We start from the raw sequence: 230,686 nt of genomic DNA, 5'->3' as shown, positions 1-230,686 counted from the left end.
GGCAGGTAGCCGACGGCTTACTCTAGAGCTGGCACCCACACAGGCGCCACTCGCCGCACGGCAGTAGATCATGGTCATATTCATCCTTGTAACCACTGAAGAATTCGGGTTATTCCAGCAACCCGGCCCATATCCCCTGTCCATTCGTCCCACCCTGCTGCTTTCAGCGGGCGGTCTTTTCAGGGGCCATTTCTCGTCGCATGGGCAGTACGGCGAGCGCTTCATGGTGTTGGTGTGGTGAACACGCGTTCAGTCACATTTCTGCGGCAACCAAGGCATCCTGCCCGGTACTCACTTTGCTGTACACCAAATCCGGTGCCGCATGACACTATTTTACGCCAGAATTTCAATATGCGACGTATTTCTCGCTGGGCGCATTTGAAGGCAGTAACCAAAGCAAGTCAACTACACAGCATTACAAGCCATTACGCCCGTTCCAGGTCAGTTGATGTCCGGTGGTATTCAGCGCCTTTGCAACGGGTCCCCCCGCGACTCCAGAGCCGTCGCAAAAAATCGAGATACATGCCGTAAGGGCGGCCAAGCACACCAGCGATCAGGGCAAATGTGACACAGGCGGTAGCTATCTCCCCCGCCGAGGCGCCCCCCAGTAGCATATTGGCGGTGTACAGCGGCAACTGGAAACTGAGAAACACGAACGTATCCACACCGTAATTGTGCAGGGCACTGCCGCGCCCGAAGCGCTCAACCACCCAGTTGCGGTAGAGGCTGAACGGCCGTGCGATGAGGGTATTGAACACCACCGCCAGCAACCGCACCTTCAGGTGCTCGCGCCAGCTCATCCCCGCCAATACCAGCTCGATGGGGATCGCAATAGCCCAGGAGAAGCTGTTCATGGCAAACACGTCGAGCAACCACTCGCTCCAGCGGGTACGGCGGTTGCGGCGCTGATTCAGGCGGGAGTTGGTGCACTGGGATGTCTCAACGGGAGTCTCATCCTCCAGTGCCATCACGGGCGGAGAGACGGGAATGGCTTCGGTAGCCTGAGACAGGGACTGGGGCGACATGACGAAACTGGACCTGAAATACAGTGGCTTTTGGCCACGGGGATGACGGCTATTGCACATTATTCAGCCACTTTTGATGGCCGAGCGCGATTATATCCACAGAAACCGTAATTTCCAGCCTTCTTATATTATATTTAGGTTAATTATCGCCAACTGCATCCTAATAATGCATATTGCACGAAACACTCATCACCCCCACACCTCTAAACTCTAGCGCCTACCTCACTACTGCTATCCTCACCGGCACCGGGACCTTACACTACTTACCTATGCAACTTTACGCATAGCTACTCCTCAAACCGTCGAGAACCCCAATGTCTCTGAGATTTGCCGTGCTCAGCCTGCTGGATATAGAGGCCGGCAGTGGCTACGACCTGAAACGCCGCTTCGAGCGCAGCGTCAATCATTTCTGGAGTGCCAGCCACCAGCAGATGTACCGAGAGCTCCACAAGCTGCACAACGAGGGGTTACTGGATTGCGTGGAAGAGCGACAGGATGGCCGCCCGGACAAGAAAATATACAGCCTGACCGATGCCGGGCGGGCTGCGTTGGAAGCCTGGATCACCCAGCCCGCCGCCGCACAGAAGATCCGCGACCCTTTCTTGATCCAGGTGTTTGCCGGCCACCACCTGTCCGCAGCGCAGATGCGTGCAGAACTCACCGACCACCTGAGTCAGCACCGGGACAAACTCGCCACTTACGAGGCCCAGAATGCCCGCTTCTACCGGCGCCCGGCAGACCAGCAGCAACGACTGTGGATTTCCCACCAGCCTTTATTGCTGGGCATAGAAACGGAGAAAACCTGGATCCGCTGGGCGGAAACGCTGTTGTCCCGCCTGGACGAGGAGATCGCCAATAGCGGCTCGGTGACTGACTAAGACTCCCCCGGATCAGGAGCGATACCGCAGAGGACGTGGTTCAACGGCATGCTGGAAGCATCGGACTCCACACCGCCAGGACAGGCAAGAATATTCCTGCTTCATTCGACGCTGTCGGGAAAATACACCTGAGGACTCAGAAGGCATCTTCGGGAATATGGCACACCACTTCGACATTGTGCCCATCCGGGTCCAGCACAGAGGCGCTAAAGTAGTTGTCGTGATATTCCGGGCGCAGGCCAGGAGCGCCGCTATCTCTGGCACCGGCCTCCAGAGCAGCATCGTAGAATGCCAGCACCGTGTCCCGATCTTCAGCACTGAACGCAAGACGCAGCGCGGGCGACGTGCTCGAGCCACCTTTGATTAACAACTGGGATTTACCACCCCAGCCAAATCCGGCCCAGTCGCCCATCTCCATTACCAGCTCGTACCCAAGGGGCGCCAGAGCGGCCTGATAAAACGCTTTACTGCGATCATAGTCGTGCACAATCAGACCAATATGGTCCAGCATGGTAGCCCCCAGGCGCGATCAATTCTCACTGAGAAAACTCAGTATAGATACGAGCGGGCAAGACCGCTGGCAGTGACCAGCGGAAACACACTATACGATTGAGAAGTACGCCAGAAAACCGTAGATGACTACGGCACTACCACAGAGAAACTGTCCCAGTATCAGTGCACGAATTGCGACGGTATAGCGGATACAACTGCCCTGAGAATACAGATCGCGGGTAAATACTCGTGCCGCTTCCGGCAATTGCGTTTCTACCGCACGCAGCCCCGGAACCGCCAGACTCAATAGCTGACGACTGCGCATATCCATCACCCAGAAAACGGCAGATACGATCACGACAAAGCCGCCAAGCAACACCAGGATCAGAGGGTGAAATCCTTTCTCCACAGCCGTGAAGACACCACCATCGGCAAACATGGAGAGAACCACAAAAAAATTGAATGCTTTTAAACGCTGCTCCGCGTTAAAACGATAATGGTCACACAGGTACTGCTGTTCGTTCACGAGTCGGACTCTGCAATAATTATTCGATGATCATGGAGACTGCTGGGCAAGTTTGCCGTGAACACCATTCACGGTTTTCACCGCCGCGGAACCGTACCAGGGGTGCAGTTCCATCACCAGGCGGCCAGCCTGAATCGCGGGGTCGGTTTCTGTCAACTTGCGCGCCTCTTCCACGGTATCCACATCGAAAATATAAATACCGCGCAGTTCACCACCATCCAGAAAGGGACCGGCGAGCACCAGTACACCTTCATCCGCCAATCGCTGAATATTTGCCATATGAGCACGCTGCAACTCCGCCGCAGATGCCTTATCCTGGTCGCGATTGGGGCCGGCTTTCAGTAGCGCCAACACATATTTGTGCATTCCATATTGATCGGCACCGAGTGCCTCGGCAAGTTGCGGATCGTAAATAGCGTTTTCACTTCCGGATTCCGCTACGCTGGCACAGGCCCAAAAAGTTAACCCGACCAACAGCAGGGTCGCCAGGCTCCACGATTTCAATGGCATTGAGAGTTCTCTCGCTTATTGTTGTTGAAGTAGAGGCCGTTGGATTTACGGCACGACCATCACATCGGTATTGCTGCGCCCCAGTATACGCTCGGCGGTATTCCCCAACAAAAACCCTTTCGGTCCTTTGCGTACACCGCGCCCGACCAGAATGGCCCTCGCCTTGTTCCGGTCAACAACCCGGTTCACCTCTGCGGCGGGCTTGCCTGTGACAAAGTGGGTTTTCGTGCAGTGCACACCACTGTCGGTGATCACCTTGTCCACCGCGTCGAGAAGCGCACCGGTTTGCTCACGAAACGCATCCAGGTCGACAATTTCATCCGGCGCCGGCACGCAGGCCACCGCTTCGAGATCCGCCCCCAACCGCTGGCTTATGGCCTCACCGAACGCAAGCACCCGCCGATTGAGCTCGATGTGCAGGGGGTTATCCAGTGCGGGGTCGAGGGCACTGACAATACGGTCGTGCTTCACCCAATGGGTACTGACCGCGAGCCAAAGAGGGGTGGGCAGGTTTTCAATCAGGCGCCAGTCAATAGACCCGAATCCGCCCCGGCCGAATTGCTTTTGAGCCGTCTTGATAACGAGGTCGCAATCGTTATCGGCCAGATAATCCAGGATCCACGAGGGAATATCGTGGTGCCAGACCACTTCTGCGCGAGAGCCTGCCGGTAACGCGTGTTTCTGTTGCATTTCCGCAAGCCATTTATGGCGAGCTTCCTGCATCTCGGCACTGACATTCAGGACCGCTCCCGATAAAAATGAAATGGACGCCAACGGCTCATAAACGAAACTCACCAGATGCAGCCGGGCTCCCGATTTTTCCGCGAGATCCAGCGCTCGCTGCAGCGCAATCTGTTCGTGCTTGGGCTTATCGAGAATAACGAGAATGTTCTGCATTGTGCCTCCGTCCGGGGGTTTCCTGACTCGCATGCATAGCATTCTAAACCACGTTGAAGTCAGCCTCTCGTTTCATTTCCGCGCCCACGGCGCACTGGACCGGGAAATCGGGTGACCTCTCCAGCAGATGACCCTGCACCGCGCAATCGGTCATTCACAATACATTCACTCTATTGCAATAAAAACGTCCTAGTCTCCCCGGCCGGTAAATCAACAAATAACGCTCAGGGCAATATAATTTAAGGACTTCCCCATGCGCCAAAACACACGTAAATTCCCACGATATTCCGGCGAGAAGACACTGCTCGCACTGGTAATCGGCCTCGCCGTCTCAGGCTCCGCCATGGCGCAGCAGAGTGCCGAAAGCATGGAAGAGGTCGAGGTCTACGGTGGCTCCCGCGCGGCACTGGCCAATGCCCTGGAGAAAAAGCGTGCTTCCGACAAGGCATCCAGTGTTGTCGACTCCGACGCCATGGGCAACTTTGCCGATACCAACGTCTCCGAATCCCTGCGCCGCCTGCCCGGTATCATGGTGGAAAACGACCAGGGTGAGGGGCGCTACGTATCGGTGCGCGGTATGAACACCGACCTGAACGCCATGACCATCAACGGTGTGAGTACCGCCTCTCCGGAAAACCGCCGTGGCGTGATGCTGGACGGGGTACCTTCGGACATGCTCGACTCCATGACCGTGTACAAAACCCTGACCCCGAACCTGGACGCGGACACCATCGGCGGTGCCATCGATCTGGAAACCATCAGCGCATTCAAGTACGACGGCTTCCACAGCAAGGTCAAAGCCGAGACCTCCTACAACGAGCTGACCAAAGACGGAAGCAACCCCAAGCTGGCCGTTACCGCCACTAACCGCTTCCGCCTGCAGGACGGCGAACTGGGTGTGGCCATGGTACTCAGCGACCAGACCCGTCACATCGTCGCGCGCAACAATGAAACCGGCGGCTGGGGCGACGAAGCCATCGATTCCGACTTTGAAATGCGCTACTACGACCTGGAGCGCGAGCGCCAGGGTGTGGTACTGAACTTCGATTACCAGGCAGATAGCGGCAACAGCTACTTCGCGCGCTTCTTCCACAACGAGTACACCGACACCGAAGACCGCGCCAAGTGGGAGACCCGCTCACTGGAAGACGATGCCACGGTAGAAGGCGATATCGCCACCTACCCGACCCAGCGCATGGATACCGAATCCCGCCCGCGTGTTGAAGTGCGCAACATCAGCTCCGCCCAGTTCGGCGGTGAATTCCAGCTGAGTGAGCGCAGCACGCTGAAGGCGGAAATTTTCGGTTCGCAAGCGGAGCAGGACGACACCGACAAGTGGAATGCCATCTACCGCAGCATCGAGCTCGATACGCCGATGACCTACGACAACAGCGACCCCAAAAAACCGGTGCTGAACTACGCCGATGAACTCTACGATCCACAAAACTACTTCCTCAAGGCACTGGAAAGCGAAACGGCGCTGAGCACCGACCGGGATTTCGGTCTGCGGGTGGATATGGACCTGGCCCTGAACGACGTTACCGAACTGCAATACGGCATCAAGTACCGCCAGCGGGACAAGGACAATGAGTTCAACTTCTGCGGCTACGAGCCCATTGATGATGTCACTCTGGCGGAACACGACAACCGTGTGATCGGGGATTACTTCGGCAACAATCACGGCCCCTCACCCACCTTTGACGGTGTGCGCGACCTGATCCCGACCCTGGGCAATGGCAGCTTCGCTCTGTCCGACGGCACCAGCTGCCGCGCCCCCGGCGAGCTCTATGAGCTGAGCGGCGACGAAGAAGAAGAATCCATCGCCGCAGACTGGTACGCGGAAGAAAATATTTTCGCCGGCTACCTGATGGCCACCACCACTACCGACTTCGCCACCTACGTCTACGGCCTGCGCTACGAAGACACCCGCGCGACCTACCGCGGCAAGCAGTTCGACGGCGATGCCTACGCAGGGGATGTTGCCTATGACAACGACTACGGCTTCCTCGCGCCCTCACTGAACGTGCAATTGCAACTGGCCGATGACCAGCTGTTGCGCCTCGGCGTATTCCGCTCCCTGGTACGCCCCGGCTTCGGTGAGGCCAGTGCCGGCGCCGAAATCGATCTGGAAGACAACGAGATCGAAGGCGGCAACCCCTACCTGGATCCGACCACCGCGTGGAACCTGGATGTCAGCTACGAGTACTACGTAGGTGAAGGTACTTTTATCGGCGCCGGTCTTTTCTACAAAGACATCAGCGATGCCATCGTCGAAGTCAGCGCAAGCGATGCGGAGTTACGCGGACAGGTATGGGATCGCATGGAAACCTACATCAATGCGGACGACAGCCGTATCTGGGGTGCGGAACTTGCGCTGCAGCACGCCTGGGACAATGGCCTGCTGGCGATGGTCAACTACACCTTTGCCGACGGCGAGACCGATCTGCCTGCGGATTCTGCCTATGGCGATCGCACCACACCCTACGTGAAACAGGCGCGCAATACCGCCAACCTGGCCTTCGGTTACGACAAGGGTGCCTGGGATATTCGCCTGGCCGCCAACTATCGCGACAAGTATCTGGATGAGCTCGGTGACAGCGCGCTGAACGACCGCTACACCAGCGATTTCATGCAGGTGGACCTGACCGCGAAGTACGAAGTCAATGACAACCTCACGGTGTCCGCAGCGGCGATGAACCTCAATGACCGTCCGGAGTTCTACTACTTCGGCAACGAGAGCCGCCTGTCACAGTACGATGAGTACGGCTCCACATACGAGCTGGGCTTCAGCTACACCTATTGATGGGATAGCAAACCAGACGAAAAACGCCGGGCAATGCCCGGCGTTTTTCGTTTCAGATCCTGACGGAAAAAAGTGATTAGCGGTTCGCGCGGTGATCCACCAGCTCTTCCACCACGGATGGATCGGCCAGGGTAGAGGTATCCCCCAGAGAATCCAGCTCATTACTGGCGATCTTACGCAGGATACGGCGCATGATTTTGCCGGAGCGGGTTTTCGGCAGGCCCGGGGCCCACTGGATAATATCCGGCTTGGCGATGGGGCCGATTTCCTGCACGCAGAGATCGATCAATTCCTTACGCAGTGCATCCGACGGCTCGCGGCCATTTTTCAGAGTGACATAGCAGTAAATACCCTGCCCCTTGATATCGTGGGGGTAGCCCACTACCGCGGCTTCCGCGGTGTCTTCGTGCAGTACGATCGCACTCTCGATTTCCGCGGTACCCAGGCGGTGGCCGGAGACGTTGAGCACGTCATCGATACGTCCGGTAATCCAGTAGTAGCCATCTGCATCGCGGCGCGCGCCGTCGCCGGTAAAGTAATAGCCGGGGAAGGTGGAGAAGTAGGTGTCGATCATGCGCTGGTGATCGCCGTACACACTGCGGATCATGCTCGGCCAGCTGGCCTTCATGACCAGTGCGCCCTCGCCTTCACCTTCAATCTCCTGGCCTTTCTCATCCAGCAGCGCCGGCTGCACACCGAAGAACGGATGGCTCGCGGAGCCGGGTTTAAGCGGGGTAGCGCCGGGCAGTGGCGTGATCATGTGCGCGCCGGTCTCCGTCTGCCACCAGGTATCCACGATCGGGCAACGCTTTTCACCCACCACATCGTAGTACCACTCCCAGGCCTCCGGGTTGATCGGTTCGCCCACGGTACCCAGCAGCTTCAGGGAACTGCGGTCGCACTTGGTCACGAAATCGTCGCCGGCGCCCATCAAGGCGCGAATGGCGGTGGGAGCGGTGTAGAAGGTGTTTACCTTGTGCTTTTCCACCACCTGCCAGCAGCGGGAGGCGTCCGGATAGGTGGGCACACCTTCAAACATCAGGGAAATGGCACCCGCGCACAGCGGGCCATACACGATATAGCTGTGGCCGGTGATCCAACCCACATCCGCGGTGCACCAGTAGACGTCGCCTTCCTTGTAATCAAAGGCGTACTTGAAGGTCATGGTAGCGGCGAGCAGATAACCGGCGGTGGTGTGCAGCACGCCCTTGGGTTTACCGGTGGAGCCGGAGGTGTAAAGGATAAACAGCGGGTCTTCCGCATTCATCGGCTCCGGTGCGCAGTCCGCGCTCTGCTCGGCAACGGATTCGGCGTACCAGATGTCGCGCTTGCTGTCCCAGTCGATATTGGCACCGGTGCGCTTAACCACGATGGCGGTGTGCACATCCGGGCAACTGGCGAGGGCTTTGTCCACATTGGCTTTCAGCGGTACCTTTCTGCCGCCGCGCACGCCTTCGTCGGCGGTGATCACCAGGCGGCAGTCGGAGTCGAGAATACGGTCTTTCAGGGAGTCCGGGGAGAAGCCACCGAACACCACGGAATGCACGGCGCCGATTCGGGTGCAGGCGAGCATGGCGTAGGCGGCTTCGGGGATCATGGGCATGTAGATACACACGCGATCGCCCTTGCTGACACCGCGGGCCTTGAGCAGGTTTGCGAGACGGCAGACCTGTTCGTGTAATTCCTGGTAGGTGATGTTTTTGCTGTCGGCGGGATCATCGCCTTCCCAGATCAGCGCGGTCTGTTCGGCGCGGGCCGGCAGGTGGCGGTCGATACAGTTGGCGGAGACGTTCAGTTCGCCGTCGGCAAACCAGGCGGCGTGGCCTTTCTTCAGATCTTCTTCCACCACTTTGGTGAAAGGCTTGCTCCAATGCAGGAAGTCGTTGGCCTGCTGGGACCAGAATGCTTGCGGGTCTTCCACCGACTGGCGGTACATCCGCTGGTAGTCGTCTTTGGTGACGAGGGTATTGGCGGCAAAGGTTTCGGGCACCGGGTAGGTGTGCACTTCAGACATCGTTTTCTCCCTTATTAGTATTATCGGGCTGCTGTGCCGTCCTTTGAGCGAGCTACTAGTGAGCAGTCGCTTCGGCACGTTCATCGCAGTTGTTTACCCGGGTGCGCCCACGTGGGGGCCCTGGGCATTTATCCCGATAAGTTATACCACTGGCGGCCAAGAAATGACAACGCTGTCACCTCTCCTTTCATTTCATCATAGCGTGCAGGGTTTGCGGTTTCCCAGCTTTACGTTGGATTCTGGTGCCTTTTTGTTGGTTCTGGTTTTGGTTTGGGGTGGCCACTTAGAGGTCTAGTGGCGGTAAAGCGCCGGGTACAGGTTTTCAGGACCGCTGTGAACCCATCCCTGGGCGCTGCGGCGCAAACATCCTGTTTGCGCCCTGAAAACCCGTACCCGGCACTCCACCTTCTCATCAGCTTGTGGGTATTTGTTCGGTTAATTACCAATCAGGCCCTTGAGGTGTGCAACCACACTGCGCCCCAGGGCGGACAGGGCATAACCGCCCTCGAGGGCGGAGACGATTCGCCCCTCACAGTACTGGTCCGCATACTGTCGCAGCTGTTCTGTCACCCACAAGTAGTCCTCTTCCTTGAAGCGGAGCTGCGCCATGGCGTCTTCGATATGTCCGTCAAAACCGGCGGATATAAACAGCATCTGCGGATTGAATTTTTTCAGTGCGGGCAGCCATTGCTGTTCGACAACTTCTCGCAGGGCGTCGCCACCGGCGCCGGCCTCCAGAGGGGAGTTGACGATATTGTCCGGTAGCTCGCCGGTGCCGGTGAACGGATAGTAGGGGGACTGGAAGCTGGAGCAGAAAAGGTAGCCATCACGACCGGCGGTGAAGTCTTCGGTGCCGTTGCCGTGGTGGACGTCGAAGTCGAGGATGGCCACGCGTTCCAGGCCGTGGGCTTTGCGGGCGTGGGCGGCGGCGATGGCGATGTTGTTGAAGAAGCAGAAGCCCATGGCTTTGTTGCGCTCGGCGTGGTGGCCCGGGGGGCGGACGGCGCAAAAAGCGGAGTTGATTTCGCCGGCGATGACGCGGTCTACGGCGTCAACGCCGCTGCCGGCGGCGTGCAGTACTGCGGCGAGGGTGTGGGGATTCATGCGAGTGTCTTCGTCGAGGGCTTCGATACCCTCGCTGGGCGCGCGGTCGAATATGGAGGCAACGTATTCGGGGGTGTGGACCCGTTCGAGTTGTTCACGGGTGGCCTGGGGAGCGTCGAAAAAACGCAGTACGTATTCCATGCCACTGCTCAAGAGCTGGTCCTGGATTGCATCCAGACGCGCAGGGCTCTCGGGGTGTTCTTCGTCCATATCGTGACGATTGCAGGCGGGGTCTGAGAAAAATCCTACGGTGGGCATGGTCAGTCCTTTTTATCCTTGTCGCCGCTGTTTTTCTTATCGCTTTCTGCACTGGTGAGGTCCAGTTCCAGATAAAGTTCATCCATGGAATCACCCGGGCGTGTGACAAAGCCGCTGCTTTCGAACACTTTGAGCATTGGCTTGTTGTCGCGACGCACACAGGCAAACATTTTTTCGATACCGCGCTTGCGGGCGATGCGTTCCATTTCTTCAAGAAGGGTGGAGGCGATACCCTTGCCGCGACGGCTTTCTTTAATTACGAAGGCCACTTCGCAACTGTTGTTGGAGTAAAAGTAGTAGCGACCGACCCCCTGAATTACTTCGCTGCCGCCGTCATAATCGGTAAAGCACAGCGCGAGGTCTTTGCGCTGGTCGACGCTGACCAGGCTGCAGGATTTTTCCCGGGACATCTGTGTTACGTGGTGGTTGTAACGCATCATCAGGGTTTCTTTGTTGTGGGTGTAGAAAAACTCCTGCAACCTGCGCTCATCGGAAGGACGCAGCGGGCGCAGGGTGTAGCGGATACCGTCGAAGGTATAACGCTTCTGATCAACCGGCCCCAGCTCCGGTACCGTGGTGGGCGCCTGTTCCTGATATTCCGGCACCCAGTAAAACTCGCGCACTTTCTCCAGCAGCTCCCGGCGGAATTCCGGGTGGGCAATGCGGATCATTTCCAGGGTGCGCTCGCGCACGCTTTTTCCGCGCAGTGAGGCAATGCCGTATTCGGTAACCACGTAATGCACATGCGCCCGCGTGGTTACCACGCCGCCGCCCGGTGTCACGGACGCAACAATACGTGAGATCAATTTTCCGTTCTTGTCCCGCGCGGTAGACGGCAGCGCAATGATCGGCTTACCGCCCTTACTCAGTGCCGCCCCGCGAATAAAATCCACCTGACCACCGATACCGCTGTACAGCAGACTGCCGATGGAGTCAGACACTACCTGCCCGGTGAGATCTACTTCGATGGCACTGTTGATGGCCACCATTTTGTCGTTGCGGGAAATTTTTACCGGTGAGCTGACATGCTCCGCCGGGTACAGTTCCACATGGGGGTTGCCATCGACAAAGTCGTACAGCATTTTTGAACCCATGCAGTAACTGGTGATCGTCTTTCCCCGGTGGTAGGTTTTTTTGCGGTTGTTGATCACACCACTTTTCATCAACTGCGCCACGCCGTCGGAAATCATTTCCGAATGCACACCCAGATCTTTGTGATTACCCAGATACCGCAGCACCGCATCGTGCACCTTGCCCATCCCGATCTGCAGCGTAGAACCATTCTCTACCAGCACCGACACATATTGCCCGATCTGCTCCACCGCCTGATCCATTTCCGGTGGTGGTGATTCGGGGATGGGTGCGTCGGCCGTCATCCAGGCGTGGATCTGATCCCTGTGGATAAAGGTATGGCCGTTGGTACGGGGCATACTGGGATTGATCTGGGCGATGACGGTGGTGGCATTTTTCACCGCGGAAGACACCACATCCACACTCACACCCAGGGAACAGTAGCCCAGCTCATCCGGCGGGCTGACCATGATCAGGGCGGCATCCAGTGGCAGCACATGATCACTGAACAGCTTCGGCACTTCGGAAAGAAACGTCGGCGTATAGTCCGCCCGCCCCTCCGCCACCGCATTGCGCACCGCGGTACCGCCAATATAGAGCGCATTGACGGTAAACAGCTCGGCGTATTTACGCTCGGCCCAGAAGTTATCCGAGAGGGTAAAGACGTGGGTCACCTCAATATCATTGAGGCCACGGCTATTGGCCACCAGGTCGGCCATAAGCTCATTGGGGACAGCGGCGTGAGAGCCGAGAAATATCCGGCAGCCGCTTTTTAACAGCTGGTCCCACGCGAGGGGCTCATTGGTCTTGGGGCTTGTCAGGGACGACATAGAATTTAGCGGGCTCCTAACAATTGGGTGATTCTATGGTAAGTGGTGCAGTGCCCAAAATAATTTCCCAATGGTGATCTCAGGTCGACACGCGGTGATTTTAAATCACTTGACCAAAACCTGTGAATTGACAAGCATCAAATAGCAGCCACAAACACAATGTAACCAGGAATATTTAGAATCGCGGCTGCAACACGCTCGTTAATATAACAATACCTTATAAGCATGGTGAGAATAATGAAACCGAGATCGCTCAAGGGAAGCGGGACATTCTGCCGCGTCCTATTTATATCCATAGTAACCAGCCTGTTTATTTCTACCCAATCCCACGCTGGCAACTGGACCACTGAACATTATCTGGCGGGCATGGACTCGGTGCACATCTATGTGCCGACAACTGCACCTTTGATCAACAATAAACGCGCACTCATGATCAACCTTCACGGTTGTTCAATGAGCAATACGGATATGAAAAACAATGCGGACTGGAAGCCCACCGCCGATCAGTTTGGAATGATTATCGCCCTGCCGGATGTACCCGGACTGGGAGCATCGAACATAAGCTGCTGGGATTACTATGGCGAGAACCACACCCGAAGCAACAAGCACAACAATGAAATTATCAATCTCGCTATTGAGCTGACGAGCCGCACCGCCCTGAACATTGACCCTAACCAGGTTTACATTACCGGTTTCTCTTCTGGCGGAGGCCAAGCCAATGTGATTGCCTGCCTCGCGCCGGACATTTTTGCCGGCGTCGGCAGCTCAGCGGGACCCGGCCTCGGCACCACCACCTACCAGTACGCCAGCGTCCCCTGGAACTATTCCGACGCAAATGCCGCAGCACACTGTGCCGATCTCGCAGGAAGCAACAATTCACATCTGGAGACACAGATTTATTCAACCATTCACGGAAATGCAGATTCGACGGTAGACCCAGGCTTCAATCAGCACGGTGCAAATATCATGAGTCTGGTATACGGTGCTACCTCAGAGGGGCCGGCCACCAGCATTGCAGGCGGCGGAACCAAGGTCATTTTCTCAGACACCACGGGACCTCGTGTATCCAGAATATCCGTGAGTGGTATGGGACACGACTGGTCTACTGGAAATGGCGGAAACTCCGGCTACTTCGTCAACACCAAAGTGGACTACCCCAACTACGTAACCCAATGGTTTTTTGACAACAATCGTCGAATTGGCGGAACCTCGGGTAATGATAGCGATGGGGATGGATTCAGTTCCGGCAGTGACTGCAATGACCAGGATGCCAGCATCAACCCAGCGGCCACGGAAATTTGCGATGATGGGATTGACCAGAATTGCAGCGGCAGTGATTTAGCCTGCAATACCTGGACCTGCAAAGAATACACAACCGCTAACACATACCACTACAACAGCACCCCGCAACGAGCAACTGTCTGGTACTTCAACTGGGTGTATCACTACTACGCCAAGGGCAGCGGTGAAGAGCTTACGTTCCCCGGACCCTATTCATACAATACCATCTCGGAAACCAGTGAAGGGTACTTTGAAGCGGGTAGCTGCCCGTAACTGAACACGTTAGTCCAGTGGTTACAACTTTAACAAATGCCTCCGGAGCCTACGATTGCGGCTCCGGAGAGCTAGACACCCCACATACCAATTTTGATCCCCAGCTCGATTCGAGTAAATCCAGACAAAATATTACGGATCATGCACGCAGTGCAATGCCGGCCGTCGACGCATAAATTCTTCCGCTTCAGCAAGAATCCATTTTCGAAACATCACCGTCGGCTTGTGGGTCGCATAACTGGTGGGGCACACGAAATAGTACGCTTTATCGCAAAGCATCGTGAATTCGTGTGCAACGACCAGTTTCCCGGAATCCAGCAAGGGGTCGACTAACGGCCGGTACATGGGAATGATCCCAAGCCCATCCACAGCGGCCTGCACGGCCACCGCAACATTGTCGAACGCCATTACCCGCTTGCGGGCAAATGCCGAAGCGTCGCCACCGGCCTTGGCCAACCAGTTTGGCCACAGTTCGGGAAGGTGCTTGTACCCCAACCATGGGTGCTGCTCTATTTCAGGCAACGACAACCCGGTCCTCGCTGCTGTCAGCAATTCAGGCGCGCAAACCAGTTGAATATGCACATCCAGAAGCTTATCGCTCTGACACCCGGGCCAACTTCCTGTTCCCAATCGCACCGCTGCATCCATTTCCCCGCTGCTGAAATCGACCGATTCTTCCGTGGTATCCAACGCGTTGGTAACAAAGGCGACGGCCAGCTCTGGATGCAGATCGTGAAGCCGATTCAGGCGCCCGATCAACCAGGTGGAATTAAACGTGGCCGAAAGACCCAGCTTGAATTTTCCATCGCCTTCGCACCCCAGGATGGCGTCGGTGGCCAATTTGATATCGGCGAAACAAAGTGATAGCGCGTTAGAATAGCTAACGCCACTCGGGGTCAGTTCCAATCCTGACTTTGCTCGCTTGAACAGGCTTGTACCGAGGAAATCTTCCAACCCTTTGATCTGCCTGCTAACGGCGGATCTGGTCACGAACAACTCCTCGGCCGTTCGGGTAAAGCTCAGGGTGCGCGCGGCAGTAATAAAAAACAACAGCGCGTTCAGCGGTGGGTAATGCCTGGCCACTTCATAGCCTCAAACGGTATATTGGTGAGTTTGTAGATGTCAGGAAAACTCCGTAAATAGCAAATTCGGCAACAACTAGATACCTCGAATACACACATATTTGATCTCGAGATAGTCGTCGATGCCATACCTGGATCCCTCCCGACCGACACCAGACTCTTTCACACCGCCAAAGGGCGCCACTTCTGTTGAAATCATACTTTCGTTCACACCGACCATGCCGAAATCCAGTGCTTCGGTCGTACGTAGAATCCTGGAAATATTTTGCGTATAGATATAGCTGGCCAACCCGGCGCTGGTATCGTTGGCCAGTGCAATGGCTTCGGCTTCCGAAGAAAACTGGACAACAGGCGCTACCGGACCAAATATCTCCTCCCGAAACACCTTCATGTCTGGGGTAACATCGGCAAGCACCGTGGGCTCATAAAACCCACCACCAAGAATGGATACCTGACCTCCAGCCATCGCCCTGGCGCCACAATCCAATGCATTCCGAACCAGGGAATCAACATTGTCCAGAGCCGCTCCGGTAATCAAGGGGCCGATATCGGTTTCGGGATCGCGGCCATCGCCCAGCTTGAGTTTTTTTACCACGCGGGTCAGCTCCTGAAGGAAGTCCGAATAAATTCCCTCCTGCACCAAAATGCGGTTGGCACTGATACAGGTCTGCCCGGCGTTGCGAAATTTTGATGCCATCACACCGGCAACCGCCGTCGGCAGATCCGCGTCATCAAATACGATAAACGGGGCATTGCCCCCAAGCTCCATCGACGTTTTCTTGACGGTTCCTGCGCACTGGGCCATGAGCAGTTTCCCCACGCGAGTGGATCCGGTAAAGGTCAACTTTCGCACTTGTGGATGACTACTGAGCTCTTCGCCCATGCCGATGGCATCGGTGCCGACAACAATATTCAAAATACCGTCTGGCAATCCCGCCCGGTGCGCCAGCTCCGCCAGAGCCAGTGCCGAAAGCGGCGTCTCAGCGGCAGGCTTGATGACCAGCGCGCATCCCGCAGCCAGCGCAGGCGCTGCCTTGCGGGTAATCATCGCGCTTGGGAAATTCCATGGCGTTATTGCGGCGACCACGCCCACTGGCTGCTTCACCGTCAGCAGGCGCAAATCGGTAGCGTGCGCCGGTATGACATCGCCGTAGGCACGCTTGCCCTCTTCCGCAAACCACTCAACAAAGGACGCCGCGTAGCGAATCTCGGCGCGAGATTCCGCCAGCGGCTTACCCTGCTCCCAAGTCATAAGAAGCGCTAAATCTTCTGTATTCGTGAGAATCAAATCAAACCAATTGCGCAGGATATTTGCTCTGTCTTTCGCTGTGCGTCGCTTCCACTCTGCCATCGCCACTGTGGCCGCCTCGATCGCGACTCGCACGGTTTGTCGCCCGGTATCTGATACGGATGCGATTACCGTCTCGTCGGCTGGATTGAATACGGGAAACTCGCCCCGACCGGGCTCATCCACCCAGCGTCCCGCAACAAATGCTTTGGTGCGCAGTAGCGAAGGGTCATTAAGTTGAAGCATGTTTTATCCAGTCAATGTACTTGTCACGGCCGCGATCACCGTGACCTGTTTGGCTGGATCAATAGTGTTAATTGACCGCCCAGGGGTCAAGCAACCAAATTTCAACAGCTGTTGCCGTAAATGCACCAGGGACCATCAAGTCACTCAATCCTCGGGCTTGCGGTATTGCCAGCAACGACGGACTGGCGCCCCACGGGACACTGTCGCGCTCTGCGCAACAAGCTGTCCAGTTTTAATCGCTTGTACCCTTCGCTTGCTCGGCACCATCATGGGTATACACGGCTGAGCCTAGATACCTTTGCATAGGCGCCTGGGCATAAACGCCAACGTCGGTTCATAGAACAAGTCTTATATCAGTCTTATAACAACGTATATAACAAAAACGGTTTTCGGAGCAGTGTCCCGCATGTTCGATTTGGAAGTTGCCCAAGATAGAGATCTTCACTGGCTACTGAGCCCAGGCGTCAAGCCCATGAAGGAAGGTACAGCTGGTTCGGCCGGTATATCTGGCGCGCCGCTAGCGGCGATCGAAGTTGCCCCTGAGGGACGTGAAATCCTGCAAGTCATCAATAGCCTGCCGGCAATGCCGGAATACAGTCCAGATCAGGTTCGCGCACAACGCGTGGTCCGCGGTAACCCCTGGGATCACGGCAACCCAAGCGGCATCCTTCGGCGGGATATTCGGATCGAGCTTGATGACTGCACATTGCCCACTCGAATTTATCTGCCGGAGGTCAACGACGAGTATCCGCTTGCAGGGCTGGTGTACTTTCACGGGGGCGGCTTCGTTCTGGGCAGTATCGAGAGCTACGACAACTGCCTCGCTCAGCTCGCGGCACTTTCGGGGTGCGCGGTAATATCAGTGGAGTACCGGCTGGCTCCCGAGCATCGCTTCCCGAGTGCGGTTTACGACACCCAAAACGCCTTTAATTGGATTTACGAGCGCGCCGGCACACTGGGCCTGGATGCGAGCCGGCTTGCCATTGGCGGCGACAGTTCCGGGGCAAATCTGGCTGCAGTGGCCTGCCTGTTAAATCGCGACCAAAAGCGCCCGCGCCCCAGCCTTCAACTACTTATTTATCCTTGTACCGAAGGCAATACACCAACACCCAGCAGACAAGAATTCGCCAACGGCCTTCTGCTGACCCAGGCAGGCCTGGAGTGGTTCCACAACCATTACATTTCGAAGGACCACGACAGCGACTGGAGATTTCGCGTATTGCACGCAGAAAATCACAGTGATTTGCCCCCGGCGTTTGTGCTGACCGCAGGGTTTGATCCACTGCGCGACGAGGGTGCCGCCTATGCGGAAAAGCTGCGACGCGCTGGCAACCCGGTGCGCCACTCATGCTACACGGATATGTTTCACGGCTTTATCAACTTTGGCACTTTGCCCCAGTGTCAGGTCGCCCTTTCCGAGTGCGCATCCGTACTGCGCGCTATGCGCATCTCCGCCGGAAGTAGCGAATCAACATATGACCCAGGATAAATCATGGGTCAGTTTGAGAGGTAACGCTTGAGGTCACAATAACGACAACCGTTTTAATAAAAAGAGAGATAGCGATGAACACAAAATTTTCCAGCCGAAAAACACTGAGTGCGGCCATTTCCCTGGCCATAGTCAGCGGATCCTGTGCGGTCGCCGCACAAGAGGATGGTACTTTAGAAGAAGTCATGGTGACCGGTTCCTATATCAAGTCATCACCCGACGATGCGGCCGTTCCGGTTCAGGTGGTGGGTCGCGAATATATTGATTCTATCGGCGCAACGACGGTGGCCGATGTCATGGCCAGGCTACCGCTCATCTCAGGCTCGGAAAATCAGGCCGACTCCTTTACTCAGGGTTCAACCCAGGGAACATCGAACGTCAATCTTCGCGGTTTGGGTCTGAGCTCTACCCTCGTGCTGATCAATGGCCGAAGACAAACAATATCCGGGGCTCTCAGCAATGACGGGAGCGTATTTGTCGATACCAGCACAATTCCTGTGGATGCCATCGAGCGCGTTGAGGTACTGAAAGAGGGCGCCGCGTCCGCGTACGGATCCGATGCCGTTGCCGGTGTGGTCAACTTTATTTTGCGCAGCGATTTTGAAGGTGTTGAGATCAACGGCGGCGTGCGCAGGACCGGTGACGGAGGCCAGCAGGATACGAATTTTGGCATGGTCTGGGGCGGAGGAGATGAAGACACACGTTTCACTCTCTCAGCACACTACCTCGACCGCACTCCTCTTAGCGGCGCTGATCGCCCGGAGCTTGTCGACAACGCGATTAGCTCACTTGGCAACTCGTTTCTCCCCTATGCCGCGGCACCGGTCAATGTCGCCAGCGGTGCATACGCCGGCACATATATGCCCTTCGAATCGGTTCCGGATGCCGGGTGTACCGACAATAAAGAAGGAATGCTGATTCCGCAGCCCAGCGGTGTACGCTGTGGCTTTCACTACGGTGAATACTACAACCTGGTCAACACAGAAAATCGTGCCCAGGTATACGGCAATCTGACCCAGGAGTTTTCTGGCGGAATCGAACTGTTTGCGGAGATCGGCTATTCGAGCAGCGAAGTTACCGACAATCCACAGTCTCCCAGCTATCCGGATTTGACCTTCCCGGTTATTGATGCAAGTCACCCCGGCAACCCATTTGGCGTACCGGTCATTTGGTTGGGGCGCCCACTAGGTGCGGGTTTCGAACCCCCGACCGCGGCGCGTGAGAATGACACACTGCGCACGTCACTGCAGTTGACCGGCGAAACCGCCGGTGGCCTATCGTGGGATAGCGCATTGACTTACAGCGCCAACCAGTACACACAGTTTCAGCAAGACACACTCAAATCCCGATTACTCGCCGGCCTGGCAGGAATGGGCGGACCAAATAACGATGAATGGTTTAATCCGTTCACCCCGACAAGCAATAGCCAGGGCCTGATCGATGATTTCTCCTATGTGACCGAGGCAACCCGCGAAACGGATTTGCTGATATGGGATGCGGTAATCAGCGGAGACCTTATGGAATTGCCCGCAGGAACCCTGAGCTTTGCCGCAGGTGTACAAGCGCGCAGCGAAGGCTTCTCTGTGGATACCGATGACGTATACGAGCTGAAAAAGGATGCCAATGGCAATCCCATTCCTGTCGACCTGATTTTCCTGGGTGGCTTATCGCATGTGGATGAATCCCGTAATGGCACGGCCGTATTTACCGAGGTTAAAGCACCGCTGACGGACACACTTGAGCTCACCGGCGCATTGCGCTATGAAAACCTGGATACCGATAGCAGCTTTGATCCAAAACTCGCCGCGCGCTGGCAAATTTCAGATCAATGGATACTGCGCGCATCGGCCAGTACCGCATTCCGCCAGCCTTCGCTGTCACAGCAATATGCCACGGCAGTCACCCTCAACGGCATTCAGGATTTCAACGCCGATGGTACAACCAAGGGTGGGGTCGCTTTTATTCGTGTAGCCGCGTCGGGTTCCGATGAGCTGAAGCCCGAAGAGTCTGAAAACTACAACATTGGTGTGATATTCCAACCCACCGATGATCTGGATTTCAAACTCGACTATTGGCGCGTTGACTACACCAACCTGATCACCGTAGAAAATGCCCAGGGTAAACTGCTGGCCAATCTGGACGGACCCGATATTCAGCGCGACCAGTTTGGCAACCTTTCCGGCATCAATGTCGAGTACTTCAATTCCTCCAGTGTTGATGTAGCCGGCCTGGATTTTGAATCTATCTGGCAAGTCAATGACCAGTGGTCTACGGCACTGAATATCGCGCACTTCCTGAGTTATGAAATCACCAATGAAGCGGGAAATACCGTGGAAGCGGCGGGCTATTTCAACTATGACAACTTCGCGCGGTCAATGCCGAAAACCAAGGCCAATCTCGCGATCAACTGGATGTCTGACAGACAAACCGCGGGCCTGAACATCAACTACATCTCCAGCTACGATATGCGCCAGGCGGTTCCAGACACCGAGCAGGCGGGCGTGGATTCCGTTGTAACCCTGGATACCCAATATAGCCGCAGTTTCGCGTTCGGAATGACGGAGGATGCGGAAACCACGCTCAGCATTGGCATCCAGAATCTTCTGGATGAGGCACCGCCGCGCGCGTATAACGGCGCGAACTTGAGCTACGACCCGAAGCAGCACAATCCACTCGGACGTGTATTCTACGCCCGCGCTAAATACAGCTTCTGATCACCGACGCGTTTCCGGGAAGCACAAGCTTCCCGGAAACGGGCAAACCCAAATGACTCCCTTTCGCAAGTGACATTCTTGTTGTTAAAGATTGATCGCTTGCTTTTTTAATTCGGTAATTTCGCATGTCGCACTTTAACTTTGACTCGTGCAACTCTATCGTCTGCCAGCCCGGCGCCGTTTCAAGGCTTGGCGAGCTTTGCGTGAACCTGGGAATTGAGCGGGCTTTAATGGTAACGGATCAGGGTCTTGTGGATGCAGGGCTGAACCAGTCAGCGATGACCATTTTGACCGAGGCCGATATCGAATGCCGGCTATTTACCGAGGTGGTTGCGGACCCGCCAGAGTCTGTGGTGGAGAATGCCATTGAATTTGCTCGGGACAATAAAGTCGACGGTGTCATCGGGTTCGGTGGCGGCAGCTCGATGGATGTCGCCAAACTCGTAGCAGCGCTATGCCGGTTACCGATTCAGTTAAAAGAAGCCTACGGTGTAGACAATATTCGCGGCAACCGCTTGCCGCTCATTCAGATTCCAACTACCGCGGGAACCGGCTCGGAAGTTACCCCCATTGCCATCATCACCACCGGGGAAACCACAAAATCCGGCGTGGTCTCGCCAAAACTGTTGCCCGATATTGCGCTGCTAGATGCGGATCTGACTCTCGGCCTGCCGCCGCACGTAACGGCGGCCACCGGTATTGATGCCATGGTCCACGCCATTGAAGCCTACACCAGTGCAATCAAAAAAAACCCTTACTCAGACATGCTCGCCAGAGAAGCTCTGAGATTACTCAGCAGAAACATTGAAACTGCGGTTTACGATGGGCAAAACCGGGAAGCGCGCAGCGCTATGCTGCTGGGATCGCTGCTGGCCGGGCAGGCATTCGCGAATGCGCCGGTTGCCGCGGTACACGCGCTCGCCTATCCACTCGGCGGTCATTTTCATATTCCCCATGGGCTCAGTAATTCGCTGGTATTGCCCCATGTAATGCGCTTTAACCTGCCGGTGGCTGCGCCACTGTATTCAGAGCTCACCCCTATCCTGATCGAAGATTACGACAACCCGGGAGCCGATTCCCTCGAGAGAAGTCACGATCTGATCGATTATCTAGAGCAGCTGATTGCCAAGCTAGAACTCCCAAACCAGCTGCGTGCGGTCAATGTTCCGGAACACAGCCTCAGCGGGCTGGCACACGATGCCATGCTGCAGGAGAGACTACTGGTCAACAATCCGCGGGCACTTACAGAACACGATGCGCTGATGATTTACCGCGCCGCCTACTAATTCGGAGACCGAAAAATGCAGACTGAGAGTTTAAATTCAATTGCGCCCAGCTCTGACTCTGGCGGTGCCGAGGCTGCGAAATCCGGTCGCTATGCCTGGTACGTCATCGGCGTACTGTTGGTTGCCTACACCTTCTCATTTATTGACCGCCAGATTCTCAGCCTGTTGGTGGAACCAATGAAACGCGACCTGGGCATATCCGACACCCAGGTGAGCTTGCTGCAGGGCCTGTCATTCGCGTTGTTCTACACCATCCTGGGCCTGCCGATGGGGCGCCTTGCCGATACCGTAAGCCGGCGCGGGCTTATTGCGACCGGCTTGACCCTGTGGAGCCTCGCCACCGCTGCCTGCGGCCTGGCGGGCCAATACTGGCAATTGTTCGTCGCGCGCATGGGTGTTGGCGTTGGCGAAGCCTCCCTGTCTCCCGCCGCATACTCCCTGATCGCCGACAGCGTGGATCGCAAGAATCTGGCTGCGGCGATTGGGGTTTATTCAATGGGAATTTATATCGGCGGCGGGCTGGCGTTGATTGTCGGTGGCGGCGTCGTGGCCTGGGCCGTGAACATTGATAGTGTTGTGGTTCCGCTCATCGGGGAAGTCCGCTCCTGGCAGCTGGTGTTTCTCGCGGTCGGCCTGCCTGGCCTGCTGCTGGTCCCGTTTGTTCTCGCACTGCGCGAGCCACACCGTACCGGTGGGACGGGTACCGCGATACCTCTGACAGAAGTCTGGCAGTTTCTAAGACAGAACCGCCGCACCCTGACGCTGCTGATTCTCGCCGCTGCGCTGGCATCGCTGGCGGGCTACGGTTCTGTGGCGTGGGTACCCAGCTTTCTCATTCGCAGCCATCAATTGGGCTTTGCCGAGGCTGGCCTTGCCTTTGGCCTGATCGTTTTATTCTTTGGCTCGGCGGGTGTTGTCTGCGGTGGGCGCATTGCAGATTGGATGGGGCAACGGGGGTGGCGAGACGGGAAGCCGCGCACAGCGCTATTCGCAGCACTGCTGGGGCTGGCACCAACGCTTCTCTATCCGCTGATGCCGACGCTCACGGGTGTATTGATACTGCTCTCGGTATCCACATTCTTCACCAATTTCATGATGGGACTGGGGCCCGCGGCCATTCAGGAAGTGGTGCCCGCCAGAATGCGCGGACAGATATCTGCGCTGTACCTGTTTGTGGTAAACATTATTGGGCTGGGACTGGGGCCACTGAGCATTGCGTTGGCGACGGATTTCCTGTTTCAAGACCCGAGCTTGCTGCGCTATTCATTGGTGCTCGCACCGGGGTGCGCACTCACCATTTCCGCGTTACTGCTATGGCGAGCGCTGCCACACTACCGTGCGAGTCTCACAAAAAGTGAGGCAGTATAAACGCACCGATTATTTATTTTTCACGCAATTGAGAAAGAGAATTTGCAAAGACAGCCGTAAAAAATCAGAAGACACTACAGAAGAGTGTCCTCTGACTTTTTCACTTCGTTAAGCAACCAATTCCGGAAAAATTCGATCGCCGTTTTTTTGGCAGAGTTCTTTGAATACAGCAGGTAATAAGACTCCTCTTTCAGCATGGCAAAATTGTGCGCACACGCCACTCTTCCATCCGCAATCAATGGCGCCGTCAGAGGCATATACATGGGAATCAGCCCCAAGCCATCGGCGGCGGCCTGCGAGGCAACGGCGACATTATCCAGGATGATATTGCGCTTTTTGGACTTCAATTGCGGCACACCTGCTGCGGTGAGCCACTGCGACCACAGATCCGGGAGATGCTTGTAATGGAGCCAGTCGAATTCAGCCAGCGATTCCAAATCTTCAAAGGGCGCCGTGCCACCAAGTAACTTCGGCGCGCCCATAATCTGAATGGGAATATCAAATAATTTGTCGAACTGGCAATCCTGCCATTCGCCTTTGCCCAGGCGGATGGCAGCGTCCATAGATCCATCAAGATCCAGTGCCGGGTAGCTGGCATCGACATTGTTTGTAATAAAGGAAATTGAAAAGCCGGGAGATAGTGCTTCGAGGCTGGATAAGCGGCTCATCAGCCACATGGCGTTAAAGGTGGCCGACACATTCAGGCGAAAACTTTGCTCGGCGCGCCCGGTGACCAATCGGTCGGTTGCAGCTTTCAGCTCTGCAAACAGGGGGGCTATTGCTTCGAAGTATTCGGCACCGGCCGCCGTCAGCGCCAGGTTCTTGTTGCTGCGTTCGAATAATCGAAGCCCGAGGAACTCTTCCAGACAGCGGATTTGCCGGCTAATCGCCGATCGGGTAACACACAAATTCTCTGCCGAGCGGCTGAAGTTGAGCGTGCGCGCTGCGCTGACAAAGCACAACATGGCATTGAGCGGGGGGTGTCTATCGAGCATTTCATCGCTTCTTTTTTCGATGATACTACTGACAAACTTTCGACCTGGCAATCCGGAGCCAGAGGTTCAGCTCCGGTAAGAGCAATGTCGGCTCCCCTGCTGTGCTTGCCGGGTTCGACCAGCATAATTTCTGCTTATACTCTGGGAATTTAAACCAATTCTGGCCGCTGCACAGGAATTGTATTCGTACTGCGCTCAACCCGATTCTGCTCATCCAGATAAACCAGCTTGGGCTTAAAGGAATCCGCTTCGGATTCAGACATCTGCGCATAGGCAGCGATGATGATTCGGTCACCAACCTGCACCCGGCGGGCGGCGGCACCATTCATGGAAATAATCCCGGAACCACGCTCCGCGAGAATCACATAAGTGTGGAAGCGTTCCCCATTGGAAACATTGTAAATATCGATTTTCTCAAACTCGCGCAGCCCGGCCAGCTCCACCAGATCTTCATCAATCGCGCAGGAGCCGTCATACCAGAGCTCCGCCTGGGTCACCGCCGCCATATGCAGCTTGCCCTTCAGCATCTCGATTTGCATAACCAGACTCCTATTATTCCAACTACCAAATTTCAACTACCAACTCTTTAAACACTCAACGAAACATTGTCGATCAACCGCGCACCACTGGTGTACATGGCACCCAGGATGGTGATCTCGCAGTCATCGTGGGCCGCGGGCTGCAGATCCTTGCTGTTGCAGATGGAGAAGTAATCCACCTTGAAGCCCGCTTCCTGAATTTTTGCTCGCGCCTCTTCCTCCAGGGCCGGAAAATCCTTGCGACCGTTTTTAATTTCGTTGCTCACCCAGTTCAGCGACTGATTCAGGATCGCCACCTTCGGGCGCTCTTCCTCGGTGAGGTAACCATTGCGCGAACTCATCGCCAGGCCGTCGTCTTCCCGGTGTACCGGCGCCGCGACAATCTCCACCGGAATGCACAGATCCTCCACCATACGGCGAATCACCGCCAGCTGCTGGAAGTCCTTGACACCGAACACCGCCTTGTCCGGCTGCACGATATTGAACAGCTTGGCCACCACGGTGGTCACGCCCTCGAAGTGACCGGGACGGCTCGCGCCGCACAGCACATCGGTCATCGCCGGGCAGATCACCTTGGTCTGCTGATCCATACCATTGGGATAAATTTCTGCTTCTTCCGGATGGAACAGGTAGTCACAATTGGCGGCACGCAACCTGGCCATGTCTTCCTGCATGGTACGAGGGTATTTATCCCAGTCCTCGTTCAGGCCGAACTGCAGGCGGTTGACGAAGATGGAAACCACCACCACGTCACAGTGCTGATGCGCCAGGTTGACCAGTTCAATATGGGCATCGTGGAGGTTGCCCATGGTGGGCACGAAGCCGATGCTCTTGCCATCGCGACGGGCCTCGGCCAGCGCTTGACGCAGGCTGGCCACATGGTGAAAAACTTGCATTAACGGTGTTCCGCCAGAGGTATACACGGGCGGCATATTACCCCCCTGCGCCCATGGGAACAAATGACGTGAACCAGTTGAAACCATTGGTCACATTCGGTTTTTCCCATCACTGGCAAAATTCCTGCGTTGATTCAGGAAGGATTCAGTGTACACAGCGCAAACTGCTCTCCAAGTTATCGAGAAGCCCCTCCAGGGGCACAAGACAGTCGCCCCGGCGGCTGGGGAGAGCGACCATGAAGAGACTGATCACCGTCATTGCTGCCGCGGGCCTGTTACTGACCGCCACACCGACTCTTGCCGATCGAGACGACCGCCATCACCGCGATGAACACCGGGATAAATATGTAAAGCAGCAGCGTGAGAAGCATCACAACAAGATCAGGAAAATCGAGGAGAAACGCCGCGACGTTGTGAATCGTCAACGAAATCAGCAACACGTCCGTGAAGCCCACCGCAAGAATACACACAGCAGGGAGCGCCGAGACGCCCACCAATACTCAGACAACCGCCGTCATGACAAGCGTCACCACGACCGCAAGCACGGTGATCACAAACCGGGCCGGCCGGCGCACAAGCCTGGTAAGCCCTATTATGCCGGCCATCACAAGCCTCACCGCCCCCACTACAGACCACACAAACACCGCTGGCGCCCAAGTCATTACGGCTACGGCTACCGCTGGAAGCGCCTGCCGCGCAGCTACGTCAGTATTCACTTCGGCGGCCTGGGTTACTACTACAGCGACGGCATTTTCTATCGCCCTTACGGTGTAGGGTATGTGGTAGCACAGGCACCGGTCGGCGCGTTTGTACACACCCTGCCGGGGACCGCCGTGAGCGTCACCTTTAACGGTTTCAACTATTACGTGGCCTACGACACCTACTACCGCTGGGACCGCGCCCGTCACGGTTATTTCGTGGTCGCCAACCCCGGCTTTATCTGATCGCGAACAGCACTCACAGGATCCAACCCCAACAACCGAATGAATATTCGGTTATTTACCCAGGCGACTCCCTTGAGTCGCCTTTTTTTGTCCGCGGAACAACGCTTCGCACGCCAAACTCCCGCCCCCGTCAGGCTTATGGATTTTCCTGCTAAAAAACCGAACAAAAATTTAATTTTAAGCTTTAAAAAAGGCCAAATTTCTTTTCTATAGTTATTGCTTTCCACACACTCTGGCCCCAAGATTCGCGCCCCCGAGTGGCCCATGCGAACGGTTACCCGATTTCCTCCATGAACCACCGGCAGCCCCGGAACTCTTCTCGGAGAATGCTTTCGGAACCCCAGAGGTTCCCCCTAACTTAAAAGGCGCCATGAAACAGCAACAAATCGAAAACTGGACCTGCGACGACTCCGCAGATCTCTACGGCATCCGCAACTGGGGTGCCGGGTACTTCAATTTGAACCAGTCCGGCGAAATCACCGTGGAAGTGAAAAACGAAGCCGGTGATTTGCATGCCGTTTCCCTGCTGGATATCGCCCGTGGCGCCACCGAGCGCGGCCTTGGCATGCCCCTGCTGGTACGCTTTGAGAACCTGCTGGACGCGCAGATCGCGCGCATCAACAACTCTTTCCGCAGCGCCATCGAGAGCAGCGGCTACAAGAATGTGTTCCGCGGCGTATTTCCGATCAAGGTGAATCAGCAGTGCCAGGTGATCGAAGAGATCGCCAAGGCCGGTCGTCAGTTCGGCCACGGGCTGGAAGCGGGCAGCAAGGCGGAGCTGATCGCGGCGCTGTCGATCCTCGACAACACCGACGCGCTGATCGTGTGCAACGGCTACAAGGATGAAGAGTTCATCAACCTGGGCCTGCAGGCCCAGCGACTCGGCGTGCAGGTATTCTTCGTGGTGGAAACCCCCTCGGAAGTGGATACCATCATCCACTGTGCCGAGCGCGAGAAGGTCGAGCCCAATATCGGCGTGCGGGTAAAACTGGCGAGCAAGGTGGGCGGCTACTGGAATGCCACCAGCGGCGACCGCAGTATCTTTGGCCTCGGCAGTAACGATCTGATCGCGATGGTCGACAAGCTGCGCGATCACAATATGCTGCACTGCCTGAAGCTGCTGCACTACCACCTGGGTTCACAGGTGCCGAATATCCGCGACATCCGTACCGGCGTGCTGGAAGCCTGCCGCTACTACGCGGATCTGGTGGAAGAGGGCGCAGCCATGGGTTACCTGGACCTGGGGGGCGGCCTGGCGGTGGACTATGACGGCTCCAAAACCAACTATACCCACTCCAAGAACTACTCCCTGGACGAGTACTGTGTGGACGTGGTGGAAGCCATCATGGGCACCCTAGACAGTGAGGGCGTGGAACACCCGGTAATCATTACCGAGTCCGGCCGTGCCACGGTAGCCTATTCGTCGGTATTGCTGTTCAATATTCTGGACACCACCAGCTTCGAGCCTATCGAACTGGAGGAAGACCAGATCGGCGACGACGCGCACCCGATGCTGAAAAATCTGCAGCACGCGCTGCAAAGCGTAACGCCTAGGAATCTCCAGGAGAGTTACAACGACGGCCTCTACTACCGCGACGAGATCCGCGCACTCTACCTGCACGGCCAGGTAAGCCTGCGGGACCGCGCGCTGGCGGAGAACCTGTTCCTGCAGTGTGCGCAGAAGATCCGCAAGCTGCTGGACGAAGTGGAGCAGGTGCCGGTGGATCTGCAGGCACTGCCTGAGGTGCTGTCCGACATTTATTACGCGAACGTGAGTGTGTTCCAGTCCCTGCCGGACATCTGGGCCATCGACCAGTTGTTCCCGCTGGTGCCGGTGCACCGCCTGGATGAAGCGCCGACCCGTTCGGCGATCATCGCGGACATCACCTGTGATTGCGACGGCAAGATCGACCGCTTTATCGATCGCCAGGATGTGCGCAAGACACTGCCACTGCACGCACTGAAGGAAGGTGAAGAGTACATTCTCGGCACCTTCCTGGTGGGCGCCTATCAGGAAACCCTGGGCGACCTGCACAACCTGTTCGGTGATACCAATGTGGTGAGTGTGCGTATTGAAGAAGACGGCAGCGTGGATTACAGCCGTGAAATTCACGGGGACAGCATTGCCGATGTACTGAGCTACGTGGAGTACTCGCCGCAAGACCTGTTCGAGCGCTTCCGCAAGCTGGCGGAGCGCGCGGTAAAAGAGAAACGCATTACCGCGCAGCAGCGCAAGGATATTCTGCACACTTACACGGCAAGCATGAGTGGGTATACCTACTTCGAAAAATAGTAACTGGCACCGGCGGACCTGGTGGTACGTATTTTCGCCAGCCCGGTGGCGGCAGAGCACCGGGCATTGGTTTTCGGAACCGCGGTGAACCCATCCCTGGGCGCTGCGTCGCAAACGTCCTGTTTGCGACGCTTCCGAAAACCAATGCCCGGCACTCTGCCTTAACTTTACATTTCTGTACTCCGTAGCAATATCGAAGTACAAATTTTTGATGCGAAGATCCTGCTGGCGATATGCCTTTGCTGGACCTTCAAAACAGGATGATTTTGCAGAGCCCCATGGATGGGTTCACGGCGTGTCCAGCAAAGGCATATCGCCAGCAGGATTGCCACACAACGACTTCGAGGGTACCCCAAAACCCATAGCCACCCGAAACAGGGAGAAAAAAATGGCCAACGTTCTGATTGTCGGCGCCGGCGGTGTCGGCCAGGTGGTTGCACACAAGTGTGCCCAGGTAGAGGAAGTGTTTGAAAACATCACCCTCGCCAGCCGCACCAAGTCCAAGTGCGACAAGATCGCCGATATGCTGCCGCGTAAAATCAATACTGCGGAAGTGGATGCGGACAACGTCAAGGAAATGGTCGCGCTGATCGAAAAGGTCAAACCGGACATGGTCATCAACGTGGCCCTGCCGTATCAGGACCTGCACATTATGGATGCGTGCCTGGAAACCGGCGTGCACTACCTGGACACCGCCAACTACGAGCCGCCGGAAGAGGCCAAGTTCGAGTACAGCTGGCAGTGGGCCTATCAGGACAAGTTCGAGAAAGCCGGCCTGATGGCGCTGCTGGGCAGTGGTTTTGACCCTGGTGTGACCAGTGTGTTTACCGCTTATGCCAAGAAGCACCACTTCGACCGTATCAAGACCCTGGACATCCTGGACTGTAATGCCGGTGACCACGGCCTGCCGTTTGCCACCAACTTCAACCCGGAAATCAACATCCGCGAAATCACCGCGAATGGTCGCTACTGGGAAGACGGCAAATGGGTAACCACCAAGCCCATGGAAGAAAAGCGGGTATTCGAGTTCCCGGAAGGTATCGGTGAAAAAGACCTGTATCTCCTGTACCACGAGGAGCTGGAATCCCTGTCCAAGCACTTCCCGGAAATCGAGCGCGCGCGTTTCTGGATGACCTTCGGTGCCAGCTACCTGAAGCACCTGGAAGTGCTGCAGAACGTGGGCATGACCAGCATCGAGCCGATCGAATTCCAGGGCCAGGAAATTGTGCCGATTCAGTTCCTGAAGGCACTGCTGCCGGACCCCGCGAGCCTCGGTCCGCTGACCAAGGGCAAGACCTGTATCGGCAACATCATCAAGGGTGTGAAAGACGGCGAAGAGAAGATCTACTACGTCTACAACATCTGCGATCACCAGGAAGCCTATAAAGAAGTGCAGTCCCAGGCCATTTCCTACACCACCGGCGTACCGGCGATGATCGGCGCCAAGATGATGATGGAAGGCAAGTGGATGAAGCCCGGCGTGTGGAATATGGAGCAGCTGGACCCGGATCCCTTTATGAACGACCTGAACAAATACGGCCTGCCCTGGCAGGAAACCTGGCTGGACAAACCGTTCGTTTAACCTTTCCATCTGGACCCCGGCCTTCGCCGGTATGACGATCACCGTCACCCCGGCGAAGGCCGGGGTCCAGTATTCCACTCGATAAACTTTCAGGAACCACACCTCCCATCTATGGACCTCACTCCCCGCAAAGACTACTTCGGCGAATTCGACCCGAACCGCGTTTCCACCCCGTGCTTCGTAGTGGACGAAATCGCCCTGCGCGACAACCTCGAAGTCCTCGCCGACGTGCAAAAGCGCAGCGGCGCCAAGGTACTTGCCGCGCTGAAAGCGTTTTCCATGTTCAGCATCGGGCCCATTGTCGCGGAGTATCTTTCCGGCACCTGCGCCAGCGGCATCAACGAAGCGCGACTGGGCTTCGAAGAATACGGCGGCAAGGATAAGGGCAAGGAGGTACATGTTTTCAGTGCCGGCTACAAAGAGCAGGAACTGAAAGAGATCCTCGAATTCGCACACCATGTGATCTTCAATTCGTTCTCCCAGTGGAAGCGCTACAAATCTCTGTGCCTGGACGCGCAAAAGAAGCGCCCGGAGTTGCAGTTCGGTTTGCGTATCAACCCGGAACACTCGGAAGGTCACACCCCGATCTACGATCCCTGCGCGCCCTGCTCACGCTTGGGCATTGTGCGCTCCCTGTTTGAAGGCGAGGATCTGACCGGTATCAGCGGCCTGCACTTTCACACTTTGTGCGAACAGGACTTCAAACCATTGGAGCGCACCATCAAGGCAGTGGAAGAAAAGTTTGGCGATCTGATTCCACAGATGCAGTGGATCAATTTCGGCGGTGGCCACCATATCACCCGCTGCGATTATCAGGTGGAAGAGCTGATCAGTGCGGTGAAGGCTTTTTCCGCGAAGCACGATGTGCAGGTTTATCTGGAGCCCGGTGAAGCGGTCGCGCTGTTTTGCGGTGTGCTGGTGGGCGAGGTGATCGACCTGACTTGGAACGGCAAGAACCAGGCGATCCTCGACGTCTCCGCCACCTGCCATATGCCGGATGTGATCGAGATGCCTTACCGCCCGGAAATCACTGGCGCATCGCTGCCAGAAGAACTCCCCCACGCTTATCAGTTGGGTGGTCAGAGTTGCCTGGCGGGTGACCGAATCGGCGAATACAGCTTTGCCGAGCCGCTGAAGATCGGCGACCGGATTGTGTTTGAGGAAATGGCCTACTACACCATGGTCAAAACCAACACCTTCAACGGTATTCCGTTGCCTTCCATCGCTTTGTGGAACTCGGATACCGATGAATTGCGGATGATCAAAGAGTTCGGTTACGAGGACTTTAAAAATCGCCTCTCCTAACACCAAGCCACCGCAGGTGCTTTGAAATTACTGCGGTGGCGGAGAAGCACCGGGTACAGGTTTTCGGGACCGCTGTGAACCCATCCCTGGGCGCTGCGGCGCAAACATCCTGTTTGCGACGCTCCCGAAAACCTGTACCCGGCACTTCCCCTTAAATTCCGACTATGTACTTCGTAAGCCAATCAAGCGGCAATTACGAAGTACCAAACTACAAATTGAAGGCCAAGTGCCGGGGATCTGTTTTCAAAAGCGTCGGCGCCATGGACGGCGCCGACGCAGCGTACAGGGACGTATTCACAGCGGTTTTGAAAACAGATACCCGGTGCTTGGCCGCCACCAAAGGTTCTAAAGAACCACGAAACCTAGAACCACCAGGCCAGATCCCATGCACCAAGAAGACCCCAGCATTTTCCTCGGTTCCGAAATCGAGCAGCCGAAGCCCGAAGACGCCCTGTTCCATATCCTGCCGATTCCGTACGAGGAAACCGTCTCCTACGGCGGAGGTACGGGCAAGGGGCCAGCGGCAATTATTGAAGCGTCCCATCAGCTGGAGACCTTCGATAACTTTTCCTCACCCTGCGAACTGGGCATCTACACCCGTGAACCAGTGGATGTGAGTGGCGCCGCAGAGCAGGTGATGGAAAACATCGCCAGCGCCACCACCGACATCCTCAAGCAGGGCAAAATGCCTGTGGGCATCGGCGGTGAACACTCCGTCACCTGGGGCATCATCAAAGGTTACCTGGACGCCGGTATCAGCGACTTCGGTGTAGTGCAGATCGACGCCCACGCCGACCTGCGCGACCGCTACGAGGGCCACAAGCACAGCCATGCCAGTGTCATGCGCCTGGTGTGTGAAGCGGGCATCCCGCTGTATCAGCTGGGCATTCGCGCTTACTGCGAAGAAGAGATGGAAGCGCGCAAGCAGTACAACGTGCGCTACCTGGACGCCCACCAGCTGGTGCCCACCCAGATCCAGTCCATCGAACTGCCGGACGATTTCCCCAGCAAGGTGTTCTTCACCCTGGATATCGACGGTATGGACCCATCGGTCTTCCCGTCCACCGGCACCCCGGTACCCGGCGGTCTCGGCTGGTACCAGACCCTGAACCTGTTCGAATCCGTCGCCAAGCAGCGGGAAATCATCGGTTTTGATCTGCTGGAGTTCGCCCCCATCGATGGCTTCCACGCCTACGAATTCGGTGCGGCCCAACTGCTGTACAAACTGATGGGTATTGTGCAGCGCAATCGCCGCTGACCCCGGCCAGGGTGGCCCACGGGTCACCCTGCGCGGTGCGCTGAGATGACAATTCTTAACGTTCAAATGAGCGCCAACCGTAGCGTGCATCGCCGTATACGTTTATTATTTGTTCAATAGTAAGTGCTCGCTCCGCGGGGGATTCAATGAACAAAACGGCAAAAATCTTGGCGCTCGGCGTGGGCGTCGCAGCCCTGCTGTCGATGGCCTTTGCCGCACCACCAGCTTCCGCACACGGCGGTCATCGCGGCCATTATCACGGCCCGGGCCATCATCATCGCGGATATTGGGGCCCACGCTACCGGGGCCCACGTATTGGCATCGGTGTGACAGTTCCCGTATTGCCCGGTGGATACGTGAACCTGAACGTGGGCGGTCGCCCCTATTTCTACGGTGGCGGCGCCTTCTATCGCCCAGGCCCCAGGGGCTACGTGACCGTGGCAGCACCTCTGGGAGCTGCAGTGCTGACGTTGCCCACAAGTGCGGTTCGGGTTCAGGTGGGTGGCTTCACCTATTATCAGTACGGGGGCGCCTATTATCAGTGGCAACCGCCGGTGAACCGATACGTGGTGGTTCCTGCACCGGCTGCAGTCACCACCACCGTCACTACCACCACAACAACCACATCGGGGCCGGTAGCTCACGGGGCCGCCTACAGCCCTGGCCAGGTGGTGGAGACCCTGCCCACGGGCTATACCGCGGAAGTGATCAATGGCATCCAGTACTACCGCTACGGCGGCCACTATTTTATGCCCACCCAGCGCGATGGCCGCGAGGTGTACGTGGTGGTGCAGGTTTAATCGCGAATAAATTAACAAGGAACTGTTATGCACCTGCGGACACGGAAGTCCCGACTCCTGGCAATCAGCTTGCTGGCAACCACGTGGATCACCACAGCTTTTTCTTCCCCACCATTGGCCGACGCTTTTCCCCAGGGCCGCTGGATTGACCTGTCCCACGATTTCGCCGACGACACGCTCTATTGGCCGACGGCTGATAAGTTTGCCAAGAGCACGGTGTTCGCCGGGGAGACAGACAAGGGTTACTACTACTCCGCCTACAACCTAGCGACCGCTGAACACGGCGGCACTCACGTGGACGCACCGGTGCACTTTGCCCGCGACCATATCAGCGTGGACAAAATACCCCTTGAGCAGTTGATTGGCCCCGGGATCGTGATCCGCGTAGCAGATCAAGTTGGTAAAAAAGATAAGGCTGACCGCAACTACCTGATTTCCGTCGCGGATATTGAACGCTGGGAAAATCAGCACGGCACTATCGCAAAAGATTCCATCGTGCTGTTCGATACCGGCAATGCACAGTACTGGCCGGATGCGGAAAAATATATGGGCACTGCCGAGCGCGGTGACGCGGCAGTGGCAAAGTTGAACTTCCCGGGACTATCGCCGGAAGCGGCGATTTTTCTCGCCGAGAAGCGCGGGGTGAAGGCGGTGGGGCTGGACACCCCGAGCATCGATTACGGTGGATCTAGGCTTTTCAAAACTCACCGGGAATTATTCAAACGGAACATTCCCGCTCTGGAGAATGTGGCGAATCTCCAGTCATTACCGGACAAGGGCTTCACGCTGATTGCACTGCCGATGAAAATTCGCGGTGGCAGTGGTGGACCGACTCGAGTGGTGGCGTTTATTCCCCAGTAGCGGCCGTTAAACGGATGCGGCTACTCCCAATGCAGCCGCATCAGCGTCACTATGGGCCAACTGCAGGTACAACACCTGATAGGTTGCCGGCAGGCCGGCGGGGGTACGCTGCCGTTCATAGGCTTCGGTCAGCGTGCGCAACTTTTTCCGGCTCAACAGTCCCTTGCCCGCTGCGCGGTTGACATTGTGGGCGCCAATACTTTTCAGTTCCTGCATCAGGGTTTTAAGCCGGTCGAAGTGCAATACCCTCTGCTCGGTGGCGATGCTACTGTCCAACTGACTTTTTTCACAGGCACTGCGCCAGGCTTCCACCGGCAGGAAGCGGTTTACATGCACCGCCTCGTCCACCGCCGCCCAGCTCGTTTCCAGTTCTCGCAAGGTGCCCGGCACCAGGGTGGAAATCAGTGTGTTGCCCTCGGGACTTAACACGCGACGGATTTCCGCAAACAGTTTCGGCAAATCGTAGCACCATTGCAGGGCGAAACTGGAAAACACCAGATCGATTGTTCCGCCCGCCAGCGGTAACTGCTCCGCGTCTGCCGCCACATAGCCGTCCGCCACCGGGCGGTGTTGGCGGGCATACCCAAGCATCTGTGGCGCAATATCCAGAGCGATGATCTCCGTATCCGGGAAGCGCTTGCGCAGCAGTTCACTTCCGTAGCCGGTACCGCTGCCGAGATCGAGAATCCGTTTCGGCGACCAGCTCTCTCCGGCGCGGCTCAAAAGCTCCCGGCAAACAGCGCGCTGCAGATGGGCCGCCGCATCGTAGCTGGCGGCGGCGCGGCCAAAGGCGCGTGCCACCGAGGATTTTTCCAGTGGCGCAAGGCTGGTATTCAGTGACCGGGAAAAGCTTCTGATCAGGCCGGCAATTTCCTGCGCGCGCGCAAGGTGCGGGCAGTGGCCCGCCTGGGGAATGACCTTGACCTGCGCACCCACCGCTGCGATCGCCTGGGTCGCGGCCACCGGTACCAGCGCATCTCTCTCGCCGAATATATGCAGCGCGGGGAGCTCCAGCGTCGCCAACAAAGCCCGATTATCGAGCTCGCCGAGGCAGGCCAATGCGTCGCACCAGGCAGCTGGAATGATTGCGGGCTGCCAGCCTTTCAAGGTTTTCAGCAGGCTGCGCATTTCCGAGTCGCCACGGGCCTCGAGACCGCAAAAGCGCACCAGGTTTTTTTCCGGCGCTTTGCGCTGGGCGCGGCAGAACTCTGCAAAGACACGTTCATCCATTCCCGGCCAATCGTCCCGTGCAACAAAGCTGCCGTTGCTGGCGATGGTCACCAGTCCGCGTACCTTATTGCTGCGGACCGCCAGTTGTGTGGCCAGCATTCCGCCCAGGGACCAGCCGATCAGTACACAATCCTCGGGTAACTGCGCTTCCAGTCGAGCAAGCAGTTCGTCGGTATTCGGCCAGGACTCCTGTGCCCATGCACCGAAGCCCGGCAGCTCGATATTGACGGTCTGCACAAACAGCCCTTCCAGCTTTTCGAGCAGCGGCTGCCAGCAGCGCGCGTCGCCGCCCCAACCGTGAATCAACGCCAGGTTCATACCACCACCTCGCGATCTTTGATTAGTGCCAGTGCCTCGACCAGTGCATACAGTAAACCGTCGATCTGCGCTTGCGAGTGCGCCGCCGAAAGGGTGATACGCAGGCGCGCGGTGCCGGCGGGCACGGTGGGCGGGCGAATGGCACCGACCAGGAAACCCGCTTGCTGTAATTGTTCGGCAATGGCCAGCACGGTTTTTTCGCAGCCCAGCACCATCGGCTGAATCGCACTGGTGGAGTTTTCCAGGGGCAGCGCAAGCGCGGCGGCGCGCTCGCGGAAATAAGCAATGCGCTGCTGCAGAGTTTCCCGCAACGGCTCTTGCTGCATCAATTCCAGCGCGCGCAGACAACCCGCCGCCACCGCCGGTGGCATGCCGGTGGTGTAGATATAGGTGCGGGCAAACTGGGTAAGGTAATCGATCAGTGCTTGGGAGCCTGCAATAAAGGCACCGGCGTTGCCGGCGGCCTTGCCCAGCGTACCCATCACGATGGGTGCGGTGTCCTGATCCAACCCCGCCGCAGCAACGCTACCGGCGCAGGAAAATTCTTCGCTGCCCATCACGCCAAAGCCGTGGGCCTCGTCCACCATCAGCCAGGCATCAAAGCGCTGACATAAAGAAGCCATTTCAGCGAGCGGCGCGGTATCACCGTCCATGCTGTAGACGCCGTCTACCGCCAGCAGAATTTTTCCGTCACTTTTTTCACGGGCACGCTTGAGCTGAATTTCCAGCCCTTCCAGATCATTGTGCGCGAAGCGCAGATACTGGGCGCCGGAGATACGCCCACCGTCGATCAGGGAAGCGTGATTGAGTTTGTCCTGCACCACAAAATCACCGCGGCCCACCAATGCGTTGATCGCACCGACGTTGGCCATATAGCCGCTGCCAAACAGCAGCGCGGCCTCGCGACCGGTGACTTCGGCGATCTTGTTTTGCAGCTGCTGGTGACTATCGAAGTGGCCGTTGACCAGATGGGAGGCGGTTGCGCCCGCGCCCAGTAGCGCTCCGCGCTGCTGCGCCTCGATCACCTCAGGATGCGAGGCCAAACCGAGGTAGTCGTTGCTGCTGAAGGCGATCAGCTCGCGGCCATCGACCACCGCCACCGGACCCGGCGCGGCGTTGAGAATTTTGTGCTGGCGATACAACTGCTGCGCCCGGCGCTCGGCCAGGCGCGTGTTCAGAAAATTCTGCAGGCTGGACACAACAACCGAGTCACTTACGCTTTGGCGGCGTCGTAGAAGAACGAATCGTTTTGCTGATCGGCAATCTGGGATTGCAGCTCCGCTTCCACGGCAGCCTCGTCTTCGTGCTGGTGGTATTCCTCCGGCTTGATGCCGAGGCGGTTGAACAGCTGCATGTCCTTATTGGCTTCCGGGTTTCCGGTGGTGAGGAGCTTTTCCCCGTAGAAGATGGAATTGGCACCGGCGAGGAAAGCCAGGGACTGCATCTCGTCGTTCATAGATTCGCGGCCGGCGGACAAGCGCACATGGGACTTCGGCATCATGATGCGGGCCACGGCGATGCAGCGGATAAATTCGAACGGATCGAGGTCGTCGTTGTTTTCCAGCGGGGTGCCAGCCACTTTTACCAGCATATTGATGGGCACGGATTCCGGTTGCTCGGGCAGATTGGCCAGCTGCATCAGTAGCCCCGCGCGATCTTTCTCTTCCTCACCCAGACCGATAATGCCGCCGGCGCAGACCTTCATGCCCGCCGCACGCACATTGGAAAGGGTGTTCAGGCGGTCTTCATAGGTGCGGGTGGTGATGATATCGCCGTAGTATTCCGGGGAGGTATCCAGGTTGTGGTTGTAATAATCGAGGCCCGCTTCCGCCAGATCCTTGGCCTGATCGTCGGAGAGCATACCCAGGGTCATACAGGTCTCGAGCCCCAGGGACTTCACTTCCTTCACCATCTTGGTGACGTAGGGCATGTCTTTTTTCTTCGGCGAGCGCCAGGCCGCCCCCATACAGAAGCGGGTGGCACCACTGGCCTTGGCCGCACGGGCCTCTTCCACCACCGCCTCGACCTTCATCAGCTTCTCGCGCTCAAGGCCGGTATCGTAGCGGGCACTCTGGGGGCAGTAGCTGCAGTCTTCCGGACAGGCGCCGGTCTTGATGGAGCAGAGGGTGCTCACCTGAACCCGGTTGGCGTCGAAGTGCTGACGGTGCACCATCTGCGCGGTAAACAGCAGATCGTTGAACGGCAGCGCGAACAGGTCCAGCACCTGCTGGCGAGTCCAGTCGTTGCGTACCTGGCCGTAAGTGGATGAATCGGAAGACATTTGCGGGTTGGCAGTCACAGGATTACTCTCCTCGGGCGGCAAGACCCAGCAGTCAAAGCCTGGGGCGCTTGCCGTCGACCGGCGCAAGGCGGGGCCTGCGCCAGATTGTTCTTGGCATTATGGATAAAGGCTGTCAGTTTAGCGGGGGCCCCTTCGCTGTCAACCAACAGAACCACTTCTGGTTTACAGGTGCCGTGGCGGGTTCAATCCAGAGTGCGGGCTTGGGAATTGCGATCAGGGAGGATTGCAGTGGCTCTTCTACGACTTTTTGACCAACTTATCAGCCGATCGGTAGATGGGCATCTGGCGCGCTGCCTGCTGTGTGGCAGCAGTGACAAGATACATTTCGGCATTTGCGAGCCCTGCCAGCAGGACCTGCCCAGCCTCGGTCACGCCTGCCAGCGCTGCGCCATCCCATTAGCAGACGCCACCGACCGGCAATGCGCCGGTTGTCTGCAACAACCCCCACCCCAGACCAGCAGCCACGCCACCTGGACCTACGCCTACCCGGTGTCACAGTTGATACAGCGCTTCAAATACCGCCGCGACCTCGCCGCCGGCCGCACCCTTGCAGAACTAAGCGCCGAGCACCTGAAACACCAGCCAATGGGAGAGCAACGCCCGGACGTGCTGGTGCCAGTCCCCATGCACTGGCGCAAGCAACTGTTCGAGCGCGGCTACAACCAGGCCCAGCTGATCGCGGATATCCTCGGCAAGCACTGGCGCATTCCGGTAGACGCCCGCGCCCTGCGCAAGATCACCGCCACCGGCAGCCAACAGAAATTGAAACGCACCCAGCGACTCAAGAATCTAACCCGCAGTTTTAAAGCCCATCCCAGAGTACAGAGGCTGCATATCGGGCTGGTGGATGACGTGATTACTACGGGCGCGACGCAGGAAGCGGCAGCCCGGTCGCTGCTTGACGCAGGTGCGGCGCAAGTCACCAGCTTTGCGCTGGCCAGAACCCCATAATACTCAGCCAGATCCCCACCCTGACCAACCGGTACTCCCGTGCCCGTTTCTAGACCGATGTGACCCTAGGCGCCACAATAGTCGCCCTTTTCAGCGGCTGCGCAAAAATCCACCGGCTGCTAACGTTATAAATAGAGCTCGCCCGATCCGGCCCGGCACTGTAGAGGGCTTCGCGGGTATGACGCACAGGATGATGGGATCAAAACATGAGTACATTCGAAATGCCCCGCGGCATCGTGATCAGTGGTACCGGTCTGTGGACACCGCCGGAATCCATCAGCAATGAAGAGCTGGTGCAGGCACTCAATACCTATGCGGAAAAATATAACCGCGAGAACGCCGATGCCATCGAGTCTGGCGAGCTGCAGGCGAAGCCCTACTCCTCGGCGGAATTTATCGAGAAGGCTTCCGGTATCAAGAGCCGCTATGTGATCAGCAAAGAGGGCATTCTCGATCCACAGCGTATGCGCCCCTATCTGCCAGAGCGCGCGGACGAAGAACTGTGCCTGCAGGCTGAAATGGGCCTGAAAGCGGCGAAGCTGGCGCTGGAGAAAGCCAACAAGAAACCGGAAGACATCGATGCGGTGATTGTGGGGGCCTCCTACCTGCAGCGCGCCTACCCGGCCATTGCCATTGAGATTCAGGCCGAGCTGGGCATCGACGGTTTTGCATTTGATATGGAAGTGGCCTGCTCCTCGGCGACCTTTGCGTTGCAGCGCGCAGTGGACGCGATCAGCTCCGGTTCCGCCAAAGCGGTGCTGGTGATCAACCCGGAGCTGGCCTCGCCCCAGGTGGATTACACCGATCGCGACAGCCATTTTATTTTTGGGGATGTGGCGGTAGCCACGGTGGTGGAACGCAAGGATTCCTGTAACGCGGAAACCGCCTGGGAAATTCTCGGCACCAAGGCAAAGACCGTGTTCTCGAATAATATCCGCTCCAACTTCAGCTATACCTCCCGCGCCGCGGATGTAGATGCATTTGGCGAGGGTAAACTGTTCCGCCAGAACGGCCGCAAGGTATTCAAGGAAGTCTGCCCCATGGCGGCGGCGCACTTGGAAAATCAGGTGCAGGAACTGGGCTACGAGCCCAACGTAATCAGCCGCTGGTGGCTGCACCAGGCGAATATCAATATGAACATGTTGATTGCGAAAAAGCTGATGGGTGACGACGCCTCGCCCGAGCGTGCGCCGATTGTGCTGGATGAATACGCCAACACCGGTTGTGCGGGCTCGGTGATCGCCTTCAACCTGAATAGCGATGATTTGCCGGTGGGCAGCACCGGGGTGATCTGCTCGTTTGGGGCTGGCTACTCCATTGGCAGCCTGGCGCTGGAAAAAGTGGCCCTTTAAAAAATTGCACTGGGGTCATGGGCCCCGGTGCAATATCCGCTCATCAGGGATAGATTCGCGCTTCTTTGCAGCCAATATCCTTTAGGATCCCGACTAGGCGCGTCAAGTCTCTGTCCACAATCGGCGCGTCCTGTTCGTCAGCAAGAATCAGGGACGCTCCATCAGTTGTCCGCACCATGACAAACCACTGCCGAATATCGCTGGGGTTCTTGCGAATCTGAACCTCGTCTAACCGACCGGCTTTAAACTCTTCTTGTGCCTGACCCAACTTCATCTACCACCCCTGTTGCTTCATTCAGTTTCTCCAGCGCTGCTGACAAAGTCGGGAACAAAGTGCACGGATAGATTTCCGGTGCAAAGCCTGCCTTCGCCAGTGTTTTCAAAGGCTGGAACTGGAAATCCGCGAGAAAAACACGGGTTCCCTGTGTCGCGCAGCTTGCCAGAAATCGCTCCAGCGCCAGCAGCCCTCCGGCATCCAGAATTGGGACCGAATCCAGATAAATCACAACCCCTTTGAGCCCTTTGCTGCGGATGGCGAGATCAGAGAACACCTGATCGGCTGCGGCAAAAAATAGGGGCCCGTTTATTTTGAACAGTTTCCATCCGAGAGGCAGCTTCTGACCCACCAGCTTGTGGTTCTCATCAAGCTCCTTCACACGGGTCATTTCTGCGATATTTTTCATAAAAAGCAGAGAGGCGAGCACTACACCTGCGGATATAGCGACCACCATGTCGACAAATACCGTGAGAGCAAAACAGACAGAAAAAACCAGCACGTCACTTATTGGGGCGCTGCGCAGCAAGTGCAACGCTTTGGGCGTTTCACTCATATTCCAGGCAACCACGATCAGGAGAGCCGCCATAGATGCCATCGGCAGGTAGCCCAACACCTGAGACAGTGAAACCAAAGCCACCAGTACCACCAGTGCATGCGTCATCGCTGCGACAGGCGACTGTGCACCGGCCCGAACGTTGGCCGCAGAGCGTGCAATCGCTGCAGTTGCGGTAATACCACCGAAAAAAGGTGTCACCACATTGCCGATACCCTGCCCCATCAGCTCACTGTTAGCACTGTGTTTTTTGCCGGTCATTCCATCAAGTACCACAGCACAGAGTAGGGACTCGATCGCTCCCAGCATGGCAATGGCAAAGGCTGCGGAAAGCAGATCCTGCACCAGCGCCCAACTAAACGTAAGCAGTGCCTCCCCCGCCTGGACACGCTGCCAAGGAAATTGAAAATCCGGCAATAGTGGTGGAATTCCCACCCCCACTGTGCCGTCGGGCAGTGTGAAATCAAAGGTGGAGCTCACCGTCTCTACAGGCATTCCCCAACTGCTGAGGGCAACCGCCAGCAATGTGCCGACCATTACTGCCGGCAGGTGTGCGGGTACTGCGATACCCAGGCGCGGCCAGATCACCATTACCACCAGAGTAGCCGCGCTGACCCACACGCTTGGTAACGACAGACCAGGGGCTGCCAGGGCGAGGGTTTGCACCTTAGCGGCAAACTCGTGAGGCATATCTGCGATCGTCAAGCCAAGAAGATCCTCTACCTGCAGAACCGCAATCACCACAGCAATCCCTGCGGTAAAGCCCAGGGTGACGGATTCGGGAATGTACTGGATGTAGCGCCCCAGCCGCATCCCGGCCATAAGTATCTGCATGACACCAGCCATCACGCTGGCCACCAGTAAGCCGGCGAGCCCGTACTGTTGAACCACCGGCACGAGAATGACCACAAATGCAGCAGTAGGTCCCGACACACTGAAACGTGAACCACCTGCCAGTGGAATCAAAAAGCCGGCAACGAATGCACTGTACAGCCCGTACTGTGGCGCTACACCACAGGCGATTGCCAAGGCCATGGCCAGGGGGATAGCAATGATGCCCACGGTAATACCGGCACCGATGTCGCGAGCGAGCTGTCGGCGCCCGTAGGGAGATTCGCGCAAAGTTTCACGCAGCGCATACCCGAACTGCAAAGAAAAGAGATGTCTTCGATGCGCCATGGAAACACTCCACAGAAAATTTGAGCGAATATTGGATAATAATTATCCTCTCATTTAATACATCTTCAATGTTAATTTGATTAACATATAATGTACTCAGACTACCGCCAGCGCTGCCGAGCACGATTCACATGGAAAACCGCACTGCACGATTGACTCTTTTGATCGACCCCAAAAAGAAAGCCCTCTTTGAAAAGCTGTGTGCCGCGGAGGATGTCACCCCTTCGCAGAAGGTGCGGCAGTTTATTCGCGAGTACATCGAGGAGCAGATGGGGGAAGACTGGAAAAAGCAGGTTTTCGGGGATCGCGACGACTAGCCGCGGCGAGATTCAACCAGAGGCATGACTACCCATTCGGGCTCCTCGTATCCTCCCAGACTGCGAATCTCCACAAAGGGCGCGGCACTCTTGATGATCTTTTCGATTTCGGGGCTGTGATTGTTTTCCATGGCGTCGCGGTGCGCTTTGGATTGCCAGCGGGCGATAGCAATCAGTTTGTCCGGCTCGCCGATTTTGCGGTGTAGTTCGGTACCCATGGCACCGGGAGCCTGCTGAATCAGTTCGGAGGCGCGCACCCAGGCATCCGCATACTCCTCGGCACTGTGGCCCGGCTTCATTTTGACTTCAAAAATGTACTTCACTGCTCACTCCTTTTTGATTTGGCCCGCCACTGGCAACCGCGTTAGCATAGCGCCCCCTGCCAATCCGAGCTTTGCGAGGCTCACTGGAGCACCGCCATGACCGAATCGTCAACATCCTCTCAATCCGCTTCTCACCCTTCCTCTCATCCCTATGACGCACTCACCCCGGACCGGGTGATCGACTGTGTGGAGAGCCTGGGGCTGCTCTCGGATGCGCGTATTTTCCCGCTCAACAGTTACGAGAACCGCGTCTACCAGGTGGGTATCGACGAGGCGCAGCCACTGATCGCGAAATTTTACCGCCCGGGGCGCTGGAGCGATGCGCAGATCAACGAGGAGCACCAGTTTGCGCTGGAGCTGGCGGACGCGGAAATCCCGGTGGTGGCACCACTGGCGTTTAATGGCGAGACTCTGCACGAGGCCCACGGCTTCCGTTTTGCCCTGTTTCCCCGCCGCGGCGGGCACCAGATCGAGCTGGATAATTTCGAGCACCTGGAACAGGTGGGCACCATGCTCGGGCGCATTCACGCCATGGGTGCGGCGCGGCCCTTTGAGCACCGTACCTCCCTGAGCCTGCAACGCTTTGCCATCGACAGCCGCGAATTTATTCTGGGTGGCGATTTCCTGCCGCGAGAAAACGTGGAAGCCTATGCCACCACCACCGCGCATATCATCGAGCAGATAACGCCAATCCTGGAGCAGGACTGGCCGACCATCCGGCTTCATGGCGACTGCCACAGCGGCAACTTTTTATGGCGCGACGAAACTCCCTGGTTTGTGGACCTGGACGACTGCCTGCAGGGCCCGGCGATCCAGGATATCTGGATGCTGATTTCCGGTGACCGCGCCGAGGCCACCGCTTACCTCGATACCGTGGTGGAAGGCTATGAAACCTTCTACCCTTTCGATCCGGCCCAGCTGCAATTGATTGAACCCCTGCGCTGTCTGCGCCAGATGCACCACGCGGCCTGGCTGGCACGGCGCTGGGAGGACCCGGCCTTCCCCATGGCCTTCCCCTGGTTCAATACGCCGCGCTACTGGGCGGAACATATTCTGGCGCTGCGGGAGCAATTGTCCGCCCTGCAGGAGCCGCCGCTGACCCTCGGTGCCGTCTGAATGAAGGAGCAAACCCTGATGGAAACAGCCAAAGCCGAAGTGACCCAGGACCTGATCTGGGAAGGCATCCGCCGGGATGTGTCGGTACAGGTAGAGCGCGAGCCGATTCTGGCAAGCTTTCTGCACGCCACCATTCTCAATCACAACACCCTGGAAGCGGCACTCAGCTTTCACCTGGCCAACAAACTCGACAGCCCGGTGGCGCCGGCACTGTTGATTCGCGAAGTGATCGACGAGGCGCTGGAGTCCGATGCCATCATCGGCGCTGCCGCGCGCGCGGATCTCGCCGCCATCGAGCAGCGCGACAGCGCCTGCCACTCGCTCTACGAGCCCTTCCTGTTCTTCAAGGGCTACCACGCCCTGCAGGCCTGGCGCGTGGCCCACTGGCTGTGGCAACAGAACCGCCGCTCGCTGTCGCTGTTTGTGCAGCACCGTATCTCGGTGGTGTTCGGGGTGGATATCCACCCGGCCGCGCAACTGGGGCAGGGCATTCTGCTGGATCACGCCACCGGAATCGTGATTGGTGAAACCGCAGTGGTGGAAGACAACGTCTCGATCATGCAGTCGGTCACCCTTGGCGGCACCGGCAAGGAATCCGGCGACCGTCACCCAAAGGTGCGCTGTGGCGTGCTGATCGGCGCCGGAAGCAAAATCCTTGGCAATATCGAGATCGGCCGCTGCTCGCAGATTGCCTCTGGCAGCGTGGTACTGAAGCCGGTACCGGAAAAATCCCTGGTGGCCGGTGTGCCCGCCAAAGTCATCGGTACAGCCAGCTGTGAACAGCCCGCCATCTCCATGGACCAGTGCGCCATCTCCAAGGTGGATCAATTGCGCTGATTCTGCTGTCACAGGTTGCGAACAATAGATCGGACCACCGGCAGGGTGCGAACCACAGGACTATTCTGTAACCATGAAATACAGTCTTAGCGCTAAAAACCTCGTCTGCCGCAACCTGGAAAACAAAGCCGGGTACTGCGCCGACCTTTTAAACCCCAAGCAGAGCAAGGAAATCACCGGCCTGCTGCGTACCGACAGCGGCCTGCTGTCCACCCGCTTCAACCAGGTGGTGAGCAACGCGGTGATGCAGCCGCGTATCCTGCAGCGCTTCGTGGTGGACTACTTCGCCGAGCGCCACGCGCCCTTTTCCCTGTGGCATTGCGCCAGCAAATCCCTGGATGAATCGGAGATGGAGGCCCTGAACCTCAAGCGGCAGCCTCCGCAGATCGCCATGGCTGCAGAGGTAAAACAGTTGGCCAGCGACGAGGCGCCCCACAAAGGCCTGGAAATCAAATCGGTGAATACCGCCGAGGACATCATCGTCTACGGCGATCTCATTGCGGAAATGCAGGACTGTCCGCGGGAAACCGCACAGATCAAAAAGTTCTACCACCAGCTGGCAGAACTGCCGGAGCACAAGCACAGCCGCCTGAAACTGCATCTGGGCCTGGTCGATGGCAAACCGGTCGCCACCGGCTGCCTGTTCTCCTCCGCAGACGCCCTCGGCTTTTATGACCTGTGCACACTGCCCGATTACCGCGGCCGCGGACTGGGCACAGCCATGTTCCAGCAACTGGTGAAAGAAGTGACTCATAGCCACCACAAGCACGCGGTGGCATTGGTGGGAGAGCAACAGCAGGACCTGTGGCTAAATGCCGGCTTCTACGCCGTCGGTGAAGTCACCTGCTACGAATTCACCCCCGAGCGAGGCAGCGCGCACACGCCCACAAATCATCACTCGTCCGACGCGCTGGGTGAAAACCGGAAATCCGCATAAACCGCCGGGAATAACCATTGTGCGGGCTCAGGCCCGCGCAATGGGGAACGCAATCACCTCGTCAATCCGCGCTGCCCCGCAGGCCAGCATCAGCAACCGGTCCACCCCCAGTGCCACCCCTGCACAATTCGGCATCCCCGCCTCCAACGCCTGCACCAACCGTTCCTCAAATGGATTCACCGACTTGTCGTTATCTTCCCGATACCGCTGATCCGCCTCAAACCGCCGCAACTGCTCCGGCGCATCCGTCAGCTCCCAGTACCCATTTGCCAGCTCCAAGCCCCCTACATAGGCCTCGAACCGCCGCGCCACCGGCACCCCCAGCTCATCGTCCTCAACCCGCGCCAGCGCCGCCTGGCTCGCCGGGAAGTCGTACACCAGCGTAATACCCTCTCCCATGGCCGGTTCAATATGGTGACTCATCAAAAGATCCAGACACTCATCGCGCCCGGCCGGCTCAAACGAAATCTCCAACACTCGCGCCAACACCGCCTTCAACTCTTCAAACGACGCCCGGTGCGGATCCACATCCAGATGCTGCAGAAACAGCGCCCGATAACTGTACGAGCGCACATGAGAAATCTTCAGCACCCACGAAAGAAACTCCCCCACCTCAATCATCAGGCGGTGGTCATCCCACCCAACCCGGTACCACTCCAACATCGTGAACTCCGGATTGTGCCGCCCCCCGGCCTCCCCATTGCGAAACGCCTTGCCCAGGTAATAACAATCCCCAATCCCCGCCGCCAACAGTCGCTTCAGACCAAACTCCGGGCTCGTCGCCAGAAACGCCGGTGCACCGCTACAGTCGGCAATGATGGAATCGATATGGGGGTCGCTGGTAGCGCGACGAGACAGAATCGGCACCTCCATTTCCAACACCTGCCGCTCGGCAAAAAAGCGGCGGATATCCGCGAGCAGGGTGGCGCGACGGCGGAGGTTTTCCAGAGAGGCAGTAGGCTGCCATGAAGAAGTTTCAGGCATAGAAAATCCCAGAAAAAATGGGCGGAGTTAGTTTAGTTGAGTCGAATGGCAGAGGAGCGAGAAGAGAAGGCGGGACGCCGGGGATGGGTTTTCAGGAGCGTCGGCGACAGGGACATCGCCGCCGCAGCGTACAGGGATGTATTAACAGGGGGGCGCCTAGCTCGGTCCTGAAAACCCATCCCCGGTGACTCGCCGCCACCGCAGTGCCCGAGTAGAAACCACGGTAGCGCAATAACGAGATCAGTCTTCCTTAGCGCGACCCAGGTATTCCCCAGTGCGGGTATCCACCTTGATGGTCTCCCCGATCTCCAGAAACAGCGGCACCTTCACCACCGCACCGGTCGCCAGCGTCGCCGGCTTGGTGCCACCCTGGGCCGTATCACCACGCACACCCGGATCCGTATCGGTAATCTCCAGAATCACATGGTTCGGCGGCGTCACCGCCAGCGGCGCACCGTTGTACAGAGTGACCACGCAGATATCCTGCTCCTTCAACCACTTCGCCGCATCGCCAACCGCCTTCGCATCCGCCTGATGCTGCTCAAACGTCTCCGGCTCCATAAAGTGGAAGAACTCACCATCGTTGTAGAGATATTCCATATCCCGGTCCATCACATCCGCAGACTCCAGGCTCTCACCGGAACGGAAAGTACGCTCCCAAACACGGCCAGTCTTCAGATTGCGCAGCTTCACACGGTTGAACGCCTGGCCCTTACCGGGCTTCACGAACTCATTGTCCACAATGGAACAGGGGTCGCCGTCCAGCATCACCTTCAGGCCGCCTTTGAATTCGTTAGTGGAATATGTACCCATGAGCTCCTCGAAATATCAGCATAACGCCGTCAAATTGATTAAACTTCGCGCGGCCCACCAGGGGCAATTGAGCAGTAACCAGCCACCGCGCCAAAAAACAGCCCGCTATGATACAGCACCGCCAGCCCGCCCGTGAAATCAGCCGCGTCGAAATCGTCAGCGACCGCGACGACAGCGCGCCCGCGCGCCGCTGGCAGGATGAAATGACCGACCTGGTCACCGACCCGCAGGAACTGCTCGACCTCCTGCAATTGGCCCCGCAACAGCTGCCAGCACTGATCGCCGCATCACACACCTTCCAGCTGCGGGTACCACGCCCCTTTCTCAAGCGCATCCGCCCCGGCGATCCGCAAGACCCGCTGCTGCTGCAAGTATTGCCCACGGGCGCGGAACTGCAGCCCAGCCCCGGCTTCAATGACGACCCGCTGGAAGAGGCCAACGCCAATCCGGTGCCGGGAGTGGTGCACAAATACCGCGGCCGCCTGCTGCTGATTGCCGCCGGCCAGTGCGCCGTCAACTGCCGCTACTGCTTCCGCCGCGCCTTCCCCTACAGTGACAACCACCTGAACCGCAGCCAGTGGCAACAGGCCCTGGACTACATCGGCAACCAAAAGGACCTGCGGGAAGTCATCCTGAGCGGCGGCGATCCGCTGGTGATGAGTGACAAACAGCTGGGCTGGCTGGCAGCGGAGCTGGCGCAGATACCGCAGCTGGACAAGCTGCGTATTCACACCCGCCTGCCCATCGTCGCGCCGTCGCGGGTCAATGACGAGTTCCTGCAGTGGTTCAGCAAGGGCCGCCTGAAACCGGTACTGGTGCTGCACTGCAATCACGCCAACGAGATCGATGAAGAGGTCGCCGCCGCGCTGGCAAAACTGCGCACCGCCGGCGTCACCCTGCTGAACCAGTCGGTACTATTGAAGGGTGTGAATGACAGTGAGAACGCCCTCGCGGAGCTGTCCGAGAGGCTGTTCGCCTGCGGCGTGCTGCCCTACTACCTGCATCAACTGGATCGAGTGCAGGGTGCCGCACACTTTGAGGTGGGAGATGATCGCGCCCGCAATCTGGTGGAAGCCGTGCGCCAGCGTCTGCCGGGCTACCTGGTACCGCGATTAGTGCGCGAGATACCCGCAGAAAAATCCAAAACCCCGCTGTAAAACCATCGCTGGGACACAGGCCCGGCTCACAGGTTTGCCACGAAATATTGCCTTTCGAGGTAGCCAGTAGAGCCACCTCGAAAGAGCTATCACCTGTGCTTTTCACGTATTTTCACAAGTTTTTTCGCGAATTAGTCGACACTTTGGACGCACTTTTCAACTAGTGCGTTTGTACTAACTACGCCGCTTCGTATACTGCGCCCATAGCAACTCCGGTTAGTGCCATGCAGGACGCAGCAGAAACTAAACGAGGGCCACAGGCCCGCCCCGGCAGCGAAGCCGGGCCATCGACAAGCCCACCCCCCGGTCCCGCGACACCACGCGAGAGGGGCCCGTACACCCCACTCGTCCCCACGCCGGTTCTGGATCTGGAGCGACTATCCTGTGGCTGCCGCAACCATCGCCAGCTGAAGCGCTGGTTAAATGGCTATCTGCAGGAAAACCCCACCGATCAGCGGGCCCAGCGCAATGCCGGCACCCTGCGCAGCCTGCTGGCGGAAATTGCCCGTTGGCGCGCGCCGATTCGCCTGCGCCTCGGCAGTCTGGAAGTTTTGCGCCCGGTCGTTGTCGCGCATTGCCACAACCTGGCGCTGACACAGCTGGCCACCGGTGAGAGTAAAGTCAGCGCTCAAACCCTCGAGCAGCGGCGGGACCTGCTTACCGCGGTCATCCTCTATCAGCACCTGGCCCAGGCCTACACCAGCGCCGCCGGACAACTCACCGCCGAGCCGCACTCCCTGTTTTTTCGGCGCCGCCTGGTCCGCACCCTGCACCGCGGGATCGACAGCTACCGCCGCCTGATCCAGATCAGCAATTATTTCTACCTGGCGCCCCCCAAAGGCTCCTGGGCCGGTATGCAGCGGCTGGTACATCTGGCGCGACAACACGACCTGCAACAGCGGCGCGCACCGGACCCGCTGGCCGGCAGTGGATTCGAACCGGGGCCTGACATAGCATCGCGCCGCTTGCATCACTGGGAAAAAGTCAGCCATCCGTATCTGCAGGTGTCCCTGTTTGCCAGCGCCAACCCACTGCAATTGGCCATCGAAGAACAACAGCAGCTGTGGCGGTGTTGCGACTTCTGGGCGCGCACCGCACAACTACAAAACACAGCAGATAAAAACGCCCACGCCCTGCTGTGCAACATCAAGCTGGACCAGCCACCCATTCCCGCGGTGCGCCTGACACGCAGCCGGGTAGACCTGAAGCACTTTTCCATGCCGCTGGGTTGGCCTATTGGTTTAGCGGGCCCCCTGCGGCAGCTCCAGCGCCGCATGCGCCGCCCCGGCAGAATCTCCACCAACATGCTCGCCCAGGTGCACGGTCTTTGGGCCGGAGACAAGAGCCGCGCAGGTTTGCGCACCCCGGCGGATATCCGCTGCCAGGTCATACTCGGCCTCAGCGCCATATGCCATCACCTGAAACAGGGTGCCGAGGCGAGCGAAGAACCATCCACATCAACCAACCCCGCTCCCGGCAACAGCCTGGTGATGGAGGTGGACTCCATTGATTTTCGCACCGGTCGGCCACGCAAGGACTACGAAGTGTCCGTGTCCGACCCATTTCCCTATGGCAACGGCAGCGCACTGCCCAGTGCGCCTTCGGTCTCCCGCAACCCCGGGCCGGTCAGGCCACAGCAACGCTATGCCCCGATTCACGCAACACTGCTGAACACCAGCGACACGGGTGCCGGCCTGCGCCTGCCTCCAAGCACCCAAGGCCGCCTGCACAGTGGCAACCTGATCGCAGTGCGAGTCAAAGAGCGCTGGGAGGTGGGCATGGTGCGCTGGCAGTTTGGCCTGCCGGACCAGTGCCGCGCGGGGGTGGAATTACTCGGAGGACACACCAGTGCCGTGCGGGTTCACCGCTACACCAGAGACGGTCGTCGCACTGACCCCATGGCGGGGCTTTTGACCGGTGACGCCGGCAATCCACCGGAATTGCTGCTACCCACCCCCCTGTTCCAGGAGGGAGACACCGTCGACATTGTCACCGCTGGCCAGTCCCGAACCGTGACGCTCAGCCAGCAGACACTGCGCACTGGAAGCTTCGCCATTTTTGAGTTTTCTTAACACCCGCGTACCAGGCCGGTAGGTCAAAATGATGAATTTTCCCCAACACTTTTACAGAAATCAGCGCTTTATCGCTGAAATTTGGAACCATATCCCATAGTGGCCACGGCGCACTTGTTCACCCCAAATAGCGCGTTCTACACTAGCGGGTTCGCGGCACTGGACCACCCCGCACTCTTTCCCGCACACAATGGGCAGCTGCATGGAAGCGGTCACAAAATTGGATAACGCACCGCCGCGACGCAGTACAACAGGAACACAATGAGCAGCGACAACACCATCCGCCTACTACTTATCCACGATGTCCCGGCCGAGGCCCAGCGACTGGTGAGCATGCTGCAGAACGCCGGTCGCCCGAACCGCGCCCAGCACGTCGCCAGCGAAGCCGCGCTCACCAAGCTGTTACAAGAACACACCTGGGACCTACTGATCGCCGCCGAACAGGGCAAGCAGCTGGAAGCCGCCACCGCCATCCGCACCATCAACAAGCTGCAGAAAGATGTTCCGGCAATATTGCTGACCGAACGCGAAGGCTCGCAGCCAGTGGTGGAGGGCCTCAAGGCCGGCGCCCGCGATGTAGTGACCATTGACGAGGACCAGCACCTGCTGCTGGTGATCCAGCGCGAGCTTACCGCTCTGGAAGAACGTCGCCAGGCACGCCAGCACGACCGCCGTTACCACGCCACCCTGAACCGCGCCAAGGAGCTGCTGGACAGCTCCAAAGATGCCATCGCCTACATTTCCGACGGCCTGATCGTTTACGCCAACGACTCCTTTGCCGAGCGCTTCGGCTATACCGATCGCGACGATGTCGAATACCAGCCACTGATCGACATGCTCACCGAAGGCGAACAGCCGGATGCGCGGGATTTCCTGCGCAACTGTGCCATCAGCAACAACGAGGTGGAGGCCCAGGAGTGGCAGTTCACCGCCAAGACCGCCAACGGCACGCCGCTGTCCACCAAGGCGGAAGTACTGTCCACCATTTACGACGATGAGCGCTGCCTGCAGGTGCGCATCGCCGCCAGTAGCGGCAACACCGAAGAGCTCGAAGCACAGCTCAGCGAAGCCAAGAATCGCGACGCAGCCACCGGCCTGTACAACCGCCAGCGCTTCGTCCAGCTGCTGGACAACGCGATTACCGCCGCTGCCGGCTCCCAGCGCACCGGCGGCCTGATCTATATCGAAATCGACCGCTTCGAGGAATCCGTACAACAGGTGGTGGGAGTTGCAGGCGCGGATCAACTGCACAAGAAGTTCGGCGAACTGCTACAAAGCAGTGCCCGCCGCGGTGACATCATCGCCCGCTACGGCGAGGAGAGTTACTGTCTGCTGATGCCGGAAACCACCCCGGACAGCGCCGAATCCCGCTCCAGAGAACTGCTACAGAAAGTTGCCGACACCATTTTTGAAGCCGCCGGCAAAACCCTGCACATCACGGCATCCATCGGCATCTCCCTGATGAGCGAAACCTCCGGCAATGCCGACAAGGTGCTGGAGCAGGCATCCAAGGCCCACGACCAGGCCACCGCCAAGGGAGAGGGCCACTTCGCCCTGTACGAACCCGACAGCGAACAGCAGGGCGACGCCGACACTTACCACCGCGCCCGCGTCACCCAGGCGCTGGAGGCCGGCAATTTCAAACTGCTGTACCAGCCGATCCTCAGCCTGCAGGGCAGCGGTGAAAAACTCTACGAAGTACTGGTGCGCATGGTCGACGGCAAAGAGGAACTCGCGCCTATCGCCTTCCTCGAAGCACTCGGCGATGCCGGCCTTTCCACCAAAATGGATCGCTGGGTCATCCTCAACGCCGTCAAGGCTGCCGCCGCGCAAAATGCCAAGGGTGAACCGGTTTCAGTACTGTTACACCTAACCGCCGCATCGCTGAAGGATAACAGCCTGCCGGCATGGCTCGGCGTTGCTTTCAAGGCCGCCAAGGTTGCCCCCAAAACCGTCACCTTCCAGCTGCGTGCGGAAGATATCAACAGCAATCTGCACGCCGCCCGCGATTTCGCCAAGCAGGTACAGGATCTCGGCTGCCGCGTTTCCGTGTGCCACTTCGGTACCGGCCTCAGCCCGTTCAAGGCGCTGGAACACGTCAAGGTGGACATCGCCAAGATCGACGCCTCCTTCGTGCGCGAAGTCCAGGACGAAGGGGAAGACAGTGAGGCGCTGGTCAAACTCGTCAGCCAGCTGAAAGAAATCGATACCCAGGTCATCGTCCCCCACGTGGAGCAGGCCAGCATGCTGCCCACCCTGTGGCAGTCCGGTACCGACTATATCCAGGGTTACTATGTGCAACCACCAGGGGAAGAAATGAATTTTGATTTCAGCCTGGACTGATTCCCCTGGCTGATTGCACACACCGGCAAGGGGCAGCCATCTGCCCCGCCACAACGCCGGGTTCAGACACCCCGTATCCCCAATTTCGGTCTACCTTAAAGACCACACCCAATATTTCCCCGTCGCGCCCCCAATTGGGTATTCTTTGCCGCGACGAATTTACCCAGTTCGAAATTCACAAGTACAACAATCACGGAGCCCACCATGCTGCCCCAATTGTTTTCTGCCAGCTTCGGCCGTCTGATCGGCGCCGGACTGCTTGCCTGCAGCCTTGCCACACTGAGCGCCTGCGGCCAATCCGAAGACCCTGCGAAACAGAAACAGATCGAAGAGCCCCCGGCGACCAGTCAGACCACCGATGCCACATCAGAAACCTCGAACAAGCCCCAAACCAGAGCGGATAAAGGCGCACCGGAATCCGGTGTGGATTATCACTCCTTCGCCAATACCGACGACTATCGCGTAAAGCACCTGGATCTGGATCTCACCGCCGATTTCGACAGTAAAGTACTCAAGGGTGAAGCCATCCTCGATATCCAGCGCCTGACCCAGAAAAACCCCGCGCTGATTCTCGACACCCGCGATATCGACGTCACCGCCGTGCGCGCCGGTGTGGGCAACAGCCTGCAGGACGTGAAGTTCAGCATGGGAAAAACCGACCCGAACCTTGGTACCCCGCTGAAAATCAACCTGCCCAAGGGCGCCAACAAGGTCTCCATTCAATACCAGACCTCTCCTGGCGCATCCGGCGTGCAGTGGCTGGAGCCGCAGCAGACCGCTGGCAAGCAGCACCCCTTCCTGTTTACCCAGGCCCAGGCCATTCACGCGCGTAGTTTTATCCCCCTGCAGGACACCCCCCAGGTGCGCATGACCTACAAGGCCACCATCCGCACACCTAAAGAACTGCGCGCGGTGATGAGTGCCAACAACGACCCGGAAGCGGAACTCGATGGCGTGTTCGAGTTTGAAATGCCCCAGGCGATTCCGTCTTACCTGATCGCCATCGGCATCGGCAACCTGGACTTCAAGGCCATGGGCGAGCGCACCGGTGTTTACGCCGAGCCGGAGCTGCTGGAAGCCGCGGCAAAAGAGTTCGAAGACACCGAGGACATGCTCGAAGTCACCGAGGAGAACTTCGGCCCCTACCGCTGGGACCGCTACGACCTGCTGATTCTGCCACCGAGCTTTCCTTTCGGTGGAATGGAAAACCCGCGCTTGTCTTTTATCACCCCGACCGTGATCGCCGGTGACAAGAGCCTGGTGGCGCTGATCGCCCACGAGCTGGCCCACTCCTGGTCCGGCAACCTGATCACCAACGCCAGCTGGCGCGACCTGTGGCTGAACGAAGGCTTCACCACCTACCTCACCAACCGCATCATGCAGTTCGTGTACGGTGACGAGCGCTACCAGATGGAAATGGCCCTGGGCTACGACGATCTGCAGGCCGACCTTGCCGATCGCCCGGACCAGGACGAGATCATGGCCATTGATCTGCGCGGCCGCGACCCGGACGAAGTTTTCTCCAATATCCCCTATGAAAAAGGCTCCCTGTTCCTGTACGAACTGGAGCAGAAAGTGGGCCGGGAGAATTTCGACAAGTTCCTGATGGAATACTTCAACCACTTCGCTTTCCAGAGCATCACCACCGAGGACTTCGTAGAATATCTGGATAACACTCTGCTGAAGCAATACCCGGACAAACTGGACCGCGCGCGGATCCAGGAGTGGATCTTCGAGCCGGGCATTCCCGAAGGGGCTCCAAAGCCCACCTCTGACGCCTTCACCAAGCTGGACCCGATCCGCGAGAAGTGGCTGAACGGCGAGATGAAGGCCAGTGACATCGACACCAACGGCTGGACCTTCCACCAGTGGAAATACTTCCTCGACGGCATGCCGGAAAAGCTGAGCGACGATCAGCTGAAAGAACTGGACAGCACCTTTGACCTGACCCAATCGAAAAACAACGAGATCGCCTTCAGCTGGCTGATGATTGCCGTGCGCAATAACTACGAACCGGCCAACGCGCGCCTGGAGGATTTCCTGGTCAGCATCGGCCGCAACAAGTTCCTGCGCCCCCTGTACCGCAACATGGTGGAAAACGGCAAGACCGACGAAGCCAAGCGCATCTTCGAAAAGGCCAAGCCGGGTTACCATCCGCTGACCGTGAAGGTGAACAGCAAGATTATTTACGGCGACTGAGCGCGCCTTTAAGCGAAGCGTCAATCTCGGGCACCGCCCATTTATCCTGAGAAAGGCACAGCTCATCGAAATGCCTCCCACCGATCACTCGGTGGGAGGCATTTTTTTGTAAGATCTTTGCGCGTATTGCGACCGTATAAATCTGGCCTGAAAGTTGCTCCTCTTAGTTGCCAATAGATGCCAAACTTTCTCGCGTTTCACCCCAATAATGCTCGACCATCAGGTATACCCCCTCGTCATGAAATTGATTTCCGCATTCGGAACCGCTTCCAGAGTCTTTGGCGCGACCTGCGCATTGTTTCTCGCCTCCACCGCTTCTTCCCCGATCCACGCCCAGGCCCCCAATGCCGCCCCGGTACCGGTACGCGCGGCCACCGTGGAGCTGGAGCAGATCGCCAACCCGGTAGAGGCACTGGGTACTGCCAGGGCCTGGGAATTTGTCTCCCTGCGTGCCGGGGTTACCGAACACATCAGCAAGATCCACTTTGAAAGCGGCCAGAAGGTGAAGGCCGGCGATGTGCTGGTGGAGCTGAGCCACGGTGAGGAGCTGGCGGAACTGGCGGGGGCGCGCGCTACACTGGAGCGTTTTGAGCGTGACGAGAAACGCCTGCGCGGCCTGGTCAACAAAAACCTCACCACCCGCGAGCAGTGGGAGGCGGTGCAGACCCAGGTGGCGGAGACCCGCGCGCTGATCGATGGCCTGCAGGCGCGCATCGACGACCGCATTATCCGCGCGCCCTTTGATGGCCAGCTGGGACTGCGCAATATCAGCGTCGGCAGCCTGGCCACCCCCACCACCGAGATCACCACCATTCAGGAAATCGACCGCCTGAAACTGGATTTCACCGTACCCGAACGGCAGCTGTCCGCGATTACCGGGGGTATGAAGATCGAGGCCATGAGCCAGGCGCACCCCAAGCGGGTATTCAATGGCGAGGTGATGATTGTGGAGGCTCGCGTCGATCCCCAGACCCGCGCCTTTACCGTGCGCGGCCGCCTCGACAACCCGGACGGCCAGCTGAAGCCCGGCATGCTGTTGCGGGTGAAGATCATCAGTAACCCGCGCCAGGCCCTGACCATTCCGGAAGCCGCATTGGTGCCGTTAGCCGGCGAGCAGTCGGTATTTGTGGTGAAGAAAACCGAGGGCGGGCATATGGTGCAGCGCCGCGAGATTGAGATTGGCCACCGCTACCGGGGCAAGGTGGAAGTGCTGTCCGGTCTCAACCAGGGCGATCGGGTAGTGACCCGCGGCACCCTGCATATCCGCGACGGCCAGGCCGTCACCGTCACCGATGAAGAGGGAGCGGCCAGCCAATGATCATCAGTGATACGGCGGTCAAACGCCCGGTTTTTGCACTGGTTCTTTCCCTACTGCTGGTGGTGTTCGGCCTGATCAGTTTCGACCGGCTGGCGCTGCGGGAATACCCGGATATCGATCCGCCCATCGTGTCCATCGACACCAATTACCCCGGCGCATCGGCGGATATCGTCGAGACTCGCATCACCCGTCTGATCGAGGACCGCATTGCCGGTATCGAGGGGATAAAGACGGTCACCTCGTCCAGCACCGACGGGCGCTCGCGGATTTCCATCGAGTTCAATATCAACCGCGACGTGGACGGCGCGGCCAACGACATCCGCGACCGGGTCTCCGGCGTGCTGAACAATTTGCCGGTGGAAGCGGATCCCCCCGAGATCGAAAAGGTCGACAGCAGCGACGACGTGGTGATCTGGCTGAATCTCACCTCCGACCGCATGACCGTGCCGGAGCTGACCGATTACGCCAACCGCTACCTGGTGGACCGCTTCTCGGTACTGGACGGCGTGGCGCGGGTGCGCGTCGGAGGGGCCAAAGACTTCGCCATGCGTATCTGGCTGGACCGCGGCGCCATGACCGCCCACAACGTCACCAGCGCGGATATCGAACAGGCCTTGCGCGCGGAGAACCGCGAGCTGCCGGCGGGCTATATGGAGTCTACGGATCGCCAGTTCACCCTGCGTCTGCAGCGCCAGTTCCAGAGCGCCGAGGATTTCGCACGCCTGGCCATCGCCACCGGCGACAGCGGCCACGTGGTACGTCTGGGTGATGTGGCCCGGGTGGAATTGGGGTCCGCGGAAGACCGCTCCACCTTCCGCGGCAACGGCGAACCCATGGTGGGTATCGGCATCACCCGCCAGTCCACCGGCAATATCGTGGCGGTGGCGGAAGCGGCCAAGGCGGAAATGGACAAGGTCAACAAGACCCTGCCGGATGGCATGCGCTTGAGCCAGAGCTACGACGCCTCGGTGTTTGTGTCCGAGGCCATCAAAGAAGTGTACGCCACCCTGCTGATTGCGGTGATTCTGGTGACCCTGGTGATCTACCTGTTTCTCGGAAATTGGCGCGCGACCCTGGTGCCGGCAGTGACCGTGCCGGTATCCCTGATCGCCACTTCCATCCTGCTCTACGCATTTGGTTTCAGTATCAACCTGCTCACCCTGCTGGCACTGGTGCTGGCCATCGGCCTGGTGGTGGACGATGCCATCGTGGTGCTGGAAAACATTTTCCGGCGTATGGACGAGTACGGCGAGCCGCCACTGCTCGCCGCCTATCGCGGCGCGCGCGAGGTGGGCTTTGCGGTGGTGGCCACCACCCTGGTACTGGTGGCGGTGTTCGTGCCGATTACTTTTCTGGAGGGGGATATTGGCCGGCTGTTTTCCGAGTTCGCACTCACCATGTCCGCGGCGGTGATCTTTTCCTCCATCACCGCACTGACCCTGTCGCCGATGCTGGCGGCAAAGCTGATTCGCCCCAACGATCAGCACAATGCCGCCACCCGCTTTATGGACAATGCGCTGACCCGTATCCAGCGTGTGTATGGCCGCGGCCTGAAGGTGCTGCTGCGCAGGCACTGGATTGCCGGCCTGGTGTTCGTGGGCGTGATGGCGTTTGCCGCGCTGTCGTTCCGGCTTATCCCCACCGAGTATGCGCCGCGGGAAGACCGCGGCTCCTTCTTCCTGCTGGTGAACGGCCCCGAGGGCGCCAGCTATCAGTACATGCAGGAGTACATGGACATCATAGAGGCGCGGCTGATGCCATTGGTGGAAAAGGGTTATGTAAACCGCCTGCTGGTGCGCTCACCGCGCTCGTTTGGCACCTCTGCCACCTTCAACACCGGCATGGTGATTTTTACCCTGGCCCCCTGGGGCGAGCGGCCATCCGGGTTTGAATTGATGAACCAGGTACGCGAAGCGGTTAAGGACCTCAGCGGGGTGCGTGCCTTCCCGGTGATGCGCCAGAGCTTTGGTGGTGGCCTCGGCAAGCCGGTGCAGTTTGTGCTGGGTGGCAGTAGCTACGAGCAGCTGACCCAGTGGCGGGATCAGCTGAGTGCGGCTATCGAGGAGTCCAACCCGGGCCTGCTGGGTGTAGACTGGGATTACAAGGAAACCCAGCCACAGCTGCGCATCAATGTGGACTACGAGCGGGCCGCGGATCTCGGTGTGCAGGTCAGTGATGTGGGCACCACCCTGCAGACCATGTTCGGATCGCTCCGCGCCACCACCTTTATCAACAACGGTGAAGAGTACGACGTAATCCTCGAGGGCGAGCGGGAAATGCAGCGCACCCCGGACAGCCTGGAGAACCTCTACGTGCGCTCCAAAACTACCGGTGAACTGATTCCCCTGCAGAGTCTGGTGGAAGTAAGCGAGTACGCGGATTCACCGCAACTGCAGCGCTACAACCGAGTGCGCTCCATCACCCTCGACGCCAACCTGGCGGACGGACTGGTACTGGGGGAAGCGCTGGAATACCTGAATAAACTGGCGGAGGAGAATCTCGAAGGCTCGCCGGTCATCGACTACAAGGGTCAATCCAAGAGCTTCCAGGATTCCAGCAATACCATTCTGTTCGCGATCCTGCTCGGCGCGCTGGTGGTATTCCTGGTACTCGCCGCCCAGTTCGAAAGCTTCGTTCACCCGCTGGTGATTATGTTCACCGTGCCCCTGGCCATGGCCGGTGCCTTACTCGGTCTGCTGCTGACAAACCAGTCGCTGAATATCTACAGTCAGGTGGGATTGATCATGCTGGTGGGTCTGGCGGCAAAGAACGGCATTCTGATCGTGGAATTTGCCAACCAGCTTCGGGATCGCGGGGTTGAGTTCGGCCAGGCCCTGCGCCAGGCCGCGGAAACCCGTCTGCGTCCGATCCTGATGACCGGCATTACCACCGCCGCCGGTTCCCTGCCGCTGCTGCTGTCTTCCGGCGCGGGCTCGGAGACCCGCGCGGTGATCGGTACCGTGGTGTTGTTCGGTGTGCTGGCGGCGACCCTGTTCACCGTGTATATCGTGCCGGTGGCCTATGACGTACTGGCTCGACGCACCGGGTCACCGGGACAGGTAGCGCGGGATGTGGATGCTCTGGAAGCCGAGCACCCGATGCAAAAAGGAGATTGATTGGCGCCGATTGTCACTCCGCACTATCGGAGGCAGTACTTTTCTCTTAATCTCTTGCCCACTTTGACGGGCTGGGTGCAACTTTTTCAGGATCCAGCGCGTCTATTGATTGCCAGTGGTATCCCACTGGCAATCACCGGAAAGACATCGCAAACGCTGACAGGGATTCCACATGTTGATGGGTAAGCGCACACTCGCCGCCATTGCACTGATTGTATTCGCGCTCTTTATGGCCGCCTGCAACAAACAGGCCTGCTACAAGGATAACAACAAGCGCAAACCGCCGATTCCGTTCGCCAGTGTGGTCAGCGAATTCGCACCGGTCGCGGGGCTCGCCGGCGCCTATACCACTCTTTACTGAGCGCGCTCATCCAGCAGCGCCGCGATCTGACGATCATTGAGGCCAAACAGGTACAGCGCTGCATCCAGCCCAAAACCATCAATCGCCTGTGGCGCCTCTGCGCGCACCTTGGGCTTGGCGTGAAACGCAATCCCCAGCGCACCCAGTGCCAGCATCGGCAGATCGTTGGCACCATCTCCCACCGCAATCACCTGATCCAGGGACAGATCCAGCTCTTTCGCAATCTCCTGCAGCAGCAGCGCCTTGCGCGCTCCATCCACGATCGGGTCTATCACACCACCAGTCAGTGCACCGCCCTCAAATTCGAGTTGGTTCGCGTGGACAAAATCCACTGCCAGGTGGTTGTCGCGCAGGTAGTGGGCAAAGTAGGTAAACCCCCCGGACAGGATTGCGCTTTTACAACCGAGGGCGCGCAGGGCAAGCAGCAGGCGCTGAGCACCGGGCATAATTGGAATGCGCGGGGCAATTTCCGCGAGACTGGCCTCGGTAAACCCTTTCAACAATCCCATACGCTTGCGAAAACTCTGCTGGAAATCCAGTTCACCGCGCATGGCGGAGAGGGTAATCTCCGCCACCTGGTCGCCAACGCCGGCGATCTTGGCAAGCTCGTCAATAACTTCCGCCTGAATCAGGGTGGAGTCCATATCGAAGCAGGCCAGTTTCGGGGCGCGCTGGGTTTCCCCGGCCTGCAGCACCAGCTCCAGCCCCAGTGACTGTCCGAGATCCAGCAGCGCGAGGCGTGCCGCGGCAAAGGCGATATCACCTTGCAGCTGAATCCGTACCACCTTGCAATCCTCCCGGGCAGCGAGAATATCCAGGGCCACCGGCCGCCACTCGTCCGCATTTACAAACGCCGCCAGCTTTTCCAGCTGCCCCGGATCGATATCTGTCGACAGCACGGTCAGGCACCAGGGTGCGACCACCGCCGCGGGAGTTTCCGGGAGCACTGGCGCAACCGGCAATGCAAACGCCTGCCCACAGTGACGGGCAAGATCGGTATAGAGAGAAGCGGGGGAGTTGGCGTCCATGACTGACTCTTGTTGACGGCAAATTGACCGGTCCGGCAGTAAAACCTGCGCGAAACCCGGCGGAAATGGCCGCGCATTATAGCCCGGCGCGTTTTTTCGCTGAAGAAGTGGGATAAAATCAGCTGCTGTACTGCCAGCAAATGCATAACAAGATGAAAAACCTTCTCGCCCGCCTGTCTGGACTCTCCGCCAGCCTGCCCCAGTGGCTCGCAGGCCTGAGCCGTAATCAACAACGTCATTTGCTTGCCGCCACCATCTGGCTAACACTCGCGGGCTTCTGTGTTGCCACCCTTGGCCATGTCTACAGCCAGCAGTTATCCACAGCGCAGAGTCGCGACCGCGCCAGCGCCGCGGCCGCCGCCCGGCTGCTCGCCAGCCAGAGCCTGCAGCAGATCGTTGCCGGTGACCGGATCAGTCTGCAACTATTGGCACAGCAGACCCTGGAATTGCCCGCGATCTATGGCGTGACCATTCAGGACGTGGACTCCAGCCCCCTGGCACAGACCGGTGTGCGCGACCGCGGTGAGATGATTACCGAACCGGTTGTCCTCCACGACAGCTTCGCTGGCAGTGTGGCACTGAATATCCAGCCCGGTTCCGAGGTCCACTACCCGTGGGCCAGCCTGTTACTGTGCCTGATTTTCGCACTGCCGTTCAGCGCCGCCTGCGCGCTGGCCATTACACAAATGCTTTCTGCTACCCCCCAGCAACGCAAGCCACTACTGGTCCCCAAGGCACAACCCAAACCGCCCCCCGAAGTCACCGCCGGCCTCTACCTGCGCCCGCTGAACTGGGCCCAGCTCGGCAACCAGCTATCCCGCAGCGCGCTGGACAATCTGCAAAATGAACTGGAGCAACGCCTGCAGCTGCTCACCCGCATTTACGACGCCCGCCCGCTGCCCAGTGCCGGCCCATTCGTGGGTCTCGGCTTCGCCGGTGAAGACGCCGCCTTTCGCGCAGTATGCGCAGGCCTGCTCCTGCGTGGCCTGCAACAGTCCAGCCGCGCCACCGGCCTGCAGCTGGCGCTGTCCGTATTGCCGGCAAAACCGGAGCAGTTCGATTTCAACGGCGAGCAACTCCTAAGCCAGTCCCGTGGCCTGACCCTGCATCCGCAATTGCTGGATGACGAGTCCCTGGAAAATCGTATCCAGTGCCACACCACCAGCTGGGGTGCCGAGGTGACCGGGCTGAATCCGAAATTGCAGCAGTTGCTGGATAATCAGTTGCAGCAATTGGTTACTGCCTAAAAAATCTCAGCCCAGCCCTCCGCAAACTTTTCTAATTTTGTGCGTTATGGCTGATGAGAAGGGGCTGCGAGCGGGGACAGCTTAGTGAGACCTTCCGCGAGAGGGACCTCACGGAAGAGCCCCCAGGGATGGGTTCACGGCGTGTCTCACTAAGCTGTCCCCGCTCGCAGCTCCGCCACCCAACTAGAAAAAGCATTCTATCCACACCCCCCGTCATAACTTTTTAGTTGTTGATATTCATCGCAACGGGTCGTGATTGCTCCTGCGTCACCCTTTAATAACTTTCACTTGGGTTTCGAACCAGTTTCGCCGGTTGTCAACAGACGTTTTTGACCGGTGGGTGGTTCGAAGGAAAGTAAGAAAGTTACCCGCCTGCGGGCGCGGAGGTTTTCATGAAGCGTTCACTCGGAGGACTCGCCGGGGCATTGGGGGCAGCGGCACTGCTGACGCTCACCGGTTGCACCAGCATGGAGGACATGACTGACACGACGACGGCGGTTAACCGAACCGGCGAAGGGCCCGGTTACTATTCGGTAAAAGGCCGCTACTACCACTGTCACCAAAATGGGAAGTGCCACAACGTGCGCAATCCCAGTTACTACCAGCGCGGCAGTGGCGACTATCGCCATGACCTGCCACACCACCGTGTCAACCAACCTCGCTGATCGCAACGTCCTCGTTGACCAGCCAATGAACCCGGTGCATCTAACTGCCCGCGTGAACGCGAACAGCCTCGCACCAGAAACCCGCATCGCGGAGGTCTCACATGAATCGTATAGTTAAAAAAGGCCTGCTGGCCTTAACGGTATTCGGCAGCCTGACCCTGGGCGCCTGTGTTTCAGATGGCTACTACAGCTCCAGCAGCACAGGTTATTCCACCTACCCGTACTCTCGCCCCTACGTATATCCATCGGGCAGTGTCTCCTTCTATTACTCTTCACCGCGCTATTACCGCTACGGTGCCTATCCCCGTTACTACCGCGGTGGCTACTATCGCTATCATGGTCGCCACTACTACAACCGTCCGGGCTATCGCCCCGGTAAGCCCGGCTACCGTCCGCCGCACCACGGTCACCGCCCCGGTAAACCCGGACACCGTCCGCCCCACGCGTCTCACCGTCCGGGTCGTCCCGGTGGTCGCCCGCACCATGGTGGCGGTCGCCATCGCCGCTAACAGGGTGTATTGAAACCCTCACGATGAGAGAAGCCGCCTGCGGGCGGCTTCTCGCGTTTCATACCTTGGTCATACAGACCGGTCTCTCCTCCCGCTGCTAGGATCGACCTAAATAAAAATGCATGCGGGAGTTTGCCGTGCAAAAGGATTCATCACACGCCGTCCTGATCACTGGTTCCACCAGTGGTATCGGTCTGGCCATGGCCCACTGTTTCGGGCGTGCCGGCTATCATGTGATGCTGCATGGCCTTGCAGACCGGGACAGCGCACAGGCGCTACTGGCAGAGTTCGCGCACTACAGTGGCAAAAGCGGCTTCAGCAGCGCCGATCTGTCGACCGAAGAAGGTTGCGCGCAGCTGGTGAGTGACACCCGCGAAGCCATCGGTAACCCCTCGGTACTAGTAAACAACGCCGGCATCCAGTTCACCGCCCCCGCCCACGATTTTCCCGCGGAAAAATGGCAACAGATTCTCGCCATCAATCTCAGTGCAGGCTTCTACCTGAGCCGCGATCTACTGCCAGCGATGCGCGCGGCCAACTGGGGCCGCATTATCAATATTGCCTCGGTGCACGGACTGGTGGCGTCCGAGCACAAGGCGGCCTACTGCGCTGCCAAGCATGGGCTGGTAGGCCTGACCAAGGTACTGGCGCTGGAGAATGCGGACTGCAACATCACCGCCAATGCGATCTGTCCGGGTTGGGTGGAAACACCGCTGATTCAGCCGCAGATCGAGGCGATCAGCCGCGAGCAGCAGGTGGACCTTGAGGCGGCACGGGCACAGCTGGTAGGTGCAAAGCAACCGATGGCGAAGGCGAGCAAGCCGGAGGCCATTGGCGAGCTGGCACTGTACCTGTGTGGCGATTTTGCCAGCACCATTACCGGTGCGTCCTTGCCGGTGGACGGTGGATGGACCGCACAGTAGTATCTTTTGCACCCGATCAATTTATCCTGCAGGGTGCTGCCGTGAATTATCAGTTGTTGATTGCCGACGATCATCCGCTTTACCGCGATGCATTGGCGACGACCCTTTCCAGTCATTTCCCCAATTCGGATCTACTACAGAGTGAGGATCTGGATTCGACCCTTGAGCGGCTCTCTCAATCTGAAGTCGATTTACTGTTACTGGATTTGAATATGCCGGGCAGTGAGGGCTTTTCGGGCCTTGCGCGTATTCGCAACTATTTTCCGGCGGTGCCGGTGGTTGTGGTTTCTGGCAGTGACAAACATTCGGTGATCCAGCAGGCGTCCAGCTTAGGGGCCAGCGGCTTTCTTTCCAAAACGGCGCGGCCGGATGAGATTCTGCAGTGTATCGAGACTGTGCTTGCTGGTGACCAGTGGTTTAGCGAAGAGGCATTACAGGCTGAGACGGAATCGGCGCTGGCGGAGAAGCTCGGCCAATTGACGCCACAACAGCTGAAAATTTTTCAGATGATTGCCCAGGGGATGCTGAACAAGCAGATCGCGTATGATCTGGATATTACCGAGCCCACTGTTAAAAGCCACGTTACTGCGATTTTACGTAAATTGGAGTTGCGAGATCGGAAGCAGTTGATTCGCGAGGCTCAGGCACTGATTCAGCTCTGAGTGTGGTTTTGTGCTCCGTAGCCTTTTTGTTCGGAGCTCTGATTTAGTTTCATGGCGGTGAAGCAGCGGGTATCTGTTTTCAAAACCGCTGTGAACCCATCCCTGGGCGCTGCGGCGCAAACATCCTGTTTGCGACGCTTTTGAAAACAGATCCCCGCTACTCCCCCTTAACCCAAACTTATCAACTTCGTAAGCCGACGCGGTAACGGAGTGATTGTGGTCAAAGCGAAGGCAGAGTGCCGGGGGCGGGTTTTCAGGAGCGTCGGCGACAGGGACGTCGCCGACGCAGCGTACATGGACGTATTCACAGCGGTCCTGAAAACCCGCCCCCGGTGCTCTGCCGCCACTACAGGCAAACAGAACTCCGAACCAATGCCACAGGACTAGACCCCCTGAAGATACTCAGCAACATGCCGATAAACCCGATCACAAGCCTCGGGAACCAAATTCTCGATATTCAAAAACGCATGTATCATATCGTCAAAGTGCAGATGCTCGGCATTGGCACCACCGGCTCGCACTTTCTTCACGTATTCCACACCTTCATCTCGAAGCGCACAGAACTCCGCGGTGATCACCATAGTTGCAGGCATGTTTTTGGTAAACTCGCCATGCAACGGAGACACCTGGTAGGGATTTTCACCACCTTGTAGATAATTTTCGAAGTACCAGAGAATTTTTTCTTTCTCCAGTAAATAGCCACGGCCGTTTTCTTCAATAGACGGCGCCTGCATGGTGTAGTCGAGACTGGGGTAAATCAAAACCTGTGCATCGATGGTGTGTCGCTGGTGCTGCAAAATTCGCGTGGCGGTAGCGACCAAGGCACCGCCGCCGGAATCGCCCATCAGAATCCAGCGCCCATTGTGGGCAATGTTTTTGCGATCCAGAGTTTCGCCGAGGTTGCGCACCACACTGATCAGGTCATTGAGTGCTGCCGGGTAGGGATTTTCCGGAGCCAGACGGTACTCCACGGAAACTACAGTGCGCTTGCACGCGTCGGCAACACGGCGGCAGATTGGATCGTAAACCGAGACGCTGCCGGCCATATGGCCACCGCCGTGGCAGTAAATAATGGATGCACCTTCGGTCGCATCCTCCGGCTGATAAATACGAACAGGCACGGAATATTCCCCACCCTTTACCACCGTATCCGCCACTGCCATTTCCGGGCCTGGCTCGACAAAATTGCGAGTCAGGTTGGCGAGGCTTTCACGGGCGTTTACCGGAGTCGCTTCAAAACCCGCGGCCTTCAACTGCGCAACCTGGGCGTTTACCGCAACCAGCCACTCGGCCAGTTTGGGTTCAAGCTGTCGCATTGTCCGCCTCCAGGTTTTCCATTTCGGGTTTCTTGCCACTTTCCGGTAGCAGGAAAGAGAACACAAACAGAGAGGCGGAGCAGGCCACCGCGAAGTAGGCGGCGGTTGCCGGTTCGCCGGTGATATCCGCAAGCAGACCGGCACCGTACATCAGCACGGTTTCCACACCGTAGGAGATGGACCAGAACATGGCGAAGGTAACGGTGATTTTTGCCGGGGTCATTCCCGGTAACTCCTGCGGCAAAGTCACGAGTGCGGTCATTGGCAGGAACATGCAGAAGCCGGCAAGGGCCGCAGCGGTGTAGGCGATGATGGGGTCACGGCTGGTGACCATCAGGGCCGCGAAAATGACCAGGGCGAGACCGCCAAAACGCAGTACCGGCAGGCGCAGCGGGAAACGCTTGGTGACGATAATACCGGCCACGGTGCCCACCATGCCGGCGGCGATCATGACCGCAGACAGGTGGTGGCTCGCCACCGCGAAGCCGTCGATCAGCGGGAAGAGTGCGAATACCGCGATGTAGCAGAAAAGAACACCGCAGTAGGCCAGAGGCAGCCACCAGTTAAAGCCTTCCTTCGCGCCCTGCTTGAAGCCGTATTCTTCCGCGGGCTTGTCGCCACCGCCAGATAGCGAGAAGTTCTCCGCGGTCAGCCACCACAGCACGCCCAGTGCCAGCAGCATCACACCGTACAGCACCACCACGGATTGCCAGCTACCCAGCCAGCTCAGCAGGGTAGTGGTGGTCAGCAGGGCCAGTAGGTTGCCGGTATTGAAAGCGGCAGCGTTGATGCCGTTGATCAGCGGGCGCTCTTCGGCGGCGAAATAGTGCAGAACCACCGGTGCGAAATACACGATGGCCAGGGCGCCGCCGAGACCAAGGGCCAGGCGCGACATCAACCAGCCGCCGTAGCTACCCGCCAGCGCACCGAAACCGCCGGCGGCAATCAGGATGATGGCGATGGCAAAGGCGCGCTTGGCACCGAGGCGCATCAGCAGTGCTGCAGCCGCCAGGTTACCGACGATCTTGGCAATGGTGATGACGTTGCTGCCCCAGGTGGCATTGGCGAACCCTTCCTCACCGAAGGACGACTGGATCGCCGGGGTGAGAATGGCCCCCGAGACCCAGCTTGCGGCGAACAGCGCGTAGGCGCTGAACATGAGTATTTCCAACAGATATTTCTTCATTTGTTCTTCACCGCTTTGTTCGCCTGAAGGGCAGGCGAAAAACTATTTTCGTTATTCAATGACAGAGTGCTTGCCCCTCACCCCCACCGCTATACGACCTTGGTCGCAGGCTCCGCTGGTTCCCGCACGCGGGTTTTCTGCCGTTGCTGCAGTAGCGCACGCAGGGCCGCCGGACGCAGGGGTTTTTGCAGGAACTGCCAGCCGGCGTTCTGCGCGCGGGTCTTCACGGTGTTGGTGTTTTCCGCAGAGATGATCACGCAAGGCACTTTATGAACACCCTCGCCACCCCAGCGCGACAGTAGCTTGGCGGCGAGATCGATGCCGTTGTCACCGTCATCCAGGTGGAAGTCCATCAGCAGCAGGTCCGGCTCCTCCGCGGCAAGCGCCTCGGTGCGATTGCGCGCGCAGTGCACGGTGCAGCCCCAGCCGCCGAGCAGAGCACTCATTGCTTCCAGAATCGACGGCTCGTTATCCACACACAGCACAGTCAGATCCAGTCTGGCGCCGCGGCCCGGTACGGTCGCTGTGACCGGGCGCGCATCCGCGCGGGCGGTGGCGCGTGGCAGGCGCACACGGAACACACTGCCGCGCCCGGGGACCGACGACAGACTGATCGGACTGTTGAGCAGTCGGCACAGACGTTCCACCGTGGCGAGACCGAGCCCGTAGCCGTGCTGGCGCGCGGTGTTGTCCGGGTCCTGGGAAGTCAGCCGGCAGAATTCGCGGAAGATCGCCTGCTGTTGTTCGCGGGCGATACCTTCACCGGTATCCCACACCTCCAGGGAAACATCCGCACCGCGCTTGCGCGCCGCTACAAATACCCCGCCGCGGGCAGTGTATTTAACTGCATTGTCCAGCAGGTTCTGCACTACCCGGCGCAGCATCTTCTCGTCACTGTGCACCCACAGGTGACAGCGGCGATAGCGCAGGCGGATACCGCGGCTGCCGGCGGCAACCCGCGCCTGGGCCACCGCATCGTCGAGAATGCTGTCGAGGGAAACCGGCGCGAAGCTGGGGCGGATGTCCCCCGCGTCCATACGCGCGATCTGCAGCATGTCGGTAATCAGTTGCTCGGCGGAGGCCAGCGCGCGGTCGGCGCGGGTAAGCAGCTGCCGGCTGTTGTCTTCCAGCGGGTGCGCGGCGAGGGCGTCGATAAACAGTCGGCTGGCGTTCAGGGGCTGCACCAGATCGTGACTGGCAGCCGCGAGGAAGCGGGTCTTGCCGGCACTGGCCGCCTGCAACTCCCGGTTCAGCTCCTGCAGTTCGTCGTTGACCGTCTCCAGTTCCGCGGTGCGGTGCACCACCTTCTGTTCGAGGGAATTGCGGATCTCGGTGAGCTCGCCGAGGGCGCGCTGGTAGTCGGAAACGTCGGTATAGGTCGTCACAAAACCGCCGCCGGGCAGCGGGTTACCGCGAATTTCCAGTACCGTGCCGTCGGTGCGGTTGCGCTGCACCCGGTAGGCAGTGCCATTGCGCAGGTGCTCTACCCGCTTCTGCACATGCTCTTCCACATCACCGGGGCCGCACTCACCGCGGCTCGCGTTGTACCGCACCAGCTCCGCCACCGGACGCCCCACGTAAATCATTTCCGCGGGATAGTGGAACAGCTCCAGATAGCGACGATTCCACGCCACCAGATTGAGGTTGGCATCCACCACTGAAATGCCCTGATCGATATTGTCGATGCTGCTCTGCAGCAGGCCGCGGCCGAACTGGTAAATATCCGATGCCTGCTCCAGCTCGTCGGCGGCGCTCTCCGGCTCCCCCAGCTGGCGTACCAGGCGCTGAGCACTGGTACTGCCGACGATCCCGGCAAGGATTTTTTCCACCGCCTCACGGTAGCCGAGAGAAGTGTCCGCAGCGCTTCGGGCAGCAGCTCCACCTTCGCCACTCTGCCCCAGGGATGACAGCGCGCGCGCCGCGGCATCCTCACCCACAAAACGCGCAAGCAACTGACGCAAGCGCGCCTTGTCCACCGGAGCGGTCTGCACCGCAGCGCCACCGGGCAGCCAACGCGCCTGGAGCAGGGAAACCCCGACCAGGGTGAGGCCATTGAGACCCAGCCCGAACACACAGCTGGTGGTTAGCGCATGCCATTCCAGTCCCAGCGCCAGGGCGATCAGATCTGTCTGCCCCAGAGCCGCCGGCAGCGCAGACAGCGCCCACACAAAAGCACCGACCAGCAATCCCACAATCACCCCCGCCGCCCGCAGCTGCGGCCAGCGGGAGGGCCAGGACACCGCAGCAGTCATCGCCGGTGCCAGCTGTGCCGCCAGCGCCAGAGACAGTAATCCGAAGGTTCCGAGGCTCACACCGGAGCCGATCAGCTCGCTCACGCCAAATGCGGCCAACATAAGCAGCCCGATAATGGCACGTCGCACCCGGCGCAGGTCACTGCCCAGGGCCACGCCGGCCGGGCGCTGCTGCAGGCGCTTCAGCCACAGAGGCACCACCATGGTGTTCGCAATCATGGTGGACAGGGCAATGGTGGCGATGATGACCATGCTGGAGCCAGCGGAGAGCCCGCCAATAAACGCCAGTAGTGCGAGCCAGGGTGCACCGCTCTCCAGCGGAATACCCAGCACGAAGCGCTCGGCATTGGTGTAGGTATCCGGCAACCACAGCAAGCCGCCGTAACCCACTACCAGCACCGCGACAGATACCAGCGCCAGATATACCGGGATCAATTTGCGCACCGGCCCGATATCCCGCTCGCCGTCGCTCTCAATCATCAGGATATGGAACTGCCGCGGCAGACAGAAGATGGCCGCCATCCCCAGCACCACCACCGCAAAATACCCCGTATCTGCAGGTCGGGACTCGGCAATGGCCGCGACCCGCTCACTGCCCAATGCGCTGCGCGCCAGGTCGGCAGTACCATCAAACGCGGAGTAGAGGACGAACCACGCCACCGCCACCAGCGCACCGATCTTCACCAGTGCCTCGAATGCCACCGCCAGCAGCATGCCATTGCGGTGCACCGAGCTGTCGATATGGCGGGTGCCGAACAGCAGGGCAAACAGACCCAGGGTGATGCCCACCACCGCGGTGACCACCGAGGCACTGGTTTCGGTTGAGCCCTCGCCCGCCTGCGCCAGCAGCAGAAAACTGTCCGCCACCGCGCGCAACTGCAGGGACAGGTAGGGAACAATGGCCACTACTGCCAGTAGCGCTACCGCAGCCGCCAGCCACTGGGAACCGCCGTACTGGGCGCTGATAAAGTCGGCAATGGAGGTGGAACCCTGCTGTTTGGACAGGCGCACAAAGCGCATCAACAGGGGGGCGCCAAAGACCAGCATCAGGCAGGCACCGACAAAGGTGGGCGGCAGCAGCCAACCCTCGCTGACGGCCTGGGCGGGAACACCAAAGAACATCCAGGCGCTGGTATAGGTACCGGCGAGCGCAAGCAGCAGGGGCTTCACCGGGCGGATACGCCCGACCGGCAGCCGATCCCCCCAGAAGGCGATGGCAAACAGCAGCAACAGGTAACTCAGGCCCACGGCGGCCAGTAGGGTAAGGCTGAACAATTGGCGCCTCATTCATTATTTTGTTTATTATGGACAGAGTAACTGATAGTGCGTTTTTTGTCCTGCTCCACGGGTATAACCATCGTCATACCTTGGTCTAGCAGGCAACCCCAGCCGCAGCCGATACAGTGCAGATCCGAAACTTAGAAAATAACCATAAACCGGTGATCGGAGAGAGCCATGCGCAATCCAATAAAATTCAACCCTCTGGCCGCAGGCATCATGCTCGCCTGCGGTGCATCCCTCGCCCACGCAGACCCCCAGCTGGAAGAAGTGACCGTGACCGCGCAAAAGCGCGAGCAGTCCATGCAGGAAGTACCGGTGGCGGTAACCGCAATCAATTCTGACCAGCTGATGCAGAACGGTGTGAGCGACCTGACCGATATTCAGAAACTATCCCCCAATACCACCCTCCAGGCCAGCCGCGGCACCAACTCCACCCTGACCGCGTTTATTCGCGGCATCGGTCAGCAGGATCCGCTGTGGGGCTTCGAGCCGGGGGTCGGCATCTATATTGACGACGTGTATGTGGCGCGCCCACAGGGTGCCGTGCTGGATATTCTCGATGTTGAGCGGGTGGAAGTGCTGCGCGGGCCTCAGGGTACTCTTTACGGCAAGAACACCATTGGTGGTGCGGTAAAATATGTCACCAAGAAAATGACCGGCGACACCGAGCTGAAAATTGGTGGCGGCCTGGGCTCGTACAACCAGCGTGACCTCAAAGTCGCCGGCTCCACAGCCATCTCCGATACGGTCAATATCGGCGGCGCCATCGCCAGCTTTCAGCGCGACGGTTACGGCGAAAACGTGGTAACCGGAAAGGACCAGTACAACAAGGACATTATTAGTGGCCGTATTGCTGTGGAGTGGAACCCCTCCGAGGCGGTATGGGTACGCTTAGCCGGTGACAAGACCGTAGACGAATCCGCATCCAAACACGGTCATCGTTTCGCTCCGGGTCTCGGAGGCGAACCCGTTCTGGACAGTATCTACGACACCGAATCAAATATGACGTCGGAGAATCTGGTGGAAACCAGCGGTGTTTCCCTGATTGCCGAATGGGAGATGTCCGACAGCGTCACCGTAAAATCGATCACCGCCTATCGCCAGGGGGAAACGGAAACCGCGATTGATTTTGACAGCACTAGTCGTCCCGACTTTGACGTTCCAGCGTACTACGAGGACGATCAAACCACTCAGGAATTCCAGCTGATCTGGCAGGGTGACAATGCCGACCTGGTGAGCGGTCTTTACTATTACACCGGTACTGCTGCGGGTGCTTTTGACGCGGTGCTGGGTTATATCAACCTCACTCAACAAGTTGCCGGCTCTGTTGATACCACCAGTCTGTCTGCCTACGCCCATTACAACTGGCAATTTGCGGAAGCCTGGAACCTGAGTGTCGGCGGGCGCTACACCAAAGACGAGAAAGATGCTGAAGTCTTCAAGGCAAACTTTGCTGGCCTCTACAGCCCACTGTTTGCCGACAAGTACAACCCGGGACAACCGGCAGCGGTATTCCTCGGGGCACTGACGGACTACCAGAACAGTGACAGCTGGGGACAGTTCACCCCACACCTCGGCGTCGACTTCCAGGTAAATGATGACGTTTTGCTGTACGCCAAATACAGCGCGGGCTTCAAGTCCGGCGGCTTTGATATGCGCGGCGATGCCAGCACTCTGCCTTCCACGGTGGACGGGTTTGACCCGGAAACCGTAGACACCTACGAGTTCGGAGTGAAGTCTGATCTGTTCAATAACCGCTTGCGCCTGAACGCAGCCGCATTCCGCGCCGACTATGACGACATGCAGGTCACTATCCAACAGCTCAATCCCGGTGGCGGTTTCTCCAGTGCGGTATTGAATGCCGGCCAGGCGCGTATTCAGGGTCTGGAGCTTGAAGCCACTCTGGCAATGACGGATAACCTGCTGGCGAATTTCTCTCTGGGCCTCGCCGACACCGAATTCGTCGAATTTATCTCCGGCGGTGTCGATGTGTCCGACGAGCGGGATATGCAGAATACCCCGGACACCACCGCCATGTTCCAGTTGAATTATTCGGTACCCATGGGCAATGGTGGGGAGCTGGTATTCCTGCCTACGATTTCCTATCGCGCAGACACCCAGATCTTCGAAACTCCCAGCATTCTCGATCAGGAGGCCTACACGCTGGTTGACATGACTGCCACCTACTACAGTGCTGCTGGCAACTGGAATCTGGGCTTGGCAGGTAAAAACCTGACGGACGAAGAGTACCGGGTTGGTGGCTACGGGTTTGGCGGTGCCTTTGACACTGGCTTCTACGGCGCACCCCGCACTATCGCACTCACAGGTAGCTACAACTTCTAAATAGCGTCGCTGTCCTCTTCATAGATATGTGCATTGCATGATTCATGCTTAGTCATCACACGTTCCACTTGGGGGCCCTCGGGGCCCCCTTTTTTATTGGTCATAGGGCCAACTTTGCGCTCCGACGGTCGCGCATTTTTCCTTGACGGCGCAGGAATTATTAAATTGGCGGCAAAATTCACACTTTGGCGGAAACCTCTTCTAATCTGAAAGTGAGGGCGGTAGTGAAGCCGCTTTTGAACCAGCCATCGAGGTATCCGCGTGCAGAAATTGAGTAGTATTCTGCTGACGGCGGTCATAGCGACAGGAGTTGTTGCCGGTTGTACTACAACCGCGCCCACGGAAAACCATACAAATCGCGCTTTCAGTAGCGCTGTTCCCCCACATATGGACCCAGCCCATTTTTCCGTGCGGTCCTCAGACAGAAGGCCGCGCACCAGCAGCCGCGAGGCACCGCGCTCGCTTAACGTCAACGGCACCCGCTTCCGCTGCTTCGAGCAAGAGCTCGATTCCAAAGTGGTGGTGCGCTGCGTGCGTCAGTCGTGACACCCGTTTGATCTCCCCGCGGGCCCTGGCGCCCGCGTTCTCCTCACACCGTGACCATTTCCGCCACAAGCTGTCGCCAAAATCCACTCGCGTGAGCAACGGGTGACTAAGCTTGGTCTATCTACACGGACGTGGGAAGGAGACGCACGAATGAAAAAACTGCTACCGGTATGGCTCTTTGGGCTCGCCCTGGTGGTTGCGGGGTGTATGAATATGGGCGGCAAAGACTCAGGCCCCACCCAGACCCCCGGCAGCGTCAGCAGCGTCTGTGGCGACAAGTGGGAAATGCGCCTGCTGCGCATCAATGGCCAGGCCGTCCCCGTCGACCAGCCGCAGGAATTCACCTTTCTATGCAACAGTGGTGGCGAGGCCATGGGCAAGAGCGGTATCAATACCTACCGCGGCGCCATGCAGATCACGGCCAATGGCCAGATCCTGTGGGATACCGGCAGCTTTGCCTCCACAAAAATGGCCGGCCCTCCACAGCTGATGGAACAGGAAACCCAGTACCTGAGTGCTCTGGCGAGTACCACTCAGGCATTCGTGAAAAGTGGCGGTGGCCGCCTGATTCTGCGCGATGCCTCCGGCGACCGGTATATCGAGTACATCAAGGCAGGCAATTGAAGACCGGTAATTTGCCCGCCTGAGTCACAGATCTCCCCCGCGCTTTGCGGTTTAATACCGCAAACGGCCACCGGAAAGACCCGATGTACTTCTCGCACCGCTCGCTATCCACGCCCATCCATGGTGCTCCTCGCACACTTGGCGCGCTGCTCGCCGGGCTTATTCTGAGCTCGGCACTCAGTTCCGGCTGCTCATCCACACCTCAACCGCTTTCCGCCAGCCAACCCATGCCACCCGGCGATATTTGTAACTATCAATGGATACTGCATGGGATCAGCGTGGACGGCCGCGAACAGAAATCCCGCCTGTTCTGGCAGAAAATGGTCCGCGACCGCCCCTACCTCACCTGCGACAAGCTGGGCTTCGTGCGCGGCAGCGCCGGTTCCAACCCCTATCTCGGCAAATTTGACCTCGCCGACAATGGCGCCATCGAATGGGTCAAGGCGCCGAAAATTTCCCGCATGGTGGGCCGCAAGGACAGCAGCGAACTGGAAAAGGACTTTCTGAAGGCGCTGCCGCGTATCAACCGCGCCAGCGTTGAGGGCGACATACTGACGTTGCAGGGCGGCGAAGGTACTCGAATAGAATTCAAACAGACCGGTGAATTGCCGGGCCCTTCCCACTGATCATACCCATCCCATACCAGTGAATAGCTGGGAATCCGATGAAAGTAATCCAATGAAAAAAGGCGGCCATAGGGCCGCCTGAAGAACCATTCAAGAAGGGGCTCGGCTCACAACTGCGAGCTCGAGTCCTATCCTCCAAGTGGAGGTACTTCCAAACTCGGAAGCAAAAATCACCAATAAATATTGGTGCGATGCAAAGAGAGAAGAACAACGAAAACAAGTCAGTTGCGCGATGAAACAACCGGACAAGCAAAATTTCGTTGTGGGAGTACTGTAGTTGTCTAACGTGACAAACTGATTACGAAACAGGAAGTTTTCCCATTGCCCGGTAACTTTTTAACAGCGCCACGGAGGCCAGGAGGGAGAGGACATCACGGGCGGGAGCGACGCTGGTGCTGCTCCAGGTTCTGCTGGCGTTTACGCTCGCTTTTCCGCAACAGGATATAGGTTGCTCCCAGGCCGCCGTGCTGCTTCTGCGCACTGTGAAATGCGAGTACTTGGTCCAACTGCGGCAGCCACGCATTTACGCAACTCTTCAGCATTGCCGGGGTCTTGCGCCCCTCGCCTTTACCATGGGTAACCAGGGCACAGCGCACATCGGCTTCCACGCAATCCCGCACAAACTGATACAGCGCGCTGCGCGCCATTTCCACGGTGTGGTTGTGTAAATCGAGGCGGGCATCGACGGTGTACTTGCCCAGGCGCAGATTGCGGTAAACCCCGTTCTGTACGCCATCACGCTTGAATTCGATGGGATCGAAAGGCTCTACCGGCTCCACGTATTCGCCGCCAAGTGGGTTTAATTCGCGGTAGGTTTGCGCAGTGGCGGCCTCGCGGCGGGCACGCTGGTTGATGGGATCTTTGGTCGCTTTCTTGAGCGCCCGTTGGCGCTGCCCGGACGGCAGGGGTTTTACATCCCCCAGAGCACCCATGGCGCCGCGAAAGTCATCCAGTTCAGTCTTATCCACAGCTCCCCCCGGTTACCACAAGTGCCGAGCCCATCAAGGATCGAGAAACAGATCCACCGCCAGGTCACCGGCCTTGGCGGGATTGTGCGCATATTGGGTGAAATCTTCCACCCCCCGTTCATGTAGCAGGGTTTCGTCGACCAGTTGGGCGCCGTTGAGGCCCTGGTTTTCGGTGATGAGCACTTCATAGGCCGCATCGGCCATGACGATGGGTTTGCGGCTCTGCTCAAACATCTCCCGGTTACCCACCGCAAATTCGATCGCGGCGGTGGCCACCAGGGTCCGCGGCCACAGGGTCGCGACACTGATGTTGGTTTTGCGCAGCTCTTCCGCCAGTCCCATGCTGAGGATGGTCATACCGAATTTGGACAGGGCGTAAGGTGCAAAAGGTCCGAGCCAGCGGGGCTCGAGGTTGAGTGGTGGTGACAGACTGAGGATATGCCCGCGTTCCGACTGCTTGAGATAGGGGATGGCGAGGTGAGACGTCAGGTAAACCCCGCGGGCATTCACGTCCATCATCAGGTCGTAGCGCTTGGGTGGCGTGGCCTCGACGTTGGTCAGGTTAATGGCGCCGGCATTGTTGATGACCGCATCGATACCGCCGAAGGTGTCGGCGGTTTTCTTGAGGGCGTCTGCCACCTGGTCTTCTTCACGCACATCTACCTGCATGGGCAGGGCCTTGCCTCCGGCGGCTTCAATCTCTTCGGCCACGGAGTAGATGGTGCCGGGGAGTTTGGGGTGGGGTTCGGCAGATTTTGCGGCGATGGCGATATTGGCGCCGTCGGCGGCACATTTGAGCGCAATGGCACGGCCGATGCCGCGACTGGCGCCAGTGATGAAGATGGTTTTGCCCTTGAGGGCGCCGGTGTTCTTGGTGAGAGTGGTGAGGGTGATCGGGTCGGTCATGGGCGCTCCTCGGTCTCGGATGATTTTCAGCCTATAGATTACGGGGATCTTCGACCACCGCGGTGCAGTAGATATCCTTGAAGGCCTGCGGCATGCGCTTGGGTTTGCCGCTGGAGAGTTCGATACACACCATTTGCCAGGTGGCCCGCAGGATCAGGGCCTGGTCACTGGCGCGGTAGATCTGGAACTTGCGGGTCATGTTGATGCGGCCGTCGACCACGGTGAGCCAGGTGCCGATCAGCAGCTCGTCGCTCTCCTTCGCCGCCAGTATATAGTCGTATTCGGCCTGTCGAATGGCCATTCCCCGATCCATAGACTGGTAGTTGCTGACGTCGAGACCCAGTTCGACACTGTGCGACCAGGCGGCGCGCTCACACCAGCGCACGTATTCGGCGTTGTTGGCGTGGTGCAGGCCATCGACGTGTTCTGCATCGACGCGGACTTTGTAGGTATAGGGTTGGGGCAAGTCCCACTGCATATCTTTTCCAATTCATTGGCGGCGCTGCTGCCGGGTGCAACTGTGCGAGACACGAGCTAGGCGCCCCCCCTCAACCCATCCCTGGGGGCTCTGCAAAAACACCCTGTTTTTGAAGGTCTCACACAGTTGCACCCGGCAGCAGCGCCTTCGCATCAAAGTTCGCGTAACTTAACAAGCTCAGCATCCGTGAAACATTACGTCAGACACAAAAAAGGCTCCCTCAGTCGAAACCAAGGGAGCCTTTTTCAGAGTCACTGATGCTTAAGCGTCAGCCTTCTCACCACCTTGCTCAGCGGCTTGCTGTTGCGCCTGCTGCAGAGCGGCGGCGAACAGGGCGTCGAAGTTGATCGGCGGCAGCATCAGGGCTGGGAAGGAGCCCTTGGTGACGACGTTGTCGACGACTTCCCGTGCATACGGGAACAGGATGTTCGGGCAGGCGGTGTTCAGTGCTTGAGCCAGCTGCTGACCTTCCAGGCCTTTGATACCGAACAGGCCGGCTTGCTGTACTTCCACCAGAAAAGCGGTCTCGCCTTCGACCTTGACGGTGATGGTCAGGGTCAGGGCCACTTCGTACAGATCTTCATCAATCTTGGCAGTTTTGGTGTTCAGTTCCTGAGAGACTTCCGGTTTCCACTGCTTTTTGAAAACTTCGGCGCCCATCGGGGTCTCGAAGGACAGGTCTTTCAGGTAGATGCGCTGCATCGCGAATTGTACTTGTTGTTGATCTTCGCCGTTTACCGCAGCGCCGTTTTGTTCTTCAGCCATGTTACAAGCCTGTTCACTCAATAATGTTTGTAATTGCCTTCCCTGATAGAAGACTCCCTGTATGGGTACTTCTAATGGGGGCCTCGAAATGCCCTTTCAAGGCACATTTGGGAAAATTCTTCGACCGCGCGGGACCTTCTACGCCAGCAGGGTGTCCAGCTCGCCACTGCGCTCGATGGCCATCAGTTCATCACAGCCGCCCACGTGGTGATCGCCAATCCAGATCTGCGGCACGGTGTGGCGGCCGGCTTTGGCGGTCATTTCAGCGCGCAACGCCCGGTCACCGTCCACAGAAATCTCCGTGTAGGGGACATTTTTGTTGTCCAGGAGATACTTCGCACGGATGCAGAAGGGGCAGTAGCGGGTGGTGTAGATAACGACGTCTTTCACGACCGATAACCTCTTTGCGTCACTTGATTCCTGTACTTCCGGCACGGTAGCTGACGAGACAGCAAGCGCCGTTATCCCTTGCCTTTGACCAGTGGCAGTTTCTGGTTGGCCCACTCGGACATACCGCCTTCCAGGCGACGCACAGTGTAGCCGGCTTTCTTCAGCAGGCGACCCGCGGGTCCCGCGTGCTGACCCATTTTGTCCGCGAGGATGATGGTCTTCTCTTTATAAGGTGCCAGCTCACCCATGCGCCCTTCGATCTCGCCATGGGGAATGTGGATGGCGTCCACAATGTGCCCAGCGGTAAAGTCGGATCGGTCGCGCAGGTCGACGACCCGGGCACCGTCACTGTTGATCAGCCGGGTGGCCTCATGGACCGATGCGGGCTTGCCCGCTTTAATACGTTCAGTGATGGCCAATGTGTAGATCAATGCCACCAACAGACTCACCAGCAGCCACTGCTCGCTGATAAAGACGAAAAAATCCACTTCGCCCCCGAAATTTCACAAATTGTTGTTTTGATACGGCCAACCGCTGACTTGACGGTCGCCCCGCTTGCCCCGCCCAGAGTAACGCTCTCATAAGCTATGGCGTGAAGGCCGCGCAGTATACACGATGATGGCCACTTCTTAATCAGCCAATTGCCCAGTGATCTGGCGGCCCAATCAGGGCAATAGCTGGGCAAATACTGACCTCGAGGGTACAAACAGGTTAAAATCCGCCACCTGCGGTAGTGCACCCCCAAAGTTTTCGCGTTCTGGCAATGACGCCGGAGGATATTCCGGTAGGTCTCTCTGCATTCGAGTGGGCCAGTTACCGATTACGCAACCCGACACACCAGCTACTACGAACACCCAACACAGGAATTCCAATCCCATGGCATCCGAGTCTTCGCCCAAGCGCCCCCTGGTACTATTGATTCTGGACGGCTTCGGCCACAGTGAGCACAGCGAACACAACGCCATCGCCGCGGCCAAGAGCCCGGTGTGGGACCAGATCTGGGCCAGCCGCCCGAAAACCCTGATTCACACCTCCGGTATGGCGGTGGGCCTGCCTGAGGGGCAGATGGGCAACTCGGAAGTGGGACACATGACCCTCGGCGCCGGCCGCGTGGTGTACCAGAATTTCACCCGTATCAACAAGGCGATCGAGGACGGCGATTTCTTCAAGAACCCGGCTTACACCGCCGCCGTAGACAAGGCCATCGCCAGCGACGGCGCCGTGCACATTATGGGCCTGGCCTCCGAAGGCGGCGTGCACAGCCACGATGATCATATTGTGGCCATGGCCACTCTGGCCGCCCAGCGCGGCGCCAGGGCAGTGTACATCCACGCCTTCACCGACGGCCGTGACACCCCACCGCGCAGCGCGGAAACCCCGCTGGCACGCCTGACCCAGGTGTGCGATGCCCTGGGCACCGCGCGTATCGCCACCATTGCCGGCCGCTACTTCGCCATGGACCGCGACAACCGCTGGGAGCGCGTGCAGCCGGTCTACGACCTGATCACCCAGGGCAAAGCCGAGCATCGGGCCGACTCCGCCCTGGCCGGCCTGGAAGCGGCCTACGCCCGCGACGAGAACGACGAATTCGTCGCTCCCACCCTGATTGGCGAACCGGCACCACTCAACGATGGCGACGCCCTGATTTTTATGAACTTCCGCCCGGACCGCGCGCGCCAGCTGACCCGCGCCTTTACCGAAGCGGACTTCGACGGCTTCGAGCGCACCGCCACACCGAAACTGGCGGACTTCGTAATGACCACCGAATACGCCAGCACCATCGACGCCGCCTGCGCCTTCCCGCCGGAGGCGATGGCGAATTCCTTCGGTGAGTACCTGCAGAACCAGAACAAAACCCAGCTGCGTATCGCCGAAACGGAAAAATACGCACATGTGACCTTCTTCTTTAGCGGAGGCCGCGAAGAGCCCTACAATGGCGAGGAGCGTATTCTGGTCAAATCCCCGGATGTGGCGACCTACGATCTGCAACCGGAGATGAGCGCACCGGAAGTGACCGATAAGCTGGTCGCGGCCATTGAAAGCGGCAAGTTCGATGCGATCATCTGCAACTACGCCAATGGTGATATGGTGGGTCACACCGGTGTATTCGAAGCTGCGGTTAAAGCGGTAGAAGCGCTGGACGGCTGCGTGGATCGCGTCACCAAGGCGGCACTGGCCGCCGGGGGCGAGGTGCTGATCACCGCCGACCACGGCAATGTGGAAGAAATGTTCGATGCCGGTTCCGGCCAGGTAAGTACGCAGCATTCCACCCTGCCGGTACCTTTTGTGTATGTCGGCGAACGCAATGTCACCATGCGCGATGGCGGCAGCCTGGCGGACGTGGCCCCCACCATGCTGGCACTGATGGGTCTGCCGCAGCCACAGGAAATGAACGGCGAACCGCTGATCAAAATCAACTGATTGCAATGCGCCCGCTTTGCGGGCGCGAGCCTAAAGCGAGATTAAGCTGACACGATGAAGCCCTTGAGCAAAACGTTTTACGGGATGGTCCTCACCGCACTGATGTCGCTGGCACCCGCCTGTCTCGCGCAGACAGGCGATGAGCAGCAACAGGCGCGACTGGCGGAGATCAAGCAGCGTATCGAGACTCTGCAGCAGGAGCTGAATCAGGTCAAAGGCGAGCGCGACCAGCTGCTGAAGGACCTGGAATCCAACGAGAAAGACATCTCCGAGCTGCTGCAGCGGATCGACAAGATCAAATCGGACATGCAGTCCCGTGGCGAAAAGCTGCAGGAGCTCAAACGGGAAGAGCAGCAGTTACAGGAATCCCGGCGAAGTATGCAGCGGCGGGTCGAGCAGGAAGTCGCCGCCGCTTACCGACTCGGACGCCAGGAGCAGATCAAGCTGCTCCTCAACCAGCAAGACCCTCAACACATCGCTCGCCAACTCCGCTACCACGACTACTTCCTCAAACAGCGCAGCCGCGTTATCGAAGACTACGTATCCACCCTTGATCAGCTCGCCACCGTCAGTACAGGTATTGAACGGGAACAGGATACCCTCGCCCGCGAACGCGACCAGCTGGAAGAAAAGCGCCGCGCCCTGGTCAGCGCTCAGAAGAACCGCCAGCGCACCCTAGACAAACTGGCCAGCCAGCTCGCCAGTAAAAGCGGTGAACTGGACCAGCTCAACAGCGACCGCAGTCGCCTGCAACGGCTGGTGGATGAAGTGGGACGCGCCATTGCCAGTCTGATCAACCCCAGTGATGATACGCCTTTTGCCAAACAGCGCGGGCGCATGCAGTGGCCAACCAGTGGCCGCCGTGCCAACGCCTTTGGTCAACGCCGCGCCAACGGCATCACCTGGACTGGCGTCACCCTGCGCGCTAGTGAAGGCGCCCCGGTGAAAGCCATTCACCGCGGGCGTGTGGTTTTTTCCGATTACCTGCGCGGCCAGGGCATGCTGATCATCCTCGATCACGGCGACGGCTATATGAGCCTCTACGGCCACAACCAGTCTCTCACCCGCGCCATCGGCGAATGGGTGGAACGCGGTGACACCATTGCCAAAGTGGGGAATACCGGCGGCATGAGCCAGCCCGGGCTCTATTTTGAAATCCGCCGCAACGGCAAACCGCAGGACCCCACCGCCTGGTGCCGGGGCTAACTTCACCGGTACATTTCCCACCCCCGCGAGAGGCGCCCTCCCTAACATATTTCTGCTTGCGGTTTTACCGTCCGCTCCCCACACCAGTTCTAATCTCCGCCAACTTCAGAGCTCTGCATCTGCGCCGGGTCTACAATTTCTGTTGGAAAGTAACGATAAATGCCAAGGACGTGCAGATTATGTTCACCCCCAAAATGCTCGCTCGCCTGATTGGCGTCGCAGCACTCACCGCTCTGCCGCTGATGGGACTCAGCCAGGCCGGTCAACTGGATACCAGCGATGATCGCGTTTCGCTGGAAGCCGAATCCCGCCTGCCACTGGAGGACCTGCGCAGTTTCGCCAAGGTTTTCGAACAGATCCGTCGGGGCTACGTCGAAGAAGTCGACGACAGCACCCTGCTGGAGTTTGCCATCAAGGGCATGTTGCAAGGGCTGGATCCGCACTCCTCTTACCTGGACAGTCGCTCCTTCACCGACCTGCAGGCGAACACCACTGGTGAATTTGCCGGCCTGGGCATCGAAGTCGGTATCGAAGACGATTACATCACTATCATCACCCCCATGGATGACACCCCCGCCGAACGCGCGGGATTGCGCGCCGGTGATGTCATCCTGCGCATGTCCGGAAAATCCATGCGCGGCGTCAGCCTGGATGATGCGGTGGAAAAAATGCGCGGCCCAGTAGGCTCACCGGTGACGCTGACCATCGGACGCAAGGGACACAAGGAACCGTTCGATGTGACGCTTAAGCGCGACAAGGTGCGGGTCTACAGCGTGCGCGGCGAAATGCTCGAAGACGGTTACGGCTATCTGCGGATCAGCCAGTTCCAGCTGGACACTGGCGGTGACCTGGTACGGGCAATGAACAAGCTCAAGAAACAGGGCGAGCTCAAGGGCCTAGTGATCGACCTGCGCAATAATCCCGGCGGTGTGTTGCAGTCGTCCGTAGAAGTTGTCGATGCCTTCCTGGAGGATGGCCTGGTGGTGTACACCGAAGGCCGCAATGAATCCTCCAATCTGCGCTATTCCGCCAGCCCCGGTGATCTCAGTAAAGGCGCGCCGCTGGTAGTACTGATCAATGACGGCTCCGCATCTGCGGCAGAAATCGTCGCCGGCGCACTGCAGGACCACCGTCGCGCCGTGGTGATGGGTACCGACAGCTTCGGCAAGGGTTCGGTCCAGACCGTTATCCCGATCAACGACGATCGCGCGATCAAGTTGACCACCGCACTGTATTTCACTCCCAAAGGCCGCTCCATTCAGGCCCAGGGCATCAAGCCGGACATTACTGTAGAGCGGGTGCAGGTGACCCGCATGGACGGCCGGGCACGCACTACTGAGGCAGACCTGGCCGGCCACCTGGGCAACGGGAATGGCGGCAAGGAAAGCGGTTCGGAAGATCGCAAGCGTGCAAAAGCCGATCAGGACGATTGGTACAGCCGGGATAATCAGGTTTTTGAAGCACTCAATGTGCTCAAAGGACTCAACCTGTATGTCCGTCGTGTACCCGGCGAAAGCGGCGAAAAACGCACTGCCGAAGCAGAAGAGCGCAAAGACAAGGTCGCCCGTGTGCGCCCGGAAGACCTCTGACCCGCCCTGCGTATTTCAAGGCACCGAAAAATATAACAACCGGCGCCCCTGACCTTCGAGCGAGCTGACCGATAGCTAGACTTGAAACAGGGCCGTCGGTTTTCTTTTATCGGTGTCCGCAAATCTCAGATATGTGAACAGTTCAACGTGGTATAGCAGTAGCGAGGGTGTCCATGCAGCAGTATCGTCGTGGAGAAGAGGGATCGAATATTCCCCCTCGGTCAGATCGTTTTTACAAGCTGGGGGACGATTGGTATTTCAATGCCCGCGGCGGCAAGACCTTCGGTCCTTACTCGTGTAAAGCGGAAGCCAAAAAGGCTGCGACACAGTTTCTGAGCCCTGCTCAGAACTACGCCGGAAATGTACGACCATTCGGCAGCCTGCGTGCACGTCGCTGGCACAGTGCAAACCGGTTCTAAAAAAAATGCCAGGGAGGGAACCTGGCATTTGAGAATTTCGAAGGTACTAAATAGTTACTACTGGAGACAGCCTGATAAGCCCGGATTCAGCAAATCCTTTTGCCGAACAACTCACTCCAACTCCATTGAAGCGCCGGGGCAGGTAGTGCTACCGTCAATGCAAAGAAGCAAATCAAGCTGCTTATTAAGTAAAGCGCACCCCAGCGCACGCCCTGATACTATTCGCTACCCGGGCAGATACTAATCGCATGAATTTCCGGCCACCATTCCCGGCATGCAATCGCGCCGGGAAGTCCCGGGGGCACAGGCCAACACCCACTCAGCGGGCTTCACCACGCAAACTCCGCTGCCCATGCCAGTCCATTGGTATTTCGCCGTTTCTGGAGCCAGCGTCGGCTCGTGGCCCCGAGACCCATCGATTCAATCGAAAAAGGCATTTTTGCGCCAATACTATCTGCGATACCAGCATGTCCTATATGCGACTCTCCTCCACTACCTAAGATACCTGTTCAGTGGCTTTTTCACGGACATCCGAAGGAGAGAGACCAAAGCGCCGCTTGAATGCGCGATTGAACCAGGCCAGATTGCTGAAACCTGCGCGATAGGCGAGAGTGGAAATGTAGTTGCGCGAATCTGCCGGATTGGCGAGATTCTTATAAACCCAATCGAGCCTGATCGCGTTGAGGTAATCGGTAAAGGTGAGGTTGAACTCACTGAAGATCTTGCGCAGGTATTGCGGTGAAATATTGAAATGCTGAGCCACCACATCCGCGTTCAAGTCCGCGTCAAACATACGCAGCTTGATATAGTTGCGCATGGCCTGATATCGGGCCTGCCGAACACCGCGGTTGCCCGCCACCACACTGGTTTCCCGGTCAACGCCCAACACCAGTGCAGCGAGATCCATGATCTGCAGTTCCGCCAGGTTTGCTACCGGGCCGGAGAGAATCTCGCCGGTGCGATTCAAATTTTCTAGATAACCAAGCAACAGGCTATACGCATTGCTGTCGGCGGGTTGGAAACTTTTCCCTATCACCTTTCCAGGGCTGGACAGGCGGGTCTCCAGGAATTTGCGCGGCAGACTGACACTGGTAACCGAGAAGGCGCCATTGTTCTGGCTGATGAACGGATCCTCAAGAGGTAACAGGTGCAGCTGGCCAGGCGCGCACATCCATTCATCGCCGGAAGCGGAATTTATTCCCAGAACACCCTGCCGGGGGATCACCAGCAGCATCGAATCGTCGCCATCAGCGATATGTGCCTGGGTTCTTTTGGCTTTATGGTCAACGAGAAAGGAATCACTTACAACGATGCGGGAAAGCGAGCGTACGCGAATATCAATATCCAGGTCATCCGAGTACACCTCCACATCCATGCCGCACAGTGGTGCATAGGTTTCCGCCAGGGCTGCGCGCCGATCGCCGTGTGAAAACTCCCGCGAACTAAATCGGAGATAGTGCATGTAGAATTCATCTTTCTTATGTTTCTACACTACTTATAGCACTAATTCCTCGAACAACGGATTAACCGCCAGAATAATACCGATTCCGAGGAGTCGGTCACACTCCACGATGCACTGGCCGGGCGGTCATAACCGCATCTCTATGCCAGCGTCCTGCATAAACTGTTTGGCCTCTCCCACGGTGTATTCACCAAAGTGGAAAATACTCGCGGCGAGCACCGCATCGGCACCGCCCTGTAAAACACCGTCGGCCAGGTGCTGCAGGTTGCCCACACCACCAGACGCAATCACCGGTACGGAGACCGCATCGGAAATGGCGCGAGTCAGGGCCAGGTCAAAGCCGTTTTTGGTACCGTCGCGATCCATGCTGGTCAGCAGGATTTCACCAGCGCCATAGCTGTCCATTTTCTTCGCCCACTCCACCGCGTCGATTCCGGTGGGCTTGCGCCCGCCGTGGGTGAAGATTTCCCACTTCGGCTCTTTGTCATTTCCAACCTGCTTGGCATCGATGGCGACAACGATGCACTGGCTGCCAAAGCGGTCGGCGGCTTCGCGCACGAAGCCGGGATTGAATACCGCGGCGGAGTTGATCGCAGTCTTGTCCGCGCCGGCATTCAGCAGGTTGCGGATATCCTGGAGCTCGCGCACACCGCCGCCAACGGTAAGCGGGATAAATACCTGGGAGGCCATTTTCTCCACGGTGTGTAGGGTGGTGTCGCGACCTTCGTGGGTGGCGGTGATATCGAGGAAGGTGACTTCGTCGGCACCGGCTTCGTTGTAGCGCCGGGCGATTTCTACCGGGTCACCGGCATCGCGGATATCGACAAAGTTGACGCCCTTGACCACGCGGCCGGCGTCGACGTCGAGACAGGGAATAATGCGTTTGGCGAGGCCCATGTTGATATCCCGATTACCTAATGTCAGTTACTTGGTCCAGTTATCGCACAGTGTCTGCGCGGCGCGCAGGTCGAGCTTGTCTTCGTAGATGGCGCGCCCGGTGATGGCGCCGAAGATTTCAGTCTTGTCGTCGCCGGCTTCGAGCAGTTTTTCGATATCTTCGATGCAGCTGACACCGCCGGAGGCGATGATGGGGATCTGCACGGCGCGGGCGAGATCCATGGTGGATTCCAGGTTTACGCCCTGCATCATGCCGTCGCGGGCGATGTCGGTGTAGACAATGGCACTGACACCGCAGTCCTGGAATTCTTTGGCGAGTTCGGTGGCCTGCACGTCGGAGACTTCGGCCCAGCCTTCGGTGGCAACGAGGCCGTCTTTGGCGTCCAGGCCGACGATGATGTGGCCTTCGAATTCACGGCAGGCTTCTTTGACCAATTTGGGATTCTTTACCGCAGCGGTACCGATAATGGTCCAGCTGACGCCGGCGGTGAGGTACCACTCGATGGTTTTCAGGTCGCGGATGCCGCCGCCGATCTGGATGGGGAATTGCGGGAACTGGCGGGCGATGGCGTTGACGGCGTCGCCGTTGACGGGGTTGCCGGCGAAGGCGCCGTTGAGGTCGACGATGTGCAGGCGTTTGGCGCCCTGACTGAGCCAGTGTTCGGCGGTGGCGACGGGGTCGTCGGAGAAGACGGTGGCGTCTTCCATTTCACCCTGGCGCAGGCGCACGCACTCGCCGTCTTTCAGATCAATGGCTGGGATTACGATCATTTTGTTTAACTTCCTGTTTCCAGCTGTATTCGTTTCGGAGTTAGTTGCTGCCGTTCCAAGAGACAAAATTCGTTAATAGCTGCATACCTGCATCCGCGCTCTTTTCCGGGTGGAACTGGGTGGCGAAGATATTGTTGCGGGTGACAGCCGCGGCGAATTGCACACCGTAGTCGGTCTCGCCGGCGACGGCGTCATTGCCTTCGGATGGCACATAGTAGCTGTGCACGAAATAGAAGCGACTGCCGTTCTCGATACCTTTCCACATGGGGTGGTCGATTTTCTGCTGTACGCGGTTCCAGCCCATATGTGGGACTTTCAACCTTGCGCCGCGGGCGCCAATCGCTCCTTCATCGTGCAGGTCGGTGCCGAAGAATTTGACCGGTTGCGGGAAGATGCCCAGGCAGTCGACGCCGCCGTTTTCTTCGCTGCTGGCCATCATGATCTGCATGCCCACACAGATACCGAGGATGGGCATACCGGATTCGACACATTGGTTCAGCAGCGGTACGAAGCCGGGGCGAATGAAACCTTCTACGCAGTCGCGGATGGCGCCGACGCCGGGGACGATAAGGCGGTCTGCGCCTTCGGCTTCCTGCGGGGTGGTGGCGAGGACGACTTCGTCACCGGGGGCGACCTTTTTCAGGGCGCTGGCGACGGAGTGGAGGTTGCCCATACCGTAGTCGAGGACGACGATCTTTTGCATGCTCATCCCCGCCTTACAGTACGCCCTTGGTGGAGGGCATGGCGCCTTCCATGCGCGGGTCCGGGGTCAGGGCCATGCGCAGGGCGCGACCGAAGGCCTTGAATACGGTTTCGATCTGGTGATGGGCGTTGAAGCCGCGAATGCAGTCGATGTGCAAGGTCACCAGGGCGTGATTCACGAAGCCCTGGAAGAATTCGTAGAACAGCTCGGTATCGAAGTTGCCGATGCGCTTCTGGGTAAACGGTACATTCATGGTGAGACCGGGGCGCCCGGAGAAGTCGATGACGACTCGACTGAGGGCCTCGTCCAGGGGCACATAGGCGTGACCGTAGCGGGTCATGCCTTTCTTGTCGCCGATGGCCTGGTTAATGGCCTTGCCAAGGGTGATGCCGATGTCTTCCACCGTGTGGTGGTCGTCGATATGCACGTCGCCGTCGCAGGTGATATCCAGATCGATCATGCCATGGCGGGCGATCTGGTCCATCATGTGCTCGAGGAAGGGAACGCCGGTATCGAATTTACCGGTGCCTTTGCCGTCGAGGTTTAGGCTGACCTGGATCTTGGTTTCCAGGGTGTCGCGGTTGACGCTGGCGGTGCGCATGAGGTCTACATCCTTGATTGGAGAGAGGAGCGGGCCCTTTAGCCGGCTCCTGAGACAGAAGGCGCGAATTATACGCTCAAACGCGGTGGATTTTGGATGTTAGTGTCAGATGAAACTTGATTCACTGCGGAGATCAAATATCATACGCCCCATGAATATATGCTCCCGCCACAAGACCCCTGTCTGGGTCAGCTTTGTGCTGCTGCTCGCGCTGATGCTCGCGCAGCCGGCGCTTGCGGAGCATATTCATATCGATGAGCAGGCCCACGCCATGTGCGACCTGTCCAACAATCACACCCCTGCGCCCGTAGGCAGTGAATTTACCTTCGAATCCACCGATCTGGCACCGCTGTATATCGAACAGCAGGCCCCCGTAGCCCTCGATTGCCAGCCGGAACGCCAGTCTGCCCGCGGCCCGCCCGCAAACCTGCCCCTCAGCTAATCGCACTCGCTGCTAGCCCCGGCTCGCCTGCTATGGCCTGCCATTTCCGCTAGTCGCCTAATAACGCTTATGTATTCTGGCGTCGGCCTTTTGGGTGGCCGTTGCCTGTGATTTACAGGAATAACCAACAATGTACCGAGTAAACACTCTGGCGCTGGCTGTTGCCTGCGCGCTGTCTTCTGCTGTTTCCGCCCAGGCTGTCGACACCAAAGAATCTATCGAAGAGGTGAATGTCACCGTATCACCTCTCGCCAAGCCGGCCGATGTGGTCGCCGCGCCCGTGTCGGTGCTATCCGGTGAAGCCTTGCGCCAGGAGGCCGCCGGCACCCTGGGGCAGACCCTGAACAATCAGCTGGGGGTTTCCAATGCCGCTTTCGGCAGCGGTGTAGGTCTGCCAGTCATCCGCGGCCAGAGCGCCAATCGGGTGAAGGTGCTGAACGACAACCTGGACGTGGCCGATGCCTCCAATACCAGCTCCGACCACGCCATCAGCGTTGAACCTCTGCTGGCAGAACGCATTGAAATCCTGCGCGGCCCGGCAGCCCTGCGCTACGGCAGCGGCGCCATCGGCGGTGTGGTGAACGTGCTCGACGGACGCATCCCCAGTGAAGTACCGGAAGAAATGGAAGGCGCCGTGGAAATGCGCCACGACACCGCCAACAGCCAGGATGCCGGTGTATTCCGCCTGACCGGTGGTGCGGGCAACGTGGCCTGGTATCTGGACGGGGTCTACCGCGACAACGACGATACCGAGATCCCGGGCCTCGCGATCCGCGAACATGGCGAGCATGAGGAGCACGACCACGAAGAGCACGAGGGTGAGGAAGAGCACCACGAGGAAGAAGAGTTCAACACAGACGGCTTCGTCGGCAACACCAACGCCCGTGCCAAAAGCGCCAGCGCCGGCCTATCCTGGGTAACCGATACCGGTTTCCTGGGCTTCTCGGTGAACCGCCTGGAAAACAACTACGGTATTCCCCTGGGCACCCACGAGCACAGCCACGAAGATGAGCACGAGGAAGACGAGCACCACGAAGACGAGGATCACGCCCTCGAGGAAGAGCACGAAGAAGAACATGAAGAGCATGGTGAAGAGCGCGTGCGCATCGCCATGACCCAGACCCGCTACGACATCAAGGGCGAGCACCGCTTCAACAGCGAGTACTGGGACAAGTTGAGCGTGCGTCTCGGCTACAACGATTACGAGCACGTAGAGCTGGAGTCTCACGGCGACCACTTCCACGAAGGCACCCGCTTCACCAACGAAGCCTGGGAAAGCCGCGTGGAACTGACCCACGACAACGGCGGCCTGTGGCGTGGTGCTTACGGCATGCAGCTGAGTAACAAGGATTTTGCTGCGGTTGGCGACGAGGCGTTTGTACAGCCCAGCAATACCCAGAGCATCGGCCTGTTCACCATGAAAGAACGCGCCTGGGGCGACTGGCATCTGGATCTGGGGGGCCGTGTCGAGCAGGTCACCGTCGATCCGGAGCAGGGTGAAACCCAGGACTTCAATCTGCTGGGGCTGTCCGGCTCTATCCAGTACTTCCTCGCGGAGCACCAGCACCTGAGCCTTGGCCTGACCCACGCCGAGCGCGCGCCGGTGGCGGAAGAGCTGTTTGCCGACGGCGCCCACCTGGCGGAGGCCCGCTACCTGGAAGGTGAAGAGGATCTCGACAAAGAAAAATCCTTCAACCTGGAGCTGGGTTACCACCACCACAATCAGGAGGCCTCCGGCTGGCACGCGGTACAGGTCGAGACCAACCTGTTCTACAACCGGGTGACCGACTACATCTACGCCGCCAATACCGGCGAAGAGAACCACGATGAAGAACTGGCGATTTACGGTTACACCAATCGCGACGCGGTATTCTACGGTGCCGAAGCCTCCGTGCGCTTCCCCTTCGCCGGCGGTCACTATGTGGAACTGTTCGGTGACAGCGTACGCGCCAGCTTTACCAGTGATCTCGCGCTGCATCACGATGAGCACGAGCACGAAGAAGAAGCGGACCACGACGAGCACGAACATGAGCACGAGGAAGTCGCCGACTACCACCGCGCCGTTCCGCGCATGCCGCCGTTGCGTGTAGGCCTGGCACTTGGCGGTAACTACGACCAGCTGAACTGGGAACTGCGCACCACCAAAGCCGCAGCCCAGGACCGCGCCGGCGCGTTCGAGGAAACCACCGAGGGTTACACCCGCATGGACCTGACCGCGCGCTACAACCTGAACCTGGGTGGCACCGACGCAGTCCTCTTCGCCAGCGCGCGCAACCTGCTGGATGAAGAGATCCGCAACTCCACTTCCCTGTTGCGCGATTTTGCTCCGGAAGCGGGTCGCAGCGTGGAAGCGGGTATCCGGTTCCAATTCTGACCGTCAACTGCTTCAATAGTCGCATCCGCGGCACCCGGAACCTGTGTTCCGGGTGCCGCACCCCTCTCGCCAATGTCAGATTAAGGATGCGCTCTGTATGGCCTGGATCAAACGCGGTCTTATTACCCTCGTTGTTCTCTTCGTTCTTTTTGCCGGCGTCATCGCCTGGTTCCTCTCCGGCCTCGACGCCAATCAGTACAAACCCAAGATCGTAAAGCTCGCCGCCGACCAGGGTATTGCCCTGACCCTCGACGGGGATATCGGCTGGCAGATCTGGCCGAATATCGCGCTCAAGCTCGAAGGGGTAAAGCTCGCCCCTCTGGCACTGCCCAGCGAATCCCTGCTTGAAGCGGACAAGGTGGCGGTCGGTGTAGCGCTGATGCCACTGCTGGACAAGCGTATCGAAGCCAAGGAAATCGTATTGCTCGGCCCGCAGGTGGCGCTCACCGTGGATAAAAACGGCAAGGGCAACTGGGAACTGATCACCGACGCCATGGAAGCCAAAGCCGAACAGGACGCCAAAACCAGGCGCGAAACCCCGCCCACCCTGGATATTCCCAAAGAGGAAGAGTCCGCTTCAGGTGGTGGACTTGAGCTGGCGCTGGAGCAACTGCGCCTGGAAGACGGCGTTCTGCGCTACACCGACAAACAGAGCGGCACCGAGTACGCCATCAGTAAACTGCACATCGCCGCGGATAATCTGGTCCCCGGCGGCAAACCCGGCGACGTGCGCCTGCAGGCGGAACTGGCCGGCAGTGATCTCCCCGAGCCGGTGAATCTTGATATCCACAGCAGCCTCGCTATTGATGAGGGTCTGAACGGCCTGCGCCTGCAGCCAGCCAATATCAAGCTCACCGGTGCCGAGGGTGCCAAGGCCGAGGTCAATCTGCGCGGTAATGTTCGTCGCGTAGAGGCCAGTGCCCCATGGCAAATCCAACTGAACCTCAAGGTCGATGTGGAACCGATTGCCGGCTGGCTCGCCGCGGTGGGTAGTGACTACAAGCCACAGAGCAGCAGTGCCCTGCAAAGCCTGCGCATCGACGCCGATATCAGCGGCACCGACACCCAGATGAACCTGCAGCCATTGGAGCTGGCACTGGACGACAATACGTTCAACGGCAGCGCCAGCTTTCAGGCAGCCACAGACGCCAAAGCCGTTCCCAGCGTTTCCCTGGACCTGAAAGGCGGTGAGCTGAATGTGGACGACTACCTGCCACCGCCTGCCACCACCCCAGAGCAGGACGAGCTGAGCGCAGATGTCGCCGCCGCACAACCGGTGGAACTGCCACTGGAGGCCATGCGCGGATTCAACGCCAAGCTGGACCTGACCCTGGACAAGCTGCACGCGCTGGATTTCGAAATCGACAATCCACAGCTGGCGGTGAACGTGAGCAACGGCCTGTACCAGCTGAACAAACTGGCCGCCGGCCTCTACGGCGGCACCCTGAACAGCACTGGCGTATTCAACGCCCGCGGTAATTCCGCCCGCGGCGAGCTGAGCGGTGGCCTCACCGGGGTGGAAATTTCCAAGGTACAGGAAGCCCTGTTTGCCAGCGATGAACCGGAGGCGACCGACCAGAAAAAGGTCACCCTGTCCGGCAAAACCAACCTCACCTGGGTAGGTCAGACCAGCGGCGCCGACACCCTCGCTCTGCAGAAAAACCTGCGCGCAGCCGTGCAACTCAATTCCGAGGAACTGGCACTGGCGCCATTCAATCTGGAAAAAGGCATGTGCCAGTTGGTGAGCTATGCGGAAAAGACCCCCATGCCCGAAGTGGAATGGCCGGCACAGACCCGCCTGCAGGATCTGCGTGCCAGCGTAAACCTGGACGGCGATGTGGCGAAGGTGGAAGGCATCAATGCGGGTATCGAAAATATCGCACTCACCGGCGATGGCACCGTCAACCTGGAGCAGCAGGATTTTGACTTCGCCCTAGGCCTCGCCCTTGTCGGCGAGCGCACCTCCGGCAACGGCTGTTCCGTACAGAACTCCCGCTGGCGCAACCGCCCGCTGCCCCTGCGCTGCAACGCCAAGTTCAACGAGGCCGGCGCCACCACCTGCAAACCCGACAGCCGCCGCATCGACGACCTGATTCGCGATGAATTGAAATACCAGGCGGAGAAAAAGTACGGGGACAAGGTGGAAGAGAAAACCGATGAGTTAAAGGACAAGCTGAAAGACAAATTCAAAGGCCTGTTCAACCGCGGCGACTGATCTTCATACCACCTACCGTCACCCCGGCCTCTCACCTCGTCACCCCGGCGAAGGCCGGGGTCCAGCTCTACTGAGCTTCCAATACACACTGGATACCGGTATTCGCCGGTATGACGAAAACACATAACGCAGTAGCATGGGCACCCTTCGCGGTGCCCATTTTTGTTTACGCTCATGCCCAAGCCCACCATCAACCCAAAAACACCAAAACGTTTTCAGTCAGCCCTGCTCAAGTGGTTCGATCAGCACGGCCGCCACGACCTCCCCTGGCAGCAGGACATAAATCCCTACCGAGTATGGGTTTCGGAAATCATGCTACAGCAGACTCAGGTTGCGGCGGTTATCCCCTATTACCAGCGCTTTATGGAATCTTTTCCTACGGTGCAGGCCCTCGCCGCCGCCAGCCAGGATCAGGTTCTCGCCCACTGGAGCGGCCTCGGCTACTACGCCCGCGCGCGCAACCTGCACAAATGTGCGCAGACGGTAGTAAATGAACACGGCGGGGAATTCCCGCGGGATGTCGAAGCACTGTCGGCGCTTTCCGGTATCGGCCGCTCCACCGCCGGTGCCATTGCCAGTATCAGCATGGGTCTGAAGGCAGCGATTCTCGATGGCAACGTCAAGCGGGTGTTGGCCCGTATCCACGCCGTCGAAGGTTGGCCGGGGCAGACCGCCGTGGCAAAGCAGATGTGGGAAATCGCCGAGCGCTACACCCCCGCAGAGCGTACCGGCGACTATACCCAGGCGATGATGGATCTCGGCGCCACCCTGTGCACCCGCGCCAAACCCGCCTGCGAGCGCTGCCCATTCGAGAATCACTGCATCGCCCGCGCCCAGGGCAACCCCACGGATTACCCCGGCAAGAAACCGAAAAAGGAAAAGCCCGAGCGCCAGACTACCCTGTTGCTGATCGAGCACGACGGCGACCTGTATCTCGAACAACGCCCCGCCAGTGGCATCTGGGGTGGCCTTTGGATACCGCCACAGCTTGAGGGCGACGACGGCGGCGAGGCCAGCGCCCAGGAATGGCTGGCTGCGCAGGATCTGGACGCCAGCGAGATTCAGGCCCTGCCGCCCATGCGCCACACCTTCAGTCACTTTCATCTGGATATCCACCCGGTGTGGATAAGCCTGCCCCGCAGGCCCTCGCAGGTGGCGGAAGGGGCCAGCGGCTGGTATAAACTGCGCCAGCTCGATCGCCCCAGATCCGGCCAGGATCTGGGCCTGCCCGCACCCATCGCCAAGCTGGTCAAACAGTTACTGGCGCTGCGGGCCCCACTATTGGCACCCTGTTAGGAGAAACCATGTCCCGCACCGTCTTCTGCCGCAAATACCAGGAAGAACTCGAAGGCCTCCCCAACCCGCCGTTCCCGGGCCCCAAAGGGCAGGACATCTATGACAACGTCTCCGCCAAGGCCTGGCAGGAGTGGATGGCCCATCAAACCATGCTGATTAACGAAAAGCGTCTGAACATGATGGAACCCTCCTCTCGCGCCTATTTGGCCGAACAGATGAGCAAATTTTTCAGCGGCGAAGACTATGACGACGCCGAAGGCTTCGTCCCCGAGCAAGACAGCGACAAGTAAGCAACCGCTCACCAACTCCCCCGATCAATCGCAAAAACTATTTATCAATCAAAGGGTTGACTCCCCCCGAGAGAGCAGGTTTAATACGCGCCTCGCTGCCGGGGACAACCCCGAATCAGCAATGCCCAGATAGCTCAGTCGGTAGAGCAGGGGATTGAAAATCCCCGTGTCGGTGGTTCGATTCCGCCTCTGGGCACCACTAATATATTTCCACATGCCCCCGCATGATCGGAAAGCCCAAAAAAACCCGCACCCTCGCGGGTTTTTTTGTGCCTGTATGATTCTACATGCCTCCACACAATCCCTCCCTTTCGGTATATGCTTCGGTATACAGCCCGGTTCGATAACGAGCGTATACCCATGCCGAAGAAAATCGCCCCTCTTACTGACCCGAAATGCGAGGCCGCCCGCCCCGCGGATAAGGATTACAGCCTGTTCGACGGCAACGGCCTGCACCTGCTGGTAAAGCGCACCGGCCTGAAGGTTTGGCGCTACAAGTTCAAGCGCCCCAGCGGAAAACAAGGGCTGATGACATTCGGGCGCTACCCTTCCACCCGCCTGAAAACTGCACGACAGAAACGCGATGACGCTGCGGAGCTGCTGGCTGCCGGCATCGACCCCATCGACCACAAGAAAGCCGAGCAGGCAGCAAAATCCGGCGCTCTGACCTTCGAGGCAGTCACCCGCGATTGGCACCGCAGTCAGGTTGCCCGCGATAAGTGGTCCGGCCCCCACGCCGAGCGGGTCATTAGGGAGATGGAAGCCAACCTATTCCAAATGATCGGCCGAGTCGGCATCGAGGACTTTAAGACCCGCGACCTGCTGGCACCTCTCCGGGCAGTGGAAACCCGCGGCGCCCTGGATATGGCCGCCCGCTTACAGCAGCGGATCTGTTCTGTATTCCGCTACGCCGTACAAAACGGGCTGATCGACTACAACCCGGCGCAAGACCTGACCGGCGCAGTGAAAACCCGTAAAGCCAAGCACCGGCCTGCCCTTCCCTTAGAGCGCCTGGGGGAACTGCAAAACAAGATCCACGAATACACTGGGCGCCCACTTACCCGCCTGGCCATGCTGATGACCTTGCACGTCTTTATCCGCTCCAGCGAATTGCGGTTCGCCCGATGGAGCGAGATCGACTGGAAGCGCAAGCTCTGGATTATTCCACCAGAGCGGGAAGCGATCGAAGGCGTGCCGCACTCCACCCGCGGCAGCAAGATGCGCGATACCCACCTGGTGCCGCTCTCGCCCGCCGCCCTTCAACTGCTGGAAGAGATCCAGACCCTGAGCGGCCGCAGCGCCCTGATCTTCCCCAGCGACTCCAACAACGGCCGCCCCATGAGCGAGAACACGATCAACAAGGCACTGCGCCGCCTTGGATACGACACCCAGCAGGACGTCTGTGGGCACGGCTTCAGAACCATGGCCTGCAGCGCTCTGGTTGAGTCCGGCCTTTGGTCCCGCGATGCCGTAGAACGCCAGATGAGCCACAAAGAGCGCAACGGCGTGCGTGCCGCATACATTCACAAGGCCGAGCACCTGGAGGAGCGGCGCCTGATGCTGGACTGGTGGAGTAAGTACCTGGAGGAGAGCCGCCGGGAATACGTGGCGCCGTTTGAATATTCCCAACCAAAGGGGTTGGACGTTGCGCGACTGCGAAGGGCTTAGTCAATGAAAGTCTGGAAAAAAGTGGATGGCGAAAAGAAGCAGAACATCGGACAAGTAACCCAGATGCGTATATTAGGTGTCGGAGGGTTTAGGGGAACCACCGACGGACAACAATTGGTAGCGCGATTTTGTGAAGCTGTGGAGAGCGGACAAGAAGTCGCGGACGAGGATCTAAAAGCTATAAGCAATGCTCTGTCAGTGCTTATCAGTCCCGGCAGTGACAGCGGCTATTCAGATACTAGAGACAGAATGGCTGAAGTCGGCCGGCGCCTCGGGGTTGATCGTAAGCAAGGAAATGAACTTGCCAGCACCAAGGCGCTATACCCGGCAGTTATGTCCGTTGCAGCGTATCTACTTAGACTAGAAAGGCTGCAGCAAGATGGAGCGCCAGTCGATAAAGCACAGCGTGAAGCTAGACGCACCCTTGCAACAGATTGCGGAATTGGAGAACGTGCAATGTCCAACCGCATCAAGAAACATCAGGCAGAAGCGATCCGCCTACTTCCAATGCTTCGAATGTTTTATGACGAGGCTATTACCCAGGAACCCGCTATAGGTTTACCGCATTTTTGGAAGTGAATTCCGCGGATACTGCTTCCGCCTAAAATCGTGCATAACCTTCGTATCACCAAGCAAAAAGGAGCATGGTGATGCACAAAAAAACAAGTCAATTTCTAACTCTGAATGAGGCCTGTTCGGTGCTGCGCATATCTCGCAGCGGCCTATACAGGCTGATAGACAGCGACAAATCATTTCCCCGGCCGGTTAAGACCGGTACCGCCCGCCAAGCGCGCGCCTACATCCCTGAAGACGAGCTTGCCGCATGGCAGCAAAAGCAAATGGATGCGAGGGGTGCTGCTTAATGACCAACAAAAAAAATGGCGCAACCCCGAAGGACAAGCGCCAAATTGCATATTTCTCGACCACCAATTCTACCCGCCAGCTTGCGGATCTGCCAGCCGGGGTGTACATTTCGCTCGTTGCTGAGAAACCAGTAACAGGGTTCATTGGCCGAACCTTCAGAATCACAAAGGCGCAAGTGCGCCGCATAAGAGTGGGCGCATTTTTTTTGCCCGCTCGTTGTTATGGCGGCTGTGCGTGGGACACCTTAGGGTGTGCCGGTTTCCTTTGTGACCGGTCGGCCAACCCGCGCACAGTCGCCACCCAAACTTGCTTGGCCGCAAGCGGTGGCGACTCCAAACACAAAGGAGTCCCATCAATGAAATACCCCGCCCAAAGTCCGTCTGTACGCCGCCGCGTGCGCGCTCACCGCGCCATGGCCCTGGCAGCGCTTCACAGTGACACCAGCCTTAAAACCCGTATTGCCCGCTTCCGCCACCACGCCGAAGCCGCGCGCCGCCTGGAGCGCAAGGACGGTGTGAAATGATGAGCAATCGTCCCGCCTTTACCGATGAACAGCTGACCTGGCTGGAAAACCTACTTACCGAAAAATCCTCTCACATCGAGCAGTCCGCCCGCTGTGTCGCCACCATTGCCGAGATGCTCGGCGCTGGCGGTAGCGAGCCAGAAGTTACCGGCGCCCACGCTGACGAAATGGTTAACACCCTGCAGTCACTGGGGGTGTTTATCGAGTCAACCAGTTCCGATCTACATGCCTTGATCATGCTCGGCCGGAGGGTTTCTGATGACTACTAAAACCTTTCCCCCGCAAACAGTATTCGACCAAATCGAACAGCTGAAGGCTGAGCTCCGCAAACGTGACCAGCTAATTGAAAACCTACACGAGGAACTGGCATTCAGAGAGCGAGTCGCGGCAAAGCGCCTGGATCAAATCCACCCCCTGCGCCAGCCCCGCCCCGAGATAGCCGCTGCGGCTTCGCTGCTGCGTGATGCCTTATTCGACCTTGGCCCAACAGGCCAATACCGCGATATGGGAGGCATTGACCGCGCCGGCCATCTTCAGACCGCCGCCAATCTGACCCTGGAGTTACTGCAGGAGGCCGGACGATGAAAGCACCTATTGAACGCTTTTACCCCGGTGGCAAGTTCCGCGCGATCGGAAAAGACCGGTACCGGGGCACCTGTTCCGTTTGTGACCGCAACACCCTTCAGGTTACAGAGGCGGAAGACGGCAAGCTCCTGCTGAAGTGCTGGGCCGGTTGCGACAATCACAGCATTCTCGCTGCCCTTGGTCTCTCGTGGGGTGATCTATTCCCTGACAACGGATTAAGGCCAGACCCAACCTACCGGCAGCGGAGACAGGCTCAGGCACGCGCCAATGCCGTCCACTTCGAGTTCCAAATCCTGCGCTTTGCCGCGGCGGATCTGAAACGTGGCCGGCGCATCAGCCCAACGGATGCCGCCCGCGTTGAACTCGCTTGCCAGCGCATCGAGCAGGCAACAGGGAGGCGCCCACTTTGAGCACAATCGAAGCTGCAAAACGTGAAGCACTGGAAGTTGACCAGGTATGGGGGGAGGGGCAGTACACCGGCCCTATGCCCACACCTGCGGATATTGAGCACCTGCGTACTGAGGTGCAGCAAGCGCAACCGCCTGCGGTCAAATTGACCCGAGCTAGTGACGTCCGCTGTCGGCCAATTGACTGGTTGTGGCCTGGATGGCTGGCGGCGGGAAAACTCCACATCTTTGGTGGCCACCCTGGCTGTGGCAAGACCACAGCGGCTCTCAGTATTGCTGCCATAGTCTCTAACGGTGCCGTGTGGCCCGACGGTACGCGAGCGCCCGCTGGTAATGTCTTGATCTGGTCCGGGGAGGACGACGCCGCCGACACATTGGTCCCGCGCCTGATGGCCTCTGGCGCCAATCTGGGGCGGGTATTTATCGTGGGGGATGTAATGTCTTGCGGCGAGCCGCGCCCCTTCAACCCGGCAACTGACATCCTGACCCTCGAAAAGCAGGCCGAAGACATTGGGGGGGTGCGACTGCTGATTGCCGATCCTGTGGTTTCCGCGGTTACCGGTGATTCCCACAAGAACGCAGAGGTAAGGCGGGCTCTACAGCCTGTCGTAAACCTCGCAAGCCGTCTGAATTGTGCCGTACTGGGTATCACGCACTTTTCCAAAGGGACGGCAGGGAGAGATCCCACGGAGCGTATTACTGGGTCTATTGCCTTCGGCGCGCTCGCTCGAGTGGTCATGGTGGCAACCAAGGGGGAAGACGGTGACCGCATTATTGCGCGGGCCAAATCGAACATTGGCCCCGATGGCGGCGGATTCCAGTATGACCTGGAACAGGTAGAGCTGAATGGCCTGTCCGCCTCTCGTGTTGTTTGGGGGGATGTGATCGAGGGAACTGCCCGGGAGATCATCGGTGACACTGAAGTCGGATCCTCTGCACGCGATGACGCCCTGACTTGGCTGGAAGAACTGCTGTGGTCGGGCCCGGTACCAGTGAAAGCCATCAAGCAGGAAGCTACCGCTTCAGGGACCAGCTGGAGAACGGTAGAGCGAGCCAAAAAGGAATTGGGGGTGGAAGCTCACCGGGTTCAGGACGGTGCCGAGCGTGGACGCGGCCACTGGGAATGGATGCTTCCGGGTAAGACCGCCAACAGCAAGACCGCCAGCCCCACCTCTAAATCTGGCGGCCTTAAAGAAAGCCAGTATTCACAAGGGTTTCAGGGTGATTCTGGGTTTAACACCGCCAGTTCCCAGAGTGGCGGTGTTAAGGCGGACTTAAACAAATTCTGTCCGAGCTGTGCCGGTGAGGGCTGCGGTCATTGCGGGGGTGATTCGTGAAAGCGCGCATCCACACTACGCGAAACCCACCGCCGCACCTGCTGAGATTAGACCGGCTTTCACCGATCCGCCGGATATGGGAGGCCCACTTCGGTGGGCTCGAGCCTGAGCCCGAACCGGTGGCCAAGGTATGGCACGCAGAGATCGACGGCGACCGTCTAACCATCATCGACCCCGAACAGTACACAGCCAAACAGATGCGCCATTACCTGGTGCACAAATTTGGGGGTGCGCGAATTGGCCGAATTAATCAATGGGGTGGTGCTGATGGACGATAAGGAAGTCGAGCTGATAACCGCAGCGATATTGCTGATTGTCGCCTGGCCTACCTGGTGGGCGTCCCATGCCTTAGCACTATTGGGAGTGTTGAAATGATTGAAAGCCAGCTGGACGCCCTTCGGTTGCAGTGCAGCGACTATGACGAGAGGGTATTTAAAACCGCGCAATTATTCGCGGATACCGCCAGAGCTGCTGGGATGCAGCTCTCATTTGATTTGCGTATTGGCGAGGCTGATGCAGCAGCCGTGCTTGGTTATAGCCCGGACCACCTTCAGCGAATCCGCCGAGAAAAAACCGGGCCAACTGCCTATCGCCGTGGGATCGGAAATAAAACCCGCGTTTCTTATCGCTTGGTGGACCTCGCGCACTGGATCGAGGGAACACGGGAGAGATAACCCGGCACAACGCTGCATTAACCATCTGTTTGGTCGTGGATGCCGGGTTATACCGGCAAGACAATAACCCTGTACTACTGGATATTTAACCAATCATTCACTGAACAGGAATAACACCATGCCGATGACCGACCGCGACCGCCTTTTGCTGCAGCTCAAGCAAGACAGCAACCCCGATTTACAGCTCAGGCTAGCCAAATTCGTTTTGCTCACACTGGCCAAGGGCAATGTTGGCAACGCGATGAATGAAATCCGCGAGATGGCCGGTGTAGGAGATGTCCTAGACCATTTCTGCAAAGCCGCCACTCCCGCCAACTCCCTGACCCCGGCCTGGCAAGCTGCCCCGGGTCAACTTCTGGCGCAGACCTACCTCGGGTCTATTGCACACCGTGACGCTCTCACCACTACGCTACGCTACTGCCGCGAAATCCCGATGGACCTGCACAACGTATTGGTTGCTTCTGGCACCACTGCCGATGTGGTTGCAGAAGGTGCACCAAAGGCAATCCGACACCTGAATATTGCCGGTGAGGAAGTAGAGGACCGCAAGGTCGCAAGCATCGTCGTTGTGACAGCTGAATTACTGCGCGCCGGTAACACAGCGGGCATGGCACTGTTTGAGCGAGAGCTGACCAACGCAGTTACCGCCGCCGCAAACAAGGCATTTGCCATGGAGTTTGTGGACTCAAACTCGCCCACGGCGACGCCAGGTGCTAACGCATTTGAATCCCTGCAAAACGCATTGGCCCAAGCGGAGCCCTCCCGAGGCTATGTTGTTCTGGCCGATTGGAGCTTAGTGCCAGGCTTGGCAATGCAATCAGACGGCAGAATGTCCGTTTCTGGGGGTGAGTTCGTCCCTGACCTTCACATCATCGGCTACGAGGCCGAAAGCAGTGACCCTCAAATGATTGTTATCCCCGCCGAGCATTGCGCCGTCTGGGCTTCAGATTTCGTAGCCCGCAGTGCCAGCCACGCAAGCGTAATGATGGCCGATGACCCAACCGCAGAAGGCGAGCTTACGTCCCTGTGGCAGACAAACAGCGCGGGGCTTCTGGTCGAGCGCTCCTACCGTATCGTCACTTCCGCATCTGCTGTAATTGTTGAGTGATGGGAGGCGGATATGAATGTGAATATGGAAAAATTTGTAGAGGGCCTGCATAGCTATCTGAGTAAGCAGATACAACCACTCGCGGACAGGGTGAAAAACCTCGAGCAAGGGGGCAGCGGGGGGAAGTCATCAGCCAAAATCCTTTTTGACTCAGTGCGTGAGCTTATTGATAAAAGGCAAAAACCACTTTTAAAGCGCATTGAAGACCTCGAAAGCAAACTGGAATCGATTGAATCCAAAGGCCTGGATTACTGCGGCACCTATCAGCGTGCTCTCCGGTATGAGCGGGGCGATGTCGTAACGCACAAAGGTTCGATGTGGGTGCACGTATATGACTCCAGCTGCAACTATGAGCCGGGCTCATCACCTTATTGGCAACTCGCGGTTAAAGGGGTTCTAAAGTGAGAATCGGTAGCAAACCTCAGGCAAGCCCTGAATACATGGACTTCAAACGAGCTGCTGCTCACGCCGGATTCAAAGTCAAAATCGCCACTAATCAACAAGACCGAGATAGAAACGGTGGCTGGTATCTGATGAGCCACCCTGGATCACCCACGATACTGGCCGCTGCGGATCGTCTCCGCGATATAGGGCTTACGATAAAACGCCTGACAGCTGGAGGGGTAGCGGCATGAACATTCACGAGGCAATGCAGAGTATCGAAGCCCAGGCAGCGGCAGCTGCCGAGGGTTACGAAGGGAACAGTGCCACCTTTGTAGAGGTGGATCCGATGGAGGATGGAGGTGGGGTAACAGTGACCGTATCCACGTCCGCCGGCCACTACCTCTTTGCGGAGGTGGAAGGCGTACACATTCATTCCGAGGAGCAAGCACAAAGGCTCGTGGAGTCGGCGCTGTTCTGGGCTGCGCGTGGGTTTGACCTACAAGGCAAGCGCTCCCACGTCGCTCCTGTGAGCTACCACAGCGCCCCTCAGTGTATCCAGTAGGGGTTGAAGGGTGCCCGGGGGGTACTTCGAAAGTCAGAAGCGCCCCAAGCGGACACCACGCCGCCAATCGTTTTTTTGCATGCCCGCTTCAGAAAACTGGTTTTTTGACCCCAGTGACCTGGCGCCGACTTAGGAGCGACCCATGCCACCACCGAAGCAACCAAAAAGCCTCAAACTGTTGAAAGGCTCCCGCCGTATCGACGAAAACGACAGTCTTGAGCTACCACCCCTTGAAGATATTCCACCGCCGCCAGATTGGCTCCCTAATAGCCATGCGCTACGCGAATGGGAACGCCTTAGCGGGCTTCTGCACGCCAATGGGTTGCTCACAGAGGGGTGCTTAAGCCCGCTCGCCCACTTGTGTGCGTTGCATGGGAAAATTGTCCAGCAGTACGCTGCCGGTGCCGCGCCAACTGGGCACATCATTGCTCAGTATCGAGCACTGGCCGGGGAATTCGGCCTTACCCCGAGCACCGCGACGAAAGTGAGCCCTGGCTCAGCGCACAAGAAGAACAAATTTGCAAATGGAGGCCCAACCCAGGGCAGTAAACAACGATGACCGATCAAACCATCAAGCTCGCGGCAAACCCGCTTGTACTGGCACTGCTACAGGATATGAGTGCCGCCCTCGATCATATTGAGAATGGGAACTACGGAGATGCTCACGCGATCCTTGAGGGGCGCTGCCGCCCAAGCGATCCGCTGAAAAAGCTGACAGCATGTTCAAGTGTCGCCATCCGCCGGACCGAAAAAGAGATCGTGGCCCTAATGCCTCCGGAAATGTTCACCCAGGGCGATGCATACTCAATTTCAATTGCCGCCGGTGCAGCGGCCAGTCAGCTATCAGTGCCCATCTCGCAACTGAACTGTGGTGATTTACTTTCTGTGCAAGAAATCTTGGCAGAGCTTGGTGCCCTGTTGGTAATTGCTCGCGAGGATTAGCGCGCATGGATATATTCGATATAGCCTATTTACAGCGAGTTGGTGAGCAAATGGAGGCCGCCCAGGCTGAATACGAGAGCGGCGTCCGACCGTTAGCTCCCAATGTCGCGTACCAGACTTCGTTGTTTTCCGGGGCCGATTGCCAGCGCTTGATGAGTGAATTGAGGGGTCAACACTGGCACACCGGTCTAGTCGGTGTGGCGGGGATCGGAGCGGTAGATACCGGGCGCTATTCCGCATTAGAAACCTTTTTTGACCCCTCAGAAGACCGGTTTAAGTGGGTTATGGATCAATTGTGGCCGTGCATCTGTGCTGCTGGGGTCAAGCTTGGCCTGAACGGGCTCAGGCTGGCGGAGCAAGCCCGCATTGTTCGGTACAGGGCCGGAGACCACTTCAATTGGCACAAAGACAGCGATGCAACCGCGCCAAGACGGCTAACGGTCTCTGTGCAACTATCCGAACCGGATTCATATGCCGGCGGCGGCCTGATAGTGCTTGGTGATTCCGGAGAATGGCATTTTGCTGCAAATGACTTGGGGGCCGCCTGCCTTTTTCCGGCGGAGAGATTGCACCGCGTCGCGCCGGTGGAATCTGGCGAGCGGCTGGCCCTGGTTTGCTGGTGTTATTGAGGTATCCGGCTTCTTGGGTATACAGGTTGGTATACAGATCAATCACAGGAATAAAAACCCCTTATATTTCAATTACCTATGTAATAAATACCATTCCGCCTCTGGCACCATACAAAAAAGGCCCCATCCTTGCGGATGGGGCCTTTTTTGTATGGTGCCCGGATGCGGTTGACAAAACGCCGGGAGCGTTTTGGTCTGCCGAAGGCACCCGAAGGGCCAAGTGCATGGATGCACTTGGGACACTACCACCGCGGTTCGACTAATCGCGAAGCGATTTGCAACGAGCGCGCCAGCAGCGCGAAGCCCGCACCTATTCACCCACCAAAACCTCACACCGATAGTGAAGACCACCATCCTCACTCAAGCGCTCAGCCAATTCCGGCAACAATACTTCCATCTGCTCCCGCAAAGTCCACGGCGGATTTACCACAATCATTCCTGAGGCCGTCATCCCGTGCCCTTCGCTATCGGAGCGTACGCCGAGTTCGTAGCGATCAATCTTGCGAATCCCCGACGACGCTATCTGTTGTACCAGTAAATCAATCTGGCGGCGCGCAACCACCGGATACCAGAGTGCCACTGTGGCGGTAGCCATCTTGCGGTGGATCAGTGATAACGCGGAAATAACCCGCTGGTAGTCCGCCTTCTGCTCATAGGGAGGGTCAATCAGAATAAGAGCCCGGCGGGACCGGGTTGGCAACAGCGCGGCCAAACCCTGAAAGCCATCTTCTTCCCGCACCCGGCATTGTTTATTGCCGCGAAAATTCTCGCGCAGGTTTTCCACTTCGCCGGGGTGCAGCTCAAACAGCCAGCCCCGGTCCTGAGGCCGCAACAATTGTGCCGCGACCCAGGGCGAACCGGGGTAGCGAGATAGACTGCCTTCGGCGTTCAGTCCGGAAACCACATTCAGATAGGGAGCCAGTGCCGGTATCTCTTCTTTTCCGTAAAGCTTGCCAATGCCATTGAGGTACTCCTGATTCTTCTGCGCCATCGCGGACTGCAGACGATAGAGTCCGGAACCGGCATGGGTGTCGATATAGTCGAAAGGAGCTTCTTTCTTTTTCAGGTAGGAAATAATTTCCACTTGCACATGATGCTTGAGCACATCGGCAAAGTTGCCGGCGTGAAAACCGTGTCGATAACTGAACATGCGCCCACCGGGAATGGCCAAAACAGAGCGGTTTCACTGCCACTGGGAACATGGCAGCGGCGGGGTGAGCACTAGGTAGGGAGGGTTGAAGCCGGCCGGACTTTCGGGCTCACCGGGAAAGCCGGCGAACTTTAGAGGCGTTTAAGAAGGCTGGCAATCTTTTTTTAGGTATAAAAATGCCCGGATTTTCCGGGCATTTAAGTGAGCACTTTCGCTAGCCTGGATTCAGCTTTCCACGCTGCCGGGCCAGATAATCACGCGCCCGTCCGGTTCCCGAAAAACGCGCACCGGCAGCGACTGCTCAAGCATGGCAACCAGTGTGTCGGCCTGATCTGCGGTAAAGGCGGTGGTTACGCGCAGGTTCGCCAGTTCCGGTGTGCCAATCACGATGCGCTGTTTGCGGTAACGATTGGCATCGGCCACTATCTCGGAAAGTGGCGCGTCCCGGTAGCTGAACTTGCCCTGACGCCAACCCGCAACCTGGGCAGCATCGACCTTAGTGATCCGGCTGACCTGATCTTCACGCACATTCACCTGCTGGCCAGCGGTCAGTCGCACCTTGCCAGTCGCTGCCGGGCCCTGCTGCCCCGGCGACCTGGCTGCCACATCAACAATGCCTTGTTCCACGGTTACCTTTACCGCCGGATTCATTTTGTTGCCGGCGTTTACATCAAAGCGGGTGCCGACCACCCGCACCTCGGCGCCTTGCGCATGGACAAAGAACGGGCGCTCAGGGTCTTTACTGACGTCAAAAAACGCTTGGCCGCGCAGTAGTTTCACGTTGCGCGCAGCGCTGCGGAAATCGGTCTCGATCGCGGAGTCACCGCCGAGCGTTACTTTGGTGCCGTCCGGCAAGGTGATCTCGCGGATTTGTGCGAGCTCCGACACGTAGCCCGTTGTGGACTCGCCGTGATTCTGCCAGGACGCCAGATATACAACGCCAACGGCTAGCATCAGTGTGCACGCAAATACGAGACCACTCAGCGGGCTAACACCAAAATAACTTCTCAGGTTTTGAAAAAAGCTGAGTAGTGCGCCGGGTTGGCGCAGTCGTGCGCCCTCTTCAGTTGCCGACAGAACGGCCAGGCCGCGATCTATCTGCTCCAGCTGTTGCAAGGCGTTACGGTTGTGCGGTTGCTGCATCCAAACTTCGAACGCGGCCTGCTCGCCGGCATACAGCGGGCGCTCGGCCTGTAGCATAAACCACTCGCGGGCTTCCGCTTCGGTCTGCCGGATATCGGTTTGCGGATGACTGTTACCAGTCGCCATCATGATTCTCCACCGTACTTAGCACCATTGACCCGCAGAGCTTCCTGACACCCCGCGAGTGCTTTGGCCACGTGTTTCTTCACAACCGTGGCAGAGAGGCCTTCCCGACGCGCGATTTCTGCGTAAGAAAGCCCGTCGACACGGTTCATTAACAGGAGTCGGCGACGTTTGTGGGGCATATTCCACAGGGCGCGACTGATCAGGCTGAGGAACTGACGACTGGCCGCAACCCGTTCGGGGCTACGACTGTCCTGTTCGCGATCGGGGTCATCCTGGACGGATTGTGCATAGCTTTCACGGACCTGGCCCTTGCGCAATGCATCTATGGTTGCATTGTGAACAGACCGGTACAGAAAAGCGCGTACATGCTCGATATCACCGTCCTGCAACTGCGGTGCCATACGGGCAAATGCTTCCTGCACCAGGTCCTCCGCTTCACTGTATGACAGACCGAATTTACTCACCGCATACCGGCACAGCTCCTGCTGATACTCACGGTAGTAGAAATCCAGGTCCCTTGCGATCCCGGGCGCTTTCGGGTCGTCGCTATCGCTCGTCATCGGACTCGCCAACGCTGTCGCCATGGGTTCTCATCACCATTGTTTTTGTTATCGGATACTACTCTCGTCGTTAGAACGGGTGGACAGGGGAGAACGTCCCCCCTGTGTGAAGAATTTTTTCGCTGCTCAATCAAAATGCAGGCCCAGACGCAAGCCGAAGGTGCGGGGTGGACTGTAGTAGTAGGCGGGAGCGGCCACATCGGCCTCGTGGACATCGCTGGCCAGCAAGGTGTTTGTCAGATTGTCGCCAAACACATCCAACCACCAATTACCATCCACCGGCTGTAGCTTCACACCCGCACTCAACAGCGTTGCCGTGTCACGGCGGTCAAAATCACGGGTAGCACCGGCGGGATCCTGCACCCACTGGCCGGTCGCATTTTCCAGTATCCATCCCGAACGGTTGCCGCGGTTGGCCTCATCGAAGTACATGCTGGTGGTGTAGCGCAGGCCGGCACGTGCGGTTGCGCGCAGCCGATCTGAAAGAGCGAAACCGTAGCGGTAATTGACCCCCAGGCTGAGGCCAGGCACCTGCTTCAGGCGGTTACCACTGAAGTCCACCAGGTTGGGAAGCGCCGGGTTGCCAGCACTGGGGTTCCAGGTCTGGCCGTGGTTTGGGTACTCGTTGTCCACGGCGAGGAAATGGTCGTAACGCGCGTCCAGCCAGGACAGGAATCCGCTGACCCGGCCGTTGCGCCCCGGAGCCCAGTTCAATTCGAGTTCGAGGCCGCGAATGGTCGCGCTGGGGGCGTTGGTGCTGCGAATCAGTTCGGTGCCGTCTTCTTCTACGGCAATCCCGGAAACCTGAAGGTCGCGATAGCAGGTATTGAAAAGGGCACCATTCAAAGTCATAGCACCATCCAAAAGGCCCAGCTTGAAGCCCAGCTCCACATTGGCGCTGGTCTCCGGGCCAACATAGGCGGCGCCGTTATTATTGCGGCGAATCAGGGCAGCCAGCGCGGACTGATAATCCGGGTCACTCGCCCCCTCGTATTCACCTTGCAGGGGTGCACCATCCTGCACAATACCGGGTTTAAACCCTTCGGCGTAAAGCAAGTACAGTAGGGCGTCGTCACTGGGCTGGTAACTGAGACGCGTCATGACGGTGGTGCTCCGCCAGGCCCGGTCCACGTCGTTATAGTTGGCCACGTAGCATTGATCTTCGGCTGCGGAGGCTTCGTTTACAGCGATATCGCCGAGTATTCCCCCACGATCGGATCGGATCAGGTCGGGACAGGCGATATTTCTTCCACCGCGATCGTAGCGCTGATCGCGCCCGCTGCGGGCGCCAGCGCTCACCTGCCAGTTTTCATTGATGTCGTAATCCAGCTGCCCATATACCGCACTCATACGGGTACCGCGATCCGGTTGCTGAAAACTGTGAGCGGGCGCGCCACCCCATCCACTTCCATTGGCCAGCTGGTGCTCTAAATCAAAGCGAATGGCATTTTTTTCCGCAAACTGAAAATATGCCAATAGCCAACGCAGTTGCTGTTCGTCACTGTTTTTTAGCTGCAGCTCGTGCTGGCGGGCGCGATAGCGCGACCAGATGGTGCGGTTACTCTGGTGATAGTGTGCGGGGTCGGTTTCACTGCCCACAGGGCCTGTGCGGTCCGCATCCCAGTCCTGACTGCGCCGGGTAATTCCGTAGCCATTGATATAGCTAAGGGTGTGCGCAGCCGGTAACTGCACTTCCAGACGACTGCGCCAGGCGTCCTGGTCGAGCTGTGTACGGCCGGGGGTGTCGATGGTCACCGGGGTGTCGTAATCAACGATGGGGAGACTGCCCGCACCCCGGTCTTCGAAGCGCTCGTAGCTCAACCACCAGTTAAATAACCCCTCGCGCTGCCACGCGGAACTGAGGCGGTAACTGAACAGGTCTGTATTGTCATAGCGATCCGCAGCGCGCGCAAAGACCGAGTCTTCACTGTATTCGATGGGACTGTCTGCGAGATGCCGGACTGCCGCCCAGCGCAGAGCCCAACCCTCCGTGAGCGGGGCATTGAGCACCGCATTCAGCTTCTGCTCCTGGAAACTTCCCATGGATGTACTGAACTCAGCCGACCACTCGCGCTCCGGTCGGGCAGTGTGATAATTGATGACTCCCCCGGTGGAGTTGCGGCCAAACAGCGTTCCCTGGGGGCCGCGTAATACTTCCACCCGATCCAGGTCGTATAGCAATACCGCCGAGCCCTGCACACGGCTGCTAAAGATTCCATCCACATGGGTGGCCACCCCGGAGTCACCAGCCTCCGTGTGATTGTCGGAGCCGACACCGCGCAGATACAGCATGGAGGCGGTGTGATCGCCGTTGCGGGTCACCTGCAGGCTTGGCACTTCTGCAGCCAGAGCTTCGAGACTGTCGATATTGCGCTCCTGCAACAGCCCACTGTGTAGCGCTGTCACCGTCATGGGTGTGCGCTGCAGGTTTGTGCGACGTTTGCTGGCGATTACCTCAATCTCTTCCAGTAAGGGGCGGGCTTCCTCCTGCACAACGGTTTCGATTACCGGCGCAGGGGACTTTTCCGAAGCAGGCAGAATGACAATCCCCTGCCCGTCTACCCGGCGATACCGCAGACCGGAGTCTGCCAGCAATCGACTCATGGCTTCGTCAACACTGAAAACCCCGGTAAGCGCCGGCGCTTCGAGATGGGAATGGCCTTGCGCTCCGACCATAACGGCAAGTCCGGTCTCACGGGAAAATGCCAGCAGTGACTGCTCAAGGAGCTGGGCGGGAAGCTGGAAAGTATAGAGCGCGGGAGCGGTGCGAACCGGATCCTGAGCCTGGGTTTCGGCAATAGCGAGGCCGGCCGGAATGGCCCCAAGCTGCGCCGCCAGAATTCGGGCGAACATTGACCTGTGGTAGGTCTTGAGCATAGGCAGTTCGTCATCGCTGATCCCCGCATTGTGCGGGGCCGGACGCGACGGCAGCTCGCTAGCAGTATCAAACCACTAGTACGACTACTGAGGGTCACGCCCGATCACTTATTGTGTTGGTTGGAAAAAATACAACAATAATCAGCGGGGTGACAAGATAAGACGCGCCGCAGCGGTAGAACCAATCCCCCAATCTGCGGACGCTGTCTGATTTCGAACAATTAAAACCACATGGACCAGAACGCCCGTACTACATGGGCATTGAAGCTATATGCCGGCTCCTCACCGGGCAGGTAGCTACTGTCGCCACCTTGATGTACGCGCACATCGTGGAAGTTCTCGTAATCGAACAGAATGTAGTCCCAATAGAAATTCAGGGTATTCTTGCGATTGAACAGCGCCCAGCGTTCGGGCACCTGATAGGCGACGCCTAAGCCGATCGCGGTGCTGCTGAAATCACTCAGTTCTTTATCCCGCGCGCGGAAATTGGTGGCATTCACGTAGGGGAAAAGGTCACTGTAAAAATCTGCTCCGTCCTGCTTGTAAAAACGCAGCTTGCCTTCAAGGATCAGGTTTTCGCTTTCCAGTGGATGGGTGTAGCGAAACTCCAGGTTATCCGCCTCGATTCCCCAACTGTCGGCATAACGGCGGTACTCGGTCTTAACCGCGGCGCGATAGGGCAACATATATTTTGCGCGCAGAGCCACCGCATCGCTATTGCGAGTGCTTGGGTAAAGTTCAGCTTGGTAGCTGAACCCGGTGCCGGAATTTGGATCGAGATAACGCACGCTACGGTAGGGGTTATTCAGGAAACCTTCATCGGACACTGTCTCGACACTCAGCTCCGCGATCAACTTGGTGGTCAGGATCTGACTCCAGCCCAGGGAATAACGGCGGTGTTCCGCGTGCTCAAGAAAATTCTCGTCGCCATTACGCATCACATCGTCGCTGCCATAGGTGGCACGCATGGACAGGGTACTGAGGTCGCCAAAAAAATCCTGGGAAATACCAAAACCAACCGTTTCCGCCTGGTAGTCATTTTCGCTGGAATTGGTGTAACTCAGGCTCATGGTGGTTTTATCCACCAGATAATCCGCACCCAGAGAGAATTCGTCCCGCTGCTCGGTGTAACGACTGGCCGTGGCCTGCACATCAATGGAGGCGCCAGAAATCATATCCACGTAATAGTTGGCGGACAGAGAAACCGTATTACCGATATTTTTTCGCACCAGTATCGAAGGGCCATCAATGGTAACCCCGCCGCCACTGTAACTGTGATACAGGGTATCCGCGCGCTCTTCGGGCAATACCGCGGCGTTAACCACTGGCGATACCACGAACACTAAACCGAATAAAAATCGCTTGAGAGCGTCGCGAGCGAACGCGATTTGGTGAGCGCCGGAGCACAGCGCCCGCAGCGCACTTAAAGTGCGTGAGGAGACGCCCGGGCTGGCGCTCCAGCACCGCCGACCGCCAAAGCGCGGAGCGCAGTAGCTCTCAAGTGATTTTTTAGTTGCAGCCACAACCGCCTCCTGACCCGCCTTCAGCACCGCGGGCCGCTTCACGCGCTTCGTAAACGTGGTTCATAAAACCGGCCGCCACCGGATCCCTCTCAAAGCTCATGATCGGGTCGGCGAGATAGTGTCGCTCGTAGGGCTTTACCCAGGGCTCGGGCATAATGGATTCGCATCCACCCAATAATAAAAGCGCCGGCAACAATAGAAGCACGCGTTTGATCATGGTTTATTCCCGGATCAGTTCCTTGATGATTTTCTTGTACTCGGCTTCATCGCCGGTGCGATAGCCCTTGTGTACATAACGCACGTTGCCGTCACGATCGATAAATACTGAGCTCGGCATAGCTTCCACACCGAACAGCTTGCTCACGTCACTTTTGGAATCGAACAGCACCGGGAAGTCCACCGGAATTTTGCTCAGCATGGCCTGGGCATCTTGTGGATTTGCATCCACATTGACACCCCAGACCTGAAAACCCACCGGCTCGTATCGAGCATGCAGGTCGTTCAGTAGCGGCATTTCTTCGCGGCACGGACCACACCAGGAGGCCCAGAAGTTCAGCATGATTACTTCACCACGTTGTTCGCTCAGTTTCAGGTTGCCATCTTTCAGGGAAGCCAGGGTGAAGTCGCTGGCGGGGACCTTGGCTATAGCGGGGGCGCCAGCAAGAAGAGCGGCGCTGGTGCAGAGGGCGGCAATCAGTTTACGCATGGAATAGCTCCATTGGTGTTATTTGTTGTGATTAGAAGTAAATGGACACGCCCAGCTGGGCGGACAGGTTATTGGTGTTCAGGGGTTCGCCGAAAATCTCGTGCTCAAAAATATGGTCGCGCACGTCCAGGCGCAGTGCCAGCCAGTCCTGAGCCAGCATGCGCACGCCGACACCGATGTTGTAGGTGAAGTGCTCCTCACCCGCAAAGTTGGTATTGCCGGCGCCGCCAATCAGGTACAGATTGCTGTTGAGTGCAAATTTACTGCCAAGAAAAATTTCTCCCGGAAGAAAATTCCAGGCCAGTGAGAGGTTGTACATGCTGAGGTCGCGCTCATCATCGGTCAGCAGCGGTGCGGAACCACTCAGCCGCTCGTAACTCGACTCACCGAGAGTTGACTGGGCGTAGGCCGCCTCCATAAAAAAATCTTCATTTATGTGGTATGCGAGGCTGCCGCCAATCATACGATCGGAACCAAAATCCTCCACACTGAGGATGCCACCCAGATACAGGGTAAATTCGAAATCCTCGCTGTCGATTTTGGCCTCGCGAATTTCCCGCCGCTCCAGATCTGGGGAAATAATATCGTCTATTTCCTGATCCGATTGCGCGAGTGCAGCGGAAGAAAATGGCGCTAGCGCGGCACCTGCCAGTAGCAGGCCGACAACTCTTACATAAATACGTCGAATCCGAGTTTCCATTCGACTATCTCCTGATTCTCATCCCGCGAGGTAAGCAGGTAATGATTGGCAACTTCCGCGCGCAGGGCAAAGCGACGGGACAAATAAGTAGTCACACCGAGGCCCACCAGCATAGCGGTGTCCTTGCGGTCTTCGGTAGCCACAATGGTGGCGTTTGGAGAGGTGATATTGACTCCGGTGCCCAATACAAAATACGGGGACAACCGCCAGCGTGGAAAAGGCTGGTGCATGAGCGCCACCTGATAGGTCTGGCTGTCAGAGTAAGCGCCAATGGTCTGCGCTGCACGCAACTCAGCGGAGATATTTCCGGTGAAGCGGTAACCCAGGGATATCCCCATCGAGTTGGCTCCGGCAAAATCACCGTAGGTGAACCCCATACGGAAGCTCTGCTGGTAATAGTCGTCGATGCCCGGCGTAGGGACCGCAACCTGTTCACCCTCCGGGGTATAGATCTCATCCAGCTCAGCAATCTTAGCCCAGCCGGTTTTTCCAGTACGGGTCATCACTTTGACCCAATCGGTGCGCCGCTTGATCAGCCACAGTGGCTCGCCATATTCCACCACGTGGTCAATGACATAGCCGCGGCCGGGGCCGGTATAGAGGTTAAGAAATTCCGCCCCGACAATGACCTGTTCGCTATCGAACGATAACGTCTGCGGTTCGCGTTCCCCGAATTGATGGGCGGAGAAGCTGTCAGTGACAAGCTCCTCAGAAGCCGTTTCCGATTGCGCGTAGACGGAAGAGGAGAAGCCCCCCAGCACCCCCAAAATAAGAAGGGCAGTAGTCACTGCCACACTCCTTTGTGCTCTGAAACCGAGCTGCCTGTTCATTTTTAGTTAACCGGCGCTTCAAATGGATTGTTGTAATACTGCGCACCGATATCCAGCCACTCGGAAATCAAACGCAACTCTGCAGGAGACAATTCTCCCTCATGAACACCCCCGGCTTCAAACACATTGAAGAAGCGACTGGCATTGGCACCATTGGTGTTCATGATCCGCTCAATATTGACGGTAACCATAACAGGAATCGGGTTGCCATCGGCATCCAGGATCAGCTCGCCGTCCTCGTCGGTTTCGAACAGCGGGTTGCCATTGTCATCGGTATCCTGCACCAGCACATTCTGTACCGCACCGTCGCGCAGTTCCTGGGTCGGATTGTCGAATATCAGCTCCACATAGGATGTACTGTAGTTGGCGTTCACCCCCGACTGGTCCGCACGGAGATCCAGCTGCCCCGGCGGCACCTGCGCCATACCACCCGCATCGCGATTACTGTGACAGGCGGTACAGGTGCGATCCTCAAGCACGGTTCCCATATCATCGGTGATCAGCCGTGGCAGATCCCAGATGGGCTGGATATGCTCCGGATAATGGATGACGGTGCGGCAATTCGTACTCCAGGCGCTCTGGCAGGCCACACTGGTGGGCGCCGGAGTCGGAAGATCACTCATCAGAATTTCACTGGTCGGATCCTTCTCGCGCAGCGCCGGATCGGTCCAGTGATCCACGAATTTGAGATCGCCTTCCAGTTCCGGATGGCCGGCGATCCGCGCCAGTACCTGCGCCATGGTTTCCCCCATGTCCGCGGTCAGCGCCGGCTCTGTATTGGGGAAAGGTGCCGCGCTGGTGGCAGCGCCGGCCCAGGCCGCGGCCGGTTCCTTGTCCGTGCGCCCGTGGGGCACTTCACTATCGCGGGTGTGACACCCCTGGCATTTGCGCACCTCGCCGGGGCGGAACTGCAGCCAGTTATTGTGCCGCCCAACGATCCGACGACCATTGGCATCCACCACGGAAATGGCCAGTGGCATATCCGCAGGCACTTTGACCCGCACCGATCCATCCGGCTGAATTGGGGTGTAACCGATAATCTCACGCATCAGCTGACTGCGATTTCGCCCAAACGCAGAGCGGTCAAAGTCCAGGGTGTCGCGATCCGGAATACCCACCGCTTTTACCACCCTTAAAAAGCGCGCGGGGCGCTCGGCGGCGGTGGTTTGCAACGGGTCGGCGAGCACATCAATGTCCAGTACAGCACTGCCATCGAAGTCGTAAACACTGCGGATATCCAGTACCGCCATACCCTCGTCATACAGGTCGCGATCGATATCGATACCGGGAATCGGCTGGGGAATAAATTCTGCCACCGGGCGGGTATCGGCGGTCACCGCTTCGCTGATCATCACGCCTTCTTCCGGCTGGATGATCGGGCGCTGGGTGCCCTCGCCGTAATCGTAAATCCACAGACCATACAATGGGTCAGCGGGAACGATATCCGGTGTGGCCAGCCACTCGTCGGTGCAGGGTTGCGGAGTCTCCGTTTCCGGATCTATTACCCGACATTCACTCCAGCTCACTAACAGGCGGCTGGTGCCATCGTGAAATGCCCAGGCATTGGCAAACAGGCCATGGGGTGACAGGCCGCCATCGGTAATGACCTGCTCGACCGATAGAGATTCCTGCCCCTGCAGTACGCCTTCCTGCTCCGGCTCGCTATAGGCTTCTGTGTAATTCTCCCCGTCGATGACCACCATATCACCGCCGTAGGTTATGCCCTCGGGCGCGCGCAGGGTCACGAGAATCCGGCCGTCGGGCATTTGTTGCGGCTTGCTGAAGGTGGCCGGGATCGGATCTTCGCCACTGCCGGTACCGGTCCCCTGGCTGTGATAACCGTAATAGAACTGCAGATCCGTACCGTCAGGTTTTACGGTGTAAAGGCTGAGCCGATCCACTCCGCCCATGTTGTCCCAACGGTTAAACAGGATACGGCCATTCGCCAATACGGTAGGGGACAGATCGTGGCTCTGGTTGTAGGAGATCTGCTGGATATCGCTGCCATCAGCCTCCATTACATGTAACACGAACGCCGCTTCTTCGAGATTTTCCGCCTGCGCGGAGAACTGTGGCTTATTGTCGTCGAGCAACAGAGCCCGGGAACGACGCTGGCGAGTGGAGCTGAACACCAGGCGACCATCGGGCAAAAATGCCGGGGAAATATCATCTCCCTCCTCAGCGATCAGGTCCGACTGAATAACCCGGTTCAGCTCGCCCGACTCGAACTCGTACAGCCAGATATTCCAGCTGGGCTGCTCCTCATCATCCAACCCCTCGATATTCGGCGCACGCATGGCAAATGCCAGTTGGCTGCCATCAGCGGACACCGCCAGATCTTTTACGTCATAGCCCCCTTCGAAAATGATGTCCGCCTCTTCATCGCTGACAAACAGGCCTTCGGTCAGCGAGCGCTCCGGCGCACTGGCGGTGGCGCGATCGCGCAGCAGCAGTTCCGCGCCAGGGTTGAATGCTGAAGGCATATAGATACTGTCGCCTACAAGCGCGTCATCTTCGTCACGATTAAGCGTGCGACGCACATAAACCACCGGGTAATCCACTACCACCGGATCTTCCGCCTGGTCGCCACCACTGAGACTGGAGCCATCGCCCGAGCCGCCACCACACCCCACCAGTGCAACTGCGGAAAAAATCGACAGTAGTGACAATTTCCGGCCAACCGCCGCAACCCGCGTGCAAAAAATGTTCAAGAGTCCACCTCTTTTATCGCCACTCCCATGTGCGGCGTAGTATTTTTCAGCAAAAATTGAGAAATTTTAACGACAACTCATCCACGCCAGGTAGTACTCACTCACCGCTAGAGCCGCATAAAAGCTGGATATTCGCCGGGCATTGACGCCAGAATAATTCCCGATTCTCCCGTGTGGTCTGGGTAATCTCAAGTCATGCACAAGCAATTTGCCAACCAGGACACGCTTTAAATTTTTGCCGCTGGCGTATCCCTCCGCATTCTTTACTATCTGGTTCGGTTACAACGCATACAGTCCCCACGGTCAGATCCGGTTGGCAAAGTCCACAGGGTGATACCCGGGTACAAGAACCAGACGCGAACAAATCCAATCATGAAAATAAATTCGCCCGCCGCGCGCGTATTGCTCGCGGCGACCGCCTGTTTCGGCGCCTCACTGCCTCTTTCCGCCGTTGCCGGTCCGGAAGAACAGGCTGCGCAATTACACAGCCGCCTGACCGGGGTAAAACCCAGCATCGAAGTGCTCACTGCCATGGCCGAAGATATCGCCAGTGGCGATATCAGCGCCGCGGCAGAGCGAGCGATGGAAAACGATGCGTTTTACGATGTCACGCTGAAAAACCTGGTGACCCCCTGGACCAATCGCGACGGCGACAACTTCGCACCATTGAACGATTACACGGCAACGGTCATTGGCATGGTGCGCGACGACGTGGACTTCCGCGAGATTCTGTCCGGCGACATTATCTACACCGGCGCTTCCGGCCTCGGGCTGCCCGCCTACAACAATGCGAACAACGATCACTACGAAGCGCTGGAAGCCGCGGGCTACCCACTGCAAACGGCCCTGGAGCGGAAAACCCAATCTTCCGTTACCGGCCTTCCCAGTGATGCCACTGCGGGCGTGATGACCACCCGCGGCGGGGCAAAGGCCTTCTTCTACGCCGGCACCAACCGCGCAATGTTCCGCTTCACCCTGATGAATCACCTGTGTCGCGACCTGGAGCAGGTGCACGACACGTCGAGACCACCGGACCGCATCCGTCAGGATGTGAGCCGCAGCCCCGGTGGCGACAGCCGGGTATTCCAGAATAACTGTGTGGGTTGCCACAGTGGTATGGACCCCATGGCGCAGGCATTCGCCTATTACAACTTCGAGTACGATGTGGACAACGACCCCACCGGCGAAAACGGCCAGCTCGACTACAATCGCGCCGGCGAAACCGACCCCGCCACCGGCACCCGGGTACAGGCAAAAAACCATATCAACAGCGCTACCTTCCCTTACGGTTTCGTCATTCCGGATGACAAGTGGGATAACTACTGGCGGGAAGGGCCGAATATGTATCTCGGCTGGAGCGAAGCACTGCCCGGTTCCGGCAATGGCGCCAAATCCATGGGCCGGGAGCTCGCCAACAGCGAAGCGTTCGCCCAGTGCCAGGTCACCAAAGTGTTCAAACAGGTGTGCCTGCGCGCACCGGAAGACAGCAGCGATCGCAATCGTATCAACAGTATTACCGACAGTTTTACCAGCAGTGGTTACAGACTGAAGCAGGTGTACGCTGAAACCGCTGCGTATTGTGCGGGGGAATAAAAACCATGAAACACCAGACCGCACTTAATAACGGGTTTGTGAGCAAAAAGCCTGTACAGGCCCTGCTGGATCTCTGTCAGTTCATGACGCCACCACGCGCGCGCCGCGACGCGCTGCTGGCTGCCGTGTTCAGCTCCGCTGTGCTCGTTGCCTGTTCAGGTGGCAGTGGCCAGTCCACGGAAGAATTACCGAATACCAACCCGGAATCCGGCGATACCAGTTACTCGGGACCGGCGCCGGAAAACGAAGACGTACAGAACTATAAGCGCTATATCTGGGACAATCTGGCAGCGGAGAACCGCTGCGGCAGCTGCCATATCGAGGGCAACCAGAGCCCGCGCTTTGTGCGCAGTGACGATATCAATCTGGCCCACGGCGAAGGTCGTGAACTGGTGAATCTGAGTGCGCCGGAAGAATCCCGCCTGGTCACCAAGGTTGCCAGCGGCCACAACTGCTGGCTCGCCAGCGCCGACGCCTGTGCGGAAATCATCACCAATTACATTGAGGACTGGGCGTCTGCCGCGGGCTCCGAAGCCAGCACCATCACCCTGACCCCACCCACCGAGCGGGAAGTGGGCGCGAGCAAAAGCTTTCCCGCCTCCAGCGGCAGTTTTGCCACCACGGTTTACCCTCTACTGGAACAGTATTGCGCGAGCTGTCACAGCGAAGACGCTGAGACCGCTCAACAGCCTTACTTCGCCAGTAGCGATATCGACCAGGCTTACGAGGCCTCGAAAGCGCGGATGGATCTGGATAATCCGGAAAATTCCCGCTTCGTGGTACGCCTGGGCAGTGACTTCCATAACTGCTGGGGCGACTGCTCGGAAAATGCCGACACCATGGCCGCCGCCATTCACAATTTTGCCGACGGCATTTCCCTCACCGAAGTGGACCCCAACTGGGTAATCAGTAAAGCCCTGTATCTCACCGACGGTGTGGTGAGCAGCGGTGGCGGACGCATCGAAAACAATGCGATTGCCCTGTACGAGTTCAAATCCGGCAGTGGCACTACCGCCTACGACACGTCTGGCCTTAACCCCGCCATCGACCTGTCGCTTTCCGGGGATGTGGAATGGCTGGGCTCCTGGGGTATCCAACTGGCCGGCGGCAAGGCGCAGGCGGCCACCGCCACCAGCAAGCGCCTGTTTGACACCCTGAGCGGCACCGGCGAATACACCATCGAAGCCTGGGTCGCCCCCGCCAACGTCGTGCAGGAAGGTCCGGCGCGAATCGTCAGCTACTCCGGCGGCAACGACATTCGCAACTTCACCCTCGGCCAGGCGATGTACAACTACACCTTCCAAAACCGCAACGATGCCAGCACCGACGCCAACGGCATGCCGGCGCTGATCACCGAGGATATGGCAGAGCGGGTACAGGCCACCCTGCAACATGTGGTCGCGACCTTTGATCCGATCAATGGCCGCCGCCTGTATGTGAATGGCGAATTTACCGGCGACGCCGACCCTGCGGAGCCTGGTCTGCTGTCCACCTGGGATGACACCTTCGCTCTGGCACTGGGTAGCGAGGTTTCCAACGAACACCAGTGGCAGGGTTCAATCCGCTTACTGGCGATCCATTCCCGGGCTCTGACCCAGGACGACATACTCACCAACTACGAAGCAGGCGTGGGCCAGAAATATCTGCTGCTGTTCAAGGTGGAAGAGGAGACCGGCGTGCCCCAGGGCTACGTAATGTTTGAAGTACAGCAGTACGACAACCACGGCTACCTGTTCAGCGAACCCAAATTCATCACCCTGGAAGACGGCGTCACCCCGGACGGTATCGAAATTGAAGGGATGCGCATTGGTATCAACGGCCGCGAAGCGGTGGTGGGCCAGGCCTGGGCCAATCTCGATACCACGGTTACAGCCGCCGAGTACGACCCGGCAAGTGGCCAGAAACTGTCACCGCTGGGCACCATCATCACGCTGGAAAAAGGGCCGACTTCAGACGAGTTTTTCCTGACCTTTGAACGCCTGGGCAACGAAGAATTTGTACGCGTGGAAGCCACTCCAGCGGCCCCGGCGATGCCGGCAGACCTGACTCCGCAACCGCGCATCGGTATTCGCCGCTTTGAACAGATCCACGGCGCGCTGTCGGCAGCCACGGGCGTATCACGTGCCCATCCGGCGGTTATGGACACCTGGGAAAAAGTAAAACAGCAGCTGCCCGTTGAATCCGATGTTCGCGGATTCCTCGCCGCACAGCAGATGGGCATCACTCAGCTGGCGGTGAAGTACTGCAGCACACTGGTGGACGATGAAGCCGCGCGGGCCAACTACTTCCCGGGCTTCAACTTCTCCGCCACGGCGAATGATGCTTTCAGCACCGATGCCAAACGTGCCCAGATCATCGACCCGCTGCTGGAAAATCTCCTAGGCCGACCGATTACCTGGCCCGCGGCCATGGGTGGACACACCGTCCAGCTCGCCAGCGCTCCGGACGAAAGCGCGGTACGCGAGGAACTGAACAGCCTGATCGACAAAATGACGGCGTGCGGCGGTAGCTGCGGCGCGGATCGCACGACTACCACAGTGAAAGCCACCTGCGCGGCTGCTATGGGTAGTGCGATGATTTTGATTCACTGATTTCAATACAACGGATTACCTCGATAAACGGGGACCCCGGAAGAGCCATGAGCAAGAAAAAACATTTTGAACTGGACCAACCACTGCGCCACCCGGACCACCATCGGCCGGTGAGCCGACGGGATTTTCTCGGCCAGGGCTTTCGCGCGGGTATGGCGACGGTTCTGGGCGGTTCGATTTTCAGTCTGTTTGCCAATCCGCGCTCTGCCCAGGCCGCACTGTCTTCCGACCTGGAAGCCATGCGCGCGACCTGTGGTGTCAGCGCCAATGGGGCGGGCAAGATTCCGTTTATCTGCTTTGACCTGGCTGGCGGAGCGAACATAGCCGGCTCCAACGTGCTCGTGGGCAAGCAGGGCGGGCAGTTCGATTTTCTCAGTACCGCCGGTTACAGCAAACAGGGCCTGCCCGGAGACATGGTGCCATCGCTCACCGATGGTCTGGGTAACCCGCTGTACAACACCGACCTGGGTCTTGCCTTTCACAGTGACAGTCAGATGTTGCGCGGTATTCTGGAAAAAGTTGGCCCCGGCACCTCCAGTGCCATCAATGGCGCGGTGATACCAGCACGCTCGGAAAATGATACCGGCAACAACCCCCACAACCCCATGTACGGGATCAATCGCGCCGGCGCCAACGGGTCACTGCTGGCACTGATCGGTTCGCAGACCAGCGAATCCGGCGGCAACTCCATGGCCCCGATGGACCTGATCAACGCGGAAGTGCGCCCCACCAAGATCGACCGTCCCTCCGATGTTACCGGTCTTGTGGACGTGGGTGATCTGGTGGGCCTGCTCAGCCAGGAAGATACCGTCGCAGTAATGGAGTCTATGTACCGCATCTCCAATGCCAAACTGGGGAAGGTCAATACCCGGGTAAGTAATGATGCGGTCATCAAAGATCTGGTGAAATGCGGTTACATGAAAAGCGCGGACCTGGCGGACCGTTTCGGCGACCCCAGCGCGCTCGACCCGGCGCTCGACCCGGACATTGTCGGTCCCGGCGGCATTTTTTCGTCGGACGAATTTTTCGGCGATCGCGAATTCCAGAAGGCCGCCTCCACCATGAAACTGGTGGTTAATGGTTATGCCGGAGCCGGCACCATCACCATGGGCGGTTACGACTACCACACCGGCGACCGCGCCACCGGCGAGATCCGCGACCTGCGCGCCGGCCGCTGTATCGGGGCCTGCCTGGAATATGCGGCGCGGGTTGGCCAGCCGCTGATGGTGTACGTCTTCAGCGATGGCTCCGTATTCAGTAACGGCATGATTGACGATTCCGCAGAAGGTCGCGGCAAGGGTGTGTGGACTGGAGACAATCAGCAGACCGCCGCATCTTACTTCCTGGTTTACAATCCTGCGGGTCGCCCGCAGCTGTTGGGCGGAAGCGCCGACGAACAGGCGCGCCACCAGCAACTGGGCTACATGCGCCCCTCCGGCGATGTGGAGACTGCCAGCAGCCCGGCCGCCAACAACGTCAATCAATTGGTGCAGACCGTGGTGCTCAATTACATGGCACTGCACGGTGAACAGGGCAGTTTTGCCAGTCTGTTCCCCAACCACGGCCTTGGCAATGCCAGCCTGATGGACAGCCTGACGGCCTTTGCGCCGATCCGTTGATTGCGTATTTAACGTACTGAAGCAGCACAAACAAAACGATGTACCCAAAACGCTTTTTTCTGATTGTCTGTACCCTGCTGGTGGCCGCTTCCGCACAGGCGGAGTGGCACTACGACAGGCAGGCGATCATGGGGACCGAGATACACCTGCAGTTCTGGTACGAAGACGAAAAAAAAGCGCAGCAGATCAACCGCGCAGTGATGGACGAATTCCGCCGACTGGACGCGACCTTATCCCCCTACAAAGCCGACAGCGAACTTTCCCGGGTAAACCGGGAAGCGGGGCAAGGCCCTGTGCAGATATCCGATGAGCTGGCACGGATCGTGGATAAGTCCCTGTTTTACAGTAAACAGACTCACGGGGCCTTCGACATCACCTTTGCCACACTGGGCAGCCTGTACAATTTCCGCGAAGGTAAAAAGGCCGATACGGCGACCACCGAAAGTCTGCGAGATGCCATCGGCTATCACCACCTGCAACTGAACCGTAACGCAGGCACGCTTCGCTATGGCGACAGCCGTACCAAAATCGATCTTGGTGGCATCGCCAAAGGTTACGCGGTAGACCGCGCAGTGAATATTCTGAAACAATATGGCGTCACCCACGCCAATGTCAGCGCTGGAGGCGATGCGCGGCTGCTGGGTGACAAACGGGGTAAACCCTGGCTGGTAGGTATCCGCCACCCCAGGGATAAAAGCAAAAACGCGGCGGTAATACCGCTGGAAAATACCGCAATCTCCACTTCTGGAGATTACGAGCGGTATTTTATCGATGACGACGAACACCGGGTTCACCATATCTTCGACCCGGCCACCGGCAAGCCCGCGGACACCGACAGAGGTTCGGAAGAGCAGAAAGCGGACAGCGACCCTGCGGAAGAAAAACTGATCAGTGTCAGTGTTATCGGCCCAGAGGGGTTTGATACCGATCCACTCTCCACCAGTGTCTTTGTGTTGGGTAAAAGTAAAGGACTGGCATTGATCGATCGAATGGACGGATACGAAGCGATAGTCATCGACGCTGACCGACGCATGTTTTTTTCCCGCGGTCTGGCGGACCGATAGCCTGACAGGCCGCGAACTGGCTGCCCAAATCTGTCACCACTGCGAAACATCCAGGGTGCCTCAGCACAGATGTGACCCGAATCACGCCCGAATCGTGATGCACGGGCATAATCGCACTTCCGAATGTGCGAATAATTAAACGACAACCGAACACTCTATTTTTCAGGTTTCAGCATGTTTTCCCTGCGCTCCGCTCTCACCGCCCGCAACCATCTCAAAGCCCATGTTTGCGCGATCTTCACAGTTTTGACACTTGCGGTCGCAACTCAGGCAGGTGCACAGAATGCCGACTTCCCCGCGGACGACCTCGAATCGCTGAAACAGGAAGTCCTGAAGCTGAATCGAGACCTGCTGGTGCTGGAAGAGGATCTTCTGTTTCCAGCCCAGAGTCAGGTGGCAGTATACGTGTCCATGGACGTGGGTCACTTTTTTGATCTGGACTCGGTAAAGCTGCACATCAATAACAAGCTGGTGGAAACCCACCTGTACACCGAACACCAGAAAGAAGCGCTGTTTCGCGGCGGTATCCAGCCCCTGTTCAAGGGCAACCTGAAATCCGGGGAACACACCATTACTGCGTTCTTCAATGGTACCGGCCCCGAGCAACGCGAGTTCAAGCGCGCCGCCACCCTGGAGCTCAGCAAAACGGATGAGCCCGCTGTGATCGAACTGCGCATATCCGATACCGGAGGCAAGCAGCAGCCGGAATTTACCGTCGTCCAGTGGCCGGCTCCCTGAGTTCCCCATGGGGTCTGTTGTGTTTAAAAATACTACCGTGGCGCTCGCGCTGACCGGATTGATTGCCGGCGCTGTTCCCTGCGCGGCGGAAGACACGCCCGCGGAGACAATACCGGGTGCCGAGTCACCCGAAGGAAAGCCCCGGGAGAAGTTCCAGCAGGCACAGGACATGCGTTACGGCGCTGCCCTGTATCACTACTTTCAGGGCAACACCTTTGATGCGCTGAGCACCCTCATGGTGTCAGACCTGCGCGGGGGAATTTCTCATCACGCGGATAATGCAGAATTAATCCGCGGCGGTATCAGTCTGGCATTCGGTCTGGAGCGTCAGGCTGCAGACCTGTTCGAGCAGCAGTTACAGAAAGCCGCGGATGAAGAAAATCAGCAGCAGATCGAGCGCTTTCGTGAAATTGCCTGGCTGAAACTGGCGGAACTGAACTACCGACACCAGAACTGGGACACGGCGGCCCTGCAGCTGGAAAAATCCGGCGCAATCCACCAGACCACCCTCACTCTTAATCTCGCCATTCGCAACGGTGACCTCAGCCAGGCCGCGCAACTCCTGCGCCTGGCGGATCTGCCAGTGGCGGAAAGGGTACTCGGCCACAATAACCTGGCCGCCGCCTTTGCCCGCGATGAATACTTCCCTGCAGCAGCAGAAGAGTACCAGCGCGCCGCAGATCTGGTCGATAGCGTCACCCTCGACAAGGATCTGGCGGATGAACTGCGCGAGGAACTGTACATTCTGCGCGACAAGGCCCGCATTGGTGCCGGATACGCCTTTACCCTGCAGGGTGATTACGCGGCCGCAGCGGAAGAATTTCGCCGGGTGAGATTGGACACCCCCTGGTCCCCGGACGCACTGCTCGGCCTGGGTTGGGCCTCCGTAAACGGCGCCGCTCACACACAGGCAGTGGATGCCCTGGGTTATCTGATTCGCCAGAACCCGCTACTACCACAGGTACAGGAAGCCTTGCTGGCCCTACCCTATACCTACGAAGCGCTGGACCGGCCGAAGCTCGCACTGCGAAGTTATCAAAATGCCGAGCAACAGTACCAGCGCGCACTCGATGATCTGCACAAACTGACAGGGGCCGCCGGTCAACTGCAGTTTGCGGAAATCGACGGGGACGAACGCATCGACCTGCAGCGATACGGCTGGCTCGAGGATGCTGAGACACCGGCACTGATTCGTATGAACCAGCATTATCTGTTGCAGATAATGCAAAGTGACCGCCTGCAATTGCAGTTGTCCGAATTGCGCGATCTGCAACAGTTGCGGCGAGTGCTGGATCGCTGGCAGCAACGACTGCCGGAATTCCATACCCTGATTGACGAACGTGAGCAGCGTCGCCTAGCGATCGTACGTGAGCACGACAGTGCCCAGTACGATCAGCAGGTACAGATTGCCGAGCAGCAGCTGGAAAAACTGCAGGCCTCGCTGGCGCGGGTAGAGGCCGATAAAGATGGGCTGGCCATGTTCGCCGCTTCCGATAGCGAACACGCAGAATTTCTGCAAATGTTGCGCGACGCGGAAACCCGATACGAAAAATTGAGTGCGGCCGGCAAGACCAGCAACTATCAGCAACAAACCCTGGCGCGAGCACGGGGCATTCTGCAGTGGCAGGCTTCTGAGGAATACCATCAGAACCTGTGGCAGAAGCGCAAGGCTATCGATGCTCTGCAAGCCCAATTGGTAGACGCGGCGCGCAACCAGCGTAACGTGGCTCGCATTTCTGCCGAAGCCCCGCAACTCAATTTGCTGGCCGGTAGTGTCGAAGACGCGGGCCTGCGCATTGATCAACAGCGCAGCGCTATTGACCGCGCCAGTGCGGTTATCGAAAACCAGATCCGCGCCGATCTGCGCAGCGCCCTGAATAAGACCCGCGGGCGGGTAGAGCAGTACATGGCCCACACCCGGCTGGCCATCGCACGCATTCAGGATGCGGCCATGCAGGGGCACTATGATCGGCCCGAAGATCGCACCGAGGATCTCCCCGGTGACCCTCCCAATCCTGAAGCAACTCCTGGGAGCAGTACCGAAGAGCCTGCAGCCACCGATACGCTCACCCCGGGCGAAACTGAACGCGAACCCGATGCCCGTTCCGGTTCTTCAACGGACGAGTCCCCGAACCCCGAACCCCCCGCTGAACCGGACCAGGAATCAGAACCAACTGCCCAGCCAGGAGAGCCGGAATCGTGAGTGCTACTTTTTCACGGCCACCTCGCAGGCACCTGTTGACCCTCGCAATAAGCGCCAGCATCGCCCTGGGTGGCTGCGCCGGTTACGTGGATAAAAGCAAAACCCTCGCGGACCTGCCGCCAGCGGCACTGCCACCCGAACCACTGGTGGAAATGCCCAAACTGGCACTGCCGGCCCTGATCGACAGCTACGAGCGCGCCCTGGCTGCACAGCAGAATCCGCAGACCCGCCGCCAGATACAGCTGCGCCTGGCGGATCTGGAAATGGAACGACTGGAGCAGCTACAGGCAGACAACCCGGAAATGGCGGTGGCTTACGCGGAAGCGGTGCGCCACTACGAAGCGCTGTTGCAGACCTCAGCAGACGACGATTATCTGGCCTATCGCCTGGCCCGTGCACGCTCGCTGGATGGCAACAATCCCGGCGCCCTGGACGCACTGGAACAGATCGTCCAGCGCAACCCGGATTCACCATTTATCGCCGAGGCGCTGTTTCGGCGCGGCGAAGCGGCCTTTGGTCGCAAGCAGTATCGCGCTGCGGAACGTGATTTCAGCGATGTTCTCGCACAGGGTGATACACCATTTGCACGTAACGCCCGCTATATGCTCGGTTGGAGTCAGTTCAAGGACGCCCGCTACAAAGCCGCCAGTGAGACCTTCCTGACACTGATGGACGACCTGCTTGGAGAAACAAACGGGCAAACACGCTTTCTGGGCGAACTGGAAAAGGGTGAGCGTCGCCTTGCGGACGACACCCTGCGAGTGCTGGCACTGGGGTTCAATTACCTGGGCGGCGCCGAGGTCATCGAGTCCTTTGTCGTCGATGAGCGACCACGCACCTATCATCACTTACTGTATCGCGCCCTTGGCGACTGGTATGCCGAAAGTGAACGCTATCGCGACAGTGCGGAAACCTTTCTCGCCTATGCAGATCAGTACCCACAGAGCTTCAAGGCCCCGGGCATGCACGCGCGGGCGGTGGAAATCCTGCAGCAGGGCAACTTTCCCAGCGAGGTCATTCCGGCCAAGCGCACATTCGTTACCCGCTACGGCAGCCGCAGCGCCTATTGGGAAAATGCCGACGACCAGCAACGGGGCCTGCTTAAAAATCAGTTAAAACCCTGGCTGGAAGAACTGGCCCGCTTTGACCACGCCCGCGCCCAGGCACTGGCCAAAGAGGCATCCGATCCCCGCAATCGCGGAAAGGTGGCAGCCCAGGCACAGCGGCAATCCCGCGAGGCATTTATTGCCGCCGCCGCACTATATGGCGAATTTATTGATACTTTCCCCGGTGATGACAAAACCCCGGAGCTTACTTTCCTGATGGCGGAAAGTCTCAACGAATCCGGGCAGTATGCACAGGCATTCAATGCCTACCGCCGCGTGGCCTGGGGCTTTGCCACCGAAAGCGAACCCGCGCCACAACCGAATCCGCGCCAGGCCACCGAGGCGGGCTACGCCGCGATCCTTATGGCGGGGCGGGTGCACGACGCCGAAAAGAAAGTGCAGAACAATGCGGAACAGGCCAACCTGTGGCTGGACCTGAAAACCGAAACAAGCCTGCGTTTTGCCGACAGCTGGCCACAGGACCCTCGCGCCTTACCGGTGCAGCTGGATGCCGCACGCAATCTGTTTGACCAGTATCGCCACCAGGAAACCATCGACGCCGCCATCAAGGCCGCAGCGTGGCAGCCACCGCCCACCCCGGAACAGCGCCGCAGCATCCTGCTGCTGTTGGGCCACAGCCAATTCGAAACGGAAAATTATCCGGCCGCAGAACTGGCCTACGAGCAGCTGCTCGCCGGTATGGCATCGGACGATCCGGAGTACCTCAACACCCGAGACCGCCTACAGTCGTCTATCTACAAGCAGGCGGAGGTAATTCTCAAGCAGGTACACCTGACCACTGACAACATGGAGTTTGTGGCGCCTACCGAGGAAGCCATTGCGCTATTACTACGAGTACGGGAAAGCGGTCGTTCACCCATCGCCGCCACCGCACAATACGATGCGATCAACCAGTTGATCCGCCTGCAGCGCTGGCCGCAGGCCCAGGCCGAACTGCAGGACTTCCGCACACATTATCCTCAGCACAGACTGACCCCGACCCTCACTGCAAAAGCGGTAGTGATTTATCAGGGTATGGATATGCCGGAAGCCGCGGCCAGCGAATTGATGGCACTTGCGCAGAACGACCCCGACCCGAACGTGCGTCGCGACTCTCTGTACCTCGCAGCAGAACAGTTCGAGCAGTCGGGTAATCGCAGCCGCGCGATCGATGCTTACCGCCAGTACGCGCGTGACTGGCGCCAGCCGGCGCTACAGAATCTGGAAGCGCAATACCAGCTGGTGTCCCTGTATGAAAAATCCGGAAACCAGCGCGAGCGCAATCAGTGGCTGAATAGTCTGGCGAGCAACAAGGTTTCCGAACCCCGCGGCCGTTATCTCGCCGCCTTTGCTCAGAACGATCTGGCCGGCCAGAGCTTCGCCCGCTTTGAACAGCTGGCTCTGACCCTGCCGTTGAAACAAAGCTTGCGCAACAAAAAGCAGGCGATGGAAACCACCGTAACCGCGTACAAGAAAGTACTCGACTTCGGTATTGCCGAATTCACTACCGCGGCGAATTTCCGGCTGGCCGAAATCTATCGTCAGTTGAGTCGCGATCTGATGGACTCCCAGCGACCCAACGGACTCAACCCGCTGGAACTGGAGCAGTACGAAATCCTGCTGGAAGAACAGGCTTACCCCTTCGAGGAAAAAGCCATCGAGCTGCACGAAGCCAATGTGAAGCGTACCGCTGACGGCGTCTACGACGAGTGGATCAAAAGCAGTTTCTCGTCGCTGGAGAATCTGTTGCCCGCCCGTTATCGCAAACCGGAATCAACTGTGGAGTGGAGCGATGCGGCCTATTAACCAGAACCAACTCAGCAGCTATGCACTGGCAACCATTGCCGCGCTACTGCTCAGCGCCTGCGCCGGGAACCCCACGGGGTCAGATACATCGGGCATCGATGCTGAGCCGGTCACCGAGGGGGAAATACCCCAGCGTGTTGCCACCCCCAACCCCTATCTTGCGGAAGCCGCCAGCGTACCAGGGGCTGCGCAGCAGGCTCTGGCAAACGCTCGCGGGTACTTCGAACAACAGCAGTTTGGCGCGGCGGAAACCGAGCTCCAGCAGGTCGTCACCCAGTGGCCGCAGCTTTCTGGGGCCTGGCTAAACCTGGCCAAGGTCCAGTTGAAACTGGAGCAGCCGGAGCAGGCCGAAGCGAGCCTGCGGCAAGCGGTGACCGCCAACCCAAAAAATGTGTTCGCGTGGAACTCCCTCGGCGTCCTGCTGCGCGACCTGGGTCGCTTTGACGAAGCACAGCAAGCCTATGAAAACGCCCTACAGCAATGGCCGGACTTCGCCATGGGCCACCGCAACCTGGGTATTTTATTTGACCTCTATCTGCACCAACCGGAACGGGCCTTGCATCACTATCGCGAAGCCAGGGCACTGGAAGCGGAAGCGGACCGGGTATTGGCGGGGTGGATTATGGATCTGGAGCGGAGACTGTAGCCCATGAGATTGCCGATGATTTCCGCAGCGCTGCTCTCACTGATATTTAACTCTGCCGCTCAGGGGCAGCAGGAAAGCGGAGAAGTGATCACACTGGAGTCCACTATCGTGGGCAGCCAGGAGCAACCCAAAGTGCTGTATATCATTCCGTGGAAGCAGGCCGCCAGCCTGGAAAAAATCGAGAGCACACTGCCCAATGCCATTTCCCACAGCTTCCAACATCAGGAATACTCGGAGCTGCATCGGGAAATAAAGTTACTCAAGGTGGAAAACACCGAAGAGTAAAATATCAACCAGTTTCTGACCTGCGGGGCCTGCCATAACAGCACCGCGGAAGTGAATGAACTCAACACAACCCTTTTTCATTACTAGATAAGAATCTTTACGTCCCGGAGATTTGACCATGGAGTTTTTCAATACACTGCTGCGCTTCTTTCAGAACGGCGGCACTTTCATGTATCCCATCGCACTGGTACTGGTGATCGGTGTGGTGCTGGTGATCGAGCGCTGGGTATTCCTGTCCCGCGCCAAGCTCGCCAACCGTCGCGCCTACGGCCAGATTCTGCCGATGATGCAGCAGCGCAACTTCGCCGCGGCGCTGAAGTTTGCCCAGAACGAGCCGGCACCCATGGGCCAGCTCGTTGCCGCCGGCATCAGCACCGCCCAGCATGCGCGCAAGGACGAGAACATCGCCATGGCCATTGAAGAGAGTATCCTTGAAGCCGTGCCGCGCCTGGAAAAGCGCACCAACTATCTGGCCACCCTGGCCAACATCGCCACCCTGTTGGGCCTGCTGGGTACCATTATCGGTCTGATCGCGGCGTTTACCGCGGTGGCCAATGCGGACCCTTCTGAGAAAGCCAGCATGCTGTCTTCCAGTATTTCCGTGGCGATGAACACCACCGCCTTCGGTCTGATCTCCGCGATCCCGCTGCTGCTGGCCTACTCCATGCTGCAGAACAAGACCAACGAGATCATCGACAGCCTGGAAATGGCCGGCGTGAAGTTTCTTAACCTGATTACCCTGACCCGCAGTCAGAAAGCGGAAGCATCCGCAGCGCGTCCCGCCGCCAAAGCCGGCGCACCGGCCTAACGCCACCGAAGACGCAACAATCGTAAACGTTAAGAACTAGACCAAGAGAGAGCCATGGCTATCCGACGCAGGCTGGAAACCGACCCGGATCTGGACATCACCTCATTTATGAGCCTGATGACCGTTCTGGTCCCGGTATTGCTTCTGAATATGGTGTTTTCCCATATCTCCGTGCTGAACCTCAACCTTCCGGGATTGAGTGATGCCAGTGTGGAAGAGCAGAAAGAAAACCGGCAACTGGAAATGGTGCTGCGCGCCGAGTACATCGACATCAACTATCCGGCGGGGGTTCGCGTAAAGCGCATTCCCAACCGGGACGGCAAGCCGGACTTGAAGCTGGTGTCGGATGTGCTGCAGGAGATCAAGCGCGCGCTGCGGGATAAGGATATCGACAAGAAAGACCTGGTTATTCTCTCGGAACCCGGCACTCCCTACCGCACCCTGGTGAGCGCCATGGATACCGCACGCTCCTTCCGCGCCGTGGTGGCGGCATCGGTAGTGGACGCGGAACTGTTCCCACAGATCTCCCTGGGCGATGCACCCCAGGGAGGCGTGGCCCAGAGCGGCCAGGGGCAAGATGAACAGCTGGCAGGCAACGGACTATGAAAGCGACGATCGGCGGCAAGCTGAAAGGGCGCAAGACGCGCCGGCATAAAGAAACGAAACTCAACCTGGTTTCGCTGATGGATATTTTCACCATTCTGGTATTTTTCCTGCTGGTGAACTCCTCTGATGTGGAAGTATTGCAGGCAGACAAGACCATCACTCTGCCGGAATCCACTTCTACCCAGAAGCCGGAAACCACAACCGTGGTGCGGGTGAATGGTGACCAGCTGATAGTGGGCAACCGCATGATTGCGAAAGTGGCGGATATCCCCAGTAACGGGGATCAGATCGAGCCACTACTGAATGAATTGAAATACCTCGCCAGCCGCGCCGAGCCCCTGCCGGAAGATAAGGTCGCATTGGGTCGCCCGGTGACCATCCTCGGCGACGAGGAAGTTCCCTACGCACTGCTCAAGCAGATCATGAACACCTGCGCGGCGGCGGATTACCGGGACATCGATCTCGCCGTAACCCAGACGTCGCCGCAAGATCCGGCCGGCCCGGCCGCCGGTCAATAAGGGAGGTAATCGATGACCAGCGCCTCTCTCAGCAGCACACAGACAGCCAATCGTCCGGCGCTTATGCCGTGGCATTACTACAACTCCACTCTGCCGTGGGCCTCTACCGAAGAAGAAGACCAGCGCTTTATCAAGTTCCTCAAATCCGGTTTTGCCGCGTTTGTGGTACTCGGTGCGCTGTTCACGTTCATTCCAGCTCCCGAGCTCACCCGCGAGCAGAAAGAGCAGCTACCGCCGCAGCTGGCCCGGGTAATCCTGGAGAAAAAGGAATTGCCCAAGCCGGTGGAAAAACCCAAACCGAAGCCGGTTGAGAAAAAAATCGAAAAACCCAAAGAGGTTAAAAAAGTAGAGCCCAAACCGGTCGAGAAACCAAAACCCAAGCCCGAACCGATCAAAACCGTCAAGCCCAAACCGCTAACGGAAAAGGCCCCGGCAGAAGAGGTCGCGAAGGCGCGGGAAAAAGCAGCCAATAGTGGGCTGATGCAGCTGCAGGACGACCTGATGGACATGCGCGATAGCCTCGACGTATCCCAGGTGGCCAATGCCAACTCCCTGGCCAGCGGTGCGGCCAACGCGCAAAAAATCGACCGCTCGCTGATTACCGATAAATCCAAGGCTGCCAGTGGTGGTATCAATACCGGCCAACTGAGCCGCAATACCGGTGGTTCGGCATTGTCCGGACGCCAGACTACCCAGGTAGAAGTGGCGGAAGCCCAGGTGGCCGCCAAGTCCAGCAGCAAGGAAGCCCGTCGCGAGCGCGGTACCCGCGGTGAGGAATCCATCCGTCAGGTAATGGAAGCCAATAAAGGGGCAATCTTCGCTATCTACAACCGGGCCTTGCGCCGGGACCCGACACTGGCCGGTAAGGTGACGGTAAAACTGGTGATCGAGCCCAATGGTGTTATCTCCGGCGTAAGTCTGGTGAGCAGTGAGCTGGGCGACCCGGATCTTGAACGCAAACTGCTAGCACGTATCCGACTGATCAATTTTGGCTCCGCCAATGTGGAGAAATCCACATTGAACTACTCGATCGACTTCCTGCCTTCCTGAGCAAGGGTACCGCTGTCATTGGCCACCGGGAACAGGTGGTCTCTGCAGCGGACCTCCTTTGCGGTCACTTTCCCCACACCCCCTATTGATGAGCCCCTGTAAAATACACCGGGACACGCGGTACTTTATTTACCCAGCTTGCCCAGCCCATCCGGCCAGACTTTCCTGTCTATCCTTCATGGAGTGCTGATTTTCACAAAATGACCAGCAAATACATTTGCGCCATCAGATAAACTTCTGGTACAAGTGTCTCACGATAAATGTGACACTCATCACAAAGGAAGCGCCCTGGTGGCCAGTGAAACAAAAGTACAGAAGTCGAGTGGCGACATGTTGACCAGCGTATGGGACCAGCGCAACGCACTGTTTGCGAAAAATAAGACCGAGCTGGCGAAGTTGCAGGTGGATGAGATGGTCAGCCGGGTGTTCAGCAACGGCCCGCACTATCACTATATATTCGACCTCTTTGACCTGGAGCTACTCTACGTTAGCCCACAGATCGAGCAGATTCACGACCTGAACATCGCCACCATGACGTTCCAGGATGTGCTTGCACTGATACACCCGGACGACATGGCGTTTGTGGCCAACGCTGAGTCCACCGCCATCCGGGTCATGCAGCAGCGCGTGGGCATGGATAAAATAACCGACTACAAGTTTTCGTACTGCTTTCGCTTTCGAGTCAAAACCGGTGAGTACCGACTGTTCAATCACCAGTCCATCGTCCTCAATACCGACGACGAGGGCGGTATTGGGAAAGCCCTGAATGTCCACACCGATATTTCACACCTAACCACGGAAAACAACTATCGACTGTCGCTGATCGGTATGAATGGGGAGCCCTCCTATCTGAATATCGATGTGGACAATCACCCGCAGAAAGTGGATCGGGATAAACCGGTATTTACCGAGCGTGAGATATCCGTGATTCAACTGGTCTCGAAAGGGTTGACTAGTGCCCAGATCGGAGAAGCGCTCTCACTCTCCGAATATACGATCAAAAATCACCGCAAACGTATATTGAAAAAAGCGGGCTGCCAGAACATGAGCCAGCTACTGGCCAGCTGTGCCATCGAAGGCTTGATTTGAATCGCGCTCGGGGACATTGGTGTTTAAGCTGGATAATCTGCCAACCTGAAACCAAAACTGGCTTGCCAGCCACAAAGTTCCTTCACGACCGCCTAATGAAATCTGTGCCGGGCACTGCGTATTTGCTATAAACGGATCTCGGGAAATAGATCACGAAACTGCAGGCGGCGGTCACGCACGATAATAACAAGGAAGTATTCATGGGCCTCAAGACGCTCGACGCGGGCAACAACCTGATTTATCGGGCATGGCACAACATTCCAGGCTTTTTCGCCAAACGGAATGTCACTCAGCAGCGATACGAGCTCGATCAGTTTATTGCCACCACTTTCAGCAGCGGCGCCTGCTATTACTATGTTCTCGACTTCCTAAACCTCGACAAACCCATGCTGGTGAGTCCTTCTATCCAATCGATACTGGGACTCGACCCGCAGACCGCGACAATTCAATCATTGATCGAGCGCGGACACCCGGATGACATTCCATTCGCCGCAAAAGCAGAGGAAACTGCCCTGTCGATCCTGAAAAACGAAATCGGTATGGATCAGGTGAAGAACTACAAGATTTCCTACAGCGGGCGTATGCGGGTGGCCGATGGCAGTTACCGATTGTTCAATCACCAGGCAATCATACTGGATACCGACGAACATTTCGGTGTGGCACGGACACTCGGTATTCACACCGATATTTCCCACCTTGCCAGCGGCAGTAACTACACACTCTCGCTGCTGAACCTGTTTGGGGGCGAGAGCTACCTCAATATTGATGTGCTTAATAATCCACAACCGTGTATTACCTCATCACCATCGTTGTTTACCCAGCGGGAAATGGAAATTGTGCGCCTGCTGGCGGATGGAAAAACAAGTGCAGATATCGGGCGCCTGCTAAACATATCGCCACACACGGTCAAAAATCACCGGAAAAATATTCTAAAAAAGTCCGACTGCAAGACAACCGGCCAGCTGGTTTCCAAGAGTGTCAGTGAAGGACTGATCTGAAACCCGGCGCGGTATTACGGTCAGAGAAAGTGAAGGGTCAGCAGTATTTAGGCCCCTAGGGGCTATTGCCCAGGCGTCCGCTTGCGCGCATTCTGATTACTGAGCAGGACGGGCGCCTACCGATGCCCGCGCCAGATACGGATATCGCGCTCACCAACAAATTTTCATCCTGTGAGTTGGTTGTGGCCGCAAGGCTGGCTCTGGGCAAGCCGGGAAAGCTTGCTCCAGAGCACTTTTCTTTTTTATCGTAGTGATTCCACCGCGGTTTTATTACCGGTCGACCGCGTATTCACTGTCAGTTCAAATCTGCCGCATATTGTCGCAATACTTCCAACGGTACAATTTCCAGGGCACGCATATGCGTACGCTGCAGATGGACACGGGGCGCTTTTTCTGCTTTTTGCGCCTCCAGCCAGCGAGCGGCACACAGACACCAGCGGTCGCCGGGTGTCAGCCCGGGAAAACCAAACTCTTCCACCGGCGTACTCAGATCATTGCCGCGCTCTGCAGAAAACTTTAAAAATTCGCGGGTCACCTCCACACAGACAGTGTGAGAGCCCAGGTCCTGGTCGTTGGTGTTACAACAACCGTCGCGAAAGAAACCTGTCAGCGGGTCAGTACTGCAAGGAATAAGCGGATCCCCAAACACGTTGAGTGATTCATGCATTTGCAGGGTAACGGCCATACTTATTCTCCCCCGGTAAGATCGTCAATTTTCTGGATATCGACCAGCTGCCAGCGCAGGCCTCTGCGCTGTAGTTGCAGCTGCACCAACTCATTATTATCACCATTGCCACAGATGACCTCCACTGTGCTGAGACCGCTAAAGTACCAGTGTTCCATATGCCAATGGTGATCGTGCTCAGTGCCGTCGCTATCATCTGCAACGCCGCGCCCGGATTGAACCGGAGGTTTTTCAGCACCCTGTGACCTACGCTTCCCTGTACCAAGGCTACCTAGTTCACGCTCGAACTCTCGCCAGTCACGCTGGCCCTGTATCAATTGGGTGATTCCCTCCGGACTGATCACGCGCTCGAGCAATGGCCCAAGAAACAGGTCTGCGCCCGCGTTGAACAGCTCCCCCAGCTGCGGGGGCACATCGTCTCCCAGGGATCGATGCATTTCTTCCTGCAAGCGCTGACGAATATTGCCTCGCAGGACTGGGAAATCCACGTAGCGCTCAATTTTGGCGGCATCATTATGCTGCGCCGCTTCAATTAACTGACGTGCGGAATACCAGGGCAGGGCGGCGTACATCATTGCCAGAAAGAGCAGCACCAGCCCAATACGCAGCAGCCATTTTCCGGTCATCTGCACAGCTCTCACATCTAATCGCGATCCCGGGTAAGCGAGATGCGTTCTTCAAGGTGAGGGTGAGTACTGAGATACTTCAGCCACTCGCCCTCTCGCTCCGCGGCTGGATCCACGTCGTGATCTGCCACGTCCTCATTGTTACAACCACTGTCCATTTCACAGCGTTTATTCTGGTAAAGCTTGGTCAGCATATCCGCCAGCGCTTGCGGGGAGTGGCCGCGTTCCCGCAGCATCTGCACCGCGTAGTCGTCAGACTCCAGCTCAAACTGACGGGAATAGGATAGCTGGGTAAATACCACGGGCGCGGTCAGCAACAGATCTCCCAATGCGGACACTTCACCGGTAATCAAGGCCAATGTCAGGGAGATCGCCGAGCCCTGAATTACGTGCCTAAGCGAGTGGCGGTGCGCCACATGCCCAAGCTCGTGCCCAAACACCGCCAACAACTCTTCATCGGTATCCGCCAGGGCTATGATTTCATCGGTAAATATGATCGTGCCATCGGGCAGAGCAAAGGCATTCGCCCCCTGATCGCCACCGCCATAAAAACGCAGTTTTTCGATCGGATAGTCCGGGGCAAACCCTTGGAAGGTATCGCGAATTTCCTGCTGCCGCTGTGCACTCAGGGTAGTTTCCTCGAGCTGAAATTCCTCGAGAAATTTCAGGGTCTCCTGGGCAGACCGATTCAGCAGATCTGCGGGAAGCCGTTCAGCCAGGACCTTACTGCCAACCGGGACACCCCAGGTGAAATACCCCCAAATGAGTGCTGCCACGACCACCGTAGCCAACACCACCATACCAAGATGGTTTTCCAGCCGATGGATGAATGCGAATCCGCGGCCACCCAGGTCACTGCTCAAGCGATCCAGATGCTCGTGATCTTCACTCTCAAACTGACCTGACTGCCCGGCAAAGTGGAGGTAGCGCGGTGTACGGCCGAGTTTTGCAGACAGCTTCAATTCACTGTGCGGTGCACGTCTTAACTCCTGACCGTCAACAGAGAGGTAAACCCGCCCTTCGAGGCAGCGCAGCTCCGCAGGCAAAACGGCGCTGGTTGCGCCGTCCTGCCACTTTCCTTTGATGATGTATTGCATGATGATCGGTGCAGTTAGATTCCCACTTCCATATCAAACACATCGCCAAACTCTTCACCGAAGGCGGATTCATCCGGCTGGCTGATCGCCGCGAATTTATCCAGATCCTGCGTAACATTGAGTGCGGTATGTTCGGCCGCGTAGTGTGCAACGCGCACCTTGGCCCAGGGGATGAAAAGCCCAAGCGTAATGATGGTCATCAGAAAGTTGGTCACCATCAGCAGACCGTAGGATTTCATCTGGTAACGAGCCTTGAAATCGTTGTCGGCCAGGCTGGTGCTGTTGAAAATAAGGTTCTGCATATTGGTCACGAAGTACAGGATACCCACCGCGTAACCAGCCAGGGCGGCAACACCGGAAAGAATACCCAGCGGCGCATAGATCAGTGCCAGCACCACCCCCACCAGGGATCCCGCAATCAACCCTGCGAGACCAATACCGATGGCGATAAATACCAGTCCGTAAAAATCTCCTACCTTGGCACGGAACGCAAAGCTTTTATTGCCGTAGCGATGATTATCAATCACGTACTGCTTCTGCTTAAAGATCATAAACGGTGACAGCAGACCAAGGCTCAGCGTAGCCAGGATCGGCCAGCCGAGATAATTTACCAGCGCATCGGTGTAGCGGCCCACAAACCGGAAGCGGATATTGCGGTAAGTACTATTGCGCGCGTAGAACGCAAAGGTCCGGTTCAGTACCCACGGGAAGACAAAAATCAGCCCAAGGCTGAGAATCAGCCCCGCCACCGGTGATACGTTGTAAATCGCCATAAATGCGACCAGTAACCCAATGGCGATCAGGCGACCAATAAGCATCTTTTTCGGGTCGGCGGTAAAGGCAAAGCTGGCATTATCCAGACTGGTATTGCCGTAAAAGTACTGAGCGTTGCGGACCTTCGCCCAGGGCGCATAGAGGCCCAGGGTTACAATGGTCAGCAGGATATTCACGATCCAGATCTTGAAGTACTCGTAGCCATTTCCGGAAAACACGAAACCGATATGGCGCTTGCCTTCCGTTTCGCCACCCCCACAGCCACCGGCGGGGGGTACCTGGCTGGCCTCTGGTGTCGGCGTCTCCACAGCCTGGCGGGCAGAAGAGGTCGATGATGCCGCGCTGGTCACCTCGTCGGACGCATCTTCGCCAGCTTCCATCGGCTCCAGTGCCAGCGCCTCTTCGCGCACACTGGCAACCGCACGCCGCGCACCGATACCGAGATCCGCCAGCTTGCGCTCGTAACGCTCGGCGAGGTCCTCGGGAATCTCACGCTTAACCACGGTTGGCGCGTTGGCAAACATCTCCCGGGCGCGCTCTTCGCTGATTCCGGCGTAGCGGGCCAGCGCCGCAACGGCTTCCTGCTGGCTTTTCCCCCCAACCGCTTCACCGGTAATTTCAATATTGTATTTATCGTTCACTGATCAATCCTTGTTCGATTCTTTTGTTTTTTGCATTCGCACAGCCATGATGCCACAAGTGACGATGGTCACCTACGCGCTGCTGCCGATGTCACCAGGGTGGGGCATATCGTCGCAGTCGCTTCCGTCCGGCAATGCCACTGGTAGCCTTTTTTGCCCCAGGGCCGTTTACACGGACCGCGGATGCACACGACCCCCTATAGCAAGGAATCACCAATGAATCGTTTCGGGAAACTTTTCCCCTGTTTGCCCCCTCTCGCGCTTGCCATCGGCAGTATGCCGGCGCTAAGCCATGACAGCACGCTGCCTGTGTATCTGCCCGAGAGTCACGCACCCGCAGGTATCATGGCGGATCATCTGCATCGGCAGGGGGAGTGGATGCTCGGTTACCGTTACATGCGCGAGACCTTCTCTGGGCTGTATTCCGGTTCGCAAAAGACCAGCACCGCGGCGGCGGGGCACGCGGGCTACGCCATGGTGCCCACAGACATGACCATGGAAATGCATATGCTCGACATCATGTACGCGGTCAGCGACAGCCTGACCCTGATGTTCATGCCCCAGACCATGAGTATGGATATGACCATGGCAATGACAGGTACCGGGCACGACCATACCGGAGGTATGGACGCCATGAATGCGATGGGTGGTATGAATCATGATATGACCATGCACGCCAGTCACAGCCATGGCACCAGCGGCACCGGCGATACCGTGTTCGCCGGGCTGTTTCGCCTTGCAGACACCGGCAACTACAAGCTTCACGGCACACTGGGTGTCAGCGCACCCACCGGCGACGTCAATTTGAAAAATGCAGATGGCACTTACGTGCATTACGGCATGCAGTTGGGAAGCGGCACTTGGGACCTGATGCCTTCACTGACCTATACCGGCGGTCACGAGCGGCTCAGTTGGGGAGCCCAGACCAGTGCCCGACTACCCTTGCAGGACGAAAATGATTCCGGTTTCAGCTTCGGGGAGCGCTATGGTGCCACCGCCTGGAGTGCCTACCGACTGGCGGACTGGGTGAGCGTTTCCGCACGCCTGGGCTACACCAAGCAGCACGACATCAATGGCCACTACAATGGCCCTCACAATCACGCCAGCCCGTCGGACCTGCAGGGGAATTACGGCGGAGAGTTTGTCGATGCTGCACTCGGAGCAAACCTGGTGCCGCAGTCGGGGCCTTTTGCCGGCGTGCGACTGGGCGTAGAGTGGACGAGCAGTGTGTCCGCGCACTACAACGGCTATCAGCTGGGGCGCGATGACGGCCTCAATATGAGTCTGTCCTACGCACTCTGAAGATTGGAGAGGGGCCCGATGTACTTGCCACCGGGGCCGCTTTCAGGCGCCTGCGCTCAGAAACGGTAGCTGAAATTGACCGTGAGGGTGCGCAGGTGGCCGAGGTCGAAGCGCACATCGTCGACGCCGTCGTAGTAATAAAACTTGGTGTCAACGTCGTTATAGTTGTACTCGATGGACGTGTTGAAATCCTTGGTCCAGTTGTAGCGGTAGCCGACACCGGCATTCCAGTAATTGTCATCCGCGTTATCGTCGAGATCATAAATCAGCCCGCGACGCTCGATGGAATCCACATCAAACTCGCCGTAGTTCCAGCCGACCATCCAGTAAAGACACTGCACATCACAGCTAACGGTGAAGTCTACCTTGGCACCGATACCCCACTGGTCTACCGACACACTGCCATCGTCAAAACCCGTGTAACGGAGCTCTACCTGCCAGATACCCGCATCGGGGGTAACTCCGATACTGGCATACCCGGCAAAGTCCTGCTCGTCGTTGATCTGCAGCTCACCCACACCGAGGCCAACGGTGCCGACGATGTGGTATTCGCCGTTACAGTATCCATCGATAGGGTTGTTCCACTGCGCCAGCGCGCTGTTGGAGGCCAGAGCCGAGGCGAACAAAGCCAGAAGAAATACCAGTGCTTTCATTATTTGACTTCCCTGTTTAACCGCGCAGAGACCCGCTTGTCTGCGGCATCTGCGCATACTTACTAAAATCCGTATTACGATTGTGTGCGATTCAGGAGCGAGGGCTGAAGGCGTTCTGCTCGATATCGATGATTGCCCAGACACCGCCGGCAAACGCAGGATTTTTCCGCAGTTTTTCCAGGTCGCCGGGCTCCGGCGGCGCATCGCCAGCGTCCTGAATCTCATCGAGCCGGCCGGCGATCGTTTCCGCCATTTTCTGCAGTGCAGCTTCCAGCGAATCTCCGTGGCAGTGGCAATGCGGCAGGTCGGGTGCGATGGCACCGTAACCGGCGAATTCAATATTGTGGACCACAACCGGATAACGCATGGGCTTTCTCTTTTAAGTTAACTTTTATCCCACCAAGCGTAGACCCAATTGTTCAGACTTGAACAAAATTCTCAGCAAAGAAATTAAATGCGCGACGCACGCGGTAAAAATTGCGGAATTCACAACCGGAGAAGAAAAACTTTCCTGGAAAGGACGAAATCAGCGGGGGATACGCCCGAGAAGTGCGCGACGGGAAAAGATCATTTCCCGGTAGGTCTGTTGCAGCGAATGGTCCGGCAGCTGATCCGCAGTCTGCAGATCCTGCAGCTGCCGTGACAGCCAGGTAATCTCCACCTGCAGTCGCTGGCGCAGATGACGGGTTTCGGTTTCGTTGACGTTCACATGGGCAGCGCGGGTACAGGCCATGGCTTTACCTCCCAATCCCTGTATTGGATAGAGCAGGTGGATGGAACCGACTGCCAGCATTTGCTTGTTGCGCTCAACAGACAGGTGTCGTTAAAAACAACGGCGGCAGGCGAGTAATAAGGTTAAGCCTAGACCAGAACCGCACATTTTACCGGGCGTCACGCGGCGGTCTGTGGGGGCAGCCATGCAACTGCCCCGTGGACCGGCAGGTCATAGCATCAACCCAGCAAAAGGGTTTTCCAATCAAAAGACGGGTCACCAATCACATAGAAGAACGGATTGAGCAACTCTTCTTTCTGGTTGTAACGCAACAGCTCGAACTTATCGTCTACCACCACGCCACCGGCCGCTTCCACTACCGCCTGTGCCGCCGCGGTATCCCACTCACAGGTTAACGCCAGACGCGGATACAGGTCCGCCGCACCTTCTGCAACCAGGCACAGCTTCAACGAGCTGCCCATGTTCTTAAGCCCGGTCTCACCCAGCGCACCCTCGATGCGCTCCAGCAGCGCATCCACCGCACCGGCACCGTGACTGCGGCTCGCCACCACCTCGATCGGCTGCTTCGCCTCCAGACGCGGTTGCATCGCCCGCACTGCGATCACCTTCTCACCGGATGCATCCCGCTTGATCGCTCCCAGGGACCTGGCGCCCGCATAGGTAATATCCAGCACCGGCACATGCACCACTCCCAGCACCGGCTCACCATTCTCGATCAGCGCCACGTTTACCGTGAACTCGCCGTTTCGGCGGATAAACTCCTTGGTGCCATCCAGCGGATCGATAATCCAGTAGCGATCCCACTGACCGCGCACATCATAAGACGGCATCTCGCCCTCTTCAGACAGCACCGGCACCCCATCCAGCAGCTTCGCCAGCGCCGGCGCCAGAATCTTGTGTGCCGCCAGATCCGCGGCGGTTACCGGAGAATCATCGGACTTGGTATCCACCTCCAGCTCACCGCTGGCGTTGTACACCTCCAGAATCGCCTCGCCCGCTTCTAATGAAATGGCGATGACCTGATCCAGCAGTTCCCTGCTTACTACGTTTTCCATGATTCCCCCGATAGAAATTTATTCGAATACCACTTGGGTCGACGGGAAGGTGGTGATAGCGGGTATAGCCGTGCGAGACCTTCACCGCCATGGATGGCGGTGCAGAGCCCCCAGGGATGGGTTTACGACGTGTCTCGCAAGGCTGTACCCGGTAGCACCACCGCCACTCAAGTGGCCGGCGCCCCGAAAAAAGAAAGGTGGGATTATACGCAGGCCAGGGCGGGATTTGTGGGTTGATCCCGCGCTGGCCTGGATTGGAATAGCCGTGCAGCTATAGAGAAGGGCGATTACGCCGAGAAGAGGTCTTCGATGGACAGGTAGCGCTCACCAGTGTCATAGCTGAACACCAGCACCCGGCTGCCGGCATCCAGATCCTTCTCCCGCTTCTTCAGCGCCGCCAGCGACGCCCCGGATGAAATCCCGATAAAGATCCCCTCCTTCAACGCACACTGCCGCGCCATTTCAAAGCTGTCCTCCTCACTCACCCCGATGGTGCCATCCAGCGCCTCTTTATCCAGCACCTCCGGCACAAAACCCGCGCCGATGCCCTGCAGGCGGTGCATCCCCTTCTCACCACCGGCAATCACCTGCGACTTCTCCGGCTCCACCGCCAACACCTGCAGATTCGCCATCGACTCCTTCAGCACCTGCGCACAACCGGTAATATGCCCGCCGGTACCCACCCCGGTAATCAGAAAATCCAACCCCTCGGGAAAATCCGCCAGAATCTCTCGCGCCGTCGTATTCTTGTGCGCCGTCACATTCGCCGGATTCTTGAACTGTTGCGGCATCCAGCTGTTTTCATGCTGGGAGAGGATTTCCTCCGCCATCGCAATGGCCCCGGGCATACCGTTTTCCTTCGGGGTGAGTACCAACTCCGCCCCCATCGCCTTCATGATCTTGCGCCGCTCCACCGACATGGACTCCGGCATGGTCAGAATCAGGCGATAACCCTTTACCGCTGCCACCATCGCCAGGCCGATACCGGTATTGCCGGACGTCGGCTCCACGATCACGCCACCCGGCTGCAGCGCCCCGGATTTCTCCGCATCCTCGATCATTCCGAGAGCAATCCGGTCCTTGATACTGCTGCCTGGATTGAAGCGCTCCACTTTCATCCACACCTCGATGTCGTCGCGAAAGAGATGGTTGATGCGTACGTGGGGCGTGTTGCCGATGGTTTCGAGAATATTATTGGCCTTCATCTGTCACTCCTTGAATGGACAAAAGGGATTGGCGTGTTCGAACCTGAAAACAGAAAATGGAATTCGTGGTCGAAAATGTCACCGCGCAGTGGATTGTACGGCGCAGCAGATTCGCGAATACTCGGGCAAGAATACTCCCCAAAGCAGCAAATATAAAAATGATGGAGAAGCCCATGTCGACGATAGCGATGCAATCCCAGTCAGTCAGCGGACTCAAACCGTTCCCCACGCTCGTGTTTAGCACTGGTGCTCTGGTTTATATGACTCTGGATACGCTGGGCACAAGCGCCCTATGGATGGCAGCACTGAAAATCGTACCCATCACCGCGCTCTGCTGGCTGGCCGCGGGCGCGCTCCGCGGCGCCACCCGGACACTTACATTGGCTGCACTCATCTTGTCTGCGATCGGCGATGTTCTGCTGGCCGTCCCTTTCGACAATCACTTTGTATTTGGCCTGGGGGCCTTTCTGCTGGCCCAGCTGACCTACGCCGGTAACTTTCTGCGCAACCCGCGACTGGATAGTCGCAGATTTGCGTTGCGCGGCGCTGCCATTGTGCTGGCCGCACTCCTTCTGGCCCGGCAGGTACTCCCCGGTGCAGGCGAACTCGGACTGCCGGTAGTCCTCTACATTGTGGCCATTGTATTTATGGCGCTGTCAGCAGCAGCGCACCGCAGTGGCTCTTCACTGCTGTTTGCCGGCGCGGTGACTTTTATGGTTTCCGATGCGCTGATTGCTCTGAACCGCTTTGTAGATCCGATTCCTCTGGCTGGCACATGGATCATGCTGACCTATTACGGCGCACAGGCTCTGCTGGTTACCGGGTTGATTCGCGCGGAGTTGGCGCGCCCGGAAGCTTGAGGGCATAATAGCCGACCAATTTTTGATCAGCCGCGGGTGCTCCCCGCGGGTTAGGGTGGATATGCTGGACTGGAGCCGAATCGATACGGTGCTGTTGGATATGGACGGCACCCTGCTGGATCTGCATTACGACAATCACTTCTGGATGGAGCATCTGCCCCTGCGCTATGCAGAGGCGAATGGTATTTCTGTGCTTGAGGCGCAGGCGCTGGTGATCCGCATGACCGATGAGTTGCGGGGCACCCTGGACTGGTACTGCCTGCAGTATTGGTCGGATGTGTTGAAGCTGGATGTGCCGGCGATTTACCGTGAGATTGAGGATCGGATCGCGCTGCGCCCGCACACGGACAATTTCCTGCGCAGCCTGCGCACGATGAAGAAGCGCACTCTGTTGGTGACCAATGCGCACCCTGATGGCCTGAGTCACAAGCTGGAAATTACCGGTATTGATCAGTGGTTGGATGAGATTGTGTCCTCCCACGACCTGGGTCATGCGAAAGAGAGCACTCTGTTCTGGCATTCCCTGCAGGAGCGCCAGCCGTTTGATCCGGCGCGCACGTTGTTTGTAGATGACAACCTGCATGTACTGGGTGCGGCGCAGGAATATGGCATCGAGCACCTGCTTTGTATCCGCCAGCCTGACAGTAAAAGCCCGGTTCGGGAGATTACCGAGTTTCCGGCGATTCATGATTTTGATGAGATTCTTCGGGCTTCTTAGTACTTTCCAGTTTTTTAAAGTTCTTTATTACCTGTGGTGGCGGCCTGGCACTGGGTGGCGCTTTCCAGGACCGAGCTAGGCGCCCCCCTGTTAACCCATCCCTGGGCGCTGCGGCGCAAACATCCTGTTTGCGACGCTCCTGGAAAGCGCCACCCAGCACCCGCCCTTCGCATTTGACAGTTTTACTTCGTAGTAATTTTTGATGGAAAAAGTACGTATTGATAAGTGGCTTTGGGCCGCGCGATTTTTTAAAACCCGCAGCATTGCCAAGCAGGCAATTGAAGGCGGCAAGGTGCATGCGGAAGGGCAGCGGGTGAAAGCCAGTAAGGAAATTGCCACCGGCACACTGCTGACCATTCGCCAAGGTTGGGATGAAAAAGTGGTGGAGGTACTTGTACTTTCAGACCAGCGCCGTGGTGCGGATATCGCACAGACATTGTATCGGGAGACCGAAGACAGTATTGCCAAGCGCGAACAGTTTGCGGCGGATCGCAAGGCGAATAACGCAAATATTTCCCACGAGCGCCCGAACAAGAAACAGCGCCGGCAGATCCACAGGTTCCTGCGGGAGTCGCAAGACTAACGCACTCCCTGCCACCCCCACTGGATGCCGGGTCAAGCCCGGCATGACGATTCGTCCACGCACTGTCATCCCGGACTCGATCCGGGATCCAGACGCTACGAAGTACGGAAGCTAAATGCTAAGGCCGGGCGTCGGGTACAGGTTTTCAGGCGCGTCGCAAACAGGGACGTTTGCGACGCAGCGTACATGGATGTACTCGCAGCGGTCCTGAAAACCTGTACCCGACGCCCGGCCGCCACACAGCCCCAAAAGAACGAACCCCACAACCCGACAACAGAGCACAAACCCGCCAAAGTGCTAAACTGGCCCAGACCCACAAATAATCAAGACTCGACGCCGTAATGAAACACCTGCTGAAACCCTGCCTGTTCAAACTGGGCCTGCTGATTCTCTGCTTCTCCCAACTCGTCCACGCCGACAGCCGTGAGCGGGAGCAGCTCAAGCGCTCGATCATCAAGATCTACACCACCGCCGCCGCCCCCGACTACTTCAACCCCTGGGCCCTGCTCAACGCTCAGCAACTGTCCGGCTCCGGCGCCGTGATCAAAGGTAAGCAAATCCTTACCAATGCCCACGTTATCGCCAACGGTAGCTTTATCCAGGTACAGCGCCACGGCGACGCGCAGAAATTTCGCGCACGGGTCAAATTTGTCTCCCACGACGCCGATCTCGCACTGCTCACCGTCGACGACGAAGCCTTCTTCGAGGACACCCGTGCACTCACCTTTGGCAGCCTTCCCGAGCTGCAGGAAGAGGTCACGGTCTACGGCTACCCCATCGGCGGCAAATCCCTGTCCATCACTCGCGGCGTGCTATCCCGGGTGGAACACCAGTATTACGCCCACGCCGAAAGCTACCTGATGGCCGGCCAGATCGACGCCGCCATCAACCCCGGCAACAGCGGTGGCCCGGTGATCTCCAACGGCAAGATCGTTGGCGTCGCCATGCAGACCAATAACAGTAACGGCGCCGAAAACCTGGGCTACTTCGTGCCGCCGAGCGTGATCAACCATGTACTTGAAGACGCCAAAGACGGTGTGCACCAGGGCTTTCCGGAGCTGGGCGCAGTGACCCAGAGCCTGGAGAGCCCCTCCATGAAAGCCGCCGCCGGCCTGGCACCGGATCAGGAGGGCGCGCTGGTGGTGCGGGTGTTTGAGGATGCGCCGGCCGCCCAGGTACTCAAACCCGGCGACGTCCTGTTACAGGTGGACGGTTTCAATATCGCCGCCGATCGCACCATCGAGTGGCGCGAACACCAGCGCACCAACTATCACTACGCGGTGGATCAGTACCACGTGGGCGATCAGCTGCCGGTGCGCTTTGCCCGCGATGGCAAGATCTACAACAAAAAAATCACCCTCGCCGCCACGCCTCCATCCCGCTCTCTGGTACAGGGCGAAAAGTTCGACCAGCGCCCGCGGTATTACATCTATGGCGGCGTGGTCTTTGTGCCGCTGAATATGAACCTGATCAAACGCTGGGGGGGCAACTGGCACTCCAAGGCACCCATCGAATACCTCTACTCGCGCAACCAGTGGTCGAGCCCCGAACAACGGGAGCTGGTGGTAGCGTTAAAGGTGTTACCGGCGCCGGTAAATCTCGGTTACCACGACTGGAAGAACTGGATTATCGAATCGGTCAACGGCGAGAAAATTCGCGACTTCCAGCAGTTCGCGCAGCTGATGGAAACCAGTGAGAGCGAATACATCGAGCTGAAAGACGGTGCCGGCTACCGCATGGTGCTGGACAGCGCAGCGGCGAAGGAACAGCAACCGCTGATCCTGCAGACTTACCAGATTCCGGAGCGTCACTCCCTCGGCCTGTTCGGCACCCTGGCAGAACACGAGCCGTCAGGGACCGGCGAGACGGAGCTCGGCCAAATCCAGTAAATAAACAGACTCACCGAAATGCGTAGAGATGGAATGGCGGAAATGATGCAACGACGACGATCAGTGCTAACCCGGCTGGTACGCGACGCGACAATATTGGCGGCACTTTGCAGTCAATCGACCCTGGCCGCTGAGCTCTACCGCTGGGTCGACAAGGACGGCAAGGTCCATTTCGGTGATCGCCCACCCGTAGAGGCCAAGGCCGAGCCCCTCAGTGGCCAGCTGAAGCCAGTCAACAGCGCAGCCCCCACCCATCGTCAGGATTTCCCCGACCACCGCCGCGGTAATGAGATAGAACAGGAATACGTGGCGCGCAAGCAAACCGAGCAGGTCAACCAGTTGCGACAGCAACAAATTGCCTGTCAGCGTGCGCGCAAGCAGTTGTCCATCCTACAGGGCCCGGTGTACTTCGTGGATGCGGAGGGCAAGGAATCCACCATCAGTGAGCGACAGCGGGTCATTGAAGCGCGCAAACTGGAGGCGCAGATTCGCCGCCTGTGCGGCTAGCCGCCACTCGCACTAACATGGAAGGCTATCGCAATTCTGGCGGGCTGCCCCTAAAATCGCCTCCCCCCACGATAGATAGCGAGGCACACATATGTCGGATCAGTTGGAACGCTTTATCTTCTCCAAGCACGATATTCGTGGTCAGTTGGTCACGCTTACCGATGCTTACCGGGAAGTGCTGACGCAAAACCAACTTCCACTGCCGGTGCAGAAATTGCTTGGGGAATTCCTCGCCGCCTCCTGTCTGCTCGCGACCACACTCAAGTTTGAAGGCATCCTTATGCTGCAGGCCCGCGGTGAAGGCGACGTGCCACTGCTGGTGGCAGAGTGTACGCACCAGAGCGATGTGCGTGGCCTGGCCCGTGTTGCCGAAGGGGCTGAGATCAAAGAGGACGCCACACTGCGCGAGCTGGTGGGCAACCGGGGGGCTCTGGTGATTACCGTGGACCCGCAGGACGGGGAGCGCTACCAGGGCATTGTGCCACTGGAAAAGGACACCCTGGCGGAATGCCTGGAAGACTACTTTACCCAATCCGAACAATTGCAGACCCGCTTCTGGATCGAATCCAGTGCCGATACAGTGGGCGGCATCATGTTGCAGGTGCTGCCGGGTAACAACGCGGCTTCGGCGGTAGAGAACGAAGATGCCTGGGAGACCGGCGTACAGCTGGCTTCGACGGTCACCCCCGAGGAGCTGCACAGCCTGCCTCATGAAGAGTTGCTGTTCCGCCTGTTCCATCAGATGGAACCCGCGAGTCTCGGTACCGCCAATATCCGCTTCAAATGCAGTTGCTCCGCGGATCGCAGTGCGCGGGCGCTGATTGCCATGGGTCCGGAAGATGTCTACCGGCTGCTGGAGGAACAGGGCGGTGAGATTACCGCGGACTGCCAGTTCTGCAACCAGAGCTATCGTTTCGATCGCGACAAGGTCGAAGAGCTGTTCAACGCTCCGCCACACACTCTGCACTGATTCAGTTTCTGTGGCGGTGGCACTGCCATTCGATCAATCCAAAACGCGCCAGACGGCGCGTTTTTTATGCCTGCGAGTCCAGTCCGACACCCTCCCTCTCGGTAAATCCGACTGTAGTAAAAACTACAGAACACCCAATATTCTCCAAAATTATGAAGTAAAAAAACTACATCATAAATTTGAATAAATTTCCGCGAAAAAATTCCCAGATAAGCCCATTTTTGCTCAAACTTTATACAGATCTTCCTGTGATCGGGATTTGAAGTTTGTAATAATGCGCGCGCCAGCAGCCTGGGGCGCCAATTTTATCGCGGCTCCATCTCGCATCTGTTTAGCAACTCCGGGCGGCACCCCCTACTATTTATTTCAGTGATACAACTTTCATGGGTAATAAGCGAATGGCACAGCAAAACGAGTCGGTGCAGGCGTTCTCCAACCTTTCCCCCGCACAACTGGTCGAACAGGCACTGCAGCGCGGCGAAGGCCACCTTACTCACACCGGTGCACTTCTGGCGGTAACCGGCACGCGCACTGGCCGCTCTCCCGCGGACCGCTTCGTGGTGGAAGAACCCTCCACCGCCGACAGTATCGAATGGGGCAACGTGAACCGCCCCTTTCCCGCCGACAAATTCGATGCCCTGTGGAGCCGTGTAGATGACTTCATCGCCAGCCACGACAGCTTTGTACAGCAACTGCACGTGGGTCAGGATGAAGACCACTATATCCCCGTGAAAGTCACTACCCAGACCGCCTGGCACAATCTGTTCGGCCGCAACATGTTTATCCGCGCAGAGAAGTACAACCCCAAGGGCAAGGGAGAGTGGCGCATCCTGCACGCAGCCAACTTCGAGTGTGACCCGTCCCGCGACGGCACCAATTCCGAGGGCTGCGTGATCATCAATTTTGCCCAGCGTAAAGTGCTGCTGGCTGGCATGCGCTATGCCGGTGAGATGAAGAAAGCCATGTTCTCTGTGCAGAACTTCCTGCTGCCGGAAAAAGACGTGATGCCAATGCACTGCGCCGCCAACGTGGGCAAAGACGGCGATGTATGCCTGTTCTTCGGCCTGTCTGGCACCGGTAAGACCACCCTGTCTGCAGACCCCGAACGCTACCTGATTGGCGATGACGAGCACGGCTGGGCCAAGGGCGGCGTATTCAATATGGAAGGCGGCTGCTACGCCAAGACCATCAATCTGAGCCAGAAGAACGAACCGGTGATCTGGGATGCCATCCGCTTCGGCGCCATCGTGGAAAACGTGGTGACCGATGACGCCGGTGTACCGGACTACGACGACACCAGTCTGACCGAGAATGGCCGCTGCTCCTACCCGCTGGAGCACGTGGAAATGCGCCAGCTGGAAAACCGCGCCGGCGAACCGAAAAATGTGATCTTCCTGACCTGCGATGTGACCGGCGTTTTGCCTCCGGTTTCCATCCTGTCCAAGGAAGCGGCGGCTTACCACTTCCTGTCCGGCTACACCGCCCGCGTGGGCTCCACCGAGCTGGGTGCAGAAGCGGGCATCCACCCGACCTTCTCCACCTGCTTCGGCGCACCGTTTATGCCGCGCGCACCGCGCGAGTACGCGGACCTGCTGATGAAGCGTATCGAGGACTTCGGCTCAAAGGTGTACCTGGTCAATACCGGCTGGACCGGCGGCTCTGGCGACAAGGGCAAACGCTTCCCGATCCCGGTTACCCGCGCGGTAGTTGCGGCGATCCAGAGCGGCGCCCTTGAAGCGGCGGAAACCGAACACCTGGATATCATGAATCTGGACATCCCCACTGAAGTACCCGGTGTGGACAAGTCCTACCTGAACCCGCGCAATGCCTGGACCGACCAGGATGCCTACGATGCCGCTGCGAAAAAGCTGGCGGGACTGTTTGCCGAGAACATCGAAAAGTTCTCCGTGAACGCTGACATCAAAAGCGCGGGGCCCAAGGCATAACCCTTTGTTCCCCCCCGGCGGCCTCGCGACCGCCACCCCAAGGCGATCTTCGGATCGCCTTTTTTGTATCCCCCAACCTCATCCTCCAACCTCTGAGCACCAGCGCCTGCAGCCCGGGTAGAGACGGCTATAGTCTTTAAAGAACCAGTTTTTTCGGGCGAGCAGTTAGCGCACATGCCATCGGGCAATCCATTTTCTAAAGCCAAACGCCGATACGATCACCCGCCACCAGATCAACAGACCAACTGGTGGGTCGTTGCGGGTATTGCGGGCTTACTGCTGTTGCTGCTGTTGGCCCTGTGGGTTTACCTGCAGTACAAGGCGGTAGAAAAGCCCTACTACGACCTCAAGGGCTACCGGGTCGCCACCCACGCCAGTTTCAATCAGTTTCTACGTGAAGGGCGCAATCGCCGCGAATTCCGCCAGCTTGAAAAATTCCTTGCCGAGGCTGGTGTCGCCAACGCCACCGCGCCGGAAAACCTGCTGCGCCAGGGTTCTGACTGGCTGGATATCAACGAGCCTCCGTTCGCCATCCCCCCCAAAGATTACTGGCCCAATATGGTTGCCACTCTGAAGCTGATTCGCGATGAACTGGTGCCCGCCATCGGTCCCGTGGATATCGTCTCCGCGTTCCGCAGCGATGAATACAACCGCAAGGCGGGGGGCTCGAAGAAAAGCAAACACAAGACGTTTTGCGGCGTCGACCTGGTGCCGCAGTCGAATATCAGCCGCAAGGAGCTGATCGAGGAATTGCGCAGCCTGCACGCCCGCCTGGGTCCCGACAGCCACATGGGCCTGGGGATCTACAGCGGTGTGCGCTTTCATGTAGACACCTGCGGCTTTCGTCGCTGGTAGCCGTTTCACACCTGGTTGTTTGGTAGTAAGTCGACCCTATGGATATCAAAGAAAGCGAAGACCACGAGTTTATTGACATCCATATCGAGCGGCGGCGAGTCATCTGGATCGTCGCGCTGGTACTGGTTGCATCGCTGGTACTGGTGGTGCTGACGGTTGAAAAGGTAAAACAGCTGGCCGAGCGCATCGTCTCCCCGGTTACCCATATAGAGCCGGCACCAGAGCCCATCGATCCAGACGTTCCGCTGATCTACCGTATTAAAGGGTATACCGCAGCAACCCCTCTGGCGTTCGAGAAGTTTCTCGACGAAGGGGACAACCGGGCGAAATACGAGAAGCTGGAACGCTTCCTGGAACTGAACCATGTTGCTGAGGTTGTGCCTCCGTTTGAGCTGTTGCGCCAGGGTACCGATTGGCAGCAAATAGACGAGCCCCCCTTTGCCATTCCGCCGGAGGACACCTGGGAGACCATGGTGGACACACTGAAGGTCCTCAAGGAATACATCATACCGGCGATAGGCCCGGTCATCGTTCTGTCGGGCTGGCGCACGGCCAGCTACAACGCCAAGGCTGGCGGTGCACGCACCAGTAAGCACATGCACTTCTGCGGCCTGGACATGATTCCCGAGGACGAATACACCCGCAAACAACTATTGCCCAAGCTGCGCCGCATTCACAAAAAATACGGCCGCAAGTGGAATATGGGCCTGGGTATCTATAGTGGTATTCGCTTCCATGTAGACACTTGCGGTTACCGGCGCTGGTAAAGAACCAGCCTATCTGTTTTCATTGCCCCTGGTATTTCCCCAAACAACTGTCCATAAAAAACAGGGATCTCTCGGTGCAGGAAAGACTGGAAAGACGCTCGTTTATATTCACCCTGGCACTGGTGACAGTCGCCTTCGCGCTGTTACTGAAACCGTTCTTTACCGCCATATTCTGGGCCTGCGCGGTAGCGCTGATATTCCACCCACTGTATCGCTATCTGCTCCACCGTTTCCCCCGCTGGCCCAACCTCACCGCGCTGACCACGCTCGTCCTGTGTATCGTGGTGGTAGTGATCCCGGTGCTGCTGGTGGCCAGCTCATTTATCAGCGAGGTAGCTGCGCTGTATCAGAAGGTGCAGGCAGGGGAGATCAATCTCGGTGCCAAGGTCGAGCAGATTCGACAGGCATTTCCCGGCGTCAATGCGGCACTGGAGCGCTTTGGTCTGGATTTCGACGGCCTGAAGGAGCGCCTGCTCGGCGGGCTGATGGCGGCCGGTAGCCTGATCGCCAAAAATGCGCTAGCACTGGGGCAGAACACCCTGAACTTTTTCGTCAGCCTCGGCCTGATGCTGTACCTCACTTTTTTCCTGATTCGCGACGGCAACGCACTGGTGGCGCTACTGATCCGCGCGCTGCCCCTTGGTGACGAACGCGAAAAACTGCTGCTGGCGAAGTTTGCCGAGGTCACCCGCGCAACCATCAAGGGCAACCTGGTGGTAGCGGTCACCCAGGGCACACTGGGGGGTATTATCTTCTGGGTACTCGGGCTGCCCGCGCCGCTGCTGTGGGGCGTGGTGATGACGGTATTGTCGCTTCTGCCCGCCGTGGGTGCGGCCATCATCTGGTTCCCGGCGGCACTCTATCTTTACGCTACCGGCGATACGGTGAAAGCCACGGTATTGATGCTTTACGGCGTTATGGTTATCAGCCTGGTAGACAATATTCTGCGCCCCATTCTGGTTGGCCGTGACACCAAGTTACCGGACTATATCGTGTTGTTTTCGACGGTGGGGGGCCTGCTGATGTTTGGTATCAGTGGCTTTGCGATCGGGCCTCTATTAGCAGCGTTGTTTATGGCGTTCTGGGAAATTTTTATGCGGGAGTTTATTGCCGAGGATGAGCCCTTGCTGCCTCCGGACGACGAATCTGTACTGGCACTGGATGAGCCGCAAAAACCCAGCAACAAACCAGCCAGCTAAATGTCAGGACACAGCCTTCAATACACGCAGGATATCCCGCATTTCCCCATGGAAGTCTGACCCAGACTCCAACCACCGACCATTGAAGGAATGTGGGTGCCGCCAGCGGCACCCACTGGCATCACGCTTTCTTGACGAATTCAGACTTAAGTTTCATGGGACCGATACCATCGATTTTGCAATCGATATCGTGATCGCCCTCCACCAGGCGAATGTTTTTCACTTTGGTACCCACTTTCACCACCGCGGACGAGCCCTTCACTTTCAGGTCCTTGATCACGGTAACGGTGTCACCGTCTGCCAGCGGATTGCCGTTGGCGTCCTTGATGTTCAGTCCTTCCTCCTCCACCAGATCACCAGCGGTCCACTCGTGGCCACACTCGGGGCATACAAACAAATCGCGGTCTTCATAGGTATACGCGGACTGGCATTGGGGGCAATTGGGCAGTTCACTCATGGTTTTGGACGCTAAGTAGTGAGGATAACAATGGCTGTGACGGTACCCCCAGGTGGGGTGTGCCGCCAGCCGTGATCAATCCCCAAGTATAACCAAAACGGGCACCAGAAGGTGCCCGTTATAACTATTAATTTTTGGATGCTCAGTCATCCGCCCCATTCATACCCAATTCCTTGAGCTTGCGGGTCAGGGTATTGCGCCCCCAGCCCAACAGTTCCGCAGCGTCGCGCTTGCGGCCGGCGGTATGCTTGAGGGCGATTTCGATCAGTGCACGCTCGAACGCGGGAACCGCTTCGCTGAGGATTTCCCGCTGGCCGGTAGCCAGCGCCTGATCCGCCCACAAACGCAGGGCTTTCTGCCAGTCCTGGGGTGCTTCGCTGGTGGCGCCCTGCTGGTGGAGCTCCGGCGGCAGATCGTCGATGTGCACTTCGCGGCCGGAAGCCATGACGGTGATCCAGCGACAGGTGTTTTCCAGCTGGCGGACGTTACCAGGCCAGTCCAGACCGGACAGATATTCTTCGGTTTCTTTGGTAAGGATTTTGGGCTCGACGCCCAGATCTTTTGCGGCGCTGTTAAAGAAGAAGCGCACCAGGCGTGGGATGTCTTCGCGGCGATCTGCCAGGCGAGGGATGTGAATGCGGATGACGTTGAGGCGGTGGAACAGGTCTTCGCGGAATTTGTGTTCTTCTACCAGGCGTTCCAGGTCCTGGTGGGTAGCGGCAATAATGCGGACATCGACTTTAACCGGGGTGTGGCCGCCCACCCGATAAAACTCCCCGTCTGCAAGCACCCTCAGCAGACGGGTCTGCGTCTCCGCGGGCATATCCCCGATTTCATCCAGGAATAATGTACCGCCGTTGGCCTGCTCAAAGCGGCCGGCGCGTTGCGCACTGGCGCCAGTGAATGCACCTTTTTCGTGGCCAAACAGCTCAGACTCCATCAGGTCCTTGGGAATCGCCGCCATGTTCAGGGCAATAAATGGCTGATTTTTGCGTGGACTGTGGTTGTGCAGCGCCGCTGCGACCAGCTCTTTACCGGTGCCGGATTCGCCATTGATCAGCACGGTGATATTGGAGTGTGACAGGCGACCGATTGCCCGGAACACCTCCTGCATGGCCGGCGCCTCGCCGATAATTTCCTTGTTGCCAGTACCATTTTCGATCACTACCGGCTCTTCCGGCTGCTGCTCGTTGGCCAGCGCCAGTGCGCGGCGGGTAACGGCAACCGCCTCGTCCACGTCAAACGGCTTGGGCAAATATTCGAATGCACCGCCCTGATAGGCGGCGACGGCGCTGTCGAGATCCGAGTGCGCGGTCATGATGATGATGGGCAGGGATGGACGTTCGGCCTGGAAGCGCTGCAGCAACTTGAAACCATCAGAGCCAGGCATGCGGATATCGCTGATCACCACATCCGGCGACTCACTGTAAAAATCGTCCAGGGCGCGATCGCCGTTTTCATAACAGGTGGTCTCAATCCCGGCGCGGGAAAGTGCGCGCTCCAGTACCCAGCGGATAGAGCGGTCGTCATCAATAATCCAAACGCGATTGTTCATAGTAATTTTCCGGCCTGCGTTTTTTTGATTCAACGGTTTGTTCTGGTGTTACTTCTGCTCAGTCGAGCATTGCGGCTAGTCCATTGCCAACGGTAAATAAATCTGGAATTCGGTTTGCCCCGGCTGGCTTTCACATTTGATAAGCCCCCGGTGCTGATTGATGATGTGCTGGGAAATAGAAAGTCCCAGTCCGGACCCTTCGGCGCGCCCGGAAATCATCGGATAAAAAATCCGCTCACGGATGTCTTCCGGAATCCCTGGGCCGTTGTCGACGATGTCGATCCGGCAAACCAGTGAGCAGTGACGGCGGCCAATGGTGAACTGCCGCTGCACCCGGGTGCGGATAATCAGACTGCCCTCCGCCAGACCAATATTTTCTGCAATGGCCTGCATGGCGTTGCGCGCAATATTCAGTACCGCCTGAATCAGTTGTTCACTGTCCGCTGGAATATCCGGAATGGAGGGATCGTAGTCGCGCTGAATAATCAGCTCGCCATTGCATTCAGCCTCCACCAGCTGCGCCACGCGCTCAGTGATGGTGTGTACATTGACCGGCTCCAGTTTTACCGGAATGCGCGGCCCAAGCATGCGATCCACCAGATTGCGCAGGCGGTCCGCCTCTTCGATGATGATCTGGGTGTACTCACCAAGTCCGTCATCATCCAGTTCACTGAGCTCTCTTTGCAGTAACTGTGCCGCTCCGCGAATGCCGCCCAGCGGATTTTTCACCTCGTGCGCCATACCCCGCACCAGGTTACGGGTGGTCTCCTGGGCCGAAATCAGTGCGTCTTCACGGGCAATGCGCAACAGACGATCCATGGACTGGACTTCCAGCAACAGCAAGCCGAGTTCGGTGAGCGGGGTTACCGAGTAGTCGACGGTGCACTCTTCCAGGTTGTGCAGAAACCACAGAGCACGGCGCACCGTGTATTTCTCACCACTGGCCAGAGAGGAGCGCAGCGCCTGCAAGGCGGCGGGGTTTTCCCGAACCACCTCTTCCAGAGGCAGGCCGCAGGCGCGGGCACTGGAAGCCGCCACCAGGTCCTCTGCAGCGGAGTTCAGATAGCAGAGGGACAGGTTTTCATCGAGCACCAAAACGGCCGAGGTGAGGTTGTCCAACAGCAGGCGTAACTGGCGGTCATTGAGCATTCGCGGTTCCGAAGTAATTCACATGTCCGGTTCGCCTAATGGCAGTGCAAGAAGCAAACCAAAATGGCGCAAAAAATCCGTCGTATAGGAAGATTTTCAGGTCACCACCGGGGATGGCTGGCAAGATGCGCACCATTATTGTGCATAGAGCGAAAAATAGCCAGTTCGGGCGTGCATCTCGGGGCACGGGCGCCAGGAAGTGAGTCAGAGCGGGGCAGAGCCCGTGCCTGCGGGGAAATACGGAGAATGGAGGCCCCGCCTTATCAGCAAGTGGGACCACAGGTTGCGATAGACAGAATTCAGCGTGGTTGAGGTTTGACCGGTTTGGCCACACCGGGAGCCTGGGGCATCTGCGGCATTTGTGGTGCCTGCTCGGCAGGGAAATCGGGTACCTGACCGCCCGGGCGCTTCACGTGTACCTGGATAGTCTGGGATTGCGCCAGTGGCTGTCCGTCCGCCCCAAGCAGTACCGCCCGTATGGTGTGAGTACCGCGCTCCAGCGCGGATATATCCAGACTGGTGCCAGAGGAACTGCCGGACCAACGCTGACCATCGATTACCGCAAAAAACTGATAACCGTCTCGCGGCACCGGGCTCATGGCCACCTCCAGCACGATAAAGCGCTGCCCCGGGGGAATGGTGGCATCGTTAGCCGGGCTCACGATGGCAAATTTCACCGGGCCCTGCTCGGCGCGCGTCTCTTCGCTGCCAGGCGACAGTTTGCGCGTAGGCAGCGCGCCCTTGGGGGCAAGGGGCTGGACGTTGATCGGCCCGATTTCCACCTTCTCGGCCTTTTCTCCGGCGGGTGGGTTGTCACTGAAGGTCACGCGACCATCGGGGCCGACGATCTTATACACGGTGCCACCGGAGGATTGTCCCTGGGCGGCGGATTTGTCGTCACTGTGTTCCTGGGCCGATGCCGGCATCGCCAGTAACGCAAACCAGAATATGGACAACTGCACGGTGGATCTGATCATGGGCGCTCCCGCAATCTTCTTTGCAACATTCCGTTCTCTAAAGGCTAGTGTACTCGCGAACGGTATAACCGCATAAATACTCCAGCCACAAACCACCGATTTCAACACATAAAAAAAGCCCACACCTTGCGATGTGGGCTTTCTCGTCATCTTTGCACCTTCTCATCGACCCTTCCATAAAGGGCCGGCGGGGGCGCAGAGATGATACCTGCTAATTGGCAGGACTTACATTAGCAAGAGTAGTAAAGGTCGAACTCAACCGGGTGCGTGGTCATGTTCAGGCGCTGTACTTCTTCTTTCTTCAGCTCGATATAAGCGTCAATGGCGTCGTCGGTGAATACGCCACCTTCGGTCAGGAAGGCGCGGTCCTGATCCAGTGCGTCCAGGGCCTGCTCCAGGCTGGAGGCAACGGTCGGGTACTCGGCCAGCTCTTCCGCCGGCAGGTCGTACAGGTCTTTGTCTGCAGCGTCGCCAGGGTGGATCTTGTTCTTCACGCCGTCGAGGCCAGCCATCAGCAGTGCAGCGAAGGCCAGGTACGGGTTGGCGGTGGGATCCGGGAAGCGGGTCTCGATACGCTTGCCTTTCGGGCTCGGCACGAACGGAATGCGGATGGACGCAGAGCGGTTACGCGCGGAGTAGGCCAGGATTACCGGCGCTTCGAAGCCCGGAACCAGACGCTTGTAGGAGTTGGTAGACGCGTTACAGATGGCATTCAGCGCGCGTGCGTGCTTGATGATACCGCCGATGTAGAACAGGGCAGTTTCAGACAGGCCAGCGTAGGCGTCGCCCGCGAACTGGTTGACACCGTCCTTACTGAAGGACTGGTGCACGTGCATACCGGAACCGTTGTCACCTACCAGCGGCTTGGGCATGAAGGTGGCGGTCTTGCCGTAAGCGTGCGCTACGTTGTGTACCGCGTACTTAAGGATCTGAACTTCGTCAGCCTTCTTGGTCAGAGTGTTGGCGCCAACGCCGATCTCACACTGGCCAGCGGTGCCCACTTCGTGGTGGTGCACTTCGATCTCCAGGCCCATGGCTTCCATAGCGGAACACATGGCGGCACGCACGTCGTGCAGGGAGTCGACCGGTGGAACCGGGAAGTAGCCGCCCTTGACGCCCGGACGGTGACCCATGTTGCCGTCGGTGTAGCTGGCACCGGAAGACCAGGCCGCTTCTTCGGAGTTGATCTTGTAGAAGGCGCCACCCATTTCGGCACCCCAGGTGATGTCGTCGAATACGAAGAACTCGGGCTCCGGACCGAACAGTGCGGTGTCACCGAAACCAGTGGACTTCAGGTATTCCTCGGCGCGCAGTGCGATGGAACGCGGGTCGCGCTCGTAGCCCTGACCGGTGATCGGGTCAACAATGTTACAGCGAATGATCACGGTGGATTCGTCGGTGAACGGATCCAGGAAGGAGGTCTCGTCATCCGGCATCAGGATCATGTCCGATTCGTTGATGCCCTTCCAGCCAGCGATGGAAGATCCATCGAACATCTTGCCTTCTTCGAAGAACTCGCCGTCAACTTCCTTAGCAGGAATGGAAACGTGTTGTTCCTTACCTTTGGTATCGGTGAAGCGCAGGTCTACCCATTTGGCTTCGCTCTCTTTGATCAGGTCGAGCGTCTTTGACATTACAGTCCTCCAAGAATGAAAAGTTATGTTCGCGCCGATTCGCTTTATCTTGTGGCAACTGTAAAAGCAAAGAGTGTGCCAAATTGGGGCAAACCGGTAACAAAGTGATTCGGGTCGTAAGAAATGGCTACCTGTGGGAGCAATCGGGTGCAAATCAACCAATCCGCAAGGCCTTTTAAGCGCCAGCACTCCCTGTCAGGTCACAATAGTCCCAACAATGGTGCTCTCAAACCTCTATTTGCACTATTTTGGGGCCGAGAAGTCACGCCGAGCACCAATATGGTGCCGCAAGCAAATTCCCGATAGCGAGTTTATAATTCGCCACCTTTTCCGGGAAGCCAGTAACCGGGCTCCCGGCCTAAAATTCAACCGCGGTTCCGGCACATCTCCTATGCACTTCGTCGTCAAATTTTTTCCAGAGATCACTATCAAGAGCAATCCCGTGCGCAAGCGCATGTCACGTCAGCTCGCCGACAACCTGCGCAAGCTCATGCGCCAGCTGGATGATCGCATCCAGGTGCGCAAGGATTGGGAAAAAATCGATGTGGTCGCACCGGATGCAGTATCCCACCTTTCCGAGCGTATAGAGGAGGTACTGGCGCACACCCCGGGCATTGCCAATTTCGCCCGGGTGCAGCAGTTCCCGCTGGGCGACCTGGATGATATCTACCAGAAAACACTGGCCATCTGGGGCCCACAGCTCGCGGGTAAGACCTTCTGTGTACGGGTAAAGCGTACCGGCAAGCACGACTTTCAATCCCTCGACGTAGAGCAGTACGTGGGCGGCGGCCTCAACCAGAACACCGACGCCGCCGGGGTAAAGCTCAAGAACCCGGATATCACCGTCAAACTGGAAATCCGCCACGACAAACTGAATGTTATCGAGGAACTACACCAGGGCCTCGGCGGCTTCCCGCTCGGCACCCAGGACCCGGTCATCTCCCTGGTGTCCGGCGGCTTCGATTCCACCGTGGCGAGCTATCTCACCATCAAGCGCGGCATCCGCACCCACTTCCTGTTCTTTAACCTGGGCGGACGCCAGCACGAGCTGGGGGTAAAGGAAGTCGCCTTCTACCTGTGGGACAAATACAGCTCCTCCCACCGGGTGCGTTTTGTCACCGTACCATTCGATGAGGTGGTCGCGGAGATTCTGGAAAAGGTGGACGACTCCTATATGGGCGTCGCCCTCAAGCGCATGATGCTGCGTGCCGGTTCCATCATTGCCAAAGAGCTGGAAGTGGACGCACTGGTGACCGGTGAAGCCATCGCCCAGGTTTCCAGCCAGACCCTGAAAAATCTGTCGGTGATCGACAGCGTCACCGATACCCTGGTACTGCGCCCGCTGATCACCTCGGATAAAACCGACATCATCCGTACCGCGCGAGAAATCGGTACCGAGGAATTTGCCGCGAATATGCCGGAGTACTGCGGCGTGATCTCGGTCAAACCCACCACCCGCGCAAAAATGGAAAAGGTGGAACACGAGGAAACCCGCTTCGACTTCACCGTTCTCGATCGCGCCGTGGGAAATCGGGTGATGCAGAACATCGACCAGGTGATGGACGACCTGGGTGAAGACGCACCGCCGGTTGATATTTTCAGCGAACCGGGGGATGCCATCATCATCGATATCCGCCACCCCACGGAGGAAGAGGTGAACCCACTGGAGCTGGACAATGCAGAGGTGGAAACCATCCCCTTCTACCGCCTCAGCACCGCTTTCCAGAAACTGGATAAAGAAAAGCAGTACCTGTTGTATTGCGCGCGCGGGGTGATGAGCCAGTTACATGCATCCCATCTGCTGGATGAAGGGTACCGGAATGTGGGAGTTTATCGGCCCGAGAACAAAAAGGGCTAGCCGGACAACCAGGGGGGCTCGGACTACTCCGAGCCCCCCTGGGTTACTGCGATGGCACACACCGGGTAAAGTCTTCAATAGGGCGAGAAAACCGGCTTCTCTTTCTGCAGACGGCTCAGTGTAGATTTCTCGCTGGATAACTCCCGACGCTTGCTGCTGATATCACTCTCAGCACGACGCAGCCGGCGGGATGCACTGGCCACCGATGACTGGCACTGCTCGTATTCGCGCTCAACTTGACGCTGTTTTGCTGCCGCCTGGTTGCGACAACTACTGACGCAATAATTGTCTGTGCGGGTTTCGTAATAGGTGCCGTTCCACACCTGCTTATTACAACCCATCTCACAGCTTGCGGAGTTGAGGCCATCAGCAAAGGCCGACCAGCCACTACGCGAGCAACTGGCGTTGGCGTCGGAACGGTAATCGTAGATATCACTGGAGAGACCGTTGATCTTTCTTTCCAGGCTGCTGATATTACTGCGGGTGCTGCTGAGCTTACTCTCCCATGCACTGTAAGATTCCTTGAATACCTTGCGATGCTTGTCCACCGCACTATTGAGCTTGGCATACGCGCTGGATGCCTGCCCGAGCTTGTCTGCAGCGTCAGTCCAGCTTCCCGCCTTGCGCATGTTAACACCCTCTGTGTACAGCCTGGATGCTGCTTCCGCACGATTGGCTTTGGCATAATTGTTTTTTACATGGCTTTCCCAGACGGACTTGTTGTTGCTCGCAGAGCCTAGATTTGCGTTGACCTTGCGCGCCGCGGCCATCAGTTTTACGTATTTCTTTTCGAGCTCGGAAAACAGTTTTGCCGCGTCAACAACTTCGCCGTTTTTGAAATCGCTTTCCGCCTTCGCGTATTCGCTAGCGTACTGATCGGTGAGGCTGATCATCATCTTGTTACGCGTGCGGTACGTATCCCAGGCCCCTTTGGCCCGGCTGGCTTTCAGTTTCAGGGCACCGGCATTACGCGCAGCGGATTCCAGCTCGGTGTAGGCGTCGTACAGCGTCTTGTAAGTGGCGCTGGCGGGTACCAGGTCACCTTGATCCCACTGCGCCTCTGCGGTATCAAATGCCGACGCATATTCACCGGTAAAGCGACTCTGCAAACCGCGGTCGGCGGCATAAGCCTCCCAACTCTGTTTTGCTTCGGTCGAGGACGCTTTAAAGTCGCTACCGCTGACGATCGCTTCGGTTGCCTGGACGTAGCCAACCGCGACTCTTTCCAAAATCGGTGCGGCTTGCGCAAACTCGACATTCTGCAGGTGTTCATAGGCAGCGGTCAGCTCTACCTGCAACGCGTCCACAAATGGAATGGTTTCAATACCGTATTCCGGTGCGGTTTTTTCCCAGGTAGATTTCTCACGCTGACTGGCATACTTGTACTCGGCGACGCCTTCGGTTGCCTCCGCTTGGGCCAGCAGGTTTTCATAACCCGCAACAGCCTGTTGATAGGCGCCGATCGATTTTTCATATTTTTTCGCGCGCATCAGCTCTTCACCAAGAGCCATGAGGCCATCCAGTTCCCCGCGCTTGTTACTATCAATAATGTAGTTGGTCAGCAGCTCTTCCTGCGCTTCAAGCAAGCGTTGCTGTAACACACTCTGTTCAAGCTTTTTTTCCAGAGCCTTGCGTTCACTTCTACCAGCGCGATTGATGTCATTTTCCAGCTGACGAATTTCAAATTTGAGGTCGCGCTCCTGATCGCGTACAGATTCACGCGCACCGTCGAGACGGTTCACCAACGCCTTGATTTTTCCCTGTGCACTGGCCTGTTCAGATTTGAATGCGAGTATTTCCTCCTGAGAATAGGGGCGCACCATATCCCAGGCTTTTTTAAGATTTCCGGTTCCCGCAAGGGCACCGATACCGATCACCGCGAGCAGCGCAGCAGCCACGGCAAATTTTCCCGCGCCGGGCACTGCGATCGAAGGCAAAGTGAATTTTGGCTTTTGGGTTAGCGCTGCTTTCACTTCCACCATTGTTGCATAGCGGTCATCAGGGTTGCCTGCCAGCATTTTGTCAACCACCGCCGACAGGTGTTTACCCACCTGCTTGTTGACCTTGTGCAGACTTTCCACGCGACCTGCGGGAATCTGGCCACTGAGCATTTCATAGAGCATCACCCCCAGTGCGTACTGGTCCGCACGGCCATCGATATCCATGCGCCCCTTGAGCTGTTCAGGAGCCATATAATAGGCGGTACCCATGGCCGCGCCGGTCTTGGTCATCTGGCTGGAACTCATTACCCGGGCGATACCGAAGTCCATCAGCTTGACCTTGCCTTCCCCGGTAATCCATATATTTTCCGGCTTGATATCCCGGTGCACCGTATGTTCGTGCGCATGCAGCAGACCTTCACAGATCTCATCGGCAAATTCGATGGCCTCCTGCGGGCTCATCTGCTGCTTGGTAAGTTCGAGGTTCTCCATGTAGTCACGCAGGTTTTGCCCTTCAAGCAATTCCATGGTGATAAAGAACAGGTCACCGTCATTCTGTACGTCGTACACGTTGACGATATTCGGGTGGCTCAGGGTGCTGGATATGCGCGCCTCATCCATAAAGCGCTCTTTGGCCGCCGGACTGTTCAACAGACTCGGCAGCAACACCTTGATGGCAATGTCCTGATCGCGGTTCTTGTCATGGGCGCGGAACACGGCGCCCATGCCACCTTCGCCAATTCGCTCCTCAATGGTGTAGCGATCGGCGAGCAGCAGGCCACGCTCCAGCTGAATACCGGAATTGGCGCCATCATCAAACTGGGTCGCAGAGCGTGGCAAGTCGGCGAACTTGGTCTGCGAGAAGGAGGGTTTCGCAACGGCTGCCGGCTCATCCTGCAATGACGCCAGGGCACGGGTGAGACCATCCAGCTGCTGCTGATACTTGTTGCGTAGAACTTCCGTAGGCGCCGCATCCATAGCCTGGTTCAACGCCTCGGACTTTGCCGATACCGCAGCCTCGATCTCCGCATTACTCGCGGAAGACTCCAGCCCCAGCTTTTCCAGTAGTTCACCCCGGTTCAAAATTCACCCCCATAGACTGTTGTTTTGATTAATTTTCGAAGACCTACACCCTGGACTTGCGCGCCCCGCATAACCCACTCGCCCCCAAAGCACAGGGACCTGTCTGCAGGTGGCATAAGATTTGAGCGGGCAGATTCGTGACTTCCGGGAAGGGAGACGGCTGGCGCCTGGCGGATGAGTAGCGCGAATCGCGGCGGGAGAGTACGGTGCCATTGCTCTGTCAGGTGTAAGCGTTGTTGTCGATTGTTGTATTGAAGCAAGATGGCCAATTCGCGGACTTCAACACCGCACTCACACGAATCAACAGGCAGCTTTGTGACGAGGTTATCACCCGAGACGTGAAAAATGCACGGCATGGCTGTGAAAATTGCTGCTTTTCACAGAATTTCACGTTTTTTGAACGATTTTTGCTCGCCCTCACGCCGGTCCACACTGGGACATTCGCGGATAGGGATTGCAGCTGTACATATTTCCAACAGCTCTATTCCCCTTGCCGCACAATCCGCACACTGCTGCGCAGGCGATGGACACGGGGGTCCCACACCCCGTGGGGGCTGAATAGAAGTAACGGAGAAGGCAAAGGGTAGAAGGAATGAGGGGCGATATGCAGCCCTGCAGCGGAAATTTGACGGGCCGATCTACACCGGCCCGCCACGTTATTTATAGAAACTCGTCAAAGAAACCGCCGATATTCCCTACCGAGTTGAATCCGAAGATCCAGGTGGTTTCCACCGTGTCGGAAAAGTCCATTCCTCCTGCGGCGATGGATGGATTTTTCCACCCTACATGGTTGTCGATGCTGTGATCGGCAACGCGCTTGGCTTCTGTCCAGAGAACGCCAACCTCGCTGTGATTGAGCACACGATTCCAGTGGCTGGTATTCTTGTTATTGAACCCGGGAGTACCATTCCCTGCCGAGTTTCCATCGCTAATTTTCTGGTAATCGGTGTGGCTGCGCACGTAGCTCAGATCATTAGGAGTGGTATGGTCCTGGTTCCAGTTACTGTGCTGGATGATATGGATTCGACCATTGGTATTGACCGAGGGCAACTGCGCCTTCACCCGACGCACCAGATCCGCACTGAAGTCCGACTGCCCCGCTTCCGCGATCCAGATGTCGCCACCGGCGTTGAGCGCGGACTTCACTTTATTGAATACCGTGTCGAGTGCGCCGTTGTAATTTACGTGCGCGTTGGTCCAGCCATTGGCGCCGAATGCGAGATCGAATAAATAATCCGCCTCGATAAAATCGCCACCTTGATCCCCATAGGCACCGGCCACGGCAAAATAATTCACATTGCTGAAACGCGCATCCTTCAATACGGTAGCGACTGCGGCCACTGCGTGGATGTCATCCGGGTCCGGTTTGCTGTCGAAATTCGCCAGAAACAGATCTTTTCCGGTATCGAAACGACCAATCATTTCCCCACTTCCGGTATCGGTCAGCGGACGCAGTTCAAGCCAATTGATATTGAAATTGCCCGCCTGAATCTGCAAGCGCAGGGTGTGCTGCCCCTGGGTCAGCTGCCCCAGATCCAGACTCTGCGTCACCCACTGCTGCCAGCCACCGGTTGCCGGTACCGGCATCGCACTGCCACGGGTCTGTCCGTCAATTTCCACAGTGTATTGACCGCCACCGGGTGCAGATGCAACACGGACGTTCGCGCGATACACACCCGCCTGTTCGACATGGATATCAAATTCCAGCCACTCATTGGTTGCCGTCCAGCCCACGTTGTACTGGCCACCGTTGTCGCTGGAATCCTGTATATCCACTCCATCTTCGCGATAAACGCCACCGAGGTTATCGGCGGTCGAATCCCAGTAGCGGTGGTAGTCTTCCGCCTGGATAAAACCAGGAACCATCAGCAGGTTTTCATCCGGCTGTCCGGGCTCCTCACTGTCCTCACAGGGAACAGAACCACACATACACACACTGAACAATGAGCGACTGTTGGCGCAGTCTGTTGCCTGATTTCCGTACTGGGCTTTGCACTGAGCGGTGTAATCGCACTGGTCCTGCGCGAAAGCAGAAAGTGCGAAGACCGCGGAAGCGATACTGGTCAAGGATCGGAACAATAGCGAACGCATAATGGCGGCTCCGTTGTTTCACATTAATTTTCGCTGGTTAAGCGAGTTAAATCTCCCGCACACGGGCGTGCAAAGAGAGCCGCGACTCTAGCCTCCTCGAATATTGCTAACAGTTAACTATCGCGCGAATTTATGGGGTGCCAGGCGACACTGAGCGTTTTGTGATGAATGGGCATTTCTGCTTTGTACCGATGTACAAAATCGGCTGTTTTCCAGCGCTTTTCATCAATTCCGGTGTTTCCGGACAACACCCAGCCGGCATATGTTGTTGAGCCAATTTATCCGCGGCAGCGCTGCCAAAACCCTATACACTCGCCCCACTATTCAATCGTCCGGAGACATGTTCATGTTTAGCCACGTTATGCTCGGCGCAAAGGATATCCAGGAGTCCAAAGCGTTTTACGATGCGGTTCTCGGCGAGCTGGGTTACAAGCCCGGGGTGATCGACCAAAGGGGACGCTGCTTCTATTTCACCGATACTGGAGTCTTTGCGATCACCAAACCCATCAATGGTGAGCCGGCGTCCTGCGGCAATGGCAGTACCATCGGCTTCGCGGTGCAGAGCCCGGAGCAGGGCGATCGCTGGCACGCGACGGGCCTGGCCAATGGTGGTAGCGAATGTGAAGATCCACCCGGGGTGCGCGAGGGCGGCGGCCTGAAGCTGTACCTGGCCTACCTGCGTGACCCGGCAGGCAACAAAATCTGCGCGATGCACCGTCTGTAAACCGGGTCCGGGCGAAATCTCCGAGATTTTGCCCGGTTTCAACGCCGGGCCCCGGCCCGGCCCCCTCAAAACCGCACAAATTTCCGCCAATCCGACTCCCAATTGCCACACTTCACCTCTATAATGCGCGCGCTTTGGCCGGATAGCCGCTGTTTCAAACCTCAGCCCATTCCCCGCCTGCCCAATTTTCCGGTGTGACCGCTCTCTTCAAGACAGTGTCCCACCCAATCACGCATTACGCCCAGAGGCCCCCAGTGATAGACAATCTTCGCAATATCGCGATCATCGCCCACGTTGACCACGGCAAGACCACCCTGGTGGACAAGCTGCTGCAGCAGTCCGGCACCCTCGACCGCCGCAGCGCCGACTCCGAGCGCGTGATGGACTCCAACGATCAGGAAAAAGAACGCGGTATTACCATCCTCGCCAAGAACACCGCGATCCGCTGGAACGACTACCGCATCAACATCGTGGACACCCCCGGGCACGCCGACTTCGGCGGTGAGGTAGAGCGCGTACTGTCCATGGTGGACTCGGTACTGCTGCTGGTGGACGCGGTAGACGGCCCCATGCCGCAGACCCGCTTCGTCACCTCCAAGGCCTTCGAGCAGGGCCTGAACCCGATCGTGGTCATCAACAAGATCGACCGCCCGGGCGCCCGTCCTGACTGGGTAATGGACCAGGTCTTCGACCTGTTCGACAGCCTCGGCGCTACCGAAGAGCAGCTGGACTTCCCGGTGATCTACGCTTCCGCCCTGAACGGCATCGCCGGTCTGGACGAGACCGATATGGCGGACGACATGACCCCGCTGTTCCAGATGATCGTCGACAAGGTCAAGCCGCCGCAGGTGGACAGCGATGGTCCTTTCCAGATGCAGGTTTCCGCACTGGACTACAACAGCTATGTGGGTGTTATCGGCGTGGGCCGCATTACCCGCGGCACCCTGAAGCCGAACCAGCAGGTGGTGATCCTCGACCGCGACGAAAAGTCACGCAAGGCGAAGGTCCTGCAGGTAATGGGTTACCTCGGCCTGGAACGTGTGGAAGTGGAACAGGCCAGCGCCGGTGACATCGTGTGTATCACCGGTGTGGGCGAGCTGAACATTTCCGATACCCTGTGCCACCCGGAGCACCCGGAAGCACTGCCGGCACTGTCTGTGGACGAGCCCACCGTGAGCATGACCTTCCAGGTGAACGATTCCCCGTTCGCCGGTAAAGAAGGTAAGTACGTGACCTCGCGCAACATCAAGGACCGCCTGGACCAGGAGCTGATCCACAACGTGGCACTGCGTGTGGAGCAGGGCGATTCCCCGGATAAATTCAAGGTATCCGGCCGCGGCGAACTGCACCTGTCGGTACTGATCGAATCCATGCGCCGCGAAGGCTTCGAGCTGGGTGTATCCCGTCCGGAAGTGGTACAGAAAGAAGTCGACGGCGAGATCCAGGAGCCCTACGAGCAGGTGGTGATCGACGTTGAAGAACAGCACCAGGGTCCGATTATGGAAGAGCTGGGTCTGCGCAAGGCCGACCTCACCAATATGGAACCGGACGGCAAGGGCCGTGTGCGCCTGACCTTCATCGTTCCGTCCCGCGGCATGATCGGTTTCCGCAACCAGTTCCTGACCATCACCAGCGGTTCCGGCATCATGACCAGTATCTTCGACCACTACGGTCCGGTGAAGCTGGGTGACGTGGCCAAGCGCATTAACGGTGTACTGGTGTCCATGACCAAGGGCAAAACCCTGGCCTACGGCCTGTTCGCCCTGCAAGACCGCGGCCGCCTGTTTTTGGGTCACGGCGAGGAAGTGTACGAAGGCCAGGTCATCGGCATTCACTCCCGCGGTAACGACCTGGTGGTAAACCCCACCAAGGCCAAGCAGCTCACCAACGTGCGCGCTTCCGGTACCGACGACGCGCTGACCCTGTCACCGCCCATCCGCCACACCCTGGAGCAGGCACTGGAATTCATCGAAGACGATGAGCTGGTGGAAGTGACTCCGGAGAGCATCCGGATTCGCAAAAAAATCCTGCAGGAAAATATGCGCAAGCGCGCGAAGAAGTAATTCGCGCAAAAGATGGAAAACGGGGCCAACTGGCCCCGTTTTTTATTGGCCGCCAATGTGTTTTTATCACCACAATCCCACTGAATTCCCCACGCAGTACCTGAATAGGGAATGGACACTTCGCGACCATCTGATAGTTTCCCGCCGAAAAATATCGCTGGATATATTAATTTGGGGAACGCATGTTCATTCGCAATTGCCTTGTTCTACTCCTGCTGGTTCTGACGCTCACTGCCTGCGATCGCGGGCTGAACCTCGATAGCCGCCGGTACCTGCCGCCACCGACATCCGACTCCTCCCCGGAAACACCCGATGACGGCGAAGAAGATGAAGATGAAGATGAAGATGAACAGAGCGAAGGCGGCGACCAGGAAGAAAACCCAGGAGAAGACCAGAAGGAGGAACCGGTCGAGGAGGATACCCCGCCTTCCCAGCCTGCGAACCTGATCAAGCTCACGGCGAGTGGTGCGCCCTTACAAATCCAGACCGAGAGCTGGAGTGATACCGGCAGTGAGGAAGAAGGCTCCCAATGGGCCTGTATTGAAGACCTCGAAAGCGGGCTGGTGTGGGAGGTAAAACGCCCCGGCTCCGGCCATGCTCATTCCGCCGACAGCAGTTACAGCTGGTTCGATCCGGAAAGTGATACAAACAGTGATGCCAACGGCCAGGGACAGTGCTACCTCGACGGGGCGCTTACCAGTGGTGCCGACTGCAACAGCCGCGCATTCGCAGATCGCGTTCGCGCGGAGGGTCTGTGTGGCCGCAGTAACTGGCGGGTTCCCAGTGCGGATGAACTGCACACGCTGGTGGAGCAGCAGGCTGCAGGGCAATACCGCCACACAGGTAATGGGGTATTCCCCAGTATTGAGGCCAAAGGGGGCACGCCCTATTGGAGCGCCGACGGCGCCGACGCACAGACCGCCTGGGCGCTGGACTTCACCAGTGGCGAGGCCGTGGCGACACCCCCATCCACCGCATTGAACCTGCGGCTGGTCAGTACTGATCAGGCGCCCCAGGAAAATACCTTGCAACAATACTGCGAGGAATTCGAGCACCCTGAGCTTTTGCCCGATGTACTGTGCAATGGGGATACGGCGTGGGAAATCAGTTGCGACGATGCGTCCTGCAGCGCGGTCAATTACTCGGTGTCGGTAGATCTCAAGTTCGAGTGCGCCTATCGAGACTCGCCAGAACTCGGCCCGGTTATGCGCTGCCGCGCCTACCAGGCTTCCTCCGGTGAATTTCTGTATGAGGTATGCCCGGCTCCCTATGACTGCCTGATCCCTCCTGAAGACCCGCAGGACCCCGATCCCGTCGACCCAGAAGAACCCACAGCTCCGGGACCGGCACACCTGGTGAAGCTTGGCGCCGACGGTTTACCACTGGCAGTACAGAACCTCGCCTGGAGTGACTCGGGCAGCGAAACGGTAGGCAATCAGTGGTCCTGCGTTCTCGACATCGAGAGCGGACTCATTTGGGAGGTAAAGCGCCCCACACTGGCAGGTATTCACCACGCGGGCAACCGCTATAGCTGGCACGATCCACTCAGTACCACACTGAACAAGGCCAACGGTCTTGGGCAGTGCCAACTGGCGGAAGGGCCAACCAGCGGCGCCCCATGCAATACACAGGCATTCGTCGAGCGCGTGCGCACCGCCAACCTGTGCGGCCTGAGCAACTGGCGGGTCCCCAGTATCGAAGAGCTCATCACCCTGGTGGCCGAGGAATCTGAGGCCAGCGCTTACCACATTGCCGCGAGCCATTTCCCCGGCCTTAACGGTGGAGCCGGTGTGCCCTACTGGAGCGCCAATGGTGGTGACCGGCGGTACGCGTTGGCGATGGATTTCTCCAGTGGCGAGGCAGTGCTGCGGGAACCCTTCGAGGGGCTGAATCTGCGCCTGGTAAGTGGTAATCAGTCTCCGATTGCGATACCACAGCACTTTGGTGTTGCCCCGGAGCACATGGCACTTGCACCGCTTCTGGGGCGAAAAAAACTGGATATCACGCTCACCGGTGAAGACCCCGACGGCGACAGCCTCACCTTCACACTGGTCTCCGAGCCACAACATGGGGATCTCCAGGGCGACGCACCCGATCTCCAGTACATCCTCGACGAAGACTTTATCGGCGAAGACAGCTTCACGTTTACCGTAAGCGACGGCACCAAAACGTCACAAACCGCCACGGTGCGTATTGGCGTGGCGCCAACGGTAAGCCCCAATCCGGCAGCACCTACGCCGATTTCCCTCAGTCAGCTGAGTCCGGAGGCGCCACTGCCCCTGTTGCTCGAAGACGATACCAGCGACGACGATAAGGTCGAGGGCTACCTGAAAGTCAGCGTGCCCGGCAATACGGATATTCTGCAGGATGTCCGTTACCTCCTCGCCATGCAAAACACGCGCTCGCCCCAATCAAGTCACTACACCTTCGACGTGTTCACCACTGCGGATTTTTCCGGCTCCCCCCTGACACAGGTTACCGCCAGTGACGGCGCCTATTTCGAGGCCGCCAATCACCGGGACGAAACACTGTATGTGCGTATTCGCGCAAATACCGATGAGGCCGCACCGGTGTATTTTGAACTGACGGGCAGTAGTACTTCCGAGCAAAACCGGCTCGCACACTATTGCGAGGATTACCCCCACCCCGAGCTGGTGCCTTACAACCTGTGTAACTGGGAATCCGGCTGGGAGATCGGTTGCGACGACGAGCGCTGTATCGCCGTAAACTCGGCACCTTCGGTGGATTTGAAGTACGAGTGCGACTACCGCGACGGCGACTACTTTGAAAATGTCATGCGCTGCCAGGCGTTCCAGGTATCGACCGGTGAGTTCTCCCATGAAATCTGCCCGTCACCGCATCTGTGCACGCGGATTAAACTTTCTGCCCCCCCCGATATAGATCCGGGGGACACCATCCCAGTGACCGATCCCATCGAGATCGAATTCAACACGCCGGGGATAGTGGTGGAATTACCCACCACCCCGGCCTATGGTGTCGACCTGAGCCGGCAGCTGTTTCGGGATGTTGTGCGCAGCGATGCCAGCCAGCAGATTCTCGGGGATTTTCTCGAGACCCTGCGCACATCGCTGATTGAAGATGCCAGCGAGGATTCCACGGTTGTACCCTGGCGCGACTATGTATTGGCGCTGGTGGATTCCGGCGCACCGGTCAGCGACATCATGGAAACGTTTGTCGAGGATGCTGGCAACGGCAACCAGGAAGCCGGAGCCTCGCTTTTTGCCGCGCTGAATGAACTGCTGCTGTCGCTGACCGCGAAAGAGCAAAGCGAACTGAGCAACGACGAAGTCTGGCTGCTGACTATTGCCATGGCCCACATCAATGATCGCCGCGAACTTCTGGTAACCAACGCAGAGGATCGTGTAGATGCCTATTTCGCCGAAAAAAGTGATTGTTTCGGCCTGCACTGCGTCTACGTATCCAAAGGGTTCCCCCAGGTTCTTTCAGACGCCATCGCCAGTACCGACGCGGACCTGATCGCCGCGGGCGCCCTCGGCGGTGTCGCCGTAGCCGGTGGGGTGGGAACCTATTTCACCCTGACCTCCAGTGTGGTGCTCTCCACCGCCATGGTGCATACCGCGGCTACCGCGGCCAAAGCAGGGGTGACGGTGTCTGCCTTTATCTCGGGCAGTGCCAGTGTCGCCGCGCTCCCAGCGGTGCTGGTCACGGTCGGTATTGTGTGTACCGTGGTCTCGGTATCCAATCTGATTGAGGCGGGAGAAAATGAAGCGGCGTATAACGCATTTATTCAGGACAATAACGCACGCTTTGAGGATCTCAGCGATTTTACCGGTGTAGAGCACAGTGAAGAGGTGCGTGCGGAAATCATCAACGCCGCCTTCCGCATGCTGGACGGCATGTATCACTAAGCCAGTGTCTGTCCCTGTGGTAAATTGGGCGCTTTCAACGGGCCATTACCACAGGGATCGACATTTTGCCCCCGCACGTTTCGCCAGAAAACCACGCACACAGAATCTGGGATCACCTCGCCGGTTTACCCGCAGCGAGACTGGCCAGTGACGGTCTGCAGTTTCTGCTGGAATCGATCAGCCAGACGATCAGTGCCGACCACGGTTACTGGCTCAGCGCTGTGTGCCTCGAACATCTCAATCCCGAGCGGGACTATATGCTCGGCTGGCGGCCCGGGCCGGTGTATTTTTATCGGGAGCTCCCCTCGGATCGCCAGCTGCACAAGCACTACACCAGAGAGGTGACGGCGGGGAAATATGAAGTGGATGAGAGCACCCTCAATCACATTCGCCAGGCGGGTCAGTTTCGCGGCACACTGATGCGTGATCACGTATCTGCAGCCTTCTACGACACCGCGCACTATCACGAATTTTATCGGGACAAGCGAGTGGCCGATACGCTGTTTGTGGTGGCGCCCTCGGGCGAGGATGCGGAATCCTATTACTGTTTCAACCGCATGGATGGCCAGCCACCGTTTACAATGGGGGATCTGCTCCTGGCGATGGAAGTACTGCGCCCCCTCGGCTGGTTCCATCGCAAGCTACTACTGGCCCACGGCCTGCTGGTGGCGGAAAACCCCCTGACCCCCTCTGAGAAGAAAGTGCTGCACTGGCTCCTGACCGACCTGACGGAAAAAGAGATTTCCTCCAGACTCGACCTGAAGCCAGACACCACCCACAAGCACGTAATGAATATTTACCGCAAGTTCAATGTCACAAGCCGCGCAGCACTGATGGCGCTGTGGCTGGGGCATAACAGCTGAATCTCCCTCCTCCTAGGCTGCAGGGGGCGCTGTGTTGGCAAAGGCCACATCCTCACCGGCAATGGCCAGTAGTTGCTGCAGATTCTTGCAGTTTTCTATGGAGAAACGCTGGCGGAACGCACCCCAGGCCACACCCACCGCCACGCGATAATCCGCATCGTTCAGCTTTCCCACCTCAGGCAGTGGCGCCGAATCCAGCTCACTGAGAATTCGCTCTACCCGAGCCTGCTGGCGACGGGTGTAGACATTTTCCTTGATATCCAGACCGCTGCGCTCCAGCAGGAACAGGTTGATGGCAGCATCCAGCAAAGTATTCGCTAGGCAGTAGCGATCCATATCCCGCGCGTCTGGAATAAACCCCTGCGCGGATTTTTCACGCACGTATTTCACAATGGAAGTGGAGTCGGTCAGTTTGATGTCGCCGTCTTCGAGAAACGGAACCCGCATGGTGGGGGTATCCGGGTTCTGGGTGCTATGGATATCCAGCTCCACCATTTCCCAGTCCAGGCCGGATTGCATCAGTGCCAGGCGGCAGTGGCGCACGAAGGGGGAAGTCAGGCTGCCAAATAGTTTCATCTCCGGGTGTTCCTTTTCTTTGATTTCACGGTGTTCGGGTGAGCGTGATTGATTCAGGGATGATCTCGAAAAGCTCCGCAGCCTGCAAATGAATATTTCCGATCGTCGATCAGGAAAGCACATTAAAAATTTTCACTTCCCTCAGGAATAAGTCACCTTCCCAGCCGTTGTCCCTGTGCAAGTCAACAGATTGCACCGAAAACCCAGAGGTTCACCAAGAGGACAACCCGATGCTAAATTTCAAAGCCATTTCCCGCTCGTTTGTTAAAAGCCAGCTGATTACTGCAGCCAGCCTGCTACTGGTGGCCAGCGCCCACGCCCAACCCCAGCACAGCGTATCGGCAGATATGCACAGCAGCGCCAACATCAACACCAACACCAACATCAACTCCAACATCAACACCAATGCCAACGCCGGCGTGCAGGCCCAGGCTGGCATGCAGGCGTCCACCAGCGCCAGTATTCACAGCAGTAAATCCGGGCAGACCGCAGCCGTTACCGAAGCAGGGGACTGGCAGGGTGCGGCGCAAACTGCCGAGCAACATGCCGATTCATCGATCGAGACCGCCAGCAGTAATCTGGAGGCTGCGACTGCGGGTGCCGCGGGTGCCGCAACCAATATTGCTGCCAGTACCGCCAACAGCCTTTCAACCCATGTCGCTGCAAACGCCGCAGAAAAACTGGATGCCGATGCCACTGCCAATGTCACCGGAGCGGTAGCCAGCAGTGTGGATCAGACGATCTCCTCTACCGTGGCTGCGACCACGCAAAGTGCCCTGGATGCAGAAATCGTCGGGCAGGTCGCCGCAGCGGTGAACGGTGAAATCGCCGGGGCAGTCGAGGAATCCGTCGAGGCGAGTGTGGCGCAGGCTATGGACACCTCTGTACTGGGCGACCTTTAAACAGCAGTCATCTTTTCCAGACTTTTCAAATAATGCCAATGCCGGGCCGCACAAGCGGCTCCGGCCTCGCGCAGGGAAATCGCAAGAGATCACATGGAATCCAGACAATGAATACGACAAACAAATTTCAGAAAAACTGCGGGATTTTTTATCCGGGCGTGCTCGCACTTTCCTGCGCCTTGTGTTCCGGCGCATCGGCTGCAGAAGTAAAAACCGATTTTTCTTTTGAAGCGAGTGCAGGCATGCAACACGATAGCAACCTTTCCATCCAGGAGCTGGACCGAGCACAAAATACGGGGGACAGCGCTTTTCTGCTGAACACCGACCTGCAGGGGAAGTTAACCGTTGACGAAGCATTTACCGTTAAGGGCGGCTATCGTCACCAGTGGAAGAACTATCAGACTTTCGAGGAGTTTGATCAGCGCACCGGCACCTGGTCGGTGGATGCCCGCTACGATTTCACCGTATTGACCATCGGTGCCAGCGCGCACCGCGCCGATGCCGCACTGGATAGCGAGCCATTCCTTACGCTTGTCCAGAGCAGTGTGTACGCGGGCAAACTGATTGGCGGCCGGGTATACCTGCGCGGCGCCCTGGGTCAGCGGGACAAAAATTTCTCCAACAATCCGTTGCGCGACGCAAAGGCCGATATTTTTGATGGCGATATGTTTGTGTTTTTTGCCGGAGCGCAAAGTTATTTCTCACTCGGCGCCGGTTGGGAGCGCGAGGACGCGGCCTCCGAAAGTCTCGATTTCAACGGGCGCAGCCTGCGCGCACGCCTCTCCCACAAGTTCGCGCTCGCCGGTACCGAAAACACCCTGCAGCTGGGAGGTCGGTTGAGCGAAAGGGAATACGTATCGGAATTTTCGCTGATGGATACACCGCTGGATTCCCCCAACCTGCCCTGGCAGGAGCCGGCGGTGACGCCCACGGATAAGGAAACGCGCCGGGACCTGCGCCGCACCCTGGATGCCAGCTGGGAACTGGCCTTTAACGAAGCGCTCTCTGTCACCGGCAAGCTCAGCCACGGCAATCATAGCTCACCACTGGCCGGTGCAGATTACGACGAGACGCTTGCCTCGCTGATGCTCAACCTGCGTTTTTAATCGAGAAAGCCGTAACCAAACACCGGGTCGCGGCCCGGCTCCCCCAGATCGCTGGCCCGTGCGGCCAGCTTTTCCATTACTGCACTGCTTGTTTTTGTCGCCACCTCCGGGTCGGTTGCCAGGCCCGGGTTGGTCGCCTGTTCACAGGCGGCAAAGGCGGACACGATCGGTGCGGCAATGGAAGTGCCGCTCTCGCGACCAAAGCGGCTGCCGCTGCGCGCGGTCATTACTCGCACGCCGTGCGCGGCAAAGTCCACATAGTCCCCGCGGTTGGCCCAGCGGTAAACATTCATCTGCTCATCCACCGCCGTGGCGGAAATCACTCCCGGGTAGGCCGCGGGATACAACGGTGGCGCCGCCGGGCCGCCATTGCCCGCGGCGGCCACCACGATTTTCCCCTGCGCCAGTACCCGCTTCAGTGCCGTTTCCAGTACCCGGTTGCCGGGACCGCTCAGGCTCATATTGATGACCTGTACATCCACCGACAGCAACCAGTCGAGCGCGCCGACCAAATGCATCATGGTGGCGCCCTGGGCAAACTGGTCCCGCGGGTAGAATACCGAAGCGTTGTACAGGGTCGCTTTGGGCAGCCGCGACAGGCCCGCCGGTGCGGCGCCGATCAGTACACCGGCCACTGCGGTGCCGTGGGCATCCGGTTGTGGCAATGAGGGATCCACAAACGACTGTTGTTCGATACGGTGGCCGCGAAACGCAGGGTGATCCAGTTGAATCGCGGTATCCACCATTCCGATGGACACGGGCGCGTCGCAGATGCTGGAAACCTCCACCGGTGCGTCACCCCCAACGGAGGACTCACTGGCGTTCTGCGGCCGGAAAATATGGTTGCGGTCGAAGCGCTCCACCAGGGACGCCGGCAGATGCCTGGACAGGGCGGCCCGGGAGTCCATGGCCGCCGGCACGCGAAAGCGCAGCAGGCTGAGACCCAGCCGGGTGTAATCGGTCTGCTCCAGAATCTCGATATCCAGCTTCTGCAGCAGGGCCAGTTCCCCAGTATCCAGCATCGCCAGCCACTGGCGCTCCACCGCCCATTCCCCCGGCGCCACCTCGACCTCCACCAGCGCCACGGCACCTCCGCCATTCAGCACCGGGATCCGGCGCAGGGTATCTGTGGCTGCGCCGGTAACCTGTTGCGCGGTGTCCGATAACTGCCGAGCCTGCTGTTGTGCCCGGCGCTCGGCCTGCCGCGCCGCTTGCGCTGCACGACGCTCCAGGTCCCGGGCCAGCCGCTCGCTTTCGCTGATGCCGTCAGAGATAGCCGGTCCCACGGCGTCCACCACCGGATCCAGATTGACGAGCTGAGCGCTCGCCGCCATCGGCAGGGCAAGCAGCAGCGCCAGCGCAGTCATACCGGTGCGCAGTGGATGTGTGGTGGGTTTCTTCAGTGGCGTTTTCATGGGTGGCATTCTCGCATTAGCCCGCCGCTTGGGAAAATGCGCGGCGCATACCGGTATCACGGCCCAACGGCGGTAAAATTCCCGCCGCCCGAAACTATTTCGATATTCCGGGAATAAACCGGGCACCGGGCCGTTACTGGAGAAACGGGAACGAGATAATGATCATGCAAGACGAGTTGACGTCACAGCTGCCAGAGCTACTCCCCGGGCTCAGGCGCTTTGCGTTTTCCCTCACCGGATCCATGGCGGATGCCGACGACCTGCTGCAGAGCACCGTAGAGCGGTTGCTGGACCGCAGGGTTCCGGAGGATGTGGCGCTGGCGAAATGGGCCTTCCGGGTATGCCGCAACCTGTGGATTGATGAATACCGGGCGCGCAAGGTGCGCCAACAGGCGGCAGAGCAGCCGGAGCTGAGTGAGGGCCAGATTGTGGACGGCGAGCGCGCGGTGGCCGGGGAAATGGAACTGGAGCGGGTCAACCGCGCCATGCACCAACTGCCGGATGAGCAGCGCTCGATTTTGTCTCTGGTGGCGCTGCAGGGGCTGTCCTACAAGGATGTGGCCGCCACCCTGGAGATACCCATCGGCACCGTAATGAGTCGTCTGGCGCGGGCCCGCGCCGCCCTCTGCGACGCCCTGAACACGCCTCCACACAAACAGGCAAGAACCGCCCACTGAGGACCACCCGATGAACGAGCACAGACAGACACAACCACCGGCGGTCACCGATGAACAGCTGAGTGCCTTTCTCGATGGAGAGCTGCCGGAACCGCAGATGGACGAGATCCGCGCGCTTTTGCTCGAGCACGAATCCCTCGCGGATCGCCTGGCGCAACTGGCGGCAGTAGACCAGACCGTGCGCCAGACCTACTCCGCCATCGACCAGCGACCCATGCCCGATGGGATCACCAGCCTGCTGGAAAAAGAGCGAGCCGGCAGCGCGCAGGTCATCGCCTTTCCCCTGTGGCGGCGGGCCCAGCGGCAGGTGCACCAGCAACTGCAACGCCACGCCGGCATGGCCGCCGCCATTGCCCTGGCCATCGGCCTCGGTGCCGGCTGGTTGCTGCCGACTACCGACAACAACGAAGGGCAGTGGCAGTCCGTCGCCGCCGGCCTGGAACAGGCTCCCAGCGGCGCCAGCCTGACACTGCCGGACGGCCGCGCCATCACCCCGCGCCTGACCTTCCGCAATCAGCAGGGGGACTACTGCCGCCAGTTCCAGCTGCGCGAAGCAAACGGAGGCTCGGAGAATATTGCCTGTCGCAACGACGGCGGCCAGTGGCAGCTGGCGGCCTCGGTACAGCTGGATGCGGTGCAGGCCCCCGGCAGTTACCAGACCGCCACCGGCGGCTCGCTGCTGGACAGCGCACTGGATGCGATGGCCGCAGAAACCCTGGCCCCGGCACAGGAACAAAAAATAATTGGAAAAGGCTGGAATAAAACCGGAGCCGAGCCGTCAACCCGGTAAATGACACGCTCACGCTTCGGCAAGGAAAGGGAAAACAACCATGACCAGTATCAGTAAAACATTCGTCACTAGTAAAACCGTCGCCACCGTTGCCGCCATCCTGGTCGCACTGTCACTGAGCACCGGCTGCGCGTCTCCCGGTGAGTCTCCGGACTACCGGGCGGCCAAGGGCGCGGGCTACGGCTACCAGGAGCGCAAGATCGCCGAAGACCGTTACCGGGTGAGTTACAAGGGCCGTGGCAACAAGCGCGGCGATGCCCGGGACTACGCCATGCTGCGCGCCGCCGAACTGACACTGCTCGAGGGTTACGACTGGTTTGTGGTGGTGCGCGAGGATACCCAGGTGGACCGGGGCGATATGGATCCCAATGCCCACGGCGGAATTAGTGCCAGTACCAACTACCGCAGTGGCCCCGACTACGTGACTACCCGCGAATGTGGGTTGCTCACGTGCACCAGCCGCACACGCCCGGCCTCCACAAGCTACGCCGCCAGCCTGCACAGTGGAAGCCATGCGCAGCCCAGCCACCGCACCAGCACCGAGGCCAGCCTGGAAATTCGCATGGGTCGCGGGGTGCGACCGGCGGGCACCAGCGGGAGCGAGGAAGCTATCGAGAGTTACGACGCGCTGGAAGTCCGCGATAATCTGGGCCGCGACTGAATACCAGCCTGACTTCGCCGTGCGGTTAGCTAAAGCGCTCCCGCACCTGCTGCCAGGTAGCGAGCGCGCTTTGGCTGTGCAGGCACACGGTCAGCATCTCGAAATCCCCCCGCGCCTTGTTCAGCACATCCAGCCCCTGGTGAGCAGCGATTTCATGGGGGAAGCGATTGGTGCCCGCCCCCAGGGCCGGAAACAACAGGCGCTGCAGTCCTTGTTCACGGGCGAGTCCCAGCACACTCTCGTAACACCGGCGCAGTTGCACCAGTGCCTCGGCTCCCCACTGGTCACCGCTGCTCCACTGGGGTGTGACCGTGTGAATCAAGTGGTTCACGAATAGATCGGGGGCGGTGGTGATCCGCGCCTCTCCCACCGGGCACTCCGGCAGCTGCGAGCACTCACTCACCAGCGCCTCACCGGCCCGTTCGAAGATCTGCTCCGACAGCCCTCGCCCGCGAATCAGATGCTTGTGCGCCGGACACACCAGTGCATCCGCCTCCAGAGTGAGAACGTCATCACAAATTAGTTGCAGCTGTCCCATGGGCCTCTCCGCGCCTAAGGCTTTCGCCATTACTATAGCCCGCTCGACCCCCGCTGCCGGCGGGACTAAGGGCTGAAGGACCAGGCCATCTAGAAAAACGACAACTCCATGGAAACTACCACACGAAGATCCTCGACCGGATGCTCCGACCCGGTCACTCAAGCACGCGCCCTGGAACTGCGGCGGCGCATCCAGGCTTCCGGCTACATGCTGATTTTCGCCCTCGCCATCACCGGCGCCATGGGCGTGATCGCACTAATGGGCGCCGACCTGTTTCTGTCCGCCAGCCTGTTCGCCGTGGCCGGCGTGATCCTGCTGTCCTATGTGGGCGTCAATGTCGCCGGCCCCAGCAGTAAAACCCCATTGTTGGTGGGGGCTTTACTTTTAGTGCTGTATTTCTACCTGCTGCTGTCCGGTGGAGTGAACAACACCGGCCTGATGTGGGCAGTGATGCTGGTGCCCGGGTTTATCAATCTGTACGGCTACAAATGGGGCACGGTTACCCTCGCCGGTATCGGCGGCGCCACCGCATTGATTCTGTTTTACCCGGATTTCCCCGGCCTGCTGGCGAGCTACGACACCGCCCACCGCGCGCGCTTCATCGCCGTATTCGGTGCCCTGACGGCACTCACCGCGATTCTCGACAGCAGCCGCCACCAGACCCAGCAGATGCTGCACAAGCTCACCGCGGAGCTTGAGAGCCATGCCAGTACCGATGCGCTGACCGGGCTGGCAAACCGCCGCGAGGCTTACCGCGCCATCGACGAACTGGAACGCCGCAACCGCGAGCTGGCAGGGCGCTACACCGTACTCATCGGTGATCTCGACAGCTTCAAGGCGATCAACGATACCTACGGCCACGGTTTTGGCGATCAGGTTCTGCAGGATGTGGCGGATGTGCTGCGCAACAACACCCGCGCCGATGACATAGTCGCGCGCTGGGGAGGGGAGGAGTTTCTGATTCTGCTGCCCAATACCGATGTCCAGGGTGGCGGCATTCTGGCAGAGAAACTGCGCCACAAGGTGGAAGCACTGAGCGCGCGCTACGAGGAAGATGTACACATATCCATCAGCTTTGGGGTTGCCGAAGGTGGCGCCAACTCCAGCCTCCCGCAAAGCCAGAGTCAACTGCTGGCAGAGGCGGACTCGCGGATGTATCGAGCCAAAACTGCTGGGCGCAATCAGGTCATCAGCACCGACTGACCGGAACCCACAGACACCAGACATCCGCCAACAGACGCCCGCTGATTACCGGCTCCGCTTCCGCGCGCTGTGAAATTAACTCGCGACTATATCTGTGGTTGCCGCTATGCGGCACCACTGCCGAATCACGCGACGTGCTGCAGCAGCTTTTCCCTGACCTCCTGGGGAATCGGCGCTTTACCCTGCTGGGCATAGTCGAAGTGCACCATCACACAATCCCCCTTTGCAACAAGCTTGCCTTTTTGCCATACCTCCTGATGGATGGTCATCGAGGTATTGCCCACCGCACTCAGGCTGGTACGAATCTCTACCGGTGAGTAGAGATAAATCTGCGCGACAAAATCCACATCCATTTTTTTGAGGATGAGGTTCCACTGGTTCAGGTTCAGATCCGGATTGAATAGCTGAAAAATCGGCGTGCGCCCCTGCTCGAACCACACGGGTACCACGGTATTGTTGATATGCCCGAGGGCGTCGGTCTCGCTGAAGCGCGGCTCTATCTGGTAAGTGAACATCGATTTTTTTCTCTCGCCTAAACGGATTAAATGCGGCAGCGCAGATTTAATCAGCTGGCGGCCCCATCATCCAGACATCATCGGCCGTAAATCGCCGATACTCCGGACAATTGTTTGCATTTGCAATCGGCTGCGGCATATCTGATCAAGTCTGCGTAAAATCTGCGCCCGAATCCGCTACGCTGTGTTTTCGGTCCACGCCCAGTCTGCAGCATCTAAACGACCAGAATCGATTTATGAGTCAAAAAGATAAACGCCCCCTGTATATTCCGCACGCCGGCCCCTCCCTGCTGGAGATTCCCCTGCTCAACAAGGGCAGCGCCTTCACTCTGCAGGAGCGCATCGAGTTCAATCTGATCGGGTTATTGCCCACCAATGTGGAATCCATCAACGAGCAGGTGCGCCGCGCCTATCACCAATATCAACAGTGCAATACGGATCTGGAACGCCATATTTACCTGCGTGCGATTCAGGACGACAACGAGACGCTGTTCTTTCGCCTGATCGAGCAGCACATTGAAGAGATGCTGCCAATCATCTACACGCCCACCGTAGGCGCCGCCTGTGAGGAATTTTCGAATATCTACCGCAACCACCGCGGCCTGTTTGTGTCCTATCCGGACCGCAAGCATATGGACGACATTCTGCGCAGCGCGACCAAACAGAATGTAAAAGTCATTGTGGTCACCGACGGCGAACGGATCCTCGGTCTCGGCGATCAGGGCATCGGCGGTATGGGAATTCCCATCGGCAAACTGTCCCTGTACACCGCCTGTGGCGGCATCAGCCCGGCCTACACGCTGCCGGTGACGCTGGATGTGGGCACCAACAACCGCACCCTGCTGAATGACCCCATGTACATGGGCTGGCGCAACGAGCGTATCTCCCAGGAGGAGTACGACGAGTTTATCGAAGAGTTTATCGCCGCGGTAAAACGCCGCTGGCCCAAGGTATTGATTCAGTTTGAGGATTTCGCCCAGACCAATGCCATGCCCATCCTGAATCGCTACCGCGACAAGGTGTGTTGCTTCAATGACGACATCCAGGGCACTGCTTCTGTGGCACTGGGCACCATGCTGGCGGCCTGCAAGGCGAAAGACGAGAAGCTCTGCAAACAGAAAGTGCTGGTGGTGGGCGCCGGCTCCGCCGGTTGTGGCATCGCCGAGCAGGTGGTCGCGGCGATGGTGAATGACGGCCTGAGCGACGCCAAGGCCCGCGAGCGTATCTTCATGTTCGACCGCTACGGCCTGGTCACCAGTGACATGAAAGGCCTGCACGACTTCCAGGAAAAGCTCGCTCAGAGCACCGACAAATATCCGCAGGCGCCGGAGTGGGATCTGCAAACCCTGATCGAACAGGTGAAGCCCACGATACTGATCGGCGTATCCGGCCAGGGCGGTCTGTTTACCCAACCGGTAATCGAAGCGCTGCACAAGGGCTGCAAGCGCCCGCTGGTCATGCCCCTGTCCAACCCCACTTCCCGTGCAGAAGCGACGCCCCAGGAAGTGATGGCGTGGACCCAGGGCGAAGCCATGGTGGCCACTGGCAGCCCGTTCGAGCCGGTTGAACTCAACGGCAAGAAGTATCCGATTGCCCAGTGCAACAACGTGTATATCTTCCCCGGTATCGGCCTCGGGGTCATCGCGGCCAACGCCAGCCGGGTAACCGAAAATATGCTGATGGCGGCATCCAACGCGCTGGCAGAAAATGCGCCGGTGGTGCAGAAGGGCAGTGGCGCGCTGCTGCCGTCGCTATCAGATATCCGCGATGTGGGCAAGGCCATCGCCATGGCGGTGGGGCTGCAGGCACAGGAAGACGGCGTGGCTCCGGGTATCACCCGGGAAAAACTGGAAAAGAATATCGAAAAGAATTTCTGGTCGCCCAATTATCGGCGCTACCGTCGCGTGGCTTTTTGAGACACTCGTAAAAAAATAGCGGGCGCCAGGCCCGCTATTTTCACGAGATTGGGGAGATCAGTTTTTTACGCTTTCTACCCAGGCATTCACCCGCTTCTCCAGCAGCGGCAATGGCAGCGCGCCGCCACCAAGAACCGTGTCGTGGAAGGCGCGAATATCGAATTGATCGCCCAATTCTTTTTCTGCGTTGGCGCGCAGCTCTTCAATTTTCAGCATGCCGATTTTGTAGGAAGTCGCCTGTCCGGGATAAGTCAGGTAACGACGCACCTCGGAGCGTACCGCGCCCTCCGGAATCGCAGAATTCTCCAGGAAGTACTCCACCGCCTGCTCCTGGCTCCAGCCTTTGGCGTGCATGCCGGTATCCACTACCAGGCGAATCGCACGCCACATTTCTGCGGTCAGGCGGCCGAAGTCGCGATAGGGGTCTTTAAACTGTCCCATTTCCTTGGAAAGTTTTTCCGAGTAGAGCGCCCAGCCTTCGATATACGGCGTGAAGTGTGCCTGGGTACGGAATTGCGGAATATTTTCCAGCTCCTGGGCGATGGAAATCTGCATATGGTGACCCGGGTTCCCCTCGTGATAGGTCACCGTCTCCATATCCGCCTTGGACAGCGCACTCATGTCAGACATATGCACATAGTAAGTACCGGGGCGGGATCCATCCGGAGTAGCTGATGAATAGTGCTGCGCACCACCGGGTACTTCACGGAAGGGCTCAACGCGTTTCACCACCAGATCCGCCTTGGGCAGGATGCCGAAGTATTCCGGCAGCTTGGCTTCGATGTCGGCGAGGTAGCCTTCGACCTCTTCGAGATATTCCTTGCGACCCTCATCGGTGTTGGGGTAATAGAATTTGTCGTCGGTGCGGATGTAGGTAAAGAATTCCTGCAGGTCGCCGTCAAACTCCACCTGGTCCTTGATCGCTTCCATTTCCTTGCGGATACGTGCCACCTCATCCAGGCCGAGCTGGTGCACCTCATCGGCGGTCATCGGCAGGGTGGTGTAATGGGCCAGGCGGTTGGCGTAGTAGCTGTCTCCGTCCGGCAGGTTGGAAACGCCACGCGGCTCCTCGTCGGCGTTTACCCGGTCTTCTTTCAGCCACGCGATATAGGCATCGTAGGAAGGTTTCATTTTACTGGTCAGGGCTTCCGCGACCTGTTCCTGTAATTCCTTCGCAGTGGCATCGTCGATGGTGCCGGCCTCTTTCAACGCCGCGATCTTTTTCTTCGCGTCGCCCATCAGCGGTGCGTCTTCGCCATCGCTGAACGGTTGACCTGTGGTGACTTTCTGGGCGCGCTCAATCGCCAGGTCATAGGCAAATTGCGGCGGGCGGATACCCTTTTTCGCGGAGCCCTGGGCACGCTCCAGCAGCTGGCCGAGGGCGGTGCTGATACCGCCAATACGGGCGATGTAATCGCGCATATCCTGCTCGGTTTCCACTTTTTGCTGGTTGATCATAAAGGTCGGCAACTGGGCTTCCGGCCCACCCAGCTCGCTGGCGAAGTAGCTGTGGTCCGCGAAAGGCTGGTTTGCCTTTTCCTGCTCGTATTGCTGAATCCACAGATCGTAGGACTCTTTACCCTCGGCGGAGAGCTTGTCGTAATCAAACTGCTTTTTCATTTCCTCGACGGTCGCTTTCTTCCACGCCAGCTCGCGTTCGTCCGCGGCCTTGGTCATATCGTCGATCTTGTCGTACTGCTCCTTGCGGCCCAGGTAGCTGAGCTGAATCGGGCTGAACTGCAGTTTTTCTTCGAACTTTGCATCGAACCATTCGGTAAGACGTTTGGTTTCATCCTGTTGCGACTCCGCGGTCTCCGGGAGCTGGTTTGCCTGTTCACCGGACTTGGCCGCCACGGGCTGCTCAGATTGCTTATTGGGGTCGTCACTCTGCTGACAGCCAGCCACAGCCGCTGCGATCACCAGACTCAGGAGCGCTTTGCGCATAATTTAGCCTCTTGTAAAAGCGTTTTATAAATAGGAAACCGATCCACACTCAATATCAGGGGTAGGATATGGAATGTAACAGTATCGATTCGATGAAAAATATCAGCCGATTTTCGCTACTTTCTTTTCTTCACTGTTAACGATGTGCAGTTCCCGCTGAGGGAAGGGAATGGTGAGCCCCTCGGCTTCCAGCGCCGGCTTGAGCTTCTTCATCAACTCCCAGTACACATCCCAATAATCGTCGGTCTTGGCCCAGGCCCGCAGGTGCAGGTTTACCGAACTGTCCGCAAGTGCACGCACCGCGTAAGCGGGCTCCGGGTCAGTGAGAATCCGCGGCTCCTGCGCCACCAGATTGCGCAGCACGCGCATACCGGTTTCGATGTCATCGCCATAGGCGATACTGGCGATGATTTCGATCCGCCGACTGGAGTTGCGGGTGAAATTAGTCAGGGTCTCGCCCCACACCTTGTCATTGGGAGCGGATATACGCAGCCCGTCGGGCGTGTCCATTTCGGTGGTGAACAGTCCGATCTTGCGTACGGTGCCGATGGTGCTGCCAAACTGAATGGTTTCACCTACGCGAAACGGGCGCAGCCCCAAAAGCACAAATCCGGCTGCAATGCTTTGCAGGGTGTCTTTCAATGCGAGACCCACCGCGAGACCGGCGGCACCCAGCAGAGCGACCAGCGAGGTGGTATTGGCACCGAAAATATCCAGTACCACCAGGCCACCCACCACATAGGTGCCCCACACCGCGAGGGTTTCCAGTACCGGTACCAGAGTCTCATCGATGCCGCGTTCGGTAAGACGGTTCACTGCGCGGGAGACGATTTTTGCCGCAATCCAGGTTACCAGCAGGGCCAACAGGGCCCATAGAATATTCAGGCCCACGTCGATAAGTACCGGCCACAGCTCTTCCATTTGCGCTTTCAGTCCGTCCACAGCGTAATCTCCCGATTCAAAGTTCAGTGCGAAGCATAAGGCAGGGAAGGCCCCGAGGGCTATGGGGCCCCTGAGAAGAAATAGTGCTGTACCAGCTGCAGTACGAGCAGGGTAAGTACCAGAATAAAAATAAGATTTTGGCGATTCATAACCGGTATCTGAAAATAATTGTCAACCTGAAGCGGGCAGAGTCAGCAGGCCTTCGGCTACCAGCCAGTCCCGGGATTCGCGCAGCATATCCGCAAGCGGCATCGCATTGCGATAGCCCAGTTCACGCTCCGCGCGGGTGGAGTCAGCCAGCGCGCGACTGGTCAACATACTCGCCTTCTGTGGCGTTACCGCAGGTTCGCGGCCACTGATACGGGATACCGCATCGGACACTGCAGCGATACCATGAATGAGCAGCGCGGGGGTGTTGCGCCGTGGGGCCGGCACTCCCACCAACTCGGCAATGGTGCGGAAGAACTCGAGAAAGCTCGCATCGATACCGGCGAGAATATAGTTTTCACCGCTGCGACCGCGGTGGAAAGCCTCAATATGCGCCCGCGCCACGGCACCCGCGTGGCAGAACGAACCGGCTCCAGGCGGCACCCCCGGCAACCTGTTCTCCGCCAGCAGGAAAAATGTCTGCGCCCAGCTGGACACATCGTACTTGCCCACAATGGCACAGGGGTTGAGAAGCACCGCGTCGAGACCGCGCGCAATCTCGTCACGCACCGCAAGCTCCGCGTGCAGTTTTGAATAGTGGTAGTGGTAACGGGGATTGGTGGCCAGTTGCGGACTGGCCTCGCTGATGACACCTTGCTGGTGGCCGTAGGCCGAGATGGAACTGGTGACGATCATGCGCCCCGGCTTGCACTGGCGGGCAAAATGCTGCCGCACCGCCTGCGCGAGGTTGGCAGACCCCACCACGTTATCCTGCCACTGTTGCGCATCGCCACCACGCCACATACTGGTATTACCGGCGAGATGAAACACCGCATCCAGCTCCGCCGGCAAGGCATTTTGCAGGGACTCCAGACTGTCGAGAGAGGCCTGCACCGGAGTGGCCCCCAGCATCCGCAGACGCCGGGTACTGGAGTCGGGACGGTGCATGGCGGTGACTTGCCAGCCATCGCCAATCAGCTGTTCGATCAGGTTGGCGCCGAGAAAGCCGGTGCCACCGGTTACAAATGCGCGCATCGTGTCTTCCGATTCCGGGGCGCGGAATGCGCCCCTGGATAACAGAGACTACTTGATCTCCAGCCCCAATTCATGGGCAAGAAACGCATACTGGTTGGTAAAGTCTTCCACCTGCATCCACACCGGCTTGCCGGCACCGTGGCCCGCGCGGGTTTCCACTGCTAGATAGATCGGGTTGTCACAACCCTGGTCCCGCTGCAGTGCCGCGGCGAACTTGTAGCTGTGCCAGGGCACCACACGGTCATCGCGGTCCGCGGTAGTAATCAAAGTGGCCGGATAGCAGGTGCCCTTTTTGGTATTGTGCACCGGGGAATAGGCGTAGAGCGCCTTGAACTCGTCCTTGTTTTCCGACAGGCCATAGTCGCTCGACCACTGGCGCGCATTGGCCGAGGCCGTGTGATAACGCAGCATATCCAGCACGCCGACGATGGGCAGGGCTACCTTGAACAGTTCCAGCCGCTGCACTTCGGTAGCGCCCACCAGCAGGCCACCATTGGAGCGCCCCATAATGCCGAGCTTATCCGGTGAGGTGATCTTTTCTTCGATCAGCCATTCCGCTGCGCCAATGAAATCGTCGAACACATTCTGTTTCTGCAGTTTGGTACCGGCCTTGTGCCAGTCGCCACCGTATTCACTACCACCGCGCAGGCTCACCATGGCGAAGGTGCCGCCCATATCCAGCCAGCCAGCGAAGCGCGTATAAAACTGCGGTAGCTGCGCCGCATTGAATCCGCCGTAGCCGTACAGCAGGGTAGGGTTTTGGCCATCTTTTTTCAGGCCTTTTTTTCCGACCAGAAAGAGGGGAACCCGGGTGCCATCTTTACTGGTGAAGAAATGCTGACTGACGGTGTAATCGGAAAAGTCCGTGGGATACTCCGGCGCTTTGACCTTTTTGCTTTTGCCACTGGCCACATCCAGCTTGTAAATGCTGGGCGGGGTCAGGAAATTGCTAAACGCATAGTAGGTTTCCGAGTCGTCCGGATCACCGTAGAAACCTTCCACGGTGCCCATACCGGGCAATTGCAGTTCGTACTGCTGTTTGCCATTCAGATCGGTCACCAGCACCTTGGATTTCGCATCCTCCAGGTAGTGCAGCACAAAGCGACCACCGATCAGGCTGGCACCCTGCAGGGCGTTTTTCTGCTCTGGCACCAGGGTTTTCCAGTGGGCTTTTTCCGGCTTGTCCAGATCGATGGCAACAATGCGGCCATTGGTTGCGTCGGCATTGGTTTCGAAAAAGAACGTTTTGCCGTCGTTGCCGAGGAAGGTGTAGAGAGCGTCCCAGCCGTCCAGTAGTTTGACGACTTCGGCCTTGGGATCCGTCAGATCCTTGTAGTAAACCCCGTTGCTGTCATAGCCATCGAAAATACCGAGGATCAGGTATTTTCCGTCGTCACTGACTTCTGCGCCCGGGTTGCGGGTGGGATGATCGGTAATCTGGTAAATCAGCTGATCCTTGCTCTGGGGCTCGCCGATTTTATGGAAGTAGACGGAGACCTGCTTGCTGTCGTCGGCACTGCCGTCCTGGTTAAACGGGTAGCGGCTGTAGTAAAAACCAGATTCGTCCTTGGCCCAGCTGGCGCCGCTGAATTTGATCCCGGTCAGGCGATCCGGAATCAGGCGGCGTGTTTTCAGGTCGCGCACATGGTAATCGGTCCAGTCAGTACCGCCGTCGGAGGTACCATAGGCGAGGTAGCGGCCATTAGGGCTGACCGAATAACGTTTGGCCGCAATAGTGCCATCCTCACTGAGTGCGCGGGGATCCAGTACCACGCCGCCATCCTTGTGGATATCGCGGGTGCTGTAAAAAACGCTCTGGTCCCAGGTACCATCGTTGTACTCGTAAAAAACCTGTCCGGCTTTCTTGTAAGGCACTCCGTACCGCTCGTACTGCCACAGCTCGGTAAGACGCTTGTTGATCTTGTCCCAACCAGGCAGTGCCTTGAGTTTGGGCAGCGAGAAGTCGTTCTGGGCGGTCACCCAGTCTTTGACCGGCTTGGATTCCTGGTCTTCGAGCCAGCGGTAGGGATCGCTGACACTGGTGCCAAAGTAATCATCTTTCTGCGCGACGGTTGCGGTTTCGGGGTACTTGAGCGCGGATTTATCACTGTTTGCAGCGATGGCGGTTACCGCGGCGATCACGGGAATAGCCGCCCCGGCGATGAGGGTCAAAGCGGTCTTGTTCATGGAGACTTCCGGTTTTTTATTGGCGATCAGTAGGCTAATCTAGAAAATTCGCCGCCAAGCATCCAGCGGGCAACAGAATTTTAGAAGAGGTTATCGATGAAAGGCCTGATTCAGCGGGTAAAACACGCGAAAGTGGAAGTCGGCAGTGAATCCGTCGGCGCCATTGATCACGGAATCCTGCTGCTGCTCGGTGTCGAGGCCACCGATACGGAAGCCACCGCAGACAAGCTGCTGCACAAGGTTTTGCATTACCGGATTTTCAGCGACGACCAGGGCAAGATGAACCTGAATGTGCAACAGGCCGCTGGCGGACTGCTCGTCGTCAGTCAGTTCACCCTGGTGGCGGACACCGCCAAAGGGTTGCGCCCAAGTTTCAGCCGCGGAGCCAGTCCAGAGCAGGCCAATGATCTGTATGAATACTTCCTCGCGGAGGCGCAGAGCAAAATTGCCGACGGCTGCCCTGTCGCCGGTGGTCAGTTCGCTGCGGACATGCAGGTATCACTGTGCAACGATGGGCCAGTCACCTTTTTACTGGAGGTCTGACCCTCCATTGACGCCCGAGCGCGCTTGCTGAGCGCCGCGAGCTGCGTCTTACGCTGCTCTTTGGACTCGGCGCCCAGTTGCTCTACCGCTCGATAAAATGCTTCCCAGTCGCCGCCGCTATCTTTGTACAACTGCACGAAAGCCGGCACCTGTGACTGATATTCGCTAACCAGAGCGAGGGTGGCATTGTTCGTTTTCTCGATCATCTGGGCGAATTTTTCGTCCTGGGTCCAGCCTTCAGACTCTTTGCGATAGCAGTGGCGCAGCCGCTGCAGGGTATTGGCCTTGCGCTCGCGCTTCTCGTCATCGGTCAAATCCGAACGGTAAATATCCTGCAGTTGCCTGCGCGCACTTACCATCAAACCGTTCACCCGCCGAGCCTGCTCCACGTTCGCCACCCTGGGAGCGGGAATACCATTGCGCTTGCGCCACGCCGGCAGGGCGATACGCGACACAGCCGTGGCAAAACTCTCGTTAAACTGAGTATCTCCAGCAATATAAACCCGGCGGTGCGCCAATTCATGGAATAGCAAACTGGCCAATCGATCCGGCTTCCAGTCAACAAAACTCGAGAGCACCGGATCGTCAAACCAGCCGAGGGTACTGTAGGCCGGCACCGGCCCCAGATACACGTCGTAGCCCTGGGCCCTCAGCTGTCCCGCCTGGGTCTGGGCATCGCGTTTGTCGAAGTAGCCGCGGTAACTGGCGCAGCCGGCAATGGGGTAGCACCAGCGTTTGGGAGACAGGGAGAACTCCGGCGCAGCCACGACGTTATACAGTACGTATTCGTCTTCCAGCTGGGTAAAGTCGCTGTAGGCCGTACCCACAGGCAGGTGCAGCTCGCCGGCTGCATAAGCGCGGATCGACTGCACCCACTCCAACTGCCGCCGCAGCTTTGGGTCCGTCTGCTCCTCCTGCACCAGGCAGTCAATTGACTCGCGACCCGCCAAAATCTTCAGCTGGCCAGTGGCAGCCTGAGAATAGAAATACACGGTCTCACAGCCGCCGGCCAAAATTGCGCCCACCAGTACCAAAAGGCGCAGCAGTGGGCGCCCCTTTTCACAGGCAAAGATGAAGAGCCGCGGTTGAGCGGCTAATTTAACTCTGGAGAGAAAACGTTGAATCAGGGAGTCGTCCATGCCGCCCGTTGCCGCTGTTTCGCTGGTGTTTTTACTGGTACTCAGTGCCGTGCTGTGGATTTATCTGATACGGCTTTCTTTTGGTATTTCTACAGTAATGGGTATCGCTGCGCTGATTTTCCCACCTCTTCCCCTGCTTCTGCTACTCGCAAACTCTGAGCATAGGAGACAACTGGCTCTGTTGTCTGTGGCGATCTTACTGCTTTCCAGCATAGTCGCTCTCCCCGACTAACCCTGATTACCTGCAACACGGTGAGCGAGGCCGGCCATTCGCCGGCAGCATTTTTTGACCAGCGGTCCGGCTGCAACCACAGGAAAATCTGTATTTCGGCAATTCTTTGGGGTATTTTTCGGTGTTGATTTTTGCGCCAAGGATGTGGCTAACCGACTAATAATTGAACAATCCACATCTTTAGGGGGAAATCCGATGTACAGGCCTGATTCGGGCATGCTTGTTAGCACACTCAAACCACTTTTTTATCTGCCTTTTTGTCTTGCCATTGCAGCCTGTGGCGGCGGCGGTGGCGGTGGCGGGAGCGATGCACCATCCGGTCCAGCATCACCAACCAATACCGCTCCGATAGCAAACAATGACAGTGTCTCCGTCTCCGCCCGGGAAACGTCAATCGTGATTGATGTGCTGGCCAATGACTCCGACGCCGACGGTGACGCGTTGAGCCTGACTGCGGTCGAGTCATCGGAATTTGGAACAGACCCCGCTATTGAAGGCGATAAGATTCGCTACACCCTCAAAAATGGCGTCCACGGTACGGACAGGTTTTCCTACACCATAAGCGATGGCGCCGATGAATCGCAGGCTACGGTTATTATCAACATTGACTCGCTGTTGACCCTCTCCGGGACTATCGGAGAGTCAGTTAGCGGTATTGGTACCGTCACAGTTACCGTGGGCACCAGGGAATACCAGGCAAATCTCGATGGCCGCCGGTTCCAGCTGGAGCTCCCTGTGGAAGATGACAGTGCGTTAGTCGCCGTCCAGTCAGAACACCAAAATACCGACATCAATAAAGGGATAAGACTGAAGTCATATTTAGGTACTTTAGGCTTCCTAAAGTCCCAGGCAAATGATGGCATCGTCACTGAGGATACTCTGCCAACTCTGTACCTCTCTGCCGCAGGGACCAGCGCCAGCGCTTATATGGAAATGGTGGCGGGAGGCGAAATTCATTCACTCGATGTCCTGACAAACTCCGCACAAACTTTGCCGCAAAAATTGGTGATGGAAAGTGCCATTGCCCTCAAATCCCTATTAGCAGGGGACCAATGGAGTGAATTCACTCAGCTCAACACTTACGATTTTTTGATAGATCATCCAAAAGCCGTGACCCTCGCTGAGCAGTTGGAAGCGAGCAACCCCGAAAAATACACGACCTATCGTAACCAGATTCTCAGTAACTCTAAGCAAATCAAGGCGCTTGAAACAGCACCGGAGCAGGAGCTCCTGTTTATCGATCTTGGCGACCTTAGCGCTACTCGTGCGACGGGAATCAGTGTTCAGTTGCCGGCCGCGGAGTCGGAATTCGGATATTACGCGACCAACTCGACAAAGAGCCAGCAGGACAATCGGGTTCAAATGCATGTTGCAGGCAATACGATCTCAATTGATGTGGACGGAGTGCTGGATGCTGTTTATTTTTATGATGGCCGAGAAGAGTGTACTACGCCGGAAGTGATCAGCTACACCGCCACACCGATCAAAACTGTATTGAGCAAGGTGTTGGATACCAGTGTATTTTCAACCTATCAACAAACGACTCAATACCGCTGTGACGAAACCAAAGCCATTTTTGCCGCAGCCCCCAACTTTCTCCAGCTAAACAACGTCAAGTTTGGCGATTTTTCCGCTGCCACGCAAAACACTTTTGCTATCGGTACATACCTCGACAAAGACGAGACCATTTATCAGGGCCCTTATCATTGGCAGGCGGTGCTCGTATCACCGAACGCAAACGGTACCATCACCCAGCGGTTTGATTTCAAAAATGACTATACCGATAGCGGGGTCATGTCGCTCGACGAAAATGGGCGGCTTGTGCTTGCCATGAACCGTGGTATCACAGTGGAATATGTTGCACTAGGAACGCAAGGGCACGGGCTCAGGACTTTGGGAGTCGTCAGGCGTGCCGATGGTTCTATCGCCTCTGTGGGCGGCGACTACCTTGTACCCGTCACACAAGGGTTGAGACTACCGGTTCCGGGGTCACTGGTTATTAAAGATCAGCAGTTCGCGGTGCTTGACGAAGCATCCAAGTACAGCGCAAGCGGTTTTGGTTTTGAGTTTTTTGCAGACGGCACCGGCTCGCAGCTGTATCGCTCCAATGGTACTTACCGAAGCGCTATTTCAGGTTATCAGTGGACGGAAGATACGGGATATCTTGACATGCGCTACTTCCATCACCGCAGCGACAATTCCGATCCCTATCCGTCCAATTGTGCTGAGGATGACCCGGATTGCGTAGAATATCGATACCGCGAAATTGAGCCGCTGGCGCAGGTGGGTGGTGACTATTTTGTGCGTATCTACCAGGAGATAGATTACTCCAAGCAATACGGCACGGGTGAGGGAGAAGAGGTGTTTATTTCTAGTTACATCGATCGTTTCACTCCCACCCCCTAAGACACGAGATTGTATTTTGAAGCGCCCTGCAGGGCGCTTTTTTGTTGTCGTACACAGTCCACCCTCTAATCGATATTTTAATCACACGCGTAATTCTGCACTTCTGGGCCACTAAATTTCCCAGACTTCAAAAACGTAACCACTTGAACAATGGCCTGCGCACTACCGGTTAACCCATTGTGCGTCAACGGATACGTCACGCGCGCACAGGTACCCTCTACATAGGTGCTCGGCAGTCCCACGATCCCATCGTCATCACCACTGATAATCGCTGAAAAGAATGGATTGAATGAACGGGTGCCGGCAATGACGCCCAGTGGAAACTTTACCGGGCCCAATCGACTGGGCAGACTCCGTTCATCGATACCCATCTGTTTTCCCGCAGGTCCATTTACATCCTTGATGACCGGAATACAGGAAAGAAAGTTTCCCAGACGGCTTCCCTGATTTGGCGGGCCAAGCATGACCGCCCGAGCGATTTCGTTGGCATCACGATGCTCGTAATATTGCCGCAACAACAGCCCGCCCATTGAGTGGGTGACAAAATGAAGTGGTGCGGCACCCGCTTCCTTACAGGCATTGATGCCGAGTGGAATGGTCATATCAGCAAGGGTTTCGATCGGGAATTCTCTGGAGGGGTAGTCGAGGTTGACCGCGTGAAAGCCGGCCTCACGCAGAGCCGCGGCGATCGCCTCCATGGAGCGCGAGTCCTTGGTGATTCCGTGAATCAATACGACACAGGGCTTTTCGGGCCGGTCGTGACTGTTGGCGTAGGCGCTATGGGCGCTGACAAGTAGTGCCAGTACAACCAGAGCCAGAAGGGAAAAAGAAAACCTCGTATGTTGGGTCGAACCGCACTGCCTGATCACGGAGTAATGTCCCTCGCGCCTGCCAATAAACTGGACAACCATGCCCTATTGCTTACGTCGGTGCGGGGGGGTTCGGATTGCTACTGGGCTTCCATCTCTTCCGCTTTGCCCCGTTTCACCCATCGCCCGAAGAAAATACCCACCTCGAACAGAATCCACATGGGTACGGCCAACAGAGTCTGGGAAATGACATCCGGCGGGGTGAGCAGCATTCCCATGGCGAAACAGGCAACGATCACGTAAGGGCGCTTCTTGGCCAGGTCTTTCGCGGTTACCGCACCGCTCCAGATAAGCAGCAGGGTGGCAATGGGGATTTCGAAGGCAAAACCGAAGGCAAAAAACAGTTTCAGCGCGAGATCCAGATAGCTGCGAATATCCGGCAGAACCTTGATATCTGCATGCGCCGAACTGATAAAAAATTCGAAGATGAGCGGGAACACCACAAAGTACGCAAACGCCATTCCCGCATAAAACAGGAAAATACTGGAAATCATCAGCGGTGCGATAAGGCGCTTCTCATGCTTGTACAGACCTGGGGCAATGAATGCCCAGAACTGGTACAACACAAATGGAATGGCGACAAAAAATGCCAGTACAAATGAGGTTTTGAATGGTGTCAGAAAGGGGGAGGTAACCTCGGTGGCAATCATGCCGGCACCTTCGGTCAACCGCGCCTGCAGTGGTTCTGCAACAAAGTTGTAGATGTCGTTGGCGAAGGGCACCATACAGGCAAAAATCGCCACCACTACCAGCAGGGTTTTCAGCAGGCGATCCCGCATCTCGATCAGGTGCTCGATAAACGGCTGGTCTTTTTCACTCATTGACGTTTGTCTTCCGGATCGGTGGAACGGTCACTTTCGGATGACCTGACAGGTTCGGCGTCATCAGTTTCCGGGCGTTCTTGCTGAGGAGTTTCCGGGTCCAGACGGTCGACCTCGGCCCAGGCCTCATCCTCTTCATGCTTGAAATGGTCCGGATGATGGGGGTTGTGCTCAGGGTCACCGTGATCGTGCAGGTGCTCCGGATATTCCGGGTCCTCCAGATCCTCGTCATCTTCCTCTTCTTCCGGCAGGTAGTCTTCTTCAGGCTTTTCATCGGCGGGTGCGTTGCGATCCTCTTCCGGCAGGTAGTCCGCAGCGCGACGGCGCTGATCCGCCTCGGGGTCTGGCTCTGAAGGTGCCGGGTCGGTGGAGTCGCCGCTATCTTTCAATGCCTGTGCCTGCGCTTCGACCGCTTTCAGGTCCTGCTCGAATCTGCGTTCAGCCTCGCTGAAGGTGCGCTCCATGGCCTGCTGGCTTTCACGTAGCTCCTTGAGTACGCGCTCGTTGTGCAGCTCACGACGAATATCATCGGCGCCCACTTCCCGCTCAAGCTCTTCCTTGGCACTACCGAGGGTCTGCTTAATCTGCGTCCACCAGCGCACCGTGGTACGCACAGCGTCAGGCAGGCGCTCGGGGCCGATGACCACAAGGCCAACGACACCGATCAACAGCAGTTCAAAAAATCCGATATCAAACACGGGCAACTCGCTCAGTTAACCACCGGTTAAATCCGTTGGGCTTGCCGGGGTTTATTTGTCCTGGGACTGCTTTTCTTCGCTGGACGTTTTCTGCTGTGGCTTGCTGGTTTCGTCTTTTTCCAGCAGCTCTGGTTCTTTGTCTTCCTGATCCTCGTCCTTTTTATCTTCTTCTTTCATGGCTTTCTTGAAGCCCTTGATGGCCCCCCCAAGGTCGCCGCCCAGATTGCGCAGACGTTTAGTGCCGAAGATCAGCAGGACGATGACCAGCAGGATCAGTAATTGTTGCCAGCTAATACCCATGAGAATTGCTCCTGATTAAATACGTTAATGCGCGGCCTGACACCTGCATCGCGCCCGCCGCTGCCGCCGCCCCGAGCTCAGTCCTGACTTCGCGACGCTTTTTCATCCAGCCCGGAGAGCCCGAATCGGCGCCCCAGTTCATCCAATACTGCGCGGGAATCCGCACCCAGGTGATTCAGCATCACCAGTGAGTGAAACCAAAGATCTGCGGTTTCCGAGATCATTGCCTGGTGCTCGTCGCTCTCCGCAGGCTTGCCTTCGGCATCCTTGGCGGCGAGCACCAACTCGGTCGCTTCCTCACCCACTTTTTCCAGAATCTTGTTCAGGCCTTTGCGGTGCAGGCTGGCAACGTAAGACGACTCCGCATCCCCCTGTTGCATACGCATCCGCAATACCCGGTCCAGTTGTGTCAGCATATTACTCATGACGCGGTCTATTTCTCCCCTGAATAGATCTCTTTGGGGTCGGTAATTACCGGCTGGCGGACCTGCCACTGGCCATCTTCCAACACCTGATAAAAACAGCTGGTGCGCCCGGTATGACAGGCAATGCCGCCCAGCTGTTCCACCATCAGCACGATGGTGTCACCATCGCAGTCGAGCCGGATTTCCCGCACCTGCTGCACATGCCCGGAGGACTCTCCTTTGCGCCAGAGCTTGCCGCGGGAGCGCGACCAGTAGACCGCACGCCCCTCTTCGACGGTCAGGCGCAGGGACTCGGCGTTCATCCACGCCATCATCAATACCCGGCCTGTCTTGAAGTCCTGGGCGATGGCGGGAACCAGGCCGTCGCTGTTCCAGCTGACAGCCTGGGTGAAATCGGTATCGCTCACTGTTTGCGTCCTTAGTGCATTCGATAGTGTAGGCTCACAGGTCCGGTTCAGGACCCCGTTACCTTATGGCCAGAGCAGTAGGGCCAACGCGGCCGCGCCCATCACCCAACTGACCGCGGGTATTTGTGCCAACAACCCTGGGGAGGCCACCAGTGCGGCCCCCGCCGCCAGTAAACCACCGACGATCATACGCGCATAGCGTGTGCGGCCCCGTTGCCGGCTGCCGGCCAATTGTTCACTGAGCTGCTGCAACCGCGGCCCCAGCTCCTGCCCCTGCTCCAGTGCGGCAAATGCCATTTGTGGCAACTGGGGAAATTTTTCCAGCCATTCTGGCCCGTATCGCCGAATTTCGCCGACGATCGTTTTCGGGTGAACCCGCTCACGCATCCAGCGCTCGAGAAACGGATGGGCAGTCTTCCACAGATCCAGCTGAGGATACAGCTGTCGCCCTAATCCTTCTATATTGAGTAAAGTTTTCTGTAAAAGTACCAGCTGAGGCTGCACTTCCATATCGAATCGCCGGGCGGTCTGGAAGAGGCTGATGAGCACCCGCGCGAAGGAAATTTCCCCCAGGGGCTTCTCGAAAATCGGCTCGCACACCGCGCGAATGGACGACTCAAAGGCATTGATCGGCGTGTCCTTGCGCACCCAGCCACTCTGCACGTGCAGCTCCGCCACCATGCGATAATCCCGCCGGAACATCGCCAGCAAGTTGCGCGCCAGATAATACTGATCCTCACGGGTCAGGCTGCCGACAATGGCGGTATCAATCGCGATGTACTTGGGGCGCTCGGGGTGTTCGCGGGATACAAAGATATTCCCCGGGTGCATGTCGGCGTGGAAGAAGTTGTGTTCAAACACCTGCTTGAAGAAGATCTCCACCCCGCGCTCGGCCAACAGCGCCATATCGGTATTCTGCGCACGCAACTGCGCCAGGTCGGTGACCGGGATACCGTCAATACGCTCCAGCACCAGTACATTCTCGCGGGTGTAATCCCAGAAGACCTCGGGGATATAAAGGAGTGGGGAATTTGCGAAGTTGCGCTTCAATTCCGAGCCGTTGGATGCCTCGCGCACTAGATCCAGCTCACCCTCGATGGTGTGGCGATAGTCTTCCACCACCTCCACCGGGCGCATACGGCGGCCATCGGGAAGATAACGCTGAATCCAACGGGCAATAAAACCCAGCAGCTCCAGGTCCTGCTGGATGATCTTATCGATCCCCGGGCGCAGCACCTTCACCACCACGGATGCACCGGGCTCGCCGTTGTCACCCTTCAGGCGCGCACCGTGCACCTGGGCCACGGAAGCGGACGCCAGCGGCTCCCGCTCGAACTCCGCAAACAGCTCATCCACCGGAGCACCCAGTGCTGCTTCAATACGCGCGATACACTGATCCGCCGGGTAGGGCGGCACATTGTCCTGCAGCTCGTTCAGCTCCTGCACCATATCCGGCGGCAGCAGATCCGGGCGCGTCGACAGCAGCTGGCCGAACTTCACAAAAATAGGTCCGAGATCTTCCAGAGCCCGGCGCAGGCGCTCGCCGCGCCCCATATCTTTTACTGCGCCCGCCGGCAACAGCTTTGCCGGGGCCCACAAAGTGCGCAGCCACAGCGGCTGGTGTTCCGCAGGAACCAGTTCATTCAGGCGGTAGCGCAGAAACACGCGCGCAATGGTCAGGCTTCTTGCAATTGGCACGTCAGTTTTTCCCCCGCGCGTCCAGCTTGCTCTTAAGCAGGGCCAGGCGCGCCTCCAGCCGATCTACACCCTGGGCAAACGCGGCCACATCTTCCGCGAACGCCTCGAACTGCGCCTGCGGCGGTGTCATGCGCCACTCTTCACTCACCGCCTCCGCCGTCGCCCGCGGCGCGGCACCCAGTGCATCCTTCAACCAGCTCGCCGCCAGCCTCACGCCTGTACCCAGCTGGTGTGCCGGTGAATCGCCGATCAGCTTCGCCAACGGCTCCTCCCAGTCGATATCCAGATCTCGCAGGATCGACTGCAGTTCCGCCAACAGGGCACTGGAACCACGCACCGTCACCCCCAGTTTGGCCGGGGTGGCATCGCGGTTTGTCAACAGTTGGATAAACGCCAGCGCGGAACCGGAAAGCTCAGTAGTTACCTCACCACTCCAGCGGCTGTGGACCTCGATATAGCCCCCCTCTTCACCATCCTCGTCGTCGATGACCAGAAACAGTGACAGGGTCGGCGCGGTGAGATTTACCGCCAGCACCTTGCCCGCCAGCCTGGCAAGGCGCGCGCGGCTGCCCGGGTCGTAGCGCAGGGCGGTATTGATGGCGGTTTCCAGAGTGGCGTCGAAGCCGGCGCGGAAGGTGGGGTCGGTCATTATTCTAAAGACTTGTCCGTGCGAATTACGCTGATGCGAAGATGTGGCTGCCGGTGGACATTCGCGGGACCGTCTGCGGCCTGGATGGCCGCAGCCGAGCCCCCATGGATGGGTTCACGGCGTGTCCCGCGAATGTCCACCGGCAGCCACACCGCCACGAGATCAACTTAAGAACTAGGGCTTGATGCCTTTGTGCAGGGCCACAATGCCACCGGTCATATTGTGAAACTCACAGTCCACGAAACCGGCCTCGCTCATCATGCCTTTCAGGGTTTCCTGATCCGGGTGCATACGGATGCTCTCGGCGAGATAGCGGTAACTGTCCGCATCGTCCGCCACCAGCTTGCCCATAAACGGCAACAGGCGGAAAGAATACTGATCGTACACCTTCTCCAGCAGTTTCGACTCCGGCTTGGAAAACTCCAGCACCAGCAGCCGGCCACCGGGCTTCAGCACCCGCAACATCGAACGCAGCGCCAGATCCTTATCCGTCACATTGCGCAGGCCGAAGGCAATGGTAATGCAGTCAAAGGTATTGTCCGGGAAAGGCAGGTACTGGGCATCCGCCTGCACCGTCTCCACATTGCCCGCAATGCCCCGGTCCAGCAGGCGATCACGGCCCACCTTCAGCATCGACGCATTGATATCCGCCAACACCACCTTGCCCGCCGGCCCCACGATGCGGGAAAAGCGCGCCGTCAGGTCCCCGGTACCACCGGCAATATCCAGAATCGTCTGCCCGGGCCGCGCCGCGGACAGCTCGATGGTAAAACGCTTCCACAGGCGATGAATGCCCCCAGACATCAGGTCGTTCATCACATCGTAGCGCGCCGCCACCGAGTGAAAAACATCCGCCACCCGTCCGGCTTTCTCTTCCACCGGCACCTGCTGGTAGCCGAAATGGGTTGTTTTGCGTTCCGTCATTGTGAGCCTGCTGTACCTAATTCAGGACCGTATTGTACATGGGAACCGGCAAACGGTACGAGTGACGCCAAAGGGTTGCCTGAGCTTGAGGATTGAAGATGCAGAGGGAGAGAAAGCAGCAAGCGCCACTCAAGTCCGAGTGATTTGAGTGACGCTGCCGAGATAGACCGAGGAGCGGCTCTTCAATTAGAGGCCGTCAGGCCCACAATCAGAAGCAAGATACGAGATCATGGACTCATAAAGAGTCTTCTGGTGATCATAAAACAGGGTGTTGCTGAAGTGATCAGCGCCATCCAGCTCTACGTATTTGTAGACCTTGCCGTTTTCATCAAGTGCCTTTCTGTATCGCTCAGCGTGCTCTGGAGGGACACGCTGATCTACACTTCCGTGAATCAATAGGATAGGCACATTGACTTTGGCTGCCTGCTCAATCGGCGAGATACTGTCATCCCACATACCGAGCTGCTCGATTTTACCGGCACCACGCAGACGATCACGATAGTAATTCACTTGCATCTGGTTATCTGACACAGCTGCACCAGCGATCACGCATTGGTAAATCTGGTCTTCACGGGCGGCAGCCACAAGGGCGGCGTAGCCACCGTATGACCAGCCGAACATGGCTAGCCGATCCTTTTCTGCCAAACCCTGCTCCACCAGGTAGAGCATCCCGTCGTCCTTGTCGTCCTGCATCTTATAGCCACCTTGACCGCCTTCTTTAAAGGCGGACGTGTAGTGCTCAATGCCCAGGCCTTTGGAGCCACGATACTGCGGCTGCAGTACCAAGTAACCATTGTTCGCCAGGAACTGTGCCCACTCATCGTAGATCACCAGCTCTGAAACAAACGGACCACCGTGCGGCAGGACAATCGCCGGGAAGGGCGGCTCACCATTGGGTACCGTCAGATAGGCCGGAATAGTGCGGCCGTCGCGGGATTTATATTTGATGTAGCGTACATCGGCGAGCTTTTCCGGTTCCAGCAGGGGCTGGCGGCTACCGACTTTTGTCAGCTTGCCCTTGTGCAACAGGTAATAGCTGCCGGGATCCCGCGGACCGACATTGTAGATGGTCATGGTTGCACCGTCGCGGGAGCGGCTATTGATTCGCAGATAGTGCGCATTTGGAATCACTTGCTCTAACTGACGCTGCGTCGCCATTTCAACTTCGTCAAAATATTCTACTTCGACATTTTTTTCCGCGTATACAACGCCTACGATCTGATCGCGATATCTCCAGCTGTTGCTATGCTTTCGCACTCCGCTCACATCTACATCGGTTCGGAGATAGACTAACTCGCCAAATTTTTTGGCTTTGACGTCAAACTCCCATAGACCGACCTTGTCATTACCATTATTGGCAGTAACAAAGAAAATGTTCGGATTTTGGGTGTCGAAGCCCTTTACGGAAAATGTTTCAAAACTGTCTTCGCTCATGCGGTGGAATTCGGTCCATCGCTTTTTATCGGTGATGCGTTCGTACCAGACATACTCACCTTTGGCGACATCGAATCCACGTGCCAGCCATGGGTTACCGGTTTCGTCGAACTCGACCTGCCCCATCGCCAGTTTGCCGCGCAGCAGCAGCTTCTTGGCACCGCTTTTTAGATCCAGTTCGTAATAAGTACGCGGACGGAATGCAGCAGCAATTCGGCTTTTCTCACCACCAGGTAGATATGAGAAAATAATCCGACGATCATTGTTGGGCAGGGGGTGATCCAGTTCGGCACCGGCCTGATCATACTTTTTCAGTTTCTTGCGTTTGATATCCACTGACGCAAGTAGATATTCGTAAACACCTTCGTTGAAACCCTCGATTTTGTCGCGCACTTTCTGGCGTAATTGCATGCCGATCACATCATTACTCAACCAGAAAAACTGCTGGATTTCCATCGGGTCGGAATTTATGCGGTAGGGCTCTGCTTCGAGATCCCCGGCGGGGTAGACTTCGATTATTGGGTCGCCATCTTTAGTAGGGATTTTCAACAAAGCCAGATGCTTGCCATCTGGAGAGATAGAGACATTACTGATCACATCGCGAAGTGCCCAAAAATCCAGAGGATAGGGCTTAGCTTCTTTGGCGATCACCTGTGTTGCGACGATCATCGTCAGCACCACGGCCAGACCTTTGATTATTTTCATTTCAGATTCCGCTATTTTTTCTGCTATTACCTAATTTCCCTGGAAAAAAAAGCCCGCAGTAACTGCGGGCTTTTTCCGACCTGTGAGCGATCAGAAGTTCTTCTGAAGGTTCATGAAGACCGTGCGGCCTTGCAGATCGTAGCCGTAACCGATCGGGGTGTTGTTGATAGCGGTTACTTCGTTGCCATCTACCTGCGGAGGCGCTTCGTTGAAGACGTTCCGCACACCAAGACCAGCAGTCCAAGTATCTGCGTAATAGTACAGGGACGCGTGGTGGATCATATAGTCGTCAGCAAAACCAACGTCGCGACAATCAACGCCACCGTTCGCAGCACCGACACAGGTATCGGAGAATTCGCCCGTCCCATTGGTGTCATAGATATCACTGAACTCGTCGATGTACTCGTCCGCCTGCTCCACAGCACCCAGGTACTGGGTAGTCCAGGTAAAGCGGTAGTTATCGTATTCCGCGCGGAATTCACCACGACCGTTCCACTCGGGGAAGCCGAAGGTGCCCTGATACCGCTCGACATCTGGGGTACCGTCGTCGGCTACATAGGTCAGGGTGCGTTCCATCACGCGGTTGAAGGTCAGGTTTGCAGACAGGTCTACCGGCGCACCGAATACGGTAACCGGCTGCTCGTAACGAATGTTGTAGTCGAAACCACGAGCCACTTCGTTATCGCGGTTAACAAAGGCCGCATCGATAACATCCAGGAAGCCTTCATCATCACGAGAGAACATGGAACAAAATGCGCTGTTGCCATTCGGGTTATTGAAACAGTCATTTACAAGAAATTGGGCGGACGGCTCGATGATCGAATTCTCGATATCGATTTCGTAGTAGGTCATACCCAGAGTCAGACCAAAACTCTCAAAGAACGGCTGCTCGAAAGAGAAACCAAAAGTGAAAGATTCAGAGGTCTCTTCCTCCAAGTCCAGGTTACCGCCGCGAGCCACTTCAACACTGTAGGTGTTAAAACCATCGTTCTCGAGAGTGGTGGGATCTACACCATTGGCGAGACAGTTGGACAGAACTTCGGGGCTACGGGTATCCAAGTCCGCGTTATATCCACCACTGATCGGATCCAGGGCTGCATCCGGAATCATGCACGGGTCAAAAATATTATTGAAACCGGTCTGATTCATCAGGAAGTTTTCACGCAAGTTGGGCGCACGGTAGGAGGTACCGTAAGTTGATCGCAGCAGCAGTGACTCTACCGGACGATAGGCAATCTTCGCGGCATTGGTCCAAGCGCCACCGTAGAACTCATCCTTGGTATACCGAGCAGACACGTTAGTGGTCAACTCTTCTGCCATGAATTTACCTGCGAGCAGTGGGATTTCAATCTCAGCAAATGCCTCTTTGGTGTCCTTACTACCGGTCGCGCCACCATCAGAGAAGTAACCGAAGAACAGGCCATCGCGGGCGATATCGTCCGGCAGAGACTTGATACGGTCATTGCGCAGCTCAGCACCGAAACCAACAATTACGTCACCTGCAGGCAAGGTTGCCACGGTACCGGTGGTATATGCGGAGAAGATCGTCTGGTAGTAAGAGGTGTCAAAGTCGCGGCTGTCGAACAGGTAATCGCGTTCCGCTTGGGTGGCGAAGTCACCAATGACGCCTTCATACAGAGAAGCCGCGAACATATCGATCGGCACACAGGTAGACTCGCCCGGAAGCGGTTCACAGGTGTAGGTACCCGGATTATTCGGATCCTCAACAGTGGTCGCCAGAGACTGGGTCAGGCGGTCACCGCGAATCCCGTAGCGGCTGGATTTACCTTCAGATTTGGTAATGGATCCGGACAGTTCAAAGCTCCAGTCAGACATAGAACCGATATTCAGCATCGGCAGGTCGCCGCGCATACCGGTGACGAAGCGCATCTGCGCTACTTCTACATCTGCGGTAGTACGATCACCTCGCACCGAAACAATCGGCTGGGTACTTTGGGGGCCAATAGCTCCGTAGTAAAGATCGTAGTCTGCTGGCAGAGCCCCATAGGTATTATAAAACTGCTCTTGAAACTCTGGGTCATCCAGCAGGGCATCGTAGGCCAAGCCACAATCGACGCCACGAACTCCATCTGGGTTACAAATGTTGAATGGGTTGGAACCTGGCACAGACGGGAACAGCTGGAATGCGCCACTATCGATATAGTTTTCACGTTTGGCGTAACTGGCTTCAAAGAACGGAGTTAGGTTCATGTCGCCTTCAAAAGTGTACTCACCAAAGGTCATGATGCTCGTGCGTTCTTGCTCTGGGTACAAATGTGCAAACAGATCACGGCCATTGATATCGTGATTGCGGAAGTTCACATCGGTTACACCGTCACCATCCGCATCAACTCCGAAGCCAAAAAGGTTGGACTCAGAAAAGTCACTCCAACCGCCGTGACCATTCCCCGGTGTGTAGTAGATGCTACCGGATACTGGGGTGGATACTCGGCCAGCCAGTGAGCCGATGGCACAACCATCAGAGGTATCCATACCCAGCACATTGCTGTAGTAGGCATCCTGGGTGTAGATCTTGCCGTCGGTGCCGATTTCGCGGTTGCGCGCACAGCTGTCAGTCCACTCGCGATCGGCCAGAGTCACTGCCTGTGCCTGATAGTATTCCGCACCCACACCAATAAAGCCGCGGTCAAAATTCTGACCCCAACTCAGGCTCATAGTGGTTTCTTCACCATTGCCCTGTGTAGGGCCAGTACCAAAGACTTCGAAATCGAAACCGTCAAAGTCTTTCTTCAGGATGATGTTGGTTACACCGGCTACGGCGTCGGAGCCGTAAATGGAGGATGCTCCGTCCAGCAGCAGGTCATACTGCTGTACCAGCGAGGAGGGGATAAGGTTCAGGTCTGCAGCGACTGGCGCACCTTCAACACCTGCTGGTGAAAGGCGACGCCCGTTCAACAGTACCAGGGTACGACCAGCACCCAGACCACGCAGGTCTACGGTTGAAGCACCAGGGCCATTATCCAAAACGTAACCAGAAAAGGTCAGATCAATCTGCTGGCCAGAAGCCGCACCACTGCTCTGCAGAATGGTGGAGGTATCGATGGCACCAGCCTCTCGTGCCCCCTCGGCGTTAATTATCTGTAGAGGTGCAATGCTTGAAAATGTGTCTCGTTTCAGACGAGAGCCGGTAACGACGACCTCTTCTACCCCCGAATCGTCTTCCACTCCCTGAGGAACGGGAACAGCAGGCTGCTGTTCGGCGACTACGTTAGTTTCAGTAACAGAGGCGTCATCTTCTTGTGCGAAAGTAATAGGAGAAAGTACTGCTGCCAGCACAGCAGTGGACACGCTTACCTTGAGCGGAGTCCCTGCGCTCTCGAACATTTTTTTTAATTTATTCAATTGGTTAGCCCCCCAATTAGGCTCTTGTCAGTATTTTGTAGCGAAAGATTTCGCTACAAAAGTTTGACGACTAACCTCCCTAACCCCTCATATATATTTTTTGACGACCGAATAATAAATAACGAAAGTGCTCTACTCATTTTGAAGTCGAGCTATTCATACTTAAAAAGCCCACCCAAAAGAGAACATATAACATCAAAAGTATAATAGTTGGGACGGACATCCTTATCTGGAGATTTGGCCTGTCGAGCAATTATTAACCAACCCCAATGGCAAACTAAAAAACCATAGTTTTGCAAAATATCAAGATAAAAAACTTAAATAGCGAAAAAGTAGGCACAAAAAACCACTCAAACCCATGACCCATCGTTTCAGCAAAACATCACGGCATCGGCTGCAACCGTTTTTGAAACACGCCGAAACTGGCTTCGCTGCCCGACCGGGATACTCCAATAGACACGTAAAAGAATAAGGCAGAAGATCAAGCTAATATGAGGGGCACGGGAAAATGTGCTGGACCACATCGACTCGAAGTCAACTCCTACCTTTCAAACGCTGCCAACTATTCCAGCAACCCACCCGCATGCGTCATCACATGAAAAATCAGGCTCTGCTCATTGGTACCAGATAACAGATGCGCCCCGGGGCCGCGGGCCCATACTCCTACATCTTCTCCTGCGTGGGTTTCACTTCCCAGGGGCACCAGTGCTTCCTGGTGGTAACCGGAAGATTCGGTATCGCTGGCAGAAATGTCGTGGCGTCCGGCGCTGACGGGGTCTTCGTAGCGATCATCTGCGTCGGCGCTGTCTCCGTAGTGTGCATGGCCGAGACCGTTGGCGTAGGTAATAGTGGTATAGGGCTTGCCGTCAGCGGCGAGCGCCACCACCGGTTCCGGAGCACCCTCACTATTGTTGGTGACCACCTTGCCGAGTATCGGATTGCCGCGGGTGGGGTAGCCGGCGATGGTCATCACGTGGCTGTGATCCGCGGTCACGATAATCAGGGTATCTTCGGCGCTGGTACTGTCCATGGCGACCTGTACCGCTTTGGCCATTTCGACAGCATCGGTCAACGCATTAAACGCGCTGCCGGCGTGATGCCCATGGTCGATGCGGCCGGACTCGACCAGCAGGAAGTAGCCTTTATCTGATTTGTTCAGTAGTTCTATGGCTTTGCCGGTCATCGCCGACAGAGAAGGCTCGCCGGCTTTATCGTTTTTACGATCCGCCTCATAGCGCATATGGGAACTGGCAAATAAGCCCAATAGTTTGTCGGTGCCGGTAACATCAATCGCATCAAAGCCCGCCTGGTCCTCGATATACACCGCGCTGCCTGACTCGCCGCCGTAGCGCTCCCGCCAGGCGTCAATCAGGTTGATGCCGTCTTCGCGTTTGCCGTTTTTCCCCTCGATATCGGTGACGTCCTTTGGCAGAAAACTGCGACGGCCACCACCCATGATGACGTCCACACCGTCACCCGCGGCGAACTCCACCATCTGGGTAGCGATATCCTTGCATTCTGCGGGTGCAGCATGCTCCCAGCCACGCTCTGGTACTTTGGCATAGGCGGCGGCCGGGGTGGCGTGAGTGATGCGCGCGGTGCTCACGATACCGGTGCGCTTACCCAGTTCTTCCGCAAGCTCCACCGCGGTGGTCAGCGGTCGCTCGAGACTGCCCGCACAGTCGCCGCGCGCTACCGTTTCATCGACATTGAGGACACCCGCTTTGGTTTTCACCCCCGAGAGCATGGCGGTAGCAGTACCAGCGGAGTCCGGGGTCTGCTGATTGGTATTGTAAGTCTTGATCAGGCCCGCAAAGGGCATTTTCTCAAAGCTGAGCTGGTACTCCTCACCAGGCTTCCCTTGCAGCTGCCCCGCCAGAATCCGTGCGGCGGTCACCGTGGAAATACCCATCCCATCACCCACGAACAGAATGACATTTTTTGCCGCACCGGGCTGGTTGTTGATAGTAACTGCGCTCGCTTTGGCGATCGCGTCGCGAGCACCGTCGAACCAGCTACTGTTGCGCTGGTTATCAGGTAGCCTGGGTGAGGCGGGTTTGGCTGAAGAGCTTTCCGCGGCGACTGTTTCAGATTTGCCGCTGTGGCAAGCGGCCAGTGTGACGCCAAAGGCCAGTGCGAAAGCCAGTGTGAAGCGGTTCAATTGCACGAGTGATCCCCCCAGTAGCAATTTAATGAGTGATACCTCTCCGGCGTGGCCGGGTGATTGGGGTGGGAGGATACCGGAAATATGCGTCAGATTTGCTTCGGATTCAGCCAATCAGTTTGACTGGGCTTTCGTCAGGGTCACGGCCCTGACCGGCGTTTGCCAGGCGCTCAAGATAAGCCTGCCACTTTTCCTGCCGGGTTTCACACAGCTCCTGCAGATAGTCCCAGGTGTAGATACCGCTATCGTGACCGTCATCGAAAAAGATCTGCAGGGCATAACGACCGGCGGCAGCTACTCGCTCAATGCCCACATGCAGTTTTCCGGTCACCAGTTTGCCTTCGTCGGCACCGTGACCGCGCACTTCAGCACTGGGAGAGTAAACGCGGAGGTACTCGGCAGGAAGATCGTATTCTGCGTCCGGGTAATGGAGGGTGAGTTTTTTGTCGGCTTTCTGTAGCCGAATTTTCTGGGGTGGGGGCATTGGGGTATTCCGGGGAATCGCGTTTGATAGGAGCCTGCCCTGCAGGCTCCTACTGAGTGGAATGCATCAGAGAATAAAGCGCGAGAGGTCTTCGTCTTTGCTGAGCTCGCCCAATTGCTTGTCCACATAGGCTGCATCAATGGTGATCGCGGTATCGCCATCACCACCGGCAAAGGAAACTTCTTCCAGCAGCCGTTCCAGTACGGTGTGCAGACGGCGGGCGCCGATATTCTCGGTGGACTCATTCACCTCAAACGCCACTTCGGCGATACGCTGGATGCCGTCGTCGGCAAATTCCAGATTGACACCTTCGGTGCCCAACAGTGCTTTCTGCTGCTCGGTAAGCGATCCGCTGGGTTCGGTCAGGATACGCTGGAAGTCTTTGGAGGTGAGTGAGCTCAGCTCCACACGAATTGGTAAACGACCCTGCAGCTCTGGTATCAGGTCGGAGGGTTTGGACAAATGGAAGGCCCCTGAGGCGATAAACAGGATGTGGTCTGTTTTGAGCATGCCGTATTTGGTGGTGACGGTGCAGCCTTCAATCAGTGGCAGCAGATCGCGCTGTACGCCTTCACGGGATACGTCGGCACCGCCGCTTTCCTGGCGTTTGGCCACTTTGTCTATTTCATCGATAAATACGATACCGTTCTGCTCGGCAGACTGGATCGCTTTGGTTTTGATTTCTTCGTCGTTGATCAGCTTGGCGGCTTCATCGTCGGTCAGCTGTTTGAGCGCCTGCTTGACGGTGAGTTTACGCTTTTGTGTTTTGCCCTTGGACATATTGGAGAACATGCCCTGCAGCTGATTGGTCATTTCCTCCATGCCGGGGGGCGCCATGATTTCCACACCCATTGGACCGGCGGAGACTTCGATTTCGATTTCTTTGTCGTTCAGCTCGCCTTCGCGCAGTTTTTTGCGGAAGACCTGGCGGGTACTGGAATCTTTCTCACTGGGGTCGGTGTTGCGTGCCGGCGGCAGCAGGGCGTCGAGGACACGGTCTTCGGCGGCGTCCATGGCGCGCTGTTTGACGCCTTCGGTGGCGCGCTCGCGTTCGAGCTTGATGGCCATTTCGACGAGGTCGCGGACGATGGATTCCACATCGCGGCCGACGTAACCGACTTCGGTGAATTTGGTGGCTTCGACTTTGATAAACGGCGCGCCGGCAAGCTTGGCGAGGCGGCGGGCGATTTCGGTTTTACCGACGCCGGTAGGACCGATCATCAGGATATTTTTCGGGGTGATTTCCGCGCGCAGCTCTTCGTTGACCTGCATGCGGCGCCAGCGATTGCGCAGGGCGATGGCAACGGCGCGCTTGGCGTCGTTCTGGCCGACAATATGGCGGTCGAGTTCGTGGACGATTTCTCTAGGGGTCATGGACATGGTCTTTACTCGGATTCTTTTCGCTTCGTTCCAGCCTCGAAAGTTCTATCGCTGGCGCGGTGGCGGCGGGGCACCGGGTACTGTTTTTTGAAACCGCTGTGAACCCATCCCTGGGCGCTGCGGCAGCGACCTCCTGTCGCTGACGCTTTCAAAAAACAGTACCCGGTACCCCGCCTTCAGTTCGTGGTGAATTAGTTCGTTGCTGGTTTGCGATCAGTAACTCAACTCTTCAATGGTGTTGTTGTGGTTGGTGTACACACAGATATCACCGGCAATCTTCAACCCCTGCTCCACAATGGTTCTCGCATCCAGTTCGGTATTATCGAGCAGCGCGCGCGCCGCGGACTGGGCGAAGGGTCCACCGGAGCCGATGGCGATCAGATCATCTTCCGGCTGGATCACGTCGCCGTTACCGGTGACGATCAGGCTGGCGGTTTCGTCGGCGACGGCGAGGAGCGCCTCTAGCCGGCGCAGGGCGCGGTCGGTGCGCCAGTCTTTGGCGAGTTCGACGGCAGCGCGGGTGAGCTGGCCGTTGTGGGCCTGGAGTTTGGCCTCGAAGCGCTCGAACAGGGTGAAGGCGTCGGCGGTACCGCCGGCGAATCCGGCGATGACTTTGTCGTTGTACAGGCGGCGGACCTTGCGGGCGTTGCCTTTCATGATGGTGTTGCCCATGGAGACTTGCCCGTCACCGCCGATGACGACTTTGCCGTTTCGGCGACAGGAGAGAATGGTAGTGCCGCGATATTGTTCCACGTGTGCCTCGGTGTTTTTCAATTCGAGTGCACTAAGTGTGGTCGATGAGGGCGGATTTCAACGTTCGCTATTGGACACTAACCCTGGGCGGGGCGTTTGAGGACCAGTGGCATCAGCCGGTGTTCGGCGAGTACGCCTCGCGCGGCGGCCATTTTGGAACGATTGGTATAGGGGCCGACGAGAACCCGATGCCAGGTACCTCTGTTGTCCGTGGCGGATTCGACCTTGACGTCAAGGTTGGCCAGCATCAGCTGAGCGCGCAGGCGTTCGGCTTCTTCTTTGTCGCGAAAGCTGGCAGCCTGCAGGATATACACGAGATCGGACCTGGGCTCGCTGCGTACCGGGGCGTCGTCGCTGTCGCCGTCACGCACCCGCACCTGCTGGTTCTTGGGTTGCGGCACTTTAACTTCGTTCTCTTCCAGCAGCTTATAGAAATCGAAACGCGGTTTGGATTCGCCGGGTGCCGGCTTTTCCGCGGCAGGTTTCTCCGCGCGCTTGGCGACTTGGGACTGACCGGTCTTGAGGTCGTTCAGCAGAAACACGAAGACCGCGAAGCCACCCACGAAGTTGCCTAGCACAAACCATACCCAGGCGGGTTTACCGGTGGATTGTTGGCGGCGGGTATTGCGGCGGGCCATGGGCGTTCTCTCGGTCTTGTAAATCGTTATTCCTACAGGTGGGAAATTGTACCGCCTGCACGCGGTGCTGTGGGCGGATTTTAAGATAACTCCTGCGCATCCATATCCACTGCCCAGCGCAGCCTGCGGTTCCGATTACCTTCCGCCCAATGGCTGAATTGCGCCAATAGCTTCTGCAGCAGACCGCGCTTTTCCGCGGTGACCTGGAGATAGAAGCGGAAACGGCCGGACTTGCGCTCCAGCAACGCGGGCACCGGGCCGAGGTACTGGAGCTCCGGTGAAGGTGGTGCCATCGCCTGCAGATATTCCCGGGCACTGACCAGGAACTCCTCCGCCCAACGCGGCTCCTCACACTCGGCACGCACCAGCGCCATGGCCCGCAGTGGCGGCAGCTGGGCGATCTTGCGCTCTTCCATCAGCTGGCGGGCGAAAGCCCCGTAGCCCTTGTTGAGCAATAGCTGAAGCAGAGGGTGTTCCGGGTAGCGGCTCTGTACCAGCACATGACCACGCAGGTCGCCACGGCCGGCGCGGCCGGCGACCTGCTCTAACAACTGCCCCATGCGCTCGGGCGCGCGAAAATCGGCACTGAACAGGCCGCCGTCGGCGTCCTGGATCACTACCAGGGTCACTTTGGGTAAATGGTGCCCCTTGGCCAGCATCTGGGTACCCAGCAGCAGGCAGGGCTCGCCATTGCGCGCCGGCTCCAGCAATTTGTCCAGGGCCTGTTTGCTGGCGGTGGTGTCGCGATCTACGCGGATCACCGGAAAATTCCCGAAGCTGTGGGTAAGGAAGTCCTCACTGCGCTCGGTACCCGCACCCAGTGCATTGAGATTGCGGCTGTAACATTGCGGACAGCTGTGCACCTCCGGCATACGATAGTCGCAGTGGTGACAGCGCAGATGGCGCTGGCGCCGGTGCAGGGTAAGTTTGGCGGAGCAGTGGGGACAATCCGCGAGCCAGCCGCAGTCGTCACAGGTGAGCGCCGGCGAGTAGCCACGTCGATTGATGAAGACCAGCGCCTGCTCACCCCGATTCAATGTCTCGTGGATATGCCGCAACACCTGCGGGGCAAACCCCTCCTGAAGCTGCTGGTGCAATATGGGCACCAGGCTGATTTCCGGCGGGCGCGCGTTGCCGGCGCGGTGGCGCAGGCGCAGATGCTGATAGCGACCAGAAAGCGCGTTGTGCAGGCTCTCCAGAGACGGTGTTGCCGAGCCGAGCAGCACCGGTACACCGGCATTTTTTGCCAGTACCACCGACAGGTCGCGGGCGGAATAGCGCACACCGTCCTGTTGCTTGAACGAGCCGTCGTGCTCCTCGTCGATCAGGATCACACCGAGGCGCGGCAGCGGGGTAAAAATCGCCGAACGGGTACCGATCACGATATCGGCCACACCGCTAGCGGCGGATAGCCAGGCGCGGGCGCGCTCGCCATCGGCGAGGCCCGAGTGCAGAGCGGCGATGCGAAAATCCGGAAAGCGCGCGGCGATACGGCGCAGGGTCTGTGGGGTAAGACCGATCTCCGGCACCAGCAACAGCGCCTGATGGCCGTCGCGCAGGGCGCGCGCCATCAGCCGCAGATAGACTTCGGTCTTGCCACTGCCGGTGGTGCCCTCCAATAGTGAGGCGCTGAAGCCAGTGGCCGGGACCGCGTCAATAACCTGCCGCTGCTCGTCGTTCAGCGTTGGCGCGGGACGCGGCTCTACCGCTTCCATGGGTGGCGGTGCCGTAGGGCCGGACACCCAGTGGGCCAGCCCGCGCTCGATCAACGCCTTGCACACACTGCTGTTGAGCCCGCGTGCATTCAGCGCGGTACGGCTCTGGCGCCCGCTACTCAACAGCAGCTGCAGCAACTCCTGCTGTTTCTTCGCCCTCGCCAGTGCGGTTTCCGGCAGCCCCTTGCCTTCGGTGGTCAGCTCCAGCCACTGCTCCGCCCAGTGATCCGCCGGTTTACCTTTGCGCAGAGCCACCGGCAGGGCCGCTGCGTAAAGTTCTCCGATGGGTGCCTGGTAATAGTCTGCAGCCCACTGCAGAAAGTGACGGCTGCGGGCGTCAAAAATAGGCTGGTGATCAATGCACTGACTGGCGGGCTTCAGCTCCGCCAATGGTGATTCCGCCACCACGTCCACCAATACCGCCACCAGGTCCCGCTTCCCAAAAGGCACGTGAAAACGCTGACCAGGGCGAAGGTCCTGCTCGCGCATACCCGCCGGCGGCAGGTAATCAAACAGGCGGCGCAGAGGTACCGGCACTGCCAGGCGCAAAATGGCACGCGGGCGCTCGCTAGCCATACCCGAGCGATGGTGTTCCGGGTGTTGTTCCGGTTGTACCTGCAAACGGCCCCCAATGACGGTTTCTATTGTGCGAATTTTTCAGAGCGCGCTAGTTTAACGGCTGCCGACCCTTGTTACAGCCGGCACCGTCCCCCTTCTGCGTTCAATGACTGGCTTCTTGTTCAACCATTACAGTCCTAGCCACTTGCATACTTTAAATATTAGAGTACTCTACACAGCAACTCTAATTTATAGAGTAACAACGGGGCTACTGGTAATCACCCCCCTCATCACCAAGGATCTGTGAGCATGACCGACGTAAACAAACTGCAAAGTGACCTGGACTATATTCGCGGCGCCATCGACGGGGACGCCACCAGCGGCGGTATCCCGGCCCTGTATTTTCTATGGGCCGCGCTGATTGCGGTGGGCTTCAGCCTGCCGGATCTGGCCCCCCGATTCGCCGGTATCTACTGGCTGTTTGCCGGTGTGGGCGGGGGCCTGTTCAGCTGGTGGCTGGGCGCCCGCGAGAGCCGACGTCACGGCTACAACAATACACAACTGGGACGGCGCTACGGCCTGCACTGGTGCCTCGTGGGTGCCGCATTTCTACTGTGCTTTCTGCCGCTGATGCTTGGGCGTGTCACCCCCGAGATGGGAGGCGCCAACTTCCTGCTGGTGACCGGTATTGCCTACAGCCTCGCCGGAGTTCACCTGGAGCGGCCGCTGTTGTGGTGCGGCATCCTGATGCTGATCGCCTACGGAGTCCTGGTGGTGCTCATGCCTCCATTTATCTGGACAATCACCGGGATCAGCGTGGGTATCGCTCTGTGCTGGGCGGGCTTCAGCCGCCGGGCGGCGCTGAACGCGGGCGATTCCCAATGAAGGCGCTGACCTCCCTGGACCCGCTGCTGGAGCACCGTATCCGCCTGGGCGCCTGCGTGTTGCTGGCCAAGCACGGCGAACTCAGTTTCGCCCGCCTCAAGAGCCAGTTGCAGGCTACCGACGGCAATCTGGGTGCACAATTGCGCAAACTGGAAGAGCGGGGTTACCTGCTAAGTCGCAAGGATTTCGTCGAGCGCAAACCGACGACCTGGTACCACCTGAGTGACAGGGGGCGCGCCGCGTTGCAGTCCCATACGGCGGCGCTGCGATCACTGATCGACGCGGCGGGCGCCACCGGCGGGGAGCCGTGACCCTATAGCCGCATTTGCGCTTGAATCGGCGGGCTAATCTGATAGTATGCGCCGACTTTTTAAACAGCCCGGGGAAGTTTCCCCTACACCAATGACGATCCCGTGCTCAGCAAACGACTGGGTGGCGGTATCGATTAGAGGCCATCATGAAGAACGACATCCACCCGAATTACGCCGAAATTACCGCAACCTGCTCCTGTGGCAACTCCTTCAAAATGGGTTCCACTCTGGGCAAGGACATCCAGCTGGACGTATGCTCAAACTGCCACCCCTTCTACACCGGCAAGCAGCGCGAAGCCAGCACCGGCGGCCGTGTAGACCGCTTCAAGAAGCGTTTCGGCAGCCGCATCTCCAAGTAAGAGATCGCGCAATCGAGACCCGCTCCGGTATGCCCTGCGCTTCACCGGTAGCAATAAAAAAGACGCCCCGGACATACCGTGGCGTCTTTTTTTGTGCCTGCCTGCTGCTGACCTGCATCCTCAACCCCACCGCGGCACTCGCCGACTGTGTGCTGGGGGAGGCAGATGAGGTCGTCGCCCTGCAGAAGGTGGTGGACGGTGACACCCTGCGCCTTAAAGACGGCCGTCGGGTTCGCCTTATCGGGGTAAACACACCGGAGCTGGCCCGCGGCAAACGCCCGGCACAGCCGTTCGCAGAGGAGTCGCGGGAGTTTGTTCAGCGCTTTCTCGCCGGGGGTGACCTGGAGCTGGTGTACGATAGAGACCGCTACGACAATCACGGGCGGGTACTCGCCCATGTGTACAACCACCGCGGGGACAGCCTGGAATCCGCATTACTGGCCGCCGGACTGGCCTTTCATATCGCAGTAGCCCCCAACCTGTCGCTGGCGGAGTGCCTGTCGAGCCGCGAAGATGAAGCCCGCCTGCGCCAGCGGGGGGTATGGCGACCGGGAGCCTGGCCGACACTGCGGGCAGAGGATGTACGCGAAGGAGATGGCGGCTTCACACTGCTCACCGGCCAGGTGCGGAAAGTTCACAAAAACCGCTTTATCTGGCTGGATCTGGACGGCCCAGTGGCGCTGCGGCTGGATCCGAAGGGAGCACCGCTTTTGGCGAAACGCAACGGCTGGAAAGGGCGCAAATTGATGGTGCGCGGCTGGCTTGTGGACCGCGGTGCGAATTATGCGCGCAAGAACCCGGGCCACAAACGCTGGTTCATCGCGGTGGATTCGGCGCAAACCGTTGATCTGTTGCGCAACTGAGTAGCAAAAAACCCGCGACGCACAGCGCCGCGGGCTCCAGGATACAGCGTACCCGTAGCGGGAAACGACTTATTCGCCTGCGGGGTTGTACACCCACAGCGCGTTGTTGACGTGGTAACCGGTGTCTTCACCAATCAGCACACGACCGTCGTCCAATACCTCGATGTTATCCGGGCTGGCAATGGCATCCACCGGGCAGCGGTTTTCGGCACCGCCGTCATAGGCGCCACCCACGACCACCGGCTCCATACGCAACACGTCGTAATCTGCCTGCAGACCCAGGCGATAAACCACACCACACTTGTTGGCATCGACCTGGATATCCCCTTCGTCGTCAGCCATGGCGTAGTCCACGGAAGACATGGCCACATACATGTAGGGCACGCTGTTATCTGCTGCGCCATTGAAGTTGATGTTGATGCCTTCCATTTTATTGAATTCCACGGTCGCGCCCTTGGCTTCCGCCGCGCGCAGGGTTTCCAGGAAAGCCACGCGACTGTCCGCTGCGGTACCCGCGGCGTATTCCTCGATTTCCGCGTCACTGATGTAGCTGGTTTCACCCTCTACGTAGTCACTGCGATCGATCTCATCGTACTCGGCGATCCAGCTTTCCAGCTCGGCATTTGAGGCATGGCCCAACTCGATCCAGCGGATGTCAAAGCCGGCTTTGGCGGGGTCGCGAGTGGCATCCTGCTGCACTTTGGCTGCGTATAGCGTGCCCGCACCCAGATCGCCGGCGGTGTCCGCCACAAACTTGAAGAAGCCTTTATTGCCACCGTCGTCGGTCAGGTATACGGTTTTGCGATCCGGCATAACCACCGGGTTTTCGTGCGCCATACGACCCAGGGTGAACAGCTTGACCGGGACGGGCGCCTCGCTGGTGGGCTCGGTAATTTCCACGATGTAGCCGTAGCGGTACGGGTTGGGGTAGGTGCCACCCAGATAGTCGGTGAGCAGATCGATATCCGCATTGTTGGGATAACCGGTGGAGTAATCGGGGTCATTCCAGTGCGCCGTGTTTTCCGCTTCGTAATTCTCTTCCGACGTCAGCGGAGTACCCCAGGGAGAAACGCTGCCAAAGCAGTTGATCAGCGTGCCCTGCACCCCTGAGAAGTCCACGTCGGCGGCACCGGTCACCTGCCAGCTGCCATCCTGCTGGCGCTGCAGATTTACCCGATTCATGGCACCCGGGCGGTCTTCCCAGGCCACGTACAGCATACCTTCACTGCCATCGGCGTTGGTGGGGATAAAGGCGTTGAAGTCCGGGTTCTGGGATTGCTTCAGAGCCATACTGGCGTCACCTTTGACGATGGCACCAAAACCGAACGGCAAAGCGCCGGCGAAGGTGTCGCCACTGCGGCCCAGCACCTGATAATCACCGGTGGCTACCTGTACCACCTGCGCCTGAGGAGAGTCGGATGCGGGCACCGGCACCGATTCCAGGCGCGGGTCCAGATTGTCGATGTCCACACCGGTCCAGGCGCCTACAGCGGCGTCATTCCAGCCGTCGGGAAGGGTGTCGGAAGGGTGCTGAACATTGAAGAAGACTTCGCCGTTGTCGGTCTTGAATACACCGGTGACTTCTGCGCCCAAAGGCAGGGTGGCCACTCTCACCAGAGCCGGTGCTGCGGTGAGGTCTTCGCCATCGGCCCCATCGGCACCGTCGCTGCCATCGACGCCATCAATTCCATCAACGCCATTGGCGCCGTCTACGCCGGCCGATCCGTTCGACCCATCGTCCGCACAACCACCCAGCAGCAACGCGCTGAGCACGGCGATGGCGAGCGTATTTTTGGTAAACAGAGAATCCTTATTGTGCATGGTCTTGCCCCCGTGGAATGCAAAAATAGAAAGCGCCAACCAGAACGGCGGCGCTTAGACCAAGGATCCACATCTGCCATGAAGAATTGGCGATCATTCAGTGACGATTTTTGGGGAATTTTATTGCTAACGTTTTACCCTCAATAAAAATAATTACCAGTACTACTATTCCGCCTGCGCCCAGCGCAAGCGCATATCCCAGCCGAAGAAGCGGTGCTCCGCCTGCAGGGGTGGTGTGGCGTCGTCAATCTGCTGCAGAACATTCTGCGCGGGCAACCAGCTGGCATCGCGCCCCTGCACGTAGCTCTGGTGGCGAACAATATGGGTATAGGCCTTGTTCATGGCCAGTGCGCGCTCCCGCGATGGTGTAATCAGTGTGTAGACGTCTGCGGCCTTTACTTCCGCTTCTTTCACCGAGCCATCTTCGTTGTACCAGCGGTCGAGCATTTCAGGGTTTTCCCGGAACTCGCTGCCGCCGCCGGCGCGCTTCAGATACTGGAGGATTTCACCTTCCTGTTGATTGACGTTGGGTACGTCCGGCATGCCCCGCAGGTTAATGTAGCCCCAGCCCTGTGGGCCGGTGACCTTGCGCGAGAACGAGAAGGTCTGATCGATGGTTGTGCCGATCGCCGCATGACACCCCATACAGAACAGCATCTCTTCGCGGTTTTGCGGGCGCAGATGACCATCGTAGTCTTCGATAAAGCCAGTGAGCAGCCAGCCCATACCGTTTTCCCGGCCCTTATCGCCATGATCCACATAGTAGGGCAACTCACCGAGCACCTTTTCCTTGCGCTCGGTGCGGTAACGGTTATCCAGGTCGGTGACCGTGAGCTCGCGAATCTTCTTCATATAGCGCAGTTCTTTCATGCGCGCGGGCACGCCAATATTGCCCGCCTCATCCACCCCCACGTAGCGCACGGAGTGGATGAATTCGGTCCCTTTGGGGAATTGCTGATCCACCACCGCGACCGCGGCAGCATCGCCAAAGTAGTGGGATTGCGGAGCCAGCCAGCGCGTATCCCCCCGCAGCGCTCCGTCTCCGTCCAGGTCCCGATCCACCAGACGCTCATCCATCGCCGCAATGGGCATGCGTGGCAGCTGTTTGATATTGAGTTCTGCCAGCGCCAGGTTCAGCAGGTAGATTTCCCGTGAGTTCTCTCCCTCAATCCGCTGAAACTCTCGTGGCAGCCGGATGGCCACATCGTCGGTATTGCCATTGGTCGGCCAGAAGGTGCTCGGCAATGGCTTGTAATTGAAGGCTACCCAACCGCTGCCATCACGGGCAAAACCCTGCGCATCGAATGCCGCCGCAGCCTGATCGAAATCCGCAAGATCCGGAATGAAACCCTTCCAGCCTTGCGCTCTCAATCGCTGCGGCAAGGCACTGTAGTTGTCCTGATTGATGTAGTCGACGATGGCATCGTCACTCACCTGTTGCAGCCAGTCGCTGCGATCTACAAACAGGTTTGCCCAGTGATTTTTCAGGCCTTCATCAGAAAAGAGGTAATTCCCCTGAATCCCCCCGTCATCCAGCATATTCATGCGCGGTTGCTGAGGATCCCGCTCGTACAGCTGGTGACACACATAACAGGGGTTATGTCGCCCCTCTGTCTTGGTGTAACACATGGGCGGCACTGGCGCCTCCGGGTTGGCTTCGTGGGTACCGGTTTCCGGCAGGCGCGCAGCCAGAGGGACGGCCGGCAACAGAGCCGCCGTATCCAAATCGTGAGCGAGTTCCGCAGCGTCCTGCCCGCAGCCGGCCAGAAGCAGACCAGCGAGGCTCCAGCAAGCCCGGCGGAAAATGTAAGAGAACGACATTTTTGATTAGCCATGGTGAAGGAATTGAGCGTCCATGACCCTAACGTCAGCGGATGACAGAAGAATGAAGGCCGGCGTCGCGCAGAGAAGGGGAAAATCAGCACTGCAGCTAGGGGCAGGGCACTGGATTCTGGCCACAACAAAAGGCCTATTGGCAATCCGCGCAAAAGAACAGACCGGCAAACGGCAACCCGGAGAGCCGCAAGTCCATCCTAATTATGTAATTAAACTACATAAATAAATGCACCATTAAGAAGATTTTACAGCATATTTAGTACAGATATTTCGTACCGCTGTTTTTTTGAGCTTGTGGATTTTCCGCGGTCTCGGTTATCCTTCCTGCCACGGCGTCGCTCTCGCTTGAGAGGCGAGCCTGCAGACCCACAATAAAATCAATACGTCCGCTGTAACCTGCCGCCAACCGCAGAATGTTGGCCGCTTTCCAAACCAAGAGATGACATCCTGATGACCGACTCACTGCGCCAGGCCGCGCTCGATTACCACGCCTTGCCGACACCGGGCAAACTTTCGGTGGAACTCACGACCCCTGCCCACACCCAGGAGGATCTGTCCCTGGCCTATAGCCCGGGCGTGGCCGAACCGGTGCGCGAAATCGCCAAGGACCCGGAGGCCGCCTACCTGTATACCGGCAAGGGCAATCTGGTCGCGGTCATCTCCAACGGCAGTGCCATCCTCGGCCTCGGCAACCTGGGCCCATTGGCCTCCAAGCCGGTGATGGAAGGCAAGTCCCTGCTGTTCAAGCGCTTTGCGGATATCAACTCCGTGGATATCGAGGTGGAATGCCCCAGCCCCGAGCGGTTTATTGAGACCGTCGCGGCGATTGCCAATACCTTCGGCGGTATCAATCTCGAAGACATCAAGGCCCCGGAGTGTTTCCACATCGAAGAGGCGCTGATCCAGCGCTGCTCGGTACCGGTGTTCCACGACGACCAGCACGGCACGGCGATCGTGACCGTGGCGGGAATGCTGAATGCGCTGGAAATCCAGGGTAAGCAGATCGAAGACGTGCGTATCGTGTGCCTGGGTGCCGGTGCCGCCGCAACTGCCTGCTGCAAACTGCTGCTGGCCGCCGGCGCCAAGAAAGACCAGATCACCATGCTGGACAGCCGCGGGGTCATTCACTCCGGGCGCAGTGATATCAACGCTTACAAGGGTGAGTGGGCGCGGGATACCGAGATGCGCACTCTGGATGATGCCATCGAGGGCGCCGATGTATTCCTCGGCGTGTCTGGCCCGGACCTGTTATCAGTGGAGCAACTGGCACATATGGCGGACAAGCCGGTGGTATTCGCCTGCTCCAACCCCAACCCGGAAATCTCCCCGGAGCTGGCGCACCAGACCCGCAAAGACCTGATCATGGCCACCGGCCGTTCGGACTACCCGAACCAGGTGAACAACGTGCTGTGCTTTCCGTTTATTTTCCGCGGTGCCCTGGATGTACGCGCCACGCGCATCAACGAAGACATGAAGCTCGCCGCCATCGAGGCGATCCGCAAGCTAGCCCGCGAGGAGGTGCCGGAGGCGGTGCGCGCGGGTTACGGCGGTGTGGAAATGAGCTTTGGGGCCGAGTACATCCTGCCCAAGCCCACAGATCCGCGCCTGCTGCCGGAAGTGGCGGCGGCAGTGGCCCACGCGGCGGTGGACAGCGGCGCAGCGCGCTTGCCGTATCCGGCGCACTATCCGTTGAAGCCGGTGTAACTACTTTCCCCCACCGACCAGATCAAGGCTGTCGCTTCGGGCGAAGGCGGTGCTACCGGGTGCAACCTTGTCAGACCTTCAAAAACAGGATGTTTTTGCAGAGCCCCCAGGGATGGGTTCACGGCGTGTCTGGCAAGGTTGCACCCGGTAGCACCGCCGCCTCTAGTCCTTAACAGAACCACATATCCCGCCAGCCTTGAGCCTCCCTCCCACCGCCGCTAAACTGCGTTCCATGTCTGAGCAAAGTTGTCCCCCCGCATGAGCCACGTCTATGTGCTGACCAATCAGCACCAGCAGTTTTTAAGCAAAAGCAACGAATGGATCGACGGCCGCGAGAACACCAAGCTGTTCCGCACCGAACACAAGGACGTCGCCATCAATCAGATGTTCGAGGCCAATACTCGCAACGTCGCCCTGCGCATTGAGCTGCTGGAGTGCGAGCTGGACACCAAGCGCCAGCCCATCGTCCCGGAAGAAGCCCTGAGCGAGACACCGCTTGAGTCAGCGGTGCCAGAAGAAGCAGTGGATGAGCCCGAAATTGTCGCGGAAGCGAATGACGTCGCCGAGCCCGAAAAGCTGCCGCAAACCGAGGCAGCAGAGAGCCAGCCCGACCAACCGCTCCCGAGCCCCTGACAGACCTGCCTTGAGCCTACTCTTGAGCTTGTTTACTGAGCCCACTTACTTGAGATAGCAGCAGGCGCCCCCATTTAGGCCGGATCGCCATTTTGGTGATTGACGTTTTTTGTGAGTAAGAAGTACCGCGTCCCGGTGGCGCACCCGGCCCATCAGCCAACCGGCTGCCACAGGAGATTCCCTTGTCCAAACTCGATCTGGCCGATCTGGCCCAGCCGCAAGGTTTAGCGCTGTTAAAGGGCATCCGCCGCGGCATTGAGAAAGAGGGCCTGCGGGTCTCCGCGGAAGGTGAGCTGGCGCAGACCGATCACCCGATCGGCCTCGGCTCCGCGCTCACCCACGAGTACATCACCACCGACTTCTCCGAAGCCCTGCTGGAATTCATTACGCCGCCGGTGGCAACACCGGAGCAGGCGCTGGAAACACTGGACCAGATCCACCGCTACACCTACAGTCAGATCGGCGACGAGCGCCTGTGGGTAAACAGCATGCCCGGCAAACTCGGCCGCGATGAAGACATTCCCGTGGCCCGCTATGGTAGCTCCAACAGCGGCACCATGAAGACCATCTACCGGCTCGGACTGGGCCTGCGCTACGGCCGCGCCATGCAGACCATCGCAGGTATCCACTACAACTTTTCCCTGCCGGACGCCTTCTGGAGCTGGCTGCAGGAAAAAGAGCGCGGTAGCGATACAGGCGGCCAGGAAGAGTCCCTGAAAGACTTCAAAACCCGCCGCTATTTCGACCTGATCCGCAACTTCCGCCGCCACTACTGGCTGCTGATCTACCTGTTTGGTGCCGCCCCCGCCGTGTGCGGCACCTTCGTGCAGAATCGCGAACACCAGCTGCAGTCCTTCGATGGCGATGGCCGCACCCTGTATGCCCCCCAGGCCACCTCCCTGCGCATGGGCGGCCTCGGCTATACCAGCGACGCACAGAAGTCCCTGATCGTGTGTTACAACGATCTGCAGACTTACCTGTCTACCCTCTGCGCAGCCATCAGCAAGCCTTACCCGGAGTACCACCAGCAGGGTGTGAAAGACGCGAATGGCGAATACCAGCAGCTCTCCACTGGCCTGCTGCAGATCGAAAACGAGTTCTACTCCCCGATCCGCCCGAAAAACCCGGCCGGCATGGGCGAAACCGCACTCTCCGCCCTCGACGCCCGCGGTGTCGAATATATCGAAGTGCGCTGCCTCGACCTGAACCCCTTCGTCCCGCTCGGCATCGAAGCCCCGCAAATGCGCTTCCTCGACGCCTTCCTGCTGCACTGCCTGCTGAGCGAAAGCCCGGTAACCGACGAAGCCGACTACCGCGCGGTACAGGAAAACCAGACCCGCATCGTCGACCGCGGCCGCGAGCCCGATCTGCAACTTATCCACAACGGCAGCGAGCGCAAACTTACCGACTGGGCCGGTGAACTCCTCGATCAGATCACCCCCATGGCCGAACTGCTTGACCAGGCGTGGGACAGCCACGACTACCAGCGCGCCGTCTCCGCACAGCGTGACAAGGTCGACGGCAAGGTACTGACCCCGGCTGCACAAATGCTCGCGGAGATGCATGAGCACAAACAGACCTTCTTCCAGTGGGCCAAGGCCAAAGCGGAACAGCACCGCCAGTATTTCCTGGACCGCCCGCTGAACGAGGAAGAGCAGGCCGATTTCGAGCGCCTCGCAAAAGAGTCACTCGACAAGCAAAAACAGGTAGAAGACGCCGATACCGGCAGCTTCGAAGACTTTCTCGGCAAGTATTACGCGCAATATGTGTTCTGCCAGAAGGGGCTCTGAGGTCGAAGCGCAGGTGCTGATGCCGGGTACGGCCTTGCGAGACCTTCTGCGAGAGGGACCTCGCGGAAGAGCCCCCATGGATGGGTTCACGGCGTGTCTCGCAAGGCCGTACCCGGTAGCAGCGCCGCCACTCAATCCAATTAAGAACGCAAGCCAGGGGACCTGAAATGAACTACCTGGCCCACCTGCTACTATCAGGCCCGGACCCGGACTGGCAGCTCGGTGGCCTATTGGGTGACTTCGTCAAAGGCCCCATGAAAGGGGAGCGCCCCAAAGCCATCGAAGACGGCATCCGCCTGCACCGCCGCATCGACCTGCTGAGCGACCAGCACCCCGCCTACCTGAGCGCCCTCAAACGCCTCGGCCCCCAGTGGCGCCGCCTCGGCGGCATCGCCCTCGATATCTGGTTCGACCACCTGCTCGCCAACGACTGGCAACACTGGCACCCACAACCGCTGGAAACCTTTACCCAGAACTGCTGGTCCAACTTCCACCAGCGCAACCAGTGGATCCCCGAAAATGCACAAACGTTTATTCAAAGAGCCGAGCAATTTAAACTCCTGCCTGGCTACCGCGAGGTAGACGTCATCCAGCGCACCCTCGAACGGGTCGGCCTGCGCCTGCGACGCCCGCAGCCACTCGCCGACATGCTGCCACTACTGCAGCGAGACCAGGCCGCACTGGAACAGGAATTCCGGCAACTGATTGCCGACCTCAGCCAGCAGGCCGAACAGTTCCGTCAGACTATTTATTAGAAAATCGCCTGCTAAAGCATTGCTCAACGCATCCGGAAAATAATCACATGACCCTGCCAAGCCCACGCACCACCTTCCTGATCATGTTCCTTGCGGTCATCGCCGTACTCAGTGTCGCCTTTTACATGGAATATGCGATGGGCCTCGAACCCTGCCCGCTGTGTATCACCCAGCGGGTCATGTTCCTAGGTGTCGGCCTTACATCCCTGATCGCGTTTCTGCACAACCCAACCGGCGCCACCAATATCGGTCGCCGCATCTACGGCCTGCTGGTTTCCCTGTGGGCCATCGGCGGACTCTACTTCTCCGGTCGCCAGCTGTGGCTGCAGAGCCTGCCGGAAGACCAGGTGCCCGCCTGCGGCCCCGGCATCAGCTATATGGTGGATGTATTCCCCATGGCGGAAGTGATCAAAACCCTGCTCACCGGTGACGGCAACTGCGCGGAAGTGCAGTGGACCATGCTGGGACTCTCCATTGCCGGCTGGGCCGCGGTGGGCTTTGTGGGCCTGATTCTGTTCGGTCTGTGGCAAGCGTTCCGCAAGCACTGATCGATTTATCCCGTGTCGTTCCTGCGCGCACTCCCGCACTGGCTGCTGGGGGCCGGCCTGCTGCTGGCCTTTGATCTCGCTGGTCGCGTCCTCGTTGCCACTCTGTCGCTGCCAATACCCGGTCCGGTGCTGGGCATGCTGCTGTTGCTGATCGCGATGATGCTCTACGGTCGCGTACCCCGCGGGCTGGGGCTGGTGGGCGAACAGATACTGCGCTTACTGGTGCTGATTTTCCTTCCCGCGACCGTGGGCATCTACTTCCTGCGCGACCTGTCCGGCGGAGACTGGATTGCCCTGATCGTCGCCATGGTCGTGGGTACCCTGATCAGCATCGCGCTGACCGCGCTGCTGCTGAATCATCTGATCCGGCGCAGCGGACGAGACGGAGAGGGTGGCAACGATGGCGAGTAACGCATTCACACCGCTGCGCGAGTGGCTGGCACAGGTGCAGCAGGTTGCCATCAACTTTGCGGAGCCACTTTCCTTCGCACACCCGCTGGTAATCCTGCCGCTCAATATTCTCGGCTTCTGGCTGGCGCTGAAGATTTACCGTCGCGCCGGTACACCGATACTGCACCCGGTGGTTGGCGGCAGCCTGCTGGTGTTTGCCGGGCTGCTGCTAATGAACGTGGACTTCGCCGGTTACCAGCGCGGCAGCGGCCTGCTGTATCTGTTGCTGGGGCCCGCGGTCGTCGCACTGGCCATTCCACTGAAACAGAACCTGACAATGGTGCGGAGAGTCGGCTGGCCGCTGATACTGGGCCTCGCGGTGGGCGCGATACTGGCGCCGCTGGTGGCGGTATTGATTGCTATGTTACTAAACGGCAGCGCTGCGGTACTGATCGCGCTGACCACCAAATCCGTCACCACCCCGGTGGCCCTGGCACTGACCGAGCAGATGAACGGTATCCAGAGTCTCGCAGCGGGCGTGGTGGCATTTACCGGTGTTGTGGGCGCAGTGTGCGGTCCCGCGCTGCTGAAGCTGCTGGGTATTACCGACGAACGGGTCACCGGCTTTGCTCTGGGAGTGAATGCCCACGCTATCGGCACCGTCCGCGCACTGGAAATCAGCGCCCTGTGCGGAGCCTTTTCCGCACTGGCCATGGGACTTTGCGGAGCACTGACCGCATTGCTACTTCCGGTATTGATCTCTGCGTAAAGCAAACCTGACCTGTTTCCCGATACTGGTTATTTTCCATCGCTAACCTTGCCCGCGGCGGCAGAAGCTTCTACATTCCTAAAAGCACTTGTAGAAGTAGAGCAGTTGTAAAAGTCACAAAAGGAAACTTGGAGATGTTGGAGAACTGTAAGAACGCGCAAGAGCGTTGGGGCGGCGTCAGCCAGATCATCGACCGCTGGCTGCAATCCCGTCAGGCGCTGTTGGTGAGCTTTTGTCAGCTGTCAGAGCACAAGGAGTTTGCCGACGGCGATAAAGAGGCTGAAGCCAGTGTGCGCACCCTATGTCAGCAACTGGTGGATTACGTTTCCGCGGGTCACTTTGAGGTCTACGACCAACTGATTCAGGAAGGGCAGGCATTTGGTGATACCGAGGGCCTGCAACAGGCCAGGGCACTGTACCGTGAAATCGACGGTACCACCGATGTCGCCGTGGACTTCAATGACAAGTACCTTGAAACCGATGACCTCACCACACTGGTAAAAGATCTGTCTGTGCTGGGTGTCGCCCTGGAAACCCGGTTCGCCGCAGAGGATCGCATGATTGATACCCTGCATACCGCGCACAAAAATCAGCTGGCCTGATACGGCTGACGCTCTGAACAGTTCATTAAAAAAGGGGCTCAAAGCCACTGCTGTCCCACAGTTTGGGATAACTGAAAAAGCCTGAACCAATCTGGTTACAATGATTCTGCGAAGAAAAC

The 230,686-nt window shown here is 58.0% G+C and carries 204 protein-coding genes and 1 tRNA gene (1 of these 205 cut by a window edge); 114 read left to right on the top strand and 91 right to left on the bottom strand.

The window, feature by feature from the left end:
- Together AAFH99_RS04260 and alaE are read right to left on the bottom strand one after the other, a co-directional pair.
- Positions 1-78, bottom strand: partial view of a hypothetical protein gene (locus AAFH99_RS04260; protein ID WP_406828754.1) — the 5' end (the start) only. The gene continues 1,350 nt to the left of window position 1, outside the view; the window shows 78 of its 1,428 coding nt (coding positions 1-78); its start codon is at positions 76-78; the stop codon falls past the left edge of the window.
- 347 nt (positions 79-425) lie between these two features.
- Entirely contained in the window at positions 426-1,025 is a 600-nt protein-coding gene (gene alaE / locus AAFH99_RS04255) for an L-alanine exporter AlaE (protein WP_081848155.1), read from the bottom strand.
- 314 nt (positions 1,026-1,339) lie between these two features.
- Between alaE and AAFH99_RS04250 the strand changes: the two genes are divergently transcribed.
- Positions 1,340-1,903 carry a PadR family transcriptional regulator gene (locus tag AAFH99_RS04250; protein WP_043320134.1) on the top strand — a complete coding sequence of 188 codons (564 nt, stop codon included), beginning with the start codon at positions 1,340-1,342 and terminating at the stop codon, positions 1,901-1,903.
- Between the two features lie 136 nt (positions 1,904-2,039).
- On the opposite strand, the gene AAFH99_RS04245 is transcribed toward AAFH99_RS04250, so the two are convergent.
- The 4 genes from AAFH99_RS04245 to AAFH99_RS04230 all read right to left on the bottom strand — a co-directional run bounded on the left by AAFH99_RS04245 (position 2,040) and on the right by AAFH99_RS04230 (position 4,328).
- On the bottom strand, positions 2,040-2,414 hold the full coding sequence (locus AAFH99_RS04245) for a VOC family protein (RefSeq protein WP_406828753.1): 375 nt from the start codon (positions 2,412-2,414) through the stop codon (positions 2,040-2,042).
- Positions 2,415-2,504: 90 nt separating this feature from the next.
- Positions 2,505-2,921 carry a hypothetical protein gene (locus tag AAFH99_RS04240; RefSeq protein ID WP_043320132.1) on the bottom strand — a complete coding sequence of 139 codons (417 nt, stop codon included), beginning with the start codon at positions 2,919-2,921 and terminating at the stop codon, positions 2,505-2,507.
- 30 nt (positions 2,922-2,951) lie between these two features.
- Complete coding sequence (locus AAFH99_RS04235; protein ID WP_406828752.1) at positions 2,952-3,431, bottom strand: YciI family protein; 480 nt, start codon at positions 3,429-3,431, stop codon at positions 2,952-2,954.
- Between the two features lie 45 nt (positions 3,432-3,476).
- Positions 3,477-4,328 carry a universal stress protein gene (locus AAFH99_RS04230; protein ID WP_043320129.1) on the bottom strand — a complete coding sequence of 284 codons (852 nt, stop codon included), beginning with the start codon at positions 4,326-4,328 and terminating at the stop codon, positions 3,477-3,479.
- Between the two features lie 253 nt (positions 4,329-4,581).
- Between AAFH99_RS04230 and AAFH99_RS04225 the strand changes: the two genes are divergently transcribed.
- Positions 4,582-7,131, top strand: a complete 2,550-nt coding sequence (locus AAFH99_RS04225; protein WP_406828751.1) for a TonB-dependent receptor — start codon at positions 4,582-4,584, stop codon at positions 7,129-7,131.
- 76 nt (positions 7,132-7,207) lie between these two features.
- Here the strand turns inward: AAFH99_RS04225 and acs are convergent, their stop codons facing one another.
- From acs to AAFH99_RS04210, 3 genes are all read right to left on the bottom strand, one after another.
- Positions 7,208-9,145 (bottom strand): acetate--CoA ligase, encoded by a 1,938-nt coding sequence (gene acs / locus AAFH99_RS04220; protein ID WP_406828750.1) that lies wholly within the window; start codon positions 9,143-9,145, stop codon positions 7,208-7,210.
- 435 nt (positions 9,146-9,580) lie between these two features.
- Entirely contained in the window at positions 9,581-10,507 is a 927-nt protein-coding gene (locus AAFH99_RS04215; protein WP_406828749.1) for a histone deacetylase family protein, read from the bottom strand.
- A gap of 2 nt (positions 10,508-10,509) precedes the next feature.
- Entirely contained in the window at positions 10,510-12,408 is a 1,899-nt protein-coding gene (locus tag AAFH99_RS04210; protein WP_051687302.1) for a bifunctional acetyl-CoA hydrolase/transferase family protein/GNAT family N-acetyltransferase, read from the bottom strand.
- Between the two features lie 237 nt (positions 12,409-12,645).
- On the opposite strand from AAFH99_RS04210, the gene AAFH99_RS04205 reads away from it, so the two are divergent.
- On the top strand, positions 12,646-13,962 hold the full coding sequence (locus AAFH99_RS04205; RefSeq protein WP_406828748.1) for a PHB depolymerase family esterase: 1,317 nt from the start codon (positions 12,646-12,648) through the stop codon (positions 13,960-13,962).
- Positions 13,963-14,094: 132 nt separating this feature from the next.
- Here AAFH99_RS04205 and AAFH99_RS04200 read toward each other — a convergent pair whose 3' ends face one another.
- Positions 14,095-15,045, bottom strand: a complete 951-nt coding sequence (locus tag AAFH99_RS04200; protein WP_406828747.1) for a LysR substrate-binding domain-containing protein — start codon at positions 15,043-15,045, stop codon at positions 14,095-14,097.
- A 75-nt stretch (positions 15,046-15,120) separates the two neighbouring features.
- Positions 15,121-16,578, bottom strand: a complete 1,458-nt coding sequence (locus AAFH99_RS04195; protein WP_406828745.1) for an NAD-dependent succinate-semialdehyde dehydrogenase — start codon at positions 16,576-16,578, stop codon at positions 15,121-15,123.
- Positions 16,579-17,050: 472 nt separating this feature from the next.
- On the opposite strand from AAFH99_RS04195, the gene AAFH99_RS04190 reads away from it, so the two are divergent.
- The 4 genes from AAFH99_RS04190 (at position 17,051) to AAFH99_RS04175 (ending at position 23,435) form a co-directional block, all read left to right on the top strand.
- On the top strand, positions 17,051-18,067 hold the full coding sequence (locus AAFH99_RS04190) for an alpha/beta hydrolase (protein ID WP_051687300.1): 1,017 nt from the start codon (positions 17,051-17,053) through the stop codon (positions 18,065-18,067).
- A gap of 74 nt (positions 18,068-18,141) precedes the next feature.
- The gene (locus AAFH99_RS04185; protein ID WP_406828744.1) at positions 18,142-20,781 is read left to right on the top strand and encodes a TonB-dependent receptor plug domain-containing protein; all 2,640 of its coding nucleotides are present in this window, start codon (positions 18,142-18,144) and stop codon (positions 20,779-20,781) included.
- A gap of 125 nt (positions 20,782-20,906) precedes the next feature.
- Entirely contained in the window at positions 20,907-22,067 is a 1,161-nt protein-coding gene (locus AAFH99_RS04180) for an iron-containing alcohol dehydrogenase (RefSeq protein WP_406828743.1), read from the top strand.
- A 15-nt stretch (positions 22,068-22,082) separates the two neighbouring features.
- Positions 22,083-23,435, top strand: coding sequence for a spinster family MFS transporter (locus AAFH99_RS04175; RefSeq protein ID WP_406828742.1), 1,353 nt, complete (start codon positions 22,083-22,085; stop codon positions 23,433-23,435).
- Positions 23,436-23,509: 74 nt separating this feature from the next.
- Here the strand turns inward: AAFH99_RS04175 and AAFH99_RS04170 are convergent, their stop codons facing one another.
- The 3 genes from AAFH99_RS04170 to panC all read right to left on the bottom strand — a co-directional run bounded on the left by AAFH99_RS04170 (position 23,510) and on the right by panC (position 25,865).
- Positions 23,510-24,430, bottom strand: coding sequence for a LysR substrate-binding domain-containing protein (locus AAFH99_RS04170; protein WP_406828741.1), 921 nt, complete (start codon positions 24,428-24,430; stop codon positions 23,510-23,512).
- A gap of 149 nt (positions 24,431-24,579) precedes the next feature.
- Positions 24,580-24,969 (bottom strand): aspartate 1-decarboxylase, encoded by a 390-nt coding sequence (gene panD, locus AAFH99_RS04165; RefSeq protein WP_043320113.1) that lies wholly within the window; start codon positions 24,967-24,969, stop codon positions 24,580-24,582.
- 47 nt (positions 24,970-25,016) lie between these two features.
- Complete coding sequence (panC, locus tag AAFH99_RS04160; protein WP_043320112.1) at positions 25,017-25,865, bottom strand: pantoate--beta-alanine ligase; 849 nt, start codon at positions 25,863-25,865, stop codon at positions 25,017-25,019.
- Between the two features lie 236 nt (positions 25,866-26,101).
- Between panC and AAFH99_RS04155 the strand changes: the two genes are divergently transcribed.
- The 7 genes from AAFH99_RS04155 (at position 26,102) to AAFH99_RS04125 (ending at position 34,908) form a co-directional block, all read left to right on the top strand.
- On the top strand, positions 26,102-26,809 hold the full coding sequence (locus AAFH99_RS04155) for a DUF6515 family protein (RefSeq protein ID WP_406828740.1): 708 nt from the start codon (positions 26,102-26,104) through the stop codon (positions 26,807-26,809).
- Positions 26,810-27,179: 370 nt separating this feature from the next.
- Positions 27,180-29,102 carry a biosynthetic arginine decarboxylase gene (gene speA / locus AAFH99_RS04150; protein ID WP_043320111.1) on the top strand — a complete coding sequence of 641 codons (1,923 nt, stop codon included), beginning with the start codon at positions 27,180-27,182 and terminating at the stop codon, positions 29,100-29,102.
- Positions 29,103-29,490: 388 nt separating this feature from the next.
- A complete protein-coding gene (locus AAFH99_RS04145) occupies positions 29,491-30,684 on the top strand; it encodes a saccharopine dehydrogenase family protein (protein ID WP_043320110.1) in 1,194 nt (397 codons plus the stop codon).
- 111 nt (positions 30,685-30,795) lie between these two features.
- Positions 30,796-31,989 carry a carboxynorspermidine decarboxylase gene (nspC, locus tag AAFH99_RS04140; RefSeq protein ID WP_406828739.1) on the top strand — a complete coding sequence of 398 codons (1,194 nt, stop codon included), beginning with the start codon at positions 30,796-30,798 and terminating at the stop codon, positions 31,987-31,989.
- Between the two features lie 385 nt (positions 31,990-32,374).
- Complete coding sequence (speB, locus tag AAFH99_RS04135; RefSeq protein ID WP_043320108.1) at positions 32,375-33,247, top strand: agmatinase; 873 nt, start codon at positions 32,375-32,377, stop codon at positions 33,245-33,247.
- Between the two features lie 146 nt (positions 33,248-33,393).
- Positions 33,394-34,047, top strand: coding sequence for a DUF6515 family protein (locus AAFH99_RS04130; protein ID WP_406828738.1), 654 nt, complete (start codon positions 33,394-33,396; stop codon positions 34,045-34,047).
- 27 nt (positions 34,048-34,074) lie between these two features.
- The gene (locus tag AAFH99_RS04125) at positions 34,075-34,908 is read left to right on the top strand and encodes a cyclase family protein (protein ID WP_051687298.1); all 834 of its coding nucleotides are present in this window, start codon (positions 34,075-34,077) and stop codon (positions 34,906-34,908) included.
- A 6-nt stretch (positions 34,909-34,914) separates the two neighbouring features.
- On the opposite strand, the gene bioC is transcribed toward AAFH99_RS04125, so the two are convergent.
- The 3 genes from bioC to bioB are packed head-to-tail and all read right to left on the bottom strand — an operon-like array spanning position 34,915 to position 38,737.
- Entirely contained in the window at positions 34,915-36,456 is a 1,542-nt protein-coding gene (gene bioC / locus AAFH99_RS04120; RefSeq protein WP_406828737.1) for a malonyl-ACP O-methyltransferase BioC, read from the bottom strand.
- The gene (bioF, locus tag AAFH99_RS04115) at positions 36,453-37,655 is read right to left on the bottom strand and encodes an 8-amino-7-oxononanoate synthase (protein WP_406828736.1); all 1,203 of its coding nucleotides are present in this window, start codon (positions 37,653-37,655) and stop codon (positions 36,453-36,455) included. Before bioF ends, bioC begins: the two co-directional genes overlap by 4 nt.
- 14 nt (positions 37,656-37,669) lie before the next feature.
- Positions 37,670-38,737: a biotin synthase BioB gene (bioB, locus tag AAFH99_RS04110; RefSeq protein ID WP_406829163.1), complete on the bottom strand. Its 1,068-nt coding sequence runs from the start codon at positions 38,735-38,737 to the stop codon at positions 37,670-37,672.
- Positions 38,738-38,986: 249 nt separating this feature from the next.
- Here bioB and AAFH99_RS04105 point away from each other — a divergent pair, with 249 nt between their 5' ends.
- Together AAFH99_RS04105 and AAFH99_RS04100 are read left to right on the top strand one after the other, a co-directional pair.
- On the top strand, positions 38,987-39,709 hold the full coding sequence (locus AAFH99_RS04105; RefSeq protein ID WP_406828735.1) for a double zinc ribbon domain-containing protein: 723 nt from the start codon (positions 38,987-38,989) through the stop codon (positions 39,707-39,709).
- Between the two features lie 206 nt (positions 39,710-39,915).
- On the top strand, positions 39,916-41,061 hold the full coding sequence (locus AAFH99_RS04100) for a beta-ketoacyl-ACP synthase III (protein ID WP_406828734.1): 1,146 nt from the start codon (positions 39,916-39,918) through the stop codon (positions 41,059-41,061).
- 43 nt (positions 41,062-41,104) lie between these two features.
- On the opposite strand, the gene AAFH99_RS04095 is transcribed toward AAFH99_RS04100, so the two are convergent.
- Both AAFH99_RS04095 and dauA read right to left on the bottom strand, forming a co-directional pair.
- Entirely contained in the window at positions 41,105-41,335 is a 231-nt protein-coding gene (locus AAFH99_RS04095) for a hypothetical protein (protein WP_043320103.1), read from the bottom strand.
- Positions 41,304-43,070: a C4-dicarboxylic acid transporter DauA gene (dauA, locus tag AAFH99_RS04090; protein WP_406828732.1), complete on the bottom strand. Its 1,767-nt coding sequence runs from the start codon at positions 43,068-43,070 to the stop codon at positions 41,304-41,306. The genes AAFH99_RS04095 and dauA overlap by 32 nt, the downstream gene beginning before the upstream one ends.
- A gap of 131 nt (positions 43,071-43,201) precedes the next feature.
- On the opposite strand from dauA, the gene AAFH99_RS04085 reads away from it, so the two are divergent.
- The gene (locus tag AAFH99_RS04085) at positions 43,202-43,387 is read left to right on the top strand and encodes a hypothetical protein (RefSeq protein ID WP_043320102.1); all 186 of its coding nucleotides are present in this window, start codon (positions 43,202-43,204) and stop codon (positions 43,385-43,387) included.
- Here AAFH99_RS04085 and AAFH99_RS04080 read toward each other — a convergent pair.
- Positions 43,384-43,710, bottom strand: coding sequence for an antibiotic biosynthesis monooxygenase family protein (locus tag AAFH99_RS04080; protein WP_406828731.1), 327 nt, complete (start codon positions 43,708-43,710; stop codon positions 43,384-43,386). The two genes, AAFH99_RS04085 and AAFH99_RS04080, sit on opposite strands and share 4 nt — an antisense overlap.
- 96 nt (positions 43,711-43,806) lie before the next feature.
- Between AAFH99_RS04080 and AAFH99_RS04075 the strand changes: the two genes are divergently transcribed.
- From AAFH99_RS04075 to AAFH99_RS04065, 3 genes are all read left to right on the top strand, one after another.
- Positions 43,807-44,826: a serine/threonine protein kinase gene (locus AAFH99_RS04075; protein WP_043320100.1), complete on the top strand. Its 1,020-nt coding sequence runs from the start codon at positions 43,807-43,809 to the stop codon at positions 44,824-44,826.
- Positions 44,827-45,663 carry a serine O-acetyltransferase gene (gene cysE / locus AAFH99_RS04070; protein WP_231491962.1) on the top strand — a complete coding sequence of 279 codons (837 nt, stop codon included), beginning with the start codon at positions 44,827-44,829 and terminating at the stop codon, positions 45,661-45,663. It begins immediately after the preceding gene.
- A 73-nt stretch (positions 45,664-45,736) separates the two neighbouring features.
- Positions 45,737-46,600: a GNAT family N-acetyltransferase gene (locus tag AAFH99_RS04065; RefSeq protein ID WP_043320099.1), complete on the top strand. Its 864-nt coding sequence runs from the start codon at positions 45,737-45,739 to the stop codon at positions 46,598-46,600.
- 27 nt (positions 46,601-46,627) lie between these two features.
- Here the strand turns inward: AAFH99_RS04065 and epmA are convergent, their stop codons facing one another.
- Positions 46,628-47,584: an EF-P lysine aminoacylase EpmA gene (gene epmA / locus AAFH99_RS04060; protein WP_043320097.1), complete on the bottom strand. Its 957-nt coding sequence runs from the start codon at positions 47,582-47,584 to the stop codon at positions 46,628-46,630.
- Positions 47,585-47,824: 240 nt separating this feature from the next.
- Positions 47,825-48,397, bottom strand: a complete 573-nt coding sequence (gene efp, locus AAFH99_RS04055) for an elongation factor P (RefSeq protein ID WP_043320096.1) — start codon at positions 48,395-48,397, stop codon at positions 47,825-47,827.
- A gap of 107 nt (positions 48,398-48,504) precedes the next feature.
- Between efp and epmB the strand changes: the two genes are divergently transcribed.
- From epmB to AAFH99_RS04020, 7 genes are all read left to right on the top strand, one after another.
- Positions 48,505-49,554 (top strand): EF-P beta-lysylation protein EpmB, encoded by a 1,050-nt coding sequence (gene epmB / locus AAFH99_RS04050; protein WP_406828730.1) that lies wholly within the window; start codon positions 48,505-48,507, stop codon positions 49,552-49,554.
- A gap of 224 nt (positions 49,555-49,778) precedes the next feature.
- Positions 49,779-51,626 (top strand): hypothetical protein, encoded by a 1,848-nt coding sequence (locus AAFH99_RS04045; RefSeq protein ID WP_406828729.1) that lies wholly within the window; start codon positions 49,779-49,781, stop codon positions 51,624-51,626.
- Between the two features lie 261 nt (positions 51,627-51,887).
- Positions 51,888-53,969: an EAL domain-containing protein gene (locus AAFH99_RS04040; protein ID WP_406828728.1), complete on the top strand. Its 2,082-nt coding sequence runs from the start codon at positions 51,888-51,890 to the stop codon at positions 53,967-53,969.
- Positions 53,970-54,173: 204 nt separating this feature from the next.
- Positions 54,174-56,168: a M1 family metallopeptidase gene (locus AAFH99_RS04035; RefSeq protein WP_406828727.1), complete on the top strand. Its 1,995-nt coding sequence runs from the start codon at positions 54,174-54,176 to the stop codon at positions 56,166-56,168.
- Between the two features lie 238 nt (positions 56,169-56,406).
- Complete coding sequence (locus AAFH99_RS04030; RefSeq protein WP_051687296.1) at positions 56,407-57,486, top strand: efflux RND transporter periplasmic adaptor subunit; 1,080 nt, start codon at positions 56,407-56,409, stop codon at positions 57,484-57,486.
- Positions 57,483-60,602, top strand: a complete 3,120-nt coding sequence (locus tag AAFH99_RS04025; RefSeq protein ID WP_043320089.1) for an efflux RND transporter permease subunit — start codon at positions 57,483-57,485, stop codon at positions 60,600-60,602. The genes AAFH99_RS04030 and AAFH99_RS04025 overlap by 4 nt, the downstream gene beginning before the upstream one ends.
- Before the next feature lie 172 nt (positions 60,603-60,774).
- Positions 60,775-60,963, top strand: a complete 189-nt coding sequence (locus tag AAFH99_RS04020) for a hypothetical protein (protein ID WP_043320088.1) — start codon at positions 60,775-60,777, stop codon at positions 60,961-60,963.
- Here the strand turns inward: AAFH99_RS04020 and serB are convergent.
- Positions 60,957-61,991, bottom strand: coding sequence for a phosphoserine phosphatase SerB (gene serB / locus AAFH99_RS04015; RefSeq protein ID WP_043320087.1), 1,035 nt, complete (start codon positions 61,989-61,991; stop codon positions 60,957-60,959). The genes AAFH99_RS04020 and serB overlap by 7 nt on opposite strands.
- 152 nt (positions 61,992-62,143) lie before the next feature.
- Between serB and AAFH99_RS04010 the strand changes: the two genes are divergently transcribed.
- The 5 genes from AAFH99_RS04010 to AAFH99_RS03990 all read left to right on the top strand — a co-directional run bounded on the left by AAFH99_RS04010 (position 62,144) and on the right by AAFH99_RS03990 (position 65,997).
- Positions 62,144-63,238, top strand: coding sequence for a hypothetical protein (locus tag AAFH99_RS04010; RefSeq protein ID WP_406828726.1), 1,095 nt, complete (start codon positions 62,144-62,146; stop codon positions 63,236-63,238).
- Between the two features lie 392 nt (positions 63,239-63,630).
- Entirely contained in the window at positions 63,631-63,903 is a 273-nt protein-coding gene (locus tag AAFH99_RS04005) for a hypothetical protein (RefSeq protein WP_043320085.1), read from the top strand.
- A gap of 101 nt (positions 63,904-64,004) precedes the next feature.
- A complete protein-coding gene (locus AAFH99_RS04000) occupies positions 64,005-64,412 on the top strand; it encodes a hypothetical protein (RefSeq protein ID WP_051687295.1) in 408 nt (135 codons plus the stop codon).
- A gap of 137 nt (positions 64,413-64,549) precedes the next feature.
- Entirely contained in the window at positions 64,550-65,335 is a 786-nt protein-coding gene (locus tag AAFH99_RS03995; RefSeq protein WP_043320603.1) for a 3-hydroxybutyrate dehydrogenase, read from the top strand.
- Entirely contained in the window at positions 65,320-65,997 is a 678-nt protein-coding gene (locus AAFH99_RS03990; RefSeq protein WP_406828725.1) for a response regulator, read from the top strand. Before AAFH99_RS03995 ends, AAFH99_RS03990 begins: the two co-directional genes overlap by 16 nt.
- Positions 65,998-66,380: 383 nt before the next feature.
- Here the strand turns inward: AAFH99_RS03990 and AAFH99_RS03985 are convergent, their stop codons facing one another.
- The 3 genes from AAFH99_RS03985 to AAFH99_RS03975 all read right to left on the bottom strand — a co-directional run bounded on the left by AAFH99_RS03985 (position 66,381) and on the right by AAFH99_RS03975 (position 72,026).
- Positions 66,381-67,313: an alpha/beta hydrolase gene (locus AAFH99_RS03985; RefSeq protein ID WP_406828724.1), complete on the bottom strand. Its 933-nt coding sequence runs from the start codon at positions 67,311-67,313 to the stop codon at positions 66,381-66,383.
- Entirely contained in the window at positions 67,300-68,499 is a 1,200-nt protein-coding gene (locus AAFH99_RS03980) for an MFS transporter (RefSeq protein WP_406828723.1), read from the bottom strand. The genes AAFH99_RS03985 and AAFH99_RS03980 overlap by 14 nt, the downstream gene beginning before the upstream one ends.
- Positions 68,500-68,588: 89 nt before the next feature.
- Positions 68,589-72,026 (bottom strand): PAS-domain containing protein, encoded by a 3,438-nt coding sequence (locus AAFH99_RS03975; protein WP_406828722.1) that lies wholly within the window; start codon positions 72,024-72,026, stop codon positions 68,589-68,591.
- 180 nt (positions 72,027-72,206) lie between these two features.
- Here AAFH99_RS03975 and AAFH99_RS03970 point away from each other — a divergent pair, with 180 nt between their 5' ends.
- The 3 genes from AAFH99_RS03970 to AAFH99_RS03960 all read left to right on the top strand — a co-directional run bounded on the left by AAFH99_RS03970 (position 72,207) and on the right by AAFH99_RS03960 (position 76,171).
- On the top strand, positions 72,207-74,375 hold the full coding sequence (locus AAFH99_RS03970) for a TonB-dependent receptor (protein ID WP_406828721.1): 2,169 nt from the start codon (positions 72,207-72,209) through the stop codon (positions 74,373-74,375).
- A 696-nt stretch (positions 74,376-75,071) separates the two neighbouring features.
- Positions 75,072-75,545, top strand: coding sequence for an META domain-containing protein (locus AAFH99_RS03965; RefSeq protein WP_043320080.1), 474 nt, complete (start codon positions 75,072-75,074; stop codon positions 75,543-75,545).
- Positions 75,546-75,628: 83 nt separating this feature from the next.
- Positions 75,629-76,171: an META domain-containing protein gene (locus tag AAFH99_RS03960; protein ID WP_081848146.1), complete on the top strand. Its 543-nt coding sequence runs from the start codon at positions 75,629-75,631 to the stop codon at positions 76,169-76,171.
- 371 nt (positions 76,172-76,542) lie between these two features.
- Here AAFH99_RS03960 and smrA read toward each other — a convergent pair whose 3' ends face one another.
- From smrA to AAFH99_RS03930, 6 genes are all read right to left on the bottom strand, one after another.
- Entirely contained in the window at positions 76,543-77,139 is a 597-nt protein-coding gene (gene smrA, locus AAFH99_RS03955) for a DNA endonuclease SmrA (protein WP_255343227.1), read from the bottom strand.
- 33 nt (positions 77,140-77,172) lie between these two features.
- Positions 77,173-78,045 carry an SDR family oxidoreductase gene (locus AAFH99_RS03950; protein WP_406828720.1) on the bottom strand — a complete coding sequence of 291 codons (873 nt, stop codon included), beginning with the start codon at positions 78,043-78,045 and terminating at the stop codon, positions 77,173-77,175.
- Between the two features lie 31 nt (positions 78,046-78,076).
- Positions 78,077-78,523 (bottom strand): acyl-CoA thioesterase, encoded by a 447-nt coding sequence (locus AAFH99_RS03945; protein WP_406828719.1) that lies wholly within the window; start codon positions 78,521-78,523, stop codon positions 78,077-78,079.
- A gap of 261 nt (positions 78,524-78,784) precedes the next feature.
- Positions 78,785-79,288, bottom strand: coding sequence for a protein-export chaperone SecB (gene secB / locus AAFH99_RS03940; RefSeq protein WP_043320077.1), 504 nt, complete (start codon positions 79,286-79,288; stop codon positions 78,785-78,787).
- Positions 79,289-79,426: 138 nt separating this feature from the next.
- Positions 79,427-79,678 (bottom strand): glutaredoxin 3, encoded by a 252-nt coding sequence (grxC, locus tag AAFH99_RS03935; RefSeq protein ID WP_406828718.1) that lies wholly within the window; start codon positions 79,676-79,678, stop codon positions 79,427-79,429.
- Positions 79,679-79,749: 71 nt separating this feature from the next.
- On the bottom strand, positions 79,750-80,166 hold the full coding sequence (locus AAFH99_RS03930) for a rhodanese-like domain-containing protein (protein ID WP_043320075.1): 417 nt from the start codon (positions 80,164-80,166) through the stop codon (positions 79,750-79,752).
- 388 nt (positions 80,167-80,554) lie between these two features.
- Between AAFH99_RS03930 and gpmI the strand changes: the two genes are divergently transcribed.
- The 4 genes from gpmI (at position 80,555) to AAFH99_RS03910 (ending at position 85,313) form a co-directional block, all read left to right on the top strand.
- The gene (gene gpmI / locus AAFH99_RS03925; RefSeq protein ID WP_406828717.1) at positions 80,555-82,099 is read left to right on the top strand and encodes a 2,3-bisphosphoglycerate-independent phosphoglycerate mutase; all 1,545 of its coding nucleotides are present in this window, start codon (positions 80,555-80,557) and stop codon (positions 82,097-82,099) included.
- Positions 82,100-82,162: 63 nt separating this feature from the next.
- Positions 82,163-83,305, top strand: coding sequence for a murein hydrolase activator EnvC (locus AAFH99_RS03920; protein ID WP_231491960.1), 1,143 nt, complete (start codon positions 82,163-82,165; stop codon positions 83,303-83,305).
- A 179-nt stretch (positions 83,306-83,484) separates the two neighbouring features.
- A complete protein-coding gene (locus AAFH99_RS03915; protein WP_406828716.1) occupies positions 83,485-84,894 on the top strand; it encodes a S41 family peptidase in 1,410 nt (469 codons plus the stop codon).
- Between the two features lie 173 nt (positions 84,895-85,067).
- Positions 85,068-85,313: a DUF6316 family protein gene (locus AAFH99_RS03910; protein WP_043320071.1), complete on the top strand. Its 246-nt coding sequence runs from the start codon at positions 85,068-85,070 to the stop codon at positions 85,311-85,313.
- 496 nt (positions 85,314-85,809) lie between these two features.
- Here AAFH99_RS03910 and AAFH99_RS03905 read toward each other — a convergent pair whose 3' ends face one another.
- The 5 genes from AAFH99_RS03905 to hisB form a co-directional block, all read right to left on the bottom strand.
- The gene (locus AAFH99_RS03905; RefSeq protein ID WP_406828715.1) at positions 85,810-86,775 is read right to left on the bottom strand and encodes a helix-turn-helix domain-containing protein; all 966 of its coding nucleotides are present in this window, start codon (positions 86,773-86,775) and stop codon (positions 85,810-85,812) included.
- Between the two features lie 126 nt (positions 86,776-86,901).
- Positions 86,902-87,672, bottom strand: a complete 771-nt coding sequence (gene hisF, locus AAFH99_RS03900) for an imidazole glycerol phosphate synthase subunit HisF (protein WP_406828714.1) — start codon at positions 87,670-87,672, stop codon at positions 86,902-86,904.
- 27 nt (positions 87,673-87,699) lie between these two features.
- Positions 87,700-88,443: a 1-(5-phosphoribosyl)-5-[(5-phosphoribosylamino)methylideneamino]imidazole-4-carboxamide isomerase gene (gene hisA, locus AAFH99_RS03895; RefSeq protein WP_043320066.1), complete on the bottom strand. Its 744-nt coding sequence runs from the start codon at positions 88,441-88,443 to the stop codon at positions 87,700-87,702.
- A gap of 40 nt (positions 88,444-88,483) precedes the next feature.
- Complete coding sequence (gene hisH, locus AAFH99_RS03890) at positions 88,484-89,146, bottom strand: imidazole glycerol phosphate synthase subunit HisH (protein WP_406828713.1); 663 nt, start codon at positions 89,144-89,146, stop codon at positions 88,484-88,486.
- Between the two features lie 13 nt (positions 89,147-89,159).
- The gene (hisB, locus tag AAFH99_RS03885) at positions 89,160-89,747 is read right to left on the bottom strand and encodes an imidazoleglycerol-phosphate dehydratase HisB (RefSeq protein ID WP_043320063.1); all 588 of its coding nucleotides are present in this window, start codon (positions 89,745-89,747) and stop codon (positions 89,160-89,162) included.
- Positions 89,748-89,898: 151 nt separating this feature from the next.
- Here hisB and AAFH99_RS03880 point away from each other — a divergent pair, with 151 nt between their 5' ends.
- The 22 genes from AAFH99_RS03880 (at position 89,899) to AAFH99_RS03775 (ending at position 106,047) form a co-directional block, all read left to right on the top strand.
- A complete protein-coding gene (locus AAFH99_RS03880) occupies positions 89,899-90,189 on the top strand; it encodes a hypothetical protein (protein WP_406828712.1) in 291 nt (96 codons plus the stop codon).
- Positions 90,190-90,319: 130 nt separating this feature from the next.
- Complete coding sequence (locus AAFH99_RS03875) at positions 90,320-92,563, top strand: TonB-dependent receptor (RefSeq protein WP_043320061.1); 2,244 nt, start codon at positions 90,320-90,322, stop codon at positions 92,561-92,563.
- A 97-nt stretch (positions 92,564-92,660) separates the two neighbouring features.
- Positions 92,661-94,778, top strand: a complete 2,118-nt coding sequence (locus AAFH99_RS03870; RefSeq protein ID WP_406828711.1) for an AsmA family protein — start codon at positions 92,661-92,663, stop codon at positions 94,776-94,778.
- Positions 94,779-94,952: 174 nt separating this feature from the next.
- Positions 94,953-96,074, top strand: coding sequence for an A/G-specific adenine glycosylase (mutY, locus tag AAFH99_RS03865; protein WP_406829162.1), 1,122 nt, complete (start codon positions 94,953-94,955; stop codon positions 96,072-96,074).
- Positions 96,075-96,082: 8 nt separating this feature from the next.
- Positions 96,083-96,364, top strand: coding sequence for an oxidative damage protection protein (locus tag AAFH99_RS03860; protein WP_406828710.1), 282 nt, complete (start codon positions 96,083-96,085; stop codon positions 96,362-96,364).
- A 123-nt stretch (positions 96,365-96,487) separates the two neighbouring features.
- Positions 96,488-96,563 (top strand) — tRNA-Phe (locus tag AAFH99_RS03855).
- A gap of 161 nt (positions 96,564-96,724) precedes the next feature.
- Entirely contained in the window at positions 96,725-98,032 is a 1,308-nt protein-coding gene (locus tag AAFH99_RS03850) for a tyrosine-type recombinase/integrase (protein WP_406828709.1), read from the top strand.
- A gap of 3 nt (positions 98,033-98,035) precedes the next feature.
- Positions 98,036-98,611, top strand: a complete 576-nt coding sequence (locus AAFH99_RS03845; protein ID WP_406828708.1) for a hypothetical protein — start codon at positions 98,036-98,038, stop codon at positions 98,609-98,611.
- Positions 98,612-98,682: 71 nt separating this feature from the next.
- Positions 98,683-98,895, top strand: a complete 213-nt coding sequence (locus tag AAFH99_RS03840; RefSeq protein ID WP_406828707.1) for a helix-turn-helix transcriptional regulator — start codon at positions 98,683-98,685, stop codon at positions 98,893-98,895.
- 356 nt (positions 98,896-99,251) lie between these two features.
- Positions 99,252-99,419, top strand: a complete 168-nt coding sequence (locus AAFH99_RS03835) for a hypothetical protein (protein WP_406828706.1) — start codon at positions 99,252-99,254, stop codon at positions 99,417-99,419.
- Complete coding sequence (locus tag AAFH99_RS03830) at positions 99,416-99,688, top strand: hypothetical protein (protein WP_406828705.1); 273 nt, start codon at positions 99,416-99,418, stop codon at positions 99,686-99,688. Before AAFH99_RS03835 ends, AAFH99_RS03830 begins: the two co-directional genes overlap by 4 nt.
- A complete protein-coding gene (locus AAFH99_RS03825; RefSeq protein ID WP_406828704.1) occupies positions 99,678-100,004 on the top strand; it encodes a hypothetical protein in 327 nt (108 codons plus the stop codon). Before AAFH99_RS03830 ends, AAFH99_RS03825 begins: the two co-directional genes overlap by 11 nt.
- Positions 100,001-100,414, top strand: a complete 414-nt coding sequence (locus AAFH99_RS03820; RefSeq protein ID WP_406828703.1) for a hypothetical protein — start codon at positions 100,001-100,003, stop codon at positions 100,412-100,414. Before AAFH99_RS03825 ends, AAFH99_RS03820 begins: the two co-directional genes overlap by 4 nt.
- A complete protein-coding gene (locus AAFH99_RS03815) occupies positions 100,411-101,748 on the top strand; it encodes an AAA family ATPase (RefSeq protein ID WP_406828702.1) in 1,338 nt (445 codons plus the stop codon). Before AAFH99_RS03820 ends, AAFH99_RS03815 begins: the two co-directional genes overlap by 4 nt.
- 237 nt (positions 101,749-101,985) lie before the next feature.
- Complete coding sequence (locus AAFH99_RS03810; protein WP_406828701.1) at positions 101,986-102,123, top strand: hypothetical protein; 138 nt, start codon at positions 101,986-101,988, stop codon at positions 102,121-102,123.
- Positions 102,120-102,422: a hypothetical protein gene (locus tag AAFH99_RS03805; RefSeq protein WP_406828699.1), complete on the top strand. Its 303-nt coding sequence runs from the start codon at positions 102,120-102,122 to the stop codon at positions 102,420-102,422. Before AAFH99_RS03810 ends, AAFH99_RS03805 begins: the two co-directional genes overlap by 4 nt.
- 118 nt (positions 102,423-102,540) lie before the next feature.
- Positions 102,541-103,530 carry a hypothetical protein gene (locus tag AAFH99_RS03800; protein WP_406828698.1) on the top strand — a complete coding sequence of 330 codons (990 nt, stop codon included), beginning with the start codon at positions 102,541-102,543 and terminating at the stop codon, positions 103,528-103,530.
- Positions 103,531-103,542: 12 nt separating this feature from the next.
- A complete protein-coding gene (locus AAFH99_RS03795; protein ID WP_406828696.1) occupies positions 103,543-103,935 on the top strand; it encodes a hypothetical protein in 393 nt (130 codons plus the stop codon).
- A 226-nt stretch (positions 103,936-104,161) separates the two neighbouring features.
- Positions 104,162-104,476, top strand: coding sequence for a hypothetical protein (locus AAFH99_RS03790; RefSeq protein ID WP_406828694.1), 315 nt, complete (start codon positions 104,162-104,164; stop codon positions 104,474-104,476).
- Positions 104,477-104,618: 142 nt separating this feature from the next.
- The gene (locus AAFH99_RS03785) at positions 104,619-105,035 is read left to right on the top strand and encodes a hypothetical protein (protein ID WP_406828693.1); all 417 of its coding nucleotides are present in this window, start codon (positions 104,619-104,621) and stop codon (positions 105,033-105,035) included.
- Positions 105,032-105,418 (top strand): hypothetical protein, encoded by a 387-nt coding sequence (locus AAFH99_RS03780; protein ID WP_406828692.1) that lies wholly within the window; start codon positions 105,032-105,034, stop codon positions 105,416-105,418. The genes AAFH99_RS03785 and AAFH99_RS03780 overlap by 4 nt, the downstream gene beginning before the upstream one ends.
- A 5-nt stretch (positions 105,419-105,423) precedes the next feature.
- Positions 105,424-106,047, top strand: a complete 624-nt coding sequence (locus AAFH99_RS03775) for a 2OG-Fe(II) oxygenase (protein WP_406828691.1) — start codon at positions 105,424-105,426, stop codon at positions 106,045-106,047.
- A 310-nt stretch (positions 106,048-106,357) separates the two neighbouring features.
- Here the strand turns inward: AAFH99_RS03775 and AAFH99_RS03770 are convergent, their stop codons facing one another.
- From AAFH99_RS03770 to AAFH99_RS03725, 10 genes are all read right to left on the bottom strand, one after another.
- Positions 106,358-107,197, bottom strand: coding sequence for a 23S rRNA (adenine(2030)-N(6))-methyltransferase RlmJ (locus AAFH99_RS03770; protein ID WP_406828689.1), 840 nt, complete (start codon positions 107,195-107,197; stop codon positions 106,358-106,360).
- A 225-nt stretch (positions 107,198-107,422) separates the two neighbouring features.
- Positions 107,423-108,469, bottom strand: coding sequence for a FecR family protein (locus AAFH99_RS03765; RefSeq protein WP_406828687.1), 1,047 nt, complete (start codon positions 108,467-108,469; stop codon positions 107,423-107,425).
- Positions 108,466-109,050 carry an RNA polymerase sigma factor gene (locus AAFH99_RS03760; protein WP_081848138.1) on the bottom strand — a complete coding sequence of 195 codons (585 nt, stop codon included), beginning with the start codon at positions 109,048-109,050 and terminating at the stop codon, positions 108,466-108,468. Before AAFH99_RS03760 ends, AAFH99_RS03765 begins: the two co-directional genes overlap by 4 nt.
- Before the next feature lie 102 nt (positions 109,051-109,152).
- Positions 109,153-111,903 carry a TonB-dependent receptor domain-containing protein gene (locus AAFH99_RS03755; protein ID WP_406828686.1) on the bottom strand — a complete coding sequence of 917 codons (2,751 nt, stop codon included), beginning with the start codon at positions 111,901-111,903 and terminating at the stop codon, positions 109,153-109,155.
- Between the two features lie 221 nt (positions 111,904-112,124).
- Positions 112,125-113,228, bottom strand: coding sequence for a DUF3570 domain-containing protein (locus AAFH99_RS03750; RefSeq protein WP_406828683.1), 1,104 nt, complete (start codon positions 113,226-113,228; stop codon positions 112,125-112,127).
- 184 nt (positions 113,229-113,412) lie between these two features.
- Entirely contained in the window at positions 113,413-113,643 is a 231-nt protein-coding gene (locus AAFH99_RS03745; protein WP_043320036.1) for a DUF4266 domain-containing protein, read from the bottom strand.
- A 3-nt stretch (positions 113,644-113,646) separates the two neighbouring features.
- The gene (locus tag AAFH99_RS03740; RefSeq protein ID WP_043320035.1) at positions 113,647-114,132 is read right to left on the bottom strand and encodes a TlpA disulfide reductase family protein; all 486 of its coding nucleotides are present in this window, start codon (positions 114,130-114,132) and stop codon (positions 113,647-113,649) included.
- 31 nt (positions 114,133-114,163) lie between these two features.
- Positions 114,164-114,832 carry an outer membrane beta-barrel domain-containing protein gene (locus tag AAFH99_RS03735; RefSeq protein ID WP_043320034.1) on the bottom strand — a complete coding sequence of 223 codons (669 nt, stop codon included), beginning with the start codon at positions 114,830-114,832 and terminating at the stop codon, positions 114,164-114,166.
- On the bottom strand, positions 114,802-115,620 hold the full coding sequence (locus tag AAFH99_RS03730) for an SH3 domain-containing protein (protein ID WP_043320032.1): 819 nt from the start codon (positions 115,618-115,620) through the stop codon (positions 114,802-114,804). The genes AAFH99_RS03735 and AAFH99_RS03730 overlap by 31 nt, the downstream gene beginning before the upstream one ends.
- 44 nt (positions 115,621-115,664) lie before the next feature.
- The gene (locus AAFH99_RS03725; protein ID WP_406828682.1) at positions 115,665-118,331 is read right to left on the bottom strand and encodes a hypothetical protein; all 2,667 of its coding nucleotides are present in this window, start codon (positions 118,329-118,331) and stop codon (positions 115,665-115,667) included.
- Positions 118,332-118,745: 414 nt separating this feature from the next.
- Here AAFH99_RS03725 and AAFH99_RS03720 point away from each other — a divergent pair, with 414 nt between their 5' ends.
- From AAFH99_RS03720 to AAFH99_RS03650, 15 genes are all read left to right on the top strand, one after another.
- The gene (locus AAFH99_RS03720; RefSeq protein WP_406828680.1) at positions 118,746-119,966 is read left to right on the top strand and encodes a hypothetical protein; all 1,221 of its coding nucleotides are present in this window, start codon (positions 118,746-118,748) and stop codon (positions 119,964-119,966) included.
- An 83-nt stretch (positions 119,967-120,049) separates the two neighbouring features.
- Complete coding sequence (locus AAFH99_RS03715; RefSeq protein ID WP_406829161.1) at positions 120,050-122,557, top strand: LamG domain-containing protein; 2,508 nt, start codon at positions 120,050-120,052, stop codon at positions 122,555-122,557.
- A 47-nt stretch (positions 122,558-122,604) separates the two neighbouring features.
- Complete coding sequence (locus tag AAFH99_RS03710) at positions 122,605-124,176, top strand: hypothetical protein (protein WP_043320031.1); 1,572 nt, start codon at positions 122,605-122,607, stop codon at positions 124,174-124,176.
- A 38-nt stretch (positions 124,177-124,214) separates the two neighbouring features.
- A complete protein-coding gene (locus AAFH99_RS03705) occupies positions 124,215-125,240 on the top strand; it encodes an FAD:protein FMN transferase (RefSeq protein ID WP_406828678.1) in 1,026 nt (341 codons plus the stop codon).
- A gap of 174 nt (positions 125,241-125,414) precedes the next feature.
- The gene (locus AAFH99_RS03700; protein WP_051687284.1) at positions 125,415-125,978 is read left to right on the top strand and encodes a hypothetical protein; all 564 of its coding nucleotides are present in this window, start codon (positions 125,415-125,417) and stop codon (positions 125,976-125,978) included.
- A 19-nt stretch (positions 125,979-125,997) separates the two neighbouring features.
- Entirely contained in the window at positions 125,998-128,181 is a 2,184-nt protein-coding gene (locus AAFH99_RS03695) for a hypothetical protein (RefSeq protein ID WP_406828677.1), read from the top strand.
- A complete protein-coding gene (locus tag AAFH99_RS03690) occupies positions 128,178-131,093 on the top strand; it encodes a tetratricopeptide repeat protein (protein WP_406828676.1) in 2,916 nt (971 codons plus the stop codon). The genes AAFH99_RS03695 and AAFH99_RS03690 overlap by 4 nt, the downstream gene beginning before the upstream one ends.
- Positions 131,080-131,739 carry a tetratricopeptide repeat protein gene (locus tag AAFH99_RS03685; RefSeq protein WP_406828674.1) on the top strand — a complete coding sequence of 220 codons (660 nt, stop codon included), beginning with the start codon at positions 131,080-131,082 and terminating at the stop codon, positions 131,737-131,739. The genes AAFH99_RS03690 and AAFH99_RS03685 overlap by 14 nt, the downstream gene beginning before the upstream one ends.
- Positions 131,740-131,742: 3 nt before the next feature.
- Positions 131,743-132,024 carry a hypothetical protein gene (locus AAFH99_RS03680; protein ID WP_406828673.1) on the top strand — a complete coding sequence of 94 codons (282 nt, stop codon included), beginning with the start codon at positions 131,743-131,745 and terminating at the stop codon, positions 132,022-132,024.
- Between the two features lie 118 nt (positions 132,025-132,142).
- Positions 132,143-132,832, top strand: a complete 690-nt coding sequence (locus AAFH99_RS03675; RefSeq protein WP_043320026.1) for a MotA/TolQ/ExbB proton channel family protein — start codon at positions 132,143-132,145, stop codon at positions 132,830-132,832.
- Between the two features lie 54 nt (positions 132,833-132,886).
- A complete protein-coding gene (locus AAFH99_RS03670) occupies positions 132,887-133,438 on the top strand; it encodes a biopolymer transporter ExbD (protein WP_043320025.1) in 552 nt (183 codons plus the stop codon).
- Positions 133,435-133,956 carry a biopolymer transporter ExbD gene (locus tag AAFH99_RS03665; RefSeq protein ID WP_043320024.1) on the top strand — a complete coding sequence of 174 codons (522 nt, stop codon included), beginning with the start codon at positions 133,435-133,437 and terminating at the stop codon, positions 133,954-133,956. The genes AAFH99_RS03670 and AAFH99_RS03665 overlap by 4 nt, the downstream gene beginning before the upstream one ends.
- Before the next feature lie 12 nt (positions 133,957-133,968).
- Complete coding sequence (locus AAFH99_RS03660) at positions 133,969-135,006, top strand: AgmX/PglI C-terminal domain-containing protein (protein ID WP_406828671.1); 1,038 nt, start codon at positions 133,969-133,971, stop codon at positions 135,004-135,006.
- A 291-nt stretch (positions 135,007-135,297) separates the two neighbouring features.
- Positions 135,298-136,095 carry a LuxR C-terminal-related transcriptional regulator gene (locus AAFH99_RS03655; RefSeq protein WP_406828669.1) on the top strand — a complete coding sequence of 266 codons (798 nt, stop codon included), beginning with the start codon at positions 135,298-135,300 and terminating at the stop codon, positions 136,093-136,095.
- Between the two features lie 200 nt (positions 136,096-136,295).
- On the top strand, positions 136,296-137,093 hold the full coding sequence (locus tag AAFH99_RS03650; protein WP_051687282.1) for a response regulator transcription factor: 798 nt from the start codon (positions 136,296-136,298) through the stop codon (positions 137,091-137,093).
- Positions 137,094-137,388: 295 nt separating this feature from the next.
- Here the strand turns inward: AAFH99_RS03650 and AAFH99_RS03645 are convergent, their stop codons facing one another.
- From AAFH99_RS03645 to AAFH99_RS03630, 4 genes are read right to left on the bottom strand one after another with little or no spacing between them, the layout of a single operon-like run.
- Positions 137,389-137,778, bottom strand: coding sequence for a DUF2237 family protein (locus AAFH99_RS03645; RefSeq protein ID WP_406828668.1), 390 nt, complete (start codon positions 137,776-137,778; stop codon positions 137,389-137,391).
- 2 nt (positions 137,779-137,780) lie between these two features.
- The gene (locus tag AAFH99_RS03640; protein WP_406828667.1) at positions 137,781-138,404 is read right to left on the bottom strand and encodes a DUF2939 domain-containing protein; all 624 of its coding nucleotides are present in this window, start codon (positions 138,402-138,404) and stop codon (positions 137,781-137,783) included.
- Positions 138,405-138,421: 17 nt separating this feature from the next.
- Complete coding sequence (locus AAFH99_RS03635) at positions 138,422-139,501, bottom strand: M48 family metallopeptidase (protein WP_043320019.1); 1,080 nt, start codon at positions 139,499-139,501, stop codon at positions 138,422-138,424.
- 14 nt (positions 139,502-139,515) lie between these two features.
- Positions 139,516-140,916 (bottom strand): YjgN family protein, encoded by a 1,401-nt coding sequence (locus tag AAFH99_RS03630; protein WP_406828665.1) that lies wholly within the window; start codon positions 140,914-140,916, stop codon positions 139,516-139,518.
- A 216-nt stretch (positions 140,917-141,132) separates the two neighbouring features.
- Here AAFH99_RS03630 and AAFH99_RS03625 point away from each other — a divergent pair, with 216 nt between their 5' ends.
- A complete protein-coding gene (locus AAFH99_RS03625; RefSeq protein WP_406828664.1) occupies positions 141,133-142,218 on the top strand; it encodes a hypothetical protein in 1,086 nt (361 codons plus the stop codon).
- Positions 142,219-142,274: 56 nt separating this feature from the next.
- On the opposite strand, the gene AAFH99_RS03620 is transcribed toward AAFH99_RS03625, so the two are convergent.
- The 5 genes from AAFH99_RS03620 to cysK all read right to left on the bottom strand — a co-directional run bounded on the left by AAFH99_RS03620 (position 142,275) and on the right by cysK (position 145,864).
- On the bottom strand, positions 142,275-142,871 hold the full coding sequence (locus AAFH99_RS03620; RefSeq protein ID WP_043320017.1) for an outer membrane protein: 597 nt from the start codon (positions 142,869-142,871) through the stop codon (positions 142,275-142,277).
- Between the two features lie 91 nt (positions 142,872-142,962).
- Complete coding sequence (locus AAFH99_RS03615) at positions 142,963-143,238, bottom strand: type II toxin-antitoxin system HicB family antitoxin (RefSeq protein ID WP_043320016.1); 276 nt, start codon at positions 143,236-143,238, stop codon at positions 142,963-142,965.
- Between the two features lie 159 nt (positions 143,239-143,397).
- Positions 143,398-143,664 carry a hypothetical protein gene (locus AAFH99_RS03610; protein ID WP_406828662.1) on the bottom strand — a complete coding sequence of 89 codons (267 nt, stop codon included), beginning with the start codon at positions 143,662-143,664 and terminating at the stop codon, positions 143,398-143,400.
- Positions 143,665-143,822: 158 nt separating this feature from the next.
- A complete protein-coding gene (gene cysQ / locus AAFH99_RS03605) occupies positions 143,823-144,659 on the bottom strand; it encodes a 3'(2'),5'-bisphosphate nucleotidase CysQ (protein WP_406828660.1) in 837 nt (278 codons plus the stop codon).
- Positions 144,660-144,946: 287 nt separating this feature from the next.
- Positions 144,947-145,864 (bottom strand): cysteine synthase A, encoded by a 918-nt coding sequence (cysK, locus tag AAFH99_RS03600; RefSeq protein ID WP_043320013.1) that lies wholly within the window; start codon positions 145,862-145,864, stop codon positions 144,947-144,949.
- 173 nt (positions 145,865-146,037) lie between these two features.
- Between cysK and AAFH99_RS03595 the strand changes: the two genes are divergently transcribed.
- From AAFH99_RS03595 to AAFH99_RS03550, 10 genes are all read left to right on the top strand, one after another.
- Positions 146,038-146,724 carry a lysoplasmalogenase gene (locus tag AAFH99_RS03595; protein WP_043320585.1) on the top strand — a complete coding sequence of 229 codons (687 nt, stop codon included), beginning with the start codon at positions 146,038-146,040 and terminating at the stop codon, positions 146,722-146,724.
- Between the two features lie 61 nt (positions 146,725-146,785).
- A complete protein-coding gene (gene yrfG / locus AAFH99_RS03590; RefSeq protein ID WP_043320584.1) occupies positions 146,786-147,442 on the top strand; it encodes a GMP/IMP nucleotidase in 657 nt (218 codons plus the stop codon).
- Between the two features lie 202 nt (positions 147,443-147,644).
- On the top strand, positions 147,645-148,025 hold the full coding sequence (locus AAFH99_RS03585; RefSeq protein ID WP_043320012.1) for an RNA-binding S4 domain-containing protein: 381 nt from the start codon (positions 147,645-147,647) through the stop codon (positions 148,023-148,025).
- A 341-nt stretch (positions 148,026-148,366) separates the two neighbouring features.
- Complete coding sequence (locus tag AAFH99_RS03580) at positions 148,367-149,914, top strand: serine protease (RefSeq protein WP_043320011.1); 1,548 nt, start codon at positions 148,367-148,369, stop codon at positions 149,912-149,914.
- 42 nt (positions 149,915-149,956) lie between these two features.
- Positions 149,957-150,421 carry a DUF4124 domain-containing protein gene (locus AAFH99_RS03575; protein ID WP_197023843.1) on the top strand — a complete coding sequence of 155 codons (465 nt, stop codon included), beginning with the start codon at positions 149,957-149,959 and terminating at the stop codon, positions 150,419-150,421.
- Positions 150,422-150,512: 91 nt separating this feature from the next.
- The gene (gene hslO / locus AAFH99_RS03570; protein WP_043320009.1) at positions 150,513-151,391 is read left to right on the top strand and encodes an Hsp33 family molecular chaperone HslO; all 879 of its coding nucleotides are present in this window, start codon (positions 150,513-150,515) and stop codon (positions 151,389-151,391) included.
- A 398-nt stretch (positions 151,392-151,789) separates the two neighbouring features.
- On the top strand, positions 151,790-153,337 hold the full coding sequence (locus AAFH99_RS03565) for a phosphoenolpyruvate carboxykinase (RefSeq protein ID WP_406828657.1): 1,548 nt from the start codon (positions 151,790-151,792) through the stop codon (positions 153,335-153,337).
- 174 nt (positions 153,338-153,511) lie between these two features.
- A complete protein-coding gene (locus AAFH99_RS03560) occupies positions 153,512-154,192 on the top strand; it encodes a D-Ala-D-Ala carboxypeptidase family metallohydrolase (RefSeq protein WP_406828656.1) in 681 nt (226 codons plus the stop codon).
- A 38-nt stretch (positions 154,193-154,230) separates the two neighbouring features.
- Entirely contained in the window at positions 154,231-154,959 is a 729-nt protein-coding gene (locus AAFH99_RS03555; RefSeq protein ID WP_043320007.1) for a D-Ala-D-Ala carboxypeptidase family metallohydrolase, read from the top strand.
- Positions 154,960-155,033: 74 nt separating this feature from the next.
- A complete protein-coding gene (locus tag AAFH99_RS03550) occupies positions 155,034-156,158 on the top strand; it encodes an AI-2E family transporter (protein WP_051687280.1) in 1,125 nt (374 codons plus the stop codon).
- A 121-nt stretch (positions 156,159-156,279) separates the two neighbouring features.
- Here AAFH99_RS03550 and AAFH99_RS03545 read toward each other — a convergent pair whose 3' ends face one another.
- The 5 genes from AAFH99_RS03545 to glnA form a co-directional block, all read right to left on the bottom strand.
- Complete coding sequence (locus AAFH99_RS03545; RefSeq protein ID WP_043320006.1) at positions 156,280-156,615, bottom strand: zinc ribbon domain-containing protein YjdM; 336 nt, start codon at positions 156,613-156,615, stop codon at positions 156,280-156,282.
- Between the two features lie 142 nt (positions 156,616-156,757).
- Positions 156,758-158,170, bottom strand: coding sequence for a nitrogen regulation protein NR(I) (glnG, locus tag AAFH99_RS03540; RefSeq protein ID WP_043320005.1), 1,413 nt, complete (start codon positions 158,168-158,170; stop codon positions 156,758-156,760).
- A gap of 75 nt (positions 158,171-158,245) precedes the next feature.
- Complete coding sequence (gene glnL / locus AAFH99_RS03535) at positions 158,246-159,319, bottom strand: nitrogen regulation protein NR(II) (RefSeq protein ID WP_043320004.1); 1,074 nt, start codon at positions 159,317-159,319, stop codon at positions 158,246-158,248.
- Positions 159,320-159,618: 299 nt separating this feature from the next.
- Positions 159,619-160,296: a DUF4124 domain-containing protein gene (locus AAFH99_RS03530; protein ID WP_043320003.1), complete on the bottom strand. Its 678-nt coding sequence runs from the start codon at positions 160,294-160,296 to the stop codon at positions 159,619-159,621.
- A gap of 230 nt (positions 160,297-160,526) precedes the next feature.
- Positions 160,527-161,930 (bottom strand): glutamate--ammonia ligase, encoded by a 1,404-nt coding sequence (gene glnA, locus AAFH99_RS03525; RefSeq protein WP_043320002.1) that lies wholly within the window; start codon positions 161,928-161,930, stop codon positions 160,527-160,529.
- Between the two features lie 391 nt (positions 161,931-162,321).
- Here glnA and thiI point away from each other — a divergent pair, with 391 nt between their 5' ends.
- On the top strand, positions 162,322-163,788 hold the full coding sequence (gene thiI / locus AAFH99_RS03520) for a tRNA uracil 4-sulfurtransferase ThiI (protein WP_406828655.1): 1,467 nt from the start codon (positions 162,322-162,324) through the stop codon (positions 163,786-163,788).
- A gap of 74 nt (positions 163,789-163,862) precedes the next feature.
- Here the strand turns inward: thiI and AAFH99_RS03515 are convergent, their stop codons facing one another.
- Both AAFH99_RS03515 and AAFH99_RS03510 read right to left on the bottom strand, forming a co-directional pair.
- Positions 163,863-166,811, bottom strand: a complete 2,949-nt coding sequence (locus AAFH99_RS03515; protein WP_406828654.1) for a protein kinase domain-containing protein — start codon at positions 166,809-166,811, stop codon at positions 163,863-163,865.
- A 660-nt stretch (positions 166,812-167,471) separates the two neighbouring features.
- The gene (locus AAFH99_RS03510) at positions 167,472-168,902 is read right to left on the bottom strand and encodes a carbohydrate-binding protein (RefSeq protein WP_051687278.1); all 1,431 of its coding nucleotides are present in this window, start codon (positions 168,900-168,902) and stop codon (positions 167,472-167,474) included.
- Between the two features lie 346 nt (positions 168,903-169,248).
- On the opposite strand from AAFH99_RS03510, the gene AAFH99_RS03505 reads away from it, so the two are divergent.
- From AAFH99_RS03505 to AAFH99_RS03490, 4 genes are all read left to right on the top strand, one after another.
- Entirely contained in the window at positions 169,249-169,626 is a 378-nt protein-coding gene (locus AAFH99_RS03505) for a VOC family protein (protein ID WP_406828653.1), read from the top strand.
- A gap of 254 nt (positions 169,627-169,880) precedes the next feature.
- A complete protein-coding gene (gene typA / locus AAFH99_RS03500) occupies positions 169,881-171,689 on the top strand; it encodes a translational GTPase TypA (protein WP_406828652.1) in 1,809 nt (602 codons plus the stop codon).
- Between the two features lie 182 nt (positions 171,690-171,871).
- Positions 171,872-175,579, top strand: coding sequence for a DUF1566 domain-containing protein (locus AAFH99_RS03495; protein WP_406828651.1), 3,708 nt, complete (start codon positions 171,872-171,874; stop codon positions 175,577-175,579).
- A 65-nt stretch (positions 175,580-175,644) separates the two neighbouring features.
- Positions 175,645-176,442, top strand: coding sequence for a helix-turn-helix transcriptional regulator (locus AAFH99_RS03490; protein ID WP_043319997.1), 798 nt, complete (start codon positions 175,645-175,647; stop codon positions 176,440-176,442).
- Positions 176,443-176,454: 12 nt separating this feature from the next.
- Here AAFH99_RS03490 and AAFH99_RS03485 read toward each other — a convergent pair whose 3' ends face one another.
- The gene (locus AAFH99_RS03485; RefSeq protein WP_043319996.1) at positions 176,455-177,018 is read right to left on the bottom strand and encodes a glutathione S-transferase family protein; all 564 of its coding nucleotides are present in this window, start codon (positions 177,016-177,018) and stop codon (positions 176,455-176,457) included.
- A 230-nt stretch (positions 177,019-177,248) separates the two neighbouring features.
- Here AAFH99_RS03485 and AAFH99_RS03480 point away from each other — a divergent pair, with 230 nt between their 5' ends.
- Together AAFH99_RS03480 and AAFH99_RS03475 are read left to right on the top strand one after the other, a co-directional pair.
- Positions 177,249-177,920 (top strand): hypothetical protein, encoded by a 672-nt coding sequence (locus AAFH99_RS03480; protein WP_406828650.1) that lies wholly within the window; start codon positions 177,249-177,251, stop codon positions 177,918-177,920.
- A gap of 107 nt (positions 177,921-178,027) precedes the next feature.
- Entirely contained in the window at positions 178,028-179,026 is a 999-nt protein-coding gene (locus AAFH99_RS03475; protein WP_406828649.1) for a hypothetical protein, read from the top strand.
- Here AAFH99_RS03475 and AAFH99_RS03470 read toward each other — a convergent pair.
- The gene (locus AAFH99_RS03470) at positions 179,023-180,441 is read right to left on the bottom strand and encodes a S8 family serine peptidase (protein WP_406828648.1); all 1,419 of its coding nucleotides are present in this window, start codon (positions 180,439-180,441) and stop codon (positions 179,023-179,025) included. The two genes, AAFH99_RS03475 and AAFH99_RS03470, sit on opposite strands and share 4 nt — an antisense overlap.
- Positions 180,442-180,599: 158 nt before the next feature.
- On the opposite strand from AAFH99_RS03470, the gene AAFH99_RS03465 reads away from it, so the two are divergent.
- The 3 genes from AAFH99_RS03465 to AAFH99_RS03455 are packed head-to-tail and all read left to right on the top strand — an operon-like array spanning position 180,600 to position 182,569.
- Positions 180,600-181,118 (top strand): RNA polymerase sigma factor, encoded by a 519-nt coding sequence (locus AAFH99_RS03465; protein WP_231759101.1) that lies wholly within the window; start codon positions 180,600-180,602, stop codon positions 181,116-181,118.
- A 10-nt stretch (positions 181,119-181,128) separates the two neighbouring features.
- On the top strand, positions 181,129-181,908 hold the full coding sequence (locus AAFH99_RS03460) for a hypothetical protein (RefSeq protein WP_406828647.1): 780 nt from the start codon (positions 181,129-181,131) through the stop codon (positions 181,906-181,908).
- A 40-nt stretch (positions 181,909-181,948) separates the two neighbouring features.
- The gene (locus tag AAFH99_RS03455; RefSeq protein ID WP_406828646.1) at positions 181,949-182,569 is read left to right on the top strand and encodes a CC0125/CC1285 family lipoprotein; all 621 of its coding nucleotides are present in this window, start codon (positions 181,949-181,951) and stop codon (positions 182,567-182,569) included.
- A gap of 25 nt (positions 182,570-182,594) precedes the next feature.
- On the opposite strand, the gene AAFH99_RS03450 is transcribed toward AAFH99_RS03455, so the two are convergent.
- Positions 182,595-183,107 carry a macro domain-containing protein gene (locus AAFH99_RS03450; RefSeq protein ID WP_043319993.1) on the bottom strand — a complete coding sequence of 171 codons (513 nt, stop codon included), beginning with the start codon at positions 183,105-183,107 and terminating at the stop codon, positions 182,595-182,597.
- Positions 183,108-183,215: 108 nt separating this feature from the next.
- Between AAFH99_RS03450 and AAFH99_RS03445 the strand changes: the two genes are divergently transcribed.
- Positions 183,216-184,310, top strand: coding sequence for a diguanylate cyclase (locus AAFH99_RS03445; protein ID WP_051687274.1), 1,095 nt, complete (start codon positions 183,216-183,218; stop codon positions 184,308-184,310).
- A gap of 125 nt (positions 184,311-184,435) precedes the next feature.
- On the opposite strand, the gene AAFH99_RS03440 is transcribed toward AAFH99_RS03445, so the two are convergent.
- Positions 184,436-184,825 (bottom strand): acyl-CoA thioesterase, encoded by a 390-nt coding sequence (locus AAFH99_RS03440; RefSeq protein ID WP_406828645.1) that lies wholly within the window; start codon positions 184,823-184,825, stop codon positions 184,436-184,438.
- A 236-nt stretch (positions 184,826-185,061) separates the two neighbouring features.
- Here AAFH99_RS03440 and AAFH99_RS03435 point away from each other — a divergent pair, with 236 nt between their 5' ends.
- A complete protein-coding gene (locus AAFH99_RS03435; RefSeq protein ID WP_406828644.1) occupies positions 185,062-186,741 on the top strand; it encodes an NAD-dependent malic enzyme in 1,680 nt (559 codons plus the stop codon).
- Positions 186,742-186,798: 57 nt separating this feature from the next.
- Here the strand turns inward: AAFH99_RS03435 and AAFH99_RS03430 are convergent, their stop codons facing one another.
- From AAFH99_RS03430 to AAFH99_RS03415, 4 genes are all read right to left on the bottom strand, one after another.
- Positions 186,799-188,685: a DUF885 domain-containing protein gene (locus AAFH99_RS03430; protein WP_406828643.1), complete on the bottom strand. Its 1,887-nt coding sequence runs from the start codon at positions 188,683-188,685 to the stop codon at positions 186,799-186,801.
- 102 nt (positions 188,686-188,787) lie between these two features.
- On the bottom strand, positions 188,788-189,627 hold the full coding sequence (locus AAFH99_RS03425) for a mechanosensitive ion channel family protein (protein WP_156035334.1): 840 nt from the start codon (positions 189,625-189,627) through the stop codon (positions 188,788-188,790).
- 171 nt (positions 189,628-189,798) lie between these two features.
- Entirely contained in the window at positions 189,799-190,809 is a 1,011-nt protein-coding gene (locus AAFH99_RS03420) for an NAD-dependent epimerase/dehydratase family protein (RefSeq protein ID WP_406828642.1), read from the bottom strand.
- Between the two features lie 48 nt (positions 190,810-190,857).
- Positions 190,858-192,996 carry a prolyl oligopeptidase family protein gene (locus tag AAFH99_RS03415; protein WP_406828641.1) on the bottom strand — a complete coding sequence of 713 codons (2,139 nt, stop codon included), beginning with the start codon at positions 192,994-192,996 and terminating at the stop codon, positions 190,858-190,860.
- A 96-nt stretch (positions 192,997-193,092) separates the two neighbouring features.
- Between AAFH99_RS03415 and dtd the strand changes: the two genes are divergently transcribed.
- Positions 193,093-193,539, top strand: a complete 447-nt coding sequence (dtd, locus tag AAFH99_RS03410; RefSeq protein WP_406828640.1) for a D-aminoacyl-tRNA deacylase — start codon at positions 193,093-193,095, stop codon at positions 193,537-193,539.
- On the opposite strand, the gene AAFH99_RS03405 is transcribed toward dtd, so the two are convergent.
- Entirely contained in the window at positions 193,470-194,678 is a 1,209-nt protein-coding gene (locus AAFH99_RS03405) for an aminopeptidase (protein ID WP_406828639.1), read from the bottom strand. The genes dtd and AAFH99_RS03405 overlap by 70 nt on opposite strands.
- Between AAFH99_RS03405 and AAFH99_RS03400 the strand changes: the two genes are divergently transcribed.
- Complete coding sequence (locus tag AAFH99_RS03400; protein ID WP_043319985.1) at positions 194,677-194,910, top strand: hypothetical protein; 234 nt, start codon at positions 194,677-194,679, stop codon at positions 194,908-194,910. The two genes, AAFH99_RS03405 and AAFH99_RS03400, sit on opposite strands and share 2 nt — an antisense overlap.
- 54 nt (positions 194,911-194,964) lie before the next feature.
- Entirely contained in the window at positions 194,965-197,316 is a 2,352-nt protein-coding gene (locus tag AAFH99_RS03395; RefSeq protein WP_406828638.1) for an Ig-like domain-containing protein, read from the top strand.
- A gap of 77 nt (positions 197,317-197,393) precedes the next feature.
- Here the strand turns inward: AAFH99_RS03395 and AAFH99_RS03390 are convergent, their stop codons facing one another.
- The 17 genes from AAFH99_RS03390 to AAFH99_RS03310 form a co-directional block, all read right to left on the bottom strand.
- On the bottom strand, positions 197,394-198,227 hold the full coding sequence (locus tag AAFH99_RS03390) for a triacylglycerol lipase (protein WP_051687273.1): 834 nt from the start codon (positions 198,225-198,227) through the stop codon (positions 197,394-197,396).
- 38 nt (positions 198,228-198,265) lie between these two features.
- The gene (tatC, locus tag AAFH99_RS03385) at positions 198,266-199,006 is read right to left on the bottom strand and encodes a twin-arginine translocase subunit TatC (protein WP_043319983.1); all 741 of its coding nucleotides are present in this window, start codon (positions 199,004-199,006) and stop codon (positions 198,266-198,268) included.
- Positions 199,003-199,704 carry a Sec-independent protein translocase protein TatB gene (tatB, locus tag AAFH99_RS03380; protein WP_043319982.1) on the bottom strand — a complete coding sequence of 234 codons (702 nt, stop codon included), beginning with the start codon at positions 199,702-199,704 and terminating at the stop codon, positions 199,003-199,005. The genes tatC and tatB overlap by 4 nt, the downstream gene beginning before the upstream one ends.
- Before the next feature lie 51 nt (positions 199,705-199,755).
- A complete protein-coding gene (gene tatA, locus AAFH99_RS03375) occupies positions 199,756-200,004 on the bottom strand; it encodes a twin-arginine translocase TatA/TatE family subunit (protein ID WP_043319981.1) in 249 nt (82 codons plus the stop codon).
- 77 nt (positions 200,005-200,081) lie between these two features.
- Positions 200,082-200,429 carry a phosphoribosyl-ATP diphosphatase gene (locus tag AAFH99_RS03370; RefSeq protein WP_043319979.1) on the bottom strand — a complete coding sequence of 116 codons (348 nt, stop codon included), beginning with the start codon at positions 200,427-200,429 and terminating at the stop codon, positions 200,082-200,084.
- 8 nt (positions 200,430-200,437) lie between these two features.
- On the bottom strand, positions 200,438-200,836 hold the full coding sequence (hisI, locus tag AAFH99_RS03365) for a phosphoribosyl-AMP cyclohydrolase (RefSeq protein ID WP_043319978.1): 399 nt from the start codon (positions 200,834-200,836) through the stop codon (positions 200,438-200,440).
- A gap of 63 nt (positions 200,837-200,899) precedes the next feature.
- Complete coding sequence (gene ubiB / locus AAFH99_RS03360) at positions 200,900-202,534, bottom strand: ubiquinone biosynthesis regulatory protein kinase UbiB (protein ID WP_406828637.1); 1,635 nt, start codon at positions 202,532-202,534, stop codon at positions 200,900-200,902.
- A 1-nt stretch (position 202,535) separates the two neighbouring features.
- On the bottom strand, positions 202,536-203,183 hold the full coding sequence (locus tag AAFH99_RS03355) for an SCP2 domain-containing protein (RefSeq protein ID WP_406828636.1): 648 nt from the start codon (positions 203,181-203,183) through the stop codon (positions 202,536-202,538).
- Positions 203,184-203,357: 174 nt separating this feature from the next.
- Complete coding sequence (gene ubiE / locus AAFH99_RS03350) at positions 203,358-204,107, bottom strand: bifunctional demethylmenaquinone methyltransferase/2-methoxy-6-polyprenyl-1,4-benzoquinol methylase UbiE (RefSeq protein ID WP_406828635.1); 750 nt, start codon at positions 204,105-204,107, stop codon at positions 203,358-203,360.
- A 186-nt stretch (positions 204,108-204,293) separates the two neighbouring features.
- Positions 204,294-206,246, bottom strand: a complete 1,953-nt coding sequence (locus tag AAFH99_RS03345; protein ID WP_043319975.1) for a S9 family peptidase — start codon at positions 206,244-206,246, stop codon at positions 204,294-204,296.
- Between the two features lie 90 nt (positions 206,247-206,336).
- The gene (locus AAFH99_RS03340) at positions 206,337-209,609 is read right to left on the bottom strand and encodes a TonB-dependent receptor domain-containing protein (protein WP_156035330.1); all 3,273 of its coding nucleotides are present in this window, start codon (positions 209,607-209,609) and stop codon (positions 206,337-206,339) included.
- A 562-nt stretch (positions 209,610-210,171) separates the two neighbouring features.
- A complete protein-coding gene (locus AAFH99_RS03335) occupies positions 210,172-211,776 on the bottom strand; it encodes an alkaline phosphatase (RefSeq protein ID WP_043319974.1) in 1,605 nt (534 codons plus the stop codon).
- A 103-nt stretch (positions 211,777-211,879) separates the two neighbouring features.
- A complete protein-coding gene (locus AAFH99_RS03330) occupies positions 211,880-212,257 on the bottom strand; it encodes a gamma-butyrobetaine hydroxylase-like domain-containing protein (RefSeq protein WP_043319972.1) in 378 nt (125 codons plus the stop codon).
- Between the two features lie 66 nt (positions 212,258-212,323).
- Positions 212,324-213,637, bottom strand: a complete 1,314-nt coding sequence (gene hslU / locus AAFH99_RS03325) for an ATP-dependent protease ATPase subunit HslU (protein ID WP_043319971.1) — start codon at positions 213,635-213,637, stop codon at positions 212,324-212,326.
- A 213-nt stretch (positions 213,638-213,850) separates the two neighbouring features.
- The gene (gene hslV, locus AAFH99_RS03320) at positions 213,851-214,390 is read right to left on the bottom strand and encodes an ATP-dependent protease subunit HslV (protein ID WP_010132036.1); all 540 of its coding nucleotides are present in this window, start codon (positions 214,388-214,390) and stop codon (positions 213,851-213,853) included.
- Positions 214,391-214,467: 77 nt separating this feature from the next.
- The gene (locus tag AAFH99_RS03315) at positions 214,468-215,028 is read right to left on the bottom strand and encodes an SPOR domain-containing protein (RefSeq protein ID WP_043319969.1); all 561 of its coding nucleotides are present in this window, start codon (positions 215,026-215,028) and stop codon (positions 214,468-214,470) included.
- An 80-nt stretch (positions 215,029-215,108) separates the two neighbouring features.
- A complete protein-coding gene (locus tag AAFH99_RS03310; protein ID WP_406828634.1) occupies positions 215,109-217,364 on the bottom strand; it encodes a primosomal protein N' in 2,256 nt (751 codons plus the stop codon).
- A 246-nt stretch (positions 217,365-217,610) separates the two neighbouring features.
- Between AAFH99_RS03310 and AAFH99_RS03305 the strand changes: the two genes are divergently transcribed.
- The 4 genes from AAFH99_RS03305 to AAFH99_RS03290 all read left to right on the top strand — a co-directional run bounded on the left by AAFH99_RS03305 (position 217,611) and on the right by AAFH99_RS03290 (position 219,719).
- The gene (locus AAFH99_RS03305; protein ID WP_043319966.1) at positions 217,611-218,186 is read left to right on the top strand and encodes a hypothetical protein; all 576 of its coding nucleotides are present in this window, start codon (positions 217,611-217,613) and stop codon (positions 218,184-218,186) included.
- Complete coding sequence (locus AAFH99_RS03300) at positions 218,183-218,497, top strand: winged helix-turn-helix domain-containing protein (protein WP_406828632.1); 315 nt, start codon at positions 218,183-218,185, stop codon at positions 218,495-218,497. The genes AAFH99_RS03305 and AAFH99_RS03300 overlap by 4 nt, the downstream gene beginning before the upstream one ends.
- Positions 218,498-218,643: 146 nt before the next feature.
- The gene (gene rpmE, locus AAFH99_RS03295; protein ID WP_043319964.1) at positions 218,644-218,856 is read left to right on the top strand and encodes a 50S ribosomal protein L31; all 213 of its coding nucleotides are present in this window, start codon (positions 218,644-218,646) and stop codon (positions 218,854-218,856) included.
- Between the two features lie 29 nt (positions 218,857-218,885).
- Positions 218,886-219,719, top strand: coding sequence for a thermonuclease family protein (locus AAFH99_RS03290; protein WP_043319963.1), 834 nt, complete (start codon positions 218,886-218,888; stop codon positions 219,717-219,719).
- 69 nt (positions 219,720-219,788) lie between these two features.
- Here the strand turns inward: AAFH99_RS03290 and AAFH99_RS03285 are convergent, their stop codons facing one another.
- Together AAFH99_RS03285 and AAFH99_RS03280 are read right to left on the bottom strand one after the other, a co-directional pair.
- Positions 219,789-221,540 carry a PhoX family phosphatase gene (locus AAFH99_RS03285; protein ID WP_081848128.1) on the bottom strand — a complete coding sequence of 584 codons (1,752 nt, stop codon included), beginning with the start codon at positions 221,538-221,540 and terminating at the stop codon, positions 219,789-219,791.
- A 165-nt stretch (positions 221,541-221,705) separates the two neighbouring features.
- The gene (locus AAFH99_RS03280) at positions 221,706-223,361 is read right to left on the bottom strand and encodes a hypothetical protein (RefSeq protein ID WP_043319962.1); all 1,656 of its coding nucleotides are present in this window, start codon (positions 223,359-223,361) and stop codon (positions 221,706-221,708) included.
- A 465-nt stretch (positions 223,362-223,826) separates the two neighbouring features.
- Here AAFH99_RS03280 and AAFH99_RS03275 point away from each other — a divergent pair, with 465 nt between their 5' ends.
- The 8 genes from AAFH99_RS03275 to AAFH99_RS03240 all read left to right on the top strand — a co-directional run bounded on the left by AAFH99_RS03275 (position 223,827) and on the right by AAFH99_RS03240 (position 230,567).
- On the top strand, positions 223,827-225,080 hold the full coding sequence (locus tag AAFH99_RS03275; protein WP_406828631.1) for a malic enzyme-like NAD(P)-binding protein: 1,254 nt from the start codon (positions 223,827-223,829) through the stop codon (positions 225,078-225,080).
- Between the two features lie 258 nt (positions 225,081-225,338).
- Positions 225,339-225,713: a hypothetical protein gene (locus tag AAFH99_RS03270; protein WP_051687270.1), complete on the top strand. Its 375-nt coding sequence runs from the start codon at positions 225,339-225,341 to the stop codon at positions 225,711-225,713.
- A gap of 182 nt (positions 225,714-225,895) precedes the next feature.
- A complete protein-coding gene (gene gshA, locus AAFH99_RS03265; protein WP_406828630.1) occupies positions 225,896-227,503 on the top strand; it encodes a glutamate--cysteine ligase in 1,608 nt (535 codons plus the stop codon).
- Between the two features lie 167 nt (positions 227,504-227,670).
- Positions 227,671-228,258, top strand: coding sequence for an ACP phosphodiesterase (locus tag AAFH99_RS03260; RefSeq protein ID WP_406828629.1), 588 nt, complete (start codon positions 227,671-227,673; stop codon positions 228,256-228,258).
- A gap of 47 nt (positions 228,259-228,305) precedes the next feature.
- The gene (locus AAFH99_RS03255; RefSeq protein WP_406828628.1) at positions 228,306-228,806 is read left to right on the top strand and encodes a disulfide bond formation protein B; all 501 of its coding nucleotides are present in this window, start codon (positions 228,306-228,308) and stop codon (positions 228,804-228,806) included.
- Positions 228,807-228,818: 12 nt separating this feature from the next.
- On the top strand, positions 228,819-229,217 hold the full coding sequence (locus tag AAFH99_RS03250) for a CidA/LrgA family protein (RefSeq protein WP_406828627.1): 399 nt from the start codon (positions 228,819-228,821) through the stop codon (positions 229,215-229,217).
- Complete coding sequence (locus tag AAFH99_RS03245; RefSeq protein ID WP_051687268.1) at positions 229,207-229,965, top strand: LrgB family protein; 759 nt, start codon at positions 229,207-229,209, stop codon at positions 229,963-229,965. The genes AAFH99_RS03250 and AAFH99_RS03245 overlap by 11 nt, the downstream gene beginning before the upstream one ends.
- Positions 229,966-230,099: 134 nt before the next feature.
- Entirely contained in the window at positions 230,100-230,567 is a 468-nt protein-coding gene (locus AAFH99_RS03240; RefSeq protein WP_043319956.1) for an Rsd/AlgQ family anti-sigma factor, read from the top strand.
- Positions 230,568-230,686 lie beyond the last annotated feature (119 nt).

The organism is Microbulbifer sp. ARAS458-1, assembly GCF_045348205.1.
Taxonomy (GTDB): Bacteria; Pseudomonadota; Gammaproteobacteria; order Pseudomonadales; family Cellvibrionaceae; genus Microbulbifer.
This window is presented reverse-complemented; position numbering and strand designations above follow the sequence as displayed.

Excerpts from the sequence above, each read along its gene's own strand:
- AAFH99_RS03610 (WP_406828662.1), bottom strand. The coding sequence starts at position 143,664 with ATGCTGGCAGTCGGTTCCATCCACCTGCTCTATCCAATACAGGGATTG.
- AAFH99_RS04205 (WP_406828748.1), top strand. The coding sequence starts at position 12,646 with ATGAAACCGAGATCGCTCAAGGGAAGCGGGACATTCTGCCGCGTCCTA.
- AAFH99_RS03715 (WP_406829161.1), top strand. The coding sequence starts at position 120,050 with ATGACGCCACCACGCGCGCGCCGCGACGCGCTGCTGGCTGCCGTGTTC.
- AAFH99_RS04045 (WP_406828729.1), top strand. The coding sequence starts at position 49,779 with ATGCAGGACGCAGCAGAAACTAAACGAGGGCCACAGGCCCGCCCCGGC.
- AAFH99_RS04195 (WP_406828745.1), bottom strand. The coding sequence starts at position 16,578 with ATGCTTCAACTTAATGACCCTTCGCTACTGCGCACCAAAGCATTTGTT.
- AAFH99_RS03270 (WP_051687270.1), top strand. The coding sequence starts at position 225,339 with ATGAGCCACGTCTATGTGCTGACCAATCAGCACCAGCAGTTTTTAAGC.
- AAFH99_RS04000 (WP_051687295.1), top strand. The coding sequence starts at position 64,005 with ATGAATCGTATAGTTAAAAAAGGCCTGCTGGCCTTAACGGTATTCGGC.
- AAFH99_RS03740 (WP_043320035.1), bottom strand. The coding sequence starts at position 114,132 with ATGCGTAAACTGATTGCCGCCCTCTGCACCAGCGCCGCTCTTCTTGCT.
- hisH (WP_406828713.1), bottom strand. The coding sequence starts at position 89,146 with ATGCAAAAGATCGTCGTCCTCGACTACGGTATGGGCAACCTCCACTCC.
- AAFH99_RS03705 (WP_406828678.1), top strand. The coding sequence starts at position 124,215 with ATGTACCCAAAACGCTTTTTTCTGATTGTCTGTACCCTGCTGGTGGCC.
- AAFH99_RS03960 (WP_081848146.1), top strand. The coding sequence starts at position 75,629 with ATGTACTTCTCGCACCGCTCGCTATCCACGCCCATCCATGGTGCTCCT.
- AAFH99_RS03555 (WP_043320007.1), top strand. The coding sequence starts at position 154,231 with ATGGATATCAAAGAAAGCGAAGACCACGAGTTTATTGACATCCATATC.
- AAFH99_RS03685 (WP_406828674.1), top strand. The coding sequence starts at position 131,080 with ATGCGGCCTATTAACCAGAACCAACTCAGCAGCTATGCACTGGCAACC.
- AAFH99_RS03355 (WP_406828636.1), bottom strand. The coding sequence starts at position 203,183 with ATGACCGACCCCACCTTCCGCGCCGGCTTCGACGCCACTCTGGAAACC.
- cysE (WP_231491962.1), top strand. The coding sequence starts at position 44,827 with ATGAAGGAGCAAACCCTGATGGAAACAGCCAAAGCCGAAGTGACCCAG.
- hisA (WP_043320066.1), bottom strand. The coding sequence starts at position 88,443 with ATGATCGTAATCCCAGCCATTGATCTGAAAGACGGCGAGTGCGTGCGC.
- AAFH99_RS03800 (WP_406828698.1), top strand. The coding sequence starts at position 102,541 with ATGCCGATGACCGACCGCGACCGCCTTTTGCTGCAGCTCAAGCAAGAC.
- thiI (WP_406828655.1), top strand. The coding sequence starts at position 162,322 with ATGCACTTCGTCGTCAAATTTTTTCCAGAGATCACTATCAAGAGCAAT.
- AAFH99_RS04185 (WP_406828744.1), top strand. The coding sequence starts at position 18,142 with ATGAACACAAAATTTTCCAGCCGAAAAACACTGAGTGCGGCCATTTCC.
- dtd (WP_406828640.1), top strand. The coding sequence starts at position 193,093 with ATGAAAGGCCTGATTCAGCGGGTAAAACACGCGAAAGTGGAAGTCGGC.
- glnL (WP_043320004.1), bottom strand. The coding sequence starts at position 159,319 with ATGCTCAATGACCGCCAGTTACGCCTGCTGTTGGACAACCTCACCTCG.
- AAFH99_RS04215 (WP_406828749.1), bottom strand. The coding sequence starts at position 10,507 with ATGCCCACCGTAGGATTTTTCTCAGACCCCGCCTGCAATCGTCACGAT.
- AAFH99_RS03635 (WP_043320019.1), bottom strand. The coding sequence starts at position 139,501 with ATGCAATACATCATCAAAGGAAAGTGGCAGGACGGCGCAACCAGCGCC.
- AAFH99_RS03530 (WP_043320003.1), bottom strand. The coding sequence starts at position 160,296 with ATGATCAGATCCACCGTGCAGTTGTCCATATTCTGGTTTGCGTTACTG.
- AAFH99_RS03760 (WP_081848138.1), bottom strand. The coding sequence starts at position 109,050 with ATGGCGACAGCGTTGGCGAGTCCGATGACGAGCGATAGCGACGACCCG.
- AAFH99_RS04170 (WP_406828741.1), bottom strand. The coding sequence starts at position 24,430 with ATGCTCGATAGACACCCCCCGCTCAATGCCATGTTGTGCTTTGTCAGC.
- AAFH99_RS03390 (WP_051687273.1), bottom strand. The coding sequence starts at position 198,227 with ATGGTTGTCCAGTTTATTGGCAGGCGCGAGGGACATTACTCCGTGATC.
- secB (WP_043320077.1), bottom strand. The coding sequence starts at position 79,288 with ATGGCTGAAGAACAAAACGGCGCTGCGGTAAACGGCGAAGATCAACAA.
- AAFH99_RS03400 (WP_043319985.1), top strand. The coding sequence starts at position 194,677 with ATGCCGCCCGTTGCCGCTGTTTCGCTGGTGTTTTTACTGGTACTCAGT.
- AAFH99_RS03475 (WP_406828649.1), top strand. The coding sequence starts at position 178,028 with ATGAATACGACAAACAAATTTCAGAAAAACTGCGGGATTTTTTATCCG.
- AAFH99_RS03345 (WP_043319975.1), bottom strand. The coding sequence starts at position 206,246 with ATGAAAATAATCAAAGGTCTGGCCGTGGTGCTGACGATGATCGTCGCA.
- AAFH99_RS03455 (WP_406828646.1), top strand. The coding sequence starts at position 181,949 with ATGACCAGTATCAGTAAAACATTCGTCACTAGTAAAACCGTCGCCACC.
- glnG (WP_043320005.1), bottom strand. The coding sequence starts at position 158,170 with ATGAACAATCGCGTTTGGATTATTGATGACGACCGCTCTATCCGCTGG.
- AAFH99_RS03880 (WP_406828712.1), top strand. The coding sequence starts at position 89,899 with ATGAATATATGCTCCCGCCACAAGACCCCTGTCTGGGTCAGCTTTGTG.
- AAFH99_RS03700 (WP_051687284.1), top strand. The coding sequence starts at position 125,415 with ATGTTTTCCCTGCGCTCCGCTCTCACCGCCCGCAACCATCTCAAAGCC.
- AAFH99_RS03370 (WP_043319979.1), bottom strand. The coding sequence starts at position 200,429 with ATGAGTAATATGCTGACACAACTGGACCGGGTATTGCGGATGCGTATG.
- AAFH99_RS03305 (WP_043319966.1), top strand. The coding sequence starts at position 217,611 with ATGACCGACGTAAACAAACTGCAAAGTGACCTGGACTATATTCGCGGC.
- AAFH99_RS03640 (WP_406828667.1), bottom strand. The coding sequence starts at position 138,404 with ATGACCGGAAAATGGCTGCTGCGTATTGGGCTGGTGCTGCTCTTTCTG.
- AAFH99_RS04190 (WP_051687300.1), top strand. The coding sequence starts at position 17,051 with ATGAAGGAAGGTACAGCTGGTTCGGCCGGTATATCTGGCGCGCCGCTA.
- AAFH99_RS03460 (WP_406828647.1), top strand. The coding sequence starts at position 181,129 with ATGAACGAGCACAGACAGACACAACCACCGGCGGTCACCGATGAACAG.
- AAFH99_RS03560 (WP_406828656.1), top strand. The coding sequence starts at position 153,512 with ATGCCATCGGGCAATCCATTTTCTAAAGCCAAACGCCGATACGATCAC.
- AAFH99_RS04235 (WP_406828752.1), bottom strand. The coding sequence starts at position 3,431 with ATGCCATTGAAATCGTGGAGCCTGGCGACCCTGCTGTTGGTCGGGTTA.
- AAFH99_RS03950 (WP_406828720.1), bottom strand. The coding sequence starts at position 78,045 with ATGACCGACCCGATCACCCTCACCACTCTCACCAAGAACACCGGCGCC.
- AAFH99_RS03650 (WP_051687282.1), top strand. The coding sequence starts at position 136,296 with ATGGGCCTCAAGACGCTCGACGCGGGCAACAACCTGATTTATCGGGCA.
- speB (WP_043320108.1), top strand. The coding sequence starts at position 32,375 with ATGCACCAAGAAGACCCCAGCATTTTCCTCGGTTCCGAAATCGAGCAG.
- AAFH99_RS03430 (WP_406828643.1), bottom strand. The coding sequence starts at position 188,685 with ATGCGCAAAGCGCTCCTGAGTCTGGTGATCGCAGCGGCTGTGGCTGGC.
- AAFH99_RS03745 (WP_043320036.1), bottom strand. The coding sequence starts at position 113,643 with ATGATCAAACGCGTGCTTCTATTGTTGCCGGCGCTTTTATTATTGGGT.
- AAFH99_RS03835 (WP_406828706.1), top strand. The coding sequence starts at position 99,252 with ATGAAATACCCCGCCCAAAGTCCGTCTGTACGCCGCCGCGTGCGCGCT.
- AAFH99_RS03245 (WP_051687268.1), top strand. The coding sequence starts at position 229,207 with ATGGCGAGTAACGCATTCACACCGCTGCGCGAGTGGCTGGCACAGGTG.
- bioC (WP_406828737.1), bottom strand. The coding sequence starts at position 36,456 with ATGAACCTGGCGTTGATTCACGGTTGGGGCGGCGACGCGCGCTGCTGG.
- AAFH99_RS03735 (WP_043320034.1), bottom strand. The coding sequence starts at position 114,832 with ATGGAAACTCGGATTCGACGTATTTATGTAAGAGTTGTCGGCCTGCTA.
- AAFH99_RS03450 (WP_043319993.1), bottom strand. The coding sequence starts at position 183,107 with ATGGGACAGCTGCAACTAATTTGTGATGACGTTCTCACTCTGGAGGCG.
- AAFH99_RS04030 (WP_051687296.1), top strand. The coding sequence starts at position 56,407 with ATGAAATTGATTTCCGCATTCGGAACCGCTTCCAGAGTCTTTGGCGCG.
- AAFH99_RS04035 (WP_406828727.1), top strand. The coding sequence starts at position 54,174 with ATGCTGCCCCAATTGTTTTCTGCCAGCTTCGGCCGTCTGATCGGCGCC.
- AAFH99_RS03315 (WP_043319969.1), bottom strand. The coding sequence starts at position 215,028 with ATGGCCCGCCGCAATACCCGCCGCCAACAATCCACCGGTAAACCCGCC.
- AAFH99_RS03480 (WP_406828650.1), top strand. The coding sequence starts at position 177,249 with ATGCTAAATTTCAAAGCCATTTCCCGCTCGTTTGTTAAAAGCCAGCTG.
- rpmE (WP_043319964.1), top strand. The coding sequence starts at position 218,644 with ATGAAGAACGACATCCACCCGAATTACGCCGAAATTACCGCAACCTGC.
- AAFH99_RS03565 (WP_406828657.1), top strand. The coding sequence starts at position 151,790 with ATGGCACAGCAAAACGAGTCGGTGCAGGCGTTCTCCAACCTTTCCCCC.
- AAFH99_RS03755 (WP_406828686.1), bottom strand. The coding sequence starts at position 111,903 with ATGCTCAAGACCTACCACAGGTCAATGTTCGCCCGAATTCTGGCGGCG.
- AAFH99_RS03510 (WP_051687278.1), bottom strand. The coding sequence starts at position 168,902 with ATGCGTTCGCTATTGTTCCGATCCTTGACCAGTATCGCTTCCGCGGTC.
- AAFH99_RS04025 (WP_043320089.1), top strand. The coding sequence starts at position 57,483 with ATGATCATCAGTGATACGGCGGTCAAACGCCCGGTTTTTGCACTGGTT.
- AAFH99_RS03465 (WP_231759101.1), top strand. The coding sequence starts at position 180,600 with ATGATCATGCAAGACGAGTTGACGTCACAGCTGCCAGAGCTACTCCCC.
- ubiE (WP_406828635.1), bottom strand. The coding sequence starts at position 204,107 with ATGACGGAACGCAAAACAACCCATTTCGGCTACCAGCAGGTGCCGGTG.
- hslU (WP_043319971.1), bottom strand. The coding sequence starts at position 213,637 with ATGTCCATGACCCCTAGAGAAATCGTCCACGAACTCGACCGCCATATT.
- AAFH99_RS03300 (WP_406828632.1), top strand. The coding sequence starts at position 218,183 with ATGAAGGCGCTGACCTCCCTGGACCCGCTGCTGGAGCACCGTATCCGC.
- hisF (WP_406828714.1), bottom strand. The coding sequence starts at position 87,672 with ATGGGCCTCGCCAAACGCATTATTCCCTGTCTCGACGTCGACGCCGGC.
- AAFH99_RS03445 (WP_051687274.1), top strand. The coding sequence starts at position 183,216 with ATGGAAACTACCACACGAAGATCCTCGACCGGATGCTCCGACCCGGTC.
- speA (WP_043320111.1), top strand. The coding sequence starts at position 27,180 with ATGAAACAGCAACAAATCGAAAACTGGACCTGCGACGACTCCGCAGAT.
- AAFH99_RS03965 (WP_043320080.1), top strand. The coding sequence starts at position 75,072 with ATGAAAAAACTGCTACCGGTATGGCTCTTTGGGCTCGCCCTGGTGGTT.
- mutY (WP_406829162.1), top strand. The coding sequence starts at position 94,953 with ATGCCCAAGCCCACCATCAACCCAAAAACACCAAAACGTTTTCAGTCA.
- AAFH99_RS03275 (WP_406828631.1), top strand. The coding sequence starts at position 223,827 with ATGACCGACTCACTGCGCCAGGCCGCGCTCGATTACCACGCCTTGCCG.
- AAFH99_RS03990 (WP_406828725.1), top strand. The coding sequence starts at position 65,320 with ATGGACCGCACAGTAGTATCTTTTGCACCCGATCAATTTATCCTGCAG.
- AAFH99_RS04005 (WP_043320085.1), top strand. The coding sequence starts at position 63,631 with ATGAAGCGTTCACTCGGAGGACTCGCCGGGGCATTGGGGGCAGCGGCA.
- AAFH99_RS03875 (WP_043320061.1), top strand. The coding sequence starts at position 90,320 with ATGTACCGAGTAAACACTCTGGCGCTGGCTGTTGCCTGCGCGCTGTCT.
- AAFH99_RS03850 (WP_406828709.1), top strand. The coding sequence starts at position 96,725 with ATGCCGAAGAAAATCGCCCCTCTTACTGACCCGAAATGCGAGGCCGCC.
- AAFH99_RS03255 (WP_406828628.1), top strand. The coding sequence starts at position 228,306 with ATGACCCTGCCAAGCCCACGCACCACCTTCCTGATCATGTTCCTTGCG.
- AAFH99_RS03285 (WP_081848128.1), bottom strand. The coding sequence starts at position 221,540 with ATGCACAATAAGGATTCTCTGTTTACCAAAAATACGCTCGCCATCGCC.
- AAFH99_RS03660 (WP_406828671.1), top strand. The coding sequence starts at position 133,969 with ATGACCAGCGCCTCTCTCAGCAGCACACAGACAGCCAATCGTCCGGCG.
- nspC (WP_406828739.1), top strand. The coding sequence starts at position 30,796 with ATGGACCTCACTCCCCGCAAAGACTACTTCGGCGAATTCGACCCGAAC.
- AAFH99_RS03615 (WP_043320016.1), bottom strand. The coding sequence starts at position 143,238 with ATGCGTTATCCGGTTGTGGTCCACAATATTGAATTCGCCGGTTACGGT.
- hisB (WP_043320063.1), bottom strand. The coding sequence starts at position 89,747 with ATGCGCACCGCCAGCGTCAACCGCGACACCCTGGAAACCAAGATCCAG.
- AAFH99_RS03665 (WP_043320024.1), top strand. The coding sequence starts at position 133,435 with ATGAAAGCGACGATCGGCGGCAAGCTGAAAGGGCGCAAGACGCGCCGG.
- AAFH99_RS04010 (WP_406828726.1), top strand. The coding sequence starts at position 62,144 with ATGAAAAACCTTCTCGCCCGCCTGTCTGGACTCTCCGCCAGCCTGCCC.
- epmA (WP_043320097.1), bottom strand. The coding sequence starts at position 47,584 with ATGCCTGAAACTTCTTCATGGCAGCCTACTGCCTCTCTGGAAAACCTC.
- AAFH99_RS03870 (WP_406828711.1), top strand. The coding sequence starts at position 92,661 with ATGGCCTGGATCAAACGCGGTCTTATTACCCTCGTTGTTCTCTTCGTT.
- AAFH99_RS03405 (WP_406828639.1), bottom strand. The coding sequence starts at position 194,678 with ATGGACGACTCCCTGATTCAACGTTTTCTCTCCAGAGTTAAATTAGCC.
- AAFH99_RS03830 (WP_406828705.1), top strand. The coding sequence starts at position 99,416 with ATGATGAGCAATCGTCCCGCCTTTACCGATGAACAGCTGACCTGGCTG.
- AAFH99_RS03680 (WP_406828673.1), top strand. The coding sequence starts at position 131,743 with ATGAGATTGCCGATGATTTCCGCAGCGCTGCTCTCACTGATATTTAAC.
- AAFH99_RS03580 (WP_043320011.1), top strand. The coding sequence starts at position 148,367 with ATGAAACACCTGCTGAAACCCTGCCTGTTCAAACTGGGCCTGCTGATT.
- alaE (WP_081848155.1), bottom strand. The coding sequence starts at position 1,025 with ATGTCGCCCCAGTCCCTGTCTCAGGCTACCGAAGCCATTCCCGTCTCT.
- AAFH99_RS03860 (WP_406828710.1), top strand. The coding sequence starts at position 96,083 with ATGTCCCGCACCGTCTTCTGCCGCAAATACCAGGAAGAACTCGAAGGC.
- AAFH99_RS03645 (WP_406828668.1), bottom strand. The coding sequence starts at position 137,778 with ATGGCCGTTACCCTGCAAATGCATGAATCACTCAACGTGTTTGGGGAT.
- AAFH99_RS03785 (WP_406828693.1), top strand. The coding sequence starts at position 104,619 with ATGCCACCACCGAAGCAACCAAAAAGCCTCAAACTGTTGAAAGGCTCC.
- tatA (WP_043319981.1), bottom strand. The coding sequence starts at position 200,004 with ATGGGTATTAGCTGGCAACAATTACTGATCCTGCTGGTCATCGTCCTG.
- hslO (WP_043320009.1), top strand. The coding sequence starts at position 150,513 with ATGTCGGATCAGTTGGAACGCTTTATCTTCTCCAAGCACGATATTCGT.
- AAFH99_RS03670 (WP_043320025.1), top strand. The coding sequence starts at position 132,887 with ATGGCTATCCGACGCAGGCTGGAAACCGACCCGGATCTGGACATCACC.
- AAFH99_RS03290 (WP_043319963.1), top strand. The coding sequence starts at position 218,886 with ATGCCCTGCGCTTCACCGGTAGCAATAAAAAAGACGCCCCGGACATAC.
- AAFH99_RS03545 (WP_043320006.1), bottom strand. The coding sequence starts at position 156,615 with ATGAGTGAACTGCCCAATTGCCCCCAATGCCAGTCCGCGTATACCTAT.
- glnA (WP_043320002.1), bottom strand. The coding sequence starts at position 161,930 with ATGTCAAAGACGCTCGACCTGATCAAAGAGAGCGAAGCCAAATGGGTA.
- AAFH99_RS03795 (WP_406828696.1), top strand. The coding sequence starts at position 103,543 with ATGAATGTGAATATGGAAAAATTTGTAGAGGGCCTGCATAGCTATCTG.
- efp (WP_043320096.1), bottom strand. The coding sequence starts at position 48,397 with ATGGGTACATATTCCACTAACGAATTCAAAGGCGGCCTGAAGGTGATG.
- AAFH99_RS04100 (WP_406828734.1), top strand. The coding sequence starts at position 39,916 with ATGAGTACATTCGAAATGCCCCGCGGCATCGTGATCAGTGGTACCGGT.
- AAFH99_RS03790 (WP_406828694.1), top strand. The coding sequence starts at position 104,162 with ATGAACATTCACGAGGCAATGCAGAGTATCGAAGCCCAGGCAGCGGCA.
- AAFH99_RS03505 (WP_406828653.1), top strand. The coding sequence starts at position 169,249 with ATGTTTAGCCACGTTATGCTCGGCGCAAAGGATATCCAGGAGTCCAAA.
- acs (WP_406828750.1), bottom strand. The coding sequence starts at position 9,145 with ATGTCTGAAGTGCACACCTACCCGGTGCCCGAAACCTTTGCCGCCAAT.
- AAFH99_RS03435 (WP_406828644.1), top strand. The coding sequence starts at position 185,062 with ATGAGTCAAAAAGATAAACGCCCCCTGTATATTCCGCACGCCGGCCCC.
- bioB (WP_406829163.1), bottom strand. The coding sequence starts at position 38,737 with ATGTCTTCCGATTCATCCACTTACGGCCAGGTACGCAACGACTGGACT.
- AAFH99_RS03330 (WP_043319972.1), bottom strand. The coding sequence starts at position 212,257 with ATGCCCCCACCCCAGAAAATTCGGCTACAGAAAGCCGACAAAAAACTC.
- AAFH99_RS03415 (WP_406828641.1), bottom strand. The coding sequence starts at position 192,996 with ATGAACAAGACCGCTTTGACCCTCATCGCCGGGGCGGCTATTCCCGTG.
- AAFH99_RS04130 (WP_406828738.1), top strand. The coding sequence starts at position 33,394 with ATGAACAAAACGGCAAAAATCTTGGCGCTCGGCGTGGGCGTCGCAGCC.
- AAFH99_RS03970 (WP_406828721.1), top strand. The coding sequence starts at position 72,207 with ATGCGCAATCCAATAAAATTCAACCCTCTGGCCGCAGGCATCATGCTC.
- AAFH99_RS03595 (WP_043320585.1), top strand. The coding sequence starts at position 146,038 with ATGTCGACGATAGCGATGCAATCCCAGTCAGTCAGCGGACTCAAACCG.
- dauA (WP_406828732.1), bottom strand. The coding sequence starts at position 43,070 with ATGGCGCATCGAAGACATCTCTTTTCTTTGCAGTTCGGGTATGCGCTG.
- AAFH99_RS03910 (WP_043320071.1), top strand. The coding sequence starts at position 85,068 with ATGCAGCAGTATCGTCGTGGAGAAGAGGGATCGAATATTCCCCCTCGG.
- AAFH99_RS03260 (WP_406828629.1), top strand. The coding sequence starts at position 227,671 with ATGAACTACCTGGCCCACCTGCTACTATCAGGCCCGGACCCGGACTGG.
- AAFH99_RS04180 (WP_406828743.1), top strand. The coding sequence starts at position 20,907 with ATGTCGCACTTTAACTTTGACTCGTGCAACTCTATCGTCTGCCAGCCC.
- AAFH99_RS04020 (WP_043320088.1), top strand. The coding sequence starts at position 60,775 with ATGTTGATGGGTAAGCGCACACTCGCCGCCATTGCACTGATTGTATTC.
- AAFH99_RS04210 (WP_051687302.1), bottom strand. The coding sequence starts at position 12,408 with ATGTCGTCCCTGACAAGCCCCAAGACCAATGAGCCCCTCGCGTGGGAC.
- AAFH99_RS03765 (WP_406828687.1), bottom strand. The coding sequence starts at position 108,469 with ATGATGGCGACTGGTAACAGTCATCCGCAAACCGATATCCGGCAGACC.
- AAFH99_RS03420 (WP_406828642.1), bottom strand. The coding sequence starts at position 190,809 with ATGCGCGCATTTGTAACCGGTGGCACCGGCTTTCTCGGCGCCAACCTG.
- AAFH99_RS04085 (WP_043320102.1), top strand. The coding sequence starts at position 43,202 with ATGGAAAACCGCACTGCACGATTGACTCTTTTGATCGACCCCAAAAAG.
- AAFH99_RS03625 (WP_406828664.1), top strand. The coding sequence starts at position 141,133 with ATGAATCGTTTCGGGAAACTTTTCCCCTGTTTGCCCCCTCTCGCGCTT.
- panC (WP_043320112.1), bottom strand. The coding sequence starts at position 25,865 with ATGCAAGTTTTTCACCATGTGGCCAGCCTGCGTCAAGCGCTGGCCGAG.
- AAFH99_RS04225 (WP_406828751.1), top strand. The coding sequence starts at position 4,582 with ATGCGCCAAAACACACGTAAATTCCCACGATATTCCGGCGAGAAGACA.
- AAFH99_RS04065 (WP_043320099.1), top strand. The coding sequence starts at position 45,737 with ATGAAATACAGTCTTAGCGCTAAAAACCTCGTCTGCCGCAACCTGGAA.
- AAFH99_RS04075 (WP_043320100.1), top strand. The coding sequence starts at position 43,807 with ATGACCGAATCGTCAACATCCTCTCAATCCGCTTCTCACCCTTCCTCT.
- epmB (WP_406828730.1), top strand. The coding sequence starts at position 48,505 with ATGATACAGCACCGCCAGCCCGCCCGTGAAATCAGCCGCGTCGAAATC.
- AAFH99_RS03820 (WP_406828703.1), top strand. The coding sequence starts at position 100,001 with ATGAAAGCACCTATTGAACGCTTTTACCCCGGTGGCAAGTTCCGCGCG.
- AAFH99_RS04250 (WP_043320134.1), top strand. The coding sequence starts at position 1,340 with ATGTCTCTGAGATTTGCCGTGCTCAGCCTGCTGGATATAGAGGCCGGC.
- AAFH99_RS04040 (WP_406828728.1), top strand. The coding sequence starts at position 51,888 with ATGAGCAGCGACAACACCATCCGCCTACTACTTATCCACGATGTCCCG.
- AAFH99_RS03470 (WP_406828648.1), bottom strand. The coding sequence starts at position 180,441 with ATGAAAACGCCACTGAAGAAACCCACCACACATCCACTGCGCACCGGT.
- AAFH99_RS03710 (WP_043320031.1), top strand. The coding sequence starts at position 122,605 with ATGAGCAAGAAAAAACATTTTGAACTGGACCAACCACTGCGCCACCCG.
- AAFH99_RS03905 (WP_406828715.1), bottom strand. The coding sequence starts at position 86,775 with ATGCACTATCTCCGATTTAGTTCGCGGGAGTTTTCACACGGCGATCGG.
- AAFH99_RS03485 (WP_043319996.1), bottom strand. The coding sequence starts at position 177,018 with ATGAAACTATTTGGCAGCCTGACTTCCCCCTTCGTGCGCCACTGCCGC.
- gpmI (WP_406828717.1), top strand. The coding sequence starts at position 80,555 with ATGGCATCCGAGTCTTCGCCCAAGCGCCCCCTGGTACTATTGATTCTG.
- AAFH99_RS03985 (WP_406828724.1), bottom strand. The coding sequence starts at position 67,313 with ATGCGACAGCTTGAACCCAAACTGGCCGAGTGGCTGGTTGCGGTAAAC.
- cysQ (WP_406828660.1), bottom strand. The coding sequence starts at position 144,659 with ATGGAAAACGTAGTAAGCAGGGAACTGCTGGATCAGGTCATCGCCATT.
- AAFH99_RS03825 (WP_406828704.1), top strand. The coding sequence starts at position 99,678 with ATGACTACTAAAACCTTTCCCCCGCAAACAGTATTCGACCAAATCGAA.
- AAFH99_RS03915 (WP_406828716.1), top strand. The coding sequence starts at position 83,485 with ATGTTCACCCCCAAAATGCTCGCTCGCCTGATTGGCGTCGCAGCACTC.
- AAFH99_RS04230 (WP_043320129.1), bottom strand. The coding sequence starts at position 4,328 with ATGCAGAACATTCTCGTTATTCTCGATAAGCCCAAGCACGAACAGATT.
- cysK (WP_043320013.1), bottom strand. The coding sequence starts at position 145,864 with ATGAAGGCCAATAATATTCTCGAAACCATCGGCAACACGCCCCACGTA.
- AAFH99_RS03980 (WP_406828723.1), bottom strand. The coding sequence starts at position 68,499 with ATGAAGAAATATCTGTTGGAAATACTCATGTTCAGCGCCTACGCGCTG.
- AAFH99_RS03805 (WP_406828699.1), top strand. The coding sequence starts at position 102,120 with ATGATTGAAAGCCAGCTGGACGCCCTTCGGTTGCAGTGCAGCGACTAT.
- yrfG (WP_043320584.1), top strand. The coding sequence starts at position 146,786 with ATGCTGGACTGGAGCCGAATCGATACGGTGCTGTTGGATATGGACGGC.
- AAFH99_RS03845 (WP_406828708.1), top strand. The coding sequence starts at position 98,036 with ATGAAAGTCTGGAAAAAAGTGGATGGCGAAAAGAAGCAGAACATCGGA.
- serB (WP_043320087.1), bottom strand. The coding sequence starts at position 61,991 with ATGGACGCCAACTCCCCCGCTTCTCTCTATACCGATCTTGCCCGTCAC.
- AAFH99_RS04145 (WP_043320110.1), top strand. The coding sequence starts at position 29,491 with ATGGCCAACGTTCTGATTGTCGGCGCCGGCGGTGTCGGCCAGGTGGTT.
- AAFH99_RS03280 (WP_043319962.1), bottom strand. The coding sequence starts at position 223,361 with ATGTCGTTCTCTTACATTTTCCGCCGGGCTTGCTGGAGCCTCGCTGGT.
- AAFH99_RS03620 (WP_043320017.1), bottom strand. The coding sequence starts at position 142,871 with ATGAAAGCACTGGTATTTCTTCTGGCTTTGTTCGCCTCGGCTCTGGCC.
- panD (WP_043320113.1), bottom strand. The coding sequence starts at position 24,969 with ATGCAAATCGAGATGCTGAAGGGCAAGCTGCATATGGCGGCGGTGACC.
- AAFH99_RS04155 (WP_406828740.1), top strand. The coding sequence starts at position 26,102 with ATGAAGAGACTGATCACCGTCATTGCTGCCGCGGGCCTGTTACTGACC.
- AAFH99_RS03945 (WP_406828719.1), bottom strand. The coding sequence starts at position 78,523 with ATGCAGTGGGACTTGCCCCAACCCTATACCTACAAAGTCCGCGTCGAT.
- AAFH99_RS04175 (WP_406828742.1), top strand. The coding sequence starts at position 22,083 with ATGCAGACTGAGAGTTTAAATTCAATTGCGCCCAGCTCTGACTCTGGC.
- AAFH99_RS03675 (WP_043320026.1), top strand. The coding sequence starts at position 132,143 with ATGGAGTTTTTCAATACACTGCTGCGCTTCTTTCAGAACGGCGGCACT.
- AAFH99_RS04125 (WP_051687298.1), top strand. The coding sequence starts at position 34,075 with ATGCACCTGCGGACACGGAAGTCCCGACTCCTGGCAATCAGCTTGCTG.
- AAFH99_RS03775 (WP_406828691.1), top strand. The coding sequence starts at position 105,424 with ATGGATATATTCGATATAGCCTATTTACAGCGAGTTGGTGAGCAAATG.
- AAFH99_RS03780 (WP_406828692.1), top strand. The coding sequence starts at position 105,032 with ATGACCGATCAAACCATCAAGCTCGCGGCAAACCCGCTTGTACTGGCA.
- AAFH99_RS03575 (WP_197023843.1), top strand. The coding sequence starts at position 149,957 with ATGATGCAACGACGACGATCAGTGCTAACCCGGCTGGTACGCGACGCG.
- AAFH99_RS03240 (WP_043319956.1), top strand. The coding sequence starts at position 230,100 with ATGTTGGAGAACTGTAAGAACGCGCAAGAGCGTTGGGGCGGCGTCAGC.
- AAFH99_RS03720 (WP_406828680.1), top strand. The coding sequence starts at position 118,746 with ATGAAAATAAATTCGCCCGCCGCGCGCGTATTGCTCGCGGCGACCGCC.
- AAFH99_RS03585 (WP_043320012.1), top strand. The coding sequence starts at position 147,645 with ATGGAAAAAGTACGTATTGATAAGTGGCTTTGGGCCGCGCGATTTTTT.
- AAFH99_RS04095 (WP_043320103.1), bottom strand. The coding sequence starts at position 41,335 with ATGAAGTTGGGTCAGGCACAAGAAGAGTTTAAAGCCGGTCGGTTAGAC.
- AAFH99_RS03770 (WP_406828689.1), bottom strand. The coding sequence starts at position 107,197 with ATGTTCAGTTATCGACACGGTTTTCACGCCGGCAACTTTGCCGATGTG.
- AAFH99_RS04245 (WP_406828753.1), bottom strand. The coding sequence starts at position 2,414 with ATGCTGGACCATATTGGTCTGATTGTGCACGACTATGATCGCAGTAAA.
- AAFH99_RS03840 (WP_406828707.1), top strand. The coding sequence starts at position 98,683 with ATGCACAAAAAAACAAGTCAATTTCTAACTCTGAATGAGGCCTGTTCG.
- AAFH99_RS03495 (WP_406828651.1), top strand. The coding sequence starts at position 171,872 with ATGTTCATTCGCAATTGCCTTGTTCTACTCCTGCTGGTTCTGACGCTC.
- tatC (WP_043319983.1), bottom strand. The coding sequence starts at position 199,006 with ATGAGTGAAAAAGACCAGCCGTTTATCGAGCACCTGATCGAGATGCGG.
- AAFH99_RS03440 (WP_406828645.1), bottom strand. The coding sequence starts at position 184,825 with ATGTTCACTTACCAGATAGAGCCGCGCTTCAGCGAGACCGACGCCCTC.